Here is a 177,077-nt window from a genome sequence, read left to right as displayed (position 1 = left end):
CCGCCAGGCCGCCGCCCACCCCGGCACCGCCCTCATCGAGATCTACCAGAACTGCAACATCTTCAACGACGGCGCCTTCGAGGCCCTCAAGGACAAGCAGCAGGCCGAGGAAGCGGTGATCCGGCTGGAACACGGCCGGCCGATCCGCTTCGGCGCCGACCTGTCCAAGGGCGTCGTACGGGATGCGGCCACCGGCGACCTGAAGGTGGTGACGGTGACCCCCGAGAACGAGGCACGGATCCTGGTCCACGACGCGCACTCCGCCTCGCCCACCACCGCCTTCGCCCTGTCCCGCCTCGCCGACCCCGACACCCTGCACCACACCCCGATCGGCGTGTTCCGCGACATCGAACGCCCCGTGTACGACGAGCTGATGGCCGACCAGCTGGAGCGGGCCGTCGAACTGCACGGCAAGGGCGACCTCGCCGCCCTCCTCACCGGCAACGACACCTGGAAGGTGGAGACCTCATGACGTACGTCATCGCCCAGCCCTGCGTCGACGTCAAGGACAAGGCATGCCTCGACGAGTGCCCCGTCGACTGCATCTACGAGGGGCCGCGCAAGCTGTACATCAACCCCGACGAGTGCGTGGACTGCGGTGCCTGCGAGCCCGTGTGCCCGGTCGAGGCGATCTTCTACGAGGACTCGCTGCCCGACGAGTGGGCCGGCTATCTCACCGCCGAGCGGGACGTGTTCGCCGTGATCGGTACGCCCGGTGGCGCGAGCGCGGCCGGACCACTGGCCGAGGACCACCCGATCGTCGGGGGCGAGCCCGTCCCGGTGGGCTGAAAGCCCAGGTGAGGGTGGTAACGAGCGTTTGCTTCAGTGTGGCTTCCCCGGTCCTTCAGCGGAGTCGGGCAACGTGCTCTCCGTCAAGCGCACGTGCCCAGCCAGCCTTCCGCAGAGCCGCCGGACACCGCCGCAGAGGAAGTCCATGGACACCTACACCCCCACGTACACCCCCACGTCCCCCACGTCCCCCTCGTTCCTCGGACCCCACCATCTGGTCCACAGGCCCGGCAGCCCCGAGGCCTTCCTGTTCAAAGCGACCGCGCCGGTTCGGCAGAACTTCGCCTTCTCCGCGCAACTGCCCGAAGAACACCCGCTTTTCGGCGATTCCGTGTCGCGGTACCACGACCTGCTGTTCCCCATCGAGTCGCTGCGCCGGACGATGCTGTTCGCGGCTCGCCGCTACTTCAGGGTGCCGACGGGCCGGCGCCCCGTGCTGGCCTCCGCCGGCGCCACGATCACGGGTCCGGACGCCTGGCGCCGCGACGGCGCCGGCACCAGGATCGCCCTGGACCTCGGGATGACGCCGTTCGACGTGGTCGGCGGCGTGCCGCGCGGCCTGGAGTGCGAGGCCGCCGTCTCGATCGACGGCGAGCGCTGCGGAACCGCCTCGGCGCGGCTGGTCTTCCCCCTCCAGGGCGTCGGCCCCGGCGGTCCGGCGCTCGGCCGGCCGGAGAACTCGGAGCCGACGGCGGCGGGGGGCGGCGTCCCGGCGTCGCCCGGGACGCCGCTGCCCGAACAGGTGGGGCACCTCGACAGCCGACACGTCCTCGTCGGGCTGCCCGCGTACGCCGGGGCGGAGGGCGGCGACGGCCTGGTGTTCCCCGTCCACGCACCGGCGGCCGCCGAGGTGCCGGCCGAGGTGCCCGGCGTCCTGGAGCCGATGCTGTTCCTGGAGATGTCCCGCCAGGTGGGGCTGCTCGCCGCCGCCGAACTGCGCGGCTTCGTGCCGTCGTACGCCGTGCTGTCCCGGTGGCAGGCCTCGTTCGAGGGCGTCGCCGAGTCGGCCCTGCCGCTGCGCTGCACGGTGCGCGAGGAGGCGCGCCGTGCGGACGGGCGGGTGTCCCGGGACGCGGAGGGGCGGCCGGTGATCGACCTGCGGATGTCCTTCCTCCAGGGCAGCAGGGTCGTGGCGCGCGTCTCCGCGGCCGTGCTGCAGGACTGCTGAGGCGCGCGATGAGATACCGCGTGCTCGGCCCCGTGCACATGTCGCCCCGTACGCCGTCCGCGGCCAAGCCGCGCGCGGTCCTGGCCACCCTGTTGGTGCAGAACAACACGGTGGTGTCGACCCACACCCTGATCGACGAGCTGTGGGGTTCCGAACCCCCGCGCACGGCCACCACCACCCTCCAGGTGTACGTCTCCCAGCTGCGCAAGGCCCTGCTGGCGGCGACCGGTGAGGCCCCGGCCCGGACGGACGCGGCGGAGACGGAGACGGCGCAGACGGACACGGCGCAGCCGCTGCTGACCCGCCCGCCCGGTTACCTGATGCGGGTCGCCCCCGATGACCTGGACCTGTCCGTCTTCGAGTCGCTGCGGGCCGAGGGCCGGGCCGCGTTCGGCAGGGGCGAGTACCAGGCCGCCTCGCAGGCACTGAGCCGTGCGCTCGGGCTCTGGACGGGGCCCGCGCTCTCGGGCATCCCGCACGGACCGTCGTTGCAGGCTTCGGCGATCAGACTGAACGAGTTGCGCGCCGAGGTGCTGGAGCAGCGGATCTCCGCGGATCTGCGGCTCGGGCTGCACCAGGAGCTGATCGGCGAGCTGATGGCGCTGGCGCACGAGCATCCGCTGCGGGAGGCGCTGCACGGTCATCTGATGGTGGCGCTCTACCGCTCGGGCCGGCAGTCCGACGCCCTGCAGGTCTACCAGCGGGCGCGGCGGGCGCTGGTCGACGAACTGGGCGTGGAGCCCGGACCGGTGCTGAGCGGACTGCAGGAGCGGATCCTGGCCTCCGATCCCGCGCTGGCCTGGCGCGGCGAGGCCGAGCGCCGGCTCGCGCCGGTCGGCGCAGGGGACGACCGCCCGGCCGAGGGGTCCGGGAGGGCGGCGCCCGGGAGAGACGCGGGGCCCGGGAGAGACGCGGGGCCGACGGTGTGGCTGCCGCCCGCCGTGGCCGACTTCACCGGTCGCGAGGACCAACTGGCAGACGGTGAGGATCTGTTGGCGGACGACGCTCCTGGCCGGACCAGGGTGCTGGTGCTGTCGGGCCGGGCGGGCGCCGGTAAGACGGCGCTGGCCGTGCAGCTGGCCCACGGAGCGGCCGGCCGGTTCCCCGACGGGCGGGTCCTGGTGTCGTTGCGGGACGAGGGCGGGCGGGCCGTCGAACCGACGGCGGCGCTGACGACCCTGCTGCGCCGGCTGCGCGGCCCACGGGCGGCCGGAGCGGGGACGGACTCCGGGACGGAGGCGTTGCCGTCGTCCGAGGCGGAACTCGCGGAGCTGCTGCACAGGCGCACCGCGGGCCGCAGGATGCTCTTCGTCCTGGACGACGCGGTCTCGGAGGCGCAGGTCCGGCCGGTGCTGTCGGCCGTGCCGGACAGCATGGTGATCCTGACCAGCCGTCATGTGCTGGGCGCGTTGGGCGGCGTGCGGCGGCTGATCCTCGACGTGCTGTCCGCGCCGGAGGCCGAGGCACTGCTCATGGCCTGCGGCGGGCGGCGGATGCGGGACGACCAGGAGGCGGCGGGCGAGATCGCCCGGCTGTGCGGCCGGCTGCCGCTCGCGCTGCGGGTGGCCGCCGCCGGGCTCGCGGCCCGGCCGCACTGGACCGCCGCCGGGCTCGCCCGCCGGCTGCGTGACGAACGGACGCGGCTGGCCGCGCTCGCGCTGGGCGATCTCGACGTACGCAGCAGCCTGCTGACCGCCTACCGGGACGTGAACGAGGAGGCCCGGCACGCCTTCCGGCTCCTCGCGCGGGCCTCGCTGCCGGGCTTCGCCCTGTGGAGCGCGGCCGCGTTGCTCGGCACGGACCTGGCGGAGGCCGAGCGGCTCACCGAGGAGCTGGTGCAGGCCCATCTGCTGGAGGCGCGGCGCCGGCCCGGACGGTCGGCCCCCGTGCGCTACGGCTTCCACGCGCTGCTGCGCTCGCTGGCCCTGGAGGTGCCGGCCGGGGAGGACCCGCAGGAGGACCGGGCGGCCGTGGAGCGGCTGTGCCGTGCCTTCCTGGCGCTGGCCAGGCACGCGGACGCGCGGCTGACGCCCGGCCGGGTCCTGCTCGCGCACGAGGCCGAGCCCCCGGCCGGGGTCTTCCCGGAGGAGGTGGTCGGCAGCGCGCCACTGCGGTGGTTCCAGGAGGAGTCCGCGGGCCTGTCGGAGGCCGTACGGCAGGCCCACGCGGCCGGGCTGTGGGGCCTGTGCTGCGCATTGGCGTCGGCCTCGGCGGGCTACTACGAGGCGGCCGCCCTGTGGGGCGAGTGGGAGTCGACCCACCGCCTCGCGCTCGACGCGGCCCGCAGGTCCGGCGACGTCCACGCCGAGGCCGTCGTCCTGCGGTCCCTGGGCGACCTGGACTGGCAGCGCCAGCAGACGTCGGCGGCGATCGACCGGTACCGCCTCGCCGGGGAGTTGTTCACCCGGCACGGCGACCGGGCGGCGGCGGGCCGCTGCCTGTCCGCGGAGGCGGACGCGCTGCTCGGGACGGGGCGGGTCGCGCAGGCCGGACGGGCTTACGCGCACGCCCTGTCGGTGAGCCGGCCGGCCGGCGACGCGCGCGGCACGGCCGAGTCGCTGCGCGGACTGGCGCTGGTGGCGGTGCGCGAGGGCTGCCACGAGGAGGCGCTGGCCCGGCTGGCGGAGTGCGAGAACGCGGCGCGCTTCGCGGGCGACCGCCGGTGGACCGAGTACGCCCGCCGCACGGCGTCCGCCCTCCGCGCGGCCCTCGGGTCCGGCGGTCCGGGCACGGCGGCCTCGATGCCCCTCGAAGTCCGTCCGGGAGTCTGGCTGTTCTGCCCGTCGGAGCCGGTCCGCCGAGCGGCGTGAGCCCCGTCCCGCCCGCTGCCGGACACCGTACCCGGCACCGGGCGGGCACCACGCCCGGACGCGGACCGCGCACCGACCGGCCACCCCCGCCCCCGCCGCCCACACGCACGAACACCCTCCCACCACCAGGCGGGCACCACGCCCGGACGCAGACCGCGCACCGACCGACCGCCCCCGCCGCCGCGGCCCGGCACGCACGAACACCCTCCCACCACCAGGCGGGCACCACGCCCGGACTCAGACCGCGCACCGACCGACCGCCCCCGCCGCCGCGGCCCGGCACGCACGAACACCCTCCCACCACCAGGCGGGCACCACGCCCGGACTCAGACCGCGCACCGACCGACCGCCCCCGTCGCCGCGGCCCGGCACGAGACGGTGACCGTCGGCCCGACGGGCCACCTCGTGGCGGACGGCACGGGCGCCGGCTCCGGCACCTGCGACTGCTTCGGCACCTGTCCGTGTGCGGTTCAGCCGTGCGCGCGGCAGCCGACGCCTGCACCCGACGCCTGCGCCCGATGCCTGCGCCCGATGCAGGCAGCCACCACCGGCGCCCGCGCGCGGGCCCGTCTCACCACCCGTCGGCGGCGGCCGTCTCCCGCTCGTCCGCCCGCTCCCGCTCCCCCACTGCCGTCACCACGGCGTCGACGATGCCCGGGTCGAGTGCCGTGCCCGCCGCCGTGTCCCTCGTACGGCCGAATCCCGCGTCCTCGGCGGCGACGGCGACGGTGTGGCGGCTGCCGAGCGACCACGTGCGGAAGGCCCAGCTGCCGACCGGCGCGGGGGTGCCGTCGGGGCGCAGCACGGTCCGGGGCGCCGCCTGGTCCGGGGCGAAGCCGAAGTCGGTGAAGCGGAAGCGCAGGCCGAGACCCAGGGCCTTGCTGTAGGCCTCCTTCAGGGTCCACAGCCGGAGCACGGCGGGGTTGCGTTCCACGAGCGGGAGGGCCTCGACGCGCTCCAGTTCGTACGGGGTGCACAGGTGCCGGCCCAGCCCCGGGCCGTACAGGACCCGCTCGGCGGGCTCGGCGTCGACACCGATCGCGCCGTCGGCGGCCAGGCCGACCAGCAGCAGGCCGTCGGTGTGGCTGAGGCTGACCCGGACGCCGTCGTAGCCGCGCAGGAAGGGGCGCCCGGTGAGGCCGTAGCCGATCTCGACCGACTCGGGCGGTACCCGGAGCGCGGCCGCGGCCGCGAACTTCAGCAGCACGCGCGAAGCGGCGAACCGGCCGCGGACCTGCGGGTGCGTCAGCTCCAGATAGCGCTCCCAGTCCCGGCCCAGGAGCACGCGCAGCCGCGGCAGGCCCGCCCGCTCCGGCCGCCAGGCGTCCTGGCGGGCGAAAAGCACCGCGGCCCCGTGCCGTTCCAGGTCAGCGCGTACTCTGCTCCAGTCCCCCGACGGGCCGCGGATCGCGATCGGCTCCCCCAGCGTCCGCCCCGGGCCCCGGCACCCGGGCGCCGGGAGTGCCGTCCGCGGCGGCAGTGCCGCCGGTGCTGTCGGCGCTGTCGGCGCTGTCATCGAATGCCTCCATCGTGTCGTGGAGATCGGACAGCACGTCGGCCGCGGTCGCGCCGTCGATCACCCGGTGATCGAAGGTGAGGCCGAGCCGCATCACGGGCGCGGGCACCACGACGCCGTCGCGCACCACCGCGCGGTCCACGACCCGGCCCGCGCACAGGGTCACCGCGGTGCCGCCGGCCGAGTGGAAGCCGTCCACGGTGCGATGGCCGAGCGAGCTGACCGAGACCGTGCCGAACACGCCGGCGCGTCGGCCAGGATCGCGCAGCGCCGCGGCGAACGCGGCCCGGCCGAGCGGGACCGGGAGCCGGCCCAGCATCCGTACGCCCTTGAACTCGGGCAGGTCGGCGGCCCGTTCGCCCCGGTAGCGGTCGACGCGTTCCTGGATCTCGCCCAGGGTCGCCGACTCCAGGCCGGGCACCAGCGCCGAGAGCACGGTGCGCTCGCCGTCCACCGGCCGGTCCAGGGCGAGCTTGGCGGTGACGCCGTCGAAGCGGACGGTCCTCGGGCGCCGCAGCGGTCCGGGCCAGCCGGGGGCCATCGCGGCGTTGGCCTCCGGGTGGCGGTCGAGGACCCGGCCGGCGGCGTACAGCAGGTAGCTGACGACCGAGTAGCGCCGGCCGTCCGCGCGGGCGGCGGCGCGGTGCGCCTGGACGCGGGTCATGTCGATGTCCGTGTCCAGGTGCACCGGCCGCTGGGCCGCCGCCCACTCCAGGAAGTACAGGGTGTGGCGGCGGCGCCGTTCGGCGGTGACGGTGGGGGTCACCCGAGCACCGCCAGTTCGTAGATCTCCTTCAGGCTGCGGGCCTCGAGCACCTTGCCGACGGCGATCTTGCGGCCGACGGCGGTCTCCAGGGCGGTGACGAGCTTGAGGAGGTACAGCGAGTCCCAGTCGGGGAGTTCGTCGAAGTCGGCGGCCACCTGCCCGGCGGCGAGCGGGATCCCGATCTCCTCGTCGACGAGCCGGACGTAGTCGTCCAGGGTGAAGCCGCCTGTGGTGGGAACGGTGCTGTCGACGCTCATATCTTCTCCAGGGCGAAGCCGGCCTTGATCCACTTGCTGGACTCGACGGCGATCGCGAGGGCCCTCTCGCCCTCGGACATCCGCTCCAGCAACTTCTCGATCTGCAGGAAGGGCAGGGCGTTTCCGTTGTTGCCGGTGTCCGCGACGCAGCTGATGTCCGCGGCGGTCGGCACGTCGAGTTCCTCGGTGATGCGGCGGGTCATCCGGCCGGACAGCTGCGGCGGCAGCAGATAGTCCAGCTGGTCCGCCTCCCAGTCGAGTTCGCCGAGCATCTCCCAGAGGATCTCGACGGCCATGACGGGCACGGACTCCTCGATGGCCTTGTAGTCCTCGGTGAGGGCCTGCCGGTCGTCGTACCGGTCGGCGAGCCCGAACCACTCGATGACCTGGCCCGGCGCGCGGCCGAGGCCGGTGAAGCGGTTGAGGACGTGGCGCAGCGCGAGACGCCGGCCGCGCGGCTCGGCGGTGACGACGGCCGCGCCGGCGCCGTCGCCGAACAGGACGTAGTTGACGAGGTCGCCGGGGGCGGCGCCGGCCACGTCGCGCTGGAGGTCGAGGTGCTTGCTGCACACGTCGCCGCCGATGACGAGTCCGGTGCGGTACTGGCCGGAGGCGATCATCGTCTGTGCCAGGGACAGGGCCTGTACGGCGCCGGCGCAGCCGGACTGGAGCTGGAAGGTGGGCACCTGGTCCAGGCCGAGCTGGTCGGCGACGTGGTTGACGGTGGCGGGCATCAGGGTGTCGGGGGTGGCCGTGCCGAGGACGACGAACTCGATCTCGGAGGGGTCGACGTCGGGGTCGGCGAGCGCCTTCTCGGCGGCCTGGGCGCAGAGGTCGGCGAGCGACCAGCGGACCACTCCGGTGCCGAGGTCCCGGGCGAAGTGCCGGGTTCTCGTGCCGATGAAGACCTCGATCCAGTCCTCGTTGATGCCGAGCACCTTGGCCAGGGTGGCGTTGTCCACCGGGTCACCGGGCAGCGCGGTGCCCAGGGAGGCGAGATGGGCCGTGACAGCCGTCGGGGTGGTCATGCCGTCCTCTCTTCTTCCATCAGCTCCCGCTCGTCCGCCGCCTCGGCGGCGCCGACGGGACCAGGGGCCGCCGCGCCGGACTCCCGCAGGAAGGCGACGAGGTCGCCGACGGAGGAGAGGCGGGGCAGCAGGTCCTGGACCGTCAGGGCTCCGATGCCGGTGAGCCGGGACTCCAGCCGGTTCTTGAGCTCCATGACCATGACGGAGTCGAAGCCGAGATCCTCGTAGAGCCGGTCGCGGGGGCCGATCTCGGCGTCGGTGTAGCCGCCGACGGTCCGGACGGCGGCGAGGACGGCGTCCTCGACGGGGTCCGCCGGGCCGCCGGGCCGGTTCAGGGTGAGGACGGCGGCCGGCGCCGGCTGCGGCTCCCGGTGCCCCGCGTACGCGAGGTCGGCCGGCTCGTCGGCCGTCGCCCGGCCGCGCACCGGATTCCTCGCCCAGTAGCGGTGCTGTGTCGAGAACGTGTACGGCGGCAGCGGGTGCGGGACCCGTTCCCCGGGCGCGTACACGGCGTCCCAGTCGGGTTCGACGCCGCCCCGGTACAGGTCGGCGAGGGCCTCGGCGAGGTCCCGGCCGGCGGACTCGGGGCCGCGCACCGGCAGGACGTGCGCCGGGCCGGGGCCCGCGGCGGAGCCGTGCAGGCGGCGCACCATCCCGGAGAGCACCGGCCGGGGGCCGGTCTCCACCAGGTGGGTCGGGCCGTCGGCGAGGAGCGCGGCGACCGCGTCGCCGAACAGCACGGTGGCGCCGATGTGCTCGACCCAGTACGCGGCGTCCATCGCCTCGCCGTCGAGCACCCGTCCGCGGACGGTCGAGTACAGCGGAATCTCGGGCACCGTCCCGCCGACCTCCTCGGCGATCTCCGCGAAGCGGTCCAGTACGGGCCGCATCAGCGGTGAGTGGAAGGCGTGCGAGACGGTCAGGCGACGGGTGTCGACTCCCTCGGCCCGCAGTTCGGCGCCGATCTTCTCCAGGGTCTCCAGGTCACCGGAGAGCACCGTGGACGTGGGGCCGTTGACCGCGGCGACCCCGATCAGGGGTTCCTGTTCGATCCGGGCCGCCAGCCGCGCGCAGGGGGTGCGGACGGCCAGCATGCCTCCGCCCTCGGGGAGTTCCTGCATCAGGGCGCCGCGGGCGGCGATCAGCCGGGCGGCGCCGTCCAGCGGGAGCGCCCGGGCCAGGACGGCGGCGGCGAACTCGCCGACGCTGTGGCCGAGGAGCATCTCCGGGTGGACGCCGAGTTCCGTCAGGGTCCGGCCGAGGGCGTAGCCGACGGCGAACAGGGCGGGCTGCGTCCAGCGGGTGTCGTGGACGGCTTCGTCGCCGGCGAGGAGCAGGTCGCGCACCGACTTTCCGGTGTGCGGCAGCAGCGCGGCGTCGGCCTCGTCGAGGAAGTGCCGGTACAGCGGCGCCTGTTCGTACAGTGCGGCGGTCATCCGCGGGTACTGCGAGCCCTGCCCGGTGAACAGGAACGCGGTGCGCGGCCGTTCGGCGGGCCGGCCGGAGAGCCGGGCCAGCAGATCCGGGTCGGCGGCCGATTCCCGCAGCCGGGCGACGAGTTCGCGGGTGTCGGTGGCCGCGGCCGCGAAGCGGTGGCGGTGACCGGCCTTCACCCGGTTGCTCGACCTGGCCAGCGGGCCGAGCGGCACCCGGCGGGCCGCCGCCGCGTCCGCCTGGGCCAGCAGGTTGCGGCGCAGCGCGTCGGCGTTCGGGGCGGTGAGGGTGAACACCGCGGCGCCGATGCCGCCCGGCGCGGCGCTGTTCGCCGGTTCGGGGCGCGCGGCGTGCGCGGGCGCGGACTCCAGCACGGCGTGGGCGTTGGTGCCGCCCATGCCGAAGCTGCTGAGCCCGGCGACGACGGGGCCGGCGGGCAGCCGCAGAGGTGCCTTGAGCAGCCGCAGGCCGTGGTCGCGCAGTTTCAGCCGTTTGCTCTCCTTGGCGGCGAAACGGCTGGCGGGGACGATCCGGTGGTGCAGGGACAGGGCGACCTTGATCAGTCCGGCGATGCCGGCGGCGCCCTCGGTGTGGCCGAGGTTGCCCTTGACCGAGCCGAGCGCCATGGGTTTCGCGGCGCGGCCGGCGTGGTGGTGGCCGAGCGCCTTGACCTCCATCATGTCGCCGAGGGCGGTGCCGGTGCCGTGCGCCTCGGTGAAGACCACGTCGGAGGGCTCGACGCCGGCCCTGCGGTAGGCGGCGCCGAGCACCTCCTGCTGGGCCCACCGGTTGGGCGCGGTCAGCCCGTTGCTGCGGCCGTCCTGGTTGACGGCGGTGCCGCGGATGACGGCGTACACGCGCTGGCCGTCGGCGACCGCGTCCCGCAGCCTGCGCAGCACCACCACGCCGACGCCTTCGCCGCGGCCGATGCCGTCCGCCTCGGCGCTGAAGGGCTTGCAGCGCCCGTCGGGGGCGGACAGTCCGGCCTGGGTGTAGAAGATCGACAGGGCCGGTGTGAGGGCCACGTTGACGCCGCCGACGAGCGCGTGGTCGCACTCCTCGGCCAGCAGCGCGTTCGCCGCGAGGTGGACGGCGACCAGTGAGGAGGAGCAGGCGGTGTCGACGGCGAGGCTGGGGCCCTTGAGGTCGAGGTGGTAGGAGATCCGGTTGGCGGTCATGCAGTAGCCGTTGCCTGAGCCGACCTGGGCGGTGACGTTGCCGTAGTCGGTGAGGTGCAGCTGCGCCCACTCGTTGCCCATGATGCCGACGAACACCCCGGTCCGGCTGCCGGCGAGGGTCCGCGGCGGGATGCCCGCGTCCTCGACCGCCCGCCACGCGGCCTGCAGCAGCAGCCGCTGCTGGGGGTCCATGGCCGCCGCCTCGCGCGGCGATACGGTGAAGAACTCGTTGTCGAAGGCGTCCGGGTCGGCGATGAAGCCGCCCTCGGTGGTGTTGGAGTGTCCTTCGTCCCCGGCCGCCGAGTAGAACTCCTTGGCGTCCCACCGCAGCCGGGGCACCTCCCCCACCCCGTCCGCGCCGCGCATCAGCAGGTCCCAGTAGGCGCCGGTGTCGGGCGCCCCCGGGAATCTGCAGTCGATGCCGACGATGGCTATGGGCTCCATCAGGCGCCGCCGTCCTTCGCGGCCTGGGCGGCGAGTTCCTCCACGAGGTGGCCGGCCAGCGCGTGGACGGTCGGGTAGTCCCAGGCGGCGGTGGGCTCCATCATGACGTCGAAGTCGTCCTCGATGTCCCCGCACAGGCTGAGGGCGGCGACGGAGTCGAGGCCGTACTCGGCGAGGGGCACGTCCGGGTCGATCTCGGCGGGGCTCCGCTTGAGGTAGAGCGCGATGCGCTCGGCCAGCCACGTGGTCAGGGACTCGGTGGTGTGTGCGGTGGTGGGAACGGACATGGTGCACTCCTCGCGAGGGTGAGCGGTTGTCGCGTGCTGTCGGGTGGTGGTCCGCCGGCCGTCGCGGACGGGCGTTGTCCGTCCCGGACGGGCGTCGTCCGGGGTGGAGGCGCGACGTCCGGGGCGGCCGGCCGGTGTCCGTCAGCCGGCGAGCGGGGTGTCGTACAGGTCGTAGCTGGTGCGGGCGTGGAATCTGCGCAGGACTTCCTCGTGCATGCGGTCGTCCACGGACGCCGGGAGGGCGGCGGGGCGCCGGCCGAGCCGGCGGGCGAGCCGGTGCAGTGCGGCGGCGAGCCAGGCCGGGTCGGCGAGGAACGCGTCGCCGCCGTCGTGGGACGCCTGCTGCTGGACGCCGATCACGGCGGCGGCCGCGAGCAGCACGGCGTAGCGGTCGGCCAGGGCGAAGGCGGCGGGGCCGGCGAGGGCCGTGCGGTCCTCGGGGGCGAGCGCGCGGCTCGCCTCCCGCACCTGCCCCAGTTCGTCCACCAGTTGCAGGGCGAGCGCCTGGACGGCCCGTTCCTCGGGCGATGCGCCGGGCAGCCGGTCCGGGGCGGCGACCAGGGTGGCGCTGAGCGCGTCCCGTCCGCTCGCCAGGGTGAGCCGGTCGTAGGGGAGGCCGGGCAGGTCCGTGCGCGGCTGGAACAGTTCCGCGGGGGCGGGTTCGTCGCTGAACCAGGACCGCCGGGCGAGCCGGGACAGCTGGGGGATGATCGTGGCCTGGCAGGCGGCGGAGCCGGCGTGGCCGAGGCTGAGCACCGGCAGGTCCCGCAGGTGCTTCTGGAAGATGCCGTGCTCGCCGTCGCGGATGTAGAAGCGGGCTCCGAGCACGACGGACAGCTCCTGCGTCGCCTCGGCGAGCACCTTCGGCACGAGGTACTTGGTGGCGGCGGCGAAGACGCTGGTCTGCTCGGGCAGCAGGTGCACCGCCCGGGTCGCGGCCAGGGAGAGGCTGTCGCAGGTCAGCAGGTCGGTGAAGGCCCCGGACAGGGTGCCCCTGGCGTGCGGGATGTCCATGACGGACTTGCGGTAGAGGCGCCGGCCCAGCGCGAAGCGCACGACGGTCCGCAGGGCCGTGTCGGTGGTGCCGACGGCCATGCCGGGCAGCGCGGAGCGGGTGATCTGGAAGGCGCGCAGGGCGGTCTCCACGCCCTTTCCCTCCTCGCCGACGAGGGCCGAGGCGGGCACCGGGGTGCCGTCGAAGCGGAGTCCGGACAGCAGGCAGCCGCGCACGCCGACGGCGTCGTAGCGGGGCAGCACCTGCCAGGAGTCCGGGTCCGGGCCGTCGCGTTCGACGAGGAGCACGGAGTGGCTGCGGCTGCCCGGCGCGGGACTGGTGCGGCTGAACAGGACCCAGGCATCGGCGCGTGAGGCGTTGTTGATGACCTGCTTGGCGCCGTGCAGCCGGTAGCCGCCGGCGGTGGGGCGGGCCTCGAACTCGTTGCGCAGGAAGTCGTTGCCGTGCGCGAGTTCGTGGTAGGCGACCGAGACCTTGCCGCCGCCGGTGAGGATCTTCGCGAGGCGGGCGCGCTGCGCGGCGTCCCCGGCGGTCCAGACGTTCACGGCGGCCATGAAGGAGGTCACGCCGTAGCCGAGGCCCAGGGCGACGTCGCGGCGGAACACCTGCCGCATGACCCGTACCAGGGTGTCGAGCCGTTCCAGGCGGCCGCCCTCGGCGCGCGGCACGAAGTCGGCGTTCAGGCCGAGTTCGTCGAGGGCGCGCTCGCCGGGCCCGGAGAGTTCACCGGCCTCGTCCGCCTCCAGCAGCCGGGCGTACGACAGTTCGTTGCGCTCGTCGGTGGGGTCGCCGAGGCGCCGGTCCAGTTCGGCGACGCGGGCGGCGGCCCGGGCCTCCTGACCGGTCGGTGCGGTCGGCGTCCGCAGGTCCTGGGGTTGTGTGCCGGTCAGCATGACGTCCTCTCCGTTCCGCCCGCGTCCCCACCGGTCGACGCGGGCTGCCGCTCGGGCAGGCGCTGCGGGAGCAGCGAGAACAGGCGGCCCGAGGAGCGGGCCGCTCGCAGGGCGCCGAGCAGTTCCTCGTACGTCTCCTCGCCGGCCGCCGCCGGTTCGCCGAGGCGGACCAGCAGCCGGTCGAGGGCGGTGTGCAGCCACAGGCCGTCGCGCCACAGCTCCCCGGTGGCGGGGTCGTCGGCGAGGTGGCCGGTGCTGTGCGTCCACAGGCCGAGGCAGGCCGCTCCGGCCCAGCACAGGGTGTAGCGGCGGGCGACCTCGAAGGCGGCGGGCGGGACCTCGGTGAGCACGCCCTGGTACTCCTCCGCCTCGGCGTGCACCGCGCGGGTGACGTCGAGCAGCCGCCGCGCGGCTTCGGCCACGGGCGCGAGCGCGGGGTTCGCCTCCGCGCGCCGGGTGATCTCCTCGACGTGGCCCGGGAGGGACGCCGTGACGCCGCTGCCGTGCCGGGCGACCAGCGACAGTTTCGCCGGGTCGAGGTCCGGCAGCGGTGCGGCGAGGTCGAAGGCGGTGCCGGCGCCCGCCGTGTCGCCGGTGCGGCGCCCGAACCCGCGCACCAGTGAACGGAACTGGTTCACCAGGGAATTGAGGTTGACCAGGGTGTTGCCGTCGAAGAGCCCGACGATGCGGTGGTCGCGTACGACCTTCTGGAACCGTCCGCCCGCGTGCACGCCCTTGAGGAAGGCGCGGGCGCCGAGCAGCCCGGTCAGGTCGGCGAGGACCTGGTCGGTGCCGGTGGGCAGCAGGTACTTGGTGACGGCCGAGGTGACGCCGAGTTCGGCGGTCTGGGTCTGCACGGCGCGGGCGGCGACCAGGGCGACCGCCTCGTGCAGCAGGACGTCGGCGGCGGCGCCGGCCAGCACGTGCCGGGCCTGCGGGAGGTCGATCAGCCGCCGGCCGTACAGCTCGCGGTCCTCGGCGAAGTCCAGGCCGAGCCGCAGCCCGTGGTCGGCGGCGCCGAGCGAGAGCGCCGCGCACATGGTGCGGGTGAGCTGGAGCGCCTTGAGCACGATCTCCAGGCCCGCGCCCTCGGCCCCGACCAGGGCGTCGCGCGCCACGCGGGCCCCGTCGAAGGCGATGCCGGAGATGTCGGCGCCGCGGATGCCGTGGGTGCGGATCTTCGGGAGGTGGCGGTAGGTGTCCGCGTCGAGTTCCCGCTTGTCCACGAGCAGGACGCTGAAGCCGCGCGGCCCGCCGTCCGGCCGGGTGCGGGTCAGCAGCGACAGCACGGAACCCCGGGTGGCGTTGTTGATCAGCCACTTCTCGCCGCTGACCAGCCAGTGCCCGTCGGTGTCCGCCGTCTTGCCGCCCGGGTCCGCCGTCCCCTCGCCGGTGTCCGTCGTCTTGTCGCCGGTGCGCACCTCACCGGCCAGCAGGTCGCTGCCGTGGTCGCGTTCGGTGAGTCCGAGGGAGACCGGGACCCCGGCCATGATGTCGGCGCCGAGCCGGGCGGCCTGCTCCGCGGAGCCCGCGACCCAGACGCAGACTCCGCCGAGGTAGGTCTTGCCGTGGCCGATGGCGCAGGTCAGGTCGCGGCGGGCGACGGCGCGGACGAGCTGGAGCACCTGCTCGTAGTCGCGCAGCCGGCCGCCGTGCTCGACCGGTACGTACTGCGCGGGCAGGCCCCACTCCTCGAAGCGGCGGCAGATGTCGGCGGGGAACTCCTCCCGCTCGTCGAGCTCGGCGCAGCGCGCGTAGGAGAAGACCTCGTCGGGGTCGTCGGGGTCGCCGAGGAAGCGGTCGAACTCCTCGGCGAGCCGGTAGGGCGGGTGTTCCATGTCAGACCACCGTTTCCAGGGACGGGGCGGCGTCGGCGGCGTCAGCGGCGGCGGGGGAAGCGATCAGGTCCCGGACGGCGGGCTCCAGGACCTCGTGCAGCGCGGTGATCCGGCCCTCCAGGAACAGCTTGCGCATCAGGGTCCGCTGGATCTTGCCGCTCGTGGTCTTGCGTACGGTGCCGGGCCGCACGAGCAGCACGTTGCCGGCGGGGACCGTGAACTCCCGGCTGATGAACCGCTGGACTTCGGAGGCGAGGGTGGGCAGGTCGGTGGAGACGGCGGCGGGGCGGACCTCCTGCACCGCCACCAGGTGCTCGCGGTCGGTGTCGACGGCGAAGACCGCGCCCGCGCCGGTGCCGAAGGCCGGGTCGAGGGACTGCACGGCGCGTTCGACGTCCTGCGGGTAGAGGTTGCGGCCCGCCAGGATGACCATCTCCTTGAGCCGGCCGGTGACGTAGAGCTCTCCGCCGTGCAGCACGCCCATGTCGCCGGTGCGCAGCCAGCCGCCGCCGTCGTGTCCGCTGGCGCCGTCGGAGATCGCCGCGTCGAAGACCTCCTTGTTGGTCTCCGGCCGTTTCCAGTAGCCCTCGGCGACGCTGTCGCCCTTGAGCCAGATCTCTCCGACGTGTCCCCCGGGCTTCTCGACGTGGGTCTCCGGGTCGACGACGCGGATCTCGAAGTCCCGTACCACTCCGCTGCTGACGAGGGAGCGGCTGGGCTCGTCGCCGCGCGCGCCTGCCAGTTCACCGCGTTCCAGGGCCGCGGCGTCGACGTCGAGCACCCGTGGTCCGGCGGTGCGCGGGATGCCGGAGACCAGCAGGGTCGTCTCGGCCATGCCGTAGCAGGGGAAGAACGCCTCGGGGCGGAATCCCGCGGGCGCGAAGCGCTCGGCGAACGCGCGGATCGTCTCGGCCCGCACCGGCTCGGCGCCGTTGTTGGCGGTCGTCCAGGTGGACAGGTCCAGCGTCTCCAGCTGGGCGTCGGTGACCCTGCGCACGCACAGGTCGTAGGCGAAGTTGGGGCCGCCGCCGGTGGTCACGCCGTAGTCGCCGATCATCTTCAGCCAGCGGTGGGGTCGCTTGAGGAAGGTGAAGGGGGCCATCAGGACGGCGGGAGCGCCGAGGTACAGCGGGTGCAGGATGTGCCCGATCAGGCCCATGTCGTGGTAGAAGGGCAGCCAGCCGCCGCACACGGTGTCCGGGCCGGTGCCGATCGACCGCTGGATCGCCGCCTCGTTGGCGAGCAGGTTGCGGTGCGAGACCGCGACGCCCTTGGGGTCGCTGGTCGAGCCCGAGGTGTACTGCAGGAAGGCCAGGCTCTCCGGGGTGAGGGAGGGCGCGTGCCAGGCGTCCGCGTCGCCGCCGGCCGGGTCGTCGGTGGCCAGGCAGGGCACGTCGGTGAAGCCCTCCGCGGCCAGCCAGGCCGAGATCTCCGGAGCATTGGCGGAGTCGGTGAGCACGGCGACCGCCTCGGCGTCGCGCAGGATGCCGGAGACCCGCGTGAACTTCTGCCCCTGTTCGGTGGGCAGCGGTGCGGGCACCGCCACGGCACCGGCGTACAGGCAGGCGGTGAACGCCTTGATGAAGTCCAGGCTGGACGGATAGAGCAGCAGGACCTGCCGGTCCGCCGCTCCGCGCGCCTGGAGCCAGGACGCGATCCGGCGCGCCTCCCGGTCGAGCCCGGCGAACGTGAGGTGCTGCGGCACCGAGCCGCGGGCGTCGTCGGGCAGGAAGACGAAGGCATCCGCGGCGCTGCGGGCTTCGGTCCGCTCCAGAACCAGTTCCGTGAAGGTTCGGAAGTTCGTCAACGTCTTTCTCCGACCTCTCCGAGATCCGCTGGCGTGGCGCCGGCACGGGTCGCTCTGACATCACGATCGTCGTCCGCGGCGCTAAGGAGACGCTTGTGCGCTCCGCTCCGCGGTGGGGGCGTGGTACGGCGTGGCAAGGCGTGGGGTTCCGGTCATCCGGCGTGGTGCGCGGCGCCGTGGAAGTCCGCGGCAAGGCTCACGTGGGCCGGGACGTGCGGGAGTTCGGTGAGCGCATGGCGGAACTCGAGCGTGCCGTCGGCCGATTCGGCGGTCCGCTCGAAGCCGAGCGACGGGTAGAGGTCGCGCACCTTGCGGTTCTTGGCGGTGGGCCGGTAGCTCGCGCGCACCTCGGCCGCCCCGGAGTCCCTGGCGTGCTCCAGCAGCGCGGCGAGCGTGGCCTGCTCGATGCCGCGGGCGAAGACCCGGCAGCTGAGCAGCATGTTGTCGATGCGCAGGGCCTCGTCCTCGCGGTGGGCGAAGAGGGCGCCGACGACGCCGTTGTCGCCGAAGCGGTCGCGGGAGCGTACGGCCAGCACCAGGTGGTCCGGCGAGTCGAGCCGTTCGCGGACGTCGGGCGCCTGGAGCCGACGGGTGGTGAGGTTGAACTGGTTGGTGCGCAGCGTGATCTGCGCGATCCGGGCCACTTCGTGGTCGCGTACCGGGGCGACCTCCACGGTCACGCCGAGGGCGCGCAGGTACTCCTCCATCGTGCCGGTGGCCTGCTGGAGGTCCTGCCGCTCCGCCTCCTGGCGGTACTGCACGGCACGGCCCCGGTCCGCGGCGGTCAGTTCCCGTACGTCGAACCAGCCGTCGGCGAGCAGCCGGTCGACGTGCAGCGCCGGCTCCTCGTCGAGCGCGATCAGGGCGGTCTCGGGAAGGGAGGAGGCGACGAGGCCGCGTTCGAAGGGGGAGTCGTCGGCGAAGACGAAGCTGTCGGTGGAGAGGTTGAGCCGGTCGGCGATGGTGCGGATGGCGCCGTCCTTGGGCTCCCAGTCGGCGTGGATCCGCACGAAGTCGTCCTCGCGCAGGGTCATGTCGGGGTGGGTGCGCAGCACGTCCAGCACCGGCTCGCGGTCGTTCTTGCTGCACACCGCGAGCAGCACGCCCTGGCTGCCGATCTGCTTGACGACCCGCTGGAACCGGCCGAACGCCTCACCGCGGTAGGTGGTGGCGGCGGCGATGCCGTCGGGTCCGTCGTCGCCGAGGATGCCGTCCCAGAGGGTGTTGTCGAGGTCCACGACGAGGACCTTCCTGGTCCGGCCGCGCAGCGTGCGCAGCAGGTGGCCCGCCTGGCGCGCGTACCGGGCGAGCAGTTCCTCGCCCAGGTGCACCTTGGCGTAGGCGGCCAGCCGCGGGTCGCGGACCGGTCCGCCCTCGGCGATCAGCGGCTCCAGGTCGACGACGTGCAGCCGCGGGTGCGCGGCGGCCAGCCGCAGCACACCGATGTTGAACTCCCGCCACAGGATGGACAGTTCGGTGCGGGAGCGGTGGTCGAGAAGCTGCCGCGGGTGCTCGGCCGGCAGCGGCAGCGTGTTGAGTACGAGCGTGCCGGTGCCGTGTTCGTCGTAGCGGGCGGCGAGCGCGTCGAGGAGTTCGAGCTTGCCGGCGACGGCCTTGGCGACGTCCTCCGGGCCCCAGGGCAGCGGCAGTTCGTCGAAGACGACCTGGGCGTCGAGCAGGCACAGGGCGAGTTCGGTGCCGGGGGCGTACAGATGGCTGCCGGGGTCCTGGAGGTCGCGCAGCCACGCGTCGTGGTCGCCGACGCTCACCCGCGACGGGATGCCGTGACGGGCGAGTTCCGCGGTGAGCGGTGCGGTCAGCGCGTCGAGCGTGCCGTGCCCGGTGACGGCGACGCCGGCGGGTTCGACGCCGGGGTGCCGCTCGGCGACGTCCTCCGGGGCGACCCTGGCGAGCAGCCGGCCGGCGCGGGACAGCTGGGCGGGCCAGTCGTCCTGCCGCGCGAGTTCGGCGAGCAGTCCGGGCACCGCCGGGTATTCGGCGGCGAGCCTCTTCTCGCCGTACAGCGCGCGCAGCCGGTCGAGGGGGCCCGCGGGGCCGGTGGGCTCCGGGCCGGGCGGCGTCGTCACTGCTGTGCTCACGGTCTGTTCGCCTCTCTGCCGGGGCGGGCGGGCGTTTCGGAGCTTGTGCCCCGGCCCTAAAGACGGGCTTGCGCCGGGCCGGCCGCCCGGTCCGCGCGGGACACCCGCGTACGCGGCTCCGCGGCGTCCGCACGGGCTGCACCGGCGTCCGCACGAGCGGTCCCGGCTCCCGCAAGAGCTTCTTTAGGCGGGGTGCGGACCATGCGGAGGATGACTCCTTCTGAAAGGCAGCGTTGATGTCGACAAGTGAGCTGACCGCAGAGGTGTGTGTGGTCGGAGGAGGCCCGGCGGGACTCACGCTGGCCGTGGAACTCGCCAAGCGTTCGGTCTCCGTCGTGGTCGTGGAACAGAGCGGTCACTTCGACCGGTCGTTCCGCGGCGAGTCGGTGTCCCCCGACTCGGTGTGGCTGCTCGACAAGCTGGGCGTCCTCGGCCGCCTGAACGGCGCCTACCAGCAGATGCACAGAATGGAGATCGTCGACTCGGGCAGCACCGTGCTGCGCGCCGACTTCCGCCGCTTCCCGTACCCGCACCCCTACCCGGTGGAGATGCCGCAGCCGGCGCTGCTGTCGGCGCTGGCCGCCCTCGGGCAGGAGGAGCACCCGGACCACTTCGTCCTGGTGCGGCGGGCCACGGCGACCCGGCTGCTGCGCGCGGCCGACGGCAGCGGGCCGGTCACGGGGGTGACGGCACGCACCCCGGAGGGCGAGATCACGGTGCGGGCCGCGCTCACCGTGGCGGCGGACGGCCGGTTCAGCAAGGTGCGCGAGATGGCCGGGCTGCCGTACACGAAGCTGCCGCTGGACCGTGACGTGGTGTGGCTGAAGCTGCCGTTCCCGCCCGAGTGGGACGACCGCACGTACCGCATCCGCATCCGCGGCGACCAGCACGGGCTGTTCATCCCGACCCACCCGAACAGTGTCCGCGTCGGCTTCAACATCCCCAAGGGCGGTCTGAAGGAGCTGCGCGCCCAGGGACTGACCGCGCTGTACGAGCGTCTCGACCTGCTCGCGCCCGAGCTGTCCGGGTCGGTGCGCAGCGAGGTCCGCTCGTGGTCCGACACGTCGATGCTGGACATCTTCACCGCGCTGGTGCCGCGCTGGTCCATGCCGGGTCTGGTGCTGATCGGCGACGCGGCGCACACGCTCACGCCGATCCTCGGGCAGGGCGTCAACCACGCGATCATCGACGCGGTGACGCTGGCCCCGCTGGTGCGTGAGGCGTTCGACGCGGGCGGGGACGTGACGGCGCTGCTGCGGGCGTGCGAGGAGTTCCAGCGGGCGCGCGAGGAGGCGGTCGGCAAGTCGCGCGGTCTGCAGCTGCGGCAGGAGCGGCTGTTCGCCCTGCACGGCGCCGGCGGTGTCTTCCGGCGCTCGCTGTACCGCGTGGTCGACCAGAGCCAGAAGCTGAAGGAGCGGGTGCTGTCAGGCGCGTACTTCCAGCTCCAGAAGCCGGGTCCGCACGTCGTGGAGGCGCAGGCCACCGACACCCGCGTGTGACCGACCGCCCCGGTCCCGATCGCGGACCGGGACCGGGAACGAACCCGGGGACCGGAGACCGGGACGGAGACCGGGACGGGAACGGGACGGGGACGGGGACGGGGACCGGCGGGCGTCGGCCGGCGTCGGCGGACCGGATCGCGGGAAGGCCCTGGCCCGTACGCAGGACGCGTACGGGCCAGGGCCTTCCCGTTGCCTACGGACGCGTCACCAGGTGACGGGCAGACGGGTCAGGCCGTGCACCATCATGCCGGTCGTCAGCTCCAGGGACTCGACGTCCTCCGCGAGCCGCAGGGTCGGGAAGCGGTCGAGCAGCGAGGTGAGGACGATCTGCAGTTCCGCCCGGGCCAGTGCGGCGCCCAGGCAGAAGTGCGGGCCGTGGCCGAACGCGACGTGGTGGACGGCCTCGGGCCGCGCGGGGTCGAACTCGTTCGCCTGCGCGCCGGGGAAGCGCGCGGGGTCCTGGTTGGCGGAGCAGACCGCCGCCAGGACGGCGCTGCCCTTGGGAATGACGGTGCCGCCGACCTCGACGTCCTCCAGGGTGATCCGCAGCGGGCCGCCGTCGCCGATCGGGTTGACGCGCAGCAGTTCCTCGATGGCGTGGTCCATCATCTCGGGGTGTTCGCGCAGCGCGGCCATGTGCTCCGGGTGGCGCAGCAGCGTCAGGACCATCTTGCCGATCATGCTGACGGTGGTCTCGTGACCGGCGACGAGGATGGTCGCCGCCATCACGATCAGCTCGTACTCGTTGAGGCTGCCCTCCTCGTCGTGGGCGGCGACGAGCGCCCCCATCAGGTCGTCCGTCGGCTCCTCCCGCTTGCGCGCGACCAGGGCGGCCAGGTACTCGATCATCTGCTGGCGCTGCGCGGCGGTCTCCTCCGCGGTGTGCGCGGTCAGCGAGACGAACGCGTCCGACCACTCACGGAACCGGTCGCGGTCCTCGAAGGGGACGCCGAGCAGTTCACAGATGACCATCACCGGCAGCGGGAAGGCCAGCGCCGTGTTGAGGTCGACCGGCCCCTGGAGCTTCTCCATCTCGTCCAGCAGACCGTCGGTCAGCTCCTGGATGCGCGGCCGCATGTTCTGCACCCGGCGGGCGGTGAACTCGCGGGAGACGAGCCGGCGCAGCCGGGTGTGCTCGGGCGCGTCCGTGGTGAAGAGGCTGCCCGGCACCGGGGGCGTGCCGGTGAGCTGCGGCGCGTCGGGAGAGATGGTGGCGGCCCGGCTGAACCTGGCGTCCGCGAGGACGGTGCGCACGTCGTCGTAGCGGGTCACCACGTAGCCCTCGTCGCCGCTGGGCAGCCGGACGTGGGCCACCGGGCACTTGTCCCTCAACTCCTCGTACACCGGCGGCACTTCGACGGCCGAAGGACGGTGGAACGGGTAGCTGAGTATCGGCTGGTCCGTCTCCGGTCCGCCCTGCGTCGTGTCCGTCGTCTCCGTCGTGTCCATGCGTTTCCTCCGGCAACAGTGCTCAGCGGTTACTGGGGTGCGGTGGTCCGGCCCCGGGACGGCGGCGGCAGGCGCCGCGCCCCGGGGACCGGACGAGCCTCGCAGCAGGGGCTTGCGCGGGGCCAAAGCGCACCGAGGACGCCCGGGAACCGTGTCCTTCCCCGGGTCGCCCGACGCCGTTGCCGGGATCGCCCCGGGTCAGCGCTGCCAGCCGTCGGCCGTGCGCAGTCCGAAGCCGAAGGCCCGGTCGGAGGCGATGTGCTGGAGCCAGGCCAGACCGAAGTTGAACAGGGGAACGGCGACGGCCGGCGAGTCGGGGATCAGGCAGCCGAGCATGACGGCGACGGCGACGACGGGCCGGTGCAGGAGGTTGTAGAGGGGAACGGCCCTGGGCGACAGCCGGCCGTGCTGGTGCGGGCCGGAGAGACCGGCGAGGAACGACAGGTCGGGCACGACGATGCCGGCGACGACCGCGGCGATCGCCCATCCGCCGTACTTCACCGCCTCGAACACCGCCCAGATCAGCAGGAGGACGGCCAGCACGCCCCAGGCGATGCGGACCTGCCGTGAGGCCGAACTCCTGATGGCGCCCTCGGTGGTGTCGTGGGTCACGCGGCTGTTCCTTTCGGGATGGTTCCGCGGGCACCGCGGGGCGCCGCCGTACGGGCGTGGTGATACCCGCACGGCGGGAACCCGGCATGACCCGCGCAGGGCCGGAACGTGACATTCTCACGGCCGGCCGCGGCGGCGCCGGTTCACACCGCGATCCGCTCCTGCGTGGTGGCGTACCGGCGGGTGAGGAAGGCGAGTTCGCGCAGGAACATGTTCTCGTGCGACCTGACGAAGAAGTGCCCGCCGGGCATGGTCCGCACGGCGAAGCCGGCGCCCGCGTGCCGCCGCCAGGAGAGCACCTCGTCGACGCCGACGAGCCGGTCGCCCCGTCCGGCGAACAGGTGCAGCGGTACCCGCAGCGGCTCGGTGTGCGCGGCGGTGCCGCCGAGGCACAGCCGCAGGTCGTCGCGGGCCACCGGGAGCAGCACGGAGAGGAATTCGGGATGGTCGAGCAGCGTCTGCGGGATGCCGCCGAGAGCCGCCAGACAGGCGACGAGCTCCTCGTCCCCGGCGTCCGGGTCGGCGATCTCCGGGGCCGGCAGGTGCGGGGCGCGGTAGGCGCTCAGCACGAGGGCCCGGGGCAGCGGCGCGCCGCGCTGCTGCCGGCGCCGGGCCAGCGTGAACGCGATGAGCGCGCCCATGCTGTGCCCGTAGAAGAGGTGGGGTTCGGACAGCTCCTCGTCGAGCTGCGCGTCCAGGTCGTCGACGAGAGCGTCCAGATCGGTGAACCGGGGTTCGCCGAACCGTTCCTCCCGGCCGGGCAGTTGCACGGGCATGACCCGCACTCGGGCGTCCAGGTCGTCGAGGCCGCGCTGCCATCGCCGGTACGCCGACGCTCCGCCGCCCGCGTAGGGGAAGCAGAACAACCGTGTCGCAGGGGCCGGTTCGTGGTCCGGGCGCTTCCGGGACAGGTATCGCGTCATGGGTGGTCCGTCTCGGTTCCGTCCAGGGGTGGGTGGGGGGATGGCGCGGTGCGGGGGGTGGGATGCGGATCCCGGTGGGCCGGGCCCGGCGGGCGCGGGTCCCACTCTGCCGCGGTCCGCTAAAAGGCCGCCAAACTCGGTACGACGAGGTCGAGTTGGGGGTCGGCCGCGAGGATCGCCCGGTGCAGCTGCTGGACCCGGAGGGAGGGCTCGATGCCCAGCTCCTCGACGGTCGACGCGCGTAGCTTTCGAAAAATCTCGAGCGCCTGCCACGAGCGGCCGCTCCGGTAGAGCGCGAGCATCAGCAGTCCGTGCAGGCTCTCCTCCAGCGGGAACCGCTCGGTGAGCGTGAGGAGTTCACCGATCACCTCGGCATGTCTGCCGAGCCGCAGATCGGCGGTGATCCGTCCCTCCAGCGCGGAGCGCCGGGTCTCCTCCAGCCGGAGCGACTCCAGGCGCAGCGCCGGTCCGATGCGTACGTCGGCGAGGACCGGTCCCCGCCACAGGGCGAGCGCCTCGCCCAGCAGTTGCGACGCGGACTCGTCGTCGCCGCCGGCCAGGGACCGCAGCCCGCGGGCGGTGAGCCGCTGGAAGACCTCGGCGTCGATGGCGTACGTGGGCATGTTCAGCACGTACCCGGCGTAGCTGCGGCTCAGGACGTCCTTCGGCGCACGCTCGTGCTCCGGCCCCAGAGCCAGGGCGATGGCCCGGCGCAACTGCTTGACGTAGGTCTGCACGACTCCCGCGGGCCCGCTGGGGGGACTCGCGTCCCACAGCTCCTCCGTCAGGGTCGTCACCTTCACGTCCACGCCCGCGTTGACAGCCAACAGCGCGAGCATCTGGCGAGGTTTGGCCGCGCTCGGCACCACGGAGGTGCCGCAGATGTCCACCACGAGCGGGCCGAGAACTCCGATCTCCATACCACTGCTCCTTCCGCCTGCCGGAACAGTGACACGTCACCGCGTGCAAAGACACTTAGCCGATCATGTCCTCGGCTAGGAATTTGGCTGAGTCGGGGCATGAAATATTCACGCCGCCCCCGCTTTAAGCGACGCTTCAGGCCGGGCGGTGAGCATGGCACCGACGGGGTCGCCGGGTGACGGCCCCGGACCAGGTCGGGAGGGGAGGGCCGGTATGAGGCTGAGGTTCTGGCTCGGCAGGGCCGGCGCGGTCGTGATGAGGCACCTGCTCTTCCAGCTCAACGGTCTCGGCGTCTTCTTCACCGGTCCCCTGCCCGGCGTCCACTACGCCGACCTGGGCACCGACTCCGACCGTGCCCTCCGGAAGGCCCCGCCGGAACCCCCGCCGGGAACCGCGCCGGGACCTCCGCCGGGACCTCCTCCCGGCCATCCGGAGCGGCACTGCGCGACCCCGCCGAGCCCTCAGGAGCGGGAGCTGTGGGCGTCGCTCGGCATCGACACGGAGCGAACCGGCAACTGACGCGCTGTCGCGGTGCCGGGGTGGCCGACGGTCGCCTGCCGGAGTCGGCGGGGCCCGGCGCCCGCCGCGACGTGGGGTTGCCGGGCCGTCGGGTCGTCGGCCGTTTCAGCCGTTCAGCCGTTCAGCCGTTCCATGGTTCTTGAGTGTCACCTCCTGCTGCCGGGCCGCGCGGAATTCGGGCATGGGCAGGCCGCTCTCGGAGCGGAGTTCCATCAGGGTGGCCGCGACCCGGGCCGTGCCGGGGACGAGGGTGTTCGGCGTGCCGGGCGCGCCCGTGTTCACCCAGCGGTGTTTCGCGCCGTCGCACACCGCGCGGGTGCCGCCGATGCCGTGGCGGATGCCGGGGGAGTCCTGGCTGAGCGACGAGCTGACGTAGACCGGGCCCGTGCCGCCGAGACAGCGGTAGGTGCCGGAGAGGGTGACGGTGCCGTCCGCCGCGAGGCGGCCCGTCCGGTCCACGGTCACCGTCTCGTGCGGGTCCGCGGCGGCGGGGGTGGCGGGGACGGCGGCCAGCAGGAGCAGGACGGCCGCGCCGGGGACTGGGCGCAAGGGCATGGGAGACCTCCTGGGGATGGGGGCTTCCACTGCTACCGGGCGCGGGCGTGCGCGACCGTCATCCTCACCCCTTCGGTGGCGAGTCCGCACCGGCGGTGGTGGAACCGTCCGGGAACCGTTCCGGGTGCCGTCCGGGGAACCGTTCCGGGTGCCGTCCGGGTGCTTTTTCCGGGTGCCGTCCGGGTTTCGCTGTCCGTGTGCTGTCCGCAGGATGTCAGCGTGTTGTCACGCTTCGCGGCAGGGTGTTCCGGCCCGCGCGCGGCGGGAGCATCGTCTTTCCAGGGGATCCGGTCCGGTGATTCCCGCAGACGCGGAGGTGCGCCATGTGTTCCAGCCGGTCTTCGTGCCCTTCCTCCGGCAGCGCCGCCCGGCACGTCGTCGCCGCCCACCCGGAGCAGGGGTGGAGTCTGCTCTGCGACGGCGCCGTCGTGTTCGACGACACCGGTGAGCTGACGCCCGACGGCCGGGCCGTCGCGCCGCACCGGCCGCCGGTCGAGCAGCCGGCCGTGGCCGCCTGAGCGGAGCCGGTCCGGCCCGCGGTCCGGCCACGGAGTCGGTCCGGTCACAGCCCACGGTCGGGTGCCGGCGCCGGTGCCGGTGCCGGTGCCGCGTCAGGGCAGTACCGCGAACCCGTCCAGCTCCACCATCGCCCTGTCGTCCCACAGGCGCACGACCTCCACGACCGCCATCGCCGGGTAGTCCCGCCCCGCCAGGTCCCGCCAGATCCTGCCGAGTCGCGGGGCGTGGGCGCGGTAGGCGGCGACGTCCGTGGCGTAGACGGTGACGCGGGCGAGGTCCGCGGGGGTGCCTCCGGCGGACGCGAGGGCGGCGAGCAGGTTGGCGAGGGCCTTCTCGAACTGCTCCGCCAGGGTGTCGCCGACGACCTCGCCGCCGGTGTCGAGGGCGGTCTGACCGGCCAGGAACACCACGCGGGAGCCGGTCGCCACGACGGCGTGCGAGAAGCCGGTGGGCGGCGACAGCTCCGGCGGATTGACGCGCTCGACGGTCACGAGGCGCCTCCCGCGTCGTACGGCTCCGTATCGGTCCCCACGTCCGCCCCCACGTCCCTCTCCGCCTCCACCCCCATGTCCGCCCCCGCCTCCGCTCCCGCGTCCGCCCCCGCGTACAACTCCTTGGAGATGATCGCGCGTTGGACTTCGCTGGCGCCCTCGTAGATGCGCGGGGCGCGCACCTCGCGGTACAGGTGCTCCAGCAGGTGGCCGCGTTGCAGGGCCCGCGCGCCGTGCAGCTGGACGGCCGCGTCGACGACGTACTGCGCGGTCTCGGTGGCGAGCAGTTTCGCCATCGCGGCGCGCCGGGGCACGTCGGGGGCGCCCTCGTCGTACGCCGTCGCCGCCGCGTAGACCATGAGGCGGGCCGCCTCCGTGCGCAGGGACATCTCGGCGACCTGGTGGGCGACGGTCTGCAGGTCCTTCAGCTTGCCGCCGAAGGCGTCCCGGCGGCAGGTGTGGACGACGGTCGCGTCGAGGGCCGCCTGCGCCATGCCGACGGCGAACGCGCCGACGCTGGGGCGGAACAGGTTGAGGGTGGTCATGGCGACGCGGAAGCCGCGGTCGACGTCGCCGAGCACGTCGTCGGCCGTGACCGGCACGCCGTCGAAGCGCAGGGCGCCGACGGGGTGCGGCGAGAGCAGGTCGAGGGGCTCGCCGGTGAGTCCGGGGCGGTCGGCCGGGACCAGGAAGGCGGTGACGCCGCGGGCGCCGGCGCCCGGGGTGGTGCGCGCGAAGACGGTGTACAGATCGGCCTCGGGGGCGTTGGAGATCCAGCGTTTGTCACCGGTGAGCCGCCAGCGCCCGGCGCCGTCGGGGGCGGCCGACAGGGCGAGCGCCGCCGCGTCCGAACCGGCTTGCGGCTCGCTGAGGGCGAAGGCGGCCACCGTGGTCCCCTCGACGACACCGGGGAGCCGGCCCTCGCGCTGGGCCGGGGTGCCGTACGCGTGCACGGGGTGGGCGCCCAGGCCCTGGAGGGCGAGCGCGGTCTCCGCCTCGGTGCAGGCGCGGGCCAGGGACTCGCGCATCAGGCAGAGGTCGAGGGCGCCCGAGGTGAACAGGCGCTCCAGCAGCCCGAGCCGGCCCAGCTCGGCGACCAGCGGGCGGTTGACGTGGCCCGGCTCCCCCTTCTCGGCGATCGGGCGCAGCCGCTCGGCGGCCAGCGAGCGCAGTTCGGCGCACCAGGCGGTCTGTGCGGGGTCGAGCGAGAATGCGGGCATCGCCGGTCCTCTCCGCCGCGGGCCCGCGGCCGCTCCTGCGCGACCGGGCGGCCACTCCCCCGACGGTATCGCGGACCATTGACTGCCGTCACCAAGACGATACGCTCATTGCGCGAGCCCGTCCTGACGCCCACCCGGCAAGGGGGCACCGGCATGCACGACTCGGCCCATGTCGACACCTTCGCGCGCGACCACCTCCCGCCACCCGAGGAGTGGCCGGAACTCCGCTTCGACCTGCCGGAGTTGCGCTACCCCGCCCGGCTGAACTGCGCCGCCGAGCTGCTGGCCGGGACCGACCCCGGCCGCGCGGCGTTCCACACGCCCGACGGCCCCTCCTGGTCGTACGGCGACCTGCGCGCCCGCGTCGACCGCCTGGCGCACGTCCTCACCCGCGACCTCGGGGTGGTGCCCGGCAACCGGGTCCTGCTGCGCGGCCCGACCACGCCGTGGCTGGCGGCGTGCTGGCTGGCGGTGCTGAAGGCGGGCGGGGTGGCGGTCACGGTACTGGCGCAGCAGCGGCCGCACGAGCTGGCGGTGATCTGCGAGATGGCGCTGGTCCGGCACGCCCTGTGCGACATCCGGTCCGTCGACGACCTGGCCAAGGCGGAGATCCCCGGCCTGCGCATCACCACCTACGGCGGCGACGCCCCCGACGACCTCCTCAACCGACCGGCGCCGTCGGCCCCGTTCCCGGCCGTCGGCACCGCGGCCGACGACGTCGCGCTGATCGCGTTCACGTCGGGGACCACCGGCCGTCCGAAGGGGTGCGTGCACTTCCACCGGGACGTGCTCGCCGTGGCCGACACCTTCTCCCGGCACGTGCTGCGGCCGCGCGAGGACGACGTGTTCGCCGGCAGTCCCCCGCTCGGCTTCACCTTCGGCCTCGGCGGGCTGGTGATCTTCCCGCTGCGGGCCGGGGCCGCCGCGCTGCTGCTGGAACAGGCCGGTCCCCGCCAGCTGCTGCCCGCGATCGCCGAGCACCGGGTGTCCGTGCTGTTCACCGCGCCGACCGCCTACCGCGCCATGCTCGACGGCCTCGGCTCCCACGACGTCTCGTCGCTGCGCCGCTGTGTCTCCGCCGGCGAGAACCTGCCCGCCGCCACCTGGCACGCCTGGCACGAGCGCACCGGCCTGCGCATCATCAACGGCATCGGCGCCACCGAACTGCTGCACATCTTCGTCTCCGCGGCCGACGAGCGGATCAGACCCGGCACGACCGGGGTGCCGGTGCCGGGGTGGCAGGCGCGCGTGCAGGACGCGGACGGGCGGCCGGTGCCCGACGGGGAGCCGGGGCTGCTCGCCGTGCGGGGCCCGGTCGGCTGCCGCTATCTCGCCGACCCGCGCCAGCGGGAGTACGTCCGGGACGGCTGGAACATCACCGGCGACACCTATGTCCGGGAGGCCGACGGCTGGTTCCGGTACGTCGCCCGCGCCGACGACATGATCATCTCGGCCGGGTACAACATCGCCGGGCCGGAGGTCGAGGACGCGCTGCTGCGCCACCCGGGCGTGCTGGAGGCGGCGGTGGTGGGGCGGCCGGACGAGGCGCGCGGCCAGGTCGTCGTGGCCTACACGGTCCTCAAGGAGGGCGCCGCGCGGGACCCCGAGGCGCTGCGCGACTTCGTCAAGTCGGAACTGGCGCCGTACAAGTGCCCGCGCGAGATCGTCTTCGTGGACGCGCTGCCGCGCACCGCGACCGGCAAACTCCAGAGGTTCCGGCTGCGCACCCGGCCCGACCGGCAGTGATGCCGGCCGACGACCTAAGATGATCAACGTGTCCGACCAGCATGCACCACGGTCTCTCATCGTCACGCTCTACGGCGCCTACGGCCGCTTCGTACCGGGCCCGGTCCCCGTCGCCGAGCTGATCCGGCTGCTGGCCGCGGTCGGCGTGGACGCGCCCTCGGTGCGCTCGTCGGTCTCCCGCCTCAAACGGCGCGGGCTGCTGCTGCCGGCCCGCACGGCGCGCGGCGCGGCCGGCTACGAACTGTCGCCCGAGGCACGCCAGTTGCTGGAGGACGGCGACCGGCGCATCTACGCCGCCTCCCCGCCCGAGGACGAGGGCTGGGTGCTCGCGGTGTTCTCCGTGCCGGAGTCGGAGCGGCAGCGGCGCCACGTGCTGCGTTCGCGGCTGGCCGGTCTGGGCTTCGGCACGGCGGCGCCCGGGGTGTGGATCGCCCCGGCACGGCTGTACGAGGAGACCCGGCACACCCTGCGGCGGCTGCGCCTGGAGCCGTACGTCGACCTGTTCCGGGGCGAGCACCTCGGCTTCGCCGCGACCGCCGAGGCGGTGGCCCGCTGGTGGGACCTGGCCGCGATCGCCAAGGAGCACGAGGCGTTCCTCGACCGTCACGCGCGGGTGCTCCAGGCGTGGGAGCGGCGTACGGACACCCCGCCGGAGGCGGCCTACCACGACTACCTGCTGGCCCTGGACTCCTGGCGTCACCTGCCCTACACCGACCCCGGCCTGCCCGCCCGGCTGCTGCCCGGGGACTGGCCGGGCGCCCGCTCGGCCGCGGTGTTCCGCGGACTGCACGAGCGGCTCAGGGACGCGGGGGCCGAGTTCGCGGGGCTGTGACCGCGACCGGGTCCGCGGCGCCACGACCGGGACGGTGCGTGGCACGCTCGGCGCACCCGGGCCGGTACCGGGGCCCGGGTGCTGCTGGAGTTCCCGGAGACCGCGGCAAGGCGGTCGTCGAGGACCTGGCCGGCGCCCTCCTGACCGGCCCGGCGCAGGGGCGACGCCCACCGCGGGCATGGCCGGCCTCAGCCGCCCAGCGTGAGGCGGGGTTTGGGGGCGTCCGTCCGCCCGGTCTGCGGGCGGCGGCTGCCCGCCCGGTAGGGCGCGGGCCAGGCGGCGCCCGGGCCGTCGTAGCCCTGTTCGGCCGCCGCGTGCAGCGTCCAGTGCGGGTCGTACAGGTGCGGGCGGGCCAGCGCGCACAGGTCGGCGCGGCCCGCCAGGATCAGCGAGTTGACGTCGTCCCAGGAGGAGATCGCGCCGACCGCGATCACCGGCACGCCGGTGGCGTGCCGGATCCGGTCCGCGTACGGCGTCTGGTACGACCGCCCGAACTCGGGCCGTTCGTCGGCGACCACCTGCCCGGTCGACACGTCGATCGCGTCGGCGCCGTGCGCGGCGAAGGCGCGGGCGATGTCGACCGCGTCCGCGGCCGTGGTACCGCCCTCGGCCCAGTCGGTGGCGGAGATCCGCACGGTCATGGGCTTCTCCTGCGGCCACACCTCGCGTACGGCGTCGAAGACCTCCAGCGGGAAGCGCAGCCGCCCCTCCGGCGAGCCGCCGTAGGCGTCGGTGCGGCGGTTGGTCAGCGGGGAGAGGAACCCGGAGAGCAGATAGCCGTGCGCGCAGTGCAGTTCGAGCAGGTCGAAGCCGGCCCGGGCGGCGCGCCCGGCGGCCGCCGCGAACTGCTCGCGGATGTCGGTGAGCTGGGCACGGGTCAGCTCGCGCGGGGTCTGGCCGAAGGGCTTGTACGGCAGCGGGGAGGCGGCCACCAGCGGCCAGTTGCCCTCCGGGAGCGGCTCGTCCATGCCCTCCCACATCAGCTTGGTCGAGCCCTTGCGGCCGGAGTGGCCGAGCTGCACGCCGATCGCGGTGCCCGGCGCCTGCCGGTGCACGAAGTCGGTGATCCGCCGCCAGGCCTCGCCCTGCCTGCCGGTGTAGAGGCCGGTGCAGCCGGGGGTGATGCGGCCCTCGGGGCTCACGCACACCATCTCCGTCATCACCAGTCCGGCCCCGCCGAGCGCGCGGGCGCCCAGGTGGACGAGGTGGAAGTCGCCGGGGACGCCGTCCGTGGCCGAGTACATGTCCATGGGTGAGACGACGACCCGGTTGCGCAGGGTCAGACCGCGCAGCCGGAACGGGGTGAACATGGGGGGTGTGCCGGGCGGGCAGCCGAACTCGCGCTCGACGGCCCCGGTGAACCGGGCGTCGCGCAGCCGCAGGTTGTCGTGGGTGACGCGGCGGCTGCGGGTGAGCAGGTTGAAGGCGAACCGGAGGGGCGGCTGGTCCAGGTACAGGCCGAGGTTCTCGAACCACTCCAGGCTGGCGCGGGCGGCGCGCTGGGTGGACGCCACGACGGGCCGGCGCTCCTCCTCGTAGGCCGCCAGCGCCTGTTGCGTGGAGGGCTGCTCCTCCAGGCAGGCGGCCAGGGCGAGGGCGTCCTCGACGGCCAGCTTGGTGCCGGAGCCGATGGAGAAGTGGGCGGTGTGGGCGGCGTCGCCGAGCAGCACGACGTTGCCGTGCGACCAGCGCTCGTTGACGACCGTGCGGAAGGTGGTCCACGCCGACTTGTTGGAGCGCAGCGGGCGGCCGCCGAGGGCGTCGGCGAAGATCTTGGCGCAGCGTTCCGGCGACGCCTGCGGGTCGAGGTCCGCGAACCCGGCCGCGCGCCACACTTCCTCGCGCATCTCGACGATCACCGTGGAGGCGTCGGGCGCGTAGGGGTAGCCGTGCAGTTGCACGACGCCGTGCTCGGTCTCGGCGATCTCGAAGCGGAAGGCGTCGAAGGCGAAGTCCGCGGCGAGCCATATGTAGCGGCAGCGGTGCGAGTCCACATGGGGCCGGAACACATTGGCGTAGGCCTCGCGGGTGGCGCTGTGCACACCGTCGGCGGCGATGACGAGGTCGTGACCGGCGGCGAGCCGGTCCGGGTGCGGCGCCTCGGAGCGGAAGCGCAGCTCGACGCCGAGGTCGCGGCAGCGGGTGTGCAGGACGTCCAGGAGCCGTCTCCTGCCGAGTGCGGCGAAGCCGTGCCCGGAGGAGGTGTGCCGGACGCCGCGGTGCACGATGTCGATGTCGTCCCAGCGCACGAACTGTCTGCGGAGGGCCTCGTAGACCGCCGGGTCGGCGTGCTCGATGCCGCCGAGGGTCTCGTCGGAGAGGACGACGCCGAAGCCGAAGGTGTCGTCGGGAGCGTTGCGCTCCCAGACGGTGACCTCGCGGGCCGGGTCGAGGCGCTTGAGCAGCGCCGCCGCGTACAGGCCGCCGGGGCCGCCGCCGACGACCGCGATGCGCCGGGCCCGGCCGGTCGCCTCCGGTGCCGCGGTCATGTTCACCGCCCCTGCCACTTCGGCGGCCGCTTCTCGGTGAAGGCGGCGTGGAACTCGGCGTAGTCCTCGCCGTTCATGAGGAGCGCCTGGGTGGCGGCGTCCAGTTCCACGGCGGCCGCCAGCGGCATGTCCAGTTCGGCCGTCAGGAGCGCCTTGGTCTGCGCGTACGCCAGGGCCGGGCCCTCGGCGAGGCGGCGGGCCAGCGCGTACGCGGCCTCGTCGGCGCCGCCCTCCCCGGTCAGTTCGCTGATCAGGCCGATCCGCTCCGCCTCGGGCGCCCGCACCGGCTCGCCGAGCATCAGCAGCCGGGTGGCGTGGCCGAGCCCGACGACCCTGGGCAGCAGGTAGGCGGCGCCCATGTCGCCGCCGGACAGGCCCACGCGGGTGAACAGGAACGCGAAGCGCGCGGTGGGGTCGGCGACCCGGAAGTCGGCCGCCAGGGCCAGCACGGCCCCGGCGCCCGCGGCCACCCCGTGCACGGCGGCGATCACCGGGAAGGGGCACTCCCGTACGGCCCGGACGACCTGCCCGGTCATCCGGTTGAAGTCGAGGAGCTGGGCGGTGTCCAGGGAGAGCGTCGCGCCGATGATCTCTTCGACGTCGCCGCCGGAGCAGAAGCCGCGCCCCTCGCCGGCCAGCACCAGGGCCCGTACCGCCCGCTCCCGGGACAGTTCGGCGAGCAGGTCGCGCAGGTCGGCGTAGGCGCCGAAGGTGAGGGCGTTGAGCTTGTCGGGACGGGCCAGCGTGACGGTGGCGACGCCGTCGGCGAGGTCGACGCGCAGGTGCCGCCAACGGGGGGTGCGGGCGGCGGAGCCGGTGAAGGGACTCATGACGTGCGGCCTCCTCGGGGGCGGGCACTGCCTCACGGACCTCTGCCCCTCGAAGCTATCACCGATGTGTGACTGTCGTCATGAGTGCGCGATAAACCGTCCCCGGGTGTGCGCCCGGACCTCGGGCCACCGGGCTTCGGATCACCGGGGTCCGATCGGGCCGGGTTCGGGTGACAGGGTCCGATCGGGCCGGTTCGGGTGACGGGGTCCGATCGGGCCGGTTCGGGTGACGGGATCCGATCGGACCGGGTTCGGGTGACGGGGTTCGTGTGACCGGATTCGCGTGACCGGGCTTGTGTGACCGGGCTTGCGCTTCGTCACATACGTCACGACTCGTCCATGGATCGGTAACAGCCGCATCGATGGCGCGCGGGCCGGCGTTCACCCGGATAAGCCGCCTGTCATCGGGGCCGACGACCCCGAACGGCGCCCGCCCGGTGTCCCCGCCGGACGGACCCGTACCATGCACACGGTTGACGGCAGGACAGCCTGCTCATGAACGGACCCGCCTTGTACGAACCCCGCTCCGCCTCCGCCTCCTGGCGCATCGCGCTGCCGCACTCCGCCGCGGCCGTGCCCGTGGCCCGTGCGCTGGTGCGCGCGGCGCTGACCGAGCTGGAGCACGGGGCCGACCGCGACACCGCGGAACTGCTCACGGCCGAGCTGGTGGCGAACGCGGTGGAGCACACGGCGGGCGACGCGCCCATAGAGCTCGTGGTGGAACTGCTGCCGACCGGCTGCCAGGTGGAGGTGCACGACCCGGATCCGGCGCCGCCGGGCAACCTCACGCGGCGCGACGCCCGCGAACCCGATCCGTGGCAGGAGCACGGGCGCGGGCTGCTGCTGATCCGGGCCCTCAGCTCGTCCTGCGGACACCGCCCGACCGGGTCGGGCAAGGCGGTGTGGTTCCGCCTGTCGGCCGTCCCGCCCCAGCGGCGACCGGTGTAGCCCGGCGGGCGGAGGCGGCGCGGGCCGGCCAGGCGGCGTGGACCGGCCCCGGCGGGCGGACGGGAGGTCCGGTCAGGCGAGGGTGGCGACCAGGACGGCCTTGATGGTGTGCAGCCGGTTCTCGGCCTCGTCGAAGACGACCGAGTGGGCGGACTCGAAGACCTCGTCGGTGACCTCGAGGGAGTCCAGGCCGTGGGTCTCGAAGATCTCCCGCCCGACCTTGGTGCCGAGGTCGTGGAAGGCCGGCAGGCAGTGCAGGAACTTCACGTCCGGGTTGCCGGTGGCGCGCAGCACGTCCATGGTCACCGCGTACGGCGCGAGCGCGGCGATCCGCTCGTCCCACACCTCCTTGGGCTCACCCATGGACACCCACACGTCGGTGGCGACGAAGTCGGCGCCGAGGACGCCCTCGCCCAGGGACTCGGTGAGCGTCACCCGGGCTCCGCTGGCCTCGGCGAGTTCGCGGGCCCGGTCGACGATCTCCTGGGCGGGCCAGTACGACTTCGGCGCGACGATGCGCACGTCCATGCCGAGCAGCGCGCCGGTGACCAGGTAGGAGTTGCCCATGTTGAAGCGGGCGTCGCCGAGGTAGGCGAAGGCGGTCCCGGTCAGCGGCTTGGCGCTGTGCTCGGTCATGGTGAGCACGTCGGCCAGCATCTGGGTGGGGTGCCAGTCGTCGGTGAGCCCGTTGTAGACCGGCACGCCGGCGTGCGCGGCGAGTTCCTCCACCTTCTCCTGGCTGTCGCCCCGGTACTCGATGCCGTCGTACATCCGCCCCAGCACGCGCGCGGTGTCCTTCACGGACTCCTTGTGCCCCATCTGCGAGCCGGAGGGGTCCAGGTACGTCGTGGAGGCTCCCTGGTCGGCCGCGGCGACCTCGAAGGCGCAGCGCGTGCGGGTCGAGGTCTTCTCGAAGATCAGCGCGATGTTCTTGCCGCGCAGGTGCTGCGTCTCGGTCCCGGCCTTCTTGGCGGCCTTCAGTTCGGCGGCCAGCTCGATCAGGCCGCGGAACTCCGCCTCGGTGAAGTCCAGTTCCTTGAGGAAGTGGCGGCCGGCGAGGGCGGTCGGGACTGTCGCCATGGGGGCGCTCCAGAGGTGCAGGGGCAGGGACCGTGGAAGTCTATACGACGTCCAGCATTTCTATGCAAACCTTTGTTCCCCGCCCCTCCGGTTCTCTCCCTTCTGTCCCCCTGTCCCCCTGTCCGCCCATTCCGCTATCCATCCGTGCACCCGTCCCCCGTCCGCCTATCCCCCCGTCCCCCGCCCCCCGTCCGCATCCGCCTATCCGCCTATCCGCCTATCCGCCTATCCGCCTATCCGCCCACGGCGTCCCGCTCCACCGGGCAGCTCATGCAGCGCGGTCCGCCCCTGCCCCGCCCCAGCTCGCTGCCCGGGATCTCGATCACCTCGACGCCCTGCTTGCGCAGGTGGGTGTTGGTGGTGGCGTTGCGCTCGTAGGCGACGACCACTCCCGGCTCGACGGCCAGCACGTTGCAGCCGTCGTCCCACTGCTCGCGCTCGGCGGCGTGCACGTCCTGGGTCGCGGTCAGGACGCGGATCTCGCTCAGCCCGAGGGCGGCGGCGATCGCGCGGTGCATGTGCTCCGGCGGATGGTCGGTGACCTTCAGCTCCTTGTCGCCGACGCCGGGCTCGATGGTGTACGAGCGGAGCATGCCGAGGCCGGCGTACTGGGTGAAGGTGTCGCCGTCGACCATCGTCATCACGGTGTCGAGGTGCATGAAGGCGCGGCGCTTCGGCATGTCGAGCGCCACGATCGTCCGCGCGGAACCTGCGGCGAACAGCTTGTGCGCGAGCATCTCCACCGCCTGCGGGGTGGTGCGTTCGCTCATGCCGATGAGGACGGCGCCGTTGCCGATGACCAGGACGTCGCCGCCCTCGATGGTGGACGGGTAGTCGGCCTGCCCCTCGGACCAGACGCGGAACGTCTCGTCACGGAAGAGCGGGTGGTGGCGGTAGATCGCCTCGAAGTGGACCGTCTCACGCTGCCGGGCCGGCCAGCGCATGGCGTTGACGGCGACCCCGTCGTATATCCAGGCGGAGGTGTCGCGGGTGAAGAGGTGGTTGGGCAGCGGGGCGAGGAGGAAGTCGTCGAGGTCCATGACGTGGAACCGCACGGAGACCGGCTCCGGGTGCGCCTCGAGGAACTCGCGCTTGGTCATGCCGCCGACGAGGAGTTCGGCCAGCTCGCGGGCGGGGAGGTGCTCGACGGCGGCCCTGAGGTGGTCGGTGGCGAGGACGCCGTACTCCTTCTCGTCGAAGACCCGGTCCAGGACGAGCGTTCTGGCCGCCCGGACCTCCAGGGCCTCGGAGAGCAGGTCGCCGAAGAGGTGGACGGCGACCCCGCGGTCACGCAGGACGTCGGCGAAACCGTCGTGCTCGGCGCGCGCCCTGCGGACCCACAGCACGTCGTCGAACAGGAGAGTGTCCTTGTTGCTGGGGGTGAGCCTTTTGAGCTCGAGATCCGGCCGGTGCAGAATGACGCGGCGCAGCCGCCCGGCCTCGGAGTCGACATGGAATCCCATGACTCCATCCTGACCACCGGGGCCCGCCTTCACCCCCCGCTCGGCCGTTTCGACAGCGGACCAATTTTCGTCCCCTTGACGATTACCGGGCCCGATCAATATCGTCCCACTGACGAGATCGGCACCCGGGGCCGCCCGGGACCGGGCCTGGAGGACGACGGGGGTGTCGTCGAGGCCCGGTCCCGGTCCCGGGTCACAGCCGCGGGTCGACCGGCTCCGACTCCAGCGCGAGCACGCCGAACACCGCCTCGTGCACCCGCCACAGCGGCTCGCCCCCGGCCAGCCGCTCCAGCGCCTCCAGACCGAGCGCGTACTCGCGCAGCGCGAGCGAGCGCTTGTGGTTGAGGAACCGGCTCCGCAGCCTCGCCAGGTTGTCGGGGCGGGTGTACTCCGGCCCGTAGATGATCCGCAGGTACTCCCGTCCCCGGCACTTGACGCCTGGCTGCACCAGTCGCCCCTCCCCGTCGCGCACCAGCGCCCCGAGCGGCTTGACGACCATGCCCTCGCCGCCGCGGCCGGTCATCTCCAGCCACCAGTCGACGCCGGACCGCACCGACTCCGGGTCGCCGGTGTCGACGTAGAGCCGGCGCGTCGTCTGCAGCAGGCCGCTGCCGTCGTGCTCGACGAGCCGGTCGAGCAGGGCGAGCTGCTCGTCGTGCGGCAGGGCGGCGAGGCTGCGGCCCTGCGCGGCGAGTACCTGGAACGGGGCGAGGCGTACGCCGTCCAGACCCTCCGTCGTCCAGCAGTAGCGGCGGTACGCCCGTGTGAACGCGGCGGCGTCGGTGGCCCGCTCGCGCTGGCGGGCGAGCAGACCGGACACGTCCACGCCGCGGGCCGCGGCACCCTCCAGCGCGGCCAGCGCGCCGGGGAACACCGCCCCGGACGCCGCGCCCACGGCCGCGTACTGCGACCGCAGCAGCCCGGACGCCTTCAGCGACCACGGCATCAGCTCGGCGTCCAGCAGCAGCCAGTCGGTGTCCAGCTCCTCCCACAGGCCGGCCTCGCCGACCGCGGTCCGCACCCGGTCGAGGACCGCCTCCGTCACCGACCCGTCGTCGAAGAACGGGCGCCCGGTGCGGGTGTAGAGGGACCCGGTGGGACCCGCCTCGACGCCGAACCGCCTGCGGGCCGCCGCCGCGTCCCGGCACACCAGGACCACCGCCCGCGAGCCCATGTGCTTCTCCTCGCACACGACCCGGGCGACGCCGTCCCCGGCGTACTGCGCGAAGGCCTCCACCGGGTGCTCCAGGTAGCCCTCGACGTGACTGGTGGCGGTCGGCGCCATGGTCGGCGGCAGGTACGGCAGCAGCCGCGGGTCCACCGCGAAGCGGCTCATGACCTCGAGCGCCGCCGCCGCGTTCTCCTCACGCACCGCCACCCGGCCGGCGTGCCCGGTCTCCACCACCCGGCGGCCGTGCACGTCCGCCAGGTCCAGCGGCCGGCCGTCCTGCCCGCCCGGCGCCTCGGTGCGCAGCGGCCTGGCCGGCTCGTACCAGACCCGCTCGGCCGGTACGTCGACCAGTTCCCGCTCCGGCCAGCGCAGCGCGGTCAGCTTGCCGCCGAACACGGCACCGGTGTCCAGGCAGATGGTGTTGTTGAGCCAGGTGGCCTCCGGGACCGGGGTGTGGCCGTAGACCACGGCCGCGCGGCCCCGGTAGTCCTCCGCCCACGGGTAGCGCACCGGCAGCCCGAACTCGTCGGTCTCGCCGGTCGTCTCGCCGTACAGCGCGTGCGAGCGGACCCGGCCGGAGGTGCGGCCGTGGTACTTCTCCGGCAGACCGGCGTGGCAGACCACCAGCCGGCCGCCGTCGAGGACGTAGTGGCTGACCAGCCCGTCGATGAACTCGCGGACCTGCTGCCGGAACTCCTCGCTCTCGTCCTCCATCTGCTCGACCGTCTCGGCGAGTCCGTGGGTGTGCTGGACCTTGCGGCCCCTGAGATGCCGGCCGTACTTGTTCTCGTGGTTGCCCGGCACGCACAGCGCGTCGCCCGACTTCACCATCGCCATCACGCGGCGCAGCACGCCCGGCGTGTCCGGGCCGCGGTCGACCAGGTCCCCGACGAAGACGGCGGTACGTCCCTCCGGGTGCGCCCCGTCGACGTAGCCCAGCTTGCCGAGCAGCGCCTCCAGTTCGGCCGCGCAGCCGTGCACGTCGCCGATGATGTCGAACGGTCCGGTGAGGTGGGTCAGGTCGTTGAACCGCTTCTCGGTGACGACGGCGGCGTTCTCGATCTCTTCCACGCCCCGCAGGACGTGCACCTTGCGGAAACCCTCGCGCTCCAGGTGCCGCAGCGAGCGCCGCAGTTCGCGGATGTGCCGCTGGATGACCCGGCGCGGCATGTCGGCCCGGTCGGTACGGGCGGCGTTGCGCTCGGCGCACACCTCCTCCGGCACGTCCAGCACGATGGCGACGGGCAGCACGTCGTGCTGCCTGGCCAGCTCGATCAGCTGCCGGCGGGCGTCCTGCTGCACGCTGGTGGCGTCCACGACCGTGCGGCGGCCCGCGGCCAGGCGCTTGCCGGCGATGTAGTGCAGCACGTCGAAGGCGTCCTTCGTCGCGCTCTGGTCGTTCTCGTCGTCGGAGACCAGGCCGCGGCAGAAGTCGGAGGAGACGACCTCGGTCGGCTTGAAGTGCCTGCGGGCGAAGGTGGACTTGCCGGACCCGGAAGCGCCGACGAGGACGACGAGGGACAGGTCGGTGACGGGCAGCACGCGCCCCTTGCTCCGCGCCTCGTCGCTCCCCGTCTCTTCGCTGTGTGACTCGTTGCTCTGCGAGTCGTTGCTCTGCGTCTTGTCGCTCTGCGTCTCGGTCATGCCGCCTTCGCCTCCTTCACTGTCTCCACGCTGAACAGGGCCATCTGGGTGGGCGGTCCGACCTCGGGGTCGTCCGGGCCGACGGGCCGGAACTCCACGTGGTAGCCGTGGCGTCCGGCGACGGCCCGCGCCCAGGTGCGGAACTCCTCCCGCGTCCACTCGAAGCGGTGGTCACCGTGCCGGGTGTGCCCGGCCGGGAGGGACTCCCAGCGCACGTTGTACTCGACGTTCGGGGTGGTCACCAGGACCGTCCGGGGGCGGGCCGCGCCGAACACCGCGTACTCCAGGGCGGACAGCCGTTCCAGGTCGACGTGCTCGATCACCTCGCTGAGCACGGCGGCGTCGTACCCCTTGAGCCGGCTGTCGGTGTAGGCGAGCGAGCCCTGGAGCAGCTTGACGCGCGCGGCCTGCCGCTCGCCCATCCGGTCCAGCTTCAGCCGCCGGCCCGCGATGGTCAGCGCCCGCATCGACACGTCCAGGCCGACGATCTCCGTGAACCGCGGCTCCTTCAGCAGCGCCTGCACCAACTGGCCCTGTCCGCAGCCGAGATCGAGGACGCGGGTGGCGCCCGACTCCCGCAGCGCCGCGAGGATCGCGTCCCGGCGCTGCACGGCGAGCGGGGCGGACTTCTCTCCCGCGTCGGTCTCCTCGTCGCTCTCTGCCTCGGTCTCCGCACCGGTCTCCGCGCCGGTCTCCGCGCCGGTCTCCGCGCCGGTCTCCGCCTCGACGGCGTTGTCGATCTCCTCGACCGCGCTGTCGTCCGTCTCGGCGAGCCGCACCAGTTCCAGCCGCTCCATCGCCTCCCGGGTCAGCGACCAGCGGCGCGAGAGGTAACGGCTGGTGATGAGCTTCTGCTCCGGATGGCCGGGCAGCCAGCCCTCTCCGGCCCGCAGCAGCTTGTCGACCTCGTCGGGGGCGACCCAGTAGTGCTTGGCGTCGTCGAGCACCGGCAGCAGCACATACAGGTGCCGCAGCGCCTCGGCGAGGGTCAGCGCCGCCGACTCCAGGACCAGCCGGACGTACCGCGACTCGCCCCACTCCGGGAACTCGGCGTCCAGCGCGACGGGTTCGGCGGCGACCGTCCAGCCGAGCGGCTCGAACAGGCGCCGTACGAGGTCCGGGCCGCCGCGGGCGGGCAGCGCGGGCACCTCGACCCGCAGCGGCATCGGCTGTTCCGGCAGCTGCGGACGGGCGGTGCAGACGCCCTTCATCGCGCTGGAGAAGACCCCGCTCAGCGCGACCGCGAGCAGCGAGGAGGCCGCGTAGGGGCGGTCGTTGACGTACTGCGCCAGCGCCGCGTCGGGTGCGCCGCCCCGGCCCTTGCCCTTGCCCCTGCGCACCAGCGCCACCGCGTCGACCTCCAGCAGCAGCGCCGCCGTGCAGCGCCCGGGGTCCGCCTCGGGGTAGAAGACGTGGGCCGTTCCGAAGGAGGTCGAGAACGCCTGCGCCCTGTCGGGGTGCTTGTGCAGCAGGAAGCCGAGGTCGGTGGCCGGGCGTCCGGGGGTGCCGGTGGTGCTGATCGTCAGGAACATGCGGAGGGCCTCTCCGGCTGGGTGGTCGATGTGGTGCCGTGCGTGCGAAGGCCCCCGGGGCGCTGATCCCGGGGGCCTGCCGGACGACGGTCACACCTTCGCACAAGGGGAAGGACCGGCGCCTTTCGTTTATCGCCGCTGCCGTCGCCGCCGCGTGCCGGAGAACGTCGCCGCGGCGGCTACGACAGCTGCGTCTGGACCTGGGAGGAGATCAGCTCCAGGTGGTCGAGGTCGTGGAGGTCGAGGACCTGGAGGTAGATCCGCCGCGCACCGATCTCGGCGTAGCGGCCGATCTTGTCGACGACCTCGGCCGGGGAGCCGGCCAGGCCGTTGGCCTTGAGCTCGTCGACCTCGCGGCCGATGGCGGCGGCGCGGCGGGCCACCTCCTGGTCGCTGCCGCCGACGCAGACGACGAGGGCGTTGGAGTAGACGAGGTCGTCCGCGCGGCGGCCGGCCGCCTCGGCGGCGGCGCGCACCCGGCCGAACTGCCGCTCGCTGTCCTCGATCGAGGCGAACGGCATGTTGAACTCGTCGGCGTAGCGGGCGGCGAGGCGGGGGGTCCGGGTCGCGCCGTGGCCTCCGATCAGGACGGGGACCTTGTCCTGGGCGGGCTTGGGCAGCGCGGGCGAGTCCGTGAGGTCGTAGTGGGTGCCGTGGAAGTCGAAGGTCTCGCCGGTCTTCGTCGCCCACAGGCCGGTGACGATCTCCAGCTGCTCCTCCAGGCGGGCGAACTTCTCCTTCGGGAACGGGATGCCGTAGGCCTTGTGCTCCTGCTCGAACCAGCCCGCGCCCAGGCCGAGTTCGACGCGGCCGCCGGACATCTGGTCGACCTGGGCGACCTGGATGGCGAGCACGCCGGGCAGCCGGAAGGTGCCGGCGGTCATCAGGGTGCCGAGGCGGATGCGCTTGGTCTCGCGGGCGAGTCCGGCGAGGGTGATCCAGGCGTCGGTGGGTCCGGGGAGGCCGTCCACGGCGCCCATGCGGAGGTAGTGGTCGGACCGGAAGAACGCGTCGAATCCGAGGTCCTCGGTGGCCTTCGCCACGGTGAGCAAGGTGTCGTAGGTGGCCCCCTGCTGGGGCTCGGTGAAGATGCGAAGATCCATGCCCCCCATCCTGCCCGCTGTCGCGCCGGCCGCTGTCACCGGTTCCTCGGAGCGTCGTCGGGAAGGCCGTCGGCGGTCCGGGCGACGGCCACCGCCCACGAGCGACCCCCGTCCACGAGCGACCCCCGTCCACGGGCGACAGCCCCCGTCCAGGGGCGACACCCCTCCACGAAAGGGCGCGGTCCACGAGCGGGTGCGGTCCACGAGCGGGTGCGGTCCACGAGCGGGCACGATCCACGAAGGGGCGCGGTCCACGAGCGGGTGCGGTCGGGGTCTCGGCCCGTCTACCGGTCGGGCACGGTTTCCGCTCTGTCCGCCAGTCGGCGCAGCATCTCGCGGACGCGGTCCCGGGACTCGTCGGCCGCGTCGATCGCCTCCATGCACTGCCAGTACGTGCTCTCGTCGGCCGCGGCGCAGGCGATGCCCACGAGGGCTATGCCGACCTCGCCGAGGAGGCCGCCGAGGTACGTCAGGGCCTGGCGGGCGTCGCCCAGGTCGGTGAGCTGGGCGGCGCGCAGGTCCGCCAGGGCGAGCTGCGGGGTGCCCAGCACACCGCAGCCCCGGCCCGCCAGTTCGGTCAGGCCCAGTGCCTCGCCGCGCAGTTCGGGTGGGCCGGTGACCGCGAGGCGGCTGCCTATCGCCTGGGCCAGGGCCTGTGCCTGCCACACCTCCGTCAGGAGGTCCGGCGGGCTTCCGCCGGCCGCCAGGGCACGTCTGCTCGTCACGATGAGTCGCACCGCTTCCATGCGCTACCCCCGTCCGTCACAATATGTTACCGATACGCCCGGCCGATCACAACCTGCCCACTACACAGCGTGAGGCAATGCGGGCCGAAAAGCCAGGGCTGGACGGAAATCTGTCGACAGCCGACCGACATATGGCGGGATCTGGACTACGTAGAGTTAAAGCGGAGCCGATAACTCACCGTCACCGTCACCGTCGGTCGTCTCGCCTCACGGGGCCGGAAACCTGCGCTCGTTGCGGTCGATCTTCGCGTCCAGCGCGGCCAGCGGATCGATCCGCAGCGCCTCGCACAGTTGCAGCAGATAGGCGAGCACGTCCGCGACCTCGTCCGTCACCCGGTGCGCCGTCTCCGGGTCGTCCATCACCCGCGCCGACTCCTCCGGCGTCAGCCACTGGAAGATCTCCAGGAGTTCGGCGGCCTCGACGCTGAGGGCGGCGGCGAGGTTCTTGGGGGTGTGGTACGGCTGCCAGTCGCGGACCGCCGCGAACTCGGCCAGCCGGCGCTGCAGTTTCGTCACGTCGAGAGGTTCTGTCACGGCCCCAGGTGTACCACCGTGACGCCGTCCGCCCCGGCGGCCCAGGAGGCGTCGCTCACCGCGGCGACGAGGCGGATGTGCCCGCGGCGGCCCATCCGCGCGGCCAGCAGCAGCAGTTCGCGCCGCTGCCGCGCGTCCAGCGACCGTTCGAAGCGGTCGGCGAGGACGGTGAGCGTCTGCATCGCCGCGGGCACCTCCCCGGCGGCGTCGACCTCCAGCACCCCTGGCCCGGTCAGCAGGACCAGCGCGAGCGCGACGTACCTCAACTCGCCGTCGCCGAGGCGGCCCAGGGCCGTCCGGTGCCCGTCCCCGCGGTCGAGCAGCGCCCCGACCGTCCCGTCGCCCAGCGGCTCCGCGCGCACGTCCGCCACGTCTCCGGCGCATCCGGCGCGCACCGCCTCGACGAGCAGGGCGTGCCGGCGGCCGCACTCGGTCCGGGTGCGCCACAGGACGTCGGCGAGGTTGTCGCAGCCGCCCAGGAGACGGCCGGAGCCGGCCGGGACGGGGGCCCGCATCCGGCCGGGGCGCGGGTCGCAGGCGAAGACGGAGCGCAGGGCGACGACCGTCTGCTCGGCGGCGGCGAGCACCCGGCGCTATCCGTCGGTCCGGCCGGCCACCCGCAGCGGCAGCAGGGTGGTGCCGAGCCGGTCGTCCGGCAGCGGCGCCCGGGTCACCGGCGACGATCCGCCCGTGTGCCAGGCGGCCTGCACGAAGCGGCGCGCCGGGTCGCGCAGGGCCGTCTCCAGCAGCACCCGCCCGCCCGAGGTCAGCCGCTCCCCCACGACGCGCAGTTCGGGCTCGGCCTGTACGGCGACATCGAGCCGTACCGGCCCCTCGGGTCCGTCGACCGTGCAGCCGATGCGGAACCCGCGCCGCAGCTGGGCGTCGGGCCGGGCGCGCTCCGGCACGCAGGCGCCCGGGTCCGGGAACGCCTCGCCGACCGGGGCGCCGCCACCGAGCCGTGCCAGCGCCTCGTACGCCCGCAGCGCGCCGGTCTTGCCGCATCCGCTGCCCCCGGCGAACAGGGTGACGGGGCCGAGTCCGAAGGACGCCCCGCGGTGCCCGGCGAAGGCGGACAGCCGCAGCTCCGTGACGCGGGGCCGCGGCACGACCGCTCCGGCGGGAGGGGAGGAGGACGGCGAAAGGGACGAGGACTGGAACGGAGACGGGGACGGGGACGGGGACGGGGCGAGGGTGGGGAGCGGGGGTACGGGTGACACGGTCATGTGCGGACCGTAGGGGGCCCGGCGGGCGGTGAACCGTTCCGGCGGCGCCGCCTTCCCACGATCGGGGTACCGGTCGGAGCGCCGGGTCAGATCCCGGGGACCCCGGCGTTCCGCATGAGGCCGGTCACCTCGGTGTCGGCCGGGGTCAGCAGGAACACGTTCCGGTCGACCCGGTGCATGCCGCTGGCGAGGCCGAAGACGACGCCGGTGCTGAAGTCGAGGACGCGCTTGGCGACGTCGGCCTCCGCACCGCTCAGGTCGAGCAGGACGGGCACCCCGGCCATCAGCGTCTCGGCGACCTCGCGGGCGTCCGAGAAGACGTTGACCCGGAGGACGACGAGACGGCGGCGGGTCTCGGTCTCCGCGTCCGCGAACGCGCGGTGGTCCACCGCGGACGGCCAGGAGTCCCGTCCGCGCAGCGGCACGACCTGGGCGAGCCCCTCCCACTGTTCATCGGTGACGTCGTGGCGGTTCACCGGCTCCCCCCGACCTGACTCGCACTCGTTGCCTGCACCAGCCAATTCTTACGCCAAGTCACCCGTTCGGCCCAACAGCGACACGGTCCGCGACCGCTCCGGCAGCATCAGAACGCCACTGCGACCGCATCCGTGCGTATTCATCAACGTTCGGAGGCATTCGGCACCATCGCCTCATCCTCGACCAGTCATGCCCCTTTCATTCCCGATGGCGGCTTCTTACCGGCCTCACACCACGCTCTTCACCTCCCCCCGCGCCCCGTTCACCGGGCCCCACTAGCGTCCGGGCCGTGCACACGGCAGAGACCAAGCCGGTGACACCCGGCCGGCGGACACAGTCGGCGGTGTCCGCCGCCCCGGAACCCCCCGCCCAGTGGCACCGTGTCCTCACCCTGCTCGCCGACGTCAGCCTCTTCATCGGCACCCGGTCGGTGTGGACGCAGGCGGCCGGTCACCGGCTCGCCGTGGCCGCCGTCATCTCGGTCTGCTACGCCTCGGTCCTGGTGTGCGGGGTGCTGGCCCTGGTGGTGCGCCGGACGCGCACGCTGGCCCGGCTGGACCTGTGCGTGCTGGCGACCGCCGTGACGCTCGCCCTGTGCGCCTGGGTGATGTACCACCGGGGTTCCGACGAGGCGCTGCTGACCACGCAGGCCGCCCGCGAACTGGTCGCCGGCCACCAGGTGTACGGGCAGCCCTGGCCCTGGCTGTTCGGTCACGGCACAGCGCTCACCCCGACGGTGACCGGCGGCTACGACTTCACCTACGGCTACCCGCCGCTCGTCCCGCTGCTCACCGCGCCGCTGCTGTGGCTGGGTCACGGTGGCGCCCCGGCGACGGCGGTGAGCACGGGCGCGCTCGTCGCCGGCACGGTCGTGCTGTGGCGCATGCTGCCGGTGCCGTGGCGGCCGGCGGCGACCATGGTGTGCCTGGGCTTCGGCTTCCTGCCCATGTACGCCCGCCTCGGCTATCCGGCGATCACCGCGCTGGCGCTGCTGGTGCCGGTGGTGGTGGGCTGGCCGCGGACCGGGCGGGGCGGACGGCTCGGCCCGGCCGGTGTGATGCGCGCCGGATGCCTGGGCGCGGCCTGCGCGGCGCAGCAACTGCCTTGGTTCCTCGCGCCGTTCCTGCTCGCCGGTATCTACGCGGTGCGCCGGGGGGAACTGGGCGGCCGGGCGGCGGCGCTGGTGGTGCTGCGGATCACCGGTGCCGCCGCGACCGTGTGGCTGCTGCTGAACACGTACTTCCTGGTGAGCGAGCCGGGCACCTGGCTCACCGGCATCGCGCTGCCGCTGACGCAGGGGGCGACGGTGCACGGGCAGGGCCTGGTGGACGTCTCGCTGTACCTCACCGACGGCAGCGACCGGATCGACTGGTACGCGCACGCGAGTCTGCTGCTGGCCGCCGCGCTGCTCACGCTGCTGGTGCTGTTCCCGCGCCGTCTGGGCGCGGCGGCGACCGTCCTGCCCTGGTGCGCCTTCTACCTGGCGACCCGTTCGCAGGACGGCTACTACCTGATGATGACGCCGCTGTGGCTGGCGGCCGCGGTCACCGCTCCGCCCTCGGAGTTCGCCCGCGCCTGGCAGCCCCGGCCGCGGCCGCTGGCGGGGCCGTACCGGCGTCCCGCGCTGGCTGCGGCGGCCGTGCTGGTGGTGCTGCCGGCGTCGGCGAGCGCGGTCTTCGCGGTCACCGGGTCGCCGCCGCTGCGGATGCGCGTCGCCGCGGTGCGGCGGGTCTCGGCGGACGTCGTGTCGCGCCTGACGGTGCGGGTCGCCAACACCGGGGGAACCGCCCTGACACCCCACTTCATGCTGACCACGGACCAGGGTTCGGGCCGGTACTGGTCACTGGTGCGGGGGCCGGCGACGGTGCCCGCCCACGGCACCGTACGGATGGAGATCAGGCCGTCCGGCGGGCGGTTCCGACTGCCCGCGCCGGGCGTGCGGATCCGGCTGCGCGCCTTCACGGCGACGCCGCAGACGCTGTCGAGCACGGACATCCGGCTGCGGCCGGCACGGGCTGGGGACGGGACGCCGTAGGCGGAGACGGTCGCCGCAGGACGGGAGGCGGAACACCGCAGCCGAGGGACGGTCACCACAGAACGGGAGACCGAACACCGCAGCCGAGGGACGGTCACCACAGAACGGGAGACGGTCGCCCTGGAACGGCAGCCGGGATGCCGCAGAGGCCGACCGGGAGGCCGCAGAGCGGGTGGTCCGGAGGCCGTGGGACGGGAAGGCCGCGGCGCGCGAGTCGGCCCGTCGCGGCGCGGGTGGGCCGGGCGGGGCTGGGTACCCGGCGGGCCTCTGCCGTGACCGCACCGGCGACCGAAGGAGGAGACCATGGGCGCGCTGGATCTGCCCGGACCCGTCGTCCGCCGTCCCGGGGCGGCGCCCCCGGCCGACCCGGCGCGGCTGGAGGCCGCGCTGCGTGAGCGGGTCGACGGGGAGGTGCGGTTCGACGCCGGGAGCCGGGCGGCGTACTCCACTGACGCCTCGAACTTCCGGCAGACGCCGATCGGGGTGGTCGTGCCGCGCAGCCCCGAGGCGGCCGCCGAGGCGGTGGCCGTCGCGCGCGAGCACGGCGCGCCTGTGCTGTCCCGGGGCGGCGGGACCAGCCTGGCCGGGCAGTGCACCAACACGGCCGTGGTGATCGACTGGTCGAAGTACTGCAACCGCGTCGAGTCCGTCGACCCGGACACCCGCACCTGCGTCGTCCAGCCCGGCATCGTCCTCGACGACCTCAACCGGCAGCTCGCGCCCACGGGTCTGCGCTACGGCCCCGAACCCGCCACTCACGCCAACTGCACGATCGGCGGGATGATCGGCAACAACTCCTGCGGCGCGACCGCCCAGGCGTACGGGAAGGTCGTGGACAACCTCGCCCGCCTGGAGGTGCTGCTGTACGACGGCACCCGGTTCTGGTGCGGCGAGACGAGCGACGAGGAGTACGCCGAGATCGAGCGGCAGGGCGATCTGCGCGCCGCCGTCTACCGGCGGCTGCGCGCCCTGCGCGACGCCTGCACGGACGAGGTCCGCCGCCGTTTCCCGGACATCCCGCGCCGGGTCTCCGGCTACAACCTGGACTCGCTGCTGCCGGAGCACGGCTTCGACGTGGCGGGACTGCTGGTGGGCAGCGAGTCGACGCTGGTCACGGTACTGCGGGCCGAGCTGGAACTGGTGCCGGTGGTGCCGGAACGCGCGCTCGTGGTGCTCGGCTTCCCCAGCATCGACCGCGCCGGCGACGCCGTGCCGACGATCCTGCCGTACCAGCCGATCGCGCTGGAGGGCGTCGACGAACGGCTGGTCCGCGACGAGCGGATCAAGCGCCTCAACCCCAAGGCGCTGGCGCAACTCCCCGCCGGGCGCGCGTACTTGATGGTGCAGTTCGGTGCGGACACACTCGACGAGGCGGAGCAGCGGGCGCACCGCATGCTGGCCGGACTGCACGAGTCCGAGCACGATGCCGACGTCGCCTTCCTGGACGACCCCTGCCACGAGGAGGAGTTGTGGCAGGTGCGCGAGGCCGGGCTCGGCGCGACCGCGCACATCCCGGGGCGGGCGGACACGTTCGAGGGCTGGGAGGACTCGGCGGTGCCGCCCGAGCGGCTGGGCGACTACCTGCGCCGACTGCGCGGCCTGTTCGAGGAGTTCGGGTACCAGAGCGAGACCGGCCCCAGTCTGTACGGCCACTTCGGGCAGGGCTGCGTGCACACCCGCATCCCGTTCGACCTGTACAGCGCGGACGGGGTGGCGGCCTACCGGCGGTTCATGGAGCGCGCGGCCGACCTGGTGGCCGAGTTCGGCGGCTCCTTCTCCGGCGAGCACGGCGACGGGCAGAGCCGGGGCGAGCTGCTGCCGCGGATGTTCGGCGAGGAGCTGGTGGAGGCGTTCGGGCGGCTCAAGGCCGTCTTCGATCCCGGCGACCGGATGAATCCGGGGAAGGTCGTGGCGCCGTACCGGCTGGACGAGAACCTTCGCCTGGGCGGCGACTGGGCCCCGCACGACCCGCGTGACCTGCGCTTCCGCTTCCCGCACGACGGCGGGTCGTTCGCCCAGGCCGCCAACCGGTGCGTGGGCGTGGGCAAGTGCCGGCAGCTGACGAACCAGGGCGGTTCGGTGATGTGCCCGTCGTACCAGGTGACGCGGGAGGAGGAGCACTCCACGCGGGGGCGGGCGCGGCTGCTGTTCGAGATGCTCGACGGGCACGGGGACAGCGCGCTGTCGGGTGGCTGGCGGTCGGAGGCGGTCAAGGACGCGCTCGACCTGTGCCTCGCCTGCAAGGGGTGCAAGAAGGACTGTCCCGCCGACGTGGACATGGCCACGTACAAGGCCGAGTTCCTGTCGCACCACTACCGCGGGCGGCCGTGGCGCAGGCCCCGCTCGGACCTGTCCCTGGGCTGGCTGCCGGTCGTCGCGCAGCTGGTCGGCCGGGCCCGGCTCGGGCCGGCCGTCAACGCGCTCACGCACACGCCGCCGCTGTCGAAGGCGGCCGCCGCGGTGGCGGGGATCGAGGACCGGGAGGTGCCGCTGTTCGCGGACCGGACGCTGCGGCAGTGGTTCGCGGGGCGCCACGAGCGGAACGGCGACGGCCGGCGCGGCAGCGTGCTGCTGTGGCCGGACACGTTCACGAACTTCTTCCACCCGCACATCGGGCAGGCCGCGGTGGATCTGCTGGAGCACGCGGGCTGGCGGGTGGAGATGCCACGGGAGCCGCTGTGCTGCGGGCTGACGTGGATCTCCACCGGGCAGCTCGGCGTCGCCGAACGCGTCCTGGCCCGCACCGTACGCCGGCTCGCCGGGCACGTCCGGGCGGGCGGGCTGGTCGTCGGCCTCGAACCGAGCTGCACCACCGTCTTCCGCTCCGACCTGGGCGAGCTGTTCCCCGGCGACCAGGACGCGCGCAGGCTGACCGCTCAGACGGTGACGCTCGCCGAGCTGCTCACCGAGCACAGCCCCGGCTACGAGCCGCCCCAGGTGCCGGAGCGGTCGGCGCGGGCGCTGGCGCAGGTGCACTGCCACCAGCACGCGGTGCTGGGCTGGGACGCCGACCAGGAACTGCTGCGCCGGGCCGGGGTGGACGCCGAGCGACTGGAGTCCGGCTGCTGCGGGCTGGCCGGCAACTTCGGCTTCGAGCGCGGCCACCTGGACGTCAGCACGGCGTGCGCGGAGCGGGTGCTGCTGCCCCGGCTGCGGGAGGCCGACGCGCAGACCGTCGCCCTCGCCGACGGCTTCAGCTGCCGCACCCAGATCCACGAGCTGGACAGCGGCGGGCACGAGGCCGTGCACGTGGCCGAGCTGCTGGCCTCGGCGCTGCCCGCCGACGCCCACGGCAGCGCCTACGCCGTCGCCCCCGGCGCCCGCCCCGCCCCCCCGGGCCGCCGCGCCAAGGCCGCCGTGCTCGCCGCCGCGGGCCTGACCGGCGCCGGAATCGCCGCGGCGGGAGTACGGCTGGGGGTGCGACCGGGGGTACGGCGCTGAGCCCGGGCCGCGACGCGACGTGCGCGGTGCGCTGCATGCCTTGCGTCGCGCGCTTCGCGTCGCGCGTCGGCCGTCGTACGCGTGCGGCGTGCCGCGTGCCGCGTGCCGCGTGCGACGTGCGACGTGCGACGTGCCGCGTGCGGCGTGCGGCGTGCCGCGTGCCGCGTGCGACGTGCGACGTGCCGCGTGCCGCGTGCCGCGTGCCGCGTGCCGCGTGCGGCGTGCGGCGTGCGCGTGCGGCGGCCGCAGGCTGTGCTCCGTGCGCCGTCCGACGCGGTCACCGCGACGCCAGGCCCGCGGTGACGGCCCACCGCTGAGGCGCGGAACGCGCCCGAAAGCGCCAACTCGCCCGCAAGGGAAGGCGAGTGACGGCGAGTGGGCGGCGGGAGACGACGGAAGTCGGCGGAAGTCGGCGGAAGTCGGCGGGACACCCGACCGCCCCTCACAGGTAACCCGAACATCCCCCGGACTAGGGGTAACCGGCGGTAAGTTCTGCCCTGCGCACTTCTGTCATGTCCCCACCATCGCCGCTCAGGAGACTCCCCATGCGCAGACTCCTCGCCTGTCTGGCCACGGCAGCCGCCGTCCTCAGCGGGATAACCGCCGCCGCCCCCTCAGCGGCGGCCGCCGACGCGGGTGCCTTCAGCGTCCTCAGCTACAACGTGGCCGGCCTGCCCGAGAGCCTGTCCAGCGCGCCGGCCCCCCGCGAGCCGGCCACCACCGAGATCGGCAAGCGCATCGCGCCGTACGACATCGTGCACGTGCAGGAGGACTTCAACTACCACGCCGCCCTCTACGCCGGCGACACCTCGCACGCCTACCGCACCCCCACCAGCGGCGGCGCGGGCATCGGCAGCGGGCTCAACACCCTCTCCAAGATCCCCTACGACGTGGACGACTTCGAGCGGGTGCGCTGGAACTCCTGCCAGTACGACTCCGGCGACTGCCTCACCCCCAAGGGCTTCACGTTCATGCGCGTGCGCCTCGCCGAGGGCGTCTACGTGGACTTCTACAACATCCACACCAACGCCGGCACCAACGACGGCGACCTCGCCTCCCGCGCCGACAACCTCAACCAGCTCAGCGGCTTCATCGCGACCCACTCCGCCGGCAACGCGGTCGTGGTGATGGGCGACACCAACACCCGCTACACGCGCACCGGCGACACGATCGCCGAGTTCGCCGCCGCCAACGGCCTCACCGACGCCTGGGTCCAGCTGGTCCGCGACGGCACCCCGCCCGCCAAGGGCAGCGACGCCCTGGTGTGCGACCAGTCCCAGCCGACGGTGCCCGACACCTGCGAGGTCGTCGACAAGGTCCTCTACCGCGGCAGCAGGCTCGTCTCGCTGAACGCCACCTCCTACGGCAACAAGCACGCCGGCTTCCTCACCGACGACGGGCTCATGCTCTCCGACCACGACCCGGTCGCGGTGGGCTTCTCCTGGTCGCGCGACTCCGCCTACCGGCTGAGCGACCAGTTCGGCGGCCCGCACGGCGACTACTTCACCGACATCGACAAGGTTCCGGCCGGCGCGCGCGCCACCACCGTCGGCCTGCGCGCCGGCTCCCGCGTCGACCAGCTGAGCGTCACCCTGAGCGGCGGCACCACGCTCACCCACGGCGGCACCGGCGGCACCGCGTCCTCCCTCACGCTGGGCAGCGGCGAGTACCTGACCACCGCCTACCTGTGCCAGGGCGTGAAGGACGGCCACACCAGGATCTTCTACGCCAGGTTCACCACCAGCCTCGGCCGCACCCTGGCCGGCGGCTCGACCACCTCCGACTGCGTCACCCGCACCGCCCCCTCCGGCTGGCAGATCGCCGGGTTCCACGGCCGGACCGGCGACGAGGTCGACAAGATCGGGTTCATCTACACCCAGCGCTGACCGGCCCGGACGCGGGGCGCGGCCGGGCGCGCGGAAGGATCACGCGGAACAACCGACACGGTGACCGACGCGTACGTGGCCGCGCCCTAAACCGTTCTGACCGCGGCAGGCAGGCCGGGGCATGCGAAAAGCGCCTTCCGCGCTGAGCGGCCGGGCCCTGGACGAGGCCCGGCCGTCCTCGGCGGAAGGCGCTTCACCCGCGCGCCCCCGCGGGTGGTCGCCCGCGGCGCGCTACCCGTTCGTCTCCGTGGCCGTGGTCGTCGTGAACGGCAGGACCAGGCGGGACGGGTGGGCGGCGTCGCGGTAGATCTTGTGGGTGACGGGGCGGCCCACCGGCAGGTGGAAGGCGTCCGGCGGCAGCAGGGCATTGTGCGCGTCGGTCAGCGGCTCGTCGTTGGAGAGTTCCACGACCAGCCGGTGGCCCGGCAGGAACGTCGCCGCGAACGGGTAGACCCGCAGCACGTACTCCTCGGTCTTCCCCGGTTCGACCGGCACCGCGCGGGTGTGCGGGTGGTAGGGGTCGCCCTCGGTGGTGCGCTCCTCGTCCAGCTCGCGGTGGGAGGCCTTCAGGTAGGCGGTGGTGATGAGCTGCCGGCCGCCGCCGGGGGCCTCGTCCCACATGCGCAGGACGAAGTTGGTGTCGGGCTGGTCGATCTCGGCGAAGAGGTGCGCCGCGCCCGGGCCGATCATCTCGGTCGGCTCGGTGAACGGCTCCGTGCTCCAGCTGAGGATCTCCACCTTGTCGGTCACCGTCAGCGGCGCCTGGTAGAAGCCGTCGGGGGCGGCGTACTCGGCGCCCATCGGCTCGGGCTCGAAGGAGAGCTTGCGGCGCGGGCGGAAGTAGAGCGACCGGTACTCGACCGGCTTCGGCGGCCACTGGGCGCCGGTGACGGTCTCGCGCGAGCCCTCGACGTGGACGGTGACGGCGGGCTCGTCCATGACGCCGTTGTCGATACCCTTGATCCAGTAGTCGTACCAGCGGAACATCTTGTCGTGCTCCTCGATGAAGGGGCGCGACTGCATCGGCGGGTACGGGCCGATGTCCAGCTTCTTCGGGCCGTTCAGCGAGTTGAACAGCTCGATGGTGCCGTCCAGCGTCCAGCCGCGGCCCTGGTCGATCTGGAGCCAGACCGGGATGTCGATGTTCGGCGCGAGGGTGACCGGGTTGCGCTCCTCGTACCACTCGCCGTCGACCTCGTTCATCACGATGTCGAACCAGGCCTCGTGGTTCTTCGGGTAGTTGAGCACATGGACGAGATTGGGCCAGGCGGCCACGTCCGGGTCCTTCAGCCGCTCGGCGACGCGCTCCTTGATCTCCTCCGGCGAGAACGTCTCCAGCATGCGGGACTTGACGCCGTCGGTGAACGCCCAGCCGGAGTCGCCGCCGCGGCCCTCGCGGGCGGCGCGCGGCATGAACCACATGACGCCACCGTGGTAGGTGGTCTCGTAGAAGTCGTAGTGGCCGCCGCTGACGAAGATCGCCTTCAGGTGCGGGGGCCGCTCGGCCGCCGCCAGCACCTGCATCGAGCCGAAGTAGGAGATGCCGATCATGCCGACGTTGCCGTCGCACCACGGCTGCGCCGCGACCCACTCGATGAAGTCGTGGGCGTCCTGCCCGAGCGGGACCCCGCCGGCGTTGTAGTTGCCGATGTGCTCGCCCTCGGAGGCGCCGGAACCGCGCAGGTCGCCGATGACGTGGACGTAGCCCTCCTCGACCACGCGCGCGATGTCGCCGGCCTCGATGCACCCGTCCCACATCGGACTGGGCCGGCGCTGCGGCGGCGTGGTGAGCGCGAGGGCCTGCAGTTCCTTGCCGTACGGGCTCAGCGCCACCAGCGCCGGCCGCCGTGTGCCGTCCACGCCCCCGTAGGTGTCGGCGGCCAGCGTGACACCGTCGCGCATCGGCACCCGGAGGTCCTTGCGGACGGCGATCCGCCGGCCGCCTGCCTGAATCTGCTGAAACTCACTCATGGGTGTCGAAAAGCTCCTGTGTCACAAGTTCTGGTCGAGGCTCGTGCGGTAGCCGTGCATCGAGGTGAAGAACGGCGACGGTTCGAGCGTGGGGTCGCCGGTGTAGCCGAGTTCCTCGGCGACGGGGGCGAACGGGGAGTACGCCGAGTCGGTCTCCCGCAGCCCGGCCCGCAGGCAGCCGCAGGCTGCCTCGCCGACCCGGCCCTCGACCGCGAGGCTCTGGGTGATGGCCTCCTGGGCCTGGGCGGCGTCGAGTTCCACGCCGTACGGGGTCCCGTCGGCGCGACGGTAGGGGTGTCCCAGGTACAGGTGGCGCGGGCGGATCTCGTCGCGCAGGTACTCCAGGCCGGCGCGGTAGGCGGCCGGGTCGGTGTAGCCGGGGAAGCCGTTGGCGGCCCCGTGGACCTGCACGGCATCGCCGACGAACACCGACCGCTGACCGTCGACCACGTAGGCGACCGATCCGGGTGTGTGGCCCGGCATCGCGTGCACGGAGACGGTGACGCCGCCGCCGAGGGAGAGCGTCTCCCCGCCCCTGACGAGCAGGGAGGGCTCCATCTCGCCGGAGATGACGGCCTGCCCGGCGGCCGTCACCTTCGCCTCGCCCTCGGGGTCGCGCAGGTACCGGCCCCGTCCGGCGAGGTACTCCTCGACGTGGGCCCGGCGCGAGCGGAGCATCGGCGCGTCGGCCTCGTGGATCACCACCCGCGCACGCCGGCCGGTGAGCTCCCACAGGGCGTGCGCCCCGCCGACGTGGTCGATGTGACCGTGGGTCAGCAGGATCCAGCGCACGTCCTCGACGCGCCGCCCGATCGCCTCCAGCGCGGGAGCCATCCCCTCGGCGGGCGAGGAGGCGATCCCGGTGTCGACGACGGCCGGTTCGGGCGCGTCGATGAAGAAGCTGTAGAGACCGAACCGCCCCCAGGGCGAGACCAGGGGTTGGATGTCGACTGCGTGCGTCATGGCTCTCTTTCTGAACGCGTGATCGCGTGGTCGCCTACGAGATCACCTTCGTCATCGCCTACGAGATCACCTGCGTGATCACCTGCCTGATCACCTGCGAGGTCGCCGGGTCAGCGCCGGCGGAGGAAGTCGCGGGTCTCCTCGAACACCCGGTGGTACTCCGGGATCCAGGAGAAGTGCTGCACGAATCCGTGGCCCGCGCCCTCGTACCGGCTCACCGTCGCCTCCACTCCGGCCTCCCGCAGCCGCCGGCCGTACAACTCGCCCTCGTCGCGCAGCGGGTCGTACTGCGCGGTGACGACGAGGGCGGGCGGCAGCCCGCTGAGGTCCGCCCGCTTGACCGGCGAGACGAGCGGGTCCGCGGGATCGGCGCCGCTGTCCAGGTAGAAGGCGTTGAACGGCTTCAGCCCGGCCGTCTCCAGGCCGTAGCCCTGGGCGTTCTCCCGCAGCGAGGCGTAGCGGCCGGCGTCGAAGTCCAGGTCCAGGGAGGGGTAGTACAGGATCTGGTGGGTGATCCGGTCGAAGCCGTCGTCGTGCGCCCTGGCCGCGACCGCGGCCACGAAGGTGCCGCCGGAGCTGTCGCCGGCGAGGGCCAGCGTCGTGCCGTCCCAGCCGAGGCCGGCGTCCGGCTCGGCGGCCCAGCGCACGACCGCGCAGCAGTCGTCGAGACCGGCCGGGAAGGCGGCCTCCGGCGCCAGGCGGTAGCCGACGGAGACGACCTTGAGTCCGGTCTCCTTCGCCAGCGACCGCGCGACGTGGTCGTGCGTCTCCAGGCTGCCGAGGAAGAACGCGCCGCCGTGGAAGTAGACCAGCACGCCGTGGCGGTCGGCCTCGTCCGGGGTGTAGATCCGCACCGGCACGTCGCCCGACGCCGTCCGCGCGGTCACGTCGTCGACCGCGTGCAGCGGCAGCCGCTCCGCGAGCGGGGCGACGTGCGCCTCGTCCGCGGCGCGCATGGCGACCGGGTCGAGCGGACCCTCGGGCGGGGCCGGCAGGCTTGCGAGGATCTTCGCGATCTCGGGATGCAGCGGCATGGGCGTCAGTCCTGCGGCTGCTGGGCCGCGGGCTTCTGACCGGGGAAGACGTCGTTGATCTCGTCCTCGGTCCAGCCCTGGCGCGAGATGCGCTGCAGCTCGTCGGTCATCGGCTTGCGGGTGGCCTGGTACAGCGCCAGCGCCTCCTTCACGGAGTCCGCCTCGCGCAGGGCGTCGGCGAGCCCGCCGGCGTCCAGGATGGCCGAGTTCGCGCCCTGGCCCTGGTGGTGCAGCATCGAGTGGGCCGCGTCGCCCACGAGGGCGACGGAGTCCGAGTGCCAGGTGTCGACCGAGTCGATGTCGTAGACCGCGCGGATGTTCACGGCGCTCATGTCGAGTTCGCGCGCGATGCTGACCAGGCGCTCGTCGAAGCCCTGCACCGCCGCCATGAGGTCGTCCTTGGTGGCCGCCGGGGACCAGGAGCCGTCCGCGCACAGGGTGGTGACGTCGAACGACACCTGGCCCCGGTGACGCAGCGGCAGCAGGTAGATCTTCGTGCCGCGGCCGATGTACATCCGCAGGTTGTCGTCGACGACCATCCCGTGGGCGTCGTCGACGGAGATCACCGCACGGTAGGCGTGCTCACCGGAGAACACCGGGGCCTTGTCGCTGAACAGGTTCTGGCGCACCACCGACTTGATGCCGTCGGCTCCGACGACCAGGTCGGCCTCGACGGTTCTGCCGTTCGCGAAGGTGAGGACGGAACTGTCGCCCTTGTCCTGGACGCTCTCCAGTTTGTGACCGAGGTGCACCATGCCCTCGGGGAGCACGCCCAGGAGGGCCTCGATGAAGTCCCCGCGGTGGACCAGGTGGGTCTTGGTCTCCTCGGCGAAGTCGTCGATCTCCGGCCAGGTGTCCTTCATGATCGGGTCGCCGGTGGCCGTGAGGATCTCGAAGTAGTCGCTCGGCGAGCTCACCTTCGCGATCGCGTCGAAGATCCCCCACTGGCGGAACCGGTCCATGCTGGAGGGACGCAGACCGATGCCGGCGCCGACCTCGCGGATCTGGCCCGCCTGCTCGTAGACGTCGACATCGGCGCCGAGCAGGCTCAGGGCCTTGGCCGACGCCGCGCCGGCGTACCCCGCGCCGACGATGGCGATCTTCAGGTTCTTCAGGTCGGAAGTCTGCATTGGGTGCTTCTCTCTGCTTCTGGTGCCGGCTCTGGAGGGTCAGGTTCTGGTGCTAGCTCTGGAGGGTCAGGAAGTCGGCAGGGTTGTCGACGAAGATCGTCTTGATGGCGGTCTCGTCGAGGCCGGCGGCGCGGAGGTCCGGGATGAGGTCCTCGAAGATGTAGTTGACGGTGTGGCCCTTGACGCCCGGCCAGCCCAGCGGGGAGCAGTTGGCGTCCGCGGAGGCGAGCACCTGCTTCAGCCGGCCCTCGCCGACGAAGCGCAGGAAGTGGTCGAGCCGCTCCTTGCGGGGGCGGGCCCAGAACGGCGGGTCCGGCAGCTCGGTCTCGTAGCCGAAGGTGTCGAAGCCGATGCGGCCGCCCTGCTCGGCGATCCAGACGTCGCGCGTCTTGTCGGCGTTCACCCCGTCGTCGACGTGCCCGAACAGGACACGGTCCAGGGGGAGGCCCTCTTGGCCGAAGATCGCGATCGCGTTCTCGGCGTCGATCGCGAGGTGGGTCAGGACGGGCACGCCGGTGGCGAGCGCGGCGCGCGCGGCGGCGCGGTAGATGCGCTTGTCCAGGTCCGTCATCCGGCCGCCGCGGCTGACCCCGACCTTGATCACGCCGGCCCGGCTGCCGGTGGAGCCGATGCCGACGGTGATCTCGTGGACGAACTGCCGGGTCAGGTAGTCCACGTCGGCCCGGGCGAAGTGGTGCAGGGCGGTGTCGCCGCCGACGAAGCCGGTGCAGGCGACGATGTGCACGCCGGTCTTCGCGGACAGCGACCTGTAGTGGTCGACGTCACGGCCGTTGCAGATGCCGGTGGCGTCGACGAAGGTGCCGCCGCCGTACTCGTGGAACTTCCGCAGCTTCGGGACGGTCTCCTCGTACCGCTGCTCCGGCGTCTTCCACCACTGCGTGTCCAGCTCGGAGCCGGGCATGCCGTAGCCGATGTGCTCGTGGATGGCCACGAGACCCAGCTCCTCCGCCGGGATCGGCCCCAGCACGGTGTTCACTCTCGACACAACACTCACCTTTGGGAAAAGAGACTCGACGGTCGTTCGCGCTGCGCGGCTCAGCGCACCGACAGCAGGTCGCGGGGGTTCGCGACGAGGATCCGCCGCACGTCCTCGTCGCCGAGGCCCTGCGCCTTCAGAAGCGGGACGAAAGCGGTCAGGACGTAGCTGTACGGCAGGTCGTTGGCGGGGTGGCCCTTCGCCACCCCGGTCGCGTTGCTGGAGAGCAGGACCCGGCCGCCGAAGCCGGCCCGGACGAGGCCGGCGACCAGGGCGGCTCGCTCGGCGTCCGTGACGTGGTCGTCGTGCTCCACGCCGACGTGGTCGAGGGCGGCGTAGGCGCCGCGGCGGGCGACCTCCAGGGGCGCGCCGGCGGCGACGGCGTCCTCGCGGTCGAGTCCGCCGACGACGACGCGGTCGGCCGGCAGCTTCTCGTCCAGGACGACGTCGAGGTCGTGGAGGGCGTCGGCGCCGTAGCGGAGGGAGACGGGCACGCCGGTGGCCAGGGCGGTGCGGGCCGCGCCGCGGAACAGGCTCTCGTCGGTCGCGGTCATGCCCTCGCGGGTGGCGGTGGTGGCCACCAGGCCCGCGGCGGCGCGGCGCTCCACCCGGGGGACCACCATGCCCTCGGTGATCTCCTTGGTGAACAGGTCGGCGAACTTCTCGGCCGGCCAGGGTGTCGGCGGGTCGGTCTGCGGCGTGCGGAAGTAGCCGCCGAGCAGTTCCTCCGGGCCCTGTCCGGTCGAGGCGACGATGTGCACGCCGGTCGTGCGGGAGAGGGCCTCGTACAGCCGGACGTCGCGGCCGTGGAACATGCCGGTGCTGTCGACGACCGTGCCGCCGCCGTGCGCGCGGAAGTCGGTCAGCTTCGCGGCGAGGGTCTCGAAGATCTCGGCGCGGTCGATGGTGATGTCGAAGGCGTACTCCGCGCCGGGAACCACCGAGAGCAGCGCCTCGTGGACCGCGACGGCGCCCAGCTCCTCAGCAGGCACCGGGCCCAGGACGGTGTTCACGGTGTTGCTCTTGCCGCTCATGCCTGCCTCACGTGTCCGGGGTGGGGTGCTCAGCACCCAGTGGCTGCGGCCACCGTAGCGATTCGGTTTACATGCCGTCAATGAAATGAACACCAAGAAAAAACACTGAACTGATAGTCAGAGGGAAGTCGGCGGCCTCTCCGGACCGCGCGAGAACATGCAGGTCATGCATGTCACGCCATGCGAATCATTCATTTGATGCGTGTGAGGCCAGCCACTTCACTGGGGCGGCATGAGCACCCCACCCACCTCCGACATCGACCTCTTCGCCGACCAGGTCCTGCTCGACCCGTACCCCGCCTACGCCGAGCTGCGTGAGCAGGGCACCGTCGTCCACCTCCGCGCGAACGACGTCTACGCGCTGACCCGGTACGACGCCGTCCGCGGCGCCCTCGCGGACTGGGAGTCGTTCTCCTCCACGTCCATCGCCTTCAACCCGATGGCCAACGAGGCGCTCACCGGCACCTCGCTCGCCTCCGACCCCCCGGCGCACACCCGGCTGCGCGCCACCCTCACCGAGAACCTCTCGCCCCGCGCCCTGCGCGGCCTGAAGGTCCGGATCGAGGAGAAGGCGGACGCGCTCGTCGCGGAACTCGTCGACAAGGGCTCCTTCGAGGCGATCGACGCCCTCGCCCGCGCCTTCCCGCTGGAGGTCGTCGCGGACCTGATCGGCTTCACCGGCCACGTGCGCGACAACATGCTGCGCTGGGGCCAGGCCGCCATGCAGGTCATCGGCCCGATGAACCAGCGCACGGCCGACAGCTTCCCCGTCGCCGGCGAGCTCTACGGCTGGTGCTCCCAGGTCACGGCCGACGACCTGGCCGAGGGGTCGGTGGGCCGCGGCATCTTCGACGCCGAGGCGCGCGGCGACATCCCGGCGGACACCGCCGGCCACATCATCCACCAGTACCTCGGCGCCGGCGTCGACACCACGATCGCGGCGATCGGCAACATCGTCGCCCTGTTCGCCGCGCACCCCGACCAGCTCGCCCTGGTCCGCGCGAACCCCTCGCTGGTACCGGCCGCGTTCAACGAGGTGCTGCGCTTCTGGCCCCCCGTCAACGCCTGGGGCCGCCGCGCCACCAAGGACGTCGAGGTCGACGGCACGGTCATCCCGGCCGGCGCGCAGATCGCGGTGCTGCTCGGCGCCGGCAACCGCGACCCGCGGCACTACGACGACCCGGACGCCTTCCTCGTCGAGCGCAACCCGGTCGACCACCTGTCCTTCGGCTACGGCCCGCACGGCTGCGCGGGCCAGGGACTCGCCCGTCTGGAGGCCCACGCCGTGATCGAGGCGCTCTCCCGGCGCGTCGGCCGCCTCGTCGTCGGACCCGAGGTCCGCGTACCCAGCAACATCACCCGGAGCATCGAACAGCTCCCCGTCCTGGAGGTGATCCCGGCATGAGGATCGTTCTCGACCGCCCCCGCTGCGAGGGCCACGGCCTGTGCGAGGAGGCCGCGCCCCAGCTCATGCACCTCGACGACGAGGGCGAACTCGTCATCGACCGCGAGGAGATCGGCGAGGCCGACGCCGTCGCGGCGAACGCCGCCGCCCGGGTGTGTCCGGTCGCGGCGCTGAGGATCGTATGAGCGCCGGCACGATCGGCCGCGTCGTGGTCGTCGGCAACGGGATCGCCGGGCTCACCGCGGCCGACACCCTCCGCGACGCCGGCTTCGACGGCGAGCTGACCATCGTCGGCGACGAGCCGCACCCCGCCTACAGCCGCCCGGCCCTGTCGAAGGCGCTGCTGCTCGACGGCGACGACATGTCGTCCCACGAGCTGCCGCCGGCCGGCCACGGGGCGACCGAGCTGCTGGGCGTACGGGCGACCGGACTCGACCTCGACCGCCGGCTGGTCACCCTCGACGACGGCGCCGCGCTGCCCTACGACCGCGTCGTCCTCGCCACCGGCTCCCGGGCCCGGCGGCTGTCCGGCCTGCCCGAGGAGCTGACCCTGCGGGGACTCGACGACGCGCTGGCCCTGCGCGGCCTGCTGGCGGCCCGGCCGTCGGTCGTCGTGGTCGGCGGGGGCCCGCTCGGCATGGAGATCGCCTCGGGCTGCCTGGCCGCCGGCTGCCGGGTCACCCTCGTCTCCCAGGGGCTGCCGCTGATCGTCCAGCTCGGTCCGCACCTCGCCGAGGTCTTCGTCAAGGCCGCGCTGGACAAGGGCCTCACCGTCGTCGAGACCGGGTCGGCCCGGTTCGAACGGCGTGCGGGCGACGCCCGGGTCGTCCTCGACGACGGCGCGGTCCTGGAGGCGGAGGTGCTCCTGAGCGCCGTCGGGGACGTGCCCAACACCGAGTGGCTCGCGGACACGGGCCTCACCGTGAACGGCACGGTGCCGGTCGACTCCCGCGGGCTGGTCCGCCCCGAGGTCGCCGCCGTCGGCGACCTGGCGGCCTTCCCCACCGCCTCCGGCCTGCGCCGCGTCCCGCTGTGGAGCAGCGCGATCGAGCAGGCGAAGGTCGCCGCGCGGGCGCTTCTGCACGGCGACCAGGCGCCGCCGCTGGAGTTCCAGCCGTACTTCTGGACCGAGCAGTTCGGGCTGACCCTCAAGGCGGTGGGCCACCTGCCGCCGGCCGGGGAGCCGGAGTACGTCGACGGCGGGCCCGGCGGCGGCCCGGCGCTGATGCGCTGGTCGCACGCGGACGGCACGGATGTGGCCGCGGCGCTGATCCACCGCATCCCGATCCCGCGGCTGCGCCGCATGACCCGCGCGGCGTAGGCGGCCGTGCGGACCGCCGGACAGGCGACCGTGCGGACCACCGGACAGGCCGCCGTGCGGACCGCCGGACAGCCAGCCGTGCGGACCGCAGGACAGGCCGCCGGACAGCCAGCCGTACGGACCACCGGACAGCCAGCCGTGCGGGCCGCCGTACGGACCGCCGTGCGGACCGCAGGACAGGCCGCCGGACAGCCAGCCGTGCGGGCCGCCGCGTAGGGTTTTCCGCATGGGCGACGACGGAGAGGGCGCCACCGGTTCGGGGCTCGACCGGCTGGCGTCGGTCAACCTCAACCTGCTGGTGCCCCTCCTCGCGCTCCTCGAGGAGCGTTCGGTGACCAGGGCCGCGCAGCGGGTCGGCCTGTCCCAGCCGGCGATGAGCCACGCGCTGACCCGGATGCGGCGCCTGCTGGGCGACGACCTGGTCGTCCGGCAGGGAGCGGGTGTCACCCTGACCCCGCGCGCCCTGGAGCTGATCACGCCGCTGCGCAGCGCCCTCCAGCAGACGGCGCGCGTGGTGAACTTCCCCTGCTTCGACCCCGCCACGGACGAGCGTGTCATCACGGCCGCCATGACGACCAGCACCGCGTTCGTCGTCGGCCCCCGGCTGGCCCGGCTCGTCGCCGAGCGCGCCCCGCACACCACGCTGCGCGTGCGCACGATCACGGTGCCGACCGAGGCCACCTTCACCGACATGGGCGTCGACGTCGTCCTCGTCTCCGAGGGACACTTCTCGCCGTACCCGCGCGAACGGCTCTACAACGACCGGGTGGTGGTGATCGCCTCCCCGGACACACCCCCGGACGCGAGCGCGCTCGACCTGCTGACCACCCAGCCGCACGTCGTCGTCGACACCGACCGGCGGGTCTTCCCCTACTCGGCGCTGGAGGAACGGCAGATCCCCTACCGCGTCGGCCAGTTGATCTCCGATTTCCTGCTGGTCCCCTACCTGGTCGCCCGCGCGGGCGGCGTGGCCCTCCTCCGCCACCGGGTCGCCGTCACCATGCGCGACCTCGCCGACCTGCGCATCGAGGAGTTCCCCTTCCCGCTCCCCGGCCTCGGCATCGACATGGTCTTCAACCCCCGCCTGACCGACCGGTACTTCACCGAATGGCTGAGGGGTCTGCTGTTCGACGCGGCCGCGCGTCCGTGACGCGGCGTCACTGGGCGCCGTTCCCGACACGGGCGGTGGCCTCGGTGGCCGACCCGGCGGGACCGGTCTGCCAAGGCCCTTCGGCCCCGTGACCGCGGCCGACGGGAGGGCGGTGGGCGCGGGAACGGGGCGAAGCGCCGCCCGGCCACGTTCGCAAGCCGGTGCGCGGCGGTGCACCCTGGAGGGCATGGGTTCCGGGCAGCGACGCTTCGCCGGCCTCGGGCAGCCGTGGCAGACCAGCCAGACGCTGCTGCTGATTCCGGTTGCGCTCATCGCCCTGATCACGGTCGCGGACATCGTGACCCCGAGCGACATCGTCCTCGGCCCCCTCCTGGTGATCGCGCCCGCGCTCACCGCCTGGTTCGCAGGCCCCTGGACCACGGGCGGCGTCGGGACCCTGGCGGTGGCGGCCCAGGCGTTCATCGGCTGGCATTCCGGCCAGTTGTCCTCGCGGCACGTGATCGTGCAGGTGGCCGCCCTGGTGGTGCTCACCTCCCTGATCGTGGTCCTGTGCGCGGTGCGCGACCGGCACAGACGCCAGCTGGCCCAGGTGCGGTCGGTCGCCGAGGCCGCCCAGCACGTCCTGCTGTGGCCCCTGCCGAGCCGGCTCGGACCCCTGCAACTGGCCTGTCTCTACCTGGCCGCCGAGGAGGAGGCCGAGATCGGCGGCGACCTCTACGCCGCCGCCCGCACCGACGGCGCGGCCCGCGTGATGATCGGTGACGTGCGGGGCAAGGGCCTGTCCGCCATCGGCGAGGCCGCCCTCCTCCTCGGCGCCTTCCGCGAGGCCGCCCACCAGCACGCCGCCCTGCCCGAACTGGCCGCCGCCCTGGAGCGGAGCATCACCCGCTACCTCGCCGACTTCGAACCCGACGAGGAGACGGGCGAACGCTTCGTCACCGCGCTCCTGCTGGAGATCCCCGACGACGAGCCCGTCGTCCGGATGACCAGCTGCGGCCACCTCGCCCCGTTGCTGCTCGGACCGGGCAACGCCGTGACCGTCCCGGACCTCACCCCCGCTCCCCCGCTCGGGGTCGGCATGACGGACCCCGGCGACCGCGCCCTCGACGTGCTGCCGTTCGGCTCCGCGGACACTCTGCTCCTGTACACCGACGGGGTGGTCGAGGCCCGGGACCGGGACGGCGTCTTCTACCCGCTCGCGCAGCGCACCGCCCAGTGGACCGGCAGCACTCCCCAGGCCCTCATCCACCACATCCGGCACGACCTGCTGGCCCACACCGCCGGACGCCTCGCCGACGACGTCGCCCTCATCGCCATCCGCCGCACCCCCGCCCCGCACCCCGGCCACCACCTCGGCCACCACCCCGGCCACCACCTCGGCCGACCGTCCGGCCCGGCGCGTTCCGCCCCTGCGGAACCACCGGACCACCGATCGGGACGGCCGCCGTGATCCAGGACCGCACAGAGCGCGTCATCCGTCTCATCCCCTCCGGCGGCGGACGCGCCGAGAAGCCCGCGCGCGCCTTTCAGTCACCCAGGAAGCGGCGAGGAGGACGGGCAGGGCCGTCCCGATCAGCAGCGCACAGCCGGTGAACGCGCTCGCCAGGAAGTGGCCGCCCACCCGCGCCACACCTTGGTAGTAGCCGACCACGACGGCCATCAGCAGCAGGTAGCCGCCGACGGCGGTGCCGGCCACCTTGCGGATCAGGGCCGGCCAGCCCCGTTCACCGGAGGGCACGGGAACGGGCCGTCGCGCGCCTCGGCGCAGAACGTGCAGGCCGAACGCCAGGCAGCCCATGACCAGCAGATAGCCGACCAGCATGAGGGTGACGTCCAGGCGGACCGGGATCAGGGCAGGTCCCTCCCCCGGCGGACGGCCGGCGGCGGGATCCGGACCGGCCCGAGTCTCACTGCCCGTCCCTGAGCAGGAAGTGCCACCCGCGGACGAAGGCGTGCCAGCCGAACCACAGCCACAGCGCGAACAGCGCCCACCGGCCCGCCGGAAAGCGCATGACCGCCCGCAGGGCGTCACTGAGGGTGGGGAACGCGTCGCCGCTGCGCAGCAGGCCGATCCCCTCCCAGGCGAACAGGGCACCGAACAGGACCGCCCAGACCAGATAGCCGGCCAACGGATGCTTCACCACGGCGACCTCCTTCCCGCATGCATGCCCGTCCGGCCGCCCTCCGCCACGGTTCCGCCCCGGCAACCGGACGGTCGCCCCTGGGCTGTGACCGCGAGGGCGAAAGTGTTGCGCCGGATGGCGCAGCCGCGGTCGGGGACGGTCCCGGTCGGCGGGTAGTCCTCGTCGGGTGAAGACCTTTCCGGGAGAGGGGCTGCGATGGCCGACGGACCGACGTACCCGGGGCGTGCCCTGTCCGCCCCCGTGGATCTGAGCGGCGCCGGACATTACCTCCACTGGGGCGTGGTGCAGATCTCGGTCGCGAACCTCGTGGTCTTCGCCCTGATGGCGACCGTCTTCGTGCTGGCGCTGCTGCTGCCCTTCCCGCGTGGCCGGCAGGGGCGGTGAGCGGCGTGGCGCGAGAGGACTCCGCGGGGCGTCCGGACGATCGCGCGGGCGGGTGGACCGGTGCCGTGCGGCGGCGCGCCCTGCGCGCGTTCCCCCCGGAGAGACTGCTGCCCACCACCCAGCCGGAGTACGTGGCCTCCTGGATCTACGTGTTCGGCGTCCTCACGCTCTCCGGCCTGGTGGTCGTCGTCCTCACCGGCTGCGTGCTCGCCCTCAAGGGCCCTGCCTGGTGGCACGTCTCGGACGTCGGCAGGTACGTCAACAGTCTGCACCTGTGGAGTGTGGAACTGTTCATGTTCTTCATGATCGTCCACCTGTGGGGGCAGTTCTTCATGGCGGCCTGGCGCGGGCGCCGGGCGCTCACCTGGGTCATCGGGGCGGTGGTCCTCCTCGTCTCGATGGGTACCGCCTTGACCGGTTATCTGGTGCAGCAGAACTTCGACTCCCAGTGGATCGCCGACCAGGCCAAGGACGGCCTGAACTCGGTGGGGGTCGGGGCCTGGTTCAACGTCCTCGACTTCGGCCAGATGTTCATGTGGCACATCGTGCTGCTGCCCCTGACCGTGTCGGTGCTGGCGGCGCTGCACATCCTGCTGGTGCGGATGCGCGGGGTGGTGCCACCCATCGGGGCCACACCCGGGCCGGCCCCCGCCGAACCCACCGACCGCACCGAACCGGTGGGACCGGTGGGACAGTCGGGGCCGGCGAGGCCGGTGGGGGAAGGTGGCGCCGGATGACCGGGCGGCGGGGCCGCCCGCGTCGGAGGAGCAGCCGGCGAGCACCGGTCCCCGATCCGGACTCGTTCCCGCAACGGCCGTACGACCTGGTCATGGAGTTCACCGTCGCGCTGGCGGTGACCGCGGTGCTCGTCGCCGGACTCGCGGCGATCTTCTCCTCGCCCGACGAGAAGCCGATCACCCTGGCGCGCTGGGCGAGGGCCGCGCCGGGCGACTTCACCGCCACCGCCGTCGCCGAACTGGGCCGCACCAGCGGCACGGCGCGCTACGGCCCCCCGTACAACGACACACCGGGTGCCGGGCAGAAGATCGGTCCGGTGAGCCTTCAGCGCGCCGCCGGGGTGACCATCCCGATCGACACCGCACGCGACTTCGTGCTCCGTCCGCTGGCCGACGCGCCGGAACCCCCTGCCGTCACCGCCGCGCTGGCCGCCTGGCACGCCGCCTCCACCGCGCGGCAGCGGCAGTGGGCCGGCGCCTACGCCGACGCGCTCGGCAAGGCTCCGGGAGGCGATCCGGGCAAGGTCCGGCCAGGGGACTACGGGCCCGTCCCGGCCCTGACGGCCCGCCTGCTGCAACTGGCCCGGGCGGGCGCACTCGACGGCCAACTGCGCACCGCGGGCCGCTTCTACCAGACGGACTACACCAAGCCGCTGCTCTTCCTCGGCGACGGCGCCTACCTGGAGCACCAGGCCCGCGCCCGGCACCTGGCCAGTGACCAGTGGGGGATGATGAACGAGACGGGCAACTGGCCAGGCCAGCCCTGGCTGGGGCTGTACACCTTGTGGTACCAGATCGAGCCGTTCAGCAGTTCGGGCAACGTCGATGCCCTGGTCTGGGCCCTGATGGCGCTGCTCAGCCTGGTGTTCGTCCTGTTGCCGTTCGTCCCGGGCGTCCGCTCCCTCCCGCGGTGGATCGGCGTGCACCGCCTCGTCTGGCGCGACTACTACCGCGCGCACCGACCGGAACGGCCGGACCGACCGGAACGGCCGGAACGGCCGGACCGGCCGGACCGGAGCAGTGAATGACCCGTGCCGCGTCGTCGGCCGCTGCCGCCGCGCGCGGACCCCGGGCGGCGCGGTTCAGGCGTGGGCGACCCGCATGGTGATCTCGGCGATGCGCTCCGCGGAGAGGTCGGGCGGCAGGACCGGCTGGACGAGGTGGCTGACCGTCAGGCGTACCACCGCTTCGACGGCCAGGTCCAGGGAGTGGGTGTCGATCTCGGGCCAGGCTTCCGCCGCGTAGCCGGTGAGCATCCCGATGGCGCTGTCCAGCAGCGGCTCGGAGCGGGTCGTCAGATGGGCGAGCAGGTCCTCGTCGCCGCCCCGGCTGCTGGTCAGGATGGCCTTGAGCAGCGAGTTGTCGGCCGCCGTGCGCAGGGTGTAGCCGATGGCGGCGGTGATGGCGTCCCTCATGTCGTCGGGGTGGGCGAGGAGTTGGCCCTGTATGCCGGTGAGGAAGCGTTCCACCTCGCGCATCACCAGGGCTTGGCCGATGGCCGACTTGGAGCCGTACTCGTTGTAGACGGTCTGCCGGCTCACTCCCGCGGTGGTGGCGACATGGGTCATCTTCAGCCGGTCCCAGCCCTCGGCCGCGACCCGCTCGTAGGCGGCGTCCAGGATCCGTTCCTTCAGCAGGGAGCGGACCGACTCTCGATAGCGCGTCATCTCGCCCCCATCCTAACGAGCACCCGTCCATTCTATTGACACTCTCCTCGACACTGTCTAGCTTCTGGACAGTTCACGGCCAAAGTGTCCAACGAGGCAATGGAGGTGGGTCATGGCAGGGGCCGCTCATCCGCTCGGAGCGCCGGCGTCGCAGGTGACGTGGCGGGACGGCAAGCGCTACCTGTGGCTGCTCGGACTGGTGCTCCCCGCCTTCCCGTTCGCGGCGTGGGGACTGGCCGCGGCCATGGACGGCTACTCCTGGTGGCTGCTGCCGCCGGTCGTCTTCGGTGTGATCCCGCTGGTGGACCTGATGGTGGGCAAGGACTCCGACAATCCGCCCGACAGCGTCCTCACCTGGCTGGAATCGGACCGGTACTACCGCTGGTGCACCTACCTGTTCCTGCCCCTCCAGTACGCCGGGCTGGTGCTGGCCTGCGCGCTGTGGTCCCACGGGGGCCTGTCGACCGTGGACAAGGCCGGGCTGACCGTCACCGTCGGCATCGTCGCCGGGTTCGGCATCAACACCGCGCACGAACTGGGCCACAAGAAGGAAGGGCTGGAACGCTGGCTGGCCCGGATCGCGCTCGCCCAGACCTGCTACGGGCACTTCTACATCGAGCACAACCGCGGCCACCACGTTCGGGTCGCCACTCCCGAGGACCCCGCCAGTTCCCGACTGGGCCAGTCCTTCTGGGAGTTCCTGCCCCGCTCGGTGTACGGCAGCGCCCGCTCGGGCTGGCACCTGGAGAAGCAGCGGCTCGCCCGGCTGGGCAAGAGCCCGTGGAGCCCGCACAACGACGTGCTCAGCGCCTGGGCGATGTCGGCGGCCCTCTTCGCCGCGCTCACCGCGGCGTTCGGGATCGAGGTGCTGCCGTACCTGGCGGTGCAGGCGGTCATCGGTTTCTGCCTGCTGGAGGTCGTCAACTACCTGGAGCACTACGGGCTGCTGCGGCAGAAGACCGCTTCGGGCCGTTACGAGCGCTGCACCCCGCAGCACAGCTGGAACAGCGACGACATCGCCTCCAACATCTTCCTCTACCACCTGCAGCGGCACAGCGACCACCACGCCAACCCCACCCGGCGCTACCAGGCCCTGCGCCATTTCGAGGAGTCCCCGCAACTGCCCACCGGCTACGCCGGGATGATCCTGCTCGCCGTCGTGCCACCGCTGTGGCGGCGGGTGATGGACCCCAGGCTCCTCTCCCACTACGGCGACGAGGTCACCCGGGCCAACATCCACCCCCGCACCAGGGACAGGGTCCTCGCCCGCCACGGGAGCCGCTGATGAGCCGCTACCTGTGCCCGGTCTGCGACTACGTGTACGACGAGACCGCCGGCGCCCCTCGCGAGGGGTTCCCGGCCGGCACGGCCTGGGCGGACGTGCCCGACGACTGGCCCTGCCCCGACTGCGGGGTCCGCGAGAAGATCGACTTCGAGGAGCTGACGTGAAGGTCTGGGAATGCCTGGTGTGCGGTTTCGTCTACGACGAGGCGCTGGGCTGGCCCGAGGAGGGCATCGCCCCCGGCACCCGCTGGGAGGACATCCCGGACGACTGGTCGTGCCCCGACTGCGGTGCCGCCAAGGCCGACTTCCGGATGGCCGAGGCGTCCCGTGCCTGAGACGCCCTTGACCACGCCCCGCACCATCGCCGTCGTCGGCACCGGAATCGCCGGCGCGACCGCCGCGCTGACCCTGCGCGAGGAGGGCTTCGACGGCCGCGTCGTCCTGGTCGGCGAGGAACCCCATCCCCCGTACCGGCGTCCGCCCCTGTCCAAGGACCTCGTCAAGCGGGTCCTGACGCCCGAACGGCTCCGCCTGAAGCCGCCGGCGGCCTGGCAGGAGCTGGGCATCGAACTGCGCACCGGCACGAAGGTCACGGGCATCGCCGGCGGCGTCCTGGAATGCGCCGACGGAAGCCGGCTGCCGTACGACCGGCTGCTGCTGGCGACCGGCGGACGCGCCCGCACCCTGCCGTACGCCGCCGAGGACGAACACGTGCACACCCTGCGCGGCCTCGGCGACGTGGCCGCGCTCCGCGCCGACCTGGAGTCCGGCGGCCCGCTGCTGGTCATCGGCGCGGGACTGCTCGGCCTGGAAGCCGCCGCGAGCGCCCGGGCGGCGGGCCTCGACGTCACCGTCCTGGAAGCCGGGGCGGAACCCCTTCGCCGGGTACTGCCCGCCCGCCTGCGCCATGCCGTCCTGGAACTGCACCGGGCCCACGGGACCCAGGTGCACACCGGGGTCACGCTCACCGGGCTCGCCCGACGGGACGGCGCGCTCGTCGCGACCGCCCGGGACGGACGGAGCTGGCAGGCGCACACGGTGCTGGTCGCCACCGGTCTGCGACCCGATGTCGGACTGGCCGTCCGGGCGGGCCTGGACGTGGACGACGGCATCCTCGTCGACGCGCTCGGCGCGACCGGCGACCCGCGCGTCTTCGCGGCGGGGGACGTGGCCCGGTATCCCGACCCGCTCCTCGGACGACGGGTGCGCGTCGAGCAGTGGAACCACGCCCGGCAGCACGCCGCCGTCGTCGCGCGGAACATGCTCGGCGCCGGGACGCCGTTCACCGCGGTGCCGTGGTCGTGGACCGAGCAGTACGGCGTCATGCTGCAGATCGCCGGTCATCTCGCCGACGCCGACGCACTGGCGGTGCAGGGCGACGTCGCCGGCTTCGACTTCGCCGCCCTGGCGACCGCGGCCGGACGCCCGGTGGGAGCCGTGGCGGCCGGCAGACCGCACGACTTCCGCTCCCTGCGCACGGTCCTCGACGACCCCGACCGCCTTGACCACCCTGACCGCCCCGACCGCCCCGACCGTCGTACCCGCCATGACGGCGGCCCGCCCCGAACCGCGGCCCGCACACCGGCGGTCCTCCCGCACGCCGCCCTCACCGGCGGACGCCCGGAGGCCGGGGGAAGCGCGGGCGCCACTGGCACTGCGGTAAGCGCGGGCACCGCTGGCACCCCAGGCACCGCTGGCACCCCGGGCACCGCGGGATCGCCCACCGCCAAGGGGTGAGGCTCGGCCCGGTCCCGTACGGCGTCCCCGCCGTCGTGGACCTCCGGGCGAATCCGGGGAAAGGCGAGAGGGCCCGGAAGCGGAAACCCTACGATGTTCTCCATGAGTGCGCTGGTATTCCTCCTGTCGCTCGGCACTGTCTGTCGCGTCACGCGATTCATCACGAAAGACGCCCTGGCAGCGCGATTCCGCTCCCGCGTCGCCGATCGTTTCGGGGACGATTCCCAGCAGGCGTACCTCGTCAGTTGCGGATGGTGCGTCAGTGTCTGGGTCGCCGCCGCCGTCACCGCACTCGCCTACTGGGCGGGCGACGAAACCTGGTACCAGGCGGGCGCCATGGTGCTCACCCTTTCCTATCTGACCGGTCTGGCCGGCAACTGGCTCGACTGATCCGTGCGGGAGGATCCGCCGCACCGCCACCACCGGTAATTCATACGATTAATTGGTGACCAGTGTCGGCGCGACATCGCCCGGGAATAGTGGATACGGGCCGGCCTCTCGTCCCCTGCCCCGGAATTCCCCTTGTCCAGGAATTCTCCCGGCCCCCTTGACCGGCCGAAGATGCGGCCGGACGGAAGGAGGAAGACCGTGGCATGCAACTGCGGAGGCGGCGGCCGGTCCACGATCGTCTACCGACTCGTCCTCCCCAACGGGGTCACGCGCGAGTACCCCACCCGGAGCGAGGCCGACGCCGCCAACAAGAGGGCGGGCGGGCGCGGCTCCATCACCGCGGTCCGCCGGTAGGTCCTCCGCCGGCGCCGGGAGGCTCCGGCTCCCGCGAGTGCGCGCAGGCGGGGCACCACGGATGCACAAGGCCCGTGTGCCGCGCCGGCGCACAGGGCGGTCCGGAGTACGACAACGACCCGTCCCACCCGACGGACCGCCGGAAAAGGGCCGCCAGAAAAACGGACACCCCCACCGCAGCCCGTCGGTACACCGGACATCCGGTGTACCGACGGGCTGCGGCATGCCGTGGCACGCCGGGAATCCCGAACGGCCCCGCACCATCACCGCGGCCGGCCCCGGTGTGAATTCCCCTCCCCGCCCGCCGCCGACCCGCCCCGTACGCCGAAAAATGCAGCAGAGCAGGAGAACCGTTCCTCCACCGAGTGACGGCGCACGGGCGCCCACCGGCCAGTTGCGCGATAAATGTTTTAAACCACTCGCACCCCGAAGTGCGCTGCGCCGAACGAGTGGTATTTCGGTCGCCCTTCTGGCTCAATGCCCCGGTCGAAGCGCCTACTGCAGATATCGGCGGGAGATTCCTCGAACTTCCCTTGCGGGCCAAGGGATATCACCGGAACGCCACACCGGCGCGCCCGCGTACGTCCCGCACTCCGGCCGCGCACCAGACGGGCGACGCCGATCTCCTGCTTTCGTGTGTCATCCGAAAGGAGCCATCATGGCCAATTCGACCACCACCGTGACTTCGGCACCGGATCCATCCGTCTACGGCCAGTCGGTCACCTTCACCGTCACCGTCCAGCCGGAAGTCGCCGGCGGGCCCGTCCCCACCGGCAGCGTCGAGTTATTCGTGGACGGCGGGCCGGCCACGACGCTCGTGCTCGACACGAGCGGCCAGGCCCAGTACACGACCACGCTCGACGTCGGTCTGCACGGGGTGGAGGCCAGCTACCTGGGCGACGCCGACTACAGCCCGTCCACCGGCGCGGACACCCAGGAGGTCTCCCTGGCGCAGACCACCACCACGCTGACCATCGCCCCCGAACCCTCGCACTGCGGGGAGACGGTGACCCTCACCGCACACGTCGCCCCGGTCCCGCCGGGCGCCGGATCCCCCACCGGTGCGGTGTCCTTCATCGTCAGCGACGACGGCCCGGTGCTGACCGCCCCCGTGGACCCCCAGAGCGGGGAAGCGCAGGTCACCGTCGGCGATCTGGGCGTCGGCCTGCACCAGGTAGCCGCCTTCTACACCGGCGATACCGACTTCGACGGGTCCAACTCCCCCCTGACACTGCACCTCGTGGAACTCGCGCCCGTCGCGGTCACCGTCTCGGCCGATCCCGCCTCGTCGGTGTGCGGCCAGACGGTCACACTGTGCGCCACCGTGGCGCCGGTCTCCTCGGGCACCGGCAATCCGTCGGGTTCGGTGACCTTCACCGGTCCCGGCGGACTCGACGAAACGGTGACACTGGACGCGAGCGGCACCGCCTGCGTCACCACCAGCACGCTGGAGACCGGCACCGTCACCGTCTCCTACGGGGGCGACGGGTGCTACGCGAGCGCGACCGGCACGGCGGACGTGACGGTCAGCGCGGCCTCGAGCGCGGTGTCGGTGTCGAGGGACCCCGACCACCGTTTGGTGTGCGGCGAGACGGTGACGGTGTGCGCGACGGTCACCGCCGTCCCACCGGGCAGCGGCACCCCCACCGGAACCGTCGCCTTCACCGGCCCCGGCGGACTCGACGAAACGGTGACACTGGACGCGAGCGGCACCGCCTGCGTCACCACCACCGCCACGGTGGGATCCGGCACCGTCACCGTCTCCTACACGGGTGACGACTGCTTCCTGCCCTCCTCGGGCACCGTGGACGTGAGCGCCGACCAGGCGACCAGCACCGGCACCGTCACGGTCGACCCCGACCCGTCCGTGTGCGGCGAGACCGTGACCGTCTGCGCCACCGTCACCGCCGTCGCACCCGGCAGCGGCACCCCCACCGGAACCGTCACCTTCACCGGCCCCGGCGGACTCGACGAAACGGTGACACTGGACGCGAGCGGCACCGCCTGCCTGACCTCCACCACACTGCAAACCGGCACCGTCACAGCCGTCTACAACGGTGATGAATGTTTCCTGCCGTGGATCGGCACCCTGGACGTGACCGTCGACCAGGCGGCCAGTGCCACCACCGTCTCGGTCGACCAGAACCCCTCGGTGTGCGGCCAGCCCGTCACCGTCTGCGCCACCGTCACCGCCCTCCCACCCGGCAGCGGCACCCCCACCGGAACCATCACCTTCACCGGCCCCGGCGGACTCGACGAAACCGTGACACTGGACGCGAGCGGCACCGCCTGCCTGACCTCCACCACACTGCAAACCGGCACCGTCACAGCCGTCTACAACGGCGACGGATGCTTCTCCTCCTCCACGGGCACCGCACCGGTCACCGTCGACCAGGCCTCCAGCACCACCACCGTCACCGTCGACCAGAACCCCTCGGTGTGCGGCCAGCCCGTCACCGTCTGCGCCACCGTCACCGCCCTCCCACCCGGCAGCGGCACCCCCACCGGAACCATCACCTTCACCGGCCCCGGCGGACTCGACGAAACCGTGACACTGGACGCGAGCGGCACCGCCTGCGTCACCACCACCACACTGCAGACCGGCACCGTCACAGCCGTCTACAACGGCGACGGATGCTTCTCCTCCTCCACAGGCACAGTGGACGTCGCGGTCAACGCGGCATCGAGCGCGGTGTCGGTGTCGGCCGACCCGGACCCGTCGGTGTGCGGCGAGACCGTGACCGTCTGCGCCACCGTCACCGCCCTCCCACCCGGCAGCGGCACCCCCACCGGAACCGTCACCTTCACCGCCCCCGGCGGACTCGACGTAACGGTGACACTGGACGCGAGCGGCACCGCCTGCGTCACCACCACCACACTGCAGACCGGCACCGTCACCGTCTCCTACACGGGTGACGACTGCTTCCTGCCCTCCTCGGGCACCCTGGACGTGACCGTCGACCAGGCGACCAGCACCACCACCGTCACGGTCGACCCCGACCCGTCCGTGTGCGGCGAGACAGTGACCGTCTGCGCCACCGTCACCGCCGTCGCACCCGGCAGCGGCACCCCCACCGGATCGGTCCGTTTCCAGCTCCCCGACGGCAGCATCCAGAGCGTGGGGCTGGATGCGTCCGGCACGGCGTGCGTGACCACCGACAGCCTCGTCAGCGGCACGATCCTCGCCGCCTACACCGGCGACACCTGTTTCCTGGCGTCGGTCGGCGCGGCGGATGCGGCGGTCGGCCCGGCGTCGAGCGCGTTGTCCGTGTCGGTGGACCCCGACCCGTCCGTGTGCGGCGAGACCGTGACCGTCTGCGCGACGGTCACCGCCGTCCCACCCGGCAGCGGCACCCCGACCGGAACCGTCACCTTCACCGGCCCCGGCGGACTCGACGAAACGGTGACGCTGGACGCGGACGGCGGGGCGTGCCTGACCACCAGCGGTCTCACCAGCGGCACATACCTGGCCGCCTACAGTGGCGACGGATGCTTCGGCGCGACGGACGCGGTGTTCGACGTGACGGTGGATCGCGCGTCCAGCGCGGTGTCGTTGCTGGGGACCCCCGACCCGTCGGTGTGCGGCGAGACCGTGACCGTGTGCGCCACCGTCACCGCCGTCCCACCGGGCAGCGGCACCCCGACCGGAACCGTCACCTTCACCGGCCCCGGCGGACTCGACGAAACGGTGACACTGGACACCGACGGAACCGCCTGCGTCACCACCAGCACGCTGCAAACCGGCACCGTCACAGCCGTGTACGCCGGTGACAGCTGTTTCACCGGCTCGGCGCAGAGCCTCGGCCTGACGGTCGACCAAGCCTCCAGCACCACCACCGTCACCGTCGACCCCGACCCGTCCGTGTGCGGCGAGACCGTGACCGTCTGCGCCACCGTCACCGCCGTCGCACCCGGCAGCGGCACCCCCACCGGAACCATCACCTTCACCGGCCCCGGCGGACTCGACGAAACCGTGACACTGGACGCGAGCGGCACCGCCTGCGTCACCACCACCACACTGCAAACCGGCACCGTCACAGCCGTCTACAACGGCGACGGATGCTTCTCCTCCTCCACGGGCACCGCACCGGTCACCGTCGACCAGGCCTCCAGCACCACCACCGTCACCGTCGACCCCGACCCGTCGGTGTGCGGTGAGACGGTGACCGTCTGCGCCACCGTCACCGCCGTCGCACCCGGCAGCGGCACCCCCACCGGAACCGTCACCTTCACCGGCCCCGGCGGACTCGACGTAACGGTGACACTGGACGCGAGCGGCACCGCCTGCCTGACCTCCACCACACTGCAAACCGGCACCGTCACAGCCGTCTACAACGGCGACGGATGCTTCTCCTCCTCCACAGGCACCGCACCGGTCACCGTCGACCAAGCCTCCAGCACCACCACCGTCACCGTCGACCCCGACCCGTCCGTGTGCGGCCAGCCCGTCACCGTCTGCGCCACCGTCACCGCCGCCCCACCCGGCAGCGGCACCCCCACCGGAACCATCACCTTCACCACCCCGGGCGGACTGAGCACGACCGTCCCGCTGAACGCCGCCGGCACCGCCTGCCTGACCACCACGCTGGAATCCGGCACCGTCACGGCCGTCTACAACGGCGACGGATGCTTCTCCTCCTCCACAGGCACAGTGGACGTCGCGGTCAACGCGGCCCCGAGCGCGGTGTCGGTGTCGGTCGACCCGGACCCGTCGGTGTGCGGCGAGACCGTGACCGTGTGCGCCACCGTCACCGCCGTCGCGCCCGGCAGCGGCACCCCCACCGGAACCGTCACCTTCACCGGCCCCGGCGGACTGAGCACGACCGTCCCGCTGAACGACGACGGCACCGCCTGCGTCACCACCAGCAGCATGACCGGCGGAACGGTCCTGGCCGTCTACAACGGCGACGGATGCTTCTCCTCCTCCACGGGCACCGCACCGGTCACCGTCGACCAGGCGTCCAGCACCACCACCGTCACGGTCGACCCCGACCCGTCGGTGTGCGGTGAGACGGTGACCGTCTGCGCCACCGTCACCGCCGTCGCACCCGGCAGCGGCACCCCCACCGGAACCGTCACCTTCACCGGCCCCGGCGGACTCGACGAAACGGTGGCACTGGGCGCGGGCGGCACCGCCTGCGTCACCTCCACCACACTGCAGACCGGCACCGTCACAGCCGTCTACAACGGCGACGGATGCTTCTCCTCCTCCACAGGCACCGCACCGGTCACCGTCGACCAAGCCTCCAGCACCACCACCGTCACCGTCGACCCCGACCCGTCCGTGTGCGGCCAGCCCGTCACCGTCTGCGCCACCGTCACCGCCGCCCCACCCGGCAGCGGCACCCCCACCGGAACCGTCACCTTCACCGGCCCGGGGCTGAACACGACCGTCCCGCTGAACGCCGCCGGCACCGCCTGCGTCACCACCAGCAGCCTCACCGGCGGAACGATCACGGCTGTCTACAACGGCGACGAGTGCTTCACCACGTCCACGGTGACCACGGGAGTGACGGTGAACCACGCGCCGACCCACACCGTTCTCACCGTCAGTCCCAACCCCGCGACGTGCAGCCGGCCGGTGACGTACTGCGCCACGGTCACCACGGTCGCACCGGGCAGCGGCACCCCCACCGGAACAGTCACCTTCACCGGCCCCGGCGGACTCAGCACGACCGTTCCGCTGAACGCCGCCGGCACAGCCTGCGTCGACACCACCGCGAGCACCAGCGGCACGGTGACCGCCGTCTACAACGGAAGCAACTGCAACAGTCCCTCCGCCACGACGGCGAACCTGACCGTGAACCCGGCTCCCACGACGCTGACGGCGAACCCGGCGCAGGTCCGCCTGCGGACGAACGGCACGTTCGTCATCCCGTCGATGAGGGCCATGCTCAAGGTCACCTCCGGCGCCACTCCGCTCGCGGGACAGCTGGTCACCTTCAGGGCGAACACGGCACTGGGACCCATGGTCCTCGGGACCGCGCTCACCAACGCCGGCGGGGTGGCGACACTTGCACCGCCTGCGCTGCCGGTCGCCGCCACGATCGTCACGGCGACGAGTTACACCGCGTCCTTCGCGGGGACGAGCTGCTACGCACCGTCCTCCGTGACGGCGCCGCTGTCGCTCGTCCTCTTCCCGATCCTTCCATGATCCGGCACCGGTGACCGCGCACTGAACAGGTAGGAGCGAGACGCCCGGCCGCACGGCGGCCGGGCGTCGAGTTGTCGGCCGGTGACCGTTCGACCGCCCCGGCACCACCCCGATGCACTTCCGTGGTTCAGTCGGGCGGCGAGCCGGCATCCGGTGGCGGAGCCGGGCTCGGATACCGGACGAAGCTGTGCTGCCGGGGCGGCTTCGTCAGAGGCTGCCCTGCCTGCTGCGGGCGTTGGCCTCGGCCACCAGGGCACTCAACAGCTCGTCCTGGCTCAGGGTTCGCACGTCGCGCGGGTCCGCGTCCCATGCGGGGCCGCCGCCGAGCGGCCGGACCCGGAGGCAGGCGCCGTCGTGTCCCATGACCCTCCCGACCCGGTCGCGGGCGGTGTCGTGGACGGCCTCGCCGACATCCGGCACTTCGCCGCCGCCCGGTGCCTCGCTGCCGCCCTCCGTCACTTGCCGCTCCCCTTCAGGATCACGTCCGCGAGCATGAGCGCCACGGGGGCGGAGCACACCCCGAGGTGGACGAGCGCGTACCGGATGTCGCCCTCCCGGTCGTCCGCCCACGGAGTCCGGATGTCCATCGCGGGGAGCTGGATGCCTGCCTGGCTCAGTGCGTAGGCGAGGGCGTCACGGGCGGCGAGGGCCTCCTGCACGGTCGGGGTCGTGGTGCCGGTCGTGCCGGTGCTCGTCGTGCTGTGCGGGTGGGGCGGTGTGGGGGGCATGAGCGTCCTCGTCGGTCAGTACTGCGGATCGGATTCCATGACCCGGCTTCACGCTGAGACAGTTACGCTGCGTAGTCCGGGTGTCACCAGGATGAGGCGGGATCCGGCCGGCCGGACTGTGGACGAGCCCGCGCTTCCCCGTACTCCGGGGGTCGTTCCACACCCTCCACGCCGTCCGGGCGGGCCTCGGAGGGGAGCCCGGCCGCATGCCGTCTGGCTGCCTGCTTCGCGGTGCCCGTATCGTCCGGTCTCCCGACCCGCCGTACCGGCGGCCGACGTTCAGAGGGCGACGCACATGACCAGCCGGGAAGCAACTACGACGCTGTGGCGCCCTACCGGCCCCAAGGAGCTGGACCTGGTGCGGGAACTGAACTGGCGCGCATGGCCGCCCCGGCTGCCCGAACAGCCGATCTTCTACCCGGTCCTCAACGAGGACCACGCGATCAGGATCGCGCTGGGACTGGAAGGTGAAGCACGATGGCGCCGGCTTCGTCACTCGTTTCGAGGTCGAGTCGGAGTTCCTGAGCCGGTATCCCGTCCAGCAGGCGGGCGGGCGGACGATCCTCGAACTCTGGGTCCCCGCCGAGGAACTGGACGACACAACTTTGCGATGCGTCGGCCTGCCCGGCCTGCCCCGTTCGAAGTGGTCAAGAACCACGGTTCAATCCGTGGCAACGATCGTTCGTCAGCGAAGTTACTCATGACGGGCCACGTGGGTCACTGACCCGGACGAGCATTCTCTTGGGTGGCTGGGAAATCAGCTGATTCATCACCATGATGTTTCCCGAACTGTCCAAAATCCAGCTTTGCTAGGAGAAGTGACATGAAGGCTCTTATTCCCCTGGTCGCCTCGGGCACGCTGCTGAGCTCCGTACTCTTCAGCGGTATCGCAGTCGCCGACCCGCTCATCGGATCAGAGGAAAGCAACGGCAATTCCGCGGCCTTCGATCGCCCTGAGGACGAGTACTTGCTCAACAACAGCACCGGCAGCGGCAACTTCGTCTGGTGCCAGAACCAGGTCACCAACACCCTCGTCAACGTTCCCCAGAGCTCGGGCGCCCTGGCCGCTGTAGCCGCGAGCTTCCCCACGGCGGCGGTCGCTGGAGTGGTACCGCAGTCCCCGCCCGTGTCCACGAGCTCCTCGAACGCACCCTCACACAACCAGTGCGCATAGCTCAGAAGTACTCCGTACAGCCGCTCCCCCGGCGGCTGTACGGACCGGCGCAGAACGACGATGCGAGCATCGGCACGGTCGCCGCGCCGCTGCCCGCCAAGCCTCAGCTTCGCATGGCGCCGGTCAGCGGAGCCGGCACGTGCCATCCCACCGACTCGCACAAGGCCCGACCCTCCGAGCGCCTTCGGTTCCGGGGATTCCACGCCCCGGCTGCGCTGGGTGAATTACGCTGCGTAGTCTGGGCGTTACGGAGATGCGCCGGGGTTCGGACGGTCAAGTCATGCAACGGAATTCGTGCTTCCCCGTGCCCCGGAGGTCGTTCCACGTCGTCCACACCGTCCGTCTGAGCCGCTCGGAGGGGAGCCAGTCGTATGCCGCAGCGTCGCGTCATCACCGGCCGCAGCCAGGAACCACGTCAGCGTTTCGCCGAGGAGTTGAGGACTCTGCGGGCGGGCAGCGGCACGAGCCTGCGGCAGCTCGGGGAACGGCTGGGCTGGGACTGGTCCCTGTTCGGCAAGATGGAGAAGGGCGAGACGCTGGGCAGCCCGGAAGTCGTCCAGGCCCTCGACACGCACTACGGCACGCCTGGACTGCTGCTCGCCCTCTGGGAGTTGGCGGCCGGGGACCATACGCAGTTCCGGGAGCGGTACCGGCGGTACATGGCGCTGGAGGCGGAGGCGGTGAGCCTGTGGCACTTCGCGGTGAGTGTTTTGCCGGGGCTGCTGCAGACGCCGGGGTACGCGCGGGAGGTGCTGGCCGCCGGTGGGTTGAAGGGGCAGGAACTGGAGCAGCAGGTCGAGGCCCGGATGGGGCGGCGGGAGTTGTTGGAGGGGGAGGACGCGCCGCCGTTCCGGACGATCCTGTCGGAGGCGGTGCTGCGGACGCCGTTGCGGGATGCGGGAGAGTGGCGGGGGCAACTGGAGTACCTGAGGGAAGTCACGGAGCGTCCGAACGTCACGGTCCAAGTGCTCCTGCAGAGCGCTGGGTTGCATGGTCTGCTGGGGGTGGACGTCTGGTACCTGCTCCTTCCGCACGGGAGAACCGTGGCGTATACGGAGAATGGTTACCGGGGCGAACTCATCGAGGAAGCCAGTACGGTTGTACGTCTGCAGAAGACGTACGATGCGGTGCGCGACCTGGCGCTCACCCCGACGGAGTCGCGCAAGGTCATCCTGCGGATGTTGGAGGAAGCGACGTGCGATCCAGCGACCTGAGTGCCGCATCTTGGCGTAAGAGCAGCTACAGCAACCAGGACGGTGGCGCCTGCGTCGAGGTCTCCGACGACCTCGACGCCGTCGTTCCGGTGCGGGACAGCAAGGTCCCACACGGGCCGGTGCTCGTGTTTCCGGCCGGTGGGTGGTCGTCCTTCGTGGCGGCCGTCAAGAGCGGCCGTCTGAGCGGCTGACCCGGCCGGCATCACGCTCGGCCGTGACGAAGGCGGCGGCCACGCGGGCGACGGCGTGGTCGTCGTCGTGGGCCAGTTGTCGCAGGACGTCCCGTACGGCGGGTCCCGGCAGCTCGACCAGGGCCTGGGTCAGGCGGATCCGCGTCGCGGTGTCCGCGGTGGGTGCGGCGAGTTCGCCGGCCAGCGCGGTGGTGATCCGGTCCGCGCACTCGGGGTCCTGGGACAGCGTGCCCAGGATCTCCGCCGCCTCGACGTCGTTGGAGCCCCCGACCACCATGTCGACCAGCGTCGGCACGGTCGCCGTCACGCCACGCCTGCCCAGCGCCAGGGCGGCGGGCCCGCGCACCGTCGGGTCCGGATCCCCGAGCGCGTCCGCGAGCAGCGCGGTCGCGCCCGGGGCGTCGGCCATCTCCGCGATCGCCAGCACCGCGCGTCGCCGGATGCCGACGTCGCCCGAGCGCGTGCCGGCGGCCAGTGCCGCCACGCCGTCGCCGCCCGCCCGGGCGAGCGCCCAGCGCAGGGCGCCCGCCACGTTGGGGTCGGCTTCGGCGAGGACCGCACCGGCCAGCAGTTCGGCGGGCGCCTGCGTACCCCCCGGCCGGGCCAGGACGGTCTGCTGCCTGCGCGCGGCACTGGTCGAGTTGAGCCCCTGCATGAGTTCGACGATGCGCAGGACGTCCTGCCAGCCGGTGGGTACCGACGCGTCGACGGCGCGGAGCCGCTCCAGCAGCTCCCGCTCCCGCGCCAACCGGTCCTCCGTCCACCGGATGAGGTCACCGATGAGGGCGGACGGCGTGAAGTCCGGGTCCTCCAGCGCTCGCCCGATCTGCTTGAGCGAGAGTCCGAGGGACCGCAGGCTCTCCACGTGGAAGATCCGGCGGACGTCCTCGTCCGTGTACTCGCGGTAGCCGCCGACGGTACGGCCCGTCGGCCGCACCAGGCCGAGGGCGTCGTAGTGCCGGAGCATGCGGGGGCTCACCCCGGAGTAGCGGGCCACCTCGCCGATCAGCAACGCCCGGTCTCCGCGATCTCCGTGTTCTCCGTGTTCTCCGTGGTCTCCGTGGTCTCCGTGGTCTCCGTGGCGGTGGCGGCGGTTCGTTCCGGGCCGAGTGCGACGGTTCGCCTCGCCTCGTGGACGGCCGCGTCGAAACCGGTCTCCGGGTTACGCCGGAGCAGCTCGGTGGCACGGGCGTGCGCGGACACCTCCGGGTCGGTGCTCGCCGCCGCCTTCTCCAGGGCGGGCCCGGTCACGTCGCCGAGGTCGGCGAGGGCCCGGCTCAGGCTCAGCCGCACACCGCGGTCGCCGCGGCCGAGCTGCCCGGCCAGTTCCTCGGCCAGGTCCTTCCTCTCGTCCTCGTCCCCGGGCACGAGGGCGACCGCGACGCGCCACGCGGTCCGCGCGACCTCGTCGTCGGCGTCGCGCAGCAGGTCGCGTGTGATCCAGGTCCAGGCCCTGCTGTCGCCGATCTTGGAGAGCGTGTGCAGCGCCTGGCTGCGTGCCTGAGCGCGCCCGGAGTCGAGTTCGCGGCGCATCCGGGGCAGGGTGATCTCCGGCGGGAGGCGGGTCAGCGCCCAGGACAGCATGTCCCGCACGAAGAAGTCCGGCTCGACCGCGCACCGCTCGACGAGCGTCCCCAGGAAACCGGGGTGCGGGTCCGAGCCGGCCGCCAGGGCCGCCTGGAGCCGGACCGACGGGTCCCCGGCGCTCAGGGCGTCGGCCACGCGGGCGTTCTGCGGGGTTCCGTTTCTCGGGTTGATCGAAACCACCTCCTGCGATTCAGGGGACACCCTGTCACCGTGTCAAGGTCAAGCCGTGACCGGGACTTCCCCTTGATCGTGGACGCCTGGAGACCGCACCTGGCTCCGGTCCGTTGCGTCGACGGCACCCTCACCATCCAGCCGGGTTCTGCCACCACCTCACCGGTGTCGGAGCGGGCCCGGAGAAGGCAGGTGCTGGTGTTCCGGTCGCCGCTGCGGGGCGGTCGGCACGGCGAGCACCATGGTCAGGCCGCCGCCGGGCGTGTCTTCGGCGGTGAGCGTGCCGCCGATGGCCTCGGCGAAGCCGCGCGCGACGGCCAGGCCGAGGCCGACACCGAGACCGCGGGGCGAGTCGCCGTACCGCTGGAAGGCTTCGAAGATGCGGTCCTTCGCCTCGTCCGGGACCCCGGGGCCGCGGTCGACGACCCGTACCTCGACCCGGTCGGCGAGGGCGCTCGCCGACACCAGGACCTTTTCGCCCTCCGGGCTGTACTTGACGGCGTTCTCGACGACGTTGGCGACGGCTCGCTCCAGCAGGCCCCGGTCGACGTGGACCATGGGCAGCGTCTCGGGGATGTCGAGTTCCACGCCCGCCTCGGGCACGCCGCCGAGCGCCATGGGCACGACCTCGTCGAGGTCGGTCTCGCGGATGATGGGGGTCACCGTGCCCGTCTGCAGGCGGGACATGTCCAGCAGGTTGCCGACCAGGTGGTCGAGCCGGTCGGCGCCTTCCTCGATGGCCTCCAGCAGCTCCGCCCGGTCCTGTTCGGACCACTCGACGTCGTCGGAGCGCAGGGAGGACACGGCGGCCTTGATGCCGGCGAGCGGGGTGCGCAGGTCGTGGCTGACGGCGGCGAGCAGGGCGGTGCGGATGCGGTTGCCCTCGGCCAGTTCCTTGGCCCGGTCGGCCTCCAGCTGCAGGCGCCGGCGTTCCAGGACGACGGCGGCCTGCGCGGCGAACGCGGCCAGTACCCGGCGGTCGGCGGCGGGCAGCACCCGGCCGCGCAGGGACAGTGACATGTGGTCGCTGACGGGGACGTCGACGTCCCCGTCCTCCGGGATCTTCGCCGGCCGGGGGCCCACGCTGCCGGCGCGGGTCCAGGCGGCGGTCTCGCCGGTCCGCTCCAGCAGGGCCACCGATTCCATGCCGAAGGTCTCGCGAACCCGTTCCAGCAGTGCCTCCAGCGTGGTCTCGCCGCGCAGGACGTGTCCGGCGAGGAAGGAGAGGATCTCCGACTCGGCTCGCAGGCGCGCGGCCAGATGGGTACGGCGGGCGGCGAGGTCCACCACCGACGCCACCGACACGGCGACCCCGACGAAGATCGCGATGGCGAGGATGTTCTGCGGGTCGGCGATCGTCAGGGTGTGCGTGGGCGGGGTGAAGTACCAGTTGATCAGCAAGGATCCGGCCATCGCCGAGGCCAGCGCCGGGAGGAGCCCGCCCAGCAGGGCCGCCGCCACCGTCAGGGTCAGGAACAGCAGCATGTCGTTGGCGAGGCCGATGTCCGAAGCGGCGCCGATGAGGAGCCCGGTGAGCAGGGCGGGGCCGAGCAGACCGACGAGCCAGCCGCAGATGACCCGGGACCGTCCCAGGCGCGCTCCGCGCGCCGTCGGCAGTCCGCGGCCCTTGCCCGCCGCGTCGTGCGTGATGAGATGGACGTCGAGATCGGGGCCGGACTCGCGGGCGACCGTGGCGCCGACTCCGGGGCCGAAGACGTACTGCCAGTTCTTGCGCCGGGAGACACCCAGCATGATCTGGGTGGCGTTGGCGCCCCGGGCGAAGTCGAGCAGGGCGGCCGGGATGTCGTCGCCCACGACGTGGTGGAAGGTGCCGCCGAGGTCCTCGACCAGGGTGCGCTGGAGGGCCAGTTCCTCCGGGGATGCGGCGGTGAGGCCGTCGCTGCGGGAGATGTAGACGGCCATGAGCTCGCCGCCGGCGCCCTTCTCCGCCAGCCGTGCGGCCCGCCGGACCAGGGTGCGGCCCTCGGGGCCTCCGGTCAGGCCGACCACGATCCGCTCGCGCGAGCCCCAGATGGTCGTGACGTGGTGTTCGCTGCGGTACTCCTTCAGGTACTCGTCGACCCGGTCGGCCACCCACAGCAGGGCGAGTTCCCGCAGCGCGGTCAGGTTCCCGGGCCGGAAGTAGTTGGACAGCGCCGCGTCGACCTTGTCCGGCCGGTAGATGTTGCCGTGCGCCATGCGGCGCCGCAGCGCCTCCGGTGACATGTCGACCAGCTCGATCTGGTCGGCCCGGCGTACGACCTCGTCGGGGACGGTCTCCCGCTGCCGCACCCCGGTGATCGATTCCACCACGTCGCCGAGCGACTCCAGGTGCTGGATGTTGACGGTGGCGACGACGTCGATGCCGGCGGCGAGCAGTTCCTCCACGTCCTGCCAGCGCTTGGTGTTGCGCGAGCCGGGGACGTTGGTGTGGGCGAGTTCGTCGACCAGGGCGACGGCGGGGGCACGCCGCAGGACGGCGTCGAGGTCCATCTCGGTGAAGACGCTTCCCCGGTACTCGATCTCCCGGCGCGGCACCTGTTCCAGGCCGTGCAGCATCACTTCGGTGCGTGGCCGGTGATAGTGCTCGACGAAGGCGACCACGCAGTCGGTGCCCCGCTCGACGCGGCGGTGTGCCTCCGACAGCATGGCGTAGGTCTTGCCGACCCCGGGGGCCGCGCCGAGGTAGATCCGTAGCTTGCCGCGCGCCATGTCAGCCCTCGAAGCGATAGCCCATGCCGGGCTCGGTGATCAGGTAGCGGGGGTGGGAGGGGTCCGTCTCCAGTTTGCGGCGCAACTGGGCCATGTAGACGCGCAGATAGTTGGTCTTGTTGCTCTGGGGGAAGCCCCACACCTCCTGGAGGAGGTACTGCTGCGTGATCAGCCGGCCCGGATTGGTCACCAGGATCTCCAGCAGGTGCCACTCGGTGGGGGTCAGGCGCACGTCCCGCCCGTCCCGGACGACCTTCTTGGCGAGCAGGTCGATGTGGAAGTCCTCCGTCTGGACCAGGGCCGTCTCCGGAGTGACCGGCGCGTCCTCGGTCCGGCGGACGGCGGCCCGCAGCCGGGCCAGCAGTTCGTCCATGCTGAACGGCTTGGTGACGTAGTCGTCGGCCCCGGCGTCCAGCGCGGCCACCTTCTCGTCGGACGCCTGCCGGGCGGACAGGACCAGGATCGGCACCCGGCTCCAGCCCCGCAGGCCCTTGATGACGTCGACGCCGTCCATGTCGGGCAGGCCGAGGTCGAGCAGGATCACGTCGGGCTGACGCGCGGCGGCGAGCCGGAGTGCGGTGGCCCCGTCGGGGGCGGCGTCCACGCCGTAGTGACGTGCCTGCAGGTTGATGACGAGGGCCCGGACGAGCTGCGGGTCGTCCTCCACCACGAGCACCCGGGTCATGGCTGTGCCTTTCCTGTCGTACGTCGTGCCGTCCTCGCTCCGAGCACGGCAACCGGCTCCATGGCGGCGGGAGCCGACGGAACCGGCAGACCTTCCGGGGCCGTCGGCTGCCGTGCGGACGCCCGAGGCCCTCAGTGCCTCGACACGAGGTCCTCCAGCGCGATGTTGAGTTCCAGGACGTTCACCCGGGGCTCGCCGATGAAGCCCAGGGTACGGCCCGTGATGTGGTCCCTGACCAGCTTCTCCACCCGTGCGGCGGACAGACCGTTGCGCGCGGCGACGCGGTGGACCTGGAGTTCGGCGTAGGCCGGGGAGATGTCCGGGTCGAGGCCGGAGCCCGACGATGTGACGGCGTCGGCGGGGACGTCCGACGCCTTGACGGTGTGTCCGGGCACGGAGTTGTCCCGGACGACCGCGGCCTTGGCGTCCCGCACCTGCTCGACGAGGGTGCTGTCATCGGCGGACAGGTTGGTGGCACCGGACAGCAGCAGCCTGTACCGCGTGTTGACGCTGTTGGTGCCGAGCCCGTTCGCCGGGCGGCCCTGGAACCATCTGAGGTCCGGGTCCGGGGTGTCCTGGCCCTTCTTCGGCGGCAGGTCGTACGGCTGCCCGATCAGGGACGATCCGACGGCCCTGCCGTCCGCCTCGGCCGGGGAGCCGTTGGCCTGGCCGTGGAACAGCCCTTGGGCGACACCGGTGACGACCAGCGGGTAGAGGACGCCGGTGACCAGCGTCAGCGCGAGCAGGGCGCGCAGGCCCGCCCCGAGCAACCGGGCGGTGTTGGCGACGGAGTTGTTCATTTCGATCAGCCGATTCCGGGGACGAGGGAGACGAGCAGGTCGATGATCTTGATGCCGATGAAGGGCGCGATCAGTCCGCCGATGCCGTAGAGGACGAGGTTGCGGCGCAGCATCCGGTCCGCGCTCACCGGCCGGTAGCGCACGCCCTTCAGGGAGAGCGGCACCAGCGCGACGATGATCAGCGCGTTGAAGACGACGGCCGACAGGATCGCGGAGTCCGGCGAGGACAGCTGCATGATGTTCAGCTTGTCCAGTCCCGGGTGGACCGCCGCGAACAGGGCCGGGATGATCGCGAAGTACTTCGCCACGTCGTTGGCGATGGAGAACGTCGTCAGCGCGCCGCGGGTGATGAGGAGCTGCTTGCCGATCTCGACGATCTCTATGAGCTTGGTCGGGTCGGAGTCGAGGTCGACCATGTTGCCGGCCTCCTTGGCGGCCGACGTACCGGTGTTCATCGCCACGCCGACGTCCGCCTGGGCCAGGGCCGGCGCGTCGTTGGTGCCGTCACCGGTCATCGCGACCAGCCTGCCGCCCGCCTGCTCCCGCCGGATGAGGGCCATCTTGTCCTCGGGCGTGGCCTCCGCGAGGAAGTCGTCCACGCCCGCCTCCTCGGCGATCGCCTTCGCGGTCAGCGGGTTGTCGCCGGTGATCATCACGGTCCTGATGCCCATGCGGCGCAGTTCCTCGAACCGCTCGCGCATGCCGTGCTTGACGACGTCCTTGAGGTGGACGACGCCGAGCACGCGCGCGCCCTTGTCGTCGTGGACGGCGACCAGCAGCGGGGTGCCACCGGCCTCGGAGATGCGGTCGGCCGTGCCGTCCGCGTCCTCGGCGACCGTTCCGCCCTGCTCCTCGACCCAGGCGATGACCGAGGCGGCGGCGCCCTTGCGGACCCTGCGGCCGTCGACGTCCACACCCGACATGCGCGTCTGAGCGGTGAACCCGATCCATTCCGCGTGCGCCAGCTCGCCCTGATGGCGCTCGCGCAGCCCGTACTTCTCCTTGGCCAGGACGACGACGGAGCGGCCCTCGGGCGTCTCGTCCGCGAGGGACGACAGCTGGGCCGCGTCGGCGACCTCTGCCTCGGTGGTGCCCTTCACCGGGACGAACTCGGCGGCCTGCCGGTTGCCGAAGGTGATGGTGCCGGTCTTGTCCAGCAGCAGCGTGGAGACGTCACCGGCGGCCTCGACCGCCCGGCCGGACATCGCCAGCACGTTGCGCTGCACCAGGCGGTCCATGCCCGCGATGCCGATCGCGGACAGCAGGGCGCCGATCGTGGTCGGGATCAGGCAGACCAGCAGTGCCACCAGCACGACCATCGTCAGGTGCGTGCCGGCCTGGTCGGCGAGCGGCGGCAGGGTGGCGCAGGCCAGCAGGAAGACGATGGTCAGCGAGGCCAGCAGGATGTTCAGCGCGATCTCGTTCGGCGTCTTCTGCCGGGCGGCGCCCTCGACCAGGTTGATCATCCGGTCGATGAAGGTCTCGCCCGGCCTTGTCGTGATCCTGATGACGATCCGGTCGGACAGCACCTTCGTGCCACCGGTCACCGCGGACCGGTCACCGCCGGACTCGCGGATGACCGGGGCGGACTCGCCGGTGATCGCCGACTCGTCCACCGAGGCGACGCCCTCGACGACGTCACCGTCACCCGGGATGACGTCCCCGGCCTCGCAGACCACCAGGTCGCCGATGGCCAGCGCGGTGCCGGGGACCTGCTCCTCCGAGGTGCCGCCGGTGAGCAGCCGACGTGCGACGGTGTCGGTCTTGGCCTGGCGCAGGGTGTCGGCCTGGGCCTTGCCCCGGCCCTCGGCGACCGCCTCCGCCAGGTTGGCGAAGACGACGGTGAGCCACAGCCAGGCGCTGATGGTCCAGCCGAACCAGTCGCCCGGGTGCTGGAAGGAGAAGACCGTGGTCAGCACGGAGCCGATCCACACCACGAACATCACGGGGGACTTGACCATCACCCGCGGGTCGAGCTTGCGGAAGGCTTCCGGCAGCGACCTGAGCAGCGCCCCGGGGTCGAAGAGGCCGGCCCCGACACGGCCCTCGGCGGGCCTGCGCCCGGTGGGTGCGCCCTGATGGGGCGCAAGGGTGGGAGTGGACATCGCGTCCTCGTGGCCTTCCGTTCGCATCGTCATGACGCCAGCCCTTCGGCCAGCGGGCCCAGCGCGAGGGCCGGGAAGTACGTCAGACCGGTGATGATCAGGATGGCGCCGACGAGCAGACCGGTGAACAGCGGTTTCTCGGTGCGCAGCGTGCCCGCGGTCACCGGGACCGGCCGCTGTCCGGCGAGCGAGCCGGCCAGCGCGAGGACGAACACCATCGGCAGGAAGCGGCCGAGCAGCATCGCCAGCCCGGTGGTCGTGTTGAACCAGTCGGTGTTCGCGTTCAGGCCGGCGAAGGCCGAGCCGTTGTTGTTCGCGGCGGACGTGAACGCGTACAGCACCTCCGACAATCCGTGCGCACCGGAGTTGAGCATCGAGTGCGGCGGGGTCGGCAGGGCGATGGAGGCCGCCGTGAGGACCAGCACCAGGGCGGGGGTGACGAGGATGTAGCAGGCGGCGAGCTTCATCTCACGGGCGCCGATCTTCTTGCCCAGGTACTCGGGCGTGCGGCCCACCATCAGACCGGCGATGAACACCGCGATCACCGCCATGATCAGCATGCCGTAGAGGCCGGATCCGGTGCCGCCGGGCGCGATCTCGCCCAGCATCATGCCCAGCATGGCGATCCCGCCGCCGAGGCCGGTGAAGGACGAGTGGGCGGAGTCCACCGCACCGGTCGACGTCAACGTCGTCGACACCGCGAAGATCGACGAGCCGCCCACGCCGAAGCGGACCTCCTTGCCCTCCATCGCGGCGCCCGCCGCCTGCAGCGCCGGGCCGTGGTGGGCGAACTCCGTCCACATCATCAGCGCGACGAAGCCCAGCCAGATGGTGGACATCGTGGCGAGGATCGCGTAGCCCTGTTTCACGCTGCCGACCATCACGCCGAAGGTGCGGGTCAGCGAGAACGGGATCACCAGGATCAGGAAGACCTCGAAGAGATTGGTGAAGGGCGTCGGGTTCTCGAACGGGTGAGCGGAGTTGGCGTTGAAGTAGCCGCCGCCGTTGGTTCCCAGCTCCTTGATGGCCTCCTGCGAGGCGACCGCACCGCCGCGCCACTCCTGCGCGCCGCCCATGAACCGGCCGACCTCGTGGATCCCGGAGAAGTTCTGGATGACACCACAGGCGACCAGGACCACCGCGGCGACCACCGCGCCCGGCACCAGGATCCGCAGCGTGCCGCGCACCAGGTCGGACCAGAAGTTGCCCAGCTCGCCCGTGCGGGAGCGGGCGAATCCGCGCACCAGTGCCACCGCGACGGCCATGCCCACGGCGGCGGAGACGAAGTTCTGCACGGCCAGACCGGCGGTCTGCACGACGTGCCCCATGGTCTGCTCGCCGGCGTAGGACTGCCAGTTGGTGTTGGTCACGAAGGACACGGCCGTGTTGAACGACTGCGCCGGTCCGACCGAGGAGAAGCCGAGCGAGCCGGGCAGGACGCCCTGGAGACGCTGCAGCAGGTAGAGGAAGAGGACGCCGACGGCCGAGAAGGCGAGGACACCGCGCAGATAGGCGGACCAGGTCATCTGCGTGTCGGGATCGGCGCCGATGGCCCGGTAGATCCAGCGCTCGACGCGCAGGTGCCGCGTCGAGGAGTAGACCCGGGCGAAGTAGGCGCCGAGGGGGGCGTGGACCAGCGCCAGCGCGCCCACGAGGGCGAGCAGCTGGAGCACGCCGGCGAATGCGGGACCCATGTCGGCGCTCAGAACCTCTCCGGGAAGAGCAGGGCGAGGACGAGATATCCCAGCAGGGCGACGGCCACGGCCAGGCCGACGGTGTTCTCGGCGGTCACAGCTTCGTCACCCCCTTGGCGACGAGAGCCACCAGCGCGAAACCGGCGAGCACGGTGACGACGAAGGCCAGATCGGCCATCGCGGACTCCTGGAATGAGGTTCGGACGGAACGGACAGTCAGAGAAAACCTCCTTCGCGGCCGGGGCAGGAGGTCCGTTGACGGCCCTCTTACGGCGGGTCCCGGGATTTTGACGGAGGTCTTACGCCGCCTGCCCCGCGGCGGCGCTCAGGGTCGTCGCGGTGGTGAGCCGCGTCACATCGGCCGGCGAGCGGAGCCGGCGGATCACCGCGTCCGCCGCCCGCCGCACGGCGGGCACTCCGCGCGCGCTCCCCGGGTGGGCTCCGGCGCCGGACGCATGACGTGACGCTGTGCTCTCTCCCGGTCCGGCGGCCGACCGGAAAGTCCACCTACGAAGCTGCGGCGCGAACCGCGAGGACCTCACCTTCTGCCCCGTGACGGGCAGGCACCCGGCGATTCCCTAACGGTTTCCTAGCGCCCGCCGGGCATCCTGCTGTGGGCTTGTGCGTCACTCTCTGCTTACGCTGGTGCGGCCGTCCGCGTGATGGCCGAAACTCACCGTTGAGCCGTACGCCAGGAGAGCACCCCGATGGTCACCACCGGACATCCGCCGTCCAGCCGTCTGCGGACGTGGATGCTGGAGGGGCTGTCGGACATGGGCCGGCAGGGCGGCCACACCGGCCCGCACGCCGTACCCGAGCCCCCGCACAAGGGCCAGCGCTGGTGGCGGGTGATGTGCCTGACCGGTGTCGACTACTTCTCCACCCTCGGCTACCAGCCGGGCATCGCGGCCCTGGCCGCCGGTCTGCTGTCGCCGATCGCCACCGTCGTGCTGGTCGTCGTCACGCTGGCCGGCGCCCTGCCGGTCTACCGCCGGGTGGCGAAGGAGAGCCCGCACGGCGAGGGCTCCATCGCGATGCTGGAGCGGCTGCTGTCGTTCTGGAAGGGCAAGCTGTTCGTCCTGACCCTGCTGGGCTTCGCCGCCACCGACTTCCTGATCACCATCACTCTCTCGGCGGCGGACGCGTCGACCCACCTGGTGGAGAACCCGCACCTCACCAGCGCGCTCCAAGGCCACCAGATGCTCATCACCCTCTTCATGGTGGCCCTCCTCGGTGCGGTGTTCCTCAAGGGCTTCCTGGAGGCGATCGGCGTCGCGGTCGCCCTGGTCGGCATCTACCTCGCGCTCAACCTGGTCGTCGTGATCACCGGCCTGTGGCACGTCCTCACCGCCGCGCACCTGGTCACCGACTGGACCAGCGCCCTGACCGCGCAGCACGGCAACGTCTTCGTCATGATCGGTCTGGCCCTGATCATCTTCCCGAAGCTCGCCCTGGGCCTGTCCGGCTTCGAGACCGGCGTCGCCGTCATGCCGCACGTCCGGGGCGACGACAGCGACACCGAGGAGCACCCCGCGGGCCGCATCCGCGACGCGAGGAAGCTGCTCACCACCGCCGCGCTGATCATGAGCGCCTTTCTGATCGCCACCAGCTTCATCACCACGGTGCTGATCCCGGCGAAGGAGTTCAAGGCGGGCGGCCAGGCCAACGGACGCGCGCTCGCCTACCTCGCGCACGAATACCTCGGCAGCGCCTTCGGTACGGTCTACGACGTCTCCACGATCGCCATCCTGTGGTTCGCGGGCGCCTCCGCGATGGCCGGCCTGCTCAACCTGATGCCGCGCTACCTGCCCCGCTACGGCATGGCCCCGCACTGGGCGCGCGCCGTCCGCCCCATGGTCATCGTCTTCACCCTCACCGCCTTCCTGGTCACCTGGATCTTCGACGCCAACGTCGACAAACAGGGCAGCGCCTACGCCACCGGCGTGCTGGTGCTGATCAGCTCCGCCGCCATCGCGGTGACCATCGCCGCGCGCAAGGCCGGACAGCACGGCTGGACCGTCGCGTTCGGCGTGATCTCCGTGGTGTTCCTCTACACGACCGTCGTCAACGTCCTCGAACGCCCGGACGGCGTCAAGATCGGTGCCTGCTTCATCGCGGGCATCATGCTGGTCTCACTGCTGTCCAGGCTGGCCCGCGCCTTCGAGCTGCGCGTGACCGGCGTGACGCTCGACCCGATGGCGGAACGTTTCATCCGCGACATGGCCCACCGCCGTCTCCGCTTCATCGCCAACGAGCCCGGCCATCGCGACAAGGCCGAGTACCGCGACAAGATCGAGCAGATCCGGGCGGACAACGACATGCCGGAGCGGGACGACTTCGTCTTCGTGGAGGTCACGGTCACCGATCCGTCCGAATTCGAGGCGGGCCTGACCGTCCACGGCGAAGTGCTGCACGACCGCTACCGTGTGCTGACCCTGCACTCCGCCTCCATCCCCAACGCCCTCGCCGCTCTGCTCCTGCACGCCAGGGACCTCACCGGCTGCATCCCGCACATCTACTTCGAGTGGACCGAGGGCAGCCCGTTCGCCAACTTCCTGCGCTTCTTCCTCTTCGGCCAGGGCGAGGTGGCCCCGGTCACCCGCGAGGTGCTGCGGGAAGCGGAACCGGACCCCGCCCAGCGCCCTCGCGTCCACACCGGCTGAGGACCGGCTCCGGCGGAGGCGTCAGGATCCCGTCAGGATTCAGCCTCACGGTGCCAGGTCTCCGTAAGCAGCGGTCGCCGGTCCGGCACAGCCGCCCAGCGTCGGGAGCATGCGCCGGAGCGGACCCTCAAGCCCCGTCGGCGACCGGCACTGGCGTGGCAGCGCCCGGCTCGCCGGAAGCTGCGCCCTGACGTTCTGCGGCCTGAGCCTCCTGGTGGACCGGGCAGCGGGAAGCCTGACGCTTCCCCGCGCTCTGCTCCGGGTGACCCTGTCCGTGGCGGTGGGCGCCGTACTGCTCCCCCAGCGGGTGAGTGCGGGCCCCGGCCGGCCGGCCGCACGCACCCCCTGTCGCCGATACGTCGTCCGCACGGACGCCCTGGCCGCCGCACGGCGATGCGACGGCGTCCGCTCCTGCCTGGTGCTGCGGGACATCCACGGCCACCGGCTGGAACTCGATCCCCGGATCCTGGCAGCCAACCCCCTGCTCTGGCACGAGTTCGACACAGGGGTCCGCCGCTCCCTGGAGCGCGGGACGCTGCGCACGGGCGCCGGCCTCCTCGACCGGCTGGGCCACCGTATCGACGAGGAGTCGGCGCGGGCGGTGTTCCGGGAATCGGGCCTTTTCACGGCAGGCACGAGCTGTACGCCACCGTCGCCGCCCACGGGCTGACCCCAGGCGGCCGCGACCGCGCGCCCCGCACCGGCCCCCGCCGCGCTCGCCCGCGGTCACCGGTTCGTGGAACCGCCCCCACACCTTGAGCACAAATTACCCACAACCCTCTCTCCATAACGGCCCCGATGGTCTAGATTGACCATGCTTCTCCTGATCGAACACGAGGCGACCCGTAATGATCTAGGTCCGGCGCTGCGGAGGGGCCGGCATTCGCGTCCCCGGCGCCAGGCGTGGGGGTGATCGATTCTTGGAGCCCTGGAAGGGCCTCGGGTGCGGGGAACACCCGCGGTTCCGACGGGCTCCGTGCACCTGAAGGGCCTGGCGGACCGGCAAGTCCGCTGCCGCCAGGGCCAGTTGTCCAAGCAGCTCCGAAAACGCCGGGATGTCGTCCGAGGAAAGGGGCGGGGCCTCCCGGGGGGAGGACAGCACGGTGCCGGGGGGCGACGGCCTCCCGGGGCGAGGAACAGTGTGGGACGAACACGTCGAATCACTGTGGACCTGGGGGGGTTCTGTGCGGCAAGGGGGACAAGTCAGCCCGTTTCCGCCGGCGCGAGGGCGTCTGGGGGGCGGAACGATCGGCCGGCCCGCGATCGACTGGGAGCAGCGGTACCGCCACGCCGTGATCACCAGCGACACCGTGGCAACGGCCGCCGTGGTGACGGCGATCGGCGACTTCTTCGGGGCCCGGGACGCGGCCAACTGGCACGAGAAGTGGGGAATCCTCGCCTTCGGCACCGAACTGCTGGTGCTGGGGGCCCTCGCGGTGAGCCGGTCGTGGGCTCCGGCCGTGCTCGGCCAGGGGGCCGAGGAATTCCGCCGGCTCGGCCGCTCCCTGTTCACGGCGACCGTCGTACTCGCGCTCGGCGGGATCGCCCTCACCTCGCGCAACATCAAGCTCTGGATCTTCGTCGCGGTCCCCGCGATCGCGCTCGTCACCATGTCCGCGCGGTACCTGCTCCGCCTGTGGCTGCACAAGCAGCGCAAGGAGGGAAGGTGCCTGAGACCGGTGCTCGCCGCCGGGAGCCCGGCCACCGTGCGGGACCTGATCACCCGGACCCGCAAGTTCCCGCACCTCGGCTGGCGGGTGGACGCGGTGTGCACACCGGACGGACGCGGACTCGACGGTGACCAGCTGGACGGAGTGCCGGTCGTGGGCCGGCTGTCCGACGTCGCCAAGCACGTCCGCCACGACGGCTACCGCGTCGTCGCGGTCACACCGGACGCGCACTGGTCACCGGACCGGCTGCGGCGGCTGGCCTGGAACCTCGAAGGCAGCGATGCCGAGATGGTCGTGGCCCCGGTGCTGATGGAGGTGGCCGGCCCGCGGCTGCACGTCGACGCGGTGCTCGGGATCCCGCTGCTGCGGGTCAGCATGCCGACCTTCAGCGGGGGCCGCCGGGCGATCAAGGAGGTCGTCGACCGGGTGGGCGCCGCGGTCCTGCTGGTGCTCCTCGCGCCGCTGATGGTGCTCGTCGGGCTGCTCGTGCTGGCGGACAGCCGGGGTGGGGCGTTCTACCGCCAGCGCAGGGTCGGCAAGGACGGCCGGGAGTTCACCATGGTCAAGTTCCGCACCATGGTCGTCGGGGCCCACGAGGCACGGGCCGGACTGGCCGACCGCGACGAGGGCGCGGGCCCGCTGTTCAAGGTCCGCCGGGATCCGCGGGTGACCCGCGTGGGAGCGGTGCTGCGCCGGTACTCGCTCGACGAGCTCCCGCAGCTCTTCAACGTGCTCACCGGATCGATGTCGCTCGTCGGACCGCGGCCTCCGCTGCCGGAGGAATCGGCCGCGTACGGCCCGGACATCCGGCGGCGGCTGCTGGTCAAGCCCGGGCTCACCGGCCTGTGGCAGATCAGCGGACGCAGCGACCTGCCGTGGGACGAGGCGGTCCGCCTCGACCTGCGGTACGTCGAGGACTGGTCGCTCGCCCTGGACACGGTGATCTTGTGGAAGACACTGCGTGCCGTGCTCCACGGGCAGGGGGCGTACTGATGCGCGCGGGTCGCCCGGCCGGCGCGCGGACCGCAGGCCGCAGGGGCCTGCCTGGGGGGAGAGACGGAGCATGAGAGTCAGCGTTTTCGGGCTCGGCTACGTGGGCTGCGTGTCAGCCGCCTGCCTGGCCAGCATGGGGCACGAGGTCATCGGGGTGGACGTCAACCAGGTGAAGGTCGACCTGGTCAACGACGGCAAGGCCCCGGTGGTCGAGGAGCGGATCGGCGAACTCATCGACGAGGTCGTGCGGACCGGAGCACTGCGCGCCACCGGCGACGTCCGCGAGGCGATCATGGGCAGTGAGGTGTCGCTGGTCTGCGTGGGCACGCCGTCGGAGCCCAACGGCAGTCTGTGCACGACGTACTTGGAGCGGGTCACCGAGCAGATCGGCGCCGCGCTGGCCGAGCGGGGCGGGCGGCAGACCGTCGTGTTCCGCAGCACCATGCTTCCGGGCACCTGCCTGAACCTGCTGGTGCCGATCCTGGAGAAGCACACCGGCGGCACGGCGGGGGTGGACTTCGGAGTCGCGGTCAACCCCGAGTTCCTGCGCGAGGGCACGAGCGTGCGGGACTTCTTCGACCCGCCCAAGACCGTCATCGGCGAACTCGACCGGGCGAGCGGCGACGCGGTGACGGCCCTGTACCACGGCTTGCCCGGCGAGGTGTTCCGGGTGCCGGTGCCGACCGCCGAGGCGGTCAAGTACGCGGACAACGCCTTCCACGGCCTCAAGATCGGCTTCGCGAACGAGCTGGGCGCGGTGTGCCAGGCGCTCGGCGTGGACTCGCACCAGGTGATGGACGTGTTCCTGGCCGACCGCAAACTGAACATCAGCCCCGCCTACCTGCGGCCCGGCTTCGCCTTCGGCGGCTCCTGCCTGCCCAAGGACCTGCGCAGCCTGGTCCACGCGGCGCGGCGGGCCGACGTCTCGGTGCCCATCCTCTCCCACGTGCTGGCCTCCAACGCCGACCATCTGCAGCGCGCGGTGGACATGGTCGAACGCACCGGCAAGCGCCGGGTGGGCCTGTTCGGGCTGTCCTTCAAACCCGGCACCGACGACCTGCGCGAAAGTCCGCTGGTCGAACTGGCGGAGCGGCTCTTCGGCAAGGGCTACGACATCAAGATCTACGACGCCCATGTGAGTCTCTCCCGGCTGCTCGGCGCGAACCGCGAGTACATCGAGAACCGGCTGCCGCATCTCGCGCAGCTGCTCGCGGACTCCGTCGACGAGGTGCTCGAACACGCCGAGGTGTGCCTGGTCGGGACCAGGGATCCGGCAGTGCTGTCGTCCCTGCCCCATGCGGACGGACCACTGATCGTCGACCTCGTCCGCCTCCCCGACGCCGAGGCGCGCCGGGCCGAACCGAGGTACATGGGCCTTGCCTGGTGACGCGACCGGCGGCGACGGCGCGGGCCGGCGTGCGCTGATCCTGGTGGAGAACCTGTCCGTGCCGTTCGACCGGCGGGTGTGGCAGGAGTGCACGACGCTGCGCGACGCGGGCTGGGACGTGCACGTCATCTGCCCCCGGGGGGAGAAGCGGGACACGGAGCCGGAGGCGGTGATCGACGGGGTGCGGATCCACCGCTACCCGTTGCGCGCGGCGACCGGAGGGCCGGCCGGCTACCTGCGGGAATACGGATCGGCGTTGTGGCACACGGTCCGGCTGGCCCGCAAGGTCGGCCCGGTCGACGTGGTCCACGCCTGCAACCCGCCCGACCTGCTGTTCCTGCCGGCACTGTGGCTGAAGCGGCGCGGCGCGCGGTTCGTCTTCGACCAGCACGACCTGGTACCCGAGCTGTACCTCTCCCGGTTCGACCGCGGCGAGGACCTGCTCTACCGCGCCGTGTGCGCGCTGGAACGGCGGACCTACCGGGCCGCGGACATCGTGCTCGCCACCAACGAGAGCTACCGGGACGTCGCGCTGCGCCGTGGCGGCCGGCGGCCGGAGGACGTCTTCGTGGTGCGCAGCGCCCCCGCCGTCGACCGGTTCCGGCCGGTGCCGCCGGAGCCGGAGTTGAAGCGCGGCAAGCCTCATCTGCTGTGCTACCTCGGGGTGATGGGCCCGCAGGACGGCGTCGACTACGCCTTGCGGGCCCTCGCGAAGCTGCGCGACGAACTCGGACGGACCGACTGGCACGCGGTGTTCGTCGGCGCGGGCGACGCCTACGACGCGATGGTGGAGCTGTCCGGGCGGCTCGGCCTCGGCGAGCAGGTGCAGTTCACCGGGCGCGTTCCGGACGCCGACCTGGTGCGCTACCTGAGCACCGCGGACGTGTGCCTGTCTCCCGACCCGCGCAATCCGCTGAACGACGTGTCCACCATGAACAAGGTCCTGGAGTACATGGCGATGGGACGGCCGATCGTCTCGTTCGACCTCCGGGAGGCGCGCGTCTCCGCCGGGGACGCCGCCGTCTACGCGCCCGCCGACGACGAGTCCGCGTTCGCCCGGCTCATCGCGCTGCTCCTCGACGATCCGGAGGAGCGGGCCCGGATGGGCAAGACCGGCCAGGAGCGGATCAGCGGCCCGCTCTCCTGGCGGAATTCGCAAGCGTCGCTGCTCGCCGCCTACGCCGCTGCCTGCCGGGACCGTGCCCCGGTGTCGGCCCGTGGACCGGTCCGCAAGGGGAAGAGGCCGCTTCATTGAACGATGACACGATCCGCCTGGTCACGATCGGACGGATTCTGAGCCGGCGGTGGCGGCTCCTCGCCGTACTCGCCGTGCTGGGCGCGCTCGCCGGCTACGGCACCTCGGTGCTGGTGTTTCCGCCGCGGTACACGGCGTCGGCGTCGGTGCTGCTGCCGGGGCTGTGGGAGGAGCGCGAACTGCTGACCCAGGTGGACATCGCGACCAGTTCGACGGTGGTCGACCGCGCGGCCGCCACGCTCGGCTGGAAGGGCGTCAGCGGCGTCGATCTGCGGGACCGGGTGAGCGCCGAGGCCTCCGACGGGAACATCATCAAGATCTCGGGTACGGCCGACACCCCGCAGCGCGCGCAGCGGCTCTCCGACCAGGTGGCCCAGCAGTTCGTCACCTTCGCCACGCGGATCGCCGACGGCTCCACCGCCCCCGAGGCGGCCACCGGGAGCGAGGCGCTGCGGAAGCAGGTGGCGGAGACCGACCGCCGCATCACCGACCTGGCCGACGCGGCCGATCCGGGGCGGACCGTGGAGAGCGTGCAGGCCCGCACCGAGCTGGAGAAACTGCGCACCGCGCTGCAGGACGCCGTGAAGAAGCTGGACGAGGCCGACCCGGCGACCGACAAGGCCGGCATGGTCGTCATGGGGCCGGCGGCCCGGCCGACGGGCGAGGCGCCACCGACCAGGGCGCAGCTCATCGCCGCCGGTGCGCTGGTGTTCTTCCTGCTCACGGTCATCGGCCATCTCGTCGCCGCACGGACGAGCCGCCGCCTGCGCGCCGAACCGGAGATCGCCGCGGCGCTGGGCTCGGCGTTCCTCGGCGCCGTCGACGTGCCCGGTGGACGGCGCGCGCACCGGCCGGAGCACCCCGGCCCACGGGCCCGGATCCGCCGGCTCCTCGGCGTCGACACCCGGTGGGACGCACCGGCCCCGCAGTGGTCCGGCGAGGCCGACAGGCGGATCCGCTACCGACGGGTGTGCGCCCGGCTCCGGGACGGGCTGCCGGCCCCCCGCCGGCTGCTGGTCGTCGTACCGGAAGGCGACGAGGTCGCCCGCCGGGCCGCCGGGCAGCTCGCCGCCGAGGCCGGGAGCGATCCGCTGCTGCGGGTGGTGGGGGTTTCGGTGGACCGGCCGATCGTGCCGGACCGCGAAACGGAGTCCGGTGCCCTGGTCGTCCTCAGCGCGGGCAGCTGGACCGCGGCGCAGCTCGCCGGCATCGCCGAGGCGTGCGCGGACGGCGGGCACGAGATCGTCGGCACCGTCGTCGCCGGCCCGGTCCGCACCCGTCCGACGCGGGCGGCCGGCCGTCCTTCGGACGAGGCCGCCATGGCGTTCGCGGTCCACGGCCCCACGACGGGAGGTTCGGTGTGACGACGAGTACGACCTCTCGGCCGCCGGCCGCCGCTCCGCTCATCGACCTGCAGGCGCTGGTGGTCGCGGTCCGCAGGCGTCGCCGTCTGTGGGGCACCCTGGCGCTGCTCGGACTGGTGATCGGCGCGGCGGTGGCGGTCCTGCTGCCGCCGCCGCCGTCCGCGGTGGCCAAGGTGCTGGTCGCGCACCAGGAGGACCAGCCGAACGACACCGGAACGCTGATCCGCACCGACGTCCAGCTGCTGCAGACCACACAGATCGCCGGCCGGGCCCTGCGGTCCCTGAAGTCCCCGGAAAAGCCGGAGGACTTCATGAAGGAGTACCGGGGCACCGGACTGTCCAACAACGTGCTCCGGATCGACGTGACGGGTGACACCGACGCGGAAGCCGTGGCCCGGGCCCGGGCACTGGCCGACGCGTTCGTCGCGGACCATGCGCAGCGGATACAGGACATCGCCGACGCCGAGGCCAAGGGCCTGCTCGACCAGCGGGACCGCCTGCGGAAGCAGCTCGCCGAGGTCAACACGGAGATCGGTGGCCGATCGGCGGACAGCGACCCCGAAGCGGCGGCGAGCCTGGAGTCGCTCTTCGCCCGCCGGGCCGACCTCACTTCGCGGATCGCCGACTTCGGCCAGCGCGCCGAGGAGGCGCGCATCGGCGCTCCCCGGCTCATCGCCGCCACACAGATCGTGGACGCCCCGCGCGCGGTGCGGCACTCCCTGCCCAGGGCCGCCGTCACCGACGCCGTGATCGGGCTCGTCCTCGGGCTCTTCCTCGGGCTCGCGCTGGCCGCGGTGGGCGTGGTGGTCGCCGACCGCCCCGTGCTGCGCCGGGACATCGCCGCGCACCTCGGCGCCTCGGTGATCGCGGAGCTGCCCCGCCGTCCGGGCAGGCGGTGGCAGCGCCGGCGGACCCGGGTGGCCCGCGAACGGCTCACCGCGACGCTGGCCCGCACCGTGCACGGCTCCGCGGAACCGCTGTCGCTGCTGGAACTGGGCTGTGCGCGCGGCACCGGCCTGATCGCCCTGGGCCTCGCCCGGGCGCTGGCGGCGGAGGGGCCGGTGGTCGTCGTCGACGATCTGCCCGGCTCGCGGCTCGCGGACCGCCGGAAGCCAGGAGACCCCACCGTGGTCCGCGGTGAACGTGCCGCGGCCGGGCCGGGCCGGGAGCGCCGGATCGGCGTCGGCTCGGTGGCGCCCGGCACGGCGTGGACGGACCTGCGGTACCTCGGCACCCGGACGGTGCTCGTCGTGCGGGCCGGGCACGGCAGCGCCGCGTGGCTGCACACCGTGGCGCGGCAGCTCGCGGACCAGCGCATACCGGTGATCGGTGTGGTGCTGATCGACCCCGATCCGCGCGACCGGACCGACGGCACGCTCTGGGACGGGCTGGGCACCGCGCTGCGCGGCCGGAGCGAGCGGCCGGCCCGGCCGAACGGTGGGGGTGCCTCCCACGCCGTTCCGGCGGTGGCGGAGGGCCGGCGGCCCACGGAGCGGCAGCCGATGCGGGCCGCGCGGGTCCCGGACGACGACCAGGAGGTGCGGTAGGACATGTGTGGCATCGCAGGCACGTACCGCTGGCCGGACGGAAAGGTCCTGACCGACCGCCTCACCGACACCCTCGCCCACCGCGGCCCGGACGGCACGGGCCGCTACGGTCACCCCGTCGGTGACGGCGAGGTGCAGCTCGGGCACCGTCGGCTGTCCGTCATCGACCTGTCGGAGACCGGCGCCCAGCCGATGGTCTCCGACGGCCTCGCCCTGACGTACAACGGCGAGCTGTACAACGCGCCGGAGCTGCGTGCCGAGCTGGCAGCCGCCGGGGTGCGGTTCCGCGGTACCTCCGACACCGAGGTGCTCCTCCAGGCCTGGCGGCGCTGGGGCACGGACTGCCTGCCCCGGCTGCGCGGCATGTTCGCGTTCGGCGTCTTCGACGAGCGGACCGGTGACCTGGTGCTCGCCCGCGACCAGCTCGGCATCAAGCCGCTGTTCCTGCTCCGGCGCGGCGGGGGCCTGGTGTTCGCCTCCGAGCTCAAGGCGCTCGCCGCCGCGACCGGCGGGACGCTGCGGGTGGACCATGCGGCGCTGGTGGCCTCACTGCTGTACTACTGGGTGCCGGACTCGCGCTGCGCCTACCGCGAAGCGGAGAAGCTCCCGCCGGGGAGCTGGCTGAGGTGCCGGCCCGACGGCCGGGTGGAGCGCGGCCGGTTCTGGAACCTGAGGGACGTCGCCGCCGAGGGCCGGGAGCGGGCCCGGAGCGGCGAACTGCCGGACCTGGCCGCCGTCGTCGAGGAGTCGACCCGGCGTCACCTGCTCTCCGACGTGCCCGTGGCGACCTTCCTCTCCGGCGGCCTCGACTCCAGTTACCTGACCGCGCTGGCGGCCCGCCGCCGACCCGGGATCTCCGCCTACACGATCGGCTTCCGCGCCGAGGACGCCAGGTTCGAGGCGATGCCGGACGACCTGCGCTACGCCCGGCAGGTGGCCGAACGGTTCGGCGTCGACCTGCACGAGATCGAGATCGCCCCGAACGTGCTCGACCTGCTGCCGCGGATGACGTACCACCTGGACGAGCCGATCGGCGACCCCGCAGCGATCAACACGTACCTGATCTGCTCGGCCGCCCGGGAGGCCGGGGTCAAGGTGATGCTCTCGGGGATGGGTGCCGACGAGCTGTTCGCCGGGTACCGCAAGCACCTGGCCAACCTGCTCGCGCTGCGCTACCAGCGTGTCCCGCGGCCGCTGCGCCGCGCGGTGTCCGGGGCCGTGGAGAGGCTGCCGGTCGCCACGTCCCGCCGGGGGTACCGGTCGGTGCGCTTCGCGAAGCGGTTCCTGTCCTTCGCCGAGCTGCCGGAGGAGACCGCGTTCCGGCGCAGCTACACCATGTACGACCAGGACGAGTTGCTCGCCCTTCTCCATCCGGACCTGGCCGGGACGGTCGAGGAGGTGCTGACCGAACACGCGGACGTCTACCGGGACAACGACCTCGACGACTTCGTCAACCGCATGTGCCTGACCGATGCCCGGATGTTCCTGCCGGGCCTGAACCTCGCGTACACGGACCGCTCCAGCATGGCCGCCTCGACCGAGGTGCGGGTGCCGTACGTGGACGTCGAGGTGGTCAGGGCGGCGTTCGCCGTGCCCGGCGACCGCAAGATCGTCGGACGGCAGGGCAAGGCCGTGCTGAAGGAGGCGGCCGCCTCGGTCCTGCCCCGGGAGATCGTCCACCGGCCCAAGGGCCTGTTCAGCGCTCCGCTGCGGGCCTGGATGAGCCGGGATCTGGCACCGCTGGTGCGCGAGGTGGTGCACGACGGCGCGCTCGTCGGCTCCGGGCTGCTGCGCCGGGACGCGCTCGCCCGCATGGTCGCCGAGGACGCCGCCGGACAGCGGGACTTCTCCAAGCATCTGTGGCATGTGCTGACCCTCGAGTACTGGTACCGCGAGGCGACCCCCGGGCCCGGCCGGGGTGCTCACCCGGCGGCGTGAAGACGGCTCAGAAACAAGGGGACTTCGGGTGAAACAGGTTGTGCAGAACTACAAGAGCGGCGAGCTGGCGGTGCTCGACGTGCCGGTGCCGGGGTGCAAGCCGGGCGGTGTGCTGGTCCGTACCGCCTACTCGCTGATATCCACCGGGACCGAGCTGATGAAGGTGTCCGAGGCCGGCATGTCGATGCTGGGCAAGGCCCGCTCCCGGCCGGACCAGGTGGCCAAGGTCATGCAGAGCGTGGCCACCAACGGGGTGCCCGCCACCTACCGCAAGGTGATGGGCAAGCTGGACTCCTACACGCCGCTGGGCTACTCGCTGTGCGGGGTGGTCGAGCAGGTCGGCGCCGGGATCGACGATGTGAAGGTCGGCGACCTGGTGGCCTGCGCCGGCAACGAGCACGCGCTGCACGCCGAGTTCAACTGGGTACCGAAGAACCTCTACGTCCCGGTGCCGGACGGCCTCGCGCCGCGGCACGCCGCCTTCGGCACGGTCGGGTCGATCGCGTTGCAGGGCGTCCGTCGAGGGGAGCCGCAGCTCGGTGAGGTGGCCCTGGTCATCGGCCTCGGCCTGATCGGGCAGCTGGTGGTTCAGCTCCTCGCCGCCGCGGGTGTCCGCGTCGTCGGGGTCGACCCCGACCCGGCGCGCTGCGGGCTCGCCGAGCGGCTGGGCGCCGCGGCCTGCGGCGACCCGGCGTCCGCGGCCGTGGAAGCCGCGGTCGCCGAACTCACCGACGGTCACGGCGTGGACCAGGTGTACCTGGCCGCCGGCGGCGGCAGCAACCAGCCCGTCGAGCTGGCCGCCCGGCTGAGCCGGGACCGCGGCCGGGTCGTCGACATCGGCAAGTGCCGCCTGGACCTGCCGTGGAACGCGTACTACGAGAAGGAGCTCGACGTCCGGTTCTCACGCAGTTACGGCCCCGGGCGCTACGACCCGGAGTACGAGCTGGAGGGCCGGGACTACCCGATCGGCTACGTGCGCTGGACCGAGCGCCGCAACCTGGGGTGCTTCCTCGACCTCGTCGCCCGGGGCGACGTCGACGTGCAGCCGCTGGTCTCCCACATCGCCGACTTCGACGACGCGGCCGAGACGTACCGGCGCCTGAAGGACGGCGAGTTGAAGGCCGTGGCCGTGCTGTTCCGGTACCCCGGACAGGCGGGGGAAGCGGAGCAGGCCGGGGCCCCCGCGGTGGCCGTGCCCGCGGTGAAGCGGCCCGGCGGCGGAGTGTCCGGGCCGGCCCGGGCCGCCGGGACGCCGGTGCGCCTCGCGTTCGTCGGTGCGGGCAACTACGCGACGTCGATGCTGCTGCCGCACCTGGCGCGGCGCGACGGTGTCGAGCTGTCGGCGGTCGTCACCACGACGGCGTTGTCCGCGGCGAACGCGCAGCGGAAGTTCGGCTTCGCCGGGGCGACCACCGATCTCGACTCCGTGCTCGGCGACGACTCCATCGACGCGGTGTTCGTGGTCACCCGGCACAGCTCGCACGCCGAACTCACCCGGAAGGCACTGCTGGCGGGCAAGTCCGTGTTCGTGGAGAAGCCCCTGGCCCTCACCGAGGACGAGCTGGCCGGCGTACTGGCGGCGGTGGAGGAGTCCGGCAACGACCGGCTGCAGGTGGGCTTCAACCGCCGGTTCGCGCCGCTGCTGGGGGAGGCCAGGACGCGGTTCGGCGCGCGGACCGGCCAGGCGAGCCTGCGCTACCTGGTCAACGCGGGCCGGCTGCAGCACGGCAGCTGGTACCTCCGGCAGGGGACCGAGGGCTCGCGGTTCGCCGGCGAAGGCGGACACTTCATCGACACGGCGAGCTGGCTGCTCGGGGCCGACCCGGTCTCGGTGTACGCGGTCGGCACGTCCGGCAACGAGGACCTGCAGGTCGTGCTGCGCTACCCGGACGGGTCCATCGCCACCATCAGCTACGTCACCACCGGCGCACCCGGCTTCCCCAAGGAGACGCTGGACCTGGTCGCGGACGGCAAGGTGCTGCGGCTCGACGACTTCGTCCGTGCCTCGGTCCACGGGCCCGAGCGGTGGGTCAGCTCGCGGCTGCCCAAGGCCCGGGACAAGGGCCAGTCCGCCGAGCTGGCCGCCTTCGTCAAGGCCGTGCGGACCGGCGGGCCGATGCCGGTGCCGCTGGAGTCGCTGGTCGCCACCACCTCGGCCACCCTCGCCGTGCGGACCGGCCTGGCCGCCGGTGCGCCGGTGACGTTGGCGAGGACGCGATGAACATGAGCGCGGGCTGGTACCTGCGGCGGCTGTCCCGGATGGGGCCGCGGGAGGTGGGCGGCCGGGTGGGCGACGCGGTGCGCAGGCGGCGGTGGCGGTCGGCGCGGCCGGACTGCCCGAGCGTGACCGGCGCCCGGTTCACCGCGGTGCTGCCCGCGGGGACGATCGCCGCGGTCCCCGCGGACGCCGTGAAACGGCTCGTCGCCGAGGCGGACCGGCTGATGTACGGGCAGGCCGAGTATTTCGGGGTGGTCCGCGAGGACCTGGTCGACCCGGACTGGTGCCGCGACCCGAAGACCGGGCGCCGGGCTCCGTGGGCTTACGCCTTCGACGTGCCGTACCGCGACGAGGACGCGGTCGGGGACGTCAAGCAGATCTGGGAGCTGTCCCGGCACCAGTACCTGACCGTGCTCGCCGCCGCCTACGCGGTCACCGGGAACGAGCGGTACGCCGAGCGCGTGGCCGAGCACCTGCGGTCCTGGTGGGCGGCCAACGCGCCGCTGCGCGGCGTGCACTGGACCAGCGGTATCGAGCTGGGCATCCGGCTGCTGTCCTGGGTGTGGATCCGCCGGCTGCTGGACGGCTGGCCGGGCGCGCGCGGGCTGTTCGAGGGCAACCCGGTGGCGCTGAACCAGATCTGGCACCACCAGCGCTGGCTGGCCGCCTTCCCCAGCCGGGGCTCTTCGGCGAACAACCACGTGATCGCCGAGGCCGCCGGGCAGTTCGCCGCGGCCTGCGCGTTCGGGTGGTTCCCCGCCTCGGTGCGCTGGCGGGCCGACGCGCTGCGGTCGTTGGAACGGCAGCTGCGCGCCAACACCTTCGGCTCCGGCCTCAACCGCGAGCTGGCCACCGAGTACCACGGGCTCGTGCTGGAACTCGGCCTGGCCGCGGTGGCCGAGGCGGACGCCGCCGGCGTGCCGGTCCCCGCGTCGGTCCGGCTGGTGCTGCTGCGGATGACCGACGCGCTCGCCGCCGTCGTGGACGGCCGGCTGCGGCCGCCGCGCCAGGGGGACGCGGACGACGGGCACGGTCTGGTCGTGGACGGCGCGGGCACCGACCGCTGGGCCTCGCTGCTGGCCACCGGCGACGCCGTGTTCGGCCGGCTCGCGTGGTGGCCGGCGGTGACCGGCACCGATGTCCGCACCCCGCTGCTGGCCGCGCTCATCGAACCCGCCGAGCTGTCCGTGCGCCGCCCGACCGGCCGGCCGGCGCACTTCGCCGACGCGGGCATGACGATCCTGCGCGGCCCCGGCGAGATCTGGTGCCGCTGCGACGGTGGTCCGCACGGCTTCCTGTCCATCGCCGCGCACGCCCACGCGGACGCGCTGTCCGTGGAGGTCCGGCACGACGGGGTCGACGTGCTCGCCGACCCGGGGACGTACTGCTACCACGGGCAGCCCGAGTGGCGGCGGTACTTCCGCTCGACCCTCGGCCACAACACCCTGCAACTGGACGGCGGTGACCAGTCCGTCTCCGGCGGCCCGTTCCTGTGGACCAGGCATGCCCGCGGCCGCGTCCTGGTCGCGGACCCGTCCGGCGAGGGGGTGGCCCGCTGGTGCGGAGAGCACGACGGCTACCAGGGCTCCGTGCACCGCCGCCGGGTGGAGCTGACGGCCGCGAGCCGGGAGCTGCGGATGGTCGACGAGGTGCGCGGCCCGCGCCGGGAGGCGCGCCTGGCGTTCCACCTCGGACCGGCGGTCACCGCGGACCTGACGGGGCACCGGGCCGTGCTCACCTGGGTCCGGGACGGTGCGGGACGTTCCGCGGTGCTCGAACTGCCCGCGCAGTTGTCCTGGCGGGCGCACCGCGGCGAGACCGACCCGCCGCTGGGCTGGTACTCCCCCGGATTCGGGCGCAAGGAACCCGCCACCACCCTGGTCGGCACCGGCTTCACCGACGGCGCGGACGGGTTCACCACCGTGCTCAGGTTCCGCGGGTAGGGGGGCGCGTGGGGTTCAAGAGGCGGCACCGGACGGCGGTGGCGGCGCCGGCGCTGGTCCTGCTGGCGCTGGTCCTGTCGGCGGCCGGCTGTGACAGCACGTCGAGCGCCGGGGCGGAGCCGAAGGCCGCGCCGTCCACGTCCGCGGCCCCGCCCGTGGCGCGGGTGTGCGCCGAGCCCGGGGCCGGGCCGGCGAAGGCTCCGGCGGGCGCGGTGACGGTCGACCCCGCGGTGGTCGGTGACCTGGCGGCGAAGACCCGGAACAGCCCCCCGAACACCACGTTCTGGCTGCGACCGGGCAGGCACCGGCTCGCCCCGGACCGCTACGCCCAGGTCATCCCCAAGGAAGGGGACCGCTACATCGGTGCGCCGGGCGCGGTGCTGGACGGCCGGAAGAAGAACCAGTACGCGTTCGGCGGCAGTGCCCGCGACGTCACCATCCGCTACCTGACCGTGCAGCGTTTCGTGGCGCCGCTGGACGAGGGCGTGGTCAACCATGACTCGGCCGACGGATGGGTGATCGAGCACTCGACGATCCAGCACAACTCCGGCGCCGGGCTGATGGCCGGAGCCCGCCAGCGGGTGCGCGCCAACTGCCTGCGCGGCAACGGCCAGTACGGAATGAACGCCTACAAGGCCGACGGCCGTATCCGCGGCCTGGTGGTCGAGGGCAACGAGATCGTGGGCAACGACACCGGCGACTGGGAGCGGCGGCGCAAGGGCTGCGGCTGCACCGGAGGCATCAAGTTCTGGGCCGTCGACGGCGCCGACGTGCGCGGCAACTGGGTGCACGGCAACCACGGAACCGGCTTGTGGGCGGACACCAACAACAACGACTTCCTCATCGAGGACAATGTGGTCGAGGCCAACGACGGTGCCGCGCTGATCTACGAGATCAGCTACAACGCGGTCATCCGGAACAACACGATCCGGCGGAACAACTGGGTCGAGGGGCGCAGGGCGGCCGAGGGCGGCGACAGCTTCCCGTTCGCGACCGTCTACGTGTCCGAGTCCGGCGGCGAACCACGGATCCGGGCCCGCACCGACCGGATCGAGATCTACCGGAACGTGCTGGAGAACAACTGGTCCGGGATCACCCTGTGGGAGAACGCCGACCGATTCTGCAACAGCCCGGCCAACACCTCGTCCGGTCAATGCACTCTGCTGGTGCGGGACACCGGGCGCTGTACCGGGTCGGCGATCGCGAAGGCGCCGCTCTACGCCGACTGCCGGTGGAAGACGCAGCGGGTGGACATCCACGACAACCGCTTCGTCCTGGACGAGTCCGTCGTCAAGTGCACGGAGAAGTGCGACCGGATGGGTCTCCTCGCCAACTACGGAACCTATCCGGACTGGTCGCCGTACAAGGGCGAGCGGGTGGCGGACGCGATCACCACCGGGCAGCACAACCGCTGGCACGACAACGTCTACATCGGGCCGTGGAAATTCGTGGTCCAGGACACGAGCCGGGTGCTCGACTTCCTGGAGTGGCAGGGCACGCCGTACCGGCAGGACGCGGGCAGCACCCTCGACCCCCTGGCCGGTGGTTGAGATGGGCACGGACCGGAGGCCGGCCGGGCTGCCGGGCGGACCCGACACGGCGGGAACGCGGCCCGGCGCCGCATCGCGCCCCGCCGGCACACCGCGGATCGTCGGTGTCGTCTGGGGGCTGCTCGTCCTCGACACGCTCGGCTCCGCCGGGGCGAGGACCATCGTCCCGCTGCCCCGCTCGCTCATCCAGATGGTCACCATGGGCGCGCTGGTCGCCGCGTTCGCGCTGGCGCTCGCGGTCAATCTCCGGCTGCGTGTCCGGGGCAGCGCCTACCTGTTCCTGCTCACCCTGCTGCTGGTGATGAGCGTGGTCTCCAGCGCCAACCTGGAGTCCGGGTTCGGCGCGCTGTTCCGCTGCTTCCGGCTGGCTCTCTTCGTCGGCACGCTGTGGCTGCTCAGCCGCTGGTGGGACGGCGGCATGACGTTCGTCCGGCACCACATCCGGATGTACTTCGCGGTGCTCGGTTCGGTGGCCGCCGGGCTGGCCGTCTCACCGGGCGCGGCGCTGCCCGACCTCTACGGCGGACGCCTCGTCGGCGCGTTGTGGCCGCTCACCCCGCCGCAGATCGGTCAGTACGCCGCGGTGATCACCGGGCTCACCGTGCTGCTCCTGCTGGGGCGCAGGACCGACCGGGCGAGCGCGGCCGTGGTCATCGTGCCGTCACTCGTCCTGCTCGCGCTGACCCATACCCGGACGGCCACGCTCGGCCTGCTCCTCGGGCTGGCGTCGGCGATCGGCTCGCTCGTCCTGACCAGCGCCGCGGCCCGCCGGTTCTTCACCTGGGCGGTGCTGTGCGCCGTGGTGGCCGCGGTGGGGTTCGCCTCCGCGCTGCAGTCGTGGTTCCTGCGCGGGCAGAGCCGGGAGAACTTCTCCAGCCTCACCGGCCGGGCCAAGGTCTGGGACGCCCTGCTGGCCGAGCCCCGGTCGACCTCGGAGCAGTTGTTCGGGGTGGGCCTGGGCGACAAGTCGTTCGGCGGGCTGCCGATCGACAACAGCTGGCTGGCCGTCTACAACGAACAGGGGCTCATCGGCGTCACCCTCGTCGCGGCGTTCCTCGTCGTGCTGGGCGGCGTCGCGCTGCTGCGGCCGCCGTCGCTGCGGAGGGCCTGCGCGATCTTCCTGATCAGCTACTGCGCGATCGCGTCGTACACCGAGGCCGGTCTCGGCGACGCCTCGCCGTATCTGCTGCATCTGGCCCTGGCCGCCTCGCTGCTGGCGACACCCGCCGAGGCCGCTGCCGCCGAGACGCCCGAAGTGCCCCTCCCGACGCCCGAAGTGCCCCTCCCGACGCCCGAAGTGCCTCGACGACGCGTCCCGCGCTGGGCCCGCAGACCGGAGGTGATGTGAGCATGCGCGTCCTGGTGGTGCACAACCGCTACGCATCGGCGCAGCCGAGCGGGGAGAACAAGGTCGTCGACCAGGAGGTGGAGCTGCTGCGCGCGGGCGGGCACCGGGTCGAGGTGTTCGAGCGGCGCAGCGACGACATCGCCGCCCGCTCCCTCCTCGGCAAGGCCGCGGTGCCGCTCCTCGTGCCGTGGAACCCGGGGGTGCGCGCGGAACTCACCGCCCGGCTGCGCGCCGAGCGGCCGGACGTGGTGCACGTGCACAACGTCTTCCCGCTCCTGTCGCCCGCGGTGCTGGCCGCCTGCGCCGACGCCGGTGTGCCCGCCGTCGCGACGCTGCACAACTACACCCAGGTCTGCCCTCCCGGCACGCTGCGGCGCGACGGCCGGCCCTGCACGGAGTGCGTCGGATCGGCGCCGCTGCCCGCCGTCCGGCACGGCTGCTACCGCGGCTCCCGCCTCGCCACGGTGCCGCTCGCGGTCAGCCTGTCGGTCAACCGGCGGCGGTGGTGGTCCGGCGTGGAGCGGTTCCTGTGCATCTCCGCGGCGCAGCGCGACGTGCTGGTGCGGTCCGGCATGCCGGCCGAGCGGCTGACGGTGAAGCACAACTTCGTTCCCGACCCGGGCACTCGCCGGGTGGGCGAGGGAGAGCATCTGCTCTACCTCGGCCGGCTCGCGGAGGCCAAGGGCGTGCGGCTGCTGATGGCCGCCTGGGACGAGATCGCGGCGAGCGGCGGGGTGGGCGTCCCGCTCGTGATCGCCGGCGCGGGGCCGCTGGAACGCGAGGTGACCGCCTGGGCGGCGGGCCGCGACGACGTGCGCCACGTCGGCCTGTTGGACCCGGCGGAGTGCCGGAAGGCCATCGCGCGATCGGTCGCCGTGGTGGCTCCCTCGACCTGGCTGGAGGCGTTCGGCCTGGTGGTCGTGGAGGCGATGGCGGCCGGGGTCCCGACCGTCGCCGCCGGTCACGGCGCCTTCGTCGAACTCGTCGAGGACGGGGTGACCGGGCTGCTGCACCGGCCGGGCGACCCCGCCTCGCTCGCGTCCTGCATGCGCCGGATCGCGGCCGGACCGGCCCGCAACCGGGAGATGGGCCGGGCGGCCCGGCGCCGTTACGAGCAGGGCTTCAGCCCGGCCGTCGGCCTGGAGCGCCTGGTGGAGGAGTACCGCACCGCGATCGCGGGACGGTCGGCACCGGCTCGCGGCGGGGACACCCGCGCGAGCAGGGGGGATGGGGACAGCAGATGACACGATGCCGACTCTGCGGCTCGGAAGCGATGGCGAGCGTCGTCGACCTGGGGGCGACGCCACCGTGCGAAAGCTTCCTCGCCGCGGACCAGTTGGACCGGCCGGAGCCGGCGTACCCGCTGCACCTGCGGGTGTGCACCGAGTGCTGGCTCGCGCAGATACCTCCGCTGATCACGCCGGAGGAGACGTTCGAGGAGTACGCGTACTTCTCCTCGTACTCGACCTCCTGGGTGGAGCACGCGCGCAGGTTCGTCGCCGACGCCGTACAGCGCCTCGCCCTCGGTCCCGATTCCTTCGTGGCCGAGGTCGCGAGCAACGACGGGTACCTGCTGCGGCACGTGGTGGACCGGGGGATCCGCTGCCTGGGCATCGAGCCGTCGGTGAACGTCGGTGCCGCGGCGCGGGACGCCGGTGTGCCCACGCTCACGGCGTTCCTGAGCCCCGAGACCGGCTCGGCGGTCCGCGCCGAGCACGGCCCGGCGGACCTTGTCGTGGCCAACAACGTGTACGCGCACATCCCCGACGTGGTCGGGTTCACCCGGGGGCTGCGCGCCCTGGTGGCCGACGACGGCTGGGTCTCCATCGAGGTGCAGCACCTGCTGACCCTGATCGAGGAGAACCAGTACGACACGATCTACCACGAGCACTTCCAGTACTACACGGTCGCGTCGGCGAGCCGAGCCCTGGCGAGCGGCGGACTCGCGCTCGTGGACGTCGAGCTGCTGCCCACGCACGGCGGCTCGATCCGGCTGTGGGCCCGGCCGAGCGAGGTGGCCGGCGAGCCGACCCGGCGGGTGGCCGACGTGCTCGACCGGGAGAAGGCCGCCGGGCTGCGGGAGCTGTCCGGGTACACCGAGTTCTCCGCCCGGGTGGCCAAGGTGCGCCGGGATCTGCTGCGGTTCCTCATCGACGCGGCCGAGCGCGGCGAGACGGTCGTGGGCTACGGCGCCCCGGGCAAGGGCAACACCCTGCTCAACCACTGCGGGATCCGGCCCGACCTGCTCCCGTACACGGTCGACCGCAACCCGTACAAGCACGGCAGGTTCACCCCGGGCACCCGCATCCCCGTCCTGCCGCCCGAGCGGATAGCCGCCGACAAGCCGGACTACGTCCTGGTCCTGCCGTGGAACCTGCGGGCCGAGCTGGTCGAGCAGCTGTCCTTCGTGCACGGCTGGGGCGGCCGGCTGGTCTTTCCCATCCCGGAACTGAGCATCGTCGAGGGGGAGTCATGAAGGTCGTCCTGTTCTGCGGCGGTTACGGGATGCGGATGCGCGACGGAGCCTCCGACGACGTGCCCAAGCCGATGGCGATGGTCGGGCCGCGACCGCTGATCTGGCACGTCATGCGCTACTACGCGTACTTCGGGCACAAGGAGTTCATCCTGTGCCTCGGCTACGGGGCCCACCACATCAAGGACTTCTTCCTCAACTACGAGGAGACGACGTCCAACGACTTCGTGCTGCGCGGCGGACGCACCGAGCTGCTGTCCACGGACATCGCCGACTGGACGATCACGTTCGCGCAGACCGGCATCGAGTCGCCGATCGGGGAGCGGCTGCGCCGGGTGCGGCACCACCTGGACGGCGACGAGATGTTCCTCGCCAACTACGCCGACGTGCTCACCGACGCGCCGCTGCCGGAGATGATCGAGAACTTCGCCCGGCGGGACGCCGGTGCGTCGATGATGGTGGTACCGCCGCAGTCCTCGTTCCACTGCGTGGACCTGGGCGAGGACGGCCTGGTGGGGGGCATCACCGCGGTCAGCGAACTGCCGCTGTGGGAGAACGGCGGCTACTTCGTGCTCCGCCAGGAGGTCTTCGACCACATCCCCGAGAACGGGGACCTGGTCGCCGACGGATGTGCCCAACTGGCCAAGCGCGGGCGGCTGGTGGCGCATCAGCACCGCGGCTTCTGGAAGCCGACCGACACCGTGAAGGAGCGGGCGGCGCTCGACGACGCCTACGCCCGGGGCGACCGTCCGTGGGCCGTGTGGGAACGGGACGGCGCGGCGGCGCACGCGGGGGTGAGGACCGCGTGATCCGGCTCGGCGCCGGGCGCCCGGAACGGATCGTCGCAGTGGGCGCGCACTGCGACGACATCGCCATCGGCGCCGGCGGCACACTGCTGACGCTGTGCGGCGCGCGGCCGGGGATCCGTGTCGACGCGCTGGTGCTCTCCGGCGGCGGCACCGACCGGGAGCAGGAGGAGCGGGCCGCGCTCGCCGCCTTCTGCCCGGGCGCCGACCTGCGGCTGAGCGTGCACAAGCTGCCGGACGGCCGGTTCCCGGCCCACTGGGAGGAGGCCAAGTCCGCGGTCGAGGAGCTGCGCGAGCGGACCGACCCCGACCTGATCCTCGCCCCGCGCAGGGACGACGCGCACCAGGATCACCGCGGACTGGCGCGGCTGCTGCCCACCGCGTTCCGCGACCACCTCGTGCTCGGCTACGAGATCGTCAAGTGGGACGGCGATCTCGGCCGTCCGTCGGTGTACCAGCCGCTGTCGCCGGAGACCGCCGAGCGGAAGGTGCGACTGCTGCAGGAGCACTACCCCTCGCAGCGGCACCGGCCCTGGTACGACCGGGAGGCGTTCCTCGGCCTGGCCCGGATCCGCGGCATCGAATGCCACGCCCGCTACGCGGAGGCGTTCGCCGTCACCAAACTCACGATCGACCTGGGGGACTGAACCGTGCGAGTACTGCTGACCGGACACCAGGGCTACCTGGGCACCGTGATGGCCCCGGTCCTCACGGCCGCCGGGCACGAGGTCGTCGGCCTCGACGCCGGCCTGTTCGCCGACTGCGTGCTGGGCGAGCCGCCCGCGGACCCGTCCGGGCACCGGGTGGACCTGCGCGACGTCACGGCCGAGCACGTGGCCGGGGTGGACGCCGTGATCCACCTGGCCGCGCTCTCCAACGACCCGCTGGGATCGCTGGCGCCGGCCCTCACCTACGACATCAACCACCACGCGTCCGTACGGCTCGCCCGGCTGGCCCGCGACGCCGGCGTGCGGCGCTTCCTGTACGCGTCCACCTGCTCGGTCTACGGCGCCGCCGGCGGCGACGACCTGGTGACCGAGGACGCCCCGCTGCGCCCGGTGACGCCGTACGCGGAGTCCAAGGTGCGGGTGGAGGACGACCTGCACGCGCTGGCCGACGGCGACTTCACCCCGGTGTTCATGCGCAACGCCACCGCCTTCGGCTACTCGCCCCGGCTGCGCGCCGACATCGTGCTGAACAACCTGGTGGGCCACGCGCTGCTGTCCGGCGAGGTGCTGGTGCTCTCCGACGGCACCCCCTGGCGCCCGCTGGTGCACGCCGCCGACATCGCACGGGCCTTCGCGGCCGCGCTGGTCGCGCCGCGGGAAGCGGTGCACGACCGGGCGTTCAACATCGGCAGCGAGACCAACAACGTCACGGTCGCCGAGATCGCCGGACAGGTCGCCGAGGCGGTCTCCGGCGCGAAGGTGGTGATCACCGGGGAGACCGGCGCGGATCCGCGGTCGTACCGGGTGGACTTCTCCCGGTTCCGGGCCGCGGTCCCCGGCTTCGACTGCGAGTGGACGGTGAAGCAGGGCGCGCTCGAACTCGCCGACGCCTACCGGAAGTTCGGGCTGACCCGGGAGGACTTCGAGCGGCGCTTCACCCGCCTCGCGGTGCTGCGCGCGGCGTCCGACGCCGGCGCCGTCGACGACACCCTGCGGCGGCGCCGATGACCGGGACCGGCCGGCGGATGCACGAGCTGGTGGAGCGCCTGTACCCGCTGTGCCGGAGCATCACCGGCGACGGCGTGCGCGCCACCCTGGACATCGTCGGCGAGTACGTCCCGCTGCGCGTGCACGAGGTGCCGACCGGGACGCAGGTGCTCGACTGGACGGTGCCGCAGGAGTGGAACATCCGCGACGCCTACATCGCCGACTCCGCCGGCCACCGGGTGGTCGACTTCGCCGCTTCCAGCCTGCACGTGCTCGGCTACAGCGTGCCGGTGTCGGCCACCATGCCGCTGTCCGAGCTCCGCGCGCACCTGCACACCCTTCCCGACCACCCGGGCTGGGTGCCGTACCGCACCAGCTACTACAAGCCGGACTGGGGATTCTGCCTGGCCCAGGAGACCCTGGACGCGCTGCCGGACGGCGACTACGAGGTACGCATCGACTCCACGCTCGAAGACGGCCACCTCACCTACGCCGAGCATGTGATCCCCGGCCGGGTCCCGGACGAGGTGATCGTCTCCTGCCACGTCTGCCACCCGTCGCTGGCCAACGACAACCTGGCCGGCATCGCGGTGGCGACGTTCCTGGCCCGGGCGCTGGCACGGCGGACGCCGTACTACACCTACCGGTTCATCTACGCGCCCGGCACCATCGGGGCGATCACCTGGCTGGCCCGCAACGCGGAGCGGGTGGAACGGGTCAAGCACGGCCTCGTGCTGGCCTGCGCCGGGGACCGGGGCCGGTTGACGTACAAGCAGAGCAGACGCGGCGACGCGGAGATCGACCGGGTGCTGCGGCACGTGCTGACCGCGTCCGGACGCCCGCACCGCGTCGACGAGTTCACTCCGTACGGCTACGACGAACGGCAGTACTGCTCGCCCGGGTTCGATCTCGGCGTGGGCTCGCTCAGCCGGACCCCGTACGCCGGATACCCGGAGTACCACACCTCGGCGGACAACCCGGACTTCGTCTCCCCCGAGGCGATGGAGGACACCCTCGCGGTGTGCCGCGAGGCATTCGCCGTCCTCGACCGCAACCGGCGGTACCTCAACCTCAGTCCCTACGGCGAACCGCAGCTGGGCCGGCGCGGGCTGTACGACGCGCTCGGCGGCCGCAGCGACACCAAGCAGGCCCAGATGGCCATGCTCTGGGTGCTCAGCCTCTCCGACGGCGAGCACAGTCTGCTGGACGTCGCCGAGCGGTCCGGGCTGCCGTTCGACACCGTCGCCGTCGCGGCCGACGCCCTGCACGGCGCCGGACTGATCAAGGCGTGACGCCGATGACCACCGGGGAGGAGAAGACGGCGGCACCGGCCCGGTCCGCCAAGCGGGCCCTGGTCGGCCGGCTGTCCTGGGGACTGGCCGACCAGGCGGCCTCCAGCATCAGCAACTTCGCGGTGGGCGTCTACGTGGCCCGTTCGCTGGGGGTGACCGCGTTCGGCGTGTTCAGCCTGGCCTGGGTGACCTACGGAGTGATCCTCAACGTCTCCCGCGGCCTTGCCACCGACCCGCTCGTGGTGCGCTTCAGCGGCGTGCCGGACGCGTCCTGGCGCGGGGCGGTGGCCCGGTCGGCGGGTACGGCACTCGGGGTCGGCGCGGCCGTCGGCGTGCTGTGCCTGGTGGCCGGGGCCGGTCTCGGCGGCCGGGTGGGGTCCGCGTTCACCGCCCTCGCCCTCATGCTGCCGGGACTGCTGCTCCAGGACGCCTGGCGGTTCGCGTTCTTCGCCGCCGGCACCGGGCGGAAGGCGTTCGTCAACGACGTGGTGTGGGCCGTCGCGCTCGTCCCGGCCATGGTGGCGGCGGCCCGGGTGGGCAGCGTGGCCGCCTTCGTGCTCGCCTGGGGCGCGTCCGCCACGGTGGCGGCGGGGTACGGCTGCCTCCAGTCCGGCATCCTGCCCCGGACGGCCGAGGCGCGCGGATGGCTTCGCGAACAGCGGGACCTCGGCTACCGGTACCTGGTCGAGAACGTCAGCCTCAGCGGCGCGAGCCAGCTGCGGGCGTACGGGCTCGGCGCGATCGCCGGGGTCGGCGCGGTGGGCGCGGTGCGGGGCGCCGAGCTCCTGATGGGTCCGTTCCTCGCGGTGCTGATGGGGCTGTCGCTGGTCACCGTCCCGGAGGCGGCACGGGTGCTGCGGCAGGCCCCGCGGCGGCTCGGCAGGTTCTGCCTCTTCCTCGGCGGTGGGCAGGCCGCCGCCGCGCTGCTGTGGGGCGGGGCGCTGCTGCTGATACCCGGCCGGCTCGGCGAGCTGGTGCTCGGCGGTGTCTGGCACTCCGCCTCGCGGCTCGTCGTGCCGATCACCCTCGGCGTCGCGGGCGCCGGCCTCGGCACCGGCGCGGCGGCCGGTCTGCGCGCGCTCGGCGCGGCCCGGCGCAGCCTGCGCTGCCAGCTGTTCGCCTCGGTCTGTTACGTCGGCGGCGGGCTCGGCGGGGCTGCCGCGGCCGGCACGGTCGGCTCGGCCTGGGGCGTCGCCGCCGCGACCGTCAGCGGCTCGGCCGTGTGGTGGCTGCAGCTGCGGCCGGCCCTGCGCGAGCACCACCACGACCCCATCCCCGAAGTGAGGACCTCATGACCGACCGACCCAGGCTGAGCATCGGCCTGCCCGTGTACAACGGCGAGGAGTACCTCGCCGAATCGCTCGACGCCCTGCTCGGCCAGACCTACGAGGACTTCGAGCTGATCATCTCCGACAACGCCTCGACGGACGGGACCGAGGACATCTGCCGCGAGTACGCCGCGCGGGACTCGCGCATCCGGTACGTCCGGCTGCTGCGGAACGTCGGCGCCACACCGAACCACAACCACGTGTTCGCCCAGTGCCGCGGCGAACTGTTCAAGTGGGCCTCGCACGACGACCTCTACGCCCGCGATCTGCTGCGACGCTGCGTGGAAGCGCTGGACGAGCGGCCGGACGTGATCCTCGCGCACGCCGACCAGGCGGTCATCGACGGCGACGGCCGGGTGAAGGTCCCGTACGAGTACACGCTCGCCACCGACTCGCCGCACCCGCCGGAGCGCTTCCGCAGCGTGCTGTTCGAACCCGGCGGTGACGACTTCTACGGGGTGATCCGGGCCGACGCGCTGCGCCGGGTGAAGCCGATGGACAGCTACCACCACGCGGACCGCACGTTCGTCGCCGAGATCGCCCTGCACGGGCGCTTCTACCAGGTGCCGGAGCTGTTGTACTTCCGCCGCGACCATCCCACCCGCGCCGAGCGGGCGAACCCGTCCAAGCGCTCCCGGTGCGTCAACCTGGACCCGCGCCGGGCGGGCCCGCTGCACCCGACGCCCCGGCTGCTCGCCGAATACGTCTGGGGCTTCGCCTCGGCGATCCGGCGGGCGCCGCTCTCCCCGGCCGAGCGGCGCGCGTGCTACCGCCACCTGGCCGCGTGGCTGACCAGCCGGGCCCGGCCGGGCGCCGGCGAGCGGGTCGAGGACCGCGCGCCGGTCGATCCGGCCGACTTCAGCGTCTCCGTGGACGCCCTCGTCGCCGGGCGTGCGGGTCGTGAAGGGCGGCGCGCATGACGTCCGCGGGCGGAACCCCGGTGCGCGTCGGGGTGTTCGGCCTGCTCGGCTCCGGCAACCTCGGCAACGACGGGTCGCTCGAGGCCGTCCTCGGCCACCTCCGCGCCGCGCACCCGGAGGCGGTCGTGGACGCGCTGTGCGGCGGACCCGAGGCCGTCACCGCCCGGTTCGGGATCCCCGCGACGCGGCTGCACTGGTACCGCGGGGAGTACCGGACCGCGTCGCGTGCGGGCGCGATCGCGGCGAAGGGGCTGGGCAAACTCGTCGACGTCTTCCGCACCGCCGCCTGGGTGCGCCGGCACGACGTGGTGATCGTGCCGGGCATGGGCGTCCTGGAGGCCACGCTGCCGCTGCGGCCGTGGGGCTTCCCGTACTCGCTGTTCCTGCTCTGCGCGAGCGGCCGGCTGTTCGGCACCCGGGTCGCGCTGGTCGGCGTCGGCGCCGCCGGGATCCGCGACCGGCCGACCCGGGCCCTGGTGCGCTGGTCGGCGCGGCTGGCCGCGTACCGGTCGTACCGGGACGCCCAGTCCCGGGACGCGATGCGGGCGATGGGCGTGGACACCGCCCGCGACCGGGTCTACCCGGACCTGGCGTTCTCCCTGCCGACGCCGCCGGCGGGCGCGGCCTCCGGCGCGCCGGGCACGGTCTGCGTCGGGGTCATGGACTTCCACGGCGGCAACGACGACCGCGCCCGGGCCGACGAGATACACCGGCGCTACCTCGACGGGACGATCCGCTTCGTCCGCACGCTGGCCGAGGAGGGCAGGCCCGTCCGGCTGCTCACCGGCGACGACTGCGACACGTCGGTGGTCGCCGCGATCCTCGACGCGGTGGACTCTGCGCTGGTCACCGCGGCCGAACCGGCCTCGCTGGCCGACCTGATGAAGGAGATGGCGGCCGCCGACGCCGTGGTCGCGGTCCGCTACCACAACCTGGTCTGCGCGCTGAAGACCGGCACACCGGTGCTCGCGCTCAGCTACGCGGCGAAGAGCGACGCGCTGATGGACCGGATGGGCCTCGGCGCGTTCTGCCATCCGGCCCGCGAGGTCGACGCCGACCGGCTGCTCGAACAGTTCCGGGCGCTGGAGCAGCACTCGGCCGGGCTGCGGCAGACCCTCATCGAGCGGAACCTGGCCGCCGCCCGGCAACTCGACCACCAGTTCGCCGCCTTGACCGCGGCCCTGTTCCCGGCGGCCGACCACGCCCAGACGCACCAGGAGGCTCGATGAAGGCGACCGAAGTCCCGGAGATCGCCGGCGCGTACCTGTTCGAGCCGACTGCGTACGCCGACGAACGCGGCTTCTTCTGCCGCACCTTCGACGCCGACGTGGTCCGCTCGGTGGGCCTCGACCCGAACGCCTTCGTCCAGGACAGCGTGTCCCGCTCGGTCCGCGGCGTGGTGCGCGGCCTGCACCTGCGCTCCGGCGCCGGTGAGGCCAAGCTGGTGCGCTGCTCGTACGGGAGGATCTTCGACGTCGTCGTAGACCTGCGCCCGAGCTCGCCGACGTATCTGGGCCGGGCCTTCTTCGAACTGTCCGGCGAGACGCAGGCGACCCTGTACGTCCCGGCGGGGTGCGCGCACGGCTTCCAGGCGCTGACCGAGACCGCCGACACCTCCTACCGGATCGACCGCCCGCACGATGCGGCGGAGGACGTGACGATCGCCTTCGACGACCCGGAGCTCGCCATCGGCTGGCCGCTGCCGGTCACATCGATGTCCCAGCGGGACCGGGAGGCGCCCAGCCTCTCCGAGGTCCTGAAGCAGAACGAGAGTTGAGGTCGGCGTGGCCACCGAAGACACCGAAGACACCGTAGAGTTCCGACTGCCCCGGTCACGGACGGCGAACGAGCGGCTGCACGCCCTGGTCCCCGGGGGCGCGCACACCTACGCCAAGGGCGACGACCAGTACCCCGAGAACCTGGCCCCGGTCATCAGCCACGGCCGCGGTGCCCACGTGTGGGACGTCGACGGCAACCGCTACATCGAGTACGGCTCCGGCCTGCGGTCGGTCAGCCTCGGCCACGCCCACCCACGCGTGGTCGAGGCGGTGCGGCGGGAACTCGACCGCGGCAGCAACTTCGTCCGGCCGTCCATCCTGGAGGTGGAGGCCGCGGAACGCTTCCTGGCCACGGTGCCGACCGCCGAGATGGTGAAGTTCGCCAAGAACGGCTCCGACGCCACCACCGCCGCGGTCCGCCTGGCCCGCGCCGCCACCGGTCGCCCGCGGGTGGCCGTCTGCGCCGACCACCCCTTCTTCTCCGTCGACGACTGGTTCATCGGCACCACACCGATGTCCGCCGGCATCCCGGCGGCGACCACCGAGCTCACCGTGTCCTTCCCGTACGGGGACCTGGCCGCCACGGAGGAACTGCTCACCCGGTACGAGGGCGAGGTCGCCTGCCTGATCCTCGAGCCCGCCACCCACACCGAGCCGCCGCCCGGGTATCTCGCCGGCCTCCGCGAACTGGCGGACCGGCACGGCTGCGTCCTGGTCTTCGACGAGATGATCACCGGCTTCCGCTGGTCCGAGGCAGGCGCCCAGGGCCTGTACGGCGTCGTCCCCGACCTCTCCACGTTCGGCAAGGCGCTGGGCAACGGATTCGCCGTCTCCGCGCTGGCCGGGCGCCGCGAGCTGATGGAGCGGGGAGGACTGCGCCACTCCGGCGACCGGGTGTTCCTGCTGTCCACCACGCACGGTGCGGAAACGCACTCCCTGGCGGCCGCGATGGCCGTGCTCACCACCTACGTCGAGGAGGGCGTCACCGCGCGGCTGCACTCCCTCGGCGAGCGGCTGGCCGCCGGGGTCCGCGACGCCGCGGCCGCCATGGGCGTCGGCGACCACGTCGTCGTCCGGGGCCGGGCCAGCAACCTGGTCTTCGCCACCCTCGACGAGAACCGGCAGCCGTCGCAGCGGTACCGGACCCTGTTCCTGCGCCGGCTCCTGGCGGGCGGGGTGCTGGCCCCCTCGTTCGTGGTGAGCAGCGCGCTCGACGACGCCGACATCGATCACACCGTCGACGTGGTCGCTCAGGCGTGTGCGGTGTACCGGAAGGCACTGGACGCCGCCGACCCCGCCCCGTGGCTGGCCGGACGACCGGTGAAGCCGGTGTTCCGCCGCTCGGCGTGACTGACGTGACGTCAGCGGCGCTTCCGACGGCGGCCGGCGTCAGCCGTCCGGTCAGCCGTCCGGTCGGCCGTCCGGTCGACCAGCCACGCGGTCGCCGGGATCACCGCCAGCGCGGTGCACCAGCCGCCGAGGACGTCGGTCGGGTAGTGCGCGCCCAGGGCGACCTGCGCCCAGCCCATGGCCGCGCCGGCGACCAGCGCCGCGGCGAGCACGAGTGACGGGCCGGCCGTCCTGCCGAGGACGGGCCGGCCGGTCGCGAGCAGCGCCCCGACGAGGGCGAGCGCGGTGAAGAAGGCGGTGTGCCCGCTCGGGTAGGACAGGTTGTCGCCGTGGATGGTGCGTCCCACCAGGTGCTTGAGCAGCGTCGCGGTCCCCACGGTGACGGCGACGCCGGCCACCACGAGCACCGCCGCGCGGGGACGGCGAAGCAGCAGGCAGCCCGTCACGACGGCCGCGACCAGCGTCGCCGCTCCCACCGGCTCCCCCAAGAAGTCCATGGCCAGCGCGGCTTGCCGCCACGGCGGCCCCGCACCGTCCACCGCCGCCGAGATCCGCGCGTCCACCGTGCCGGGCCGGCTGTGGCCGGCGTACCGGACCCCGAGCACGACGACCACCAGCGCGGCGAGGGCCGCGACCAGCCCGAGCCACACGCGCGGCGGCGGGGGCAGCACCGCGGGCGCCGCCCGGCCGGTCACCCGCCCACCGCGTCCGGTCGCCCGTCGCAGACCATCCGGCACATGCGGCGCACCTCCCCCACCAGCGAGCCCCCGTCGTGTCCGAACTGCCCGCCACCCTAACCAACGGCTCGGTCGCGGAGAACCGCCGTCGGAAAGCCCGTCGGAGGCGAGAGGCACCCCGGCCGCCGCGCGGCCGGGGTGCCTCGATTCACCGTGGGGTCGTCAGGCGGGTCAGCGCTCCAGGGTGAGGACACCCGGCCGCCACGGCAGCTGGTCGTAGGGGCCGCTCGCGGAGGGGGACTTGCCCTGGTAGAGGAACTGCAGGTTGCAGGGGTCGACGGTCATGGTCTGGTCGGGGTTGTCGCGGACCAGGTCACCGTGGCTGATGTCGTTGGTCCAGCCGGCACCGCTGTTGGCCTTGCCCGCGAAGGGGTTGCTCTCGCTCGCGGCCTGCGGGGTCCACGAACCGCTCAGGCTGGAGGCGGTGAACGAGCGGAAGTAGCGCCCGTTCGCGCCCATCGCCTCGACGATCATCAGGTACTGGTTCTGGCCCTGGACCTTGTAGACCTGCACCGCCTCGAACAGGTTGGCCGTCGAGTCGCTCATCACCGTCGTGCACGACGAGCCGAAGCTGCCCGGAAAGTTCCCGATCGGCATGCTCGCCCGGTAGATCTTGCCGTTGTCGCCGGCGAAGAACAGGTACATGTTCTGGCCGTCACCGATCAGGGTCTGGTCGATCGGGCCGGTGCCGGAGCCGGAGATGCTCCCGGTGAACAGCGGCTGCGGCGCGGACCAGCCGTTGGGGTTGGCGGGGTCGCTCGACGTGCGGTAGATGAACGGCCAGGCACCCCACTGGTAGGCCAGCACCCAGATGTTCCTGGGGGCGAAGTAGAACAGCGTGGGCGCCACCGCCGACTGGCTCATGCCGGTCTGGCCGGCCGACGCCATGTCGGACCAGTTGGTGAAGGGGCTGAACATCATCGACCCGTAGGACGATCCCGACACGTTCGACGCGTAGACCAGGTGCTTGCCGTTGTAGACCACGTCGGTGAAGTCCTTCACCGAGGCCCACCCGTTCGCCGGCTGGGCCAACGCGCCCGTCGACGTCCACCGGTACGTCGACGGAAGAGAGCACGTGCCCGGGGGCGGGGTCGTCGTCCCGGAGAGACCGGTCCACTTCTGGTTGCTGCCGCCGTTGCACGTCCCGATCTGCACCGCCGTACCGTTGGCCGTACCGGCGCCCGCGGCCTCCAGGCACAGCCCGGACTCCACGCCGACGACCGTGCCGTCGGAGTTCACCCGCCACTGCTGGTTCGCGCCGCCGGAACAGGTCCAGATCTGCACCCGGGTGCCGGCCGTGGTGGCGTGGCCCGGAACGTCCAGGCACGCGTTGCCGTACACGGTCAGCTGATCGGCGTCCGTCAGCGTCCACTGCTGGTTGGTCCCGCCCCAGCAGTCGTACAACTGCAGGTACGTGCCGTTGTCCTGGCTGCCACCGACCACGTCGAGGCACCGGTTCGAACCGGTACCGCGCAGGGCGCCGCTGGTGGCCGCCTGAGCCGGGACGGCGACGAGCATCGCCGCCAACGCGGCCAGCACCGCGACCGCGGCGGCGAGCACCGCAGACGTATGCCTGCGGCCGAGAATTCCTCTGTGCATGGGGACTTCCTCAACCTTGAGTGGGCGGTTCCGGCCGGCCTCGTCGGAGGCGGTCCGGACGGTCCGTGCGGTGCGGTGCGCAGATGCAGTTCGCAATACCGAACAAAGGTCGAAGCGTCGAGCAACCTGAATGATAGGGAACCGGCGAACGACGTCAACACCCCTCGCATGTGTCGCTCCAGTCTCCGAAATATTGCGAGATCCCGCACCGCGAGAAGCCACACATCCCCCCGGACAATCGACCGAGTCGACCCACACTCGACGCCGAAGCGGGGGACACGTCCGGCACACCCGCCCTGACCTCAGCCATTGCCCCGCGGAATCCGCACCGAAAGGGACGCCGGAGGCCCACCGCCCGCCCCGGTCTCGAAACATTCGAACCAAAAGCGGAAACTTTTGTGCGCGGAGTATTGACGATGCATCGTCAATACCTCAATCATCCCTGCCTGAGACGCCGACCGCAGTTCGACATGACGAACCTTCCGCGCTGCCCGGGCTCCGGCCCGCCCCGTCCGTCCGTCCGTCCGCCGCACGGCAGCGGGCGACGCAAGACCCTGCGCTTCAGTCCTTCCGTGATGTCTACCTTGGAGGAGGCACAGTCATGGGCTCGTACGCCCTTGCCAGACCCGTTGTCCGCCGGAAGATCCGCGTCCTGATGCTGACGCTGGCCGTCGGCATCCTCGGCGTGGTCGCCGCGCTGGTCACGCCGCCGAGAGCACACGCCGCCGAGAGCACACTCGGCGCCGCGGCGGCGCAGAGCGGCCGCTACTTCGGCACCGCCATCGCCTCGGGCAAGCTGGGCGACTCGGCGTACACGACGATCGCGGGCCGTGAGTTCAACATGGTGACGGCCGAGAACGAGATGAAGATCGACGCCACCGAACCGCAGCGCGGCCAGTTCAACTTCACCGCCGGTGACCGCGTCTACAACTGGGCGGTGCAGAACGGCAAGCAGGTGCGCGGCCACACCCTGGCCTGGCACTCCCAGCAGCCCGGCTGGATGCAGAGCCTCAGCGGCAGCACACTGCGCCAGGCGATGATCGACCACATCAACGGCGTGATGGCCCATTACAAGGGCAAGATCGCCCAGTGGGACGTCGTGAACGAGGCCTTCGCCGACGACGGTTCGGGAGGCCGACGGGACTCCAACCTGCAACGCACCGGCAACGACTGGATCGAGGTCGCCTTCCGCACCGCGCGCGCCGCCGACCCGGCGGCCAAGCTCTGCTACAACGACTACAACATCGAGAACTGGACCTGGGCCAAGACCCAGGGCGTGTACAGCATGGTCCGGGACTTCAAGCAGCGCGGTGTGCCGATCGACTGCGTCGGCTTCCAGTCGCACTTCAACAGCGGCAGCCCCTACAACAGCAACTTCCGCACCACCCTGCAGAACTTCGCCGCCCTCGGCGTCGACGTGGCCATCACCGAACTCGACATCCAGGGCGCCTCGGCCTCGACCTACGCCGACGTGACCAACGACTGCCTGGCCGTCCCGCGCTGCCTCGGCATCACGGTCTGGGGAGTGCGCGACACCGACTCCTGGCGATCCGGGGACACGCCGCTGCTCTTCAACGGTGACGGCAGCAAGAAGCCCGCCTACACCGCCGTCCTCAACGCACTCAACGGCGGCACCTCCACGCCGCCCCCGTCGGGCGGCGGACAGATCAAGGGCGTCGGTTCGGGCCGCTGCCTGGACGTGCCCAACGCCAGCACCACCGACGGCACCCAGCTCCAGCTGTGGGACTGCCACAGCGGCACCAACCAGCAGTGGACGTACACCGACGCCGGTGAGTTCAGGGTCTACGGCGACAAGTGCCTGGACGCCGCCGGCACCGGCAACGGCGCCAAGGTCCAGATCTACAGCTGCTGGGGCGGCGACAACCAGAAGTGGCGCCTCAACTCCGACGGATCCATCGTCGGCGTCCAGTCCGGCCTCTGCCTCGACGCGGTCGGAGCCGGAACCGCCAACGGCACCCTGATCCAGCTCTACTCCTGCTCGAACGGCAGCAACCAGCACTGGACCCGCACCTGACGGTGCCCGCAGGGCATCGTCGACGCTCCCGGGTCGCCGCCTTCCTGGCGGCGACCCGTTCCGCCCGGCCCTGCACAGATGTACGGACCGCGGCGGGGAACCGCGGTCCGTACACGTGTGGTGAGATCACGGCCGGCAGGCCGGTCCGCTGGTGGCGCGGTCGGTCAGCGCTGCACACCGGCCTTGGCGAGGGCCTTGGCCAGACCATAGGCCCACAGTTGGTTGACGCGGGACCTCTCGGTCGAGTTCGGGTAGGGGTTGGTGCAGGACGGGCCGGGGCCACCGCCCGACATGAGCTCACTGCACGGGCCGCTGTAGTGGTCGGGCAGGCCCAGCACGTGGCCCGTCTCGTGGGCGGTCACCCGGGTCGAGTCGTACTGCTGGTTCTGCGCGTAGTCCAGGAAGATGTAGCCGCTGCCGTGGCCGTCGGTGGACGCGTACGACCCGCGTGAGTCGTTGCCCTCGTAGTAGGCGAAGTCGGCGCTGCCCGACGTCGCCTGGAGCTTCACGTTCGACACGGAGCTGTTCCAGATCGAGGCGGCGCTCGATATCTGCGTGCGGAAGCTGGGTGCCTGGGAGGCGTTGTAGTAGACGGTCACCGCCTGGAGGGAGGGCTGCTTGGCCTGCCGTTGGGCGACGGACTTCAGTACCGCGTCGAAGAAGGCCTTGTTGCCGGCTTTCTCAGCGGAACCGACGTAGCCGACGGCGCCACGGGCCTGGGCCCGGTCGGCGCCCTGGGGCTGGGCGCCCGCCGGGGCCGCGGTGCCCAGGGCCGCCGCGGCAAGCCCGAGACCGAGCGCGAGAGCCGTGAGTCTCCTGGAGTTCTTCTTCGTGGCGCTGGTACGCAACGACGCCATGTGGGGGCTCCTGTTCGTTCTGTGGGGTGGAACGATCGGTTGCCAGGAAGTCTCGGACATCTGAACCGGCCCCGGGATGATGGCAAATGGGGATAGCGTCGGCCTATCAGGACCCAACTCCTCCCCATTCGCTGCCACTTGAACACCTGGTGTCACACGGAGCCCCGCTCTACGCTCCCCTCATGGAGCTGGAGGTCAGGCACCTGCGCGTGCTCTGCGTCATCGCCGACACTGGCAGTCTGCACAAAGCGGCGCGGGAACTCGGCATGGCGCAGCCCTCGTTGAGCACCCAGCTGCGGCGCATCGAGAACACCCTCGGCGCCCAGCTGTTCGTACGCAGCCGCACCGGCTGCCGCCCCACGCCGCTGGGCCTGGCGGTGCTCAGCCGGGCGCGGCCGCTGATGACGGAGTTCTCGGCGATGGTGGCGGAGACCCGGGCCGAGGCCGCCCGCGCCGCCTGCGGCTTCCAGCTCCGCATCGGCGCCACGGCGAACCGCGCCATCCCGGGCTGGCTGTACCGGCTGCGGGCCGGGGTGGCGCGGATCGAGCCGACGCTCCAGATGAGTGTTTCCGCCAACTCGCTGCTGGCCATGGTCGCCGCCGGCAAGCTCGACATGGCGTTCGTGCACGAGGTCGAGGGCAGCCCGCTGCGGATGCCGCCCGGACTCTGCGTCCGCGTCCTCGTCGAACGCGAGCCGCAGTTCGTCACGCTTGCCGCGAACCACCCGGCGGCCTCGCGAGGCCGGGTGCGGATGGCCGACCTGGCCGGTGACCGCTGGATGGTCGATGCAACCGTCGACGGCGAGTGGGACGCGCTGTGCCGGACCCTGCGGTCGGCGGGCCTGCGGCCGGAGATGCTGCACGGCGACTACCTCACCGCGTACTCGCTGGCCGCGATCGGTGAGGTCGTCACCGTCAGCCAGCCCACCGCCCACCCCCGCCCCGATCTGGCCATCCGCCCGCTGGAGGGCGACCCCATCGGCGTGCGGCTGCTGCTGGCCGCCCGCACCGAGGCCGAGGTGAACGAGGTCTACCCGTACCTGGAGGAGTCCTACTGGGCCGTGGCCCGGGAGGCACCGGCCTACGTGGAGTGGCTGGAGAGCGTCGGCACACCGGCCGTCCTGCCACCCCTCGGCACGCCCGGCCCACCCGACGGCCGACGCCGGCCGGGCGGGCTCGCGAACACGCCGCCCAGAACCCCGGCCTGAGCCCCTGCCCGGTCAGCGTGCACGAACACGCCCGGCGCAAGGGCCGCATCCGCGGAACTCCGCCTGCCGACGTCTAGACCCGGCGCCCGATCGGTCCCCTGCCGGACCGGGCGGCGGACAAGCTCGGGTCCGGCGTGCCGGTTCTTCGTTCCAGCGTCGGGACATCGCCCGTAACGCCCACACCGCACATAATGCGCACGGACAAAACCGCAGGTCAGGCGCCCTTCGCGGCGGGTTCGAGGATGGCGACACACTCCACGTGATGGGTCATCGGGAACAGGTCGAACGCCCGCAGGGTCCGCACCCGGTAGCCGCCGTCCCGGAAGTACGCCAGATCCCGGGCCAGGGCGGCCGGGTCGCAGGCGACGTAGGCGATGCGGCGGGCGCCCAGGGCGGACAGGTGCTCGACCGTCCGACGGCCGGCTCCGGCCCGCGGCGGGTCCAGGACGATCAGGTCGGCCTCGGTGATGCCGGTGCGCGGCAGGACCGACTCGACCTTGCCGTGCTCGATGCGGACGCGGTCGAAGCCGGCGAGGTTGTGCCGGGCGTCCTCGACCGCGCGCTTGCCGGACTCGATGCCGAGGACCGCGCCCTGGTCGCCGAGCCGGTCGGCGAGGGCGCCCGCGAACAGGCCGACGCCGCAGTACAGGTCGAGCGCCGTCTCGCCCTTGCGTGGCAGCAGGCCCTGCATGACCGCGGTCACCAGGGTGTCCGCCGCCTTGGGGTGGACCTGCCAGAAACCTCCGCTGCCGACGCGGTAGGTACGGCCGTCGGCGCGTTCGCGGACGAAGGGGCGGCCGTGGACGCGGTGGACGCCGCCGTCCTTCTCCCCCACCCGCATCACGGACACCGGCCGGTCCAGCTCCACGATCGGCAGGCGGGCGCCGGGCTCCGGGGTGAGGATCACCTGCCGGTCCTGCGAGCCGGTCGCCGCGATCGCGTCCACGGACGCCATGCCGCTCCAGTCCCGCTTCTCGATGCCCAGCTCGCTGACGCCCTCGGCGGCGATCATGCAGTGGTCGATCGGTTCCACCTCGTGCGAGCGGTGCCGGCGCAGACCGGCGTGCCCGTCGGCGTCGACCGCGTACTGCACGCGCGTGCGCCACCGCGGCACCTGCCCGGCGGGCAGTTTGTCGCCCTCGGCCGGCACCACCGTGCCGTCCCAGCCGGCCTCCTCGGGGGTGAGGCCGGCCAGGCGCCGGAGCTGCTCCTCGACGACCTCGCCCTTGAGCCGACGCTGCGCCCCCGGCTTGGCGTGCTGCCAGTCGCAGCCGCCGCAGCGGCCGGGACCGGCGTAGGGGCAGGGCGCCTCGATGCGGTCCTTGGACGCCGACAGCACCCGCACGGCGTCCGCGCGCAGGAACCGGGCCCCCTCCTCGCCCTCGGTGACCCGGGCCACGACCCGCTCACCGGGCAGCGTGTGCCGGACGAACAGCACCTGTCCCCCGGACGTGCGGGCGATGCAGTGGCCGCCGTGGGCGACGGGGCCGACCTCGACCTCGTACTCCTCCCCCACCAGGGAGCCGAGCGAGCCGGCCGGCGACCCCGCCTGCGAATTCTTCGGTTCTGCCTGCATGGCGGGGTGACTCCAGTAGCGAGAGGGGGAACGGGTGGACAACAGCCCACCAGTCTACTTCGGCGCCGGTGTCTCCTTGGCCCGCTCCTGGGCCGGGCCGCGGCGCACCGAACCCGGCGCGTTCCACTCCTGCCGCCTGCGGGCCCGGAGCTTGGCCGCCTCGGAGGACTGCAGCTGGTAGGGGACGGAGGTGACCATGACGCCCGGTGTGAACAGCAGCCGGCCCTTCAGCCGGAGGGCGCTCTGGTTGTGCAGCAGGTGCTCGTACCAGTGGCCGACGACGTACTCGGGGATGATCACGGACACCGCGTCGCGCGGCGACTCCTTGCGCAGGCTCTTGACGTAGTCGATGACCGGGCGGGTGATCTCGCGGTAGGGCGAGTCGAGGACCTTCAGCGGTACGTCGATGCCGCGCTCCTCCCACTCCTCGCGCAGCGCCTTGGTCTCCAGCGGGTCGACGTTGACGCTGAGCGCCTCCAGGGTGTGCGAGCGCATCAGCTTGGCGTACGCCAGCGCCCGCAGCGTCGGCCGGTGGATCTTGGAGATCAGGACGACGGAGTGGACGCGGGACGGCCGGACGCTGTCGTCGCCCGGGCTCTCGGGGGCCGCGAGTTCCTCGGCCACCCGGTCGTAGTGCTTACGGATGGCGGTCATCGTCGCGTAGAAGATCACCATGCCGAGCAGGGCGACCCAGGCGCCGTGGGTGAACTTGGTGACCAGCACGACGACCAGCACCAGGCCGGTGAAGAAGGCGCCGAAGGTGTTGATCGCGCGCGAGCGCACCATGTGGCTGCGTCGGCCGGGGTCCTTCTCCACGGCCAGGTGGCGGTTCCAGTGGCGGACCATGCCGGTCTGGCTGAGCGTGAAGGACACGAACACGCCGACGATGTACAGCTGGATCAGCCGGGTGGAGTCGGCGCCGTAGATGATGACGAGCAGCATCGCCGCGCCCGCGAGGAGCACGATGCCGTTGGAGAAGGCGAGGCGGTCGCCGCGGGTGTGCAGCTGTCGGGGCAGGTAGCGGTCCTGGGCGAGGATCGAGCCGAGCACCGGGAAGCCGTTGTAGGCGGTGTTGGCGGCCAGGAACAGCACCAGGGCGGTGGCCGCGGCGAGCATCACGAACAGGAAGCTGCCCTTGCCGAAGACGGCCTCGGCGACCTGGGTGATCACCGGGTTCTGCACGTAGCCGGCGCCGACCCCGACGCCGTTCTTCAGCAGGTCGGTCGCCGGGTTCTCGGCCATCCTGACCTTGGTGGACAGGGCGAGGGCGATGATGCCGCAGAACATGGTCACCGCCAGCAGGCCCATCATCGCGAGCGTGGTCGCCGCGTTCCTCGACTTGGGCTTGCGGAAGGCGGGGACGCCGTTGGAGATCGCCTCGACACCGGTGAGCGCGGCACAGCCGGAGGAGAAGGCGCGCAGCATCAGGAAGATCAGCGCGAACCCGGCGAGGCCCTGGTGCTCGGCCCGGATCGTGTACTGGGCGGTCGGCGCCCGCATGGTGTCGTCGAGGACGAGTCCGCGGAACGCGCCCCACACGATCATGATGAAGACGCCCGCGACGAAGACGTACGTCGGGATCGCGAAGAGCTTGCCGGACTCCTTCACACCGCGCAGGTTCATCAGCGTCAGCAGCACGATCACGGCGACCGCGCAGGCCACCTTGTGCTCGACCACGAACGGGATCGCGGAGCCGAGGTTCTCGATGCCGGAGGCGATCGAGACGGCGACGGTGAGGACGTAGTCGACGAGCAGGGCGCTGGCGACGGTCAGGCCCGCGCGGGGGCCGAGGTTGGTGGTGGCCACCTCGTAGTCGCCGCCGCCGCTCGGGTAGGCGTGCACGTTCTGGCGGTAGGAAGCGACCACTGTGAACATGAGCACGACGACCGCGAGCGCGATCCACGGGCTGAAGTGGTACGCCGACACGCCCGCGATGGACAGGACCAGCAGCACCTCGCCGGGGGCGTACGCCACGGAGGACAACGGGTCTGAGGCGAAAACGGGTAGGGCGATGCGCTTCGGCAGGAGGGTTTCCCCGAGCCGATCGCTGCGCAGTGCGCGCCCGATGAGAATCCGCTTGGGCACGTCGGTCAGTTTGGACACAACAGAGCATCGTAGGCGTTCGAACGAGTGACCAGCCACCCGCCACCCCGCATCTGCCCACCGGGTGAAAACGGGGCGGTCCCGGCTGCGGATTCCGCAGCCGACGGCGTCGGCATGCCTATATGACAAACCCCCGCTCGTTTCCCGGCCCTTGCCGCCACCAGGAGGTCCCATGCACAGCACCGCAGAGCTGATCGGCGCCGCGGCGGCCCTCCTCGGCCTCGGAATCCTGACACTTGCGAGCGTCCGCAGCATCAGCCGTCGCTGATCTTGAGGCCCGTGGGGCAACCGCGCACGGGGGTGCCGTCGTCCTACCGCGCGTGTGTAGCTTGGGCGTCGGTCTGAGAACCTGATGTGACCGAGCAGTATCTGGAAACCGGAAGGACGGGCGTGCACATCGTCATCATGGGCTGCGGAAGAGTGGGTTCCGCTCTCGCCCATACGCTGGAGCAACAGGGGCACACGGTCGCCGTCGTCGACCAGGACCCCACCGCCTTCCGTCGTCTCGGCCCCGGCTTCGGCGGCCGCCGGGTGACCGGGGTCGGCTTCGACCAGGACACCCTGCGCGAGGCCGGCATCGAGGAGGCCGGCGCCTTCGCCGCCGTCTCCAGCGGCGACAACTCCAACATCATCTCGGCGCGCGTGGCCCGCGAGATGTTCGGCGTGGAGAACGTCGCCGCCCGGATCTACGACCCCCGCCGCGCCGAGGTCTACCAGCGGCTGGGCATCCCGACGGTGGCGACCGTCCGCTGGACGGCCGACCAGATGCTGCGCCGGCTGCTCCCCTCGGGCGCCGAGCCGCTGTGGCGCGACCCCACCGGGGGCGTCCAGCTCGCCGAGGTGCACACCTCTTCCGCCTGGGTGGGCCACAAGATCAGCAAGCTGCAGGAGGAGACGGGCGTCCGGGTGGCGTTCCTGACCCGCCTCGGCGAGGCGATCCTGCCCTCCTCGCAGACGGTGCTGCAGGACGGCGACCTGGTGCACGTGATGATGCGCACCGACGAGGTCCACAAGGTCGAGGCGGCGTTCGCCAAGGGTCCCGAAGAGGAGGGCGGTCACTGATGCGGGTCGCCATTGCCGGTGCCGGCGCGGTCGGCCGCTCGATCGCGGGCGAGCTGCTGGAGAACGGCCACGAGGTCCTGCTCGTCGACAAGGCGCCGACCGCCATCTCGGTCGAGCGGGTCCCGCGGGCGGAGTGGCTGCTCGCCGACGCCTGCGAGATCACGGCCCTGGACGAGGCCGCCCTCCAGCGCTGCAACGTCGTGATCGCCGCGACGGGCGACGACAAGGTCAACCTGGTCGTCTCGCTGCTGGCGAAGACGGAGTACGGCGTGCCGCGGGTGGTCGCCCGGGTGAACAATCCGAAGAACGAGTGGCTGTTCAACGAGTCGTGGGGCGTGGACGTCGCCGTGTCGACCCCGCGTCTGATGTCGGCGCTGGTCGAGGAGGCGGTGAGCGTCGGCGACCTGGTCCGCCTGCTCCGTTTCAGCCACGGCGACGCCAACCTGGTCGAGCTGACCCTGCCGGAGGAGTCGGCGCTGGCCGGCACACAGGTCGGCGACGTGGAGTGGCCCGAGGACACCTCCCTGGTGACCATCATCCGCGGCACCCGCGTGCTGACCCCGACCCGCGAGGACTCGCTGGAGCCGGGCGACGAGCTGCTGTTCGTCGCCGCGCAGGCCCGGGAGGAGCAGCTCGAGGACCTGCTGTCGGTGCGACGGGAGGACGCCGCGGACTGAGCGCGGCAGGCCGGCAGGCGCACGCGGCGCCGCGGCCGGCAGGTGCACGTGAGGGGCGCCCGGTTCTCCGGGCGCCCCTCACACACGTCGTGCGCTTACGCGTACGGCTGCCGGTGTCTACGGCTCCCGGCGGTGCCGTCCGCCCGCGGACTCCCCGTGCTCCGGCGCCCCGGCGTCGCCCTCCGGCTCCGCCTCCCGCTCGGCCTTCCGCTCCTGCTCGGCCTTCTCCTCCGCCTCCATCTCGGCGAAGACGTCGATGGGAGCGGGCGCCTTGGCGAGGAACACCCAGGTCAGCCATACGGCGAGCAGGAACGGCGGGATCTTCAGCGCGACCAGGACCCAGCCCAGCTGGGTGGTGTCGGCCCACCAGTACAGCGGGAAGAGGATCGCGCACTTGGCGAGCAGGATCAGCCCCCAGGCCCAGCTCGCCTTCGCGTAGGCGGCCTTGCGGCCCGGGTTGCGGGTGCGCCAGGAGAGGTTCTCCTTGAAGACCGGGCCGAGCATGAGCCCGATCAGCGGGACGCCGGCCAGCGTGGTGACGATGTAGGTCAGCGCCAGGCCCAGGGTGTACAGCATGCCGGGCAGGTAGAAGTCCTTCGCGTTGCCCGTCATCATCGCGAAGACGACGCCGAAGACCACGCCGAAGACGCCGCTGAAGGCGTGCTTGACGGTGTCCCGCATGGCCAGGCGGACCACCACGAGCAGCAGGGACACGGCGAGGGCGGCGATGGCCGACCAGTGCAGGTCCTTGTTGATCGTGAAGATGGTGACGAACAGGAGGCCGGGCAGCACCGTCTCGACCATGCCCCGGACACCGCCGAACGCCTCGAAAAGCGCGGCCTCGGTCACCGCCCGGGCGTCGTCCTGCTGAGTGGTGTCTTCGGTCGTCGGCTTGTCGAGTGACGTCACCGGCTACTCCCGTCCGAGGGGTCTCAGTTCGTATTTGGGATTGAACAGCACCCGGCGGCCCCGGCTCATCGAGATCCGGCCCGATGCGATCAGCCTGCGCCCCGGCTCTATCCCCACTATGGAACGCCTGCCGAGCCACACCACGTCCAGGGAGCCGGTGCCGTCGAACAGCTCGGCCTCCAGGGCGGGCACTCCGGCCCGTGGGCGCAGCGTGACCGTGCGCAAGGTACCAGTAACCGTGACGACCTGTCGGTCGCCGCAGTCACCGATCCGGGTACAACCCGCCGTCTCGGCGTCCTCCCGCAGCTCCTCCGACTCCAGGTCCCCCTGGGACGAGGAGAGCCGGTCGAGCATGCGCCGGAACCGGCCCACCGGCCTTTCGGAACGAGGAACAGCACTCATGCCTGAAGCCTACCGGGGTGCACTGACGGTTACGTACCCGCGGTGCGCCGCCCCGAACCGGCGGGTACGGGCCGTACGCTGCCGCTTCCCGAACCGGTGACCCCGCCCTGGTCCGCGGGGAAATGCCGGGAACGTGACGGATCGCACTCCGGCTCACGGGCCGGCCGCGTCACGCACATCCGCTCGGCGGTCGTCAGCGTTCGACGATCTCGCCGTCGCTCAGTTCCAGCACCCGGTCGGCCAGGTCGAGCAGGTTGGCGTCGTGGGTGGCGACGAGCACGCAGGGCGGTCCCTCCGCCCGGCCGAAGCCGAGCGCGGCGGACCGTTCGCTGTGGACGACGGCCCGCAGCAGTTCCATGACGTGGTGACCGGTCTCGGCGTCCAGCTGACCGGTGGGCTCGTCGGCGACGATCAGGGCGGGGCCGTTGGCCAGCGCCCGGGCGATGGCGACGCGCTGCTGCTGGCCGCCGGACAGCTCGCCGGGGCGCTGCGCCGCGTGATCGGCGAGGCCGACCAGGGACAGCAGCAGTTCCACGCGCTCCTCGCGTTCGTGCGGGTCGGTCCGGCGCAGCCGCATCGGGACGCCGACGTTCTCGGCGGCGGTGAGGATCGGGATGAGCCCGAAGGACTGGAAGACGAAGCCGACGCGGTCGCGGCGCAGGGCGAGCAGCCCGTCCTCGTCCAGTCCGGCCAGGTCCCGCCCGTCGACCTCGACGCGTCCGGCGTCCGGCACGTCGAGTCCGCCGACGATGTTCAGCAGCGTGGTCTTCCCGGATCCGGAACGTCCCTCGAGGGCGACGAGTTCGCCGCGCGCCACCTCGAAGGAGACTCCGCGCAGGGCGTGCACGGCGGCGGCTCCGTGGCCGTAGGACTTGTGGACGCCCTCGACCCGCACCATGGTCTCGGTGAGCACCCGGCTGCTCATGTCGCCTCCCCCGTCGGCCCGGGCGCCAGTATCGCCGCCCGGCGCCCGCCCGTTCAACGGCCGTGCGCAGGCCGTGCACGAAGAAGGGCCGCACCCGACCACGGGTGCGGCCCTCGGAGAGTCACGGCTACCGGACCTCGGTGATCTCCGGTCCGCGCTGGAGCTGCCCCATGCCGCCGGCGAAGCGGGAGCCCTCTTCCTGCTGGACGCCCTCGGGCACCATCTGCGCGTCGTTCGGCAGTTGCAGGACGATCGGGTCACGGGGCGCCATCGGGCCGTCGCCGCGCACCACGACCGTGTCCCGGAAGATCTGCTCGAGCAGGCCGGCCGCCTGCGGCTGCACCGCGCCCTGGCCCGAGATCACCCCGCGCAGGAACCAGCGCGGACCGTCCACGCCGACGAACCGCACGACCTGGAAGCCGCCCGTGCCGTCCGGCAGCTGCACCGGGACCTGGGCGCGCAGCTCCCAGCCCAGCGGCCCCTCGCTCTCGTCGACGATGCCGCCCTGCTGGGTGATGCCGGTGGCGATCTCCTCGCGCACCTCGCCCCAGATGCCCTCGCGCTTCGGCGCGGCGAAGGCCTGGAGCTGGATGGCGCTGTCGCGCAGCACGACGGTCGCCGCGACGATCGCGTCGCCCGCGACCTCGACCCGCAGCTCCATGCCGTCCACGCCCGGCACGAACAGCCCGCCGAGGTCCACCCGGCCCTCGCCGGGCCGGCTGACCTCGGAGCTGTCCCAGGGCCCTTCGGGCCGCGGTCCCGGCGCGAGCCTCACCCGCTCGCGCTCGACCTCGTCGTCCGCCTCAGCGTCGACACTGTCGACGACCTGCTCGGCCTCGCCGGCCGCGTCCTCGGCGGCATCCCTCTTCTTGCGACGTCCGAACACGTCACTGTCCTTCCCGGTCGGATACGACCGAAGCGTATCGATTCCCACCCGCCTGGCCGCCCACGGCGGCCTGACCGCTTGTGCCGCTCTTCCCGCCCACCGCGGCGTGACCGCCCGTGGACCCGAAGCCCCCTTCGGCCCGCGCCGAGCCGGGAAGCTCCGCCACCTCCTGGAAGCGGACCCTCTCGACCTGCTGGACCACCAGTTGGGCAATCCGGTCGAAGCGCTCGAACCGCACGGGCTCGTGCGGGTCGAGATTCACCACGATCACCTTGATCTCCCCACGGTACCCGGCATCAACCGTCCCCGGGGCATTCACGAGGGCGACACCGCAGCGGGCGGCGAGACCGGATCGCGGGTGCACGAAGGCCGCGTACCCCTCCGGGAGGGCGATGGACACGCCCGTGGGCAGCACGGCCCGCTCTCCCGGCCGCAGTTCCCGGGCGACGGTGGTGCGCAGATCGGCTCCCGCGTCACCGGGGTGCTCGTACTCCGGAAGCGGTACGTCCGGTTCGACGCGCCGGATCAGTACGTTCACGGGGTCACGGCTCACGGGTTCACCTCGAAGGCGCGGGCCCGCCGGAGCTGGTCCGGGTCGTCCATGGCCGCCTGGATCTCCTCCTTGCGGCCGTGGTCGACGAAGTGGTCGACCTTCACCTCGATGAAGAGGGCGTCGGCACGCACGGCGACGGGTCCGTCGGGGCCGCCGATCCGCCCGGTGGCGGACGAGTAGATCTTGCGGCCCGCCACCGCCGTGACCTCGGCCTCCAGGTACAGCACCGTGCCCACCGGGACGGGGCGCACGAAGTCGGTCTCCAGCCGCCCGGTCACGGCGATCGTCCGCAGCAGCCAGTTCAGCGAGCCGAGGGTCTCGTCGAGCGCGGTGGCCAGCACGCCACCGTGCGCCAGGCCGGGCGCGCCCTGGTGGGCCGGCTGCACGGTGAACTCGGCGGTGATGCGGACGCCCTCGCCGGCCCGGGCCGCCAGGTGCAGCCCGTGGGGCTGGTCGCCGCCACAGCCGAAACACTGTCCGTAATGGGCGCCGAGGAGTTCACCGGGCGCGGGTGCGTCGGGATGGCGCACGGGTGCCACCGCGTCGGCGGGAGGCTTCAGAGCTGCGGAAGTACCACTCACAGCCGCAGACCTTACCCGCGCGTCGGCCGGTTCCGGACACCGTGCCAAGCTTGGCTCCATGCAGCTCTCCGCCGCCCCTTACGAAGAACGCCTCACCGCCCCCCGCACCTGGTGGCTGGTCTCGGTCCTGGCCGGGTGCTCGCTGGCCCTGATCCTGCTGCCCTTCGGCACGCTGCCGATGCTGGGCGGCCTGGTGGGCGGCACCGCCGCGGCCGCGGTCGTGGCGAGCTCCTACGGCTCGGTCCGCGTCCGCGTGGTGGGCGGTTCGCTGATCGCGGGCGAGGCGAAGATCCCGGTGACGGCGCTCGGCGGGGCGGAGGTCCTGGACGCGGAGCAGGCCCGGGCCTGGCGCACCCACAAGGCGGACACCCGCGCCTTCATGCTGCTGCGCGCCTACATCCCCACGGCGCTGCGCGTGGAGGTCACCGACCCCGGGGACCCGACGCCCTACCTGTATCTGTCGACGCGGGAGCCGGAGCGGCTGGCGCAGGCCCTGAAGGCGGCCCAGGAGGCGGCGCGGTAGGCGCTCAGCGCCCGAGTTCCTTCCCGATCTCCTCCGGCGTCAGCGGGTCGGCCGGCTGCTCCAGCGGCGGCAGTTCGGGCAGCTCTTCCCAGGGCACCTGGAGGCGTCTGAGGTCGGCACGGATGCGGGCCGCGAGCTTTCTGGTGTCCCGGCGGTTCATCAGGGCCCCCACGGCGGCTCCCACCATGAAGGGCATCAGGTTCGGCAGGTCGCGCACCAGGCGCCTCATGATCTGCTGCCGCAACCGCTGTTTCAGGCTGCTGTTGACCGCGCTGCCGTAGGTCGACGGCCTGGTCACGTCGATCCCGCGCTCTCCCGACCAGGAGTCGAGGTAGGCGGCGGTGCGCTGGCTCAGGTTCCCCGGCGGCCGCACGCCGTACACCTCGTGCAGCTCGGCGATCAGTTTCAGCTCGATGGCCGCGACGCCGGTGATCTCCGCGGCCAGCTCGGTCGGCATCGCGGGCGGCACGGGCAGCATCGCCGCGGCTCCGACGCCCGCTCCGACCGTGGACGTGCCCAGCACCGCGCCCGCGACGAGCTTGTCGGCGAGTTGCTCGGGCCCCAGGTCGGGGAACTGCTTGCGCAGGGTCGCGAGGTCCCGTACGGGGATCCGCGGGGCGTTCTCGACGACCCGGTCGGTCAGGTACCCGAGGGCCGCCCTGGCGCGGCTGCCGCCCTTGCGGACGCCTTCCCGGGCCGTGTCCCGTATCGCCGCGACCCGCCGCCGTGCGACGGGCGCGGGCCCGGTCGGCGACGCCGGGGACGCGGCCCGGCCGGCCGGTTCGAGCGAGGCCCCCTCGGTCCCCGGGGGACCGGACGGGCCTCGCTCGTGGTCACGCGCGCCGTGAGGACCGTCGGACGGTCCGTGGTCCGCTCCCGGCAGGGGGGAGCGGCGCTTCCGGGGAGGGGTCGAGCCGGTCACGGCCGACCCGTCCTCAGTCGCAGTCGCGGCAGATCGGCTGACCGTTCTTCTCCCGGGCCAGCTGGCTGCGGTGGTGCACCAGGAAGCAGCTCATGCAGGTGAACTCGTCCTGCTGCTTGGGCAGCACCCGGACGGCCAGTTCCTCGTTCGAGAGGTCCGCGCCGGGCAGCTCCAGTCCTTCCGCGGCCTCGAACTCGTCGACGTCCACCGAGGAGGTCGACTTGTCGTTCCGCCGGGCCTTGAGTTCTTCAAGGCTGTCCGAGTCGACGTCGTCGTCGGTCTTGCGTGGGGTGTCGTAATCCGTTGCCATGTCGCTCTCCCCCTCTGGGTGTCTGTGGTGTCTCCAGCGCACGTAACGCGTGAGAGGCCGGACTTGTGCCCGACCCGAGGCGGAGATTTTGCCTCACATCAAGGTCTGTTACTCAATCGACACCCAACCGGACTCCTCAAGAGTGATCGGCTTGGATGGCGAACCGGACCGTACACGGTCCCCGTGCCGCTCTTCAAAGGCGTCTCACCCTGTACTTCCCGTGATCACGACCCCCGAAAACCCGGATTTTCCACGCTTTCCGGCGGCAGATGAGATCACTGAGAGTAGATGGCCGGAAATTCGCCCTTGTGATCGATCACACACGGCACTGCCGGGTGAGCGCCCGGAAAATTCCGCGCAAAGCGAACATCCCCGGAAGGTGGCGGCGTGTCGGCGGCATGATCTCAGACCGGCAGGGTGACGCGCATCACGAGACCACCGCCCTCGCGCGGCTGCGCCGCGATGTGCCCGCCGTGCGCCCGGGCCACCGAGCGGGCGATGGACAGTCCCAGGCCGACGCCCTTGTCGCTGCCCGTGCGGTCCGTGCGCAGCCGTCTGAAGGGCTCGAAGAGGTTGTCGATCTCGTAGGCGGGCACCACCGGGCCGGTGTTCGCCACCACGAGCACCGCCTGGCCGTGCTGCACGTCGGTCGTCACGTCGACCCAGCCTCCCTCCGGCACGTTGTACCGCACGGCGTTCTGCACCAGGTTCAGCGCGATGCGCTCCAGCAGTACGCCGTTGCCCTGGACGACCGCCGGCTTCTGCTCGCCGCGGATCACCACGCCCTTGGCCTCCGCCTCGGCGTGCACCTGGTCGATGGCCTGCTCGGCGACCTCGGCGAGGTCGACCGGTTTGCGCTCGACGATCTGGTTGTCGCTGCGGGCGAGCAGCAGCAGCCCCTCGACGAGCTGCTCGCTGCGCTCGTTGGTGGCCAGCAGCGTCTTGCCGAGCTGCTGCAGCTCCACCGGCGCGTTCGGGTCGGACAGGTGCACCTCGAGCAGGGTGCGGTTGATCGCCAGCGGGGTTCTCAGCTCGTGCGAGGCGTTGCCGACGAAGCGCTGCTGCGCCGTGAAGGCCCGCTGGAGGCGCTCCAGCATGTCGTCGAAGGTGTCGGCCAGCTCCTTCAGCTCGTCGTCCGGGCCGTCCAGCTCGATCCGGCGGGACAGGTCCGAGCCGGCCACCGCGCGCGCGGTCCGGGTGATCCGGCCGAGCGGCGACAGGACACGGCCGGCCATGGCGTAGCCGAAGGCGAAGGCGATCACCGCCAGGCCCAGCAGGGCCAGCAGGGAGCGGCTGAGCAGGTCGTCGAGGGCGTGCTGGCGCTGGACCGCCTCGCACTGCTTGAGCACCGCGTTCAGCTCGCTGTCCGGTGCCGTGTTCAGGGCGGGGCAGGTGGAGCTGGTGATGTCCAGGTTGCTCCCGGTCACCGAGAAGGACTGGCCGCTGCCCTCGTGCAGGGCCTGGGCCGCCAGCAGGTAGATGATCGACAGCAGCAGGATCCCGGCGATCAGGAACATGCCGCCGTACAGCAGCGTGAGCCGTATGCGGATGGTCGGGCGCAGCCAGGGGAACGGGGGTTCCGGCCGCCTGGGGTCCCAGGTGGGTTTCGGGGGCGCCTGGGGAGGCGCGGGAGTCGCCGCCACGGGAATCAGATCCGGTATCCGGAGCCGGGCACGGTGACGATGACGGGCGGCTCGCCCAGCTTGCGGCGCAGGGTCATGACCGTCACCCGCACCACGTTCGTGAACGGGTCGGTGTTCTCGTCCCAGGCCTTCTCCAGCAGCTGCTCCGCGGAGACGACCGCGCCCTCGCTGCGCATCAGCACCTCCAGGACCGCGAACTCCTTGGGGGCGAGCTGGACCTCCCGGCCGTCGCGGAAGACCTCGCGGCGGTTGGGGTCGAGCTTGATCCCGGCGCGCTCCAGGACCGGGGGCAGCGGCACGCTGGTGCGCCGGCCGAGGGCCCGTACGCGCGCGATGAGCTCGCTGAAGGCGAACGGCTTCGGCAGGTAGTCGTCGGCGCCGATCTCCAGTCCCTCGACCCGGTCGCTGACGTCTCCGGACGCGGTGAGCATCAGCACGCGCGTGGGCATGCCCAGCTCGACGATCTTCCGGCAGACGTCGTCTCCGTGGACCAGGGGGAGGTCGCGGTCGAGGACGACCACGTCGTAGTCGTTGACGCCGATGCGCTCCAGGGCGGCCGCACCGTCGTACACGACGTCGACGGCCATGGCCTCCCGGCGCAGTCCGGTGGCCACCGCATCGGCGAGCAGCTGCTCGTCCTCGACGACGAGTACGCGCACGTCGCTGTCCTTCCTGTGTCCACCCGCGTAGCGCCCGACAGGCGCGCGCGAGCAGGGGTCTTCATGGGTGTGTGCCTCCATCCTGCCCTTTTCGGCCATAAGTCGGCTGTAAGGCGGGTGGCCCGGAAACGAAGGGCGAGTGATCGACCCGGGAATGCGAGATTTTCTCGTCGGGTTGAGGTTTCCGCGGGAGAAACGGCGGGGAGGACGGTTCATACCCCGCGATCACGCTCTGCTAGTGCCGCAACACCATGCGGCACGGCGTCATCCGCTTTCCGCAGAGCGGGCGTGGGTGTCCGGCACCGTCGCCGCCCGGCTGGGGCAGCACTGGGCATCCACCGCAGACGTGATCGTCCCTTCCGAACGGCACACCCCCGTGCCACCGACCCACGACCCAGGACGAGGGGGCGCAGCATGGACGCATTCACCGCAGGACTTCTGCAGCGCATAAAGGCGACCGAGTCCGACCTCACGCGGGCTCGCGACGAGGGCGACGACTTCCTCGTCGAGGTTGAGCAGGGCGAACTCGACGACCTGCGCCGCCTCGCCGCCGAGCACGGTGTGGAGGTCGGCGCCTAGCGTCTGACCGCTTCGTGAGCACGACTCGCTTCGTGCACCACGGGAAGCGCGAACGAGCCCCCGGCGAATCCAGCGCCGGGGGCTCGCTCGTGTGCGGGTACCCCGTGAGCGCGGCTCGCAGTCGTTCCCCCGGGCCGACGGCAGGGTCCGCCGGGGGCCGGTTCAGTCGTGCCAGGCGCCGAAGTCGTCCAGGAGCTGCTGGAGGGGCTCGAAGACGCCGGGGGTGGCCGCTACCGCCAGGTCGCGCGCGGGTGGCTCTCCGGGGCGTCCACCGGTCAGGGCGCCCGCTTCCCGGGCGATGAGGTCGCCCGCCGCGATGTCCCACGCGTTGAGGCCGCGTTCGTAGTAGCCGTCGAGGCGGCCGGCCGCCAGGTCGCACAGGTCGACCGCGGCCGATCCGCCGCGCCGGATGTCCCGCAGCAGCGGGATCAGCCGGTGCGCCACCTCGGCCTGGTGCGTGCGGACCTCGGTGACGTAGTTGAAGCCGGTGGAGACCAGGGCCTGCTCCAGGGGCGGCGCCGGGCGGCAGGACAGACGGCGCTCGCCCTCCCAGGCTCCCGTGGCCCAGGCTCCGCCGCCGCGCACCGCGTGGAACGTCTCGCCGCGCATCGGGACGGCGACGACGCCGACGACCGTCTCGCCGTCCTGCTCGGCGGCGATGGAGACGGACCAGGTGGGCAGTCCGTAGAGGTAGTTGACCGTGCCGTCGAGCGGGTCGATCACCCAGCGGACGCCGCTGGTGCCGTCGGTGGAGGCGCCCTCCTCGCCGAGGAAGCCGTCGTCCGGGCGCTGCGCGGAGATCAGGTCGGTGATCAGTTTCTCGGCCGCGATGTCCATCTCGGTGACGACGTCGATCGGGCTGGACTTGGTGGCGGCGACCGCGAGGTCGGCCGGGCGGCCGTCCCGCAGCAGCTCACCGGCGCGGCGGGCGGCCTCCTGGGCGCACCGCAGGAGTTCTTCGTGCAAGGGGTCGGTCACGGGGTTCCTCACGCGTAGGGGCTGTCGGCGCCCGCGGCGGCCGGGCGGGGGGCCCGGCCGGGGCAGCAGCCCACCGGGCAGACGTCGTGGCCGGCGCCGAGCCCGCCCAGGGCGCAGGGGGTGACCCGCTCGCCGCGTTCGGCGGACGCGCGCTCCAGGATCAGCTCGCGGATCGCGGCGGCGAAGCGCGGGTCGGCCCCCACGGTGGCCGAGCGGCGTACCGGCAGGCCCAGCTCGTGGGCCTTGGCGGCGGCTTCGGTGTCGAGGTCGTAGAGGACCTCCATGTGGTCGGAGACGAAACCGACGGGGGCCATCACGACGGCGGGGACGCCGGCCGCGTGCCGTTCCTCGAGGTGGTCGCAGATGTCGGGCTCCAGCCACGGGATGTGCGGGGCGCCGGAGCGGGACTGGTAGACCAGCTGCCAGGGGTGGTCGACGCCGGTGCGCTCACGCACCGCGTCGGCGATCAGCCGTGCCACGTCCAGGTGCTGCCTGACGTAGGCGCCGCCGTCGCCGTGGCCCTCGACGGGGCCGGAGGTGTCCGCGGCGGCGGTGGGGATGGAGTGGGTGGTGAAGGCGATGTGCGCGCCGTCGCGGACGTCGTCGGGCAGCTCGGCGAGGGAGCGCAGGACGCCCTCGATCATGGGCTCGACGAAGCCGGGGTGGTTGAAGTAGTGCCGGAGCTTGTCGACCCTCGGCAGGTCGAGGCCGTCGGCCTCCAGGGCGGCCAGCGCGTCCGCGAGGTTCTCCCGGTACTGGCGGCAGCCCGAGTAGGAGGCGTAGGCGCTGGTGGCCAGGACCAGGATGCGGCGGCGGCCGTCGGCGGCCATCTCGCGCAGGGTGTCCGTCAGGTACGGCGCCCAGTTGCGGTTGCCCCAGTGGACGGGCAGGTCCAGGCCGTGCGCGGCGAAGTCCTCGCGGAGGGCGTCGAGCAGCGCGCGGTTCTGGGCGTTGATGGGGCTGACCCCGCCGAACCGGAAGTAGTGCTGCCCGACCTCCTTGAGGCGTTCCTTGGGGATGCCCCGGCCGCGGGTCACGTTCTCCAGGAACGGGACCACGTCGTCCGGCCCTTCCGGGCCGCCGAAGGAGAGCAGGAGCAGGGCGTCGTAGGGGGTGGCATCGAGCGCGTCTGGCATGGGTCGATCCTGCCACCCGCCACCGACAACGCCGCCACCCGGCACCGGCGGCCGGGAGCCGGGGGGCCCGATGCGCCGGGGTTCCCCGACTCGTAAGCTGTATCGACCGCAGTCGCACCTTACTGAGCCACCCTCGTCCACACCGCGCCGAGCGTTCGCCGCGGGTGGCCGGACCCATCGGAGTTCCCGTGCCCAGCCCTTACCGCGCCCTGTTCGCCGCCCCCGGCTCCCTGGGTTTCTCCGCCGCGGGTCTCGTCGGACGGATGCCGCTGTCGATGATGGGCATCGGCGTCGTCACGATGATCTCCCAGATCACCGGGCGCTACGGGCTGGCCGGCGCCCTGTCGGCCACCATCGCGCTGGCCGCGGCGGCGATCGGGCCGCAGATATCCCGGCTGGTGGACCTGCACGGCCAGCGCAGGGTGCTGCGCCCGGCGACGCTGGTGGCACTGACGGCGGCGGCCGGGCTGCTGCTGGCCGCGTACTTCGGCTGGCCGGACTGGGTGCTGTTCGTGTGCGCCGCCGGCATCGGCTCGGTGCCGAGCCTCGGCGCGATGGTCCGCGCCCGCTGGGCGGCCCTGTACCGGGGCACTCCGCAACTGCACACGGCCTACTCGTTCGAGTCGGTGGTGGACGAGCTGTGCTTCATCATCGGGCCGATCATCTCCATCGGCCTGTCCACGGCCTGGTTCCCGGAGGCCGGTCCGCTGCTCGCCGCCTGCTTCCTGGCGGCCGGCGTGTTCTGGCTGACCGCCCAGCGGGCCACCGAGCCGGCCCCGCACCCGCGTGAGCACCACGGCGGCGGCACCGCCCTGCGCTCCCCCGCGCTGCAGGTGCTGGTGGCCACCTTCGTGGCGACCGGGGCGATCTTCGGCGCGGTCGACGTGGTCACCGTGGCCTTCGCCGACGAGCGGGGCCACAAGGGCGCCGCGAGCGTCGTGCTGGCGCTGTACGCGGCCGGTTCCTGCCTCGCGGGGATCGTGTTCGGCCTGCTCCGCCCGAAGGGAGCCCCCGCCCGGCGCTGGCTGCTGGGCGTGTGTGCGACGGCCGTGAGTATGATCCCCCTCCTACTGGTCGGGAACTTGCCGTTTCTGGCCGTGGCGCTCTTCGTCTCGGGCCTGTCCATCGCTCCCACGATGATCACGACGATGTCCCTGGTCGAGGAGCACGTACCACGCGCGCAGTCGACCGAGGGCATGACCTGGGTGAGCACCGGGCTCGCGGTCGGCGTCGCGCTCGGCTCCTCGGTGGCCGGCTGGGTCATCGACGCGGCCGGGGCGCGGGCCGGGTACGGGGTTCCGGCGGTGTCCGGGGCCGTCGCGGTCGCGGTCGGTTTCCTGGGGTACCGCCGGCTCAGCAGGCCGGCTCCGCGTCGGGGAGGCACCGTTGAGCAGCACAGCGAGCGGCAGGAACGGCACGTGGCGTAACTGGGGCGGCAACGTCGCCGCGCGTCCCGCGCGGGAGGTCACCCCGGCTTCCGTCGAGGAGCTGGCCGCCGCCGTGCGGGAGGCGGCCGAGGACGGCCTGACGGTGAAGGCGGTCGGCACCGGGCACTCCTTCACCTCCATCGCCGCCACCGACGGCGTGTTGATCCGCCCTCAGCTGCTGACCGGTATCCGCGGGATCGACCGGGAGGCCATGACGGTCACGGTCGAGGCCGGCACCCCGCTCAAGCGGCTCAACCTGGCTCTCGCCCGCGAGGGCCTGTCGCTCACCAACATGGGCGACATCATGGAGCAGACCGTCTCCGGAGCCACCAGCACCGGCACGCACGGCACCGGCCGCGAATCCGCCTCGATAGCCGCCCAGATCAAGGGACTCGAACTGGTCACGGCGGACGGCTCGGTGCTCGCCTGCTCCGAGAAGGAGAACCCGGACGTCTTCGCGGCCGCCCGTATCGGCCTGGGCGCCCTCGGTGTCGTCACGGCGATCACCTTCGCCGTGGAGCCGGTCTTCCTGCTCACCGCGCGCGAGGAGCCGATGCCCCTCGACCGGGTCCTCGCCGAGTTCGACCAGCACTGGGCGGAGAACGAGCACTTCGAGTTCTACTGGTTCCCGCACACCGCCAACACCGTCACCAAACGCAACAACCGCAGCGCGGGCCCGGAGCGGCCGGTGGGCCGGTTGGCCGGCTGGATCGAGGACGAGTTGCTGTCCAACGGCGTCTTCCAGGTGGCCCAGTGGGTCGGCCGCGCGGCGCCGGCGACCGTCCCGGCGATCGCCCGGATCTCCAGCCGGGCGCTGTCGGCGCGCACGTACACCGACATCCCGTACAAGGTCTACACGTCGCCGCGCCGGGTCCGGTTCGTGGAGATGGAGTACGCCGTCCCGCGCGAGGCCGTGACCGAGGTGCTGCGTGAACTGAGGACGATGGTCGACCGCTCCGGTCTCCGGATCAGCTTCCCGGTCGAGGTGCGCACGGCCCCGGCCGACGACATCACGCTGTCGACCGCGTCCGGCCGGGACAGCGCCTACGTCGCCGTACACATGTTCCGCGGGACGCCCTATCAGGCGTACTTCACCGCGGCCGAGCGGATCTTCACCGCGCACGAGGGCCGGCCGCACTGGGGGAAGCTGCACACGCGCGACGCGGAGTACCTCGCCGGCGTCTATCCGCGCTTCGGCGAGTTCACCGCGCTGCGGGACCGGCTCGACCCGGACCGCCGCTTCCAGAACGCCTACCTGCGCAGGGTGTTGGGCAACTAGGCAGGTCCGGCGGATCATGCCGGACCGGCTCTAGCGGGCAACCCCCGGTAACGGAAGGCCCGTACGCGCGAAACCTCCGGTTCCGTTTCCGGCGTCCGCGTGAAATACGCCACGTTCAAGATCCAGAAACCCGCTCAACAGACGGCTCCAGGCCATTTCTTGCCAGAAGTTGGGCGGCGCGCCAATCCACGCAGGTGGTCCGAATGGAGTACTGTTGCGAGCCCTGGGTCCGGTCTCCCGCCAGGGGCGTCCGGGGCCTTGCCGGACCGCCGGGAGGGGGCGAGTTGCACAGGGTGACGGAGTTGGTCACTTAGCGTTGCAAAGAGGTAACCGTGCCATAACGGCGATCAAGGGCCCGCGCCCGACACGCCGGGCAACACGGCAAGGTTGTGGCAGGCTGCACCCGGGCAGGCCACACTCGACTAGCGGAAGCAGCGACGCACGTGACGTCGGCAGGCACCACCCGGGAGGTCCCCATGCCCGAACTGCGTGTCGTGGCCGTCTCGAATGACGGCACACGGCTGGTGCTGAAGGCTGCCGACTCAACGGAGTACACGCTTCCGATCGACGAGCGGTTGCGTGCCGCCGTACGCGGCGACCGGCCCCGCCTCGGCCAGATCGAGATCGAGGTGGAGAGCCACCTCCGCCCCCGTGACATCCAGGCGCGGATACGTGCCGGTGCCACCGCGGAAGAGGTCGCGCAGATGGCCGGCATCCCGGTGGACCGGGTACGCCGTTTCGAGGGGCCCGTGCTCGCGGAGCGCGCGTTCATGGCCGAGCGGGCGCGCAAGACGCCCGTGCGCAGGCCCGGCGAGAACGCGGCCGGACCGCAGCTCGGCGAGGCCGTCCAGGAACGGCTGCTGCTGCGCGGCGCCGAGAAGGACACCGTGCAGTGGGACTCCTGGCGCCGCGACGACGGCACCTGGGAGGTCATGCTGGTCTACCGGGTCGCGGGCGAACCGCACTCGGCGAGCTGGACGTACGACCCGCCCCGGCGGCTCGTCCAGGCCGTCGACGAGGAGGCGCGCTCGCTGATCGGCGAGTCCGACGACCTCGCCGCGCCGGAGCCCAGCTTTCCGTTCGTGCCGCGCATCGCACGGCTGCCGCGCGACCGCCCGCTGGACCGCCCCGACCGGCCGAGCCTGCCCGCGCAGGCGTCCGAACCCGTCGAGGAGACCACCGGCGAACGGGACTCGCTGACCAGCCTGTTGGAGGCGGTACCGAGCTTCCGCGGCGACCTGGTGGTGCCGGAGCGGCCGTCGGACACCTCGTCGGAGGAGCCTGCCGTCGAACCGGCGGAAGAGGAGCCCCCGGCTCCCGCGGCCTCCGCCGGCGCCGGATCCGCCTATGCGGACGTCCTCATGCCCCGGTCCGTGGGCAGCCACCGCGAGCGCCTCATCGGCTCCACCGACCGCCAGGCGGAGGCCGACGGCGTCCGCCCCGGCCGCCGGGCGGCGGTCCCGAGCTGGGACGAGATCGTGTTCGGCACGCGCCGCAAGAAACAGGAGTGACCGGCCGCACCGAGCGGTACGACATGACGAGGGCCGCGCCGTCGGGCGCGGCCCTCGTCATGTCGCCGGAGTCCGGGGTCGCCGGGGCTGAGGAGCCGTCAGGCCACCGGCGCGCAGGGCCGGTCAGGACGGCGGTGGGGGAAATCCTCAGCCGGTCTTCGCGTGGTGGTGTGCCTGGCGGCCGGAACTTCCAGCGCGTTCCAGGACGGTGGGGACAGGCCGGTGGGGACAGGCCGGTGCGGACAGGACGGTGCGGACAGGACGGTGGCGACGCTTCACCGCCGGACGGCGAGACCGCGTCGGTGAACGCGGCTCGACCATGCCGGGCGCTCCGGTGCGGGAAGGGACGGGGTGAGGTGAGGGTCTGATCCGTCGTCACCGTCCGCGGACTTCTCCCGTCTCCGCTGCGAGGGCCGCGTCGGGTCCGCGGGCGACCAGCACGCCGACGGCTCCCACGGCGAGCAGGACGCCGACCGTGCCGAGGGTGAAGAGTTCGAACGACAGGCGGGATACTCCCCACACGTCCCGGAAGTCGTAGCCGATGCCGAACAGTCCCTCCAGCACACCGGGGAAGAGCGCCGACCACGATCCGACCGCGATCCAGGCGTAGACGAGGCCCGCGCACACCAGGAAGCCGGCGCTGCCGAAGGGCACGCGGTAGGGGCGCCGGACCTCGGGGCGTCGCAGCCGCAGCACGACCAGGGCGGGGACGATCACGAGGTAGGACAGCAGCAGGGTGGTGACGGCGACGGTGAGGACCACCGAGAACACGGCGGCGGCGTCGCCGTCGGCCAGTCGCATGGCGGCGAGCATGAAGAGGGTGGCGACGACCCCGGACAGCAGGTTGGTGCGCACGGGGGTGCCCAGCCGGGGGTGGAAGGCGCCGAGTGAGCGGGAGAAGAACCCGCCGTCGGCCGCGGCCATGGCCTGCATGCGGTCGCTGACGATCATCCAGGCGCTGCCCTGGGTGAGGAGGGCGAAGACGAACATGACGGCGGTGAGGGTCAGCAGCGGGCCGCCGGCGCCACCGTAGATGTCGAAGACCAGACGGGCGCCTTCCATGAATCCGCCGATGCCGGTGACCTGGTCGGCGGGGACGACGGCGAGGAGGGCGAGGACGGGCAGCACGTAGCAGCCCGCGGCGACGGCCGCGGACCGGCCGAGCGCGGCCGGCACGTCACGCTGGGGGTCCTCCATCTCCTCACCGGCGGCGTTCGGGGCCTCGAATCCGACGTAGGCGAACAGCAGGATCGGCACCAGGGCGAGGAACCCGGCCGTGCTGGGCGTGAAGCGGGCGTCGTCCAGGCCGTGGAAGCCGTGGCGGACCCCGTACAGGACGGCGGTGGCCGTGAAGAGGACGAGGGAGAAGACCTTCACCACGGCGCCCGCGGTGGTGATCCACTTGCCGCGGCGCAGGGACACCACGGCGGTCAGGATGGCGATCCAGACGAACGAGAGCTTGAAGGCGTAGTCGGCAACCGTGCCGGAGCCGAGGTGGAAGACGAAGCCGTCCCAGGTCTCGGCGGCCAGGAAGACCAGCGAACCGCCCAGCCAGATGGGGTTGGTGACCCAGTAGAGCAGGGTGGTGAGGGCGGCGGCCGTACGGCCGAAGGCGAGCCTCACCCAGACGTACGGCCCTCCCTCCTGGGGGAAGGCGGCGCCGGTCTCGGCGAAGAGCAGGGCGTAGGGGATCAGGAAGAACAGGGCGATGGCGGCTGTCCAGGTGGCGGCCTCACCGCCGCCGGTGGCGATCTGCCCGACGGTGTCGAAGGAGATCACCGCGGCGATGCCCATGGCGGTGATGTCGAAGCGCCGCAGGCTGCGCTTGAGGTGGGTGGTGGCCTCGGGCGCACGCGCTTCGGTGGTCGAGGGGTGAATGGACACGGGCAGTTCCTCGTGGATGTGTGCGGACTGCGGGAAGGCGCGTGCGGGGCGCCGCGACGGTGTGGGGTCCGTGTCGGGTGGTGCTGTCCGGGTGCCGGGCCGGGCAGGCCGGCCCGGCACCCTCACAAGTGGGTTCAGGCGGGGCGTATCCCGCCGTCGGGCGCGGTGCGTTCCAGGACGCCGCGCAGGGCGTCGGCGGCTTCCCCGGCCTCGGCCTCGGTCATGATCAGCGGCGGGGAGAGGACCAGGCTGTGGGCGGAGTCGCGGACGATGACTCCGGTCTCCCGCCGGATCACGTCGTGCGGCATCCGGTCGGGGTTCAGCGGCAGTGGAGTCCGGGTGGCGCGGTCGGCGACGAGTTCTACGGCGAGCATCATGCCGACCGAGCGGATCTCGCCGACCACCGGCAGGTCGCCCAGTCGGGCCTCCAGTTCGGTGTGGAGGAACCGGCCGATGGTGGTGGCGCGGGCGAGCAGGTCCTCCTTCTCGATGAGGTCGAGGTTGGCGAGTGCCACGGCGGTGGCGACGGGGTGGCCGTTGTAGGTGTAGCCCATCGGGAAGCCGTGGTCGCGCAGCAGCACCTCGGCGACGTGGTCGCCCACCAGCAGGGCGCCGAGCGGCACGTAGCCGGAGGTGATGCCCTTGGCGGTGACGATGATGTCCGGGGTGACGTCGAAGTACCGTGCGGCGAACCACTCGCCGACCCGGCCGTAGGCGGTGACGACCTCGTCGAAGATCAGCAGGATGCCGTGGCGGTCGAGGACCTCACGCACCCGCGGCCAGTAGTCGGCCGGCGGCACCAGCATGCCGCCGACACCCATGATCGGCTCGCCGATCATCGCCGCGATGTTGTCCGCACCGATCTCGGCGATGCGCTCCTGAAGTTCGCGGATCAGGAAGTCGGTCGGGTCCTCGCCGCCGTAGAGCTCGGTGCGGTACGGCCACGGCGGGGTGAGGTGGGAGACGTGCGGCATCATCGGGGCGAAGCCCTCGTGGTAGACGGGGAAGCCCGTGGCCGAGCCGCCGCCGTAGCCGATGCCGTGGTACGCCTTGTCGCGCGCCAGGATCCAGGTGCGGTTCGTGTCGCCCCGGCGGTGGTGGTAGTAGCGGGCCATCTTGATGGCCGCCTCGTTGCCCTCGGAACCGCCCGAGGTGAAGTACACGTGGTTCAGCGGGTCCGGGGCGATGGACGCGAGGCGGGCGGCCAGTTCGATCGCGCGGTCGTTGGAGAACTCCCAGAAGCTGGTGAAGTACTCCAGCTTCCGCATCTGCTCGTGCGCGACGTCGGCGAGTTCCGCGCGGCCGTGGCCCACCTGGGCCAGCCACAGGCCACCGGTGGCGTCGAGGTACGAGCGGCCCTCGGAGTCCGTCAGCCGGCAGCCGGATCCCTCCGTCATGATCACGCGCTCCGTGGCGGCGCCGGGCAGGTAGGGGTGGATGACGTGCTCGCGGTCCAGCCGGAGCAGTCGTGCGGCGTCGAGGGTCATGGGCGGGTGCGTCCTTTGCTCGAAGGCGGGTGCGGGTGTCGGAAGTGGGCGGTGGCCGGCCCGGTCAGCCGTAGGCGATCCACGTGGTCTTCAGGCCGGTGTACTTGTCGAAGGAGTGCAGCGAGAGGTCACGGCCGTGGCCGGACTGCTTGAAACCGCCGAAGGGGGTGAACGGGCTGAGCGCGTCGACGGTGTTCACCGACACGGTGCCCGCGTGCAGCGCGTCCGCGACCCGGTGGGCGCGGCCGAGGTCGCGCGTCCAGACGGACGCGGCCAGGCCGTACGCGGAATCGTTCGCCAGCTGGACCGCCTCCGCCTCGTCGCGGAACGGCAGCACCGTGAGGACGGGGCCGAACAGCTCCTCCCGTACGAGCGGGGCGTCCGCCGGCAGGCCGGTGACGACCGTCGGGTCGAGGTAGGCGCCCTCGCGGTCGGGGCGGGTGCCGCCGCGCACGAGGGTCCCGCCGGACGCCCGGACAGCGGCGAGAATCCGCTCCACCTGCGCCTCGTCGACCAGCGGGCCGAGCCGGGTGGCGGGGTCGAGGGGGTCGCCCGGGATCCAGGTGCCGGCGTGTTCGGCGACCCGCTCGGTGAACTCCGCCGCGACCGACGCCTCGACCAGCAGACGCGTGTTGGCCGAGCAGACCTGTCCGCAGTTGTAGGCGAAGCCCCAGGCGGCGCGTTCCGCGGCGGCCTCCAGGTCGGCGTCGGCGAAGACCAGGTTGGGGCTTTTGCCGCCCGCTTCTGGCCACACCTGCTTCATGTTCGACTCGGCCGCGTAGGCGAGGAACCGCTTGGCCACCGCGGTCGAGCCGGTGAAGACCACCGTGTCCACGTCCGGGTGCCGGCCCAGCGCCCGACCGGTCACCTCGCCCCGGCCCGGGACCACGTTCAGGACCCCGTCGGGCAGGCCGGCCTCGGCCGCCAGCTCGGCCAGCCGCAGCGCCGACAGCGGCGACTGCTCGGCCGGCTTGAGCACGACGCTGTTCCCGGCCGCCAGCGCCGGGGCGAGCTTCCAGCTCGCGAGATCCAGCGGGAAGTTCCAGGGCACCACCGCACCGACCACGCCGAGCGGTGCGCGGCGCACCAGGGCGAGGTTGCCGGGCGGCGCCGGTGCGACCTCGTCGTAGAGCTTGTCGATGGCCTCGGCGTACCAGGCGAACACACCGGCCGCGCCGGGTACGTCGGTGCCGAAGGACTCCGCGACGGGCTTGCCCATGTCGAGGGTGTCGCACAGGGCGAGTTCCTCGCCGTGCTCCTCGATGAGCCGGGCGAGGGTGAGCAGGACGCGCTTGCGTTCGGCCGGCGCGGTACGCGACCAACGGCCGTCCTCGAAGGAAGCACGCGCGGCGCGCACGGCCCGGTCCACGTCCGCCTCGGAGCCGGCCGCCACCTCGGCGGTCGTCCCGCCGGTCGCGGGGTTCACGCTGGGCAGCCAGGTGTCGTCCACGGGCTCGGTCCACCGCCCGTCGATGAACAGGCGCGTGCGGGGCTCGAGGCCGGCCGCGAGCCGCTGCCAGTGGTCGTACGTCGTCATGCTGTGGCCTTCGATCACGTCGTGGGACGGGGAACCTTGCCGCTCCCGTCGGAGCGGTGCCTGTCGGGCATCCGGCCGAGCGGCTGAGAGCGGTGGCCCGGAAGGGAGACGCGACGGCTCGCCCCGCGAGCCGTCACCCGACTTCTTTGAGCCGCAATTCAAACAATCGGTGAACCGGTCGTCAATGCTCCGGGCAGGCACTTCTTGCCAAAGCCGACTCCGGTAACAGAGAATTAACGACCATGGGGAAAGTCGGTAGACCACGCAATCAGACGGCTCGCCGGGAAGCCCTCGTCCTCGCGGCGGGGCGCGCCATCGCGGAGCGCGGCCTCGAGGGTCTGCGCATCAAGGACATCGCGGACGCGGCGGGCGTCTCCCAGGGCTCTGTGCTGTACTACTACCCGGAGCTGGACGACCTGGTGCTCGAAGTGCACCGGGAGGCGGTGGAGAGCTTCCTCTCCGCCCGGCAGAAGGCCTACGACGACGCGCCCGCCGCAGACCCCGCGGGACGGCTGCGCGCCCTCCTGGCCGGCGGTCTGCCGAACGCCACGGAGGACGAGGTCCACGGACTTCTCTACGAGCTCCACCGCCGCGCCGGCCGCAGTCCCGGCCACGCCGAGCTGATGACCTCCCTGTACGCCCGGGAGGTCGCGCTCTACACGACCGCGCTGGAGGTCGGCTCCGCCACGGGCGTGTTCACCCTGGCCGCCGGCGCGCAGGAGCTGGCGCACGGCCTGGTCGCCATGGAGGACGGCTACGGTCTGCACATCATCAGCCGCAACGCGGCGCTCGACCCCGACAAGGCCCGCCGGATGATCCTCGCGCACGCCAGAGCGGTGACGGGCTGCGCCGCGTTGTGACCGGGCGAGGGCCGTCCCGACCGCCGTGGGCCGGCCGGGCGGACACCGTTCAGCCGGTCGCGTCCCGGGCGGCGATCTCGCGGAGCATGTCCATGACCGCGCGAGCCCGAGCGGTCCGCGTCACGTCCTTCACGCGGACCAGTGCGACATCCAGGGCGGCCGTGCGGTCAGGCAGCCTCAGTTCCGCGATCTCGCCACCGCCGTAGGTCTGGCTGGTCGCCGGCCGCTGGTTCAGCACGGAGTAGCCCAGCCCACGGCTCACCAGGGAGCGCACGGTCTCGTAGCTCTGGGTGCGGTAACGCACGTCGGGTGTCACCCCGGCGGCGGCCAGCAGCGAGCGGAAGTAGTCACGGCTGTGGGGAAGGTCGAGCAGCACCATCGGCTCGTCGGCCAGTTCGGTCAGCTCCACCCGGTCCCGGCCGGCGAGCCGGTGACCCGCCGCGACGATGACGTGAGGCGGAGCCTGGGCGACCGACTCGGCGCTGAGGTCCGGCTCCGTCGCGAGTCCGAGATCGTAGGTGAGGGCGAAGTCGAGGCGCCCCGCGCGCAGCGCGGTGGCCAGCTGCTCCGTCTCCGCCTCCACGACGTCGATCTCGATACCCGGGTAGCGGACGGTGCATTCGCTGAACAAGGCGGGCAGGAAGTAGGGAGCCAGGGTCACGAAGCAGCCCACGGCCACCGGTCCGTGGAGGGTCTCCCCTTCCCCGCGAGCCTCCCGCTCGATCTCCTGCGCGCGCGACAGCAGATCACGGGCCTGCTGCTGAAGGCGCTGCCCGGCGGGCGTCAGGGTGAGCCCCCGGCCTCTGCGGCGGACGAACACCTGCACGCCCAGGTCGCGCTCCAGGTTGTGGATGGCCGCGGACACAGCGGACTGGGCGATGTGGAGCCGCGCCGACGCCACAGTGAGCGACCCGCACTCGGCGGCCACGAGGAAGTAGCGGAGCTGAACGAGCGTGAAACCCACCGCGGGCGTCATGTGCACCTCTTGTACCTGTGTCGCGGGACCGTGCCCGTTCCCGGCGCGACGCCTTCTTCCGCGCCGGGCGCGCCGGGCCGTCGACGGAGTGCCCGCACGGTGAGCGGGCCGTCGACGCGGTGCCCGCACCGTGAGCGGGCCGTGGAGCGGTGCCCGCACGGTGAGCGCGGGGCGCCACCATCAGGATGCCTCAGGGCCGCGGCAGGCCGGCCTGCCGGGAGGGCCGGACGGCCGGCTCACCGCGCGGGAGGGCCGGCGGGGGTGCCGGTGTCCACCGCGGTCCAGGCCAGAGCCACCGCCCCGTCGAGGAGAGCGCGTTCGGCCGTGCCGCCCACGCAGTACGCGGCGAACTCGTGCTGGTGGTTGGTGGCGGGCAGCGAGCCGATCCCGATGTACGGGTGGATGGCCGGCACGACCTGGGACACGTTGCCCATGTCGGTGGAGGCGCGGTTCATCCGTGCGGCCTGGCCGGGTGGCGCGAACTCGCGCCCGAGTGCCAGGGCGTTGGTCCGGTAGCGGGCGAGTGCGGCCTCGTCGGTGCGGAACTCCGCGTAGGGCCTGCTCTCCGGCTCGACCGTCAGCTCGCACCCGGTGGCGAGCGCCCCCGCCTCGAAGGCACGCATGACCCGCGGTTCCAGCTCGGCCAGCTCGGCGAGGGTCTCGGCCCGGACGTACCACCGGCCGCTGGTCCGTTCCGGGATGGCGTTCGGGGCGTCCCCGGCGTGGGTCACCACGCCGTGCACCCGTGCCGAGGCGGGCAGTTGCTGGCGCAGCAGCCCGATGGCGACCTGGGCCACCGTGAAGGCGTCGGCCGCGTTGATCCCTGCCTCCGGGTAGGCCGCGGCATGGGCCGACTTTCCGGTGTAGGTGATCCGGGAGTGGCTGACGGCGAACGGACGGGCCTCGGCGACGTCGACGGGCGCCGGGTGCACCATCATCGCCAGGTCCACTCCGGCGAAGGCGCCCCGTTCGAGCATCTCGATCTTGCCGCCGCCGCCCTCCTCGGCCGGGGTGCCGTACACCTCCACCGTGAGGCCGATGTCGTCGGCGACCGTGGCCAGTCCGAGCGCCGCGCCCACCGCGCTCGCCGCGATGAGGTTGTGTCCGCACGCGTGGCCGAGGCCGGGCAGCGCGTCGTACTCGGCGCACAGCGCGATGCGCGTCGGCCCGCTGCCGTACCGGGCGCGGAAAGCCGTCTCCAGGCCCAGGTACGCCGGGGTGACCTCGAATCCGGCACGTTCCAGCGGCTCGGGCACGGTCGCCGCGGCCCGGTGTTCCTCCCAGGCCGTCTCCGGATCGGCGTGCAGCCGCTCGGAGAGGCGGATCAGCCGGTCCGCGTGCCGGTGGACCTCGCGGCGCGCCGCCTCCTTCGGCGTCCCCATCACAGATCACCCGGAACGCCGTACGCGGGCGCGGCAGCGGGGTCCAGGCCGCGGCGCACGTAGTCGTCGCGCTGCGGCAGCCACACGCCGACCAGTTCGGCGAGCCGGCCCACCGGATCATCGGCCCAGTCCACCCGCAGGTCGGTGACACGCCAACCGGCGTCCGCGACGACCGCGAGGCCCGCGGAGCGCACCGGCCCCTCCTCGCCGCCGGCCTCGACGGCCGCCCGCACCGCGGCCAGCAGGCGTTCCTCGACCTCCCCCGTGGTCGCGAACCAGGCGTCGAGCATGGCCCGGGGGATGTGCTCGCCGGCCAGCATGTTGCCCGCCGCGACCGCGCCGTCCGCGGTGGCGGAGGCATGGGTGCCCAGGGTGCGGGATCCGCTGAAGGCGTGGCCGGGGCCGGTGCGGCCGAGGACCGTCAGCTGCCGGTACTCGATGTTCGCCGCGTCTTGCTCGGCGGCCGTGACCTCGGCCAGTGCGCGCCCGGCGTCGCCGTGCTCGGCCAGGCGCTCCAGCAGGCGGGTGCCGAGGACGGGGTCGGTGACGTTCTGCGACGCCGCCGCGCCGACGCCGGGGCGCAGATGGGCGACCCGGGCGGCGACGGCGGGGCTGGAGGAGCTGACCACGACGCCGAACCGCTTCCCGTCCCGGACCACCAGGGAGAACGTCACCGTCGTCCCTCCCCCGGGAGCACCGCGATCGCGTCGATCTCGCACAGCCATTCCGGACGGGCCAGCGCGGAGACGACCAGACCGGTGGAGATCGGGTGCACGCCCTTCGTCCAGCGGCCCACGGTGCGGTAGACCGCCTCGCGGTAGCGCGGGTCCACCAGGTAGACGGTCAGCTTGACCAGGTGTTCCATCCGGCTGCCCGCTTCTTCGAGCAGCATCTTGATGTTGGCCATCGCCCGCTCGGCCTGCGCTTCGGCGTCGCCGATCCCGACGGACTCGCTGGTGTCGAGGTCCTGTCCGATCTGGCCCCGCACGTACACCGTGTCGCCGGCGACCACGGCCTGGCAGAGGTCGTTGTCCAGGTTCTGCTCGGGATACGTGTCGCGGGTGTTGAAGGGCCGGATCCGGGTGTGGCCGCCGGCCACGATCGGGGCGTTCGCCCCGCGGCCCTCGTTCACGGAGGTCATGGTCTGCTCCTCAGCTCTTCGCGCCGGCCGGCGCGGCGCCGGTCCGGTCGGCGGTGGTCCGGTCGGCGGTGGTCCGGTCGGCGGTGGTCCGGTCGACGGTGGCGTGGGCGGCGCCGGTCCGGTCGGCGGTGGTCCGGTCGGCGGTGGCGTGGGCGAGGTATCCCCGCTGGATGCCGATGTGGTCGGCGACGTACCGGGCGTCGTGCCAGACGCCCCAGATGAAGCTCGACCCGCGCCGGGAGAGCCACGGCAGGCCGAGGAAGTACACGCCGGGTTCACGCGAGACCCCTCGGCGCTGGTCGGGCCGGCCCCTGTCGTCGAAGGCGTCGACCTCCAGCCAGCCGTAGTCGGCGGCGAAGCCCGTCGCCCAGATGATCGAGGTGATCCCGGCCTCGGCCAGGTCCAGTTCCAGCAGCGGGGCGGTCACGCTGTCCGGGTCCGGACCCAGCAGGTGGGCCTCTGGCTCCTCGGGGAGGTCGAGGCCGTTGCGCTCGACGTACTCGTCGGCCGCCTTCAGCAGGGCCAGATACTTCGCGTCGCCGGTCGCGATGTGCTCGGCCAGGTCCGGGGCGAAGCGCAGCACACCGCCGTCGTACCCCGCCGTCATGCCGGCCAGCTGGATGCCGGCGGCGGCGAGGGTGCGGAAGTCGACCGTGCGGCCGCCGTGGGCGCCGCTGACCGCGATGGTCACGTGCTCGGCGCCCTGCGCGGGCGTCTCCGCGTCCCACAGCCCCAGCACCCCCAGCCACCAGCAGAAGTCACGCCCGCGGTACCGGCGGGGAGGACGGTCGTGGGGGCCGACGGAAAGGAGGACGCGGCGGCCCGACCGGCGCAGCTCGTCCGCGATCTGGACCCCCGAGGAGCCCGCCCCGACCACCAGGACCGCGCCCTCGGGCAGTTGGTCCGGATTGCGGTACGCGCTGGAATGGATCTGCACGGGGAAGGCGCCGTCCGGGACGATCGGCGGAATCACGGGCCGCTGGAAGGGCCCCGTCGCCGCGACGACGAAACGCGCGTCGATGGTGCCGTCCGACGTCCTGACCCGGAAGCCGGGCCGGTCCGCGTGCCGACGCACCGACGTCACCTCGACACCGCATCTGACCGGGGCGCCGATCTTCTCGGCGTAAGCGGCGAAGTAGTCCGCGACCTGCTCCTTCGAGGCGAAGGAGTCGGGGTGGACATCGGGGAACCGGAGGCCGGGGAACCGGTCGTGCCACGCGGGTCCGTTCGCGACCAGTGAGTCCCACCGCTCGGAACGCCACCGCTCGGCGATCCGATGCCGCTCCAGGACCACGTGCGGGACTGCCAGAGCTGTCAGGTGCTCGCTCATCGCGATACCCGCCTGCCCTGCCCCGACCACGACCACGTCGGTCTCTTCGCTCGCCATCTCAGCCTCCGCACAGCGGTGTTCCGTTCCGGTGCGGTTTTCACCGGCGTCCGCTCAGGCCATCCTCGGATCGGCCCGGAAAGCTGTCCAACAGTTGTTTTCGACGTGGTTCATCGGATTTGCAGATGGGTCCGGTGGTGCGGGCCGCTCGGTCTCGCTCCGGGTTCGACAGCCGTCGTACGACGGGGACGGCGAGGTCGGACTCCGCACAGCCGAGCGCGGGCGACCACGGCAGGGCCTCCCGGTGATCGGTTCGCTTTACGCCCCGACCCGCCGAGAGGCCCTGATCCGCTGCCGAGGACTCGCCGGGGCTGACGTCACCGGACTCAAGCCACCTGACTGAATCCACCTGACTGAGTCCCCCGGGCTGAAGCCACCCGGCTGAAGCCACCCGGCTGAAGCCACCCGGCTGAAGCCACCGGGCTGAAGTCGCCGAGCTGAAGCCGCCGGACTACTGCGGGTCCGGTCCCACGGCCACCGGCCGGGACGGGTCCGCGGACCACTCCGACCACGAACCCACGTACAGGGCGGCCGGAATGCCCGCGACCGCCAGGGCCAGCACCTCGTGCGCCCCCGACACGCCGGAGCCGCAGTACACGCCGACCTCGCGGCCGTCGGACGCGCCGAGGGACGCGAAGCGTTCGGCCAGTTCCCCGGCGGGCAGGAACCGCCCGTCGGGCCCGACGTTCTCGGTGGTGGGCGCGGAAACGGCACCCGGGATGTGGCCGCCGACCCGGTCGATCGGCTCCACGTCACCGCGGTAGCGCTCGCCCGCCCGCGCGTCGAACAGCACCCCGGACCGCGCCAGCGCGGCCGCACCGTCCGCGTCGAGGAGCCCCTCCCCCGGCTTCGGCTCGAAATCGCCCTCGTCCGGGGCGGGCACCGCCGTCTCCAAGTCGCCCTGCCAGGACGGCAACCCGCCGTCGAGGACCCGCACGTCCGGGTGACCCGTCCAGCGCAGCAGCCACCACGCACGGGCCGCGGCCCAGCCCTGTCCGCCGTCGTAGACGACCACCGGCCGCCCGGCCGACACGCCCGCCCGTCGCATCGCCGCGCCGAACTCGCCCAGGTCGGGCAGTGGATGGCGGCCCCGCTCGCCGGGCGCGGAGGCGAGTTCGGCGTCGAGGTCCACGTAGACGGCGCCGGGCAGGTGACCGGCCGTGTACTCGGCACGCCCGTCGAAGGGCGGCTCACCGGCCGCCTTGGCGAGGCTGAGCTGCCAGCGGACGTCCAGCAGCACGGGCGGGCGCGGGCCCGCCAGTTCGCCCGCGAGTTCGGAGGCGGAAATGATGGCGTTCATGGCCACCATCCTCGCCCATGGGGTGGCCGCTTCGCCCGAGTCGGGCTACTCTGCTCGGCCGGACGGGCCCGATCACCAACCGTACGGGTTTGGGCACATGCTGTACAGGTGATCGACACCCTTGGGCAAACGCGCGGAAACGAGCCGGTGGCCACACTTTCGGCACACTCCGGGCGCGGGCCTTCGCGCGGCGGCGCGCCCAACCGCGCACCACCGGGGGTGGTGCGAGCATCAACACCGAAGTCCTGTACAGCGGAAGCGACGCGGCCACCGCGAGGGGCCGGGGAGAGAGCGACGATGACCGAGTCACGGGGGACGGCAGGCCCGAACGGCGGGAGGCTCACCCGGTACGCGCCGGGCACGCCCTGCTGGGTGAGCCTGATGGCGCACGGGCTGACCGCGACGCAGGAGTTCTACGGAGCCCTGTTCGGCTGGGAGTTCGCACCGGGCCCCCAGCAACTCGGCCCGTACGTGCGGGCCCTGCGGGAGGGGGACGGTCAGGAGGTCGCCGGAATCGGCCAGTTGCCGCCGGACCGCCATCTGCCCATCGCCTGGACGCCGTACCTCGCCTCGGACGACGTGGACGGGACGGCGGAGACGGTACGGCTGTGCGGCGGCACGGTCGGCGTGGGCCCCCTGGACGCGGGCGAGGCCGGACGCCTCGCGCTCGCCTCCGACCCCTCCGGCGCCGTCTTCGGCATCGCGCAGGCGTCGGCGCACCCCGGCCCGGCCGTCACGGGCGTGCCCGGCACACCCGTCTGGAACGAACTGGTGACCTTCGAGCCCAAGAGCGTCGCGAAGTTCTACGAGACGGTGTTCGGCTACGAGGAGGACCCGGACGCAGCTTCCGCCGACGGTGACCACGTGACCCTGCGCGTCGACGGCCACCCGGTCGCCGGCATCCACGGCGTGGGCGACGCCCTCCCCCGCGACCGGGGTTCGCACTGGACGACGTACTTCGAGGTCGCCGACGCCGCCGAGGCGACCGCCCGCCTCGTCCACCTCGGCGGCCACGTCCTCGAACCACCCCGCGACAGCCCCGACGGCCGCGTGGCCGCGGTCACGGACCCGGAGGGGGCACGGTTCGCGCTGCTGGAACGGGGGCGTTGACCCGAATTCGGAGCGGTGACGGAGCCGATCGAACCAGGCTCGCGGCATGTCCGGCCCGACGTTGGTGATCGAGTTGGCGGAGCCTCTCTCCCCGGCTGCGCTGCGAAGGTTCCGCGCGTTGATGGTGGGGCTCTCTTCCCATTTCGAGGAGAGGCGGCCGTGGTTCTTCGACGTCAACGTGTCCGCGGAGCGACTGGGCGTCCAGGATGACTGGAAGGACGACTCGCATCGGCCCTTCCTGGTCTACTTGATGGGGCCGGGTGTCGGCGACGAGAGCACCTTCGAGGCCGAGCACGCGGACGAGCCCGAGGTGGAAGCCGTGCTGTGCTTCAGGCCGACCCATGCCGTCAATGTCAGCGCCAGCTGCAACCGCGAGATCGACCACGTGGTCACGGCCCTGCTGACCGCCGCCGTCATGGACGTCATCGGGGGCGTGGCCAACGCCGAACTGCTGGACGGACAGGCGCCGGTCGTCGCAGGCCTTCCGGGCGTGCTGGGGATCGCGGACGATGGCTGGACGGCGCTGGGGACGGCGGAGTTCCTGCGGGCCTGGGCCGGACACCCCGCCTTCCGGCTGGTCAAGTAGCCCAGACAAATCCGCAGCTCTGACGTCAGCCGTAAGCTGTCGTGGGAAGACAAGGGGGGACGATGACTGACGACCGCACGGCGATCGTTCCGGTGTGGACGCTGGCGACCGGTGACGTCCGGGTGCCCGCGTTGGCCGGAGACGAGCCGATGACGGCTGAGCGCTTGGCTGAACTGCGCGGCGTGCTGGCAGCCCTGGCCGACGAGCCGATCGCCACACTTGAGGTACATCCGCTGCACGACAAGCTCGACCGCGGCCGAGGCATCCCGCTCGATGCCGCGAGTCCCCTGGCACAGCATTTGTCGCAGCTCATCACACAATCAGCGCGAAGCTCCTCTACGGCGGTCAAGTCGACCGTTGCCGGCGAAAGCCTGTATCGCATGGTGGTTCCGGCGAAGGTCGCCGCGCAGCTCGGTCAGGGCTGCCTTCGACCCATGCCGTCGAAGGCAGCGTCCGGCGGCATCCACAGTGCACTCGTGAACTCATCGGGCATCGCCGCCCAGGCGACGTTCGTGCCGGTCGGTAAAGCGGCGGCAGCGGGCGCAGCCGGTGGAGCCGGTGCGACAGCCGGCGTCGCGGTCGGCGGCAGCGCGGCGCTCACCGTGGCGGCGCCGCTGGTGCTCATGGCCGTAGCGGTAGGGGTGAGCGCGCATGCCGACGCCAAGCGGCAGCAGGCCATCGAGCACATCACAGAGCTGCTGGAGCAACTGCACGAAGAGAAGCTCGAAGACGAGCACAGCGAACTCGACGGCTGCCGCGATGCCATCGACAAAGCCACCGCCATTCTGCTCGACCAGGGCAAGCTCGGTGTCTCGCTGGGACTGGACTCGGCAGTGCATGCCATCAACACGGCGCTGGGCGCCGCTGACCGCCGCCTTGCCCGGTGGCAGAGCGCACTCGACAAACTGCCCGACGGCAAACCCGTCGAGATCGGCGCGCTGACCAAGTCGTTCCCCGGCGTGGACGACGATGGCGGCACATTCCGCGCCCACCTCGAACTCGCTGCCTTGGCGATTGCGTTGAAACGGCGGGTCATCGTCCTGCAGGCCGTCGAGCATGCGCAGAGCGACCCTGGCAACTTGTTCCAGAGCTTCGTCCGCGCACTCAAGCGTGACCAGCAGCGCCTCGACGAACTGGAGTCGAGCATCGCCGGCGTCCTGGTACGCCTGTCGGCGCTGGAGCTGGCACGCCCGAACGGTTTGCGGCCCGTCTTCACGACCGGTGAAGTCGATCGCCTGATGAGCGCGGCACACCGGATTCGCAAGCTGGGCGACGGCGTCACGGTCAACAGCCGGGCGACAGACGTGGCGATCGAGATTGCCCGCGACAAGGACGGCTCGGTGGTGGTGTTCCCAGCGCTGCCCGCGTAGGCGTGAGCGGGCTCGCACCGACTTGGTGAGGGGCGACGCGAGATGCTGCGGCTTCACAATTGCCGGTGCTCGTCGAGCGCCGCCAACGGCCGCAGCGATACTCCCTGGTCGTGCCTGAGGACCCGGCGCAAGGCGGCCCGAACAAGCCGTGGCAGGTTGGACAGCACGGCCAGGCCGCCGAAGAAGGCGTAAGCGAGAACGGGGTCTCCGTATTTCGTGATGCCTTTCAGGCAAATCCCTGCAATGAAATAGATCAGTCCCTCCACTGAATTGACGGTCAGCGACACGACGCTCAGGCCGGTTGTCGTCGGGCTCTTCATCCCCCGATAGAGGGCCGGGATGGAGTAGAAGGCCGACGCCGCGACGATCAGCAGTCCGAGCGCGGACTCCAAGTGCCCGGCCAGGCGTGGTGCTGTTCGCAACCGACGATCAGGGCCGCCTCGTGGATACATCCACCGCCTACGTGATGACCGAGGTGGAGAAGGCCGAGCTGGAGCAGAAGCTGGTCGATACGGGAGTCGTACGACCCAACGTCGTCGGCACGCGCATGGGACTGCTCAAGTCGTCCGCCGTGGTACCACGCCATCGCGGCCAAGGCATCGGCCTGCGCATGGTCATCGAACGTCTCGCCCGGCTCCAGAGACTGGGCTGTGCGGCCGCCGTCGTCCTGGCATGGGACTCCGGCGGCCGGCACTCATCCCTCGGCGTCCTCGAAGCTGCCGGATTCCAACGCGTCGCGGAACTCCCCGAGTACTGGCGCGAGCCGGAGGGCGCAGAGACCTTCGACTGCGTCAAGTGCGAGGGCCCGTGCGAATGCACAGCAATTGTCATACGACGGAGCCTTTACGACTTCACACCTGAGGAAACCGTCGCCGAGCTTTCCCACACACGGTAGCCGCCCAGAGGCATTACATGAAGCGGATTCGTCCGGTTCACACGGCCCGGCACCCTCGACGGCTTCATAGCCGACACCAGCCTGACCCCCGACGAACCAGCGCCACCTTGACGAGCCGAAGTCAGTAAATCCTGGATCTTGCGTCAGCCCTGGTCGACCGGGCGAAGCTCGACGCACAGATCACACCGGCACAGCGTCTTCGCGGCTTCATAACGATCCCACTCCTCGGGCGAAAGGTCATCGAGGCTCAGTACCCGGTCGTCGCCCCACAATCCGTTCTCGTAGACTTGCCACACGTCGCCGCGGAGCACAACGAAGCGATCGGGCATATCGGCCAGAAGATCGGCGAGTACGGGACGCTCACCTGTAAACGTGAACCCGTGGCGCCTCGCCACGGAGTCGAACGTGTCCCAATTGGCGGCGAACGCGATTACGAGCCAATGCAGCCAAACATTCATCGACCGCGTGCAGCACCCTGCCAGATCCCGGAACTTCCAGGATATACAGTCGTCAGAATCATCCGTATCACACGGATCATTGCCATCCAGATAATAGAAGACTTCCTCTGTCGAGGCTCCAACGTGCTTGCGGACGAAGCCATATATGCACTTCCAGAGATCGGCCCGCGCTGCGTTCATGTCGCCATTACCGGTCACCGGGACTGAACATTCGATAGCTCCCATGGCGTAAACATTACCAGACGGTCTAGCGTTGCTCGCCACGCGGGCGTGGCGATTCAGCCGAGAACCGTGGCTCAACGATCTCGTCAGGCCGGACCCACAGCACGTCGCATATCAGACCGCCTTCGAGGACCGACTCTCACTGGACCACAACTGGACGCCAACAACCTTCCCCGTCGATCCATAGAGTTTCGAATATGACTCCGGGAAGGAGTAGTTTTTACTCAGCCCGAATTCACCGGCTGATGGTTCCAGGGTCCGATTTCGCGCCGAGGGCTGATGGTGGTGTGGGGCACGGGTTCGAGGGCGTGCAGCGCCCAGGGTCTTTGCGTGAAGTGATCTTGTCTGGTTTCATCCGGTGAGGCCGGTGATCAGGTAGATGCGCTCGATGGTCAGCTTGCCCGAGCCGAGGTCTCGTCTCCAGCGCACGACTTGGAGGGCGTGATCACGGCATGGCTGAGGTCGGCGCCGTCCAACAGCGGTGCGAAGGAGGGGATTTCGTGGCTCTTGTCGGCGACCTGGCGCTGGGCGAGGACCTCTCCGCTGTGCGTCATCGCGGCCAGGAGTGAGACCGCCGCTGAGGTCCGGGTGCGTGAGCCACGGACGGTCTTGCCGTTGACCGCGATCGGCCGCAGCGTGTCCGGCTCCCGGGTGCGAGCCGTCTGTGCGGACAGGAAGGCGCCGATCGCGGCATCCAGTGCGTCGCCGTCCAGACGGGCGAGCAGCTGGCGCACTGTCGCCGGGTGCGGCACCACCAGGGGATCCGGAGCGAAGCCGAGCGTGCCCACGGGAGTAATTGTCAGTATGTGTGTGTGAGTTGGCCTGGGTAGGGCGCTCGGGGCGAGTTCGGCATGCAGCTCTTCGCAGAGCACGAGCCCGTGGATGCTGCCGTCGTTCAGTTCGTCTGACCACTCACACCTGAGCTCAGCGGGGTCCAGGAGTGATTCCGGATCCCAGCCGACCTTCGCGGCGGCATATCCGTGGAACTGCGCGAGCGGTTTGTAGAGTTGGTGTCCCAGTTCGGTCAGCTCTGCTGCGGTGAGTTGGAATCTGGGGAGGCTGCCGTTCAGGCCACAACCCCAGCTGACGGCCACGGGCAGGATCGAGAGCTCGATGTAGGAGCCCACCTTCGCCAGCATCGGCCGGTGGAGGGGGATGCGGTGGGCACCCGCGCGAAGCACCCATGACTTGGGGTCGATGCGGGCGGCAGCCTGTGCCGCCTCGGCGTCGTCGCCAAAGTTCACCACTAGCCTCGCGCTTTCACGAGGTGGGCTGTCCGCAGGCTGATTCAGAAACACAGAAAGTGCTCTTGACGTGCAACGATAGGACTTGCTGAGGGTCCTGTTGGCTGCGAGGAAAAGAGCACTTTCCAGGTGAGAGAGCCCACCGCGTCGTGGAAGGGCGAGCACCGACGGGCGCCGAGGCGGCCGGACCGCTCGGGTGCCTGTCGACGATGGGAACCGTAGGAGCGATCGAACCTTGCTCGGTGGCATGTTTGTGATAACTGCCTTTATCAGAGCGGTTGTTGAGGATGCGGTGATCATTTCGAGGCGGTGAGAGCGCTGTTCGCCGGCCTGGTTGATCACTCAGCTCGTCCTCGCATCTCGCCGATCCGCCTGCTCAGAGCCGTGCCGGGAACGCGTACTCGGCCCAAACCGTCTTGCCGGGACCGTTCGGCCGCGGGTGCCAGTCCCAGTGGGTCGCGAGTTGCGATACGAGGAGCAGCCCACGGCCGGCTTCTTCCGCGTCGGGGACGTCCGGCGGGGCGGTGGGGCGGCGGGGGTGGCGTTCGGTGCGGGTGTCGGTGACCTCGACTCGTACGGTGCGGCCGTCGGGGGTGGCTTGGAGGCGGAGGTGGAAGTCCCTGCCGGGGACATGACCGTGCCGCACGGCGTTCGCGCTCAGCTCGGCGACGATCAGCACGATCGCCTCGTGCGGGTCGGTGCCGTACGGGATGCCCCACTCGTCGAGACGGACGGCTGCGAGACGGCGGGCGAGCCGGGCTCCGCGGGGTGTGGAGGTGAAGCACATCTCGAAGGCGGGGGTGGAGTCCAGTGGTGGGGGTGCCTTCAAGGGGGAGCAGGGGGTGGTGAGTTGGGTGGTGTCGGTGGGATTGGCGGGATTGATGGGTTTCGTCGTCATGCCCCTCACCGTCCCGTCGGTCGCATAGCGTGACCAGTGGTGACGTAGCGACAGGGGGCGGCTGTACGCGCGTTGTACGCAGGAGTCGGAGCTGCGCACCGTTACGGCGTCCCGTGCGGGGGCGTTGGGCTCAAGAGGCGGTGGTGAGATGGCTGAGCGCAAGGGTGCGGCGGCGGGGGCTGAGGTGGCTTCCGGAGAGCACGGGGACCGGGACGACGCGGTAGCGGCGGTCGTGAGTCTCGGGGACGGGTGGGAGAACGACGACGGGGCCGGGCGGCGGCCGGAGGACGAGGCGGGGCGCGGTGTCGTCGTCGCGTTCGGGCAGACCATGAAGACGCTCCGGCTCCGGGAGGGGCTGGAGCGCGAGGAGTTCGGCAGACGGCTCGGGTACTCGGCGTCCACGGTCGCGTCGTTCGAGCAGGGGCGGCGGATCCCGTCACCCCGGACCATCGAGCGGGCGGACGAGGTGCTGAGGGCGGGCGGGTTGCTGTGTCTGTGGAAGGAGCAGGTGGAGCGGGCTCAGTATCCGGCTCGATTCCAGGGGATGGCGAAGCTGGAGAAGGAGTGCATCGAGCTGCTCATGTACGACGCGCTCATCATCAACGGCCTACTTCAGACCGAGGAGTACATGCGGGCCCTGCTTGGCATGAGGCGTCCGCCCTTGACTCAAGAAACGATCGATCAGCGGGTGACCGCCCGGCTGGCCCGGCAGGACATCTTCGACCGGCAGCCCACGCCACTACTGGGCTTCGTAATGACCGAGGCGGTGTTGCGGCAGCGCTACGGCAGTAAAGACGTACTACGCGGCCAGCTGGAGCATCTCCTTCTGATCGGACAGAAGCGGAACGTCGAGATCCAGGTCATGCCGCTCAGCTGCGAGGACAACGCAGGCGTCAACGGGCCATTCACCGTCGTCACTCGGAAGGACGGCAAGAAATTCATCTACTCCGAGGCGCACGCAATCAGCACACTCGAAGCCGACCCTGAACAGACGGCTCTCGCCGCCGCACGCTATGGGATCATCCGATCACAGGCTTTCAGTCCGCGAGAGTCCTCGCAGTTCATCGAGAGGTTGCTGGGAGAGCTATGAACACCGCCGAGTCCGAACTCACCTGGTTCAAGAGCAGCTACAGCGACACCGAGGGCGGCCAGTGCGTCGAAGTCGCCGCTGGTTCGGCTGCTGTGCACGTCCGTGACTCGAAGGCCATCGCCGGTTCCGTCGTCACGGTGTCGCGTGAGGCGTGGGCGGGGTTCGTCGGGCTGGCCTCGTCGGAGGGGCGCGGCTGACGCTCGTACGGTTGTGAGAGCCCTGCCGGCCTGGGTCTCGGTCGGCAGGGCTCTCGCGTTCAGTCCTCCGGGACCCCGTTGACGGACCGCTCGTTGGCGAAGTGTTCCATCTGGCGGAGGACCAGGTCGATGGCCTCCTTCTGCTGGTCCGGCGGGTAGTTGTTGCGGGCCAGGAGGCGCTTGATGGTGCTGCGCAGGCGGGCGCGGACGGACTCGCGGGCTATCCAGTCGGGCTTGAGCCGGCGGCGGACCCCGGTGACGAGTTCGCGGGCGATGCCCGCCAGGGCCTCGTCGCCCATGAGCGAGCGCGCTGTGCCGTGGTCGGCGACGGCGTCGTAGAAGGCGAGTTCGCGCCAGTTCAGGGGCGGCGGGTCGAACTTCTCGCCCCGGCGGGCGTCGGCAGCGGCCTCCTTGGCCATCTCGACCAGCTTGGCGATGAGTTCGGCGCTGGTGTACTGCTGGCGCATGTAGCGCATCATCAGGTCCTGGAGACGCTCGGAGAACGTGGTCTGCCGGACGATGTTGTGCCGGGTGACCTCGCGCATCTTCCGCTCGACGAGCCGCCGCGGTGCCTCGGCCGCCAGGTGCGGGGTTTCGCTGTTCTGGAGCTGGGCGACGAGCGCGTCGGTGAGGTGGGTGAGATCGGCGGTCTCCAGCCCGGCTTCGGCGAACAGTTCGGTCACGCCGCCCGTCTCCACCACCGACGAGGTGAGCTGGGCGAGGCAGAGCTCGACGTCGCGGGCCACCGGGAGGCCGCGGGCCTCCCGCTCCATGGCGTCCAGCTTGGCCATGTAGGCGCGGACCTCGGCGAAGAACTGGATGTGCCGCTTCCAGGCCGGCTTGTCCGCGAACCGGCTCCCGACCTCCTTCGAGCTGCCCGCCAGCGCCCAGAAGCGTCCCAGGCGGTAGGCGTGGTCACGGAAGCGGCGGCCCAGGGTCTGGCGCGGGTCGTCGAGCTGATCGGGATTGTTGCCGAGGGTGCGGGGGTCGCGCAGGTGGTTGGCGGTCTTCAGGGCGGCGTCGACGAAAGCGCGGGGGCCGGGACGGTCGATCAGCGGTTCCCAGGCGAAGCCGCGGAGGATGCCGGTGAGGACGTCGTACTCGTTGCGCAGCTCGTCCAGTGCGCGTTCGACGTCCTGGCCGAGGGTGCGGTCGCGCTGGTCGGCCTCGGTGTACTCGGCGATGGCCCGCTGGAGGTTCTCCGTCAGCGGGGCGTAGCCGACGAGGAGGCCGTCCTCCTTGCCGCGAAAGCGGCGGTTGACTCGGGCGAGGGCCTGCATGAGGTTGGCGCCCTTGAGCGGGCGGTCCAGGTACATGGTGTGGATCGGCGGGGCGTCGAAGCCGGTCAGCAGCATGTTGTTGACGATGGGCAGTTCCAGCTCGTCGTCGGGGTCCTTGGCCCGGTTGATGACCGTCTTGCGGCGGCTGTCGGTCAGGGCGTGGGCGAGCAGCGCGTCCGTGTCCTTGCGGGAGTTCGACGAGAACACGATCTTCATCGCGCCCTTCTCGAACTCGTCGCTGTGCCACTCGGGCCGCAGCTCGCGCAGGGCGTCGTAGACGCGGACGCAGATCTCGCGGGTCGCGCACACCACCATCGCCTTGCCAGGCGCGCCGCCGGACTTGGAGGCGCCGACGAACGGCTTCATCCGCTCCCGGCGGGCCTCCCAGTGGTCCACCAGGTCGGCGGCGAGGTCCCGTATGCGGGCCGGCGCGCCGTACATCGCGTTCATGGTCGCCACGGCCTGTTCGACGCGGCGGCGTTCGGTGTCGTCGAGGCCGTCGCCCGGGCCCGGGTTGGTCGGCAGACACCTTTCACCGCTTCGAAAACCCGTTCAACGTGGACTGCCGAGCTGCCGGGTCAGGACGTGACGTGCGGGGAATCCGGGTCGAGGGTTCCGTCGTCGTCCAGGGTCCACCTGGTGGTGGCCCTGCCCGACGGACAGCAGTCGGGATCGCTCTCGCGGAACCAGACCTCGTGGGCGACGACCCGGCCGGAGGCCAGCTGGATCCCGTCGAATGCGCCGGCCTGTCTGCCCACGTACTGCGGAGTGACGGTGCCCACGAACCGGAGTTCGCCCTTCTCGCTGGTGAACACCACGTAGGCCCAGGCGAGCCGGGCGCCGGCTGTCTCGCCACCGGTGTCGCATCCCGCCAGCAGCGCCGCCTCGTCACGGGAGTCCCCGAGGAGGTCTCCGTAGGCGACGGCTTCGGGGCGGTCCTCGGCATGGACCTTGCCCCACTTGCCGGACTGCGCCCAGGCCTGGCCGGCCCTGAACCTGATGAGGCCCCGCACATCGCAGAAGTCGCCGGGTACGGCGGCCCCCGCCCAGTCCATGTCGTGCAGGTCCTCGGGTGCGCGGCCCAACCCGGCGGGCCGGGTGGGTGAGGGCTCGGGAACCTCCCCGGGTGAGGAGTCGGCTGTCTCCCCGTGCGAGGGCGTGGAGGCCCTGGGGACCCGGGGATCGGGGGTGGGGGACGAGCATCCCGCGCCGAGGGCGAGAAGGGCTGCTGCCGCGCACAGGGCGGCCGAAGAGCGTTGCATGGATCCTCCCGGCGGTACTGCCAGTCGTCCGGACAAGGGGGCTACGCGCATGGCGGGTCGTAGGGGCGGTCGGGGAGGTACTGCTTCCACTGGGGTTCGGTGATGGGAACGGACTCGGCGCACAACTGCCGGAGGATGGCGTCGACGTCCGTGTGCCACAACAGCGTGCTGTCGTCCGTCGAGACCGCGATCAGCCCTCCGTCAGGGCTGAACGCGAGCCCGGTCGGGGTGAGGGAACCGCTGGTGGCGAGCACGGCTGTCTCCCGGGGGACGGCGGGCTCACTCACGTCCCACAGCCGGACGTCCCCGTACTGGTCCGCGCTGGCAAGCAGGTCCTCGGTGGGGTGCGCCGCGAGATACGCCACCTCGCCCGAGTGCCGCTGCGTCCTGCCGAGTTTCCTCGCCCGGTGCGGGTCCGTGATGCTCCAGGCCGTCACCGTTCCCCGCGAGTCCCCGACGAACAGGGTGCGACCGTCGGAGCTGGTGGCGATGGAGTCGGCCGTCGCCGACTCCACGGGGATCACTTCCGTCCTCACCGGCCGGTCCGGGCGGCTGATGTCCCACAGCTGGACTGCCTCGCGGTCCTTGCGCAGGGCCGCCAGGAGGCCACGTTTCCCGGCGAAGGCGACGGGCGCGGTCCCCTCGTAGGAGGACGCGGCGCCCGAACCGGACAGTGTGCTGAGGATCCGGGGACGCTCCGGGTCGCTCACCTTCCACAGGCGAACCGGCCCGAGCGGTTCGGTGGCGGCGAGGACCGAACCGTCGGGCCCGTACACCACGGCCTGCGGGTCCGTCACCTCCTGGGAAGCACCCCGCTCGCGCGGTCGTGAGGGGGTGCTCACGTCCCAGAAGCGGAGCGGGTGACCGGTCGCGAGGGTGCGTCCGTCCGGGCTGACGGAGATGCGCTGACCACCGCGGTTGAAGGTGGTCAGCGTGGCCAGGCGCCGCGGTTCCGGCACCCCGCCCACCTGCCAGAGCGTGCTGGGCCGGCCGGCGACCACGAATCGGCCCTTCGGGTCGAAGGGCTGGGGGGACAGATCAGCGGATGGAAGGGTCTCGTAGGCCGATGCGCTCTGCGCGCCATGGACGTTCCACAGGCGCACGGCTCCGCCCTGGGGCGACACGTCGTCGGGGGCCGCGGACGCGAGGGTGCGGTCGTCCGGAGCGAACGCGAGGGAGCTGATGTACGCCGTGTCGCCGGACAGGCGTGCGCCCTGCCTGGGGCGAAGCGGGTCGGAGATGTCCCACAACTGGATGATCCTGTCTCCCGCCCCGGTGGCCAGGGTCTTCCCGTCGTGCGCGAAGGCCACCGCCGTGATGAACAGACCGTGGGCGTTCAGCACCGAGCGGAGTCGCGGGCGCCGGGGATCGGCGATGTCCCACAGACGTGCGGTGTAGTCCCCACCGGCGGTGACAAGGAGATGGCCACTGGGGCTGAAGGCCAGCACGGAGGCAGGTTCCGCGAAGGCGTCGGTCAGCGAGACCTTTCCGGACGGGGACAGCCGCATGAGCCGTATCCGTTCGTCGTCCACGCTTGCCGCGATCAGTTCTCCGTCCGGACTCACGTCGGTACCCCACGCGACGTCCTCCCCGATCGGGGACGATTCCTCGACGGCCCTGGGGTGGCCCGGGTCCCGGACGTCGAGGAGGACTACCCGCGACCCGGTGCCCACCATCAGCAAGGGGGCCCGTGCCGCGAACGTCAGCTCCCGCACGCCTTCGTCGGGCCTGACCGTCGCCAGCAGCCTCGGCTCGGTCCTGCTCGTCAGGTCCCACAGCCGTACCCGCCCCTCGAAGTCGCCCTCGGCGAGCAGCCTGCCGTCCGAGCGGAAGGCGACCGCCCGCACACTGCGCCCCTGCCCCGTCAGGGCGGAGACGACCTGATCCGTCGACGTGTCGTACAGCACCACCCCGCCGTCGAAGGCGGCGGCCATCAGCTTCCCGCTCGAACTGTAGGCGACGGCACGGGACCGGCCGCTGGTGCGCAGCAGACGCGGGATGGCCGCGCTGGCCAGCAGACCGCCGACCGCCTGCTCGGTGTGCGACAGGCGGTACGCCTCGACGAGGAGTTGACGGGCCAGATCGGGCTGGGTGTCCTGGACGGTAGCCGCCTCGGCGACCAACTGTCGTGACTCGGCGATCAGTTGGCGTTCGGTCGCGACGTTGCGTTGCCGTTCGGCGACCAGGCCGAGCACCATGGCCGTCGCCAGCAGCGCGCAGAGTACCGAGACCGTGCCCGCGACCAGCCGGTTCCTGCGGCGTCTGAGGCCGAGGTGGTGTCCGATCAGCTCGGCCTTCGACCGGCCCTGGACGGGGGCGACGAACTCCGCGACGTCCGCGACCAGTCGGGGGTCGTCGACGGGCACCGAGCCGTCCTCGTCGATCTGTGCGCGCAGCCATCTGAGATCCACCCACCGAGGACACCCGGGCGCGGCGGCCAGGACCCGTTCCATCTGTTCACGCGGCAGGGCGTCCGTGCGGGACCAGTCGAAGTCCTCCGCGGCCCGGCTCCACTCCAGAGTGCCGTCGGTCCAGGCGAGGAGCAGGCGCTCACCGCGGCCGTGCGCCACCCACCAGTCGATCTCGGCGCGGACCCAGGGCGATGCGGCGGCCCGGGGGGAGGCCATCACGATGAGCCAGCTCGAACGTGCCAGGGCTTTCTCGATGTCCTCCTGCAGATTGCGGCTGGCGCTGAGATGCGTCGTGTCACGGAACACCCGTAACTGCACCGGCCGGTACCAGGGCCGCCCGAAGTTCTCCATCCCCCGCTGGAAGACGGTCGCGACGTCGCGGTCCAGATTCTGGCTGTAGGAGATGAAGGCGTCGTAGTGGGGTTCGGTGTCCGCCCGTCCTGCCATCCCGCTGCCGTCCTCCCGTCCTCGGGCCCCGTCCGGGGCCGGTCCACGTTCAGGTCATGAGTCCCGCCGGTCCGGTCACGAGGTGATGTGGGGCTCGCCCGGCGTCAGCCGGCTGCCCTCACGGGTCCAGACGGTGGTGGCGTCACCGCTCGGGCAGCAGTGGGCGTCGTTGGGGCGGTACCACTTCTCGTGCGCGATGATCCGGCCGGGTGCGAACTCCGGCCGTGCGAGCAGCGTGGGGTACGGCCCGGCCTTCTGCCGCGGGGTGATCGAGCCGATGACGACCAGGTCCTTCCCCACCCGCGCGTACACCACGTAACCGGCGGCGATCTGCGCGTTCTGGGTGACCCCGTCGTCGCAGCCGACGTAGAGCGCGGCCTCGTCGCGGTTGTCGCCGTCGGTGTCGCCGTAGTAGACGTTCCGCCCGCGCATGACGTGTACCGGCCCCCACACCGTGGATGTGGCCCTGGCTTCGCCCCGGGCGTCGAATCGCACGAGTTCCGGCACGCCGCAGAACTCGCCCGGGGCGGGGGTCTTCGTCCAGTCCACATCGTGCAGATCCGCCGGCGCCGGTCCGACGACCTCGGGGGCGGACGACCCGGCGGTGGGTGACGCGCCCGAGGACCCGGTGCCGGTGGCGTCGGATCCCTGGGCCGACGTTTCGACGGGGGGCGCGGGCTTCGGTGCGTCGCACGCGCTGGTCAGCAGCAGAAACGTCAGGAACGCGGTGAGCGGGGTGGTGCGCTGCAGGAAGGTTGCCACGGTGCCCTCGTCTTCTGTGTCAGGCGCAGGGTGGGTCGTAGGGTCGGTCCGGGAGGTACTGCGTCCACTGGTCGGGAGAAATGCGGGGGGACTCGGCACACAGACGCCGGAGGATGTCGGTACGGTCCACGGTCCACAGCCGCACTCCTCTGTCGCCGCTGACCGCCAGCAGGCCTCCGTCCGGGCTGAAGTCCACGGTCGCGAAGGGGAAGAGGCCGCCGCCGCTCAGCGAGGT

At 72.2% G+C, this 177,077-nt stretch carries 150 protein-coding genes and 3 pseudogenes (1 of these 153 only partly in view); 71 read left to right on the top strand and 82 right to left on the bottom strand.

Going from position 1 to position 177,077, the window contains the following annotated elements; all coding sequences use genetic code 11:
* From VKA29_RS11790 to VKA29_RS11775, 4 genes and pseudogenes are all read left to right on the top strand, one after another.
* Window positions 1-472: pseudogene (locus tag VKA29_RS11790) on the top strand (2-oxoacid:ferredoxin oxidoreductase subunit beta); the annotation flags it as partial.
* A complete protein-coding gene (gene fdxA / locus VKA29_RS11785) occupies window positions 469-789 on the top strand; it encodes a ferredoxin (RefSeq protein WP_324785331.1) in 321 nt (106 codons plus the stop codon). The pseudogene VKA29_RS11790 and the gene fdxA, both read left to right, overlap by 4 nt.
* Before the next feature lie 145 nt (window positions 790-934).
* Window positions 935-1,957, top strand: a complete 1,023-nt coding sequence (locus VKA29_RS11780; RefSeq protein ID WP_324785330.1) for an AfsA-related hotdog domain-containing protein — start codon at window positions 935-937, stop codon at window positions 1,955-1,957.
* Between the two features lie 8 nt (window positions 1,958-1,965).
* Window positions 1,966-4,767, top strand: coding sequence for an AfsR/SARP family transcriptional regulator (locus VKA29_RS11775; RefSeq protein ID WP_324785328.1), 2,802 nt, complete (start codon window positions 1,966-1,968; stop codon window positions 4,765-4,767).
* A gap of 571 nt (window positions 4,768-5,338) precedes the next feature.
* Here VKA29_RS11775 and VKA29_RS11770 read toward each other — a convergent pair.
* From VKA29_RS11770 to VKA29_RS11725, 10 genes are all read right to left on the bottom strand, one after another.
* A complete protein-coding gene (locus VKA29_RS11770; RefSeq protein ID WP_324785327.1) occupies window positions 5,339-6,112 on the bottom strand; it encodes a 4'-phosphopantetheinyl transferase family protein in 774 nt (257 codons plus the stop codon).
* A 22-nt stretch (window positions 6,113-6,134) separates the two neighbouring features.
* Window positions 6,135-6,971 carry a 2-oxo acid dehydrogenase subunit E2 gene (locus tag VKA29_RS11765; RefSeq protein WP_420718472.1) on the bottom strand — a complete coding sequence of 279 codons (837 nt, stop codon included), beginning with the start codon at window positions 6,969-6,971 and terminating at the stop codon, window positions 6,135-6,137.
* Window positions 6,972-7,045: 74 nt separating this feature from the next.
* Window positions 7,046-7,306 (bottom strand): acyl carrier protein, encoded by a 261-nt coding sequence (locus tag VKA29_RS11760; protein ID WP_324785325.1) that lies wholly within the window; start codon window positions 7,304-7,306, stop codon window positions 7,046-7,048.
* A complete protein-coding gene (locus tag VKA29_RS11755; RefSeq protein ID WP_324785324.1) occupies window positions 7,303-8,334 on the bottom strand; it encodes a 3-oxoacyl-ACP synthase III family protein in 1,032 nt (343 codons plus the stop codon). Before VKA29_RS11755 ends, VKA29_RS11760 begins: the two co-directional genes overlap by 4 nt.
* Window positions 8,331-11,390: a type I polyketide synthase gene (locus tag VKA29_RS11750; RefSeq protein ID WP_324785323.1), complete on the bottom strand. Its 3,060-nt coding sequence runs from the start codon at window positions 11,388-11,390 to the stop codon at window positions 8,331-8,333. Before VKA29_RS11750 ends, VKA29_RS11755 begins: the two co-directional genes overlap by 4 nt.
* On the bottom strand, window positions 11,390-11,677 hold the full coding sequence (locus VKA29_RS11745; protein ID WP_324785322.1) for an acyl carrier protein: 288 nt from the start codon (window positions 11,675-11,677) through the stop codon (window positions 11,390-11,392). The genes VKA29_RS11750 and VKA29_RS11745 overlap by 1 nt, the downstream gene beginning before the upstream one ends.
* A gap of 141 nt (window positions 11,678-11,818) precedes the next feature.
* Window positions 11,819-13,585, bottom strand: coding sequence for an acyl-CoA dehydrogenase family protein (locus VKA29_RS11740; protein ID WP_324785321.1), 1,767 nt, complete (start codon window positions 13,583-13,585; stop codon window positions 11,819-11,821).
* Window positions 13,579-15,423 carry an acyl-CoA dehydrogenase family protein gene (locus VKA29_RS11735; RefSeq protein ID WP_324785320.1) on the bottom strand — a complete coding sequence of 615 codons (1,845 nt, stop codon included), beginning with the start codon at window positions 15,421-15,423 and terminating at the stop codon, window positions 13,579-13,581. The genes VKA29_RS11740 and VKA29_RS11735 overlap by 7 nt, the downstream gene beginning before the upstream one ends.
* 1 nt (window position 15,424) lies before the next feature.
* The gene (locus VKA29_RS11730; RefSeq protein WP_324785319.1) at window positions 15,425-17,230 is read right to left on the bottom strand and encodes a fatty acyl-AMP ligase; all 1,806 of its coding nucleotides are present in this window, start codon (window positions 17,228-17,230) and stop codon (window positions 15,425-15,427) included.
* Between the two features lie 152 nt (window positions 17,231-17,382).
* Entirely contained in the window at window positions 17,383-19,329 is a 1,947-nt protein-coding gene (locus VKA29_RS11725; RefSeq protein WP_324785318.1) for an HAD-IIIC family phosphatase, read from the bottom strand.
* A gap of 236 nt (window positions 19,330-19,565) precedes the next feature.
* On the opposite strand from VKA29_RS11725, the gene VKA29_RS11720 reads away from it, so the two are divergent.
* On the top strand, window positions 19,566-20,828 hold the full coding sequence (locus tag VKA29_RS11720) for an FAD-dependent monooxygenase (protein WP_324785317.1): 1,263 nt from the start codon (window positions 19,566-19,568) through the stop codon (window positions 20,826-20,828).
* A 207-nt stretch (window positions 20,829-21,035) separates the two neighbouring features.
* On the opposite strand, the gene VKA29_RS11715 is transcribed toward VKA29_RS11720, so the two are convergent.
* The 4 genes from VKA29_RS11715 to VKA29_RS11700 all read right to left on the bottom strand — a co-directional run bounded on the left by VKA29_RS11715 (window position 21,036) and on the right by VKA29_RS11700 (window position 24,735).
* Window positions 21,036-22,280, bottom strand: coding sequence for a cytochrome P450 (locus tag VKA29_RS11715; RefSeq protein WP_324785316.1), 1,245 nt, complete (start codon window positions 22,278-22,280; stop codon window positions 21,036-21,038).
* Between the two features lie 198 nt (window positions 22,281-22,478).
* Window positions 22,479-22,892 (bottom strand): DUF4260 family protein, encoded by a 414-nt coding sequence (locus tag VKA29_RS11710; RefSeq protein ID WP_324785315.1) that lies wholly within the window; start codon window positions 22,890-22,892, stop codon window positions 22,479-22,481.
* 143 nt (window positions 22,893-23,035) lie between these two features.
* Window positions 23,036-23,815 (bottom strand): thioesterase II family protein, encoded by a 780-nt coding sequence (locus VKA29_RS11705; protein WP_324785314.1) that lies wholly within the window; start codon window positions 23,813-23,815, stop codon window positions 23,036-23,038.
* Window positions 23,816-23,934: 119 nt separating this feature from the next.
* Window positions 23,935-24,735: an AfsR/SARP family transcriptional regulator gene (locus VKA29_RS11700; protein ID WP_324785313.1), complete on the bottom strand. Its 801-nt coding sequence runs from the start codon at window positions 24,733-24,735 to the stop codon at window positions 23,935-23,937.
* A gap of 214 nt (window positions 24,736-24,949) precedes the next feature.
* Here VKA29_RS11700 and VKA29_RS11695 point away from each other — a divergent pair, with 214 nt between their 5' ends.
* The gene (locus VKA29_RS11695; RefSeq protein WP_324785312.1) at window positions 24,950-25,255 is read left to right on the top strand and encodes a DUF6059 family protein; all 306 of its coding nucleotides are present in this window, start codon (window positions 24,950-24,952) and stop codon (window positions 25,253-25,255) included.
* A 105-nt stretch (window positions 25,256-25,360) separates the two neighbouring features.
* On the opposite strand, the gene VKA29_RS11690 is transcribed toward VKA29_RS11695, so the two are convergent.
* Window positions 25,361-25,810 carry a DUF6299 family protein gene (locus tag VKA29_RS11690; RefSeq protein ID WP_324785311.1) on the bottom strand — a complete coding sequence of 150 codons (450 nt, stop codon included), beginning with the start codon at window positions 25,808-25,810 and terminating at the stop codon, window positions 25,361-25,363.
* 323 nt (window positions 25,811-26,133) lie between these two features.
* On the opposite strand from VKA29_RS11690, the gene VKA29_RS11685 reads away from it, so the two are divergent.
* Entirely contained in the window at window positions 26,134-26,328 is a 195-nt protein-coding gene (locus VKA29_RS11685) for a DUF5999 family protein (protein ID WP_324785310.1), read from the top strand.
* Between the two features lie 93 nt (window positions 26,329-26,421).
* Here VKA29_RS11685 and VKA29_RS11680 read toward each other — a convergent pair whose 3' ends face one another.
* Complete coding sequence (locus tag VKA29_RS11680) at window positions 26,422-26,820, bottom strand: RidA family protein (protein ID WP_324785309.1); 399 nt, start codon at window positions 26,818-26,820, stop codon at window positions 26,422-26,424.
* Window positions 26,817-28,040, bottom strand: a complete 1,224-nt coding sequence (locus VKA29_RS11675; RefSeq protein ID WP_324785308.1) for an acyl-CoA dehydrogenase — start codon at window positions 28,038-28,040, stop codon at window positions 26,817-26,819. Before VKA29_RS11675 ends, VKA29_RS11680 begins: the two co-directional genes overlap by 4 nt.
* A gap of 153 nt (window positions 28,041-28,193) precedes the next feature.
* On the opposite strand from VKA29_RS11675, the gene VKA29_RS11670 reads away from it, so the two are divergent.
* Together VKA29_RS11670 and VKA29_RS11665 are read left to right on the top strand one after the other, a co-directional pair.
* Window positions 28,194-29,786, top strand: coding sequence for an AMP-binding protein (locus VKA29_RS11670; RefSeq protein WP_324785346.1), 1,593 nt, complete (start codon window positions 28,194-28,196; stop codon window positions 29,784-29,786).
* 19 nt (window positions 29,787-29,805) lie between these two features.
* On the top strand, window positions 29,806-30,618 hold the full coding sequence (locus VKA29_RS11665) for a PaaX family transcriptional regulator C-terminal domain-containing protein (RefSeq protein WP_324785306.1): 813 nt from the start codon (window positions 29,806-29,808) through the stop codon (window positions 30,616-30,618).
* Between the two features lie 188 nt (window positions 30,619-30,806).
* Here the strand turns inward: VKA29_RS11665 and VKA29_RS11660 are convergent, their stop codons facing one another.
* Entirely contained in the window at window positions 30,807-33,107 is a 2,301-nt protein-coding gene (locus VKA29_RS11660; RefSeq protein ID WP_324785305.1) for a bifunctional salicylyl-CoA 5-hydroxylase/oxidoreductase, read from the bottom strand.
* A gap of 2 nt (window positions 33,108-33,109) precedes the next feature.
* Window positions 33,110-33,937 (bottom strand): enoyl-CoA hydratase family protein, encoded by an 828-nt coding sequence (locus VKA29_RS11655; RefSeq protein WP_324785304.1) that lies wholly within the window; start codon window positions 33,935-33,937, stop codon window positions 33,110-33,112.
* A gap of 495 nt (window positions 33,938-34,432) precedes the next feature.
* Between VKA29_RS11655 and VKA29_RS11650 the strand changes: the two genes are divergently transcribed.
* Window positions 34,433-34,885 carry an ATP-binding protein gene (locus VKA29_RS11650; protein WP_324785303.1) on the top strand — a complete coding sequence of 151 codons (453 nt, stop codon included), beginning with the start codon at window positions 34,433-34,435 and terminating at the stop codon, window positions 34,883-34,885.
* A 72-nt stretch (window positions 34,886-34,957) separates the two neighbouring features.
* Here VKA29_RS11650 and argF read toward each other — a convergent pair whose 3' ends face one another.
* The 9 genes and pseudogenes from argF to VKA29_RS11605 all read right to left on the bottom strand — a co-directional run bounded on the left by argF (window position 34,958) and on the right by VKA29_RS11605 (window position 45,860).
* Complete coding sequence (argF, locus tag VKA29_RS11645) at window positions 34,958-35,965, bottom strand: ornithine carbamoyltransferase (protein ID WP_324785302.1); 1,008 nt, start codon at window positions 35,963-35,965, stop codon at window positions 34,958-34,960.
* Window positions 35,966-36,198: 233 nt separating this feature from the next.
* The gene (locus tag VKA29_RS11640; protein WP_324785301.1) at window positions 36,199-37,428 is read right to left on the bottom strand and encodes an arginine deiminase; all 1,230 of its coding nucleotides are present in this window, start codon (window positions 37,426-37,428) and stop codon (window positions 36,199-36,201) included.
* 193 nt (window positions 37,429-37,621) lie between these two features.
* Window positions 37,622-40,243, bottom strand: a complete 2,622-nt coding sequence (locus VKA29_RS11635) for a polynucleotide kinase-phosphatase (protein WP_324785300.1) — start codon at window positions 40,241-40,243, stop codon at window positions 37,622-37,624.
* A complete protein-coding gene (locus VKA29_RS11630) occupies window positions 40,240-41,775 on the bottom strand; it encodes a 3' terminal RNA ribose 2'-O-methyltransferase Hen1 (protein ID WP_324785299.1) in 1,536 nt (511 codons plus the stop codon). The genes VKA29_RS11635 and VKA29_RS11630 overlap by 4 nt, the downstream gene beginning before the upstream one ends.
* Before the next feature lie 179 nt (window positions 41,776-41,954).
* The gene (locus VKA29_RS11625) at window positions 41,955-42,878 is read right to left on the bottom strand and encodes an LLM class F420-dependent oxidoreductase (RefSeq protein WP_324785297.1); all 924 of its coding nucleotides are present in this window, start codon (window positions 42,876-42,878) and stop codon (window positions 41,955-41,957) included.
* Between the two features lie 284 nt (window positions 42,879-43,162).
* Window positions 43,163-43,624: a DUF6099 family protein gene (locus tag VKA29_RS11620; RefSeq protein ID WP_324785296.1), complete on the bottom strand. Its 462-nt coding sequence runs from the start codon at window positions 43,622-43,624 to the stop codon at window positions 43,163-43,165.
* Between the two features lie 207 nt (window positions 43,625-43,831).
* A complete protein-coding gene (locus VKA29_RS11615) occupies window positions 43,832-44,158 on the bottom strand; it encodes a nucleotide pyrophosphohydrolase (protein ID WP_324785295.1) in 327 nt (108 codons plus the stop codon).
* Window positions 44,155-45,384, bottom strand: a pseudogene (locus tag VKA29_RS11610) (ATP-binding protein). The gene VKA29_RS11615 and the pseudogene VKA29_RS11610 overlap by 4 nt, the downstream one beginning before the upstream one ends.
* 86 nt (window positions 45,385-45,470) lie before the next feature.
* On the bottom strand, window positions 45,471-45,860 hold the full coding sequence (locus VKA29_RS11605) for a cell division protein SepF (RefSeq protein ID WP_324785293.1): 390 nt from the start codon (window positions 45,858-45,860) through the stop codon (window positions 45,471-45,473).
* A gap of 344 nt (window positions 45,861-46,204) precedes the next feature.
* On the opposite strand from VKA29_RS11605, the gene VKA29_RS11600 reads away from it, so the two are divergent.
* The 3 genes from VKA29_RS11600 (at window position 46,205) to VKA29_RS11590 (ending at window position 53,223) form a co-directional block, all read left to right on the top strand.
* Entirely contained in the window at window positions 46,205-47,896 is a 1,692-nt protein-coding gene (locus VKA29_RS11600) for a hypothetical protein (protein ID WP_420718471.1), read from the top strand.
* Window positions 47,897-48,199: 303 nt separating this feature from the next.
* Complete coding sequence (locus VKA29_RS11595; protein WP_324785289.1) at window positions 48,200-51,337, top strand: FAD-binding and (Fe-S)-binding domain-containing protein; 3,138 nt, start codon at window positions 48,200-48,202, stop codon at window positions 51,335-51,337.
* A 545-nt stretch (window positions 51,338-51,882) separates the two neighbouring features.
* The gene (locus VKA29_RS11590; protein WP_324785288.1) at window positions 51,883-53,223 is read left to right on the top strand and encodes a jacalin-like lectin; all 1,341 of its coding nucleotides are present in this window, start codon (window positions 51,883-51,885) and stop codon (window positions 53,221-53,223) included.
* A gap of 231 nt (window positions 53,224-53,454) precedes the next feature.
* Here the strand turns inward: VKA29_RS11590 and VKA29_RS11585 are convergent, their stop codons facing one another.
* The 6 genes from VKA29_RS11585 to VKA29_RS11560 form a co-directional block, all read right to left on the bottom strand.
* Window positions 53,455-55,194, bottom strand: a complete 1,740-nt coding sequence (locus VKA29_RS11585; protein ID WP_324785287.1) for a CocE/NonD family hydrolase — start codon at window positions 55,192-55,194, stop codon at window positions 53,455-53,457.
* A 21-nt stretch (window positions 55,195-55,215) separates the two neighbouring features.
* Complete coding sequence (locus tag VKA29_RS11580; RefSeq protein WP_324785286.1) at window positions 55,216-56,157, bottom strand: MBL fold metallo-hydrolase; 942 nt, start codon at window positions 56,155-56,157, stop codon at window positions 55,216-55,218.
* 110 nt (window positions 56,158-56,267) lie between these two features.
* Window positions 56,268-57,191: an alpha/beta hydrolase gene (locus tag VKA29_RS11575; RefSeq protein ID WP_324785285.1), complete on the bottom strand. Its 924-nt coding sequence runs from the start codon at window positions 57,189-57,191 to the stop codon at window positions 56,268-56,270.
* 5 nt (window positions 57,192-57,196) lie between these two features.
* A complete protein-coding gene (locus VKA29_RS11570) occupies window positions 57,197-58,321 on the bottom strand; it encodes an NAD(P)/FAD-dependent oxidoreductase (protein WP_324785284.1) in 1,125 nt (374 codons plus the stop codon).
* Between the two features lie 52 nt (window positions 58,322-58,373).
* Entirely contained in the window at window positions 58,374-59,327 is a 954-nt protein-coding gene (locus VKA29_RS11565) for a phosphotriesterase (RefSeq protein WP_324785283.1), read from the bottom strand.
* 50 nt (window positions 59,328-59,377) lie between these two features.
* Window positions 59,378-60,352 (bottom strand): phosphotriesterase, encoded by a 975-nt coding sequence (locus VKA29_RS11560; protein ID WP_324785282.1) that lies wholly within the window; start codon window positions 60,350-60,352, stop codon window positions 59,378-59,380.
* Window positions 60,353-60,584: 232 nt separating this feature from the next.
* On the opposite strand from VKA29_RS11560, the gene VKA29_RS11555 reads away from it, so the two are divergent.
* The 5 genes from VKA29_RS11555 (at window position 60,585) to VKA29_RS11535 (ending at window position 65,639) form a co-directional block, all read left to right on the top strand.
* Window positions 60,585-61,757 carry a cytochrome P450 gene (locus tag VKA29_RS11555; protein WP_324785281.1) on the top strand — a complete coding sequence of 391 codons (1,173 nt, stop codon included), beginning with the start codon at window positions 60,585-60,587 and terminating at the stop codon, window positions 61,755-61,757.
* Window positions 61,754-61,942: a ferredoxin gene (locus VKA29_RS11550; RefSeq protein WP_324785280.1), complete on the top strand. Its 189-nt coding sequence runs from the start codon at window positions 61,754-61,756 to the stop codon at window positions 61,940-61,942. The genes VKA29_RS11555 and VKA29_RS11550 overlap by 4 nt, the downstream gene beginning before the upstream one ends.
* Complete coding sequence (locus tag VKA29_RS11545) at window positions 61,939-63,078, top strand: NAD(P)/FAD-dependent oxidoreductase (RefSeq protein ID WP_324785279.1); 1,140 nt, start codon at window positions 61,939-61,941, stop codon at window positions 63,076-63,078. The genes VKA29_RS11550 and VKA29_RS11545 overlap by 4 nt, the downstream gene beginning before the upstream one ends.
* 226 nt (window positions 63,079-63,304) lie before the next feature.
* The gene (locus tag VKA29_RS11540; protein ID WP_324785278.1) at window positions 63,305-64,228 is read left to right on the top strand and encodes a LysR family transcriptional regulator; all 924 of its coding nucleotides are present in this window, start codon (window positions 63,305-63,307) and stop codon (window positions 64,226-64,228) included.
* A gap of 187 nt (window positions 64,229-64,415) precedes the next feature.
* Window positions 64,416-65,639: a PP2C family protein-serine/threonine phosphatase gene (locus tag VKA29_RS11535; protein WP_324785277.1), complete on the top strand. Its 1,224-nt coding sequence runs from the start codon at window positions 64,416-64,418 to the stop codon at window positions 65,637-65,639.
* A gap of 30 nt (window positions 65,640-65,669) precedes the next feature.
* Here the strand turns inward: VKA29_RS11535 and VKA29_RS11530 are convergent, their stop codons facing one another.
* On the bottom strand, window positions 65,670-66,011 hold the full coding sequence (locus tag VKA29_RS11530) for a DUF6256 family protein (RefSeq protein WP_324785276.1): 342 nt from the start codon (window positions 66,009-66,011) through the stop codon (window positions 65,670-65,672).
* Window positions 66,012-66,096: 85 nt separating this feature from the next.
* Complete coding sequence (locus VKA29_RS11525; protein ID WP_324785275.1) at window positions 66,097-66,333, bottom strand: DUF6186 family protein; 237 nt, start codon at window positions 66,331-66,333, stop codon at window positions 66,097-66,099.
* Window positions 66,334-66,528: 195 nt separating this feature from the next.
* Here VKA29_RS11525 and VKA29_RS11520 point away from each other — a divergent pair, with 195 nt between their 5' ends.
* From VKA29_RS11520 to VKA29_RS11510, 3 genes are all read left to right on the top strand, one after another.
* Window positions 66,529-66,717, top strand: a complete 189-nt coding sequence (locus VKA29_RS11520) for a hypothetical protein (protein WP_324785274.1) — start codon at window positions 66,529-66,531, stop codon at window positions 66,715-66,717.
* Between the two features lie 65 nt (window positions 66,718-66,782).
* The gene (locus VKA29_RS11515; RefSeq protein WP_324785273.1) at window positions 66,783-67,454 is read left to right on the top strand and encodes a cytochrome b N-terminal domain-containing protein; all 672 of its coding nucleotides are present in this window, start codon (window positions 66,783-66,785) and stop codon (window positions 67,452-67,454) included.
* 92 nt (window positions 67,455-67,546) lie between these two features.
* Complete coding sequence (locus VKA29_RS11510; RefSeq protein ID WP_324785272.1) at window positions 67,547-68,482, top strand: hypothetical protein; 936 nt, start codon at window positions 67,547-67,549, stop codon at window positions 68,480-68,482.
* A 54-nt stretch (window positions 68,483-68,536) separates the two neighbouring features.
* Here VKA29_RS11510 and VKA29_RS11505 read toward each other — a convergent pair whose 3' ends face one another.
* On the bottom strand, window positions 68,537-69,121 hold the full coding sequence (locus VKA29_RS11505; protein WP_324785271.1) for a TetR family transcriptional regulator: 585 nt from the start codon (window positions 69,119-69,121) through the stop codon (window positions 68,537-68,539).
* Between the two features lie 112 nt (window positions 69,122-69,233).
* On the opposite strand from VKA29_RS11505, the gene VKA29_RS11500 reads away from it, so the two are divergent.
* The 7 genes from VKA29_RS11500 (at window position 69,234) to VKA29_RS11470 (ending at window position 79,040) form a co-directional block, all read left to right on the top strand.
* Entirely contained in the window at window positions 69,234-70,406 is a 1,173-nt protein-coding gene (locus VKA29_RS11500) for an alkane 1-monooxygenase (RefSeq protein ID WP_324785269.1), read from the top strand.
* On the top strand, window positions 70,406-70,570 hold the full coding sequence (locus tag VKA29_RS11495) for a rubredoxin (RefSeq protein ID WP_324785268.1): 165 nt from the start codon (window positions 70,406-70,408) through the stop codon (window positions 70,568-70,570). The genes VKA29_RS11500 and VKA29_RS11495 overlap by 1 nt, the downstream gene beginning before the upstream one ends.
* Window positions 70,567-70,740: a rubredoxin gene (locus VKA29_RS11490; RefSeq protein WP_324785267.1), complete on the top strand. Its 174-nt coding sequence runs from the start codon at window positions 70,567-70,569 to the stop codon at window positions 70,738-70,740. The genes VKA29_RS11495 and VKA29_RS11490 overlap by 4 nt, the downstream gene beginning before the upstream one ends.
* Before the next feature lie 7 nt (window positions 70,741-70,747).
* On the top strand, window positions 70,748-72,142 hold the full coding sequence (locus tag VKA29_RS11485) for an NAD(P)/FAD-dependent oxidoreductase (protein ID WP_324785266.1): 1,395 nt from the start codon (window positions 70,748-70,750) through the stop codon (window positions 72,140-72,142).
* A 102-nt stretch (window positions 72,143-72,244) separates the two neighbouring features.
* Complete coding sequence (locus tag VKA29_RS11480; RefSeq protein WP_324785265.1) at window positions 72,245-72,532, top strand: hypothetical protein; 288 nt, start codon at window positions 72,245-72,247, stop codon at window positions 72,530-72,532.
* Between the two features lie 198 nt (window positions 72,533-72,730).
* A complete protein-coding gene (locus VKA29_RS11475) occupies window positions 72,731-72,886 on the top strand; it encodes a DUF7196 family protein (protein ID WP_324785264.1) in 156 nt (51 codons plus the stop codon).
* A 658-nt stretch (window positions 72,887-73,544) separates the two neighbouring features.
* On the top strand, window positions 73,545-79,040 hold the full coding sequence (locus VKA29_RS11470) for an Ig-like domain repeat protein (protein WP_324785263.1): 5,496 nt from the start codon (window positions 73,545-73,547) through the stop codon (window positions 79,038-79,040).
* Between the two features lie 207 nt (window positions 79,041-79,247).
* On the opposite strand, the gene VKA29_RS11465 is transcribed toward VKA29_RS11470, so the two are convergent.
* The gene (locus tag VKA29_RS11465) at window positions 79,248-79,499 is read right to left on the bottom strand and encodes a hypothetical protein (RefSeq protein ID WP_324785262.1); all 252 of its coding nucleotides are present in this window, start codon (window positions 79,497-79,499) and stop codon (window positions 79,248-79,250) included.
* Window positions 79,496-79,768: a hypothetical protein gene (locus VKA29_RS11460; protein ID WP_324785261.1), complete on the bottom strand. Its 273-nt coding sequence runs from the start codon at window positions 79,766-79,768 to the stop codon at window positions 79,496-79,498. Before VKA29_RS11460 ends, VKA29_RS11465 begins: the two co-directional genes overlap by 4 nt.
* Before the next feature lie 295 nt (window positions 79,769-80,063).
* On the opposite strand from VKA29_RS11460, the pseudogene VKA29_RS11455 reads away from it, so the two are divergent.
* The 4 genes and pseudogenes from VKA29_RS11455 (at window position 80,064) to VKA29_RS11440 (ending at window position 82,347) form a co-directional block, all read left to right on the top strand.
* Window positions 80,064-80,472, top strand: a pseudogene (locus VKA29_RS11455) (hypothetical protein).
* Window positions 80,473-80,591: 119 nt separating this feature from the next.
* Window positions 80,592-80,942 carry a hypothetical protein gene (locus VKA29_RS11450; protein ID WP_324785260.1) on the top strand — a complete coding sequence of 117 codons (351 nt, stop codon included), beginning with the start codon at window positions 80,592-80,594 and terminating at the stop codon, window positions 80,940-80,942.
* Window positions 80,943-81,313: 371 nt separating this feature from the next.
* Window positions 81,314-82,156 (top strand): helix-turn-helix transcriptional regulator, encoded by an 843-nt coding sequence (locus VKA29_RS11445; protein ID WP_324785259.1) that lies wholly within the window; start codon window positions 81,314-81,316, stop codon window positions 82,154-82,156.
* On the top strand, window positions 82,138-82,347 hold the full coding sequence (locus VKA29_RS11440) for a DUF397 domain-containing protein (RefSeq protein ID WP_324785258.1): 210 nt from the start codon (window positions 82,138-82,140) through the stop codon (window positions 82,345-82,347). The genes VKA29_RS11445 and VKA29_RS11440 overlap by 19 nt, the downstream gene beginning before the upstream one ends.
* Here the strand turns inward: VKA29_RS11440 and VKA29_RS11435 are convergent.
* The 8 genes from VKA29_RS11435 to kdpF all read right to left on the bottom strand — a co-directional run bounded on the left by VKA29_RS11435 (window position 82,322) and on the right by kdpF (window position 92,199).
* Window positions 82,322-83,359, bottom strand: a complete 1,038-nt coding sequence (locus VKA29_RS11435; RefSeq protein WP_324785257.1) for a MerR family transcriptional regulator — start codon at window positions 83,357-83,359, stop codon at window positions 82,322-82,324. The two genes, VKA29_RS11440 and VKA29_RS11435, sit on opposite strands and share 26 nt — an antisense overlap.
* Window positions 83,353-84,135, bottom strand: coding sequence for a HEAT repeat domain-containing protein (locus tag VKA29_RS11430; RefSeq protein WP_420718470.1), 783 nt, complete (start codon window positions 84,133-84,135; stop codon window positions 83,353-83,355). The genes VKA29_RS11435 and VKA29_RS11430 overlap by 7 nt, the downstream gene beginning before the upstream one ends.
* 129 nt (window positions 84,136-84,264) lie before the next feature.
* Entirely contained in the window at window positions 84,265-86,817 is a 2,553-nt protein-coding gene (locus VKA29_RS11425) for a sensor histidine kinase KdpD (RefSeq protein WP_324785256.1), read from the bottom strand.
* Window position 86,818: 1 nt separating this feature from the next.
* Window positions 86,819-87,502 (bottom strand): response regulator transcription factor, encoded by a 684-nt coding sequence (locus VKA29_RS11420; RefSeq protein ID WP_324785254.1) that lies wholly within the window; start codon window positions 87,500-87,502, stop codon window positions 86,819-86,821.
* Window positions 87,503-87,633: 131 nt separating this feature from the next.
* Window positions 87,634-88,302: a potassium-transporting ATPase subunit C gene (locus tag VKA29_RS11415; protein WP_324785253.1), complete on the bottom strand. Its 669-nt coding sequence runs from the start codon at window positions 88,300-88,302 to the stop codon at window positions 87,634-87,636.
* Between the two features lie 5 nt (window positions 88,303-88,307).
* Window positions 88,308-90,440 carry a potassium-transporting ATPase subunit KdpB gene (kdpB, locus tag VKA29_RS11410; protein WP_420718469.1) on the bottom strand — a complete coding sequence of 711 codons (2,133 nt, stop codon included), beginning with the start codon at window positions 90,438-90,440 and terminating at the stop codon, window positions 88,308-88,310.
* A complete protein-coding gene (gene kdpA / locus VKA29_RS11405; protein WP_324785252.1) occupies window positions 90,437-92,101 on the bottom strand; it encodes a potassium-transporting ATPase subunit KdpA in 1,665 nt (554 codons plus the stop codon). Before kdpA ends, kdpB begins: the two co-directional genes overlap by 4 nt.
* A gap of 8 nt (window positions 92,102-92,109) precedes the next feature.
* Entirely contained in the window at window positions 92,110-92,199 is a 90-nt protein-coding gene (kdpF, locus tag VKA29_RS11400) for a K(+)-transporting ATPase subunit F (protein WP_324785251.1), read from the bottom strand.
* Window positions 92,200-92,808: 609 nt separating this feature from the next.
* Here kdpF and VKA29_RS11395 point away from each other — a divergent pair.
* The 23 genes from VKA29_RS11395 to VKA29_RS11285 all read left to right on the top strand — a co-directional run bounded on the left by VKA29_RS11395 (window position 92,809) and on the right by VKA29_RS11285 (window position 123,579).
* Window positions 92,809-94,764, top strand: a complete 1,956-nt coding sequence (locus VKA29_RS11395; RefSeq protein ID WP_324785250.1) for an amino acid transporter — start codon at window positions 92,809-92,811, stop codon at window positions 94,762-94,764.
* A 109-nt stretch (window positions 94,765-94,873) separates the two neighbouring features.
* Window positions 94,874-95,434: a hypothetical protein gene (locus VKA29_RS11390; protein ID WP_324785248.1), complete on the top strand. Its 561-nt coding sequence runs from the start codon at window positions 94,874-94,876 to the stop codon at window positions 95,432-95,434.
* A gap of 514 nt (window positions 95,435-95,948) precedes the next feature.
* Window positions 95,949-97,427 carry a sugar transferase gene (locus tag VKA29_RS11385; RefSeq protein ID WP_324785247.1) on the top strand — a complete coding sequence of 493 codons (1,479 nt, stop codon included), beginning with the start codon at window positions 95,949-95,951 and terminating at the stop codon, window positions 97,425-97,427.
* A gap of 70 nt (window positions 97,428-97,497) precedes the next feature.
* On the top strand, window positions 97,498-98,814 hold the full coding sequence (locus VKA29_RS11380) for a nucleotide sugar dehydrogenase (protein WP_324785246.1): 1,317 nt from the start codon (window positions 97,498-97,500) through the stop codon (window positions 98,812-98,814).
* Window positions 98,804-100,069 (top strand): glycosyltransferase family 4 protein, encoded by a 1,266-nt coding sequence (locus VKA29_RS11375; RefSeq protein WP_324785244.1) that lies wholly within the window; start codon window positions 98,804-98,806, stop codon window positions 100,067-100,069. The genes VKA29_RS11380 and VKA29_RS11375 overlap by 11 nt, the downstream gene beginning before the upstream one ends.
* Window positions 100,066-101,433, top strand: coding sequence for a Wzz/FepE/Etk N-terminal domain-containing protein (locus tag VKA29_RS11370; RefSeq protein WP_324785243.1), 1,368 nt, complete (start codon window positions 100,066-100,068; stop codon window positions 101,431-101,433). The genes VKA29_RS11375 and VKA29_RS11370 overlap by 4 nt, the downstream gene beginning before the upstream one ends.
* Entirely contained in the window at window positions 101,430-102,980 is a 1,551-nt protein-coding gene (locus tag VKA29_RS11365) for a Wzz/FepE/Etk N-terminal domain-containing protein (protein WP_324785241.1), read from the top strand. Before VKA29_RS11370 ends, VKA29_RS11365 begins: the two co-directional genes overlap by 4 nt.
* A gap of 3 nt (window positions 102,981-102,983) precedes the next feature.
* Window positions 102,984-104,918, top strand: a complete 1,935-nt coding sequence (asnB, locus tag VKA29_RS11360) for an asparagine synthase (glutamine-hydrolyzing) (protein ID WP_324785240.1) — start codon at window positions 102,984-102,986, stop codon at window positions 104,916-104,918.
* 28 nt (window positions 104,919-104,946) lie between these two features.
* Entirely contained in the window at window positions 104,947-107,139 is a 2,193-nt protein-coding gene (locus tag VKA29_RS11355) for a bi-domain-containing oxidoreductase (protein WP_324785239.1), read from the top strand.
* Window positions 107,136-109,079 carry an alginate lyase family protein gene (locus VKA29_RS11350; protein WP_324785238.1) on the top strand — a complete coding sequence of 648 codons (1,944 nt, stop codon included), beginning with the start codon at window positions 107,136-107,138 and terminating at the stop codon, window positions 109,077-109,079. The genes VKA29_RS11355 and VKA29_RS11350 overlap by 4 nt, the downstream gene beginning before the upstream one ends.
* Window positions 109,080-109,087: 8 nt before the next feature.
* Window positions 109,088-110,629 carry a right-handed parallel beta-helix repeat-containing protein gene (locus tag VKA29_RS11345; RefSeq protein ID WP_324785237.1) on the top strand — a complete coding sequence of 514 codons (1,542 nt, stop codon included), beginning with the start codon at window positions 109,088-109,090 and terminating at the stop codon, window positions 110,627-110,629.
* Between the two features lies 1 nt (window position 110,630).
* Window positions 110,631-111,977 (top strand): O-antigen ligase domain-containing protein, encoded by a 1,347-nt coding sequence (locus VKA29_RS11340; RefSeq protein WP_324785236.1) that lies wholly within the window; start codon window positions 110,631-110,633, stop codon window positions 111,975-111,977.
* 2 nt (window positions 111,978-111,979) lie between these two features.
* On the top strand, window positions 111,980-113,221 hold the full coding sequence (locus tag VKA29_RS11335) for a glycosyltransferase (protein ID WP_324785235.1): 1,242 nt from the start codon (window positions 111,980-111,982) through the stop codon (window positions 113,219-113,221).
* The gene (locus VKA29_RS11330) at window positions 113,218-114,453 is read left to right on the top strand and encodes a class I SAM-dependent methyltransferase (protein WP_324785234.1); all 1,236 of its coding nucleotides are present in this window, start codon (window positions 113,218-113,220) and stop codon (window positions 114,451-114,453) included. The genes VKA29_RS11335 and VKA29_RS11330 overlap by 4 nt, the downstream gene beginning before the upstream one ends.
* Window positions 114,450-115,259: a glucose-1-phosphate cytidylyltransferase gene (locus VKA29_RS11325; RefSeq protein WP_324785233.1), complete on the top strand. Its 810-nt coding sequence runs from the start codon at window positions 114,450-114,452 to the stop codon at window positions 115,257-115,259. The genes VKA29_RS11330 and VKA29_RS11325 overlap by 4 nt, the downstream gene beginning before the upstream one ends.
* Window positions 115,256-115,903: a PIG-L deacetylase family protein gene (locus VKA29_RS11320; RefSeq protein WP_324785232.1), complete on the top strand. Its 648-nt coding sequence runs from the start codon at window positions 115,256-115,258 to the stop codon at window positions 115,901-115,903. The genes VKA29_RS11325 and VKA29_RS11320 overlap by 4 nt, the downstream gene beginning before the upstream one ends.
* 3 nt (window positions 115,904-115,906) lie before the next feature.
* Window positions 115,907-116,932: an SDR family oxidoreductase gene (locus VKA29_RS11315; protein WP_324785231.1), complete on the top strand. Its 1,026-nt coding sequence runs from the start codon at window positions 115,907-115,909 to the stop codon at window positions 116,930-116,932.
* Window positions 116,929-118,203: a DUF4910 domain-containing protein gene (locus VKA29_RS11310; protein WP_324785230.1), complete on the top strand. Its 1,275-nt coding sequence runs from the start codon at window positions 116,929-116,931 to the stop codon at window positions 118,201-118,203. Before VKA29_RS11315 ends, VKA29_RS11310 begins: the two co-directional genes overlap by 4 nt.
* Before the next feature lie 5 nt (window positions 118,204-118,208).
* Window positions 118,209-119,498: a hypothetical protein gene (locus VKA29_RS11305; protein ID WP_324785229.1), complete on the top strand. Its 1,290-nt coding sequence runs from the start codon at window positions 118,209-118,211 to the stop codon at window positions 119,496-119,498.
* Entirely contained in the window at window positions 119,495-120,451 is a 957-nt protein-coding gene (locus VKA29_RS11300; RefSeq protein WP_324785228.1) for a glycosyltransferase family 2 protein, read from the top strand. The genes VKA29_RS11305 and VKA29_RS11300 overlap by 4 nt, the downstream gene beginning before the upstream one ends.
* The gene (locus tag VKA29_RS11295; protein WP_324785226.1) at window positions 120,448-121,680 is read left to right on the top strand and encodes a polysaccharide pyruvyl transferase family protein; all 1,233 of its coding nucleotides are present in this window, start codon (window positions 120,448-120,450) and stop codon (window positions 121,678-121,680) included. Before VKA29_RS11300 ends, VKA29_RS11295 begins: the two co-directional genes overlap by 4 nt.
* On the top strand, window positions 121,677-122,228 hold the full coding sequence (locus VKA29_RS11290; RefSeq protein WP_324785225.1) for a dTDP-4-dehydrorhamnose 3,5-epimerase family protein: 552 nt from the start codon (window positions 121,677-121,679) through the stop codon (window positions 122,226-122,228). The genes VKA29_RS11295 and VKA29_RS11290 overlap by 4 nt, the downstream gene beginning before the upstream one ends.
* 7 nt (window positions 122,229-122,235) lie before the next feature.
* Window positions 122,236-123,579: a glutamate-1-semialdehyde 2,1-aminomutase gene (locus VKA29_RS11285; RefSeq protein WP_324785224.1), complete on the top strand. Its 1,344-nt coding sequence runs from the start codon at window positions 122,236-122,238 to the stop codon at window positions 123,577-123,579.
* An 11-nt stretch (window positions 123,580-123,590) separates the two neighbouring features.
* Here the strand turns inward: VKA29_RS11285 and VKA29_RS11280 are convergent, their stop codons facing one another.
* Window positions 123,591-124,274, bottom strand: coding sequence for a phosphatase PAP2 family protein (locus VKA29_RS11280; protein ID WP_324785340.1), 684 nt, complete (start codon window positions 124,272-124,274; stop codon window positions 123,591-123,593).
* 213 nt (window positions 124,275-124,487) lie between these two features.
* Window positions 124,488-125,915, bottom strand: a complete 1,428-nt coding sequence (locus tag VKA29_RS11275) for a non-reducing end alpha-L-arabinofuranosidase family hydrolase (protein WP_324785223.1) — start codon at window positions 125,913-125,915, stop codon at window positions 124,488-124,490.
* Window positions 125,916-126,516: 601 nt separating this feature from the next.
* Between VKA29_RS11275 and VKA29_RS11270 the strand changes: the two genes are divergently transcribed.
* Window positions 126,517-127,950, top strand: a complete 1,434-nt coding sequence (locus tag VKA29_RS11270; protein WP_324785222.1) for an endo-1,4-beta-xylanase — start codon at window positions 126,517-126,519, stop codon at window positions 127,948-127,950.
* 164 nt (window positions 127,951-128,114) lie between these two features.
* On the opposite strand, the gene snpA is transcribed toward VKA29_RS11270, so the two are convergent.
* On the bottom strand, window positions 128,115-128,807 hold the full coding sequence (snpA, locus tag VKA29_RS11265) for a snapalysin (protein ID WP_324785221.1): 693 nt from the start codon (window positions 128,805-128,807) through the stop codon (window positions 128,115-128,117).
* 182 nt (window positions 128,808-128,989) lie between these two features.
* Here snpA and VKA29_RS11260 point away from each other — a divergent pair, with 182 nt between their 5' ends.
* Window positions 128,990-130,015 carry a LysR family transcriptional regulator gene (locus VKA29_RS11260; RefSeq protein WP_324785220.1) on the top strand — a complete coding sequence of 342 codons (1,026 nt, stop codon included), beginning with the start codon at window positions 128,990-128,992 and terminating at the stop codon, window positions 130,013-130,015.
* Between the two features lie 214 nt (window positions 130,016-130,229).
* On the opposite strand, the gene VKA29_RS11255 is transcribed toward VKA29_RS11260, so the two are convergent.
* Both VKA29_RS11255 and VKA29_RS11250 read right to left on the bottom strand, forming a co-directional pair.
* Window positions 130,230-131,591: a class I SAM-dependent RNA methyltransferase gene (locus VKA29_RS11255; protein ID WP_324785219.1), complete on the bottom strand. Its 1,362-nt coding sequence runs from the start codon at window positions 131,589-131,591 to the stop codon at window positions 130,230-130,232.
* Between the two features lie 54 nt (window positions 131,592-131,645).
* Window positions 131,646-133,694, bottom strand: a complete 2,049-nt coding sequence (locus VKA29_RS11250) for an APC family permease (protein ID WP_324785218.1) — start codon at window positions 133,692-133,694, stop codon at window positions 131,646-131,648.
* A 390-nt stretch (window positions 133,695-134,084) separates the two neighbouring features.
* Here VKA29_RS11250 and VKA29_RS11245 point away from each other — a divergent pair, with 390 nt between their 5' ends.
* Both VKA29_RS11245 and VKA29_RS11240 read left to right on the top strand, forming a co-directional pair.
* A complete protein-coding gene (locus tag VKA29_RS11245; RefSeq protein ID WP_324785217.1) occupies window positions 134,085-134,756 on the top strand; it encodes a TrkA family potassium uptake protein in 672 nt (223 codons plus the stop codon).
* Window positions 134,756-135,433 (top strand): TrkA family potassium uptake protein, encoded by a 678-nt coding sequence (locus VKA29_RS11240; protein ID WP_324785216.1) that lies wholly within the window; start codon window positions 134,756-134,758, stop codon window positions 135,431-135,433. The genes VKA29_RS11245 and VKA29_RS11240 overlap by 1 nt, the downstream gene beginning before the upstream one ends.
* Before the next feature lie 117 nt (window positions 135,434-135,550).
* Here the strand turns inward: VKA29_RS11240 and VKA29_RS11235 are convergent, their stop codons facing one another.
* From VKA29_RS11235 to VKA29_RS11210, 6 genes are all read right to left on the bottom strand, one after another.
* Window positions 135,551-136,342 carry a DUF3159 domain-containing protein gene (locus VKA29_RS11235; protein ID WP_324785215.1) on the bottom strand — a complete coding sequence of 264 codons (792 nt, stop codon included), beginning with the start codon at window positions 136,340-136,342 and terminating at the stop codon, window positions 135,551-135,553.
* A 3-nt stretch (window positions 136,343-136,345) separates the two neighbouring features.
* Complete coding sequence (locus VKA29_RS11230; protein WP_324785214.1) at window positions 136,346-136,744, bottom strand: OB-fold nucleic acid binding domain-containing protein; 399 nt, start codon at window positions 136,742-136,744, stop codon at window positions 136,346-136,348.
* 193 nt (window positions 136,745-136,937) lie between these two features.
* Window positions 136,938-137,669, bottom strand: a complete 732-nt coding sequence (locus VKA29_RS11225; protein WP_324785213.1) for an ABC transporter ATP-binding protein — start codon at window positions 137,667-137,669, stop codon at window positions 136,938-136,940.
* Between the two features lie 127 nt (window positions 137,670-137,796).
* Entirely contained in the window at window positions 137,797-138,555 is a 759-nt protein-coding gene (locus VKA29_RS11220) for a DUF3710 domain-containing protein (RefSeq protein WP_324785212.1), read from the bottom strand.
* Between the two features lies 1 nt (window position 138,556).
* Complete coding sequence (dut, locus tag VKA29_RS11215; RefSeq protein ID WP_324785211.1) at window positions 138,557-139,108, bottom strand: dUTP diphosphatase; 552 nt, start codon at window positions 139,106-139,108, stop codon at window positions 138,557-138,559.
* The gene (locus VKA29_RS11210; RefSeq protein ID WP_324785210.1) at window positions 139,105-139,689 is read right to left on the bottom strand and encodes a PaaI family thioesterase; all 585 of its coding nucleotides are present in this window, start codon (window positions 139,687-139,689) and stop codon (window positions 139,105-139,107) included. The genes dut and VKA29_RS11210 overlap by 4 nt, the downstream gene beginning before the upstream one ends.
* 58 nt (window positions 139,690-139,747) lie before the next feature.
* Between VKA29_RS11210 and VKA29_RS11205 the strand changes: the two genes are divergently transcribed.
* Complete coding sequence (locus VKA29_RS11205; protein WP_324785209.1) at window positions 139,748-140,212, top strand: DUF3093 domain-containing protein; 465 nt, start codon at window positions 139,748-139,750, stop codon at window positions 140,210-140,212.
* 4 nt (window positions 140,213-140,216) lie between these two features.
* On the opposite strand, the gene VKA29_RS11200 is transcribed toward VKA29_RS11205, so the two are convergent.
* The 4 genes from VKA29_RS11200 to VKA29_RS11185 form a co-directional block, all read right to left on the bottom strand.
* On the bottom strand, window positions 140,217-141,134 hold the full coding sequence (locus VKA29_RS11200; protein WP_324785208.1) for a hypothetical protein: 918 nt from the start codon (window positions 141,132-141,134) through the stop codon (window positions 140,217-140,219).
* A 13-nt stretch (window positions 141,135-141,147) separates the two neighbouring features.
* Window positions 141,148-141,444 carry a DUF4193 domain-containing protein gene (locus tag VKA29_RS11195; RefSeq protein WP_003997302.1) on the bottom strand — a complete coding sequence of 99 codons (297 nt, stop codon included), beginning with the start codon at window positions 141,442-141,444 and terminating at the stop codon, window positions 141,148-141,150.
* A 404-nt stretch (window positions 141,445-141,848) separates the two neighbouring features.
* The gene (locus VKA29_RS11190; protein WP_324785206.1) at window positions 141,849-143,087 is read right to left on the bottom strand and encodes a sensor histidine kinase; all 1,239 of its coding nucleotides are present in this window, start codon (window positions 143,085-143,087) and stop codon (window positions 141,849-141,851) included.
* 5 nt (window positions 143,088-143,092) lie between these two features.
* On the bottom strand, window positions 143,093-143,746 hold the full coding sequence (locus VKA29_RS11185; RefSeq protein WP_010353034.1) for a response regulator transcription factor: 654 nt from the start codon (window positions 143,744-143,746) through the stop codon (window positions 143,093-143,095).
* 414 nt (window positions 143,747-144,160) lie between these two features.
* Here VKA29_RS11185 and VKA29_RS11180 point away from each other — a divergent pair, with 414 nt between their 5' ends.
* Window positions 144,161-144,325: a hypothetical protein gene (locus VKA29_RS11180; protein WP_165954967.1), complete on the top strand. Its 165-nt coding sequence runs from the start codon at window positions 144,161-144,163 to the stop codon at window positions 144,323-144,325.
* Between the two features lie 162 nt (window positions 144,326-144,487).
* Here VKA29_RS11180 and VKA29_RS11175 read toward each other — a convergent pair whose 3' ends face one another.
* Together VKA29_RS11175 and VKA29_RS11170 are read right to left on the bottom strand one after the other, a co-directional pair.
* Complete coding sequence (locus tag VKA29_RS11175; RefSeq protein WP_324785205.1) at window positions 144,488-145,303, bottom strand: inositol monophosphatase family protein; 816 nt, start codon at window positions 145,301-145,303, stop codon at window positions 144,488-144,490.
* An 8-nt stretch (window positions 145,304-145,311) separates the two neighbouring features.
* Window positions 145,312-146,439 (bottom strand): ferrochelatase, encoded by a 1,128-nt coding sequence (locus VKA29_RS11170; RefSeq protein WP_324785204.1) that lies wholly within the window; start codon window positions 146,437-146,439, stop codon window positions 145,312-145,314.
* A gap of 188 nt (window positions 146,440-146,627) precedes the next feature.
* Between VKA29_RS11170 and VKA29_RS11165 the strand changes: the two genes are divergently transcribed.
* The 3 genes from VKA29_RS11165 (at window position 146,628) to sepH (ending at window position 150,656) form a co-directional block, all read left to right on the top strand.
* Window positions 146,628-147,866, top strand: a complete 1,239-nt coding sequence (locus tag VKA29_RS11165; protein ID WP_324785202.1) for an MFS transporter — start codon at window positions 146,628-146,630, stop codon at window positions 147,864-147,866.
* Window positions 147,826-149,145, top strand: a complete 1,320-nt coding sequence (locus tag VKA29_RS11160; protein WP_324785201.1) for a D-arabinono-1,4-lactone oxidase — start codon at window positions 147,826-147,828, stop codon at window positions 149,143-149,145. Before VKA29_RS11165 ends, VKA29_RS11160 begins: the two co-directional genes overlap by 41 nt.
* A 476-nt stretch (window positions 149,146-149,621) precedes the next feature.
* Window positions 149,622-150,656, top strand: coding sequence for a septation protein SepH (gene sepH / locus VKA29_RS11155; RefSeq protein WP_324785200.1), 1,035 nt, complete (start codon window positions 149,622-149,624; stop codon window positions 150,654-150,656).
* A gap of 375 nt (window positions 150,657-151,031) precedes the next feature.
* On the opposite strand, the gene VKA29_RS11150 is transcribed toward sepH, so the two are convergent.
* The 3 genes from VKA29_RS11150 to VKA29_RS11140 form a co-directional block, all read right to left on the bottom strand.
* Complete coding sequence (locus tag VKA29_RS11150; protein ID WP_324785198.1) at window positions 151,032-152,540, bottom strand: APC family permease; 1,509 nt, start codon at window positions 152,538-152,540, stop codon at window positions 151,032-151,034.
* 134 nt (window positions 152,541-152,674) lie between these two features.
* Complete coding sequence (locus VKA29_RS11145; protein WP_324785196.1) at window positions 152,675-154,027, bottom strand: aspartate aminotransferase family protein; 1,353 nt, start codon at window positions 154,025-154,027, stop codon at window positions 152,675-152,677.
* A 64-nt stretch (window positions 154,028-154,091) separates the two neighbouring features.
* Window positions 154,092-155,564, bottom strand: coding sequence for an aldehyde dehydrogenase (locus VKA29_RS11140; RefSeq protein WP_324785194.1), 1,473 nt, complete (start codon window positions 155,562-155,564; stop codon window positions 154,092-154,094).
* A gap of 242 nt (window positions 155,565-155,806) precedes the next feature.
* On the opposite strand from VKA29_RS11140, the gene VKA29_RS11135 reads away from it, so the two are divergent.
* A complete protein-coding gene (locus VKA29_RS11135) occupies window positions 155,807-156,424 on the top strand; it encodes a TetR/AcrR family transcriptional regulator (protein WP_324785193.1) in 618 nt (205 codons plus the stop codon).
* Window positions 156,425-156,473: 49 nt separating this feature from the next.
* On the opposite strand, the gene VKA29_RS11130 is transcribed toward VKA29_RS11135, so the two are convergent.
* From VKA29_RS11130 to VKA29_RS11105, 6 genes are all read right to left on the bottom strand, one after another.
* The gene (locus tag VKA29_RS11130) at window positions 156,474-157,400 is read right to left on the bottom strand and encodes a LysR family transcriptional regulator (RefSeq protein WP_324785192.1); all 927 of its coding nucleotides are present in this window, start codon (window positions 157,398-157,400) and stop codon (window positions 156,474-156,476) included.
* A 236-nt stretch (window positions 157,401-157,636) separates the two neighbouring features.
* A complete protein-coding gene (locus tag VKA29_RS11125; protein ID WP_324785190.1) occupies window positions 157,637-158,782 on the bottom strand; it encodes a M20 family metallopeptidase in 1,146 nt (381 codons plus the stop codon).
* Window positions 158,782-159,456, bottom strand: a complete 675-nt coding sequence (locus VKA29_RS11120; protein ID WP_324785189.1) for a DUF1028 domain-containing protein — start codon at window positions 159,454-159,456, stop codon at window positions 158,782-158,784. Before VKA29_RS11120 ends, VKA29_RS11125 begins: the two co-directional genes overlap by 1 nt.
* Window positions 159,453-159,923: a RidA family protein gene (locus tag VKA29_RS11115; RefSeq protein ID WP_324785188.1), complete on the bottom strand. Its 471-nt coding sequence runs from the start codon at window positions 159,921-159,923 to the stop codon at window positions 159,453-159,455. The genes VKA29_RS11120 and VKA29_RS11115 overlap by 4 nt, the downstream gene beginning before the upstream one ends.
* 10 nt (window positions 159,924-159,933) lie before the next feature.
* Window positions 159,934-161,310 carry an NAD(P)/FAD-dependent oxidoreductase gene (locus VKA29_RS11110; protein WP_324785187.1) on the bottom strand — a complete coding sequence of 459 codons (1,377 nt, stop codon included), beginning with the start codon at window positions 161,308-161,310 and terminating at the stop codon, window positions 159,934-159,936.
* Window positions 161,311-161,761: 451 nt separating this feature from the next.
* Window positions 161,762-162,610 (bottom strand): sulfurtransferase, encoded by an 849-nt coding sequence (locus VKA29_RS11105; protein ID WP_324785186.1) that lies wholly within the window; start codon window positions 162,608-162,610, stop codon window positions 161,762-161,764.
* Window positions 162,611-162,907: 297 nt separating this feature from the next.
* On the opposite strand from VKA29_RS11105, the gene VKA29_RS11100 reads away from it, so the two are divergent.
* From VKA29_RS11100 to VKA29_RS11090, 3 genes are all read left to right on the top strand, one after another.
* Window positions 162,908-163,720 carry a VOC family protein gene (locus VKA29_RS11100; protein ID WP_324785185.1) on the top strand — a complete coding sequence of 271 codons (813 nt, stop codon included), beginning with the start codon at window positions 162,908-162,910 and terminating at the stop codon, window positions 163,718-163,720.
* Window positions 163,721-163,766: 46 nt separating this feature from the next.
* Complete coding sequence (locus VKA29_RS11095; RefSeq protein ID WP_324785184.1) at window positions 163,767-164,306, top strand: DUF6368 family protein; 540 nt, start codon at window positions 163,767-163,769, stop codon at window positions 164,304-164,306.
* 62 nt (window positions 164,307-164,368) lie between these two features.
* Window positions 164,369-165,676, top strand: a complete 1,308-nt coding sequence (locus tag VKA29_RS11090) for a hypothetical protein (RefSeq protein WP_324785183.1) — start codon at window positions 164,369-164,371, stop codon at window positions 165,674-165,676.
* Window positions 165,677-165,729: 53 nt separating this feature from the next.
* On the opposite strand, the gene VKA29_RS11085 is transcribed toward VKA29_RS11090, so the two are convergent.
* Window positions 165,730-166,068 (bottom strand): hypothetical protein, encoded by a 339-nt coding sequence (locus tag VKA29_RS11085; RefSeq protein WP_324785182.1) that lies wholly within the window; start codon window positions 166,066-166,068, stop codon window positions 165,730-165,732.
* 14 nt (window positions 166,069-166,082) lie between these two features.
* On the opposite strand from VKA29_RS11085, the gene VKA29_RS11080 reads away from it, so the two are divergent.
* Entirely contained in the window at window positions 166,083-166,571 is a 489-nt protein-coding gene (locus VKA29_RS11080) for a GNAT family N-acetyltransferase (protein ID WP_324785181.1), read from the top strand.
* Window positions 166,572-166,714: 143 nt separating this feature from the next.
* Here the strand turns inward: VKA29_RS11080 and VKA29_RS11075 are convergent, their stop codons facing one another.
* From VKA29_RS11075 to VKA29_RS11065, 3 genes are all read right to left on the bottom strand, one after another.
* On the bottom strand, window positions 166,715-167,254 hold the full coding sequence (locus tag VKA29_RS11075) for a hypothetical protein (RefSeq protein ID WP_324785180.1): 540 nt from the start codon (window positions 167,252-167,254) through the stop codon (window positions 166,715-166,717).
* A gap of 389 nt (window positions 167,255-167,643) precedes the next feature.
* Window positions 167,644-168,495, bottom strand: coding sequence for a hypothetical protein (locus tag VKA29_RS11070; protein WP_324785178.1), 852 nt, complete (start codon window positions 168,493-168,495; stop codon window positions 167,644-167,646).
* A gap of 376 nt (window positions 168,496-168,871) precedes the next feature.
* The gene (locus VKA29_RS11065; protein ID WP_324785177.1) at window positions 168,872-169,393 is read right to left on the bottom strand and encodes an ATP-binding protein; all 522 of its coding nucleotides are present in this window, start codon (window positions 169,391-169,393) and stop codon (window positions 168,872-168,874) included.
* Window positions 169,394-169,541: 148 nt separating this feature from the next.
* On the opposite strand from VKA29_RS11065, the gene VKA29_RS11060 reads away from it, so the two are divergent.
* Window positions 169,542-170,483 carry a helix-turn-helix transcriptional regulator gene (locus VKA29_RS11060; protein WP_324785176.1) on the top strand — a complete coding sequence of 314 codons (942 nt, stop codon included), beginning with the start codon at window positions 169,542-169,544 and terminating at the stop codon, window positions 170,481-170,483.
* Window positions 170,480-170,680, top strand: a complete 201-nt coding sequence (locus VKA29_RS11055; protein WP_324785175.1) for a DUF397 domain-containing protein — start codon at window positions 170,480-170,482, stop codon at window positions 170,678-170,680. The genes VKA29_RS11060 and VKA29_RS11055 overlap by 4 nt, the downstream gene beginning before the upstream one ends.
* 59 nt (window positions 170,681-170,739) lie before the next feature.
* On the opposite strand, the gene VKA29_RS11050 is transcribed toward VKA29_RS11055, so the two are convergent.
* The 5 genes from VKA29_RS11050 to VKA29_RS11030 all read right to left on the bottom strand — a co-directional run.
* Window positions 170,740-172,410: a type I restriction enzyme endonuclease domain-containing protein gene (locus VKA29_RS11050; RefSeq protein WP_324785339.1), complete on the bottom strand. Its 1,671-nt coding sequence runs from the start codon at window positions 172,408-172,410 to the stop codon at window positions 170,740-170,742.
* Window positions 172,411-172,538: 128 nt separating this feature from the next.
* Window positions 172,539-173,222 carry a hypothetical protein gene (locus VKA29_RS11045; protein ID WP_324785174.1) on the bottom strand — a complete coding sequence of 228 codons (684 nt, stop codon included), beginning with the start codon at window positions 173,220-173,222 and terminating at the stop codon, window positions 172,539-172,541.
* A gap of 41 nt (window positions 173,223-173,263) precedes the next feature.
* Entirely contained in the window at window positions 173,264-176,080 is a 2,817-nt protein-coding gene (locus VKA29_RS11040; RefSeq protein ID WP_324785173.1) for a TIR domain-containing protein, read from the bottom strand.
* A 75-nt stretch (window positions 176,081-176,155) separates the two neighbouring features.
* Window positions 176,156-176,842 (bottom strand): hypothetical protein, encoded by a 687-nt coding sequence (locus tag VKA29_RS11035; protein ID WP_324785172.1) that lies wholly within the window; start codon window positions 176,840-176,842, stop codon window positions 176,156-176,158.
* A 19-nt stretch (window positions 176,843-176,861) separates the two neighbouring features.
* Window positions 176,862-177,077 carry the 3' end of a toll/interleukin-1 receptor domain-containing protein gene (locus VKA29_RS11030; protein WP_324785171.1) on the bottom strand. 2,607 nt of this gene lie beyond the right edge of the window, so the window shows 216 of its 2,823 coding nt (coding positions 2,608-2,823); the start codon falls outside the window, past its right edge; its stop codon occupies window positions 176,862-176,864.

Source organism: Streptomyces sp. H51, assembly GCF_035656535.1.
Taxonomy (GTDB): Bacteria; Actinomycetota; Actinomycetes; order Streptomycetales; family Streptomycetaceae; genus Streptomyces.
The sequence above is the reverse complement of the archived record's forward strand: the minus strand, read 5'-3'. Positions and strand labels throughout refer to the sequence as shown.

Excerpts from the sequence above, each read along its gene's own strand:
- VKA29_RS11040 (WP_324785173.1), bottom strand. The coding sequence starts at position 176,080 with ATGGCAGGACGGGCGGACACCGAACCCCACTACGACGCCTTCATCTCC.
- VKA29_RS11240 (WP_324785216.1), top strand. The coding sequence starts at position 134,756 with ATGCGGGTCGCCATTGCCGGTGCCGGCGCGGTCGGCCGCTCGATCGCG.
- VKA29_RS11395 (WP_324785250.1), top strand. The coding sequence starts at position 92,809 with ATGGTCACCACCGGACATCCGCCGTCCAGCCGTCTGCGGACGTGGATG.
- VKA29_RS11585 (WP_324785287.1), bottom strand. The coding sequence starts at position 55,194 with ATGAGTGAGTTTCAGCAGATTCAGGCAGGCGGCCGGCGGATCGCCGTC.
- VKA29_RS11195 (WP_003997302.1), bottom strand. The coding sequence starts at position 141,444 with ATGGCAACGGATTACGACACCCCACGCAAGACCGACGACGACGTCGAC.
- VKA29_RS11340 (WP_324785236.1), top strand. The coding sequence starts at position 110,631 with ATGGGCACGGACCGGAGGCCGGCCGGGCTGCCGGGCGGACCCGACACG.
- VKA29_RS11755 (WP_324785324.1), bottom strand. The coding sequence starts at position 8,334 with ATGACCACCCCGACGGCTGTCACGGCCCATCTCGCCTCCCTGGGCACC.
- VKA29_RS11750 (WP_324785323.1), bottom strand. The coding sequence starts at position 11,390 with ATGGAGCCCATAGCCATCGTCGGCATCGACTGCAGATTCCCGGGGGCG.
- VKA29_RS11500 (WP_324785269.1), top strand. The coding sequence starts at position 69,234 with ATGGCAGGGGCCGCTCATCCGCTCGGAGCGCCGGCGTCGCAGGTGACG.
- VKA29_RS11060 (WP_324785176.1), top strand. The coding sequence starts at position 169,542 with ATGGCTGAGCGCAAGGGTGCGGCGGCGGGGGCTGAGGTGGCTTCCGGA.
- VKA29_RS11745 (WP_324785322.1), bottom strand. The coding sequence starts at position 11,677 with ATGTCCGTTCCCACCACCGCACACACCACCGAGTCCCTGACCACGTGG.
- VKA29_RS11305 (WP_324785229.1), top strand. The coding sequence starts at position 118,209 with ATGACCACCGGGGAGGAGAAGACGGCGGCACCGGCCCGGTCCGCCAAG.
- VKA29_RS11290 (WP_324785225.1), top strand. The coding sequence starts at position 121,677 with ATGAAGGCGACCGAAGTCCCGGAGATCGCCGGCGCGTACCTGTTCGAG.
- VKA29_RS11145 (WP_324785196.1), bottom strand. The coding sequence starts at position 154,027 with ATGACCCTCGACGCCGCACGACTGCTCCGGCTGGACCGCGAGCACGTC.
- VKA29_RS11390 (WP_324785248.1), top strand. The coding sequence starts at position 94,874 with ATGCGCCGGAGCGGACCCTCAAGCCCCGTCGGCGACCGGCACTGGCGT.
- VKA29_RS11740 (WP_324785321.1), bottom strand. The coding sequence starts at position 13,585 with ATGCTGACCGGCACACAACCCCAGGACCTGCGGACGCCGACCGCACCG.
- VKA29_RS11045 (WP_324785174.1), bottom strand. The coding sequence starts at position 173,222 with ATGCAACGCTCTTCGGCCGCCCTGTGCGCGGCAGCAGCCCTTCTCGCC.
- VKA29_RS11300 (WP_324785228.1), top strand. The coding sequence starts at position 119,495 with ATGACCGACCGACCCAGGCTGAGCATCGGCCTGCCCGTGTACAACGGC.
- VKA29_RS11445 (WP_324785259.1), top strand. The coding sequence starts at position 81,314 with ATGCCGCAGCGTCGCGTCATCACCGGCCGCAGCCAGGAACCACGTCAG.
- fdxA (WP_324785331.1), top strand. The coding sequence starts at position 469 with ATGACGTACGTCATCGCCCAGCCCTGCGTCGACGTCAAGGACAAGGCA.
- sepH (WP_324785200.1), top strand. The coding sequence starts at position 149,622 with ATGCCCGAACTGCGTGTCGTGGCCGTCTCGAATGACGGCACACGGCTG.
- VKA29_RS11735 (WP_324785320.1), bottom strand. The coding sequence starts at position 15,423 with ATGGAACACCCGCCCTACCGGCTCGCCGAGGAGTTCGACCGCTTCCTC.
- VKA29_RS11115 (WP_324785188.1), bottom strand. The coding sequence starts at position 159,923 with ATGACCTCCGTGAACGAGGGCCGCGGGGCGAACGCCCCGATCGTGGCC.
- VKA29_RS11640 (WP_324785301.1), bottom strand. The coding sequence starts at position 37,428 with ATGGGATTCCATGTCGACTCCGAGGCCGGGCGGCTGCGCCGCGTCATT.
- VKA29_RS11625 (WP_324785297.1), bottom strand. The coding sequence starts at position 42,878 with ATGGATCTTCGCATCTTCACCGAGCCCCAGCAGGGGGCCACCTACGAC.
- VKA29_RS11540 (WP_324785278.1), top strand. The coding sequence starts at position 63,305 with ATGGGCGACGACGGAGAGGGCGCCACCGGTTCGGGGCTCGACCGGCTG.
- VKA29_RS11230 (WP_324785214.1), bottom strand. The coding sequence starts at position 136,744 with ATGAGTGCTGTTCCTCGTTCCGAAAGGCCGGTGGGCCGGTTCCGGCGC.
- VKA29_RS11555 (WP_324785281.1), top strand. The coding sequence starts at position 60,585 with ATGAGCACCCCACCCACCTCCGACATCGACCTCTTCGCCGACCAGGTC.
- VKA29_RS11055 (WP_324785175.1), top strand. The coding sequence starts at position 170,480 with ATGAACACCGCCGAGTCCGAACTCACCTGGTTCAAGAGCAGCTACAGC.
- VKA29_RS11105 (WP_324785186.1), bottom strand. The coding sequence starts at position 162,610 with ATGAACGCCATCATTTCCGCCTCCGAACTCGCGGGCGAACTGGCGGGC.
- VKA29_RS11655 (WP_324785304.1), bottom strand. The coding sequence starts at position 33,937 with ATGAGTCCCTTCACCGGCTCCGCCGCCCGCACCCCCCGTTGGCGGCAC.
- VKA29_RS11380 (WP_324785246.1), top strand. The coding sequence starts at position 97,498 with ATGAGAGTCAGCGTTTTCGGGCTCGGCTACGTGGGCTGCGTGTCAGCC.
- VKA29_RS11670 (WP_324785346.1), top strand. The coding sequence starts at position 28,194 with ATGCACGACTCGGCCCATGTCGACACCTTCGCGCGCGACCACCTCCCG.
- VKA29_RS11180 (WP_165954967.1), top strand. The coding sequence starts at position 144,161 with ATGGACGCATTCACCGCAGGACTTCTGCAGCGCATAAAGGCGACCGAG.
- VKA29_RS11260 (WP_324785220.1), top strand. The coding sequence starts at position 128,990 with ATGGAGCTGGAGGTCAGGCACCTGCGCGTGCTCTGCGTCATCGCCGAC.
- VKA29_RS11570 (WP_324785284.1), bottom strand. The coding sequence starts at position 58,321 with ATGCAGACTTCCGACCTGAAGAACCTGAAGATCGCCATCGTCGGCGCG.
- VKA29_RS11505 (WP_324785271.1), bottom strand. The coding sequence starts at position 69,121 with ATGACGCGCTATCGAGAGTCGGTCCGCTCCCTGCTGAAGGAACGGATC.
- VKA29_RS11170 (WP_324785204.1), bottom strand. The coding sequence starts at position 146,439 with ATGCCAGACGCGCTCGATGCCACCCCCTACGACGCCCTGCTCCTGCTC.
- VKA29_RS11690 (WP_324785311.1), bottom strand. The coding sequence starts at position 25,810 with ATGCCCTTGCGCCCAGTCCCCGGCGCGGCCGTCCTGCTCCTGCTGGCC.
- kdpB (WP_420718469.1), bottom strand. The coding sequence starts at position 90,440 with ATGACGATGCGAACGGAAGGCCACGAGGACGCGATGTCCACTCCCACC.
- VKA29_RS11330 (WP_324785234.1), top strand. The coding sequence starts at position 113,218 with ATGACACGATGCCGACTCTGCGGCTCGGAAGCGATGGCGAGCGTCGTC.
- VKA29_RS11675 (WP_324785308.1), bottom strand. The coding sequence starts at position 28,040 with ATGCCCGCATTCTCGCTCGACCCCGCACAGACCGCCTGGTGCGCCGAA.
- VKA29_RS11335 (WP_324785235.1), top strand. The coding sequence starts at position 111,980 with ATGCGCGTCCTGGTGGTGCACAACCGCTACGCATCGGCGCAGCCGAGC.
- VKA29_RS11270 (WP_324785222.1), top strand. The coding sequence starts at position 126,517 with ATGGGCTCGTACGCCCTTGCCAGACCCGTTGTCCGCCGGAAGATCCGC.
- VKA29_RS11545 (WP_324785279.1), top strand. The coding sequence starts at position 61,939 with ATGAGCGCCGGCACGATCGGCCGCGTCGTGGTCGTCGGCAACGGGATC.
- VKA29_RS11695 (WP_324785312.1), top strand. The coding sequence starts at position 24,950 with ATGAGGCTGAGGTTCTGGCTCGGCAGGGCCGGCGCGGTCGTGATGAGG.
- VKA29_RS11575 (WP_324785285.1), bottom strand. The coding sequence starts at position 57,191 with ATGCCGCTGCATCCCGAGATCGCGAAGATCCTCGCAAGCCTGCCGGCC.
- VKA29_RS11065 (WP_324785177.1), bottom strand. The coding sequence starts at position 169,393 with ATGACGACGAAACCCATCAATCCCGCCAATCCCACCGACACCACCCAA.
- VKA29_RS11420 (WP_324785254.1), bottom strand. The coding sequence starts at position 87,502 with ATGACCCGGGTGCTCGTGGTGGAGGACGACCCGCAGCTCGTCCGGGCC.
- VKA29_RS11050 (WP_324785339.1), bottom strand. The coding sequence starts at position 172,410 with ATGAACGCGATGTACGGCGCGCCGGCCCGCATACGGGACCTCGCCGCC.
- VKA29_RS11665 (WP_324785306.1), top strand. The coding sequence starts at position 29,806 with ATGATCAACGTGTCCGACCAGCATGCACCACGGTCTCTCATCGTCACG.
- VKA29_RS11100 (WP_324785185.1), top strand. The coding sequence starts at position 162,908 with ATGACCGAGTCACGGGGGACGGCAGGCCCGAACGGCGGGAGGCTCACC.
- VKA29_RS11635 (WP_324785300.1), bottom strand. The coding sequence starts at position 40,243 with ATGACCGAGACGCAGAGCGACAAGACGCAGAGCAACGACTCGCAGAGC.
- kdpA (WP_324785252.1), bottom strand. The coding sequence starts at position 92,101 with ATGGGTCCCGCATTCGCCGGCGTGCTCCAGCTGCTCGCCCTCGTGGGC.
- VKA29_RS11535 (WP_324785277.1), top strand. The coding sequence starts at position 64,416 with ATGGGTTCCGGGCAGCGACGCTTCGCCGGCCTCGGGCAGCCGTGGCAG.
- VKA29_RS11550 (WP_324785280.1), top strand. The coding sequence starts at position 61,754 with ATGAGGATCGTTCTCGACCGCCCCCGCTGCGAGGGCCACGGCCTGTGC.
- VKA29_RS11310 (WP_324785230.1), top strand. The coding sequence starts at position 116,929 with ATGACCGGGACCGGCCGGCGGATGCACGAGCTGGTGGAGCGCCTGTAC.
- VKA29_RS11075 (WP_324785180.1), bottom strand. The coding sequence starts at position 167,254 with ATGGGAGCTATCGAATGTTCAGTCCCGGTGACCGGTAATGGCGACATG.
- VKA29_RS11530 (WP_324785276.1), bottom strand. The coding sequence starts at position 66,011 with ATGCTGGTCGGCTATCTGCTGGTCATGGGCTGCCTGGCGTTCGGCCTG.
- VKA29_RS11450 (WP_324785260.1), top strand. The coding sequence starts at position 80,592 with ATGAAGGCTCTTATTCCCCTGGTCGCCTCGGGCACGCTGCTGAGCTCC.
- VKA29_RS11325 (WP_324785233.1), top strand. The coding sequence starts at position 114,450 with ATGAAGGTCGTCCTGTTCTGCGGCGGTTACGGGATGCGGATGCGCGAC.
- VKA29_RS11295 (WP_324785226.1), top strand. The coding sequence starts at position 120,448 with ATGACGTCCGCGGGCGGAACCCCGGTGCGCGTCGGGGTGTTCGGCCTG.
- VKA29_RS11780 (WP_324785330.1), top strand. The coding sequence starts at position 935 with ATGGACACCTACACCCCCACGTACACCCCCACGTCCCCCACGTCCCCC.
- VKA29_RS11460 (WP_324785261.1), bottom strand. The coding sequence starts at position 79,768 with ATGCCCCCCACACCGCCCCACCCGCACAGCACGACGAGCACCGGCACG.
- VKA29_RS11470 (WP_324785263.1), top strand. The coding sequence starts at position 73,545 with ATGGCCAATTCGACCACCACCGTGACTTCGGCACCGGATCCATCCGTC.
- VKA29_RS11090 (WP_324785183.1), top strand. The coding sequence starts at position 164,369 with ATGACTGACGACCGCACGGCGATCGTTCCGGTGTGGACGCTGGCGACC.
- VKA29_RS11135 (WP_324785193.1), top strand. The coding sequence starts at position 155,807 with ATGGGGAAAGTCGGTAGACCACGCAATCAGACGGCTCGCCGGGAAGCC.
- VKA29_RS11415 (WP_324785253.1), bottom strand. The coding sequence starts at position 88,302 with ATGAACAACTCCGTCGCCAACACCGCCCGGTTGCTCGGGGCGGGCCTG.
- VKA29_RS11130 (WP_324785192.1), bottom strand. The coding sequence starts at position 157,400 with ATGACGCCCGCGGTGGGTTTCACGCTCGTTCAGCTCCGCTACTTCCTC.
- VKA29_RS11205 (WP_324785209.1), top strand. The coding sequence starts at position 139,748 with ATGCAGCTCTCCGCCGCCCCTTACGAAGAACGCCTCACCGCCCCCCGC.
- VKA29_RS11685 (WP_324785310.1), top strand. The coding sequence starts at position 26,134 with ATGTGTTCCAGCCGGTCTTCGTGCCCTTCCTCCGGCAGCGCCGCCCGG.
- VKA29_RS11580 (WP_324785286.1), bottom strand. The coding sequence starts at position 56,157 with ATGACGCACGCAGTCGACATCCAACCCCTGGTCTCGCCCTGGGGGCGG.
- VKA29_RS11560 (WP_324785282.1), bottom strand. The coding sequence starts at position 60,352 with ATGAGCGGCAAGAGCAACACCGTGAACACCGTCCTGGGCCCGGTGCCT.
- VKA29_RS11705 (WP_324785314.1), bottom strand. The coding sequence starts at position 23,815 with ATGACGCGATACCTGTCCCGGAAGCGCCCGGACCACGAACCGGCCCCT.
- asnB (WP_324785240.1), top strand. The coding sequence starts at position 102,984 with ATGTGTGGCATCGCAGGCACGTACCGCTGGCCGGACGGAAAGGTCCTG.
- VKA29_RS11425 (WP_324785256.1), bottom strand. The coding sequence starts at position 86,817 with ATGGCGCGCGGCAAGCTACGGATCTACCTCGGCGCGGCCCCCGGGGTC.
- VKA29_RS11140 (WP_324785194.1), bottom strand. The coding sequence starts at position 155,564 with ATGACGACGTACGACCACTGGCAGCGGCTCGCGGCCGGCCTCGAGCCC.
- VKA29_RS11350 (WP_324785238.1), top strand. The coding sequence starts at position 107,136 with ATGAACATGAGCGCGGGCTGGTACCTGCGGCGGCTGTCCCGGATGGGG.
- VKA29_RS11700 (WP_324785313.1), bottom strand. The coding sequence starts at position 24,735 with ATGGAGATCGGAGTTCTCGGCCCGCTCGTGGTGGACATCTGCGGCACC.
- VKA29_RS11590 (WP_324785288.1), top strand. The coding sequence starts at position 51,883 with ATGCGCAGACTCCTCGCCTGTCTGGCCACGGCAGCCGCCGTCCTCAGC.
- argF (WP_324785302.1), bottom strand. The coding sequence starts at position 35,965 with ATGGCGACAGTCCCGACCGCCCTCGCCGGCCGCCACTTCCTCAAGGAA.
- VKA29_RS11520 (WP_324785274.1), top strand. The coding sequence starts at position 66,529 with ATGGCCGACGGACCGACGTACCCGGGGCGTGCCCTGTCCGCCCCCGTG.
- VKA29_RS11480 (WP_324785265.1), top strand. The coding sequence starts at position 72,245 with ATGAGTGCGCTGGTATTCCTCCTGTCGCTCGGCACTGTCTGTCGCGTC.
- VKA29_RS11760 (WP_324785325.1), bottom strand. The coding sequence starts at position 7,306 with ATGAGCGTCGACAGCACCGTTCCCACCACAGGCGGCTTCACCCTGGAC.
- VKA29_RS11110 (WP_324785187.1), bottom strand. The coding sequence starts at position 161,310 with ATGGCGAGCGAAGAGACCGACGTGGTCGTGGTCGGGGCAGGGCAGGCG.
- VKA29_RS11225 (WP_324785213.1), bottom strand. The coding sequence starts at position 137,669 with ATGAGCAGCCGGGTGCTCACCGAGACCATGGTGCGGGTCGAGGGCGTC.
- snpA (WP_324785221.1), bottom strand. The coding sequence starts at position 128,807 with ATGGCGTCGTTGCGTACCAGCGCCACGAAGAAGAACTCCAGGAGACTC.
- VKA29_RS11595 (WP_324785289.1), top strand. The coding sequence starts at position 48,200 with ATGGGCGCGCTGGATCTGCCCGGACCCGTCGTCCGCCGTCCCGGGGCG.
- VKA29_RS11095 (WP_324785184.1), top strand. The coding sequence starts at position 163,767 with ATGTCCGGCCCGACGTTGGTGATCGAGTTGGCGGAGCCTCTCTCCCCG.
- VKA29_RS11510 (WP_324785272.1), top strand. The coding sequence starts at position 67,547 with ATGGAGTTCACCGTCGCGCTGGCGGTGACCGCGGTGCTCGTCGCCGGA.
- VKA29_RS11715 (WP_324785316.1), bottom strand. The coding sequence starts at position 22,280 with ATGGACACGACGGAGACGACGGACACGACGCAGGGCGGACCGGAGACG.
- VKA29_RS11650 (WP_324785303.1), top strand. The coding sequence starts at position 34,433 with ATGAACGGACCCGCCTTGTACGAACCCCGCTCCGCCTCCGCCTCCTGG.
- VKA29_RS11720 (WP_324785317.1), top strand. The coding sequence starts at position 19,566 with ATGTCGACAAGTGAGCTGACCGCAGAGGTGTGTGTGGTCGGAGGAGGC.
- VKA29_RS11275 (WP_324785223.1), bottom strand. The coding sequence starts at position 125,915 with ATGCACAGAGGAATTCTCGGCCGCAGGCATACGTCTGCGGTGCTCGCC.
- VKA29_RS11255 (WP_324785219.1), bottom strand. The coding sequence starts at position 131,591 with ATGCAGGCAGAACCGAAGAATTCGCAGGCGGGGTCGCCGGCCGGCTCG.
- VKA29_RS11125 (WP_324785190.1), bottom strand. The coding sequence starts at position 158,782 with ATGGGGACGCCGAAGGAGGCGGCGCGCCGCGAGGTCCACCGGCACGCG.
- VKA29_RS11630 (WP_324785299.1), bottom strand. The coding sequence starts at position 41,775 with ATGTTCCTGACGATCAGCACCACCGGCACCCCCGGACGCCCGGCCACC.
- VKA29_RS11495 (WP_324785268.1), top strand. The coding sequence starts at position 70,406 with ATGAGCCGCTACCTGTGCCCGGTCTGCGACTACGTGTACGACGAGACC.
- VKA29_RS11660 (WP_324785305.1), bottom strand. The coding sequence starts at position 33,107 with ATGACCGCGGCACCGGAGGCGACCGGCCGGGCCCGGCGCATCGCGGTC.
- VKA29_RS11620 (WP_324785296.1), bottom strand. The coding sequence starts at position 43,624 with ATGGAAGCGGTGCGACTCATCGTGACGAGCAGACGTGCCCTGGCGGCC.
- VKA29_RS11775 (WP_324785328.1), top strand. The coding sequence starts at position 1,966 with ATGAGATACCGCGTGCTCGGCCCCGTGCACATGTCGCCCCGTACGCCG.